The 220691-nt window shown below is 48.0% G+C and carries 206 protein-coding genes, 2 tRNA genes and 1 pseudogene; 126 read left to right on the top strand and 83 right to left on the bottom strand.

The features are described from left to right. Positions 1-387: 387 nt before the first annotated feature. Positions 388-900, bottom strand: a complete 513-nt coding sequence (locus tag N836_RS68160; protein ID WP_023076216.1) for a hypothetical protein — start codon at positions 898-900, stop codon at positions 388-390. Between the two features lie 231 nt (positions 901-1131). Between N836_RS68160 and N836_RS68155 the strand changes: the two genes are divergently transcribed. The 3 genes from N836_RS68155 (at position 1132) to N836_RS68145 (ending at position 3665) form a co-directional block, all read left to right on the top strand. Further along, positions 1132-2928, top strand: a complete 1797-nt coding sequence (locus tag N836_RS68155) for a sodium:solute symporter family protein (RefSeq protein ID WP_023076215.1) — start codon at positions 1132-1134, stop codon at positions 2926-2928. 79 nt (positions 2929-3007) lie between these two features. Next, complete coding sequence (locus N836_RS68150; protein WP_023076214.1) at positions 3008-3187, top strand: hypothetical protein; 180 nt, start codon at positions 3008-3010, stop codon at positions 3185-3187. Further along, the gene (locus N836_RS68145) at positions 3171-3665 is read left to right on the top strand and encodes a GNAT family N-acetyltransferase (RefSeq protein WP_023076213.1); all 495 of its coding nucleotides are present in this window, start codon (positions 3171-3173) and stop codon (positions 3663-3665) included. The genes N836_RS68150 and N836_RS68145 overlap by 17 nt, the downstream gene beginning before the upstream one ends. 152 nt (positions 3666-3817) lie before the next feature. On the opposite strand, the gene N836_RS68140 is transcribed toward N836_RS68145, so the two are convergent. From N836_RS68140 to ebsA (N836_RS78080), 6 genes are all read right to left on the bottom strand, one after another. Beyond that, positions 3818-4309: a YajQ family cyclic di-GMP-binding protein gene (locus N836_RS68140; protein ID WP_023076212.1), complete on the bottom strand. Its 492-nt coding sequence runs from the start codon at positions 4307-4309 to the stop codon at positions 3818-3820. Positions 4310-4389: 80 nt separating this feature from the next. After that, entirely contained in the window at positions 4390-4827 is a 438-nt protein-coding gene (locus N836_RS68135) for an MAPEG family protein (protein ID WP_031294282.1), read from the bottom strand. A 60-nt stretch (positions 4828-4887) separates the two neighbouring features. Then, complete coding sequence (locus N836_RS68130) at positions 4888-5403, bottom strand: hypothetical protein (protein WP_023076210.1); 516 nt, start codon at positions 5401-5403, stop codon at positions 4888-4890. Between the two features lie 105 nt (positions 5404-5508). After that, positions 5509-6594 carry a phosphotransacetylase family protein gene (locus N836_RS68125; RefSeq protein WP_031294278.1) on the bottom strand — a complete coding sequence of 362 codons (1086 nt, stop codon included), beginning with the start codon at positions 6592-6594 and terminating at the stop codon, positions 5509-5511. Between the two features lie 229 nt (positions 6595-6823). Then, the gene (gene ebsA, locus N836_RS78085; RefSeq protein ID WP_327058733.1) at positions 6824-6940 is read right to left on the bottom strand and encodes a type IV pilus biogenesis protein EbsA; all 117 of its coding nucleotides are present in this window, start codon (positions 6938-6940) and stop codon (positions 6824-6826) included. A gap of 31 nt (positions 6941-6971) precedes the next feature. Further along, entirely contained in the window at positions 6972-7199 is a 228-nt protein-coding gene (gene ebsA / locus N836_RS78080) for a type IV pilus biogenesis protein EbsA (RefSeq protein ID WP_023076207.1), read from the bottom strand. Between the two features lie 288 nt (positions 7200-7487). Here ebsA (N836_RS78080) and N836_RS68115 point away from each other — a divergent pair, with 288 nt between their 5' ends. Both N836_RS68115 and N836_RS68110 read left to right on the top strand, forming a co-directional pair. Further along, positions 7488-8822 carry a glycosyltransferase gene (locus N836_RS68115; protein WP_023076206.1) on the top strand — a complete coding sequence of 445 codons (1335 nt, stop codon included), beginning with the start codon at positions 7488-7490 and terminating at the stop codon, positions 8820-8822. A gap of 146 nt (positions 8823-8968) precedes the next feature. Beyond that, positions 8969-9517, top strand: coding sequence for a DUF4149 domain-containing protein (locus N836_RS68110; protein ID WP_023076205.1), 549 nt, complete (start codon positions 8969-8971; stop codon positions 9515-9517). Here the strand turns inward: N836_RS68110 and N836_RS68105 are convergent. The 3 genes from N836_RS68105 to N836_RS68095 form a co-directional block, all read right to left on the bottom strand. After that, positions 9514-9804, bottom strand: coding sequence for a TMEM165/GDT1 family protein (locus tag N836_RS68105; RefSeq protein WP_023076204.1), 291 nt, complete (start codon positions 9802-9804; stop codon positions 9514-9516). The two genes, N836_RS68110 and N836_RS68105, sit on opposite strands and share 4 nt — an antisense overlap. A gap of 36 nt (positions 9805-9840) precedes the next feature. Further along, positions 9841-10182 carry a TMEM165/GDT1 family protein gene (locus tag N836_RS68100; RefSeq protein WP_023076203.1) on the bottom strand — a complete coding sequence of 114 codons (342 nt, stop codon included), beginning with the start codon at positions 10180-10182 and terminating at the stop codon, positions 9841-9843. Between the two features lie 202 nt (positions 10183-10384). Then, positions 10385-10741: a YkgJ family cysteine cluster protein gene (locus tag N836_RS68095; protein ID WP_023076202.1), complete on the bottom strand. Its 357-nt coding sequence runs from the start codon at positions 10739-10741 to the stop codon at positions 10385-10387. Positions 10742-10971: 230 nt separating this feature from the next. Here N836_RS68095 and psb30 point away from each other — a divergent pair, with 230 nt between their 5' ends. Further along, positions 10972-11115 (top strand): photosystem II reaction center protein Ycf12/Psb30, encoded by a 144-nt coding sequence (gene psb30, locus N836_RS68090; RefSeq protein WP_023076201.1) that lies wholly within the window; start codon positions 10972-10974, stop codon positions 11113-11115. A gap of 87 nt (positions 11116-11202) precedes the next feature. On the opposite strand, the gene ispD is transcribed toward psb30, so the two are convergent. After that, the gene (gene ispD, locus N836_RS68085; RefSeq protein WP_023076200.1) at positions 11203-11883 is read right to left on the bottom strand and encodes a 2-C-methyl-D-erythritol 4-phosphate cytidylyltransferase; all 681 of its coding nucleotides are present in this window, start codon (positions 11881-11883) and stop codon (positions 11203-11205) included. 202 nt (positions 11884-12085) lie between these two features. Here ispD and N836_RS68080 point away from each other — a divergent pair, with 202 nt between their 5' ends. Continuing rightward, the gene (locus N836_RS68080; protein WP_023076199.1) at positions 12086-13030 is read left to right on the top strand and encodes a glycosyltransferase family 9 protein; all 945 of its coding nucleotides are present in this window, start codon (positions 12086-12088) and stop codon (positions 13028-13030) included. A 193-nt stretch (positions 13031-13223) separates the two neighbouring features. Beyond that, the gene (locus N836_RS0139515; protein ID WP_023076198.1) at positions 13224-13757 is read left to right on the top strand and encodes a hypothetical protein; all 534 of its coding nucleotides are present in this window, start codon (positions 13224-13226) and stop codon (positions 13755-13757) included. Positions 13758-13982: 225 nt separating this feature from the next. On the opposite strand, the gene N836_RS73910 is transcribed toward N836_RS0139515, so the two are convergent. The 3 genes from N836_RS73910 to N836_RS68070 form a co-directional block, all read right to left on the bottom strand. After that, entirely contained in the window at positions 13983-14735 is a 753-nt protein-coding gene (locus tag N836_RS73910) for a hypothetical protein (protein WP_023076197.1), read from the bottom strand. 77 nt (positions 14736-14812) lie between these two features. Beyond that, on the bottom strand, positions 14813-15271 hold the full coding sequence (locus N836_RS68075; RefSeq protein ID WP_023076196.1) for a cupin domain-containing protein: 459 nt from the start codon (positions 15269-15271) through the stop codon (positions 14813-14815). Positions 15272-15367: 96 nt separating this feature from the next. Next, positions 15368-15946, bottom strand: coding sequence for a VOC family protein (locus N836_RS68070; RefSeq protein WP_023076195.1), 579 nt, complete (start codon positions 15944-15946; stop codon positions 15368-15370). Positions 15947-16212: 266 nt separating this feature from the next. Here N836_RS68070 and N836_RS68065 point away from each other — a divergent pair, with 266 nt between their 5' ends. The 5 genes from N836_RS68065 to N836_RS0139505 all read left to right on the top strand — a co-directional run bounded on the left by N836_RS68065 (position 16213) and on the right by N836_RS0139505 (position 19846). Next, entirely contained in the window at positions 16213-16959 is a 747-nt protein-coding gene (locus tag N836_RS68065) for an RNA polymerase sigma factor (protein WP_023076194.1), read from the top strand. Between the two features lie 56 nt (positions 16960-17015). After that, positions 17016-18053, top strand: coding sequence for a tetratricopeptide repeat protein (locus N836_RS68060; protein WP_152532282.1), 1038 nt, complete (start codon positions 17016-17018; stop codon positions 18051-18053). Next, complete coding sequence (gene trmD, locus N836_RS68055; protein WP_023076192.1) at positions 18053-18760, top strand: tRNA (guanosine(37)-N1)-methyltransferase TrmD; 708 nt, start codon at positions 18053-18055, stop codon at positions 18758-18760. Before N836_RS68060 ends, trmD begins: the two co-directional genes overlap by 1 nt. A gap of 46 nt (positions 18761-18806) precedes the next feature. Further along, positions 18807-19286 (top strand): 2-C-methyl-D-erythritol 2,4-cyclodiphosphate synthase, encoded by a 480-nt coding sequence (gene ispF, locus N836_RS68050; RefSeq protein ID WP_023076191.1) that lies wholly within the window; start codon positions 18807-18809, stop codon positions 19284-19286. 209 nt (positions 19287-19495) lie between these two features. Beyond that, entirely contained in the window at positions 19496-19846 is a 351-nt protein-coding gene (locus tag N836_RS0139505) for a phospholipid-binding protein (protein ID WP_023076190.1), read from the top strand. A gap of 17 nt (positions 19847-19863) precedes the next feature. On the opposite strand, the gene N836_RS68045 is transcribed toward N836_RS0139505, so the two are convergent. Together N836_RS68045 and N836_RS77260 are read right to left on the bottom strand one after the other, a co-directional pair. Continuing rightward, entirely contained in the window at positions 19864-20754 is an 891-nt protein-coding gene (locus tag N836_RS68045) for a carbohydrate ABC transporter permease (RefSeq protein WP_023076189.1), read from the bottom strand. Between the two features lie 34 nt (positions 20755-20788). Beyond that, entirely contained in the window at positions 20789-21487 is a 699-nt protein-coding gene (locus N836_RS77260; protein WP_023076188.1) for a lysozyme, read from the bottom strand. A gap of 91 nt (positions 21488-21578) precedes the next feature. On the opposite strand from N836_RS77260, the gene N836_RS68040 reads away from it, so the two are divergent. The 3 genes from N836_RS68040 to N836_RS68030 all read left to right on the top strand — a co-directional run bounded on the left by N836_RS68040 (position 21579) and on the right by N836_RS68030 (position 23979). After that, on the top strand, positions 21579-22880 hold the full coding sequence (locus N836_RS68040; protein ID WP_023076187.1) for a M16 family metallopeptidase: 1302 nt from the start codon (positions 21579-21581) through the stop codon (positions 22878-22880). Between the two features lie 47 nt (positions 22881-22927). Further along, positions 22928-23806, top strand: coding sequence for a fructosamine kinase family protein (locus N836_RS68035; RefSeq protein WP_023076186.1), 879 nt, complete (start codon positions 22928-22930; stop codon positions 23804-23806). Positions 23807-23908: 102 nt separating this feature from the next. Beyond that, positions 23909-23979: transfer RNA gene (locus tag N836_RS68030), tRNA-Cys, on the top strand. A gap of 107 nt (positions 23980-24086) precedes the next feature. Here the strand turns inward: N836_RS68030 and N836_RS68025 are convergent. Further along, entirely contained in the window at positions 24087-24758 is a 672-nt protein-coding gene (locus N836_RS68025) for a cell envelope integrity protein TolA (RefSeq protein WP_023076185.1), read from the bottom strand. Positions 24759-25432: 674 nt separating this feature from the next. Here N836_RS68025 and N836_RS68020 point away from each other — a divergent pair. Continuing rightward, positions 25433-25795 (top strand): hypothetical protein, encoded by a 363-nt coding sequence (locus N836_RS68020; protein ID WP_023076184.1) that lies wholly within the window; start codon positions 25433-25435, stop codon positions 25793-25795. A 58-nt stretch (positions 25796-25853) separates the two neighbouring features. Here the strand turns inward: N836_RS68020 and cobT are convergent, their stop codons facing one another. The 3 genes from cobT to N836_RS68005 are packed head-to-tail and all read right to left on the bottom strand — an operon-like array spanning position 25854 to position 28564. Further along, a complete protein-coding gene (gene cobT, locus N836_RS68015; protein WP_023076183.1) occupies positions 25854-26996 on the bottom strand; it encodes a nicotinate mononucleotide-dependent phosphoribosyltransferase CobT in 1143 nt (380 codons plus the stop codon). Between the two features lie 11 nt (positions 26997-27007). Continuing rightward, positions 27008-27805, bottom strand: a complete 798-nt coding sequence (locus N836_RS68010) for a DUF2232 domain-containing protein (protein ID WP_023076182.1) — start codon at positions 27803-27805, stop codon at positions 27008-27010. Positions 27806-27859: 54 nt separating this feature from the next. Next, entirely contained in the window at positions 27860-28564 is a 705-nt protein-coding gene (locus N836_RS68005) for a Crp/Fnr family transcriptional regulator (protein WP_031294257.1), read from the bottom strand. A gap of 638 nt (positions 28565-29202) precedes the next feature. On the opposite strand from N836_RS68005, the gene N836_RS68000 reads away from it, so the two are divergent. Continuing rightward, positions 29203-34581 carry a hypothetical protein gene (locus N836_RS68000; protein WP_023076180.1) on the top strand — a complete coding sequence of 1793 codons (5379 nt, stop codon included), beginning with the start codon at positions 29203-29205 and terminating at the stop codon, positions 34579-34581. 413 nt (positions 34582-34994) lie between these two features. On the opposite strand, the gene N836_RS67995 is transcribed toward N836_RS68000, so the two are convergent. Continuing rightward, entirely contained in the window at positions 34995-35387 is a 393-nt protein-coding gene (locus tag N836_RS67995) for an AbrB family transcriptional regulator (protein WP_023076179.1), read from the bottom strand. Between the two features lie 763 nt (positions 35388-36150). Between N836_RS67995 and N836_RS0139495 the strand changes: the two genes are divergently transcribed. Further along, positions 36151-36345: a chlorophyll a/b-binding protein gene (locus tag N836_RS0139495; protein ID WP_031294255.1), complete on the top strand. Its 195-nt coding sequence runs from the start codon at positions 36151-36153 to the stop codon at positions 36343-36345. 10 nt (positions 36346-36355) lie between these two features. On the opposite strand, the gene N836_RS67990 is transcribed toward N836_RS0139495, so the two are convergent. From N836_RS67990 to N836_RS67970, 5 genes are all read right to left on the bottom strand, one after another. After that, the gene (locus N836_RS67990) at positions 36356-37750 is read right to left on the bottom strand and encodes a trypsin-like peptidase domain-containing protein (protein WP_023076177.1); all 1395 of its coding nucleotides are present in this window, start codon (positions 37748-37750) and stop codon (positions 36356-36358) included. Between the two features lie 241 nt (positions 37751-37991). Beyond that, on the bottom strand, positions 37992-38195 hold the full coding sequence (locus tag N836_RS67985) for a phycobilisome linker polypeptide (RefSeq protein ID WP_006516222.1): 204 nt from the start codon (positions 38193-38195) through the stop codon (positions 37992-37994). 385 nt (positions 38196-38580) lie between these two features. Then, positions 38581-39066, bottom strand: coding sequence for an allophycocyanin subunit beta (gene apcB / locus N836_RS67980; protein ID WP_031294253.1), 486 nt, complete (start codon positions 39064-39066; stop codon positions 38581-38583). Positions 39067-39131: 65 nt separating this feature from the next. Next, entirely contained in the window at positions 39132-39620 is a 489-nt protein-coding gene (gene apcA / locus N836_RS67975) for an allophycocyanin subunit alpha (RefSeq protein ID WP_023076175.1), read from the bottom strand. Between the two features lie 419 nt (positions 39621-40039). Beyond that, positions 40040-42733 carry a phycobilisome rod-core linker polypeptide gene (locus N836_RS67970; protein WP_023076174.1) on the bottom strand — a complete coding sequence of 898 codons (2694 nt, stop codon included), beginning with the start codon at positions 42731-42733 and terminating at the stop codon, positions 40040-40042. 466 nt (positions 42734-43199) lie between these two features. Here N836_RS67970 and N836_RS67965 point away from each other — a divergent pair, with 466 nt between their 5' ends. The 12 genes from N836_RS67965 to N836_RS77750 all read left to right on the top strand — a co-directional run bounded on the left by N836_RS67965 (position 43200) and on the right by N836_RS77750 (position 52845). Beyond that, complete coding sequence (locus tag N836_RS67965) at positions 43200-44417, top strand: class I SAM-dependent methyltransferase (protein ID WP_031294249.1); 1218 nt, start codon at positions 43200-43202, stop codon at positions 44415-44417. Positions 44418-44548: 131 nt separating this feature from the next. Next, on the top strand, positions 44549-45001 hold the full coding sequence (locus N836_RS67960; RefSeq protein WP_023076172.1) for an ATP synthase subunit I: 453 nt from the start codon (positions 44549-44551) through the stop codon (positions 44999-45001). 56 nt (positions 45002-45057) lie between these two features. Then, positions 45058-45804, top strand: coding sequence for a F0F1 ATP synthase subunit A (gene atpB / locus N836_RS67955; RefSeq protein ID WP_023076171.1), 747 nt, complete (start codon positions 45058-45060; stop codon positions 45802-45804). 163 nt (positions 45805-45967) lie between these two features. Next, the gene (atpE, locus tag N836_RS67950; protein ID WP_023076170.1) at positions 45968-46213 is read left to right on the top strand and encodes an ATP synthase F0 subunit C; all 246 of its coding nucleotides are present in this window, start codon (positions 45968-45970) and stop codon (positions 46211-46213) included. Positions 46214-46413: 200 nt separating this feature from the next. Continuing rightward, on the top strand, positions 46414-46896 hold the full coding sequence (locus tag N836_RS67945; RefSeq protein WP_031294247.1) for a F0F1 ATP synthase subunit B': 483 nt from the start codon (positions 46414-46416) through the stop codon (positions 46894-46896). A 99-nt stretch (positions 46897-46995) separates the two neighbouring features. Further along, positions 46996-47520: a F0F1 ATP synthase subunit B gene (locus N836_RS67940; protein ID WP_031294245.1), complete on the top strand. Its 525-nt coding sequence runs from the start codon at positions 46996-46998 to the stop codon at positions 47518-47520. Then, on the top strand, positions 47517-48071 hold the full coding sequence (atpH, locus tag N836_RS67935) for an ATP synthase F1 subunit delta (protein ID WP_023076167.1): 555 nt from the start codon (positions 47517-47519) through the stop codon (positions 48069-48071). Before N836_RS67940 ends, atpH begins: the two co-directional genes overlap by 4 nt. Positions 48072-48206: 135 nt before the next feature. Continuing rightward, the gene (atpA, locus tag N836_RS67930) at positions 48207-49721 is read left to right on the top strand and encodes a F0F1 ATP synthase subunit alpha (protein ID WP_023076166.1); all 1515 of its coding nucleotides are present in this window, start codon (positions 48207-48209) and stop codon (positions 49719-49721) included. Positions 49722-49789: 68 nt separating this feature from the next. Further along, the gene (locus tag N836_RS67925; protein ID WP_023076165.1) at positions 49790-50734 is read left to right on the top strand and encodes a F0F1 ATP synthase subunit gamma; all 945 of its coding nucleotides are present in this window, start codon (positions 49790-49792) and stop codon (positions 50732-50734) included. 187 nt (positions 50735-50921) lie between these two features. Beyond that, positions 50922-51383, top strand: coding sequence for a hypothetical protein (locus N836_RS67920; protein WP_031294244.1), 462 nt, complete (start codon positions 50922-50924; stop codon positions 51381-51383). A gap of 571 nt (positions 51384-51954) precedes the next feature. Beyond that, complete coding sequence (locus N836_RS67915; RefSeq protein WP_152532281.1) at positions 51955-52170, top strand: hypothetical protein; 216 nt, start codon at positions 51955-51957, stop codon at positions 52168-52170. Between the two features lie 387 nt (positions 52171-52557). Next, entirely contained in the window at positions 52558-52845 is a 288-nt protein-coding gene (locus N836_RS77750) for a hypothetical protein (RefSeq protein WP_235071177.1), read from the top strand. A gap of 12 nt (positions 52846-52857) precedes the next feature. On the opposite strand, the gene N836_RS67905 is transcribed toward N836_RS77750, so the two are convergent. Continuing rightward, on the bottom strand, positions 52858-54312 hold the full coding sequence (locus N836_RS67905; protein WP_023076161.1) for a cyclic nucleotide-binding domain-containing protein: 1455 nt from the start codon (positions 54310-54312) through the stop codon (positions 52858-52860). 132 nt (positions 54313-54444) lie between these two features. Beyond that, the gene (radA, locus tag N836_RS67900; protein ID WP_031294242.1) at positions 54445-55935 is read right to left on the bottom strand and encodes a DNA repair protein RadA; all 1491 of its coding nucleotides are present in this window, start codon (positions 55933-55935) and stop codon (positions 54445-54447) included. Positions 55936-56442: 507 nt separating this feature from the next. Here radA and rpaB point away from each other — a divergent pair. From rpaB to N836_RS67830, 14 genes and pseudogenes are all read left to right on the top strand, one after another. Next, the gene (gene rpaB / locus N836_RS67895; RefSeq protein ID WP_031294240.1) at positions 56443-57171 is read left to right on the top strand and encodes a response regulator transcription factor RpaB; all 729 of its coding nucleotides are present in this window, start codon (positions 56443-56445) and stop codon (positions 57169-57171) included. A gap of 180 nt (positions 57172-57351) precedes the next feature. Then, positions 57352-58386, top strand: a complete 1035-nt coding sequence (gene plsX / locus N836_RS67890) for a phosphate acyltransferase PlsX (RefSeq protein WP_023076158.1) — start codon at positions 57352-57354, stop codon at positions 58384-58386. A 6-nt stretch (positions 58387-58392) separates the two neighbouring features. Then, positions 58393-59391: a beta-ketoacyl-ACP synthase III gene (locus N836_RS67885; RefSeq protein ID WP_023076157.1), complete on the top strand. Its 999-nt coding sequence runs from the start codon at positions 58393-58395 to the stop codon at positions 59389-59391. Positions 59392-59507: 116 nt separating this feature from the next. Further along, positions 59508-60386 (top strand): ACP S-malonyltransferase, encoded by an 879-nt coding sequence (gene fabD, locus N836_RS67880; protein WP_023076156.1) that lies wholly within the window; start codon positions 59508-59510, stop codon positions 60384-60386. Positions 60387-60505: 119 nt separating this feature from the next. Further along, positions 60506-61156: a lysophospholipid acyltransferase family protein gene (locus N836_RS67875; protein ID WP_023076155.1), complete on the top strand. Its 651-nt coding sequence runs from the start codon at positions 60506-60508 to the stop codon at positions 61154-61156. Positions 61157-61243: 87 nt separating this feature from the next. Next, positions 61244-61573: a DUF2288 domain-containing protein gene (locus tag N836_RS67870; protein ID WP_023076154.1), complete on the top strand. Its 330-nt coding sequence runs from the start codon at positions 61244-61246 to the stop codon at positions 61571-61573. Further along, a complete protein-coding gene (locus N836_RS67865) occupies positions 61557-62621 on the top strand; it encodes an AI-2E family transporter (protein ID WP_023076153.1) in 1065 nt (354 codons plus the stop codon). The genes N836_RS67870 and N836_RS67865 overlap by 17 nt, the downstream gene beginning before the upstream one ends. 176 nt (positions 62622-62797) lie before the next feature. Continuing rightward, positions 62798-63772, top strand: a complete 975-nt coding sequence (locus N836_RS67860) for a homogentisate phytyltransferase (RefSeq protein WP_023076152.1) — start codon at positions 62798-62800, stop codon at positions 63770-63772. A gap of 103 nt (positions 63773-63875) precedes the next feature. Next, a complete protein-coding gene (locus N836_RS67855) occupies positions 63876-66245 on the top strand; it encodes a CPBP family glutamic-type intramembrane protease (protein ID WP_023076151.1) in 2370 nt (789 codons plus the stop codon). 24 nt (positions 66246-66269) lie between these two features. Then, positions 66270-67196 carry a 2-hydroxyacid dehydrogenase gene (locus N836_RS67850; RefSeq protein WP_023076150.1) on the top strand — a complete coding sequence of 309 codons (927 nt, stop codon included), beginning with the start codon at positions 66270-66272 and terminating at the stop codon, positions 67194-67196. A 335-nt stretch (positions 67197-67531) separates the two neighbouring features. Continuing rightward, entirely contained in the window at positions 67532-68299 is a 768-nt protein-coding gene (locus tag N836_RS67845; RefSeq protein ID WP_023076148.1) for an HAD family hydrolase, read from the top strand. Between the two features lie 6 nt (positions 68300-68305). After that, positions 68306-69073 (top strand): RIO1 family regulatory kinase/ATPase domain-containing protein, encoded by a 768-nt coding sequence (locus tag N836_RS67840; RefSeq protein ID WP_023076147.1) that lies wholly within the window; start codon positions 68306-68308, stop codon positions 69071-69073. 28 nt (positions 69074-69101) lie between these two features. Then, positions 69102-69356 (top strand): hypothetical protein, encoded by a 255-nt coding sequence (locus tag N836_RS67835; RefSeq protein ID WP_031294233.1) that lies wholly within the window; start codon positions 69102-69104, stop codon positions 69354-69356. A gap of 53 nt (positions 69357-69409) precedes the next feature. Next, positions 69410-69712 (top strand): annotated as a pseudogene (locus N836_RS67830) (type II toxin-antitoxin system PemK/MazF family toxin); the annotation flags it as partial. A 156-nt stretch (positions 69713-69868) separates the two neighbouring features. Here N836_RS67830 and N836_RS67825 read toward each other — a convergent pair. From N836_RS67825 to N836_RS67795, 7 genes are all read right to left on the bottom strand, one after another. After that, a complete protein-coding gene (locus N836_RS67825; RefSeq protein ID WP_023076144.1) occupies positions 69869-70714 on the bottom strand; it encodes a M48 family metallopeptidase in 846 nt (281 codons plus the stop codon). A 29-nt stretch (positions 70715-70743) separates the two neighbouring features. Continuing rightward, positions 70744-71181: a YbjQ family protein gene (locus tag N836_RS67820; RefSeq protein WP_023076143.1), complete on the bottom strand. Its 438-nt coding sequence runs from the start codon at positions 71179-71181 to the stop codon at positions 70744-70746. Positions 71182-71224: 43 nt separating this feature from the next. After that, positions 71225-71569: a YbjQ family protein gene (locus N836_RS67815; protein ID WP_023076142.1), complete on the bottom strand. Its 345-nt coding sequence runs from the start codon at positions 71567-71569 to the stop codon at positions 71225-71227. Positions 71570-71931: 362 nt separating this feature from the next. Then, on the bottom strand, positions 71932-72318 hold the full coding sequence (locus N836_RS67810; protein WP_023076141.1) for a hypothetical protein: 387 nt from the start codon (positions 72316-72318) through the stop codon (positions 71932-71934). Between the two features lie 95 nt (positions 72319-72413). After that, positions 72414-73487 carry a glycosyltransferase family 4 protein gene (locus N836_RS67805; RefSeq protein WP_023076140.1) on the bottom strand — a complete coding sequence of 358 codons (1074 nt, stop codon included), beginning with the start codon at positions 73485-73487 and terminating at the stop codon, positions 72414-72416. 92 nt (positions 73488-73579) lie between these two features. Continuing rightward, entirely contained in the window at positions 73580-75004 is a 1425-nt protein-coding gene (locus tag N836_RS73905) for a HEAT repeat domain-containing protein (RefSeq protein WP_023076139.1), read from the bottom strand. A 567-nt stretch (positions 75005-75571) separates the two neighbouring features. Further along, complete coding sequence (locus N836_RS67795) at positions 75572-76687, bottom strand: DMT family transporter (protein WP_023076138.1); 1116 nt, start codon at positions 76685-76687, stop codon at positions 75572-75574. Positions 76688-76871: 184 nt separating this feature from the next. Here N836_RS67795 and sppA point away from each other — a divergent pair, with 184 nt between their 5' ends. Both sppA and aroH read left to right on the top strand, forming a co-directional pair. Continuing rightward, positions 76872-77732: a signal peptide peptidase SppA gene (gene sppA, locus N836_RS67790; RefSeq protein ID WP_023076137.1), complete on the top strand. Its 861-nt coding sequence runs from the start codon at positions 76872-76874 to the stop codon at positions 77730-77732. A 95-nt stretch (positions 77733-77827) separates the two neighbouring features. After that, a complete protein-coding gene (aroH, locus tag N836_RS67785; RefSeq protein ID WP_023076136.1) occupies positions 77828-78241 on the top strand; it encodes a chorismate mutase in 414 nt (137 codons plus the stop codon). 240 nt (positions 78242-78481) lie between these two features. Here the strand turns inward: aroH and crtR are convergent, their stop codons facing one another. Then, on the bottom strand, positions 78482-79381 hold the full coding sequence (crtR, locus tag N836_RS67780) for a beta-carotene hydroxylase (RefSeq protein ID WP_081717001.1): 900 nt from the start codon (positions 79379-79381) through the stop codon (positions 78482-78484). Positions 79382-79774: 393 nt separating this feature from the next. Here crtR and pyk point away from each other — a divergent pair, with 393 nt between their 5' ends. Beyond that, entirely contained in the window at positions 79775-81556 is a 1782-nt protein-coding gene (gene pyk, locus N836_RS67775) for a pyruvate kinase (protein WP_023076134.1), read from the top strand. Between the two features lie 234 nt (positions 81557-81790). Here the strand turns inward: pyk and leuD are convergent, their stop codons facing one another. Beyond that, entirely contained in the window at positions 81791-82399 is a 609-nt protein-coding gene (gene leuD / locus N836_RS67770; RefSeq protein WP_235071176.1) for a 3-isopropylmalate dehydratase small subunit, read from the bottom strand. A gap of 160 nt (positions 82400-82559) precedes the next feature. Here leuD and N836_RS67765 point away from each other — a divergent pair, with 160 nt between their 5' ends. Next, the gene (locus N836_RS67765; RefSeq protein WP_031294225.1) at positions 82560-83123 is read left to right on the top strand and encodes a pyridoxamine 5'-phosphate oxidase family protein; all 564 of its coding nucleotides are present in this window, start codon (positions 82560-82562) and stop codon (positions 83121-83123) included. A 54-nt stretch (positions 83124-83177) separates the two neighbouring features. Here the strand turns inward: N836_RS67765 and N836_RS67760 are convergent, their stop codons facing one another. The 3 genes from N836_RS67760 to leuC form a co-directional block, all read right to left on the bottom strand. Continuing rightward, entirely contained in the window at positions 83178-84989 is a 1812-nt protein-coding gene (locus tag N836_RS67760; protein WP_023076131.1) for an alpha-amylase family glycosyl hydrolase, read from the bottom strand. Between the two features lie 583 nt (positions 84990-85572). Next, on the bottom strand, positions 85573-86205 hold the full coding sequence (locus N836_RS67755) for a Crp/Fnr family transcriptional regulator (RefSeq protein ID WP_023076130.1): 633 nt from the start codon (positions 86203-86205) through the stop codon (positions 85573-85575). Positions 86206-86576: 371 nt separating this feature from the next. Continuing rightward, complete coding sequence (gene leuC, locus N836_RS67750; protein ID WP_023076129.1) at positions 86577-87980, bottom strand: 3-isopropylmalate dehydratase large subunit; 1404 nt, start codon at positions 87978-87980, stop codon at positions 86577-86579. Between the two features lie 173 nt (positions 87981-88153). On the opposite strand from leuC, the gene petL reads away from it, so the two are divergent. Then, positions 88154-88249, top strand: coding sequence for a cytochrome b6-f complex subunit PetL (petL, locus tag N836_RS76140; RefSeq protein WP_023076128.1), 96 nt, complete (start codon positions 88154-88156; stop codon positions 88247-88249). An 87-nt stretch (positions 88250-88336) separates the two neighbouring features. On the opposite strand, the gene N836_RS67745 is transcribed toward petL, so the two are convergent. From N836_RS67745 to N836_RS67735, 3 genes are read right to left on the bottom strand one after another with little or no spacing between them, the layout of a single operon-like run. Next, positions 88337-89572, bottom strand: a complete 1236-nt coding sequence (locus N836_RS67745; RefSeq protein ID WP_161635047.1) for an O-antigen ligase family protein — start codon at positions 89570-89572, stop codon at positions 88337-88339. Positions 89573-89591: 19 nt separating this feature from the next. Continuing rightward, positions 89592-91034: an undecaprenyl-phosphate galactose phosphotransferase WbaP gene (wbaP, locus tag N836_RS67740; protein WP_031294223.1), complete on the bottom strand. Its 1443-nt coding sequence runs from the start codon at positions 91032-91034 to the stop codon at positions 89592-89594. 30 nt (positions 91035-91064) lie between these two features. Next, the gene (locus N836_RS67735; protein ID WP_023076125.1) at positions 91065-92189 is read right to left on the bottom strand and encodes a glycosyltransferase family 4 protein; all 1125 of its coding nucleotides are present in this window, start codon (positions 92187-92189) and stop codon (positions 91065-91067) included. A 77-nt stretch (positions 92190-92266) separates the two neighbouring features. On the opposite strand from N836_RS67735, the gene N836_RS67730 reads away from it, so the two are divergent. From N836_RS67730 to N836_RS67720, 3 genes are all read left to right on the top strand, one after another. Beyond that, complete coding sequence (locus N836_RS67730; protein ID WP_023076124.1) at positions 92267-93430, top strand: DegT/DnrJ/EryC1/StrS family aminotransferase; 1164 nt, start codon at positions 92267-92269, stop codon at positions 93428-93430. Positions 93431-93512: 82 nt separating this feature from the next. Further along, on the top strand, positions 93513-94409 hold the full coding sequence (locus N836_RS67725) for an ABC transporter permease (protein WP_235071175.1): 897 nt from the start codon (positions 93513-93515) through the stop codon (positions 94407-94409). Positions 94410-94428: 19 nt separating this feature from the next. After that, complete coding sequence (locus N836_RS67720; protein ID WP_081717004.1) at positions 94429-95760, top strand: ABC transporter ATP-binding protein; 1332 nt, start codon at positions 94429-94431, stop codon at positions 95758-95760. Here the strand turns inward: N836_RS67720 and N836_RS67715 are convergent. Beyond that, entirely contained in the window at positions 95746-96390 is a 645-nt protein-coding gene (locus N836_RS67715) for a CmcI family methyltransferase (protein WP_031294218.1), read from the bottom strand. The two genes, N836_RS67720 and N836_RS67715, sit on opposite strands and share 15 nt — an antisense overlap. A gap of 104 nt (positions 96391-96494) precedes the next feature. Between N836_RS67715 and N836_RS67710 the strand changes: the two genes are divergently transcribed. From N836_RS67710 to N836_RS67685, 7 genes are all read left to right on the top strand, one after another. Continuing rightward, the gene (locus N836_RS67710) at positions 96495-97085 is read left to right on the top strand and encodes a methyltransferase domain-containing protein (protein WP_023076120.1); all 591 of its coding nucleotides are present in this window, start codon (positions 96495-96497) and stop codon (positions 97083-97085) included. 125 nt (positions 97086-97210) lie between these two features. Further along, positions 97211-98434, top strand: a complete 1224-nt coding sequence (locus N836_RS73900) for a methyltransferase domain-containing protein (protein WP_023076119.1) — start codon at positions 97211-97213, stop codon at positions 98432-98434. Positions 98435-98615: 181 nt separating this feature from the next. Beyond that, positions 98616-102950, top strand: a complete 4335-nt coding sequence (locus N836_RS67705) for a glycosyltransferase (protein WP_023076118.1) — start codon at positions 98616-98618, stop codon at positions 102948-102950. Between the two features lie 73 nt (positions 102951-103023). Next, positions 103024-103977, top strand: a complete 954-nt coding sequence (locus N836_RS67700) for an NAD-dependent epimerase/dehydratase family protein (protein ID WP_023076117.1) — start codon at positions 103024-103026, stop codon at positions 103975-103977. Positions 103978-104070: 93 nt separating this feature from the next. Beyond that, the gene (locus tag N836_RS67695) at positions 104071-104841 is read left to right on the top strand and encodes a class I SAM-dependent methyltransferase (RefSeq protein ID WP_023076116.1); all 771 of its coding nucleotides are present in this window, start codon (positions 104071-104073) and stop codon (positions 104839-104841) included. A gap of 192 nt (positions 104842-105033) precedes the next feature. Next, complete coding sequence (locus N836_RS67690) at positions 105034-106836, top strand: glycosyltransferase family 2 protein (protein WP_023076115.1); 1803 nt, start codon at positions 105034-105036, stop codon at positions 106834-106836. A gap of 18 nt (positions 106837-106854) precedes the next feature. After that, complete coding sequence (locus N836_RS67685) at positions 106855-107757, top strand: glycosyltransferase family 2 protein (RefSeq protein ID WP_023076114.1); 903 nt, start codon at positions 106855-106857, stop codon at positions 107755-107757. Here the strand turns inward: N836_RS67685 and N836_RS67680 are convergent. Next, positions 107701-108642 (bottom strand): glycosyltransferase family 2 protein, encoded by a 942-nt coding sequence (locus tag N836_RS67680; RefSeq protein ID WP_023076113.1) that lies wholly within the window; start codon positions 108640-108642, stop codon positions 107701-107703. The two genes, N836_RS67685 and N836_RS67680, sit on opposite strands and share 57 nt — an antisense overlap. A 62-nt stretch (positions 108643-108704) precedes the next feature. Here N836_RS67680 and N836_RS76780 point away from each other — a divergent pair, with 62 nt between their 5' ends. The 6 genes from N836_RS76780 (at position 108705) to N836_RS67655 (ending at position 113532) form a co-directional block, all read left to right on the top strand. Beyond that, complete coding sequence (locus N836_RS76780; protein WP_161635046.1) at positions 108705-108848, top strand: hypothetical protein; 144 nt, start codon at positions 108705-108707, stop codon at positions 108846-108848. Between the two features lie 10 nt (positions 108849-108858). Continuing rightward, positions 108859-109407, top strand: coding sequence for a dTDP-4-dehydrorhamnose 3,5-epimerase (gene rfbC, locus N836_RS67675; protein ID WP_023076112.1), 549 nt, complete (start codon positions 108859-108861; stop codon positions 109405-109407). Beyond that, a complete protein-coding gene (rfbD, locus tag N836_RS67670; protein WP_023076111.1) occupies positions 109407-110273 on the top strand; it encodes a dTDP-4-dehydrorhamnose reductase in 867 nt (288 codons plus the stop codon). The genes rfbC and rfbD overlap by 1 nt, the downstream gene beginning before the upstream one ends. A 12-nt stretch (positions 110274-110285) precedes the next feature. Continuing rightward, the gene (locus N836_RS67665; RefSeq protein WP_023076110.1) at positions 110286-111359 is read left to right on the top strand and encodes a glucose-1-phosphate thymidylyltransferase; all 1074 of its coding nucleotides are present in this window, start codon (positions 110286-110288) and stop codon (positions 111357-111359) included. Positions 111360-111369: 10 nt separating this feature from the next. Continuing rightward, positions 111370-112446: a dTDP-glucose 4,6-dehydratase gene (gene rfbB / locus N836_RS67660; protein WP_023076109.1), complete on the top strand. Its 1077-nt coding sequence runs from the start codon at positions 111370-111372 to the stop codon at positions 112444-112446. Between the two features lie 114 nt (positions 112447-112560). Continuing rightward, the gene (locus N836_RS67655; protein ID WP_023076108.1) at positions 112561-113532 is read left to right on the top strand and encodes a GDP-mannose 4,6-dehydratase; all 972 of its coding nucleotides are present in this window, start codon (positions 112561-112563) and stop codon (positions 113530-113532) included. Between the two features lie 40 nt (positions 113533-113572). Here N836_RS67655 and N836_RS67650 read toward each other — a convergent pair whose 3' ends face one another. Together N836_RS67650 and N836_RS67645 are read right to left on the bottom strand one after the other, a co-directional pair. After that, positions 113573-114898 (bottom strand): TAXI family TRAP transporter solute-binding subunit, encoded by a 1326-nt coding sequence (locus N836_RS67650; protein WP_023076107.1) that lies wholly within the window; start codon positions 114896-114898, stop codon positions 113573-113575. Further along, positions 114885-116183 carry an ATP-binding protein gene (locus N836_RS67645; protein ID WP_023076106.1) on the bottom strand — a complete coding sequence of 433 codons (1299 nt, stop codon included), beginning with the start codon at positions 116181-116183 and terminating at the stop codon, positions 114885-114887. Before N836_RS67645 ends, N836_RS67650 begins: the two co-directional genes overlap by 14 nt. A gap of 18 nt (positions 116184-116201) precedes the next feature. Here N836_RS67645 and N836_RS67640 point away from each other — a divergent pair, with 18 nt between their 5' ends. Then, a complete protein-coding gene (locus N836_RS67640) occupies positions 116202-116510 on the top strand; it encodes a TMEM14 family protein (RefSeq protein ID WP_023076105.1) in 309 nt (102 codons plus the stop codon). Between the two features lie 13 nt (positions 116511-116523). On the opposite strand, the gene N836_RS67635 is transcribed toward N836_RS67640, so the two are convergent. Beyond that, the gene (locus N836_RS67635; protein WP_023076104.1) at positions 116524-117576 is read right to left on the bottom strand and encodes a mandelate racemase/muconate lactonizing enzyme family protein; all 1053 of its coding nucleotides are present in this window, start codon (positions 117574-117576) and stop codon (positions 116524-116526) included. A 339-nt stretch (positions 117577-117915) separates the two neighbouring features. Next, positions 117916-119142 (bottom strand): vWA domain-containing protein, encoded by a 1227-nt coding sequence (locus N836_RS67630; protein ID WP_023076103.1) that lies wholly within the window; start codon positions 119140-119142, stop codon positions 117916-117918. A 391-nt stretch (positions 119143-119533) separates the two neighbouring features. Between N836_RS67630 and N836_RS67625 the strand changes: the two genes are divergently transcribed. The 6 genes from N836_RS67625 to N836_RS67600 all read left to right on the top strand — a co-directional run bounded on the left by N836_RS67625 (position 119534) and on the right by N836_RS67600 (position 123825). Further along, positions 119534-120226, top strand: a complete 693-nt coding sequence (locus N836_RS67625; RefSeq protein WP_023076101.1) for an ATP-dependent Clp protease proteolytic subunit — start codon at positions 119534-119536, stop codon at positions 120224-120226. Between the two features lie 2 nt (positions 120227-120228). Further along, the gene (locus tag N836_RS67620; RefSeq protein WP_023076100.1) at positions 120229-120867 is read left to right on the top strand and encodes an ATP-dependent Clp protease proteolytic subunit; all 639 of its coding nucleotides are present in this window, start codon (positions 120229-120231) and stop codon (positions 120865-120867) included. A gap of 128 nt (positions 120868-120995) precedes the next feature. Beyond that, positions 120996-121592, top strand: a complete 597-nt coding sequence (locus tag N836_RS67615) for an ATP-dependent Clp protease proteolytic subunit (protein ID WP_023076099.1) — start codon at positions 120996-120998, stop codon at positions 121590-121592. A 124-nt stretch (positions 121593-121716) separates the two neighbouring features. After that, positions 121717-122295 carry a J domain-containing protein gene (locus N836_RS67610; protein WP_023076098.1) on the top strand — a complete coding sequence of 193 codons (579 nt, stop codon included), beginning with the start codon at positions 121717-121719 and terminating at the stop codon, positions 122293-122295. Positions 122296-122452: 157 nt separating this feature from the next. After that, complete coding sequence (locus N836_RS67605) at positions 122453-122968, top strand: hypothetical protein (protein WP_023076097.1); 516 nt, start codon at positions 122453-122455, stop codon at positions 122966-122968. A gap of 2 nt (positions 122969-122970) precedes the next feature. Beyond that, positions 122971-123825, top strand: a complete 855-nt coding sequence (locus tag N836_RS67600; protein ID WP_023076096.1) for a carbonic anhydrase — start codon at positions 122971-122973, stop codon at positions 123823-123825. Between the two features lie 12 nt (positions 123826-123837). On the opposite strand, the gene rsmI is transcribed toward N836_RS67600, so the two are convergent. Continuing rightward, positions 123838-124689 carry a 16S rRNA (cytidine(1402)-2'-O)-methyltransferase gene (rsmI, locus tag N836_RS67595; protein WP_023076095.1) on the bottom strand — a complete coding sequence of 284 codons (852 nt, stop codon included), beginning with the start codon at positions 124687-124689 and terminating at the stop codon, positions 123838-123840. Positions 124690-124793: 104 nt separating this feature from the next. On the opposite strand from rsmI, the gene N836_RS67590 reads away from it, so the two are divergent. From N836_RS67590 to N836_RS67575, 4 genes are all read left to right on the top strand, one after another. Then, positions 124794-125165 (top strand): nucleotidyltransferase family protein, encoded by a 372-nt coding sequence (locus N836_RS67590; RefSeq protein ID WP_023076094.1) that lies wholly within the window; start codon positions 124794-124796, stop codon positions 125163-125165. Then, on the top strand, positions 125152-125508 hold the full coding sequence (locus tag N836_RS67585) for a HepT-like ribonuclease domain-containing protein (protein WP_023076093.1): 357 nt from the start codon (positions 125152-125154) through the stop codon (positions 125506-125508). The genes N836_RS67590 and N836_RS67585 overlap by 14 nt, the downstream gene beginning before the upstream one ends. Positions 125509-125710: 202 nt before the next feature. Continuing rightward, on the top strand, positions 125711-126550 hold the full coding sequence (locus N836_RS67580) for a PfkB family carbohydrate kinase (RefSeq protein WP_023076092.1): 840 nt from the start codon (positions 125711-125713) through the stop codon (positions 126548-126550). 112 nt (positions 126551-126662) lie between these two features. Further along, positions 126663-127616 carry a 3'(2'),5'-bisphosphate nucleotidase gene (locus tag N836_RS67575; RefSeq protein WP_023076091.1) on the top strand — a complete coding sequence of 318 codons (954 nt, stop codon included), beginning with the start codon at positions 126663-126665 and terminating at the stop codon, positions 127614-127616. A 183-nt stretch (positions 127617-127799) separates the two neighbouring features. On the opposite strand, the gene murI is transcribed toward N836_RS67575, so the two are convergent. The 4 genes from murI to N836_RS67555 all read right to left on the bottom strand — a co-directional run bounded on the left by murI (position 127800) and on the right by N836_RS67555 (position 132633). Continuing rightward, on the bottom strand, positions 127800-128645 hold the full coding sequence (gene murI / locus N836_RS67570; protein WP_023076090.1) for a glutamate racemase: 846 nt from the start codon (positions 128643-128645) through the stop codon (positions 127800-127802). A gap of 488 nt (positions 128646-129133) precedes the next feature. Then, positions 129134-130552, bottom strand: coding sequence for a cation:proton antiporter (locus N836_RS67565; protein ID WP_023076089.1), 1419 nt, complete (start codon positions 130550-130552; stop codon positions 129134-129136). A gap of 151 nt (positions 130553-130703) precedes the next feature. After that, positions 130704-131516: a carbon-nitrogen hydrolase family protein gene (locus N836_RS67560; RefSeq protein ID WP_023076088.1), complete on the bottom strand. Its 813-nt coding sequence runs from the start codon at positions 131514-131516 to the stop codon at positions 130704-130706. Positions 131517-131619: 103 nt separating this feature from the next. Next, positions 131620-132633 carry a GDSL-type esterase/lipase family protein gene (locus N836_RS67555; protein WP_023076087.1) on the bottom strand — a complete coding sequence of 338 codons (1014 nt, stop codon included), beginning with the start codon at positions 132631-132633 and terminating at the stop codon, positions 131620-131622. A 220-nt stretch (positions 132634-132853) separates the two neighbouring features. On the opposite strand from N836_RS67555, the gene rplU reads away from it, so the two are divergent. From rplU to N836_RS67535, 4 genes are all read left to right on the top strand, one after another. Further along, positions 132854-133222, top strand: a complete 369-nt coding sequence (gene rplU, locus N836_RS67550; RefSeq protein WP_023076086.1) for a 50S ribosomal protein L21 — start codon at positions 132854-132856, stop codon at positions 133220-133222. 60 nt (positions 133223-133282) lie between these two features. Next, on the top strand, positions 133283-133543 hold the full coding sequence (gene rpmA / locus N836_RS67545; RefSeq protein WP_023076085.1) for a 50S ribosomal protein L27: 261 nt from the start codon (positions 133283-133285) through the stop codon (positions 133541-133543). Positions 133544-134326: 783 nt separating this feature from the next. Then, positions 134327-134833, top strand: coding sequence for a hypothetical protein (locus N836_RS67540; RefSeq protein ID WP_023076083.1), 507 nt, complete (start codon positions 134327-134329; stop codon positions 134831-134833). Between the two features lie 348 nt (positions 134834-135181). After that, the gene (locus N836_RS67535) at positions 135182-135484 is read left to right on the top strand and encodes a hypothetical protein (RefSeq protein ID WP_023076082.1); all 303 of its coding nucleotides are present in this window, start codon (positions 135182-135184) and stop codon (positions 135482-135484) included. 25 nt (positions 135485-135509) lie between these two features. Here N836_RS67535 and N836_RS67530 read toward each other — a convergent pair whose 3' ends face one another. Beyond that, positions 135510-136469, bottom strand: a complete 960-nt coding sequence (locus tag N836_RS67530) for an RNA polymerase sigma factor, RpoD/SigA family (RefSeq protein ID WP_023076081.1) — start codon at positions 136467-136469, stop codon at positions 135510-135512. Between the two features lie 584 nt (positions 136470-137053). Here N836_RS67530 and N836_RS67525 point away from each other — a divergent pair. From N836_RS67525 to N836_RS67515, 3 genes are all read left to right on the top strand, one after another. After that, entirely contained in the window at positions 137054-139513 is a 2460-nt protein-coding gene (locus N836_RS67525; RefSeq protein ID WP_031294189.1) for an ATP-dependent Clp protease ATP-binding subunit, read from the top strand. Between the two features lie 344 nt (positions 139514-139857). Next, positions 139858-140358, top strand: a complete 501-nt coding sequence (locus N836_RS67520; RefSeq protein WP_023076079.1) for an orange carotenoid protein N-terminal domain-containing protein — start codon at positions 139858-139860, stop codon at positions 140356-140358. Positions 140359-140364: 6 nt separating this feature from the next. Next, positions 140365-140787, top strand: a complete 423-nt coding sequence (locus tag N836_RS67515) for a nuclear transport factor 2 family protein (protein WP_023076078.1) — start codon at positions 140365-140367, stop codon at positions 140785-140787. Position 140788: 1 nt separating this feature from the next. Here N836_RS67515 and N836_RS67510 read toward each other — a convergent pair whose 3' ends face one another. Continuing rightward, the gene (locus N836_RS67510) at positions 140789-141229 is read right to left on the bottom strand and encodes a hypothetical protein (RefSeq protein WP_023076077.1); all 441 of its coding nucleotides are present in this window, start codon (positions 141227-141229) and stop codon (positions 140789-140791) included. A 110-nt stretch (positions 141230-141339) separates the two neighbouring features. Here N836_RS67510 and N836_RS67505 point away from each other — a divergent pair, with 110 nt between their 5' ends. The 3 genes from N836_RS67505 (at position 141340) to N836_RS67490 (ending at position 144507) form a co-directional block, all read left to right on the top strand. Beyond that, the gene (locus tag N836_RS67505) at positions 141340-142128 is read left to right on the top strand and encodes a fatty acid desaturase (RefSeq protein ID WP_051394702.1); all 789 of its coding nucleotides are present in this window, start codon (positions 141340-141342) and stop codon (positions 142126-142128) included. Between the two features lie 158 nt (positions 142129-142286). Further along, the gene (locus tag N836_RS67500; RefSeq protein WP_023076075.1) at positions 142287-143414 is read left to right on the top strand and encodes a site-2 protease family protein; all 1128 of its coding nucleotides are present in this window, start codon (positions 142287-142289) and stop codon (positions 143412-143414) included. A gap of 736 nt (positions 143415-144150) precedes the next feature. Beyond that, the gene (locus N836_RS67490; RefSeq protein WP_023076073.1) at positions 144151-144507 is read left to right on the top strand and encodes a rhodanese-like domain-containing protein; all 357 of its coding nucleotides are present in this window, start codon (positions 144151-144153) and stop codon (positions 144505-144507) included. A 108-nt stretch (positions 144508-144615) separates the two neighbouring features. Here N836_RS67490 and N836_RS67485 read toward each other — a convergent pair whose 3' ends face one another. Then, complete coding sequence (locus N836_RS67485) at positions 144616-147777, bottom strand: efflux RND transporter permease subunit (protein ID WP_031294188.1); 3162 nt, start codon at positions 147775-147777, stop codon at positions 144616-144618. Between the two features lie 66 nt (positions 147778-147843). Further along, complete coding sequence (locus tag N836_RS67480) at positions 147844-149073, bottom strand: efflux RND transporter periplasmic adaptor subunit (protein WP_023076071.1); 1230 nt, start codon at positions 149071-149073, stop codon at positions 147844-147846. Between N836_RS67480 and N836_RS77985 the strand changes: the two genes are divergently transcribed. Together N836_RS77985 and N836_RS67475 are read left to right on the top strand one after the other, a co-directional pair. Further along, positions 149072-149194 (top strand): hypothetical protein, encoded by a 123-nt coding sequence (locus tag N836_RS77985; RefSeq protein WP_268744343.1) that lies wholly within the window; start codon positions 149072-149074, stop codon positions 149192-149194. The genes N836_RS67480 and N836_RS77985 overlap by 2 nt on opposite strands. A 492-nt stretch (positions 149195-149686) precedes the next feature. Beyond that, positions 149687-150310, top strand: coding sequence for a TetR/AcrR family transcriptional regulator (locus N836_RS67475; protein ID WP_023076069.1), 624 nt, complete (start codon positions 149687-149689; stop codon positions 150308-150310). A 274-nt stretch (positions 150311-150584) separates the two neighbouring features. Here N836_RS67475 and N836_RS67470 read toward each other — a convergent pair whose 3' ends face one another. Next, on the bottom strand, positions 150585-150857 hold the full coding sequence (locus tag N836_RS67470) for a hypothetical protein (RefSeq protein WP_023076068.1): 273 nt from the start codon (positions 150855-150857) through the stop codon (positions 150585-150587). 111 nt (positions 150858-150968) lie between these two features. Between N836_RS67470 and N836_RS67465 the strand changes: the two genes are divergently transcribed. Then, positions 150969-151208: a helix-turn-helix domain-containing protein gene (locus N836_RS67465; protein WP_023076067.1), complete on the top strand. Its 240-nt coding sequence runs from the start codon at positions 150969-150971 to the stop codon at positions 151206-151208. A gap of 1 nt (position 151209) precedes the next feature. Here N836_RS67465 and N836_RS67460 read toward each other — a convergent pair whose 3' ends face one another. Continuing rightward, entirely contained in the window at positions 151210-154599 is a 3390-nt protein-coding gene (locus tag N836_RS67460) for a COR domain-containing protein (protein ID WP_023076066.1), read from the bottom strand. Between the two features lie 142 nt (positions 154600-154741). On the opposite strand from N836_RS67460, the gene N836_RS67455 reads away from it, so the two are divergent. Both N836_RS67455 and N836_RS67450 read left to right on the top strand, forming a co-directional pair. Next, the gene (locus N836_RS67455) at positions 154742-154996 is read left to right on the top strand and encodes a type II toxin-antitoxin system Phd/YefM family antitoxin (protein ID WP_023076065.1); all 255 of its coding nucleotides are present in this window, start codon (positions 154742-154744) and stop codon (positions 154994-154996) included. Beyond that, on the top strand, positions 154989-155252 hold the full coding sequence (locus N836_RS67450; protein ID WP_023076064.1) for a Txe/YoeB family addiction module toxin: 264 nt from the start codon (positions 154989-154991) through the stop codon (positions 155250-155252). Before N836_RS67455 ends, N836_RS67450 begins: the two co-directional genes overlap by 8 nt. Positions 155253-155338: 86 nt before the next feature. Here N836_RS67450 and N836_RS67445 read toward each other — a convergent pair whose 3' ends face one another. The 3 genes from N836_RS67445 to N836_RS67435 all read right to left on the bottom strand — a co-directional run bounded on the left by N836_RS67445 (position 155339) and on the right by N836_RS67435 (position 156767). Then, on the bottom strand, positions 155339-155677 hold the full coding sequence (locus tag N836_RS67445; protein WP_023076063.1) for a DUF433 domain-containing protein: 339 nt from the start codon (positions 155675-155677) through the stop codon (positions 155339-155341). A 128-nt stretch (positions 155678-155805) separates the two neighbouring features. Then, positions 155806-155879 (bottom strand) — tRNA-Arg (locus tag N836_RS67440). 84 nt (positions 155880-155963) lie between these two features. Continuing rightward, positions 155964-156767 (bottom strand): M48 family metallopeptidase, encoded by an 804-nt coding sequence (locus N836_RS67435; protein WP_023076062.1) that lies wholly within the window; start codon positions 156765-156767, stop codon positions 155964-155966. A gap of 202 nt (positions 156768-156969) precedes the next feature. Between N836_RS67435 and N836_RS67430 the strand changes: the two genes are divergently transcribed. The 6 genes from N836_RS67430 (at position 156970) to N836_RS67405 (ending at position 162387) form a co-directional block, all read left to right on the top strand. Then, positions 156970-158244 (top strand): ABC transporter substrate-binding protein, encoded by a 1275-nt coding sequence (locus N836_RS67430; RefSeq protein ID WP_023076061.1) that lies wholly within the window; start codon positions 156970-156972, stop codon positions 158242-158244. A gap of 138 nt (positions 158245-158382) precedes the next feature. Continuing rightward, positions 158383-159522, top strand: coding sequence for a carbohydrate ABC transporter permease (locus N836_RS67425; RefSeq protein ID WP_023076060.1), 1140 nt, complete (start codon positions 158383-158385; stop codon positions 159520-159522). Further along, on the top strand, positions 159519-160388 hold the full coding sequence (locus tag N836_RS67420; RefSeq protein ID WP_023076059.1) for a carbohydrate ABC transporter permease: 870 nt from the start codon (positions 159519-159521) through the stop codon (positions 160386-160388). Before N836_RS67425 ends, N836_RS67420 begins: the two co-directional genes overlap by 4 nt. 127 nt (positions 160389-160515) lie before the next feature. Further along, positions 160516-160956 (top strand): transposase, encoded by a 441-nt coding sequence (locus tag N836_RS67415; RefSeq protein WP_023076058.1) that lies wholly within the window; start codon positions 160516-160518, stop codon positions 160954-160956. Then, on the top strand, positions 160928-161767 hold the full coding sequence (locus N836_RS67410) for a hypothetical protein (RefSeq protein WP_023076057.1): 840 nt from the start codon (positions 160928-160930) through the stop codon (positions 161765-161767). The genes N836_RS67415 and N836_RS67410 overlap by 29 nt, the downstream gene beginning before the upstream one ends. A 188-nt stretch (positions 161768-161955) precedes the next feature. Continuing rightward, positions 161956-162387: a hypothetical protein gene (locus tag N836_RS67405; protein WP_152532280.1), complete on the top strand. Its 432-nt coding sequence runs from the start codon at positions 161956-161958 to the stop codon at positions 162385-162387. An 83-nt stretch (positions 162388-162470) separates the two neighbouring features. Here N836_RS67405 and N836_RS67400 read toward each other — a convergent pair whose 3' ends face one another. After that, positions 162471-163187, bottom strand: a complete 717-nt coding sequence (locus N836_RS67400; RefSeq protein WP_152532279.1) for a hypothetical protein — start codon at positions 163185-163187, stop codon at positions 162471-162473. A 416-nt stretch (positions 163188-163603) separates the two neighbouring features. Here N836_RS67400 and N836_RS76775 point away from each other — a divergent pair, with 416 nt between their 5' ends. Both N836_RS76775 and N836_RS67390 read left to right on the top strand, forming a co-directional pair. After that, entirely contained in the window at positions 163604-163897 is a 294-nt protein-coding gene (locus tag N836_RS76775) for a hypothetical protein (RefSeq protein ID WP_161635045.1), read from the top strand. Positions 163898-164097: 200 nt separating this feature from the next. Further along, positions 164098-164475: a hypothetical protein gene (locus tag N836_RS67390; protein ID WP_023076052.1), complete on the top strand. Its 378-nt coding sequence runs from the start codon at positions 164098-164100 to the stop codon at positions 164473-164475. A gap of 7 nt (positions 164476-164482) precedes the next feature. Here the strand turns inward: N836_RS67390 and N836_RS67385 are convergent, their stop codons facing one another. Next, positions 164483-165247 carry a TerC family protein gene (locus N836_RS67385; RefSeq protein WP_023076051.1) on the bottom strand — a complete coding sequence of 255 codons (765 nt, stop codon included), beginning with the start codon at positions 165245-165247 and terminating at the stop codon, positions 164483-164485. Between the two features lie 125 nt (positions 165248-165372). On the opposite strand from N836_RS67385, the gene N836_RS67380 reads away from it, so the two are divergent. Continuing rightward, positions 165373-166050: a hypothetical protein gene (locus N836_RS67380; RefSeq protein ID WP_023076050.1), complete on the top strand. Its 678-nt coding sequence runs from the start codon at positions 165373-165375 to the stop codon at positions 166048-166050. A gap of 13 nt (positions 166051-166063) precedes the next feature. Here N836_RS67380 and clpP read toward each other — a convergent pair whose 3' ends face one another. Both clpP and N836_RS67370 read right to left on the bottom strand, forming a co-directional pair. Continuing rightward, on the bottom strand, positions 166064-166669 hold the full coding sequence (gene clpP / locus N836_RS67375; protein WP_023076049.1) for an ATP-dependent Clp endopeptidase proteolytic subunit ClpP: 606 nt from the start codon (positions 166667-166669) through the stop codon (positions 166064-166066). 125 nt (positions 166670-166794) lie between these two features. After that, complete coding sequence (locus N836_RS67370; protein WP_031294175.1) at positions 166795-167259, bottom strand: hypothetical protein; 465 nt, start codon at positions 167257-167259, stop codon at positions 166795-166797. A 116-nt stretch (positions 167260-167375) separates the two neighbouring features. Here N836_RS67370 and petN point away from each other — a divergent pair, with 116 nt between their 5' ends. The 4 genes from petN (at position 167376) to N836_RS67355 (ending at position 169684) form a co-directional block, all read left to right on the top strand. Further along, complete coding sequence (petN, locus tag N836_RS77980) at positions 167376-167465, top strand: cytochrome b6-f complex subunit PetN (protein ID WP_006516091.1); 90 nt, start codon at positions 167376-167378, stop codon at positions 167463-167465. Between the two features lie 18 nt (positions 167466-167483). Beyond that, the gene (locus N836_RS67365; RefSeq protein WP_023076047.1) at positions 167484-167666 is read left to right on the top strand and encodes a hypothetical protein; all 183 of its coding nucleotides are present in this window, start codon (positions 167484-167486) and stop codon (positions 167664-167666) included. 2 nt (positions 167667-167668) lie between these two features. Then, positions 167669-169012 (top strand): 16S rRNA (cytosine(967)-C(5))-methyltransferase, encoded by a 1344-nt coding sequence (locus tag N836_RS67360; protein ID WP_023076046.1) that lies wholly within the window; start codon positions 167669-167671, stop codon positions 169010-169012. An 84-nt stretch (positions 169013-169096) separates the two neighbouring features. Continuing rightward, the gene (locus N836_RS67355) at positions 169097-169684 is read left to right on the top strand and encodes a Uma2 family endonuclease (RefSeq protein ID WP_031294171.1); all 588 of its coding nucleotides are present in this window, start codon (positions 169097-169099) and stop codon (positions 169682-169684) included. Positions 169685-169690: 6 nt separating this feature from the next. Here N836_RS67355 and N836_RS67350 read toward each other — a convergent pair whose 3' ends face one another. Further along, positions 169691-169984 (bottom strand): YiaA/YiaB family inner membrane protein, encoded by a 294-nt coding sequence (locus N836_RS67350; RefSeq protein ID WP_031294170.1) that lies wholly within the window; start codon positions 169982-169984, stop codon positions 169691-169693. Positions 169985-170220: 236 nt separating this feature from the next. Further along, positions 170221-171618 carry an NAD-dependent malic enzyme gene (locus N836_RS67345; protein ID WP_023076043.1) on the bottom strand — a complete coding sequence of 466 codons (1398 nt, stop codon included), beginning with the start codon at positions 171616-171618 and terminating at the stop codon, positions 170221-170223. A gap of 188 nt (positions 171619-171806) precedes the next feature. Here N836_RS67345 and N836_RS77255 point away from each other — a divergent pair, with 188 nt between their 5' ends. After that, positions 171807-172658 (top strand): SRPBCC domain-containing protein, encoded by an 852-nt coding sequence (locus N836_RS77255; RefSeq protein WP_023076042.1) that lies wholly within the window; start codon positions 171807-171809, stop codon positions 172656-172658. 21 nt (positions 172659-172679) lie between these two features. Here N836_RS77255 and N836_RS67340 read toward each other — a convergent pair whose 3' ends face one another. After that, positions 172680-176231: an NB-ARC domain-containing protein gene (locus N836_RS67340; RefSeq protein ID WP_031294164.1), complete on the bottom strand. Its 3552-nt coding sequence runs from the start codon at positions 176229-176231 to the stop codon at positions 172680-172682. Between the two features lie 53 nt (positions 176232-176284). Continuing rightward, entirely contained in the window at positions 176285-176500 is a 216-nt protein-coding gene (locus tag N836_RS67335; RefSeq protein ID WP_023076040.1) for a hypothetical protein, read from the bottom strand. Between the two features lie 487 nt (positions 176501-176987). On the opposite strand from N836_RS67335, the gene N836_RS67330 reads away from it, so the two are divergent. The 3 genes from N836_RS67330 to N836_RS67320 all read left to right on the top strand — a co-directional run bounded on the left by N836_RS67330 (position 176988) and on the right by N836_RS67320 (position 181097). Next, complete coding sequence (locus N836_RS67330) at positions 176988-179117, top strand: serine hydrolase domain-containing protein (protein WP_023076038.1); 2130 nt, start codon at positions 176988-176990, stop codon at positions 179115-179117. Positions 179118-179377: 260 nt separating this feature from the next. Next, positions 179378-180274 carry a hypothetical protein gene (locus N836_RS67325; protein ID WP_161635044.1) on the top strand — a complete coding sequence of 299 codons (897 nt, stop codon included), beginning with the start codon at positions 179378-179380 and terminating at the stop codon, positions 180272-180274. 88 nt (positions 180275-180362) lie between these two features. Continuing rightward, a complete protein-coding gene (locus tag N836_RS67320; protein ID WP_023076036.1) occupies positions 180363-181097 on the top strand; it encodes a class I SAM-dependent DNA methyltransferase in 735 nt (244 codons plus the stop codon). 117 nt (positions 181098-181214) lie between these two features. On the opposite strand, the gene N836_RS77250 is transcribed toward N836_RS67320, so the two are convergent. After that, positions 181215-181370 carry a hypothetical protein gene (locus tag N836_RS77250; protein ID WP_200867477.1) on the bottom strand — a complete coding sequence of 52 codons (156 nt, stop codon included), beginning with the start codon at positions 181368-181370 and terminating at the stop codon, positions 181215-181217. A gap of 265 nt (positions 181371-181635) precedes the next feature. Between N836_RS77250 and N836_RS67310 the strand changes: the two genes are divergently transcribed. From N836_RS67310 to N836_RS67290, 5 genes are all read left to right on the top strand, one after another. Continuing rightward, complete coding sequence (locus tag N836_RS67310) at positions 181636-182952, top strand: AAA family ATPase (RefSeq protein WP_023076034.1); 1317 nt, start codon at positions 181636-181638, stop codon at positions 182950-182952. A 76-nt stretch (positions 182953-183028) separates the two neighbouring features. Beyond that, a complete protein-coding gene (locus N836_RS67305; protein ID WP_023076033.1) occupies positions 183029-187864 on the top strand; it encodes a WD40 repeat domain-containing protein in 4836 nt (1611 codons plus the stop codon). A gap of 123 nt (positions 187865-187987) precedes the next feature. Beyond that, a complete protein-coding gene (locus N836_RS67300; protein WP_023076032.1) occupies positions 187988-190945 on the top strand; it encodes a glycerol-3-phosphate acyltransferase in 2958 nt (985 codons plus the stop codon). Between the two features lie 65 nt (positions 190946-191010). Next, complete coding sequence (locus N836_RS67295) at positions 191011-191862, top strand: alpha/beta hydrolase (protein ID WP_023076031.1); 852 nt, start codon at positions 191011-191013, stop codon at positions 191860-191862. 58 nt (positions 191863-191920) lie between these two features. Continuing rightward, complete coding sequence (locus N836_RS67290; protein WP_023076030.1) at positions 191921-192559, top strand: transcription activator; 639 nt, start codon at positions 191921-191923, stop codon at positions 192557-192559. Here N836_RS67290 and N836_RS67285 read toward each other — a convergent pair. Then, entirely contained in the window at positions 192529-194148 is a 1620-nt protein-coding gene (locus tag N836_RS67285) for a cyclic peptide export ABC transporter (protein ID WP_023076029.1), read from the bottom strand. The genes N836_RS67290 and N836_RS67285 overlap by 31 nt on opposite strands. A 102-nt stretch (positions 194149-194250) precedes the next feature. Between N836_RS67285 and amt the strand changes: the two genes are divergently transcribed. Continuing rightward, positions 194251-196476 (top strand): ammonium transporter, encoded by a 2226-nt coding sequence (gene amt / locus N836_RS67280; protein ID WP_023076027.1) that lies wholly within the window; start codon positions 194251-194253, stop codon positions 196474-196476. A 20-nt stretch (positions 196477-196496) separates the two neighbouring features. Here amt and N836_RS67275 read toward each other — a convergent pair whose 3' ends face one another. The 5 genes from N836_RS67275 to N836_RS67260 all read right to left on the bottom strand — a co-directional run bounded on the left by N836_RS67275 (position 196497) and on the right by N836_RS67260 (position 202821). Continuing rightward, positions 196497-196970, bottom strand: coding sequence for a hypothetical protein (locus N836_RS67275; RefSeq protein ID WP_031294158.1), 474 nt, complete (start codon positions 196968-196970; stop codon positions 196497-196499). 428 nt (positions 196971-197398) lie between these two features. Beyond that, positions 197399-197854, bottom strand: a complete 456-nt coding sequence (locus N836_RS77745; RefSeq protein ID WP_023076025.1) for a hypothetical protein — start codon at positions 197852-197854, stop codon at positions 197399-197401. A 97-nt stretch (positions 197855-197951) separates the two neighbouring features. Further along, positions 197952-199685 carry an ABC transporter ATP-binding protein gene (locus tag N836_RS67270; protein ID WP_023076024.1) on the bottom strand — a complete coding sequence of 578 codons (1734 nt, stop codon included), beginning with the start codon at positions 199683-199685 and terminating at the stop codon, positions 197952-197954. A gap of 54 nt (positions 199686-199739) precedes the next feature. Continuing rightward, positions 199740-200960 (bottom strand): lipid-A-disaccharide synthase-related protein, encoded by a 1221-nt coding sequence (locus tag N836_RS67265; protein ID WP_023076023.1) that lies wholly within the window; start codon positions 200958-200960, stop codon positions 199740-199742. Positions 200961-201243: 283 nt separating this feature from the next. Next, the gene (locus tag N836_RS67260; RefSeq protein WP_031294153.1) at positions 201244-202821 is read right to left on the bottom strand and encodes a choice-of-anchor I family protein; all 1578 of its coding nucleotides are present in this window, start codon (positions 202819-202821) and stop codon (positions 201244-201246) included. Between the two features lie 311 nt (positions 202822-203132). Between N836_RS67260 and N836_RS67255 the strand changes: the two genes are divergently transcribed. The 4 genes from N836_RS67255 (at position 203133) to N836_RS67240 (ending at position 208967) form a co-directional block, all read left to right on the top strand. After that, positions 203133-205856: a DEAD/DEAH box helicase gene (locus N836_RS67255; RefSeq protein WP_023076020.1), complete on the top strand. Its 2724-nt coding sequence runs from the start codon at positions 203133-203135 to the stop codon at positions 205854-205856. Positions 205857-205912: 56 nt separating this feature from the next. Beyond that, a complete protein-coding gene (locus tag N836_RS67250; RefSeq protein ID WP_031294150.1) occupies positions 205913-206314 on the top strand; it encodes an Npun_F0494 family protein in 402 nt (133 codons plus the stop codon). 268 nt (positions 206315-206582) lie between these two features. Beyond that, positions 206583-208076 carry a cobyric acid synthase CobQ gene (gene cobQ, locus N836_RS67245; protein ID WP_023076018.1) on the top strand — a complete coding sequence of 498 codons (1494 nt, stop codon included), beginning with the start codon at positions 206583-206585 and terminating at the stop codon, positions 208074-208076. Positions 208077-208190: 114 nt separating this feature from the next. Continuing rightward, positions 208191-208967 (top strand): sulfite exporter TauE/SafE family protein, encoded by a 777-nt coding sequence (locus tag N836_RS67240; protein WP_023076017.1) that lies wholly within the window; start codon positions 208191-208193, stop codon positions 208965-208967. Between the two features lie 273 nt (positions 208968-209240). Here the strand turns inward: N836_RS67240 and psbM are convergent, their stop codons facing one another. Together psbM and N836_RS67235 are read right to left on the bottom strand one after the other, a co-directional pair. Continuing rightward, positions 209241-209336 (bottom strand): photosystem II reaction center protein PsbM, encoded by a 96-nt coding sequence (gene psbM / locus N836_RS74965; protein ID WP_006516450.1) that lies wholly within the window; start codon positions 209334-209336, stop codon positions 209241-209243. Between the two features lie 138 nt (positions 209337-209474). Continuing rightward, entirely contained in the window at positions 209475-209783 is a 309-nt protein-coding gene (locus N836_RS67235) for a 2Fe-2S iron-sulfur cluster-binding protein (RefSeq protein WP_023076016.1), read from the bottom strand. Between the two features lie 325 nt (positions 209784-210108). On the opposite strand from N836_RS67235, the gene psbB reads away from it, so the two are divergent. From psbB to N836_RS67205, 7 genes are all read left to right on the top strand, one after another. Then, positions 210109-211635, top strand: coding sequence for a photosystem II chlorophyll-binding protein CP47 (psbB, locus tag N836_RS67230; RefSeq protein WP_031294148.1), 1527 nt, complete (start codon positions 210109-210111; stop codon positions 211633-211635). A 141-nt stretch (positions 211636-211776) separates the two neighbouring features. Then, positions 211777-211875, top strand: coding sequence for a photosystem II reaction center protein T (locus N836_RS67225; protein ID WP_006516453.1), 99 nt, complete (start codon positions 211777-211779; stop codon positions 211873-211875). 193 nt (positions 211876-212068) lie between these two features. Then, positions 212069-212587 carry a transcriptional regulator NrdR gene (gene nrdR, locus N836_RS67220; protein ID WP_023076014.1) on the top strand — a complete coding sequence of 173 codons (519 nt, stop codon included), beginning with the start codon at positions 212069-212071 and terminating at the stop codon, positions 212585-212587. A gap of 411 nt (positions 212588-212998) precedes the next feature. Continuing rightward, positions 212999-213991 carry a 30S ribosomal protein S1 gene (locus N836_RS67215; protein ID WP_023076013.1) on the top strand — a complete coding sequence of 331 codons (993 nt, stop codon included), beginning with the start codon at positions 212999-213001 and terminating at the stop codon, positions 213989-213991. Positions 213992-214246: 255 nt separating this feature from the next. Then, positions 214247-215023, top strand: a complete 777-nt coding sequence (locus N836_RS0139460; RefSeq protein ID WP_161635043.1) for an HAD family hydrolase — start codon at positions 214247-214249, stop codon at positions 215021-215023. A 242-nt stretch (positions 215024-215265) separates the two neighbouring features. Next, positions 215266-215700 carry a BlaI/MecI/CopY family transcriptional regulator gene (locus N836_RS67210; RefSeq protein ID WP_023076011.1) on the top strand — a complete coding sequence of 145 codons (435 nt, stop codon included), beginning with the start codon at positions 215266-215268 and terminating at the stop codon, positions 215698-215700. Further along, complete coding sequence (locus tag N836_RS67205; protein ID WP_023076010.1) at positions 215697-216554, top strand: M56 family metallopeptidase; 858 nt, start codon at positions 215697-215699, stop codon at positions 216552-216554. Before N836_RS67210 ends, N836_RS67205 begins: the two co-directional genes overlap by 4 nt. An 11-nt stretch (positions 216555-216565) precedes the next feature. Here N836_RS67205 and N836_RS67200 read toward each other — a convergent pair whose 3' ends face one another. The 3 genes from N836_RS67200 to N836_RS67190 form a co-directional block, all read right to left on the bottom strand. Beyond that, positions 216566-218578 carry a DNA polymerase III subunit gamma/tau gene (locus tag N836_RS67200; RefSeq protein WP_031294141.1) on the bottom strand — a complete coding sequence of 671 codons (2013 nt, stop codon included), beginning with the start codon at positions 218576-218578 and terminating at the stop codon, positions 216566-216568. Between the two features lie 92 nt (positions 218579-218670). Then, positions 218671-219147, bottom strand: coding sequence for an ATP-binding protein (locus tag N836_RS67195; RefSeq protein WP_235071174.1), 477 nt, complete (start codon positions 219145-219147; stop codon positions 218671-218673). Positions 219148-220302: 1155 nt separating this feature from the next. Next, positions 220303-220691, bottom strand: a 389-nt coding sequence (locus tag N836_RS67190; RefSeq protein WP_023071803.1) for a transposase, incomplete at its 5' end; no start/stop codon positions are given.

Genomic DNA, 220691 nt, shown 5'->3' with positions numbered 1-220691 from the left:
CACGCACGGTTCTTAGGGGAGGGGGAGTCAGCGATGGCTCCTCCTTACCCGACCGGACTGCTGGCTCAGTCGGGGGTTAGCCAGCGGTACGGTGTTGTCAGCACCTGCCGCTGGTGCCAAATATTGAGCTTTGTAGTGTGGCCCCGCAGGGCGTGAGAACTAAAGTACCGCTAAGTATTTCCAACGTCAAGCTTAAAGTATTGCAGTTGATTGTGCTGATTTTTGGAATAGGTTTTGTGATCATAGGGGCGTTCCTAGAGATACTTGCTTATTCCCCTTCATCGATAAATTTTGGGAAACGCACCATGTTTATGAGTTCTTAACTTAGGAACACACCATGCTCATGAATTTCTCAAAGCAAGCGATCGCAACCTAACACTTCCTAGTCTAATCACCAACAGCCCAACGAACATAGGGATATTGGCCGACAATTTCTTGATGAGTGATGGTGGCAAAATACCAGTTTTCGTCGGGTTCTGGTGCGATCGCACCAATATCGAAGCGGAAATAAACATAGCCTTGCTCAAACCACAGGTGATACAGAGACCGATAGTGTTCATCGCTTTCGCCAAGGTTGCCAACACAGGTATAAAACTCCGGTGCCAGGGGCGTTTTGAAAGTCACAAAATGCTCCTGGCTATCGATAAACTCAGTTTTTCCGCGACTGATGGATGCAACATCAAGCATGATGCCACTGTTCTCACCTGCTTCAAAGTTGCGACGGGTTTCCCGCCAAAAGCGGACTTGAGCAGGACAACTACCAGATGTGACATCGATCGGAATAATTAAATCCTCTAGTCGGTCAAAGGTATCGTGACTGGAGGGAGATAACCCCTCCGCTATGGCAGCAGGAGCATTTAGTAGCAAGCTACCCACAAGCAGCACAGTAGTGCGAAACATAGACACTAGCGATTAAGGAATACCGGAACAGCTCCAATGAAACATTAGGCATTTTCGTATGCTGAAGTTTCTAAAAGCGCAAGCTTCACAAAAATCGTCACCTTACCCAAAATTCCCTGGTGGAATCATCAGGTAGTCAAGACATACATTGCTTAACGCCATTTTGCGACAGTTGATCACCGTGTGGGATGATTTGGGCTGTCGCTTCAGAATCTTCCATCATTAACGCCCATGCTGCTGATTGATTGGCTAATTGTGGTGGCCTATCTCATTTTTACGATGGTGTTAGGCATCTACCTATCGCGTAAAGCCTCTGGAAGCTTAGTTGACTTTTTTGTATCGGGTCGATCATTGCCCTGGTGGTTAGCAGGCACCAGCATGGCAGCCACCACCTTCTCGATTGATACGCCGCTGTATGTGGCCGGGGTAGTTGGGTCCCGTGGCATCGCTGGCAATTGGGAATGGTGGAGCTTTGGCATTGCCCATGTGATGATGATTTATGTCTTTGCACGACTATGGCGACGTTCCGAAGTCGTAACTGATGCTGAGCTAACGGAAATTCGCTACGGCGGGAGAACGGCTGCATTACTGCGGGGGGTCAAAGCCTTTTTGTTTGCAGTGCCGATCAATTGCATTGGCATTGGCTATGCCATGCTGGCTATGGTCAAAGTGGTGGATGCACTGGAACTATGGCAAAGCGTTGGCATTGAACCCAATGAAAGTATCAAGCTCTGGAGCGTAATTGTTGTCAGTATTTTGGTGCTGTTCTACGCAGGCTTTTCTGGGCTGTGGGGGGTAGTCGCCACGGACTTCTTTCAGTTTTTCCTGGCTTTGTTTGGGGCAGTGGTGGTTGCGATCGCATCGCTCATCTCCGTTGGCGGCATGCAAAACCTGATTAATCAGGCTCAAGCTAATAGCAACTTTGACATTCTCAGCATCGTACCCATTACCTTTAACGGCGGCATCGGCTGGAGTACAGTAGCCGGCATCCCAGCCAGCGCCTTTATTGCCTACGTCTTCTTACAATGGTGGGCATTCCGTCGTAGCGATGGTGGTGGCGAGTTTATCCAGCGCTTGGTGGCCGCCAAAAATGAAAGTGAAGCCGAAAAAGCAGCCTGGTTTTTCAACATTTTGCACTATGTGATCCGTACCTGGCCCTGGATCATCGTAGCCCTGGCCGCCGTTGCAATTTATCCAGACCTGACTGATCGTGAACTGGGCTATCCCATGCTGATGCTCAGATTTTTACCGCCGGTTCTATTAGGCCTAGTGGTAGCATCGCTGATCGCCGCTTTTATGAGTACTGTCTCAACCCTAATCAACTGGGGAGCCTCATATCTAACCAATGACCTCTATGGTCGGTTTATCAATCCAGATGCCAGTCAAACCGAGTTGGTAACTGTAGGTCGTATCACATCAGTACTTGTGACTGTTTTAGGAGCAACGGCAGCTTTCTTTGCGTCAGATGTCGCCACGGTCTTTCGGTTAGTGATCGCCATTGGCACAGGGCCTGGCCTAGTCCTAATTTTGCGCTGGTTTTGGTGGCGAATTAATGCAGCTGCAGAGCTAAGTTCGATGGTGGCCGGGTTCTTGATTGGTTTGCTCACCAGTATTGTGCCTGTCATTCAAATTGCCGACTTTGGTTTGCGCCTATCAGTCACCGCAGGCATCACCACCGTGATTTGGGTCCTGGTTATGATACTCACCCCACCTGAGTCTGACGAAACATTAGATGACTTTTATCGGCGTGTACGCCCCGGTGGACCTGGCTGGCAGCGGCAGCGACAACGTACCGGCATCAGACCGCTGCAAAATCTAGAATTAGAGCTTAAAAGAGTGGTCGCAGCATTATTGTTACTGTTTGGGGCTATGTTTGCCGTTGGTGGTTTCTTATTGCTCAACTCGCTAGGCGGCTGGCTATCGCTGATTGTGGCTGTAGCAGGCTGGTTTTGGCTACGTCAGTTAAACCGCCAACCAATTGCGCCAGTGCCTCGACCTGGTCTTGATGACGACGATATTTTGCCATAACTCATCAGCTGCATCATCGACAAAACGTTACGATACTTAACAGACAAACATTCATCCACCTCACATTCAGACCTAAACCATGTCCATCATTCGCTCCTACGTGATTCCATTTCTGATTTTGATCGTCTTTTTAATAGCGATGCTGGCGGTCAGTGCACGCATCTGGCTACCGAGCGATATGCTAGCTCCTGCCCCGATTGATGGAGACGAACTGGCCATGATCACCAAAGTGTTCTTGATGAATGGATTTGGAGTCTAACTGGCCCCAAGGGTATCACTTGGTTCAAGGCTCTAGTTTGGATCGGGCCAGATTAGTTGCCACCATAGGCAGTGCCTATGCAGAACTCGGGGCCACCCAGCTTGGTCATTTAACCAAAACCGTTGAACTATATTTGACCAGCCCTTCAACCCTATGGTGGTTGGAGAAATCAGGTAGCACCGCCCGCGTTGGGTTCACAGCTACACAATCAGATACCCTGGGCTGTCTTTGGCTAGGACCCTCCATTAATCAGTTAACCGGAGAGCTACAAGCCTACATTTACTTGGTTTACGTTGCTCCTACATATCGTCGTCAGGGTTTAGGGCGTAAGCTGATGGAACACGCCAAACAGTGGGCCAGCCATGAAGGCTATAGTCAACTCAGCCTGCAGGTTTTTACGAAGAATGCACCTGCCCTCAAGCTGTACAAAAGCCTAGGTTATCAAACACAAGCAACCTTATTAACGCTGGAAGTCTAGAGCCTATCGAAATCATTCACCCGCCTTTAATACCTGAGCACAACATAGTTCAGATACTCCGCTAGGGTCATTGGGGATTTTTTACTGTAGCCATTGGGCTTGCTTAGCTAAACGCTCTAGCCCTACCATAGCACCCTACTGAGCGACAAGCGTTAGCGATAATTTTGAAACTGCAAAGCAACAGGCCAGTCTTCCTGCTTAATCAACTGAATTGCGCTTTGTAAATCATCTTTAGATTTGGCAGAAATCCGGACAGCATCCCCTTGAATCGATGCCTGAACCTTTTTTAGATTGTCGCGGATCATTTTCGAGATTTTTTTAGCCACTTCCTGGCTTAAGCCCTTTTTAAGTTCAACATCCTGACGCACACGGTTACCACTGGACGCCTCAATTTTGCCAAACTCAAAAATTTTCATCGACAGGTCACGTTTAGCTGCTTTGGTTTGAATCAACGTATGCACTGCCTGTAGTGTCATCTCGCTGGCTGTTTCTATGGCTATATTTGTTTCACCCAGGTCCAGGGTTGTTTTGGTGTCTTTAAGGTCATAGCGGCTTTTTAATTCGCGACGTACCTGATCAAGCGCATTGACCAGCTCCTGCCGGTCAAAGTCGCTGACTACATCAAAAGAATAGGTAGAAGCCATAGGGAGATGATTAGTGAAGGTGGAATGGTGAGTGAGGGTGGAATTGCAAACGCCTCACTCAAACCTGGGGTAAAAGCCGACTATTGTAGCCAGATAGTCTTGCAGCTCATGAAATAGAGGCTAAAAATGCTAAAACTACCGATGCCGAACATGAGCGATCGCAACGGTGCCACATTCAGAATGTAAAACACCGAAAACAGAAGTCGAGCGACCAGATACGCCACAACTGCGACTAGTGCCGTCTTGGTCTCCTGACCCGTAATGTAAGCTAAAACCGCCGCTGGAGCGTAGAGAATAAATGACTCGAACGAGTTTTGATGAGCACAGTTAGCCCGTCTGGCATAATCCGGCAGCTTGTCAGTATAAAAGCGCGGCTGAGCAAACATCGCCATGGGATTATCCATAGACTGCGATAGCTTAACGCGCTCTGTGGCCACCACCATGTAGGGAACGTAAATCAAAAAAGCCGCTATCGGCAAACTGTACAAAAAAAGATTAGGCAGCGATAGTAAGTTCACAGATAAAACGCCTTAGTAACTGATCAATAACAAAACGAACGTTTTCTACTGCCTTTATTATCAATCAAAATAAAACAGCGTTACAATCTTGCGCTGCTCTTCAGCGTCTTTGCACGTCTTCAGCAATGTATGGCTATCGTGAAATGCAAAGCAAATCAACTGCTGACAGCGGGAAATGATTTCCTGATTACAAAGGGCGCTGGCCTCAGCCAATTCAAGTCGATCATTAGCTGAGTTTTCCACCAAATGGATAACCGAATCTAACTGATCACGGGATTCTCGCGGCTGACGCTCCAGACTCTGTGGCAAAATCACCGTTAGCAAATTGGGGTCCGCCTTCATAGCTCCCCGAATGGCTGCAGCATTTGTCCCTGTTGCCCCAGATGTTAGCAGCCGATTGCCACCAAGTACTAATGCATAGCTCATCAGCTCAATCAACCGCAGATGGGTAATGGGCACATGACGGGACCCCAAGATAGCAATACGCTTAGAGCCCGATTGCTGAATCGCAGCAAGCTCTTGCAAAAAATCATCTACCTTAAGTGATTCGATGGGAGTATCAAGGGACTGGCTCAAGGGCTTTATGTAGTTTTAATGAAGGGACTGGCTAATTCTACCAAACCCTTGCCCCTCAGCCTTGATATCCTAAATTCTCAGCCACTCTGCTAACGTAAAAAAAGATTATGCCGTCACAGCAGGAGACGATAGGTTGAGTTCACTCATTAGCCTTTCTACATCAAAGTGCTTTTCCATCAGCAGTTGAATGCACTTCACTTTGATCGGTTCCTGCAAGCGAACTTCCTGGAATGATTTCTCAATGATTTCAACTGTTGTCAGGGTATCTAGATCCACAGACAAGATCGGAATTTCTAAATCTTGAGCACGGCTGACAATATCAGGGCGCGGTGCAATATGCCCGGTCAAAATCAAACATTGGGTAGAGGTTTCTAGGGCAGCTAATTGAATATCGGCGCGATCTCCACCTGTCACCACAGCCATATTGTCAGCCCGGCGGAAATACTTCAAAGCAGAATTGACGTTCATAGCACCAATACTCAAGCTCTGAACCATCAGATCCATCCGCTCATCGCAGCAAAGAACCTCGGCTTTGAGTTGATGCACAATTTCTCCAACACTAACACTGCGCATTAGGGGAGTGCTGGGCAAAATTCCTAAAACCGGTATGCCATGGCGTTCAAGACAATCCTTAACGTTAGTGTTCACAGCCTGAAGCTGATCGGCAGGAACATCATTAATTAAGACCCCCATCAGGCGGTCACCTAGCTTTTGCTTAGCCGCTAACAGACCATCCACAATCAACACTGAATGAAATCTGGCCACCAGCATGACTTGTGCTTCAGTCACTTTAGCCAGCTGAGTTAGCGACAAGCCAAACAAGGTACCTTCTTCCAGAGTACCCGGACCTTCAATCAGCAATAAATCTTCCCCCTGACCGCCCAGGTACGTAGCCATTTGTTGAGGATCAACAGCGGACTTTTCTTCCGTCAGCTGCTGCTCAATGGTCTGCGCATCCAGAGATAAAAGCGTCGGGCGCAGCCGGGATGTCGGCAAATCCAATATTTTGGAAATGAACCGCACATCTTCATCAATACCAGCTTCATCACTAGGACAGGTACCAACGGGTTTGGCATAGGCGATATCAATACCGCGATCCTGAAGCTGCAAGGCCAGACCAGTTATTGTGGCTGACTTGCCGCTGTAGGGCTCTGTTGAGCCGATCAGCAGATGCTTTGATGGATTGGGCACACTATCACTCCTAACTACCAATAGGGCTACCCCCCATTGTGCCATGGAGAGCTGTTAGCAATTTGGAAAAACGTTAACTTTTGACGAAGTGTTTTATGGGTATCTTCACGATGTTTACTGTTCAAGGGCGACATCAAACATCGGCATTCATGTTTGTGAATTCTTCTACCTTTGAGGTCACTCTGTTATGCGGCCATTTTCTGGGGTGACCACTAAGCCAGACATCGGGTTAATCATCCATTCTGAGTAACCTACGATAGAACGACTTGGAGAAATCAGGGGACCGCTTCAGCCGCATGGCAGTTACCACATCGATCAAAAAATCGACGAATTCAAATGTGGCCATGGTGATTTCGTAAGTCAACTCCGCATCACCATCAAACTGCATGCGACATTGAGTTCAGATCAGCAGGCAACATGGAAACATTCCATGTTGCTAAAAAGGCAATGCTCTCGCCACCTTCAATGCGGCGTTCGCCTTCAAGGTTGCCACGTTTGTAAAGACCAATTGCATAGGGGAGTGCTTTCCGTTTATTGCCCTGATAGTAAGGCATATAAACACCGACATCTTGTTTGGGAGCGGGCTGAATGTCTGCAATAGGCATGGCGTTAGCAGTGGAGTCTATTTTCAGAAATGAGTGATCTTAGGCAAACAGAGACATCGCTGACGAGTTAGACCCTGGTTTTTAATCTGTTTTGGGGCATAGACCAATAAATCAGCGACCAAATTGTAATTTGGTTTACCGAGGATTAGTGTACCCATAGAAGTTTAAGCCCTGCGCACTTGCAGACCATAGGATTTCAGAGAAGCCACATCCAAAACTGATGTTATGTAACAGTTTTTAATAAGATATTAATAACTTGTAACCCCAATACCCTAATACACGGAACCTATGGCGATTGAAATGGTATCGGATGTTTCATTAGATGATCTTTCGGAAGGCCGTCGCCTCAAAGCTCTGGCTGCTTTAGTGTTTTTGTGGAGTTTAACGGTAGTGCTGCACTGGGCCAAGTGGGGCTCATTGGTCGTTTGGGCGGCTACCGTACTGGTGGCTATTTATATGCTGCGAATTGTCACTGCCAATCAAGCCGATGCCATCAGTCCTAATCAGGTGACCATTCCTGAAACAGTAGCAGAGACAAATTACCCCTGTGTGTCCCTGCTGGTGGCCGCCAAGAATGAAGCGCCAGTCATTACTAACTTAGTCGCATCGCTTTGTAGCTTAGATTATCCCGCCGATCGCTATGAGCTGTGGGTGATTGATGATAATAGCGACGATGATACTGGCCGGATTTTAGACCAGCTGGCTCTGACGTATCCGAAGTTGAAGGTTCTGCATCGTGGGGCAGAGGCTACCGGTGGCAAATCGGGTGCGCTGAATCTAGCTTGGCCAAGGGTAACGGGAGATATTCTGGCTGTGTTTGATGCTGATGCTCAGGTGCCCGCAAACTTACTGCAAAAGGTGGTGCCGCTGTTTGCCAATGAGCGCACTGGGGCAATTCAAGTGCGTAAGGCTATTTTTAACAGCGAGACTAATTTTTGGACCCAGGGTCAAGCGGCTGAAATGGCGCTAGATCGTTATTATCAGGAGCAACGAGCCGCTCGCTGTGGCATTGGTGAACTACGTGGTAATGGTCAGTTTGTGCGACGTACGGCTATTGCTCAATGTGGTGGCTGGAATGAAATGACGATTACCGATGACCTCGACCTGACAGTGCAGCTGCATTTGCATCAGTGGAATATTGGCTTTTTGGATACGCCCCCAGTAGGGGAAGAGGGTGTAACCAGTGGAGTTGCGCTGTGGCATCAACGTAATCGTTGGGCTGAGGGAGGCTACCAGCGCTATCTGGATTACTGGCGGCTATTGGTGCGTAATCGCCTGGGGTGGAATAAGTCCATCGATATGCTGATGTATTGGATTTTGCAATACATGCTGCCGATTGTGGCACTGCCGGATTTTATGATTGCGATCGCACTAGGCAAACCGCCGGTCTTCACCCCTCTGACGGCCCTGGCCGTCAGCATTTCCTATTTCGGCATGGCCATGGGTATTCGCCGCACCCACAAAATGCCTTTGATACTCACTATGGTGCAGGCAGTCAAGGGGACCATTTACATGACCCACTGGATTGTGGTGATGGCTTTTGCCACTACCCGTATGGCCTTACGACCCAAGCGATTGAAATGGGTTAAGACCATCCATGATGGGGAAACGGCAAGCGCGTAGTCTATATAAACTGTCAGCCACTATCTAAAGACTGTTCTTAGGAGTCTAAAGAAATCGTTGCGATGTAAGGGATCGCAACGATTTTTCACGTTTGCTGCCAGCTAGATCAGTTAGCGTTGAGACATACCCATACCCGGTCTGAATTTATGATAAATCTTTCGCTCTCGTTTCCTAAGCTGACGTCGCGTCAGTTTGCGTGGGATAGTGCAGTTCTCTTTCTGGCAGTATTTTGGCTTGGCGGTAGTTTGATACTCGATTTAGTGGTGATGCCCATGCTCTACACGGCTGGCATGATGACTTCACCCGGATTTGCCAGCGCTGGCTATGGTCTATTCGAGGTATTTAACCATGTGGAAATGCTGTTATCCGGGCTAATTTTGACGGGTGTTTTAGCCATGCGTCAGGCCCATGCCGATTGCTCAGTTGAAGTTAGCGGTAGTCGTAGTCGCTGGGCGCTCCTTTTGGCCATCAGCCTGGTTGCGATCGCGCTAACTTACACCTATGTACTAACCCCTTACATGGGTGCCCTGGGGATTGCCCTAGACATGCCAGGCATGATCCACATCATTCCCAACACCATGGGCTGGATGCATGGTGCCTACTGGCTATTGGAAGTAACTAAGATGCTAGTACTGGGGGCGCTATTACGCCTGTGCTACATCGATATTGCTGCCCAATTTACAGCCAAAAACTAGTCCTGGATAGCATCATCAGGCCACAGCAAACGAATTGCCATTAGTGCAAATCCGATAGCAGCAATTCCTTTCACGATTTGCGCAGGCAATATCTGAGCTGTGCCTTCGCCTAAAAGCACTCCCAGGAAACTAGCCAGCACTAATGCACCAGCCGTGCCCAAAAATACAGCCTTGGGCGACGATGAACTCCCGCCCAAGGCAATTGCTGCAATCTGACTTTTATCACCCAATTCCGATAGAAACACAGTAATAAAACTGACACTGAGTAGATTCCAATCAAATGACATAGCAGTGGAGCAGAACTTGAACAGATTAACTATCTTCTAAAAACCAATCACTTCAGCGGTTAGGCCCACAGAAATTATTAGCAGTAAAATGCCAGCCAAGGTATCCAGCGTTTCAGGAGACAGGCGACGCGCTAACCACTGTCCCACTAACACCCCTACCAAACTGGTAGAAATAAGCGCTAAAGCGGCCCCCAAAAATACCGTCAGTGGTTTATGAGACTCAGCACTAATGAGCAGCGTAGCCACCTGGGTTTTATCCCCCAGCTCAGCTAGAAAAATAGTGGCAAAGGTTGAAAGAAATACGCCCCAAAAACTTGCCTTTGCAGACACCGGCTCAGACACTTGGTTTTCAGATCGTTTGGCTCTGGCAGTCTGCATAGGTGTAAAGGATACTCTTTTCATATTTCTTTCATTATCTGTCAGAAATATCCGCAGGACAAGAGTTAAAAACGTCTCAGCCTTATTTTTTGAATAGATAAGCTGTGCTCAGTTATGTCTGAATTTCAACAATTACCCTCTTAGTCAACTGAGGCCAAGTAACAGTACCTTAAACATCAAAATTCAGTACTAATCACATCTATCAGCTCTCCATATTGAGAGTTGCCATAAATCGCTTTATTTCTTCACTGTTAGAACCATAAACACCACTGATTTGCTCCTGGCAGCAGTCAATTGCAAAATCATTAAGTTCATAGCTCTCAATGCCAAACATTTGATTAAATGTATCGGCCTGGACGCGACAAAACCCAGGTCGCTGTTCATAGATTTTGCATAACCGTTGGTCACGGTCATAGTTGATACACCAGCCGTCTGCACCCACCATACCCATGTAGATTTCTAGTTGCTCAGGGGTAAGATAGTCTGCCAGATCTGGGCGATCGGCTGGGGTGAGGTTACAGCAAGCACCACAGTTTTGTACACATTGCCAGGTGGCCATAACAGTTGTCCTTTGCAAGGGGTAGGGTTAGCCCTACTAGAATAAGGGACTGGGGAAAATCATGGTTTGAAAATAGCGTTTGTCAGTGGAAAAATGATCAGAACGTACCACTCCCTGCAACCCTCAATATTCTTGGAATTTTGTAAACTTCCTTAAACTTTATGGGATCGAACCAGGTAAAATGACGATGCGCTTGCGCAGAGGTCACGGTTATTGATATCGGAGGTTCAATGGGTCTTCTGGGTTTCTTGGGTTTGGGTTTTCTCAGCAGTATTGATTTTCTGGTAGTGGCTCAGCTCACTGTCTTGGCAATGGTAGTTATTTCGGGTCCAGCAATCATCTTTTTGCTAGTGGCCCGCAGCGGCGATCTTTAAATAATCATCTTCAGACACCCGGTATCTGAGAGCAGACCAAATGCTTAAAGTTTTGGATCTGCGAGATGCCGGGTATCTTGATGATAATTAAAGCCGCTGACGTAAGATAAATTCCGCGATCGCAAGGTCCACTGGAGTAGTTACCTTCAAATTGGTTTCTTCACCTTCAACGATATGGACAGCGAGACCACATTTTTCAAACAAGGCTGCATCATCGGTCACCGACCAGCCCTGGGAGTACCCTTTTTGGTGAGCCTCTTTGAGCAATGCTACGTCAAATCCTTGAGGGGTTTGTGCTGCCCATAGCCGAGAGCGATCTGGGGTTGCTTCAATGACGCCAGCGTCATTTACCTCCTTAATGGTGTCTTTAACCGGCACGGCTGCAATAAATCCCTGGCAAGTATCAAAGGCCGCAGCACATCGATCAAACAGAGTCGGGGTGGCCAAACAACGAGCCCCATCATGAATTAAGACGTGTTGAGCATTGGCGGGTAGAGCTTGCAAACCATTATTCACCGATGCCTGACGGGTATCACCACCACGGATAAACGCAACTGGTTTGTCAACGCTCAGGTTAGCTACGGTTGCTTTGAATACCGGCTCGTCAATGGCTTGGCAGATAATTCCGATCCATTCAATGGTGCTAGCTGCCACAGCTGCCTTCAGGGTCCACCCCATGATGGAATAGTCAAGCAGTGGCAAAAGGAGCTTATTGCCGTCGGCTCCCATGCGTTTGCCAACGCCAGCTGCCGGTATAAGTAGGTGCATACTGTCTCCAGAAAACTTAAGGAAAACAAACGTGAATCTTTGCAGGACTGGCTGATCTTGTCAGCCACCCGGCACCTTATATCCTCTCAAAAGCCTTAACCAAAGAATAATTTTTACAATTTCGTGGTGTTAGTCTCCGTTTCTGAAGCCTCAGCGCTACCAGCTTCCTCTAGAATAATTAGCGAAGTATTCTCCAAAGCCCATGCGCGTCCTGGCTTTAGTCCCTGGTGGAATCAACGATCAGCTTCAGTTTTTTCCAACGTTAACGACCATTCAAGCAATCTATCCCAACGCTGAAATTTCGGTAGTGGTAGAACCCGACTCTAAATCGGCTTACCGGGTCTCTAAGGCTGTTAGTGAGGTTATTCCGTTCAATTATCGAGCGCAAAATAGTCCGGCTGACTGGGCTAATTTACTCGGTATTATTCGCGATCGCGAATTTGAGTTAGTCCTTTCTGCCAGCGATCGTTGGGAGGAAGCAGTGTTGCTCTGGCTTAGCGGCATTCCTACACGCATCGGCTACAGCACTGCGCAGGTTTCCTGGCTTTACAGTAATACGGTAATTGCCGATAAAGAACCGTACTCCAGCGGTCAGTATCAAGCACTGTTGCACGGATTAGCCAACCCTTCCCAACCTGGGGCCACGGTTCTGAATGTCCCGGAAGCCGATATTGCTTGGGCGGAAGAGCAACGCAAAACTTTAGGGCTCACAGGCAGTGGCTATGTTGTTATGTATCCCGGCATCAACGCCCAGGCCGATGGCTATCCTCTAGATAGCTGGCTCAGCATCATAGACGATTTTCAATCCAAACAACCCCAGTTGCCAGTTGTTCTGCTAGAAACCGTTGACAGTGAGGAGCTAGTTGCCTCCATCAGCCGTCAGCGCAAGCTGAAGATAGTCAACGCTAAAAACCTGGGACAGGTCGCCGCGATTCTGGCTGGGGCCGATTTAGTCATTAGCCCTGATAGCTACATTAGCCAGGTAGCCATGGCACTGCAGGTATTTACCCTGGTGCTTCAAACCAGCCTGAGTCCTGAGTTACCTCCCGTTAAGGGCGAAACACGAGTTCTTGGAATCCGCTCTACCACAGCTCAATTAGCCGACTTAAAACCAGGCGATGTGTTGCAAAAAGTTTGGGGTGGCTAAAGCATTAGGTATACTCAAAAACGTTTAATAAAACACTGGTTCTTCAGGAACTAGCTACTCGTCGCGAGAAAAAGCTTAAAACTATCCACACTGTCTCCCGACAGGTCAGTCATCCTTAGCTAGGATGGCCATGCGATAGCGACAGCAATAGTTTCATCAAGTTTTTTTATTAATTATTGGATGAGGTAAAACCATGGATCGCGTTAAGTCTCAAGCTGCTGTGGTGTCTCAGTTACTTTTTGACCCCAAAACGGCAGGTGCTTATAAAGATGCCCTTACCTTGACGGGAAAAATTATTAAGGAAGTAGCACTTTTAGTGTGGTTGGTTATTTGTTCTGTACTGGTGTTTGCAGCCTGGTTTAGCGATACTGCGATTGGTGCTGGACGCAGCACTCGGGAATGGTGGCAGGCTCAGCAGCAGGGAGAAGCCGTTGATGGCAACCAGGCTGCAGCAGCTACTGGCCAGGCACTGCTAGATGTCAGTCAAAACGGCGCTAATTTTCTATTGGACAAGGCTCGTGAACAGTTGGGTTTAGACAAAATTGAACGGCCTGCTAAGACAGCGCCTGCTGCTGCCTCTTCAGCCAAAGCAGCTACTCCAAAAGCGGCAGCTAGCACTGCCACAGATAAGGTTGCCGCTGTCACCAAAGAGACTAAGAAAACTGTTGCCAAGGAGACCTCTATAACCAAGGATGCCCCTGAAACACCTGTGACTGAAAAGCATTAACCAGCAACGTAATACTGATTACCCCACTTATTCGTAACCACAGCTGACAGCTCCAATTGCCGTTTTGTCAGATAATGCGGTCCGCTCAATGGGTGGACCTTTTTATTGGGCTGCTGATCTCTGGCAAAGGACGAAAGCTTAAGGACAGAGGCATAAATGAAGATGCCTTAGGGAGTAACGTTTCCAGACACTAAGTTGTCTTAAGTAAGCCGACCCTAGCTCTATCTATGGCGTGAAGCTTTCCTCTGAAAGTGCTTCTGGTTTGAGAGGCGCGACATCTAGGGTCCTAATATCGCTAGGCAAATAACTTAAGGACTCAGCAATGGTGATAGCTTCTGGGACTGTAATATTGCTACAGTCACCCTGGCCATAGTCTTGGGAGTTGACCAAACCAGCTCCTATCAAGCGATAGAAGCCATCTTCTCCTGGCAACCAATCGGTAAATAAATCGCTTTCTGGTAAGGCACCTTCGTCGCCATTGGGAAACCTGCCATGGTAGAGACCATAGCCCTCACCAAATAAGGCAATATTCAAGGGCTCTCGATTTTCTAGTGAGATATCGCCAATACCACCGCTAGTGTACTCAATTGCAAAGCAGCGATTTTGGGTATCTCGATATACCAGCCAGTAGTAAGGATTACTTGCTTCTGTGCCCACCCCATAGTTAGCCAGGGTCATATTTGGGGTGAGGTAGGTGGGAATAACAATGTCAATGCTTAGACTGGCGAGTTGGTTGGCCGCGTCAGGGGATAGATGGGCTAAGTAGGAGTTAGGTGGGGGTGGCGGCGGTACCACAGTGTTCGTAGGAGCTGTGGCGGTTGGTTCAGGGGTGACTGGAATATCCTCAGCCGGAGGGGGAGCAGGGCGGCAACCGCTAATGATCAAAGCGCACAGTAGGCCTTTGATGAGCTGACTAAGATATGGTTTAGGAGTAAGTTTCCTCAAATTAATGGGAGCCAATCCCTGGGTCAATTTCATGCGGTATTGCTGATCTGAATAAAGGCACTAACCAGTTCTAGATCATTGAGGACCTTACCATAGCCTATGTTTAAGCTTTAGTAGGGTTGGCCATTACGATGGGCGAAATAATACCCACCTTCGGGCTTGGGCAAGGCTAGTAGATCATCGTCGGGATACTCGGCTTGATCTGCGGGGGTCCGATCGCCAATTTCAAGATACGTTGCGATCGCATCAGACCGATTAATCAAATGGTGACCATCGGCAATGCCAGCGGGGAAACCCGCCATCATTCCAGAGGTAAGCACTGTTTCTCCAGCATCAGTGACCAACGAGAGTTCTCCTGACACCACATAGATAAACTCATCTTGGCGACTATGCCAATGGCGTAGAGCCGACTGAGCACCCGGAGCTAACGTCGTTAAATTCACACCAAAATTAGTTAATCCAGCCGCATTACCCACACGTTGCCGAGCCCGACCAGCAACAGCCGCCTTAAACGGCTGCGGATAACTGGTTCCTTGGCTGGTAGGTACCTGAGTAAGATCAATAATCATCAGGCCGACACATCCAACTATTTTCTTTAGGATGACTTACCTTAACTGACTGAAGCAGGTGCATCAACACGTTATCTCACACCATCTCTGCTTACCCTAATCAGCGACCTCAGCCATCTCAATCACTGCGCCATCATAATCCTTGACCAAAAAATTGAGTGGCCGCTCGCGACGAATCTTATGACGCAACCCGTTTGTCTGCACCTGCATCAGTAACAACTCCAGGCAGTCACGGTCAAAACAAACATGACGCTGACGGTCTTTGTAGCCTCGACTCGCCCCTGAAATCACATGCAGCTGGGTATTCTTTTTTAGCTGATACCACAAACCATCAGGGGTACCATAATTGGGCTCTGTTGGACGAGAAGCCATACTCCCCATCCCCATCATCGGGTCCATACTGGCCCCCATGGTCTGCTCATAGTTGTAGTAATAATGCAGCGGTACATCAGCAGCAGACAACCCTAAAAGCCCTTCATAGAACTGCTGGGCAATGTTCAAATCTGACACCATCACCGTATGTACCTTGGGGGCGCTAGTCAAAAACATCCACATAGCACCGGCATAGGCCACCAGCAGCATCACCATGATGCCTTGGGTAGAAACCAGGCTATCCAACGGTAGGCCTTGCCATACAGCCAGTGGTGATGAAAAAACGATGGGATACAAATCCATGGAGACTCCAGGAAAGAAGGTGTTTCTGACTATAGAGCCGTCAGAACATAGTCGCCCCTATAGTGTATCAAGGCTAAAACTGACTAGCTGCCGGGGACGTACCGGGTTAACCGATCCTTTACCGTATGGCAAATGCAGCTAACCGACATCAGTAATTACTTACTTTCCCATGGAGATCGGCCAGCAAATCTTTAAGATTCGCCAGATCATAGGTATAGTAATGGCTATTTATACGGTAGTCTCAGTCTGATTAAGCCGGTCTGTCCATGGTGCCGGTAATTGACAGGAGTTTCGTTTACAGTACTGTGGATATTCCTAATTTTCCTGAATGTGATCATGCCATTGTCAAGTCGCTTTTTGAATACAGCGACTATGACTTAGTGCAGCAACTCAAGCTGCATCCTGAAGAAGGTAAATACTTTACGGCTGTGTTCTGCCGATACAGTCCAGTCGTGTATACGCTGATTCGCCATTCGGCCAAGTCTACGGTGCAATCCGAGTATTTATTTGCCCTAACTTGGCGACATATTTTGTATGAGCTCAGCGGTCTTGAGCTACCTTCTGAGCCTCCAGAAAACTTTTCCTTGCAGGCATGGTTAGTCAATTTGACAGCCGCCTGTATTAACCAGGCAGCCCTCCCTGATGTTGAAGAAATTCACTACAACCTTCAGGAAGCTTCTCCACCGCTCTGGTGCTATGTCACCCAGGCCCTGGAGCAGTTACAACCACTGCATCGTCTGGTCATTGTTATGGCCCAGACTTTTCGTTGGAGTAATACCCGCATAGCAGCTTATCTACAGGCAGAGGGGCAGCGGATTTCACCAAAATCGGTAGAAACGTTGTTGGCAAATGCGCAGCAAGCCCTAGACAAGGCTTTGCCCCATGATATTCAAGCTATTTATTTTGGGGATACTGAAACTGTAGCTGAGGAAAACTTGGCAGGGGATCTGGCAGATTTATTAGATGTGTCAGATCTGGATTTAGAAGAATCAAACTTGGCTCCAGAGACTTAGGGTTTTGTTTTTGAGTTCTGGTGTTTGGGCTTCAGTTGTTAGGGAGAGATGTGATTGTGCATCGTACAGTTCGGTTCGGTTATGGGTTAGCACTAATGGCATTGCTAGGTATGCCTGCAGCCTTAGCCCAGGAGTCACTTGATGAGCAGCTGCGCCAGCCAGTCAACCGTGAAGCGTTTAATCAGCAGCGGGATGTTGCCGATCAGCTACTGCGTTTGGGGGAACGTCAGGCAAACCAGGAAGACTACCAGTCAGCTCTACGAGCTTGGAACCGAGCGGTAGAGCTTTACTACGAGATTGGTGATGCAGCTGCCATGGCACAGGTCTATGGCCACCTTGGTAATGTCTATGCGACCCTGGGTGACTATACCAACGCAGAAACGGCAGTACGTCGTCAGCTTGCGATCGCTCGGGATAACCAAAACTTCAGCACCCAAATCTTTGCCTGGAACACATTGGGAACGCTCCGGCTACAGCGAGGCGCAACCGAATTCGCTAACCAGGCCTACGAGGAAGCTCTCAAAATTGCCTACAGTATCCAAAACTTTGAAGGCATCGGTTTATCCCTAAGCAATCTGGGGCTATTAGCCGCAGGCCAGGGAGACTACGACACTGCCATCGAGTATTACGAAGCAGCTGGAAACTATCGCGTTCGGGCAGGTAACTTACCCGGTCGTGCCAACACTAATAATAATCTGGGTAATGCCTATCTAGCTCAAGGTCAACTCTTAAAAGCGATCGCAGCTTATCGGGTCGCCCTCAGCTATGGTCAAGAAAGCAACGATGTCACAACGCAACTAAACGCGATCGATGGTCTCATTGATGTATATAGCAAACGGGGTGACTGGCCCCTAGTCCGGAATTATCTCGATGAACGGATTGCCCTGACCCTAAATACAGACAACGATTTAGGTCGGCTGCTGACCTTTAAGCGATTAGGTGAATTTTATGAAGCTACCGGGGATCTCCCCTTAGCTCAAGCAGAATACCAACGAGCCTACGAGTTAGCCCGACTGCTAGACCACACCACTCTTGAAGTAGAACTGTTTAATCGATTGTTGAGTTTTCAAAGCCGTCAGAGCAACAATAATTAATGCGGTTTGACCTAATTAGCTTATTTCCTGACTTTTTTACATCACCGCTCCAGTCAGGCCTGATTGGCAAAGCCTTACAGCGGCATATCGCTGAGGTCCACGTTACCAATCCCCGAGATTTCACCACCGATAAACATCACAAGGTAGACGATGAGCCCTACGGTGGCGGCGTCGGTATGGTGATGAAAATTGCACCCATTGTGGCCGCCCTTGAAAGTCTGCCCCACAAACCCCAGCGGGAAGTTATCCTCATGACCCCCCAGGGAGAGCCGATGACACAATCCTTGTTCTGGCAGTGGTCAACTGATGTAGACCAGCTAGTCATTATTTGTGGCCATTACGAAGGTGTCGATGAACGAATTCTCAATGTGGTTGATCGAGAAGTGTCCCTGGGAGATTTTGTCCTGACCTGTGGCGAAATTCCAGCCCTTGCCTTGCTCAATGGGGTGATCCGATTATTGCCAGGCACAGTCGCGAAACGGGATTCTTTACACTACGACAGCTTTGAATCCGGCCTATTAGACTACCCTCATTACACTAGACCGGCTGAATTTCGAGGTTGGACAGTCCCAGAAGTACTACGCTCAGGCAACCACGCTGCTATTGCCAAATGGCGACGACAGCAACAGATCGACCGCACCCGTGAGCGGCGACGCGATCTTTATGAACGCTGGCAGCAGCAAGAATGGGAAAATAAGGACGAATAAGGGGTTGTCCCCTGTTTATCTATTGACCAACCCTTGAGGAGCTGCGATGAATATTCGCATTGGTAACGGTTACGATATTCACCGGTTAGGTCCAGAGCGACCATTAATTTTGGGAGGAGTTACTATTCCCCACTCCCTAGGGCTGTTAGGTCATAGCGATGCTGATGTACTGACCCACGCAATTATGGATGCGATGTTGGGGGCATTGAGCTTGGGAGATATTGGGCGCTACTTCCCTCCCACCGATCCTCAATGGAAAGGAGCCGATAGCTTAGAGCTGTTAGACCAAATCTATCAGATGGTGCAAGCCAAAGGATGGACCATCGGTAACCTGGATACAGTGATAGTCGCGGAAAAACCTAAGCTAAAACCTCACATTGTCACAATGCAGACATGTTTGGCTAAAAGGCTCAGCATTGCTACTGATCAAGTTGGCATTAAGGCAACTACCAATGAAAAGCTAGGACCAACGGGGCGCGAAGAAGGCATCGCCGCCTATGCAGTGGTGTTATTGATTCAGGAATAAAGGGGTAGTTGTGTTAAAAAGTTTCTAGCAACACATAATTCAACCTAAATATTTTTTAGAATTTATAAAGTACTATCCGGATTCAACAAAACTGTTGCGTGTTGATGTACTCTATATCGCCTTTTTAAGCCACACCTTGTCTGTTTTAGGTGGATATGGGAACCATGGGCAACGTACCTGGTGGTAATACATAGGTGTCGAGGTAACTTATGAATGGCTTAGCTGTTGCAACTGCTCTAGATGGAGTATCTGGAACTTGTCAGATACCTGATGACAGTGGGTCTGATCAGTGTCATTGGTTTGTTTCTATTCCTCCGGAGCGTATTGGTTTACACGGAGAATTTGATTATCATGGCCTGTCTAAGCGAGTATCCCACTGTTTAAACGCCCAGGCTGATGATGCGTTGGGGCGCTTAAAGGTTCGCCAGCGTGGTCGTGTCGTGGTCTTAAGTGGTCAACTGGGGTGTGCCCACCAGCTAAGTAAGGTTGTGAATTTGGCCCTGTCTATTGATGGGGTGGATGAGGTAGAAACACGTGGGATTGCTTTAATTGAAGCGTGATGCGGAGCTATCACGCTTCAAAATAGCGTGTTTGTTTCTTGCGCAGGGGCAACGCTGAGTCTGATCAGGGATAACGTCAGGATCAAGATAAAAAGAACTAACCCAATCGTGCAGGCGTAGCTCATCTCTAGATTTACAAATGCTTGTTCGTAAACGTAATAAACGACGGTTTTTGAACTGCTGCGGGGTCCTCCCTGGGTCATGATGTAAACTTCTTCAAATACCTTGGTGGCTGAAATGGCTGAAATTACGGCCACAAGGAAGATATAGGGTCGCATTAACGGTAGGGTAATATCCCAATGTTTACGCCAGTGGTCGGAACCATCAATGGCGGCAGCTTCGTAGAGATCTGCGGGAATTCCCTGCAATCCAGCCAGGTAAATCACCATGTAATAGCCCAGACCTTTCCAAATAGTGACGGCCATGACGCTAAATAGCGCCAGATTAGGGCTGGTGAGCCATGGAATGCGAATAGTGTGTCCGGTCAAACTGGAAAGCAGCTGGTTAAACAGGCCAGTTTCGGCATACAGCCAGCGCCAGGCAATCCCTGCAACCACCATGGAGATAACCACTGGGGTGTAATAGGCTACACGAAACCAGGTCATCCCTTTGAGTTTTTGGTTGACCAGGATAGCCAGGAACAGGGGTGCGATCGCAAGAATAGGCACAACCCCTACCAAGTACACCAACGTATTCCTCAGCGTCTGCCAGAAGGTCTCATCCTGCCACAGACGCACAAAATTCGCCCACCCTACCCACAGGGGCGGCTGAGTAATATCGTAGCCATATTCAGTAAAACTCAAATAAAACGCCTGCAGTGCTGGCCAAAAGACTGTTAACCCCAACACTAATAATGCTGGAGCCAGAAATGCATAGGGAATTAACCAGCGGGGAAACGGACGATTCACCTAAACTCTCTAGGGGCGGTAAGATTTGCCCACCCTACAGAAAACGTCGATAGTCCTGCCCTAAAAATAGAGCTCTCTCAGCATTACGCCGACGAGTTAAACCAGCCAATACTCTACCACCCGCACGGTTCCAACGTGGGAATTCATTAGCAGCCCCATAGATATCACGACGATTTAGCTTCTTAATGAGCGTGGAGCTACGCAGAGCCCCAGAGCCAACGTTATAAGCAAATGACACCAGGGCGGCAAACTGATTGTCATTGATAGACACTCGCACAGTCTGATTGACAGCCTTCTCAAATCTATTGAGATCCGCTTTTAGCAATGCCTCCGCTTGAGCTTCACTGATAGCTTGACCCGGTTTCACACCACGGGTCGTGCCATAACCAATGGTCCAAACACCGACAGCATCCTGATAAGCCTTGAGGCGTAACCCTTCAAATGTCTTAATCAAATGCACACCACTGGCATTAGTTTGGCGCGCCCCTGTAGTCGGGGGTGAGGCCGTGGGTGGCGTAGATTGTCTTGGAAATGGTTTAGGTTCAGGTCCGGTTTGGGAAACAGTCATACCGCGCGGAGAGTCAGCCCGTGTAAACCACGATTTCATGCCACTAATATTGAGCACTTTTTCGTTGGGATTTGACTTAGAGGGATACTTAGAGATTTTGGAGATATAGTATCCCCCTTGCATCAGGTAGATGGCCTTATCCGTTTCCTTGATCCAAGTGCCCATAGAAGTTTCTCTTGGTTATTTTTACCCAGACTTTACTGTATCTAGATGACTAGAATACTAAGTAGAATAATTACGAAATTTTAGTTTGCCCATGGTTGCTACACCAGCATCCGCTGAAATTACTAACCAACCCGTGGTTAAAAGGCTAGCTAATGGTCTAACGATCATTGCCGAGCATATGCCAACGGCTGCCGTTAATCTTAATATCTGGTTACGAGTCGGCTCTCGGGTTGAATCTGATGCCATTAACGGCATGGCTCACTTTTTAGAGCACATGATTTTTAAGGGTACTCCTCAACTCCAGTGCGGAGAATTTGAACGATTAATTGAGGAGCGCGGCGCGATCACCAATGCCGCCACCAGCCAAGACTACACACACTACTACATCACGACAGCGCCTAAGGATTTTGCTCAGCTCGCACCACTGCAAGTAGAACTCTTACTCAATGCCAATCTTAGTGAGAGCGACTTTGAACGTGAACGTCCGGTGATTCTAGAAGAAATTCGACGTTCAGAGGATAATCCACGTCGCCGGATTTTTCAGCACTCCATGGCGTTAAATTTTGAGCAGCTGCCTTATCGGAGAACAGTGCTTGGCCCTGCATCTGTGATTGAACGATTATCTGCAGAGCAGATGCGAGCTTTTCACTGGCGTTGGTATCAGCCCCAGAATATGACGGCTGTTGTTGTAGGCGACTTGCCCGTTGATCAGCTGGTTGCGATCGTAGAAGACAGCTTTGATCAAGCCCTGACCCATCGTCAGCAAAAAAGTGTTGCAGGGTCTCTAGAAGGTTTGCCAGTCAGTACACCTGAAGATCCCTTTGAGTCCATTGCCCGAGTTGACTACACTGATCCCACGTTGCAACAGGCTCGCTTAGTCATCAGCTGGCGCGTGCCAGGGCTACGGCAGCTATCTGAGACCTATGCATTGGATGTGGTGGCTTCGATCTTAGGCCAAGGACGGACAGCACGCCTGGTACAAGACATACGAGAAACCCGAGCCCTGGTAAATAGCATTTCTGCTAGCAATATTACCTATGGTGAGCAAGGTGTCTTTTATATTTCAGCTAATTTGGCAGTTGAACAGCTAGAGGCTGTTGAAGCGGCTGTTCTAGAACATATCCAGTGTCTGCATGAGCAGCCTGTTAGCGAGGCGGAACTAAATCGAGTGCAAACTCAGGTTGCTAATCGCCATGTCTTTGGGAATGAAACTTCTAGCGATCGCGCCAGCATATATGGCTACTATCACGCCATGACCGGCGATATCAAGAACGCTCTGAATTATCCCATCGCCATTAAAGACATTGATGCAGAGGCTATTCAATCAGCGGTGAGGTGCTACCTACCAGTCACAGCCTATGGGGTTCTGAGGCTAAGTCCTGAGAGGAATTAGGCATCATTCTAATTCTGCCGTCCTTCACTATATTTGGGAGTAAACCTATGGCTGACATTTGGGCTGATATCGGTGCTCAGATCAGTCGAGCAATTAGTCAACCGTTCCAGGTAGTGCAGACACGCTCAGTAGGCGGTGGCTGCATCAATCAGGCCTATGGGGTGAGTGACGGCCAAACAACCTTTTTTGTAAAGCTCAATCAGGCTAGTAAGCTGGCCATGTTTGAGGCCGAATTGGCTGGTCTCAAGGAAATGTACAACAGCCAAACGATTCGGATACCCCAGCCAGTGTGCTGTGGTTTGGCTGGGACAAATGCTTACATAGGCATGGAATGGCTAGATTTGGGGAGTGATCCTTCGGCCTGGGCAACCATGGGACAAAACCTGGCAGCTATGCATCGCACCTCTAGCGATTTAGGCTTCGGCTGGCACCGTACCAATACTATTGGTGAAACCCATCAGCCCAATGACTGGCAGGAAAGCTGGTTAAGGTTCTGGCAGAATCAGCGCCTGGGATATCAGTTCCGTTTAGCTAAACGACGCGGTGGTTCGTTTCCACAGCAGGCCCAATTACTAGCAGCTGTGCCAGAATTATTAGTCGGCCATGATCCCATGCCTTCGTTAGTTCATGGTGACTTGTGGTCCGGGAATGCAGCGATTACAACCGCAGGTGAACCCGTCATTTTTGATCCGGCAACCTACTATGGCGATCGCGAAGTCGATTTAGCCATGACTGAACTTTTCGGGAGGTTTCCAAGCGCTTTCTACGATGCCTATGAGTCGGCGTATCCGCTTGCAGCTGGCTATCCGACACGTAAAATTCTTTACAACCTCTATCACATCCTCAATCACTTCAATCTATTCGGTGGCGGTTATGCAGCCCAAGCCAATCGCATGATTCAACAGCTACTAGCCAAAGTTAACTAGCGTTCCCCCCATACTTTTCTGGTCATTGAGGAGAAAATGCATTTAGCCAGGAATCTGGGTTAGAACGCGACGAGAATTTGATATATTAAAGTTCGGCAATTCGGCGGCATGGCCAAGTGGTAAGGCAGAGGATTGCAAATCCTTTATCCCCAGTTCGAATCTGGGTGCCGCCTTAAATTGATTTTCGTTGCTGATCCTCGGTACAATTGTGCCTTAAAATTATCGCCATACGGCGTCTCTCATCGCTCGGTTCATACTCTAAATCAGCAAAGGCAATTAATTAGTCCACATCGTAATATGTGGCATTAGCTCGTTTATGCCTGGTGGGTGGCGGCGGCAAAAACTCCTGCTCGTAATAGCGATAGCCAGCCGGTGGTACAGGCATCTGGAACGGATAAACAACGGGCATCGAACGCTCTTCACGCCGACGACCAGATACCAGAAACATACAGATAATGATCACTCCACCACCCAAGACCATCACTAGCAGCAAGCCACCGCCAATCCATAGCAGCGTGGTTTGAATTGTTTGCACACTTGATGAATTTTCTCGTTCGACCTGGGCTTCAACCAGCTGACCATTTTGCAGCGAAAGGGTATCAACCGAGCGCTGGTATTCTCTCAGCTGAGAAAGAACAGCACGGGTTTCTTCCTGTTGCTGTTTGATCTGATTTTCCAAATTGCGAGCCAACATTTCTTGCTGGACTAACTGATTTTCCAGCTTAGCGGTTAGATCTCGCTGCCGCTCTAGTTCGTCCCTAATATCTTCATTGAGGCCCTCATTGATCGTCTGTACCGGCGATTGAGGGACAGGCACAACGGCTTCCAAACTAGTGGAGTTTGTCTCTGCCTCGGGGGTTGATGTCTGAAATCCAACTCGTGCTAGCAGCAACACTAAAACAGCTACCCCAGTCGTTGCACACCCAGCAACGAATGCGGTGGTATCAGTCATAGACGATTTGGGTGACATTAACTAATTACTGCCCCCGACAGTGCATTACTACTATAGATATAGATGTCTGTCACAACCTGTAGCACCAATTGAGAATACCTAACCTGGGTTGTCTGACTCTAATTCTCAAACGCTTTTCTAAATGAACCTACACCCATGACGGTTATCCAGGCTGCTTAGTGCCAAGCTTACTTATACTACCGTACACACCCCATTAGAACCTGCCATTAAAGAAGGGCCAAATTCAATTTGTTTGGTAGCTTAACACCCTCTATGGCTCAAACCAGTTTACGTACGTTTTGATGTACGTGACGGCACTGAGAAGTATACCCTATGTCTCTAATGAAAATGTGCTCAAAATCTAAAAATTAGCGACTAATGAGCGCCTAATTAGGCTTCAGTTGACGCCAACCTTAACATTCGGCACAGAATCACATCAGAAAGTGTAGTTCCGCTACAGTATGTCACGGTTTATTAGAATTCCCCTATGTCTGTGGGAATAAGCTGACATTGTAAGAAGATGATAAACAACAATAGATTAAACTCAACTATTTTTATTTCATCTATTTATGGTTTCATTCTTGACAACAAAAGGTTAAATCAATAAGTAATAAGGCCTCTGCATCGGTTAGGCGTTCTTAGGATGAAGAGGTTATTTGAGGATTTGCTAGCCCATGGATATTGGTCCAGAAAAAGTAACGCACCTATCAAACCGGGTCGATAACCTACAGCAACTGTTGGAGCAGATTGATTGTAAGGTTTCCGATCTGCTAGTGCGTCAGGATACGAATGGTGATGCCGGTCAGCCTAAGTTTGGGGTCAGTCCCCCTGAAAGGATGGTTGCTAACGGCTTAGAAGAGGCCTTTGACCACAAGGATATTTTGAATGATGAGCCCCACTTTGGGCTTGATCAGTTAACCGGTAATCAGTCGCTGTCACCAGAAATTCAGGTTCAGCGTTTGACTGCTCAGTTGACAGCTGCCTATAACCGCATTGCTGCCTTAGAAGAGCAGCTACTGACCTATCGAGCTCACTAGACTCTTAAGTGCATGCTTACAGGTTAAGGTTGGATGTGGCTAGCTCAAGTATGGTGCGTCACTGGGGTTTATATGGAGCGGGCATTTCGAGGCAGCTTTCTAGCAATGCTTCCATCGCACTGAGTGTCTGCCTTTGATGCCATGACTGATATAGATGGCCTGAAATCAAGCAGCCTCCTGCTCCTACCCCTTCTTTGACATATCCTTCTTCAAACAAGGTGAACTGTGGGTAGCGTGATTGTTTGAATGAGAATTGGCTACTGATTATCGGAGGTGTTGGAACAGTGTGGGCTAGTGTCAGAAACTGACTAGTCGCATCGTTTATGATCCATCGGGTTGTGCCAATAACGATATTGTTTAAATTCCATGGGTATTGGTGGCTTAACTGGTGCAGCATCGTATAAATAGCGATCATTTGGCTACCGCCTGCCAGCAATACACCGCTGTGGTGACTGGCAGCTATGGCCATACCTAAAACAAAGGGTTGCATAGGGTCGCCGACGGCTGCGATCGCATCCCACACAGTCCATTGATGGCTCTCTCTAGGCTGAGACAGCAAACCCGTTTGGATAAGCGCAGTTTTTTGCGCATGATTACAAGTCAGGTGGCTGCTGCCCATCAAGCCTGCAACGTCAAAACCTAAGGCAGTTAGCACTGCCTGGGCCGTTGTCGTGCCAGCAACGACACACTCACCAATCACTAAATAACTATGGGCAAACCGACGCCCTAGAGTAGCTCCCCATTGCAAACCTGCATTAAATAATTGGCTAACTTTTTCAGAAGATAGCGCAGAGCCAGAGCTGACACAGTGAGCCACAGTGCCATCTAAGTGTATACAGGGCACGCTCGGTCTGTAGGGTAAGCCTGCATCAAATAGATAAACAGGCAGGTTTTGCCCTGATATCACAGCCCGCGTCAGCAAGGCGGGAGACACACCGGCTGTGAGTGGAGGCAATGGATATTGAGGATTCGGGCTAGGCCCTTCATAAATAAATTCAGCATCAGCGACAGCCGTTACCATACGGGCCTTAGGGCTATTGCCCGCTGCGGAAATTTTCGGAACTAACGCTGTTTCAGTAGCCCCTAAAACACAGCAATAGCATGGTCTTTTGCCCTGATATTGCTGTTGCCACCGTTGAGTAATCGGTGTGTTGGCATGGTGGGCAATCAAGGGGTAGGACTCAGAACGCTTAAGTACCATGATGGGAGTAGCTACTCCTCAAGAATCTGCTGCACCCATTGCGGTGGAGATGGCACAGCGATACCCATGCGTTCTAGCAAGATCCAGGCAGTCAGATGGACAGTAAACAAATAAACCAAGCTACTAAAAAAAACCATTGAAACTGCAGCAACCTGGATAATACCGGGACTCAACTGTCCCATAACGCCTACTCCAAGTAGTCCAAAATCTAACAATCGATTGGTAATCCAATCCGTCAGCTGTATCACCTGAGCAATTAGATACCCCCAAAGATCTTCTCCCGCCATCCATGACAATAGCCAGATGCGAAAAAACATTCCCAGAGTCACAATGAATGCTCCGATGGGTAGTGAAATCAACCAGGAGGTCTGCTGTCGCCAATGATAACCAAGCTGCACTCCCAGCACACCATAAGGAATGACATACAACAGACTACGAGGCGGCCCAATCAAAATTGCCAGAAGTAGACCAGAGACAAGGGTAGTCATCCAGGCAGAGCGGGAATTCCAACGTAGATAGACCAACGCTACAGGTACCGGGAATAAAATACGTAGTAGCGGACCGGGGGGAAAATAAAGATTGATCAGCCACATCAAACTAGCAGCACTGGCTAGAAAAGCGGTTTCAACCATAGCGACTGGCCCCTTATCACTGGGAGCAGTTATGGGATTGCTCGCGGGTGTTCTGAGCGGTAGATCATCCTCTATCCAAGGACTGTCTAAATCAATATTGTCAAAGTCGGTGGAGTTGCTGCTATCAGCCAAATCCGGCGCTTGTGACTCTGCCTGATAATCGTCTGGCTGACCCATGGTGCTGAGAACAAATCCTAACCAAAATTGTAACCGTGAAAAACCAGCAATGCTTTAAACCAGAAGTCGGTCCAGGGCATCAATAGACGGGATGCGAATAACATCACGTTCACGATTAATCAAGCCTTTCTTTTCAAGCTTGCTTAAAACGCGCGTTACCGTTTCTCGAGCAAGTCCACTGAGACTACTGAGTTCACGGTGGGGTAAGTTTGGGATTTCTACACCTTGGCTGCCCAGGGTACCTTGTCCATCTGCCAAAAAAAGCAGCACATCCGCTACGCGCGATTGGCTATCTGATTCCCTCAGCCTTAACCTTCGATTGACTTGGCGTAGTCGTCGCGCCATCAGTTTAGCCAGCCGAATTCCAGCCTGGGGTTCACTGTTCAGTAGATTGACAAAGTCTTGGGCTGGCATGCTGCCGATCATCGTGGTGGCCAGCGTAATCACATCGGTAGAACGGGGAACTTCCTCTAAGGGAGCCATTTCGCCAAATAACTCACCTTTGCCCAGAATGTTGAGGGTGACTTCCTTGCCATCAAGGTTGTAAGTGCGAATTTTCACCCATCCATCCAAAATGAAATAGACCGAGTTACCCCAGTCATTTTCTAAAAGCAAAACCTGCCCAGCAGGATGACGACGCGTGACGATCTGGGCGGTCGCCTGTTGAACCGTAGCTTCAGGTAATTCCTTAAAAAATGGGGCGGCTGCGATTAGGTTTTCACCCGCTGAATTATCTCGGGTACCGTATTTGCTGTCCATAGGGGGGGAAGCCACGGTTGGGTGGACTCGGATATAAGAATAGACTTGAACAATAAAGGCGATGCTGCGAACGATGCAATCATCTCAGCTCAGACCCTAAAAGACTGGTGGATAGTTGGCAAAAAATTTTAGAAACCTAAAGAATGCCAGAACCCTGCAAACGTTCAATAGTATCTAAGGGCATTCAGTATATGCTAAGCCCTACAGGGCCAGACAATGAATTTGCTTGAAGTCATCATGAACTCATAGCTTAATTGTTAAAACAGTCGTTTATTGGAACATCAAGGATTTAGTTTAGTTTTGATCAGTTTTTGCTTTGCCTAGAACAGGTTACAGCACGACTGCATCATCCCCCTAACTCAAAATTGCGTTAATTTAACTTCACATCTCAGGTATTAGGATTGGGGGCATCGATTAGGATGACATCCAGCTATCCACAATGATGCATCTTGATCGATCTACATAAGCCCTGATGGCTTCGTCAGGATTTTTTTGTGGATGCCTGTAGATAGGAGGAAATTGTGATTTTTTAGCCAGCCTGCTTTACACTTTGGGCATTCCATTGGTAAGGGCTGCTCTGCCCACATGCGGGTAAAGTATCCTCCACTTTGCAGAGTTTGTTGTTCAAAGGCCGCACTGTGACTTCTCAAAAGGATCAAATCCAACGCCTTATCGCTGAAATTGAAGCTACCCTAGCTAAACCAGCTTCCCGTTTACCGTTGGGTTTGTCGGGGGAAACTGAGCGGCAACGGCAGCTTTTAGGTAAATTATTTAGCTACTTACAGTCCCTTGAGGAGCTGTTTGACTCTCCAGGGGGATGGGGGCCAATCAACCCAGAAACAGGCGAGTTTGCGTCTTCTCAGCCTGTGGGCTCCGATATGGAGGCATCGGCCTCTCAGGTATTACAGGGGTTGCTCTCGGAGATGAAATATCTCAGGGAAAACTCTCTGAGGCCAATGCGTCAGGAGTTAGAGACGCTGCAGCAGAAACGGGATAGTTTGCAGGCTGAGATTAATGTTCTAGAAGCACAACACGGTTTTGAGCCACTACAGTCTGAGCAGCAAATCAATGCCTTTTTAGAAACCTTGATGCAGCGCCTGCAGGAGCAGCTATCGGCGCAAATGGTGCAAAATTTTGCGGCAATGGAGACCGCTACGATAGAGCAGTTGTCAGCAGCTGACAATCCAGCACCGCTTTTGTCAGGACAGCGGTTGGAGCAAGTTCGATTACTGCAGGCACAGTCAGATCAACTGCTGTTGAAATTAGATAGCACCCTGACAGCGGTATTTGATTCGTTACAGAGGAGTGTTGATAGCTACCGTGAATCCCTGGAAGAGGGATTAGATCAAATGCATGGCTTAGGCCGTCAAGGCGAAGTAATTTTTCATGCATTTATCAATCATCTTGCTCAACAGCTGGGGCAGGATGCTTCGCTATATCTCACAGGGGAGTTAGGAGAGGCTGTTCAACAGGCAGCATTACAAGGGCCGAACTCCGTAACTACAGATGTTGACTTGAATGCGACTCAGCTGGATGAGTTAGATCAGGCATTGGAAGATTTAGCCTTAGAAGAAGCAACCGGCATTGAGGCACCGGATGCCGATCTACAAATTGATCCTGATCTGGCACTGTTGGAGGATGCGATCGCACCTGATGAAGACATCACAGCGATTCAAAGTAACGATTTCCCTGAGCTGGAGCTCCTAGAAAATAGCTTCTTATCTAACGAAGCGGTCAGTGGTGAGGATGCAGACATTGATGAGAATGAAGACATCACTGTCATCCAAACCGATCAAAATTTCAATCCAGATATTGAGATTGATCTAGATGAAGATATCACCCTGATTCAAACCGATACGGCCTTCGATTTAGACCTGATAGAAGCCGCCACCTCATCATCATCGGAAGTTACGCTTGATGACGTCATCACCGACAGCGATATAGAATCCCCTGATCTGCCCCTATTTGAAACAGAGGCAACAGTTGAAACAGAAACACAAACACAAACAGCAACCACCGAACCCGAGGAAACACCCACATCATTAACCCCAGAAGCGCCTGAATTAACCCCAGAAGCGTCTGAACCTTTAAACCTAGATTTAGCCTTAGAGGACATTGACGAAAGTCTTGGATTACTGGCCACAGGTATGGACAGCGACCCAACATTGAGCGCTAATAAGCCACAAGAGACCCTAGATCAAGACGAATTACCCTCAATAGATTCTGAGAACGAGCTATTTAAATTTGATGCAGATTTTGACCTGGGATTAGAGTTAGAGGCAGAGGAAGAACCGGATGAGCTACTGGCAGCCGAGCTATTTCCAGAAGAGCCAATAGATTCCGAAGAGCGGTCAATTGACTTATCTAACTTGAACTGGACAGAAATTTCTGAGACTGAGAATATTGAACAGCCAACTGAGACAGACTTGCATAATGCTAATCAGGTGGCCGATGACTGGCTATTTGAGCGATTAGAGGCTGATGACACAACCGCAGAAGACTCGACATCTGCACAAGCACCGGTCATCATTGACCCGATCGCAGAAGCTGAGGAAGTTCTGTCTGAGACAAAAGTCACAGTTGAGACACTTTTTGGCGATAGTATCGAGACCCAGGATGACTCGAATAATGAGCCACCGAACGGAGATACCATAACGTCCTTATCAGATTTACTCCCCGACGAGTCTACGTTAGAGGCAGTTGAAGATTTTCCAGAGAATGTCCCAGACGATGTTTACATTGCAGCATCAGCTGATGAGGATTTAATTAATCTGGTAGATTCCGGCGCTGAGCAACGTCTACTGATTGACTTTGATGATGAACAGCTGGTGGAGCAACTAGATGAGGATTTGCAAAAGCTGGCAGGGGACACATTCTCGGCTGACTACGGAGTCGAAGAAGATGAGGCCCTCGATCCTTTAGACCAAGCCACGCTGGAAACAATTGTGAGGGATCTCAACCTAGAAGATTTGGATCTTGATAATGAATCAGCCGTCGAGGCTATTGGCCCTGAAGCAACGGGGGAAAGTGGACTTGCAACAGCGACATCTACTGAATCGTTAGAAAGTGACGACGATAGTGAGACCGTTGCATTATCCCAACCGCCAGTGGAGGAAGATGCGGATCGCGATCTGTTTGAAGGCTTTGCTGGTGATGTCGTTGATATTGATGATCCATCAGAAGACGAAATCGATTTAACGACAATCACGTCATCCCCAGACGAGAGCGATCAAGGGCCTCAAGATATAGATCTTTTGGGTCTAGTTACTGACCCGTTGATTAACGAATACGAGGATTTTGACGATGGGTTAACGGATTCCTTGGCAGATGAGCTAGGGGATCTGAGTGAACGCTCTAACACCTTATCCCAGGAATCGACCGAAGACTTTGTTGGTCAACTGCTATCCGATTTGGAAGAGCCTGTAATTGAGGCAGATGAGGATATTGTCATTCCTGCTGTAGAAGAGACAGACCCACAACTAGACTCAGCATCATTACCGGATGTGCCGCTAGATTCTGCAACTGATGACCTGGACACAGCCGCACCGCCAGAGCCAGATGACTTCTTACAAGCAGAGCAGGAAGCCTTCTGGCAAACGATGACTACAGATGATACCCCGGAAGGCTTGGTTTCTGAGACTACCGATAGTTCAGATGACTCAGATCTGGCTGAGGTCATGTTTGATATCGATATCGATTTTGAGTCATCGTCCACATCTGTGCCATCAGATGAACTGGAAGACCTGCTGGTTTTAGACGATTTATCTCAGCCCAGCGATGATCAAGCATCAGCGGTAGTTGATCAAGCATCAGCGGTAGTTGATGTTGAGGAAAGTGACGTTGATGTTGATTTAGGGGATCTTAACGAACTGTTTGAGCAATCGGTTACCCCAGATCTAGAAGGTATTAATCATACAGAGGCTAACGATGATGTGGAGCAGGCATCTAATCCTCTAGCAGAGCTAGGCTTGGATGAGGCGACAGATCTTGAGAACCTGCTCCTTGATCCTGAGGATTTAGTGCCTGAGGTAGATACGTTATCAGTGCTGACAGAGGATGTACTGCCCACCGTGGATTCCTCTATAACAGCTGACAGTGTTGAGCAGGATGTAGCTGCTGCATCGGAACTTACGGCTATAGATCCCCCTGTGAGCCCCCCGCCTTTACCTGAACCTTCAGTAGATATCGAAGGGGATTGGTTTCTTGGACTGGATGTGGGTTCAACGGGTCTATCTGCCGTCCTGATGAATCGTCGTACAGGCCAAGTGTATCCCCTGTATTGGCAAACAGAGGCCGATGATACTAAGCATTTTCGGTTGCCTGCACTAGCAGTCGTTACAGCAGCCCAAGATACTGTGGCAGTAGGCTATGACGCTTTAGGTGATCTTTCAGAATTATTGGGTACAGCCGGTGCGAAGATGCCTGACCTGGTGGGGGTTAATCGTCTGAAGCCATTGTTAAAGGTAGCAGTGGGTCATGGGCAAACCTTGGCTGATTCTGAACCATGGCTACGTTGGTCAGACACAGTGGAGCTGCCCATGCTTCAAGTTTTGCAGGCCATGGTATCACTCTTGAAATACATGGTGGATCGCGGGCAGGCAGTTGGTCTCGAAGGCGATGCGCTGGCGCAGATTTGGCAGCAACTACAAGGGGTGATTGTGGGTTATCCCACTAACTGGCCAGATACCTACAGCTTTAATCTACGGGAGGCAGTCCTGGCAGCTGGTTTAAGTGACCAGCCAGAGCAAATTTTATTTGTGGAAGACGCGATCGCAACTATCCTGTCAGGTTTACCTGATCCTAACAATGCCTCACTTGCAGAGACAGTTTCCCTATCACGTCAGCCGAGTCTATATAACTGTCAGTGGCAGGAAGATACCGTCATTATTAGCGGTGGAGCAGTAATGACTGAGTTGGGCCTGGTGCACTTACCCAAGGATCTTAGCAAGCTCAACTATGCTGATTTTGCCCTACGAGGCTTTGCCTATGGGGGTGATGCCCTTGACCAAGATATTGTTTGCCAGCTCTTACTCCCAACAGAACGGCGTCAACCCCTATCTGAAGCAGACGCAGGGATTGATTGGGACTGGCAGGGACACATTGAACCAGAAACGGCTGACTGGTCACAACTGCAGCTAGACGGTCTCACTCTGCCTGCAGTTGGTCATGTTGATTGGGCCCAGCGCTACCAGCTACAGCAGCGATTGTTGTCATCGAGCTTAGGCCAAAGTTTGCTAGCTGCAGCTCGCCACCTTAAGTTAACCCTGCAGCAGCAAAATCAGATGCAGCTTACCTTAGCAGGGCAGCGCTGGCTGATTAAACGCCGTCACCTCGAAAATCTGATCTTTTTGCCTTACATTCAACGGATTAATCGCTATCTGAATGTGTTACTCAGTCATCACTCCGTTGATACCCAGGCAATTAAGCAGGTAATTTGTACCGGTGGCTCAGCCTCGCTGCCCGCCATTGCTCGTTGGCTACGTCAGAAGTTCCCCAACGCCACTATCATTCAAGATACCTATGCCAGTGAGCTACCCCATAGCTGTAGCCGTGTGGCCTATGGTTTGGTCAATTTGGCTCGCTACCCCCAGGTCTTAAATGTCACTCGGCAGCAATACAGCGACTATTTCTTATTGGTTGAGCTGCTACGGGTATTCCCTCAACAGCCGTTGCCCGTGGGCGCAATTATGCATCTGTTAGAACAGCGGGGTATCAATACCCAGGCCTGTCATTTGCATATTTTGGCGCTCTTGGAAGGTCACCTCCCTCCTGGGTTAGTACCAACAGCCGCCGATCGGGGATTGATTTGCGATCGCACAACCGACTTACCCACCTATCGAGCATTACTACAAACACCATTGTTTAGTAAAACAGTCACTGAGTCAGGTGGACAGATCTACATTCCTAACGAGGCCCAGGCCAAGAAGCTGCTGGCCTATGTGAACCAACTGCTGACTGGCAAGGTGCAAACCTTGGAAGAACCTTTGATTGCACAGCTGGAAGTATTTGCTCAATAACAGGTAAACGGTTGGTAAGGGCACTTTAGAGGCCTAAAACTTTGCTTTTGCTTAGACATCTGCTTTATTCCTCCGTCCTCATTCCTCTGTCCTTCATACACAGCAGATAGACGGGGCGTAGATGCTGCTGCCAATCGTCTGCTTATCTGATAATTGTGGGGTGATAAATTCAGCCAATATTCTGAGGATTAACCCTGATATTTCAGATTGAATAACGATGTTGTGATCGCAATTAAGGTTAATCAAAAAGAGCAGAACCAATCCAGCCTCTTGACAACACCTACCAAATACTTAAAAAGGGGTTAAGCAATGCTTAACCCCTTTGGTTACTACAGCCATGTCAACCTATTACCGACCACTCAGCTGCGTTTAAATACACATATGGATGTCATAGTAAATCCACAGGTAGAAAACTAATCTTCATCCTCTGAATCTTTATTTTCACCTAGCTGAATCAAGTGAATATGCTTATAACCCAGCTTAATTTCAAATTCATCCCCCGGCTTCAGACCCATTTCTTGAGTATAGGTAGAACCAATAACAATTTGGCCGTTTTTATGCACACTAACTCGATAGGTTGGCTCGCGTCCACGCCCATCCTTAGTGCTTTCTGGACCTAAGGGAATACCCCTAGCGGCCAGCAAAGCATCATAAAAATCGGTTAGATTAACCCTGACTTGCTTGTCCTTAGTAATCGTGTAATATCCACACTCCTTAGCTTTCTCCCGCTTTGGTAGATGGGTGATTTCCTTCATTTTCTGAAGCAAAGCTTTCCCAGTCAGTGGCGTGGTTTTGGTATCAGCCATCGGATTTAAAGATTTAATGGTTAGGTCTAGAAAGAGGCAATGAAATTAAATTTCTGGCACATAAGACTAGATAGATCTCGATACGTGACCTGTGTTAAAACACGTTGTTTACGAGAGGCCCTGATTATAACAGACGAAAAACCTGTTTATCTAGGAGTATCTAAAGTTCAAATACCAATCAGATTGAACATCTTAAGTTTTTCCTGCAAATCAATCCAGATTTAGAGTTTGGATATATCTAATATACAAACTTTAGCGACGGTAACAAATTCTTGTTGTCACAGATGATTTTTCGATTTTAAGCCTGATATGTCATAGGAATTTACTCTTAAACCATCTAGTTTCAAAAGATGATTATTCCGTACAGAAAAAATACAATTCAAACAGTAATCAATTTTCTCTAATTGCAATTTTGATAGAGAATTGATTGGGTCTCGTTAAAGATACAAACAAAACCTATCCACTTTAATAGCGTGTTGCTCCAGTCATAGTCTAAGGAGTATTTTTACTCATTAGTAGATAGGATTTGAGCAAAATCATGCCAAGAATGTGAGGTCGATAAGTTAGAATTAGCGACAGTTTCGGTATATTAAGGAACTATTGCCAAGCATTGCAATGGGTTAGTCTGTCTAATCAATCTGTTAAATATTGATAGATGGTCAACCTGTTAAGTAGATTGATTCTCCCAAATCAACAACGGCTACCATGGGAGAGTGCGTTAAACATTAACCTTCTGGTCGTTTTTTATCTTTATGATGGTGATATGTCTAAGTCTGATTCATTAGAGCCCAATACATCACAATCGCCATCCGCGACACCGGACGACCAAGCTAGCTTTGGTTGGAATATTTATGCAGAACGTATCAATGGTCGGTTTGCCATGGTAGGGTTTTTGGCCTTATTACTGCTTGAATTTTTTACCCGCCAGGATTTTTTCACATGGTTAGGGCTACCCTAACTGTGTAGGCTTACTGAACACGCATTTGATATTGGCCTTGCCCTCTTTGGTCATAGGCATTGACGATAATTCGGTATTCCCCTGTATAAGGTAAATCTATGCGAATAGTCGAATCGGTATTGTTTTGAGACTGATCGTCATTTTCAGCAATTTTATTACCCTGGTTATCGATTAACAGCAGGTAGGTATCAAAATCCTGACTGGTCAGGGTAATGGTGACATTTTGACCCTGCTGACCGTTAAAGAAATATTCGTCGTAAAGGCTGTTGTCTCTGAGGCGATTATCTTGAGCGCTCAGAATACCGCTTTCACTCAACAAGTAGTTATTGTCGTTAGCTATGCTGCTAATGCTTAGTTCATATTGCCCTTGTTCGCTGGCACCATAGGAATTGGCAAACACAAAGTAGGTGCCAGCGGTCGGTAAAGTTATTTCTAAACGGGCATTGCGGCTGTCACCAATGTCGTCGTTCTCGCCCAAATATTCTTGATTGGGTCCGTAAAGTAACAGATAGGCGTCAACCTGGTTACTGTTCATGGCAATGCTAATCCGCTGGCCAGCTTGGCCTTCAAAGGTATAGACATTGAAGTAGCTGTTGTCAGGTAATAGGTTGCTATTGCTATCAAGACGGTCACGCACAGCAGTACCGTCGATGGTGATGGGGGACGGAGCACGAGATATTTGGTTTTGTCGAGAAGCAGTTGTACTGGCCGTACCATTTTGTACGGCAGTAATAAAGGGTTGGATTTGAGGGGTTGCGATCGCGAAACCAATGCCGATGCTACCTGCGTTTTCCCCCGTTGTAAAAATAGACGTATTAACCCCAATCAGCTCACCATTTCGATTTAGCAATGGCCCACCTGAATTACCCGGATTAATAGCAGCGTCCGTCTGGATTAATCCCCGTTCTGAATCAATGCGGCTAACAATACCCACCGTAAATGTGCCTTGCAGACCAAATGGACTACCAATAGCAAATGCTTGCTGACCTACCTGTGCCGTAGTGTTAGCTAAAGAAATTACCGGAAAAACAGTATCCCCTCCATCAATTTGCACAGCAGCCAGATCTAAATTTTCGTCAGCATACCCAACAACCTGACCTGAAAACTGACGACCATCCGCTAACCGCACGGTCACCTCGCTGGCCCCACCAATCACATGGGCATTGGTCAGCACCAGACCTTCTGGGGTGATAATACTGCCGCTACCTGTGTTATTGCCCGCATCAATGGCCACAACCGCAGGGCTCGCCTGCTGATATACACGCACATTGATATCTTCATCAAACCCTTGGGCTTGGGCTGCAGTCGGCAAAAATCTCTGACTCGGACTAAATGCCCCAATCAAATTGAGGCCCAGAGTGCAAGCCAGCAAGCCTGTGAAAGATTTCAGAAGAATAGATGTCATTGCTTTTTCAGCACAGTGAACTTTTCTATAAGATACTCCTAGCCATCAAGCTATTCCGGTATCCAAACAAGATTTTCATAGTGCCGATATAACGCTGGCACAGAAGATGCCACCAATCAAAAGTTTGTATCATAGATAAAGGAACATTTTTGGCACTAAGTATGACCTAAAAATGCGCATAACTACGAGAAAGGGCTGCAACGACGTTGCAGCCCTTTCTCGTAACAACCCATTGACCGCTTTAGGCCAAACCAGTATTGGCTCCGGGCTTACCAGTTGCTAATTCTACTTTGACAATCTTGCCACCCATCTTCTGAATTCGTTGCTGCTCGCGAAACCAGCTATCGTAGGGAACGAGCTTGGTAAAAAAGGTATTTTGTAGCTCACGCTGGGTGCGAATGCGAGATTGACTCGGCACACAGGCAGTAATCCGAAACATGCGCATAGCAGAGATGTCTCCTAATCTTAAACAAAAACTATTTTGCAAATCGATTGCGAAAAGCCTGTTAACTGAAGCGGTGAATATTTGGGCTTTAGTTTAATAGGGCTAGCTATTTAGCTGAATTGAGATCAGACTAGCATTCTCTAATGTACTGTCAGTTATCCAACCTCAAACTGCCTATATATAAATCTGACTATGCCTTAGATTTTAGAATGTTTACCACACTATCCGCGCACTAAGCATAGATTCAAAAATTCGGAAGTCCGATAACCAATGATTAGCTGTCATAATCCCTCGTTATAGACAGATTGTGATTAGCTAACACTCGATCCAGACTTCCGAAATAACGCTAGATTAGCTTGGCCAATCTAGACTACATAAACTTGACCTAGCTGAGACCAGAGCAAATGTAGTCGAAGTAAACGCCCATTTCCTTGCCAGCATCAGCGCCAACAAGACCAGCAGTTACTTCTTTCATAGCCTGAATGGCTTGAACAGTAGCACCTACAGGTACACCTAGAGAGTTGTAGGTTTCCTTTAGACCGTTGAGAACACGCTCATCCAGAATGGAAGGATCGCCAGCTAACATAGCGTAGGTGGAATAGCGTAGGTAGTAGTCTAGGTCGCGGATGCAAGCAGCATAGCGACGAGTGGTGTACATGTTGCCACCAGGACGAGTGATATCAGAGTAAAGCAGCGCTTTGGCTACAGCATCACGAACGATTTCGGAAGCGTTAGCACCGATGGCAGTAGCAGCGCGAACACGCAGCTCGCCAGTCTGGAAGTAAGCAGCTAGCTTATCCATGGAGGACTGATCAAGGTACTTACCCTGAACGTCCGAAGAATTAATTACAGAGGTAATTGCGTCTTGCATAATCTGTATTCCTTGATGAAATTTGACGATGTGGCTTAAGGGCGTAGTGGGAAAATTGAGTCAATTTAACCCAACATTGCACCAACAACGTAATCGAAGTAAGAAGCGGCCTCAGCGGCATCGTCGCCAGACAATAGAGAAGATGCAACACTCTTCATAAAGCGAACTGAATCAGCTACGGCAGGGATGGATGTGCCCAGGGAGTTGTACATCTCTTTAGCACCAACCAAACCAATCTCCTCGATGGGAGTGACGTCACCAGCAACAATACCGTAGGTGACAAGACGTAGGTAGTAGTCCATGTCACGCAAGCAAGTTGCAGTCATCTCTTCACCGTAGGCGTTACCACCGGGAGAAACAACGTCAGGACGCTTTTGGAAAAGCTGGTCACCAGCCTGCTTGATGATGCGCTCACGGGACTCAGTTAGAACCTGAGCAATGCGTAGACGACGCTCACCAGAAGTAACGAATCCCTTGATTCGATCCAATTCACCAGGGCTAAGGTAACGGGCCTCAGCATCGGCATTCACGATTGATTTCGTGACAATACTCATCTATGGATTCCTCCGAAAGAATATATTCAGGTGAAACTATCAATGTTCACCTTGAAAAAACTGATATCACCTTTAAAAAGGTAAGGTAACAGCAGTCTCATTTCCACTCTAAATCAAATCAAGCAGGCAACCTATGCGCCGATTCAATGCCTAATTCGACTTTTGAAGCATGCCAAATATCAGCTCAGATTTCGAGAAATCTTGTATCAGCTTAGCTACCTTCCGAAAGTATTTTCCGGTATTCAGCTGACCTTCTTAGAGAGTGCGTAATATTTTGTAATGGTATTCCTCAGAATTACTCTATGCTGCCTGACATCAAGTTATTCAGCACCAACTAGACCCAGTGATAGCTAAGCGTTAATTGGCTTAGCTATCACTGGGTTGATCTTAGAATCCGCTAACGGAGCCCATACAACCAACTAGGTGTCAATGGATGCTGTCGGTGAGACTGAAGGCGCAAAGCTGGGAACTACAACATCATCATTTTGCCGAGTGAGCTGCTGATATAGGCGCTCGGTGTTGGGGAAATTAGCTGCTGGCAAGGTGGGGAAGCGACGATAGGGGACCGTATCTTCGCCAAAGAATTCAGCATATTCAGGAGTTTCAACCATGGTTTGAATGAATCCCCGGATACCCTGGGTCGCTAAAATCTGGTTGTATTTCCGAATCTCCAGCTGATTTAGAGGAGCACGACCTAGGAAGTGCTTGGTACCTAGTTCAATCACCTTAGTATTGGGATAGGGGGCATAGAACTCTTTCTGATAGAGATCAGAGCAACCTAGGCCTTCAATAAACTCCTTCATATTGATCTCGCCATTACTCAGCTGACTCTCAAGGGAGGTGAACTCGGCCTTGATGACATAAGGAGCAATGTCGCGCTCAAAGACCTGACGATAGGCAGCCTGGGTGACCAGCTTGATATTAGCTTTGTCATACAGGTTAGTGAGCTTGAAGACTTTGAACTGAACACGACGTAAATTAACGCCTTGGCCAATACGCTTGTTAACTTCAATATCGCCTCGAGACGAGCTAACGGTACCCAATTCAACGAAACGGGGCACCTGAGGCTTGGGTACAGGCTTAACGCCAGTGGCACCCACGGTACCGGCACGGAAGGAACGTAGGGACTGACCCGCTGGAGTCACGTAGCGCTCATAGGGGATAGTGTCATCTCCAAAGGCTTCAGTATACTCAGGGCTATCAATCAGCGTATCCACCAGGGCATAGAATCCCTTCTTGGCACAAATATCGAAGTATTTGTTGGTTTCCTGACGACCGTAGGTGGGTCGCCCCAACAACCGGCGATGAATGTACTCAACAGCCTTCATCACATAGAGAGAAGACCAGTAAGTCTTGCGAAAGGCTTCCGATTTTGCGATCGCACGCACGAAATCGCGCATACAGATGTCACCGTTTTCCAGGCGATTCTCAGCGGACTTAAGTGCTTGACCTGCGTAAACATCACGACCAAATACCTGACGGTAAGCAGCTCGAATAATAGTCTGTGTGGAGCTTTCAGCGAACTTGACGCTGTCCCCATTACCAGTCGGAACTTGATCCAACTTGAAAACCTTAGGTCCTAGGGTACCTGGAGCTTTGGGGCGAGCACCAGGATTGCTTACCTGGCTTTCAATGCCAGCACCCCGACGAATCAGGATGCGACGAGTGTCCTTATTAAAGGGCGCAGGGCTACTACTAGGATTGCGGGTCTCCTTGGGAAAGATTGCTCCAAACTGAATTTCCAGCGGATCGTTACCAGAACCGTAGGGATGCTGGTCGGGCAGTGGCTGGTCGTAGGAAGCAAACGTAGTCAAAAACTCAGGATTCTTGCGGAAAGGCGCGCTGTAGTTCAGCAAGTTTTGCTGAGGCCCCCAGTTGCGGCATTCCTGCGCTTCCTGGCCCAAACCCCGTAGATAGGGGACAGTCTCTTCCCCAAAGTAGTCGCCATATTCGTTGGAGTCGATCAGAGCATCCACTAGCTTAGGCAAGCCACCTTCAGAAACGATGGAGAAGTATTTTTGAACTTCCTCACGAGAGCTGGGGCCACGGCCTAAAATGTGACGAAACGCTAACTCCAGAGCCCGACTATTGATATAAGGCTCAAAGAAGTTCTTACGGTATAGAGGTGACTTAGCCAGGCGACGAATAAACTCCTTCATCGCGATTTCGCCATTTTTAACCTGGGATTCCAGATTAGAAATATCTAGCGAGTAGGCACGCTTAATATCACGCTCAAATACTTGACGATAGGCGGCCTTCACCACTGCATTTTTCTCAGCGACTGAGAGACCAGGCTTCATGACAAACTTAGGCCGACGCTCAGCAGCATTGAAATAGATCTGAGGTAGCTGCAGCCCCTGAAGATCCTTAGATGGCCGCTGACGCAGCTTGTTGGAAGGGGCAGGAGCCTTAAATTCATCAATCAAGAGATTGAAGTAAGAGCGAATCAACTCCTGAGCTTCAGTATCCCCTCTGAAGTAGCCGATGCTAGCAGCACGCATGGTTTGAAGAGCAACCAGGGTAGCCGCTGAAGAGCAGGCATCTTCAATAATTTCTCGCAGACCGCGAACGTTAACGGCAATGATGTTAGGGTCGCCAGCAACGATAGCATAGGTCAGATAGCGCAGAAACCAGCTCATGTCTCGCAGAGACTTTTGCATGTTGCTAGGGCCATAGCGACCTACGTTGATCGGGCGAAATCCGGGAGGCACAGAGCCAAGATCGCCGGAACTACTGACCAAGCCCCTGAGGCCAGAAAACAGACCGCCGCCATCGCTTCGTTCAATGTAAGTTTCTGCGCCGTCTGTATCGCCCTGAGCTGCCATGGCTAACTCTGCAGGGTCGGGTTCAACTCTCTCTAAATAAGACAGAGGGGAGCCCCCAGTAAAAATACGGTTGGCGGCTTGAGAAACGATTAACTCAGAGTACTGGGTAATGATCTGTGCGATCGCAATACGCTTCCGACCTGATTTAAAAAAGTCAGATAGTTCAGATAGCTCACCCCGCTCCATGTAGCGGTCCTGCTGCTCGGCCTGAATAATCGTAGTAACCGGCAAGGTTTGATAAAGTTGTGGCCGAACTAAAGAGCTTCCACCACTAGCAGTTACAGTCATTCCTTTTCAAAGGCTCCCTTCTAATAGTTGATTGCAATGGTTGATTGCATCAGACCCCTACCTCAGCGCCAAGCAGCTCAGAATATGCACGTCTGCACATAAGTCCAGAGCAGTGGTTAACACCAGCAGGCAGCGCCATGGGCCTATCGGCTCTCGTGACAGTTCCAGATTAAAACGATTACGGAACACCAGGATGTTTGTCTAACGACTGTGTAACATCTTGTTATTAGCCCACTGGGTCATCATAAAAGACGGTGGGTCAGTGAATGAGAGAAAAGATAAGTTTTGTTACCTGAGTTTACGAAGCATTTTCCGAAAGGTGGCACTCTTAGAGGGTTGGAGTTTTGAGTTTTGAGTGTTCAGTTTGGAATTCTGAACTTTTGAAGTTAGGGAACATAGCTTCGGTAGAGCTGTGAGATTTGACACACTTGAAACTCAAAACGGAGAACTCAAAACTACGTTTCCCATGACTTCCGAAAACGAAGCGGCTGTTAGTGCAGCAGTTGCCAAGCTTTACGATACCTATCCCTTTCCCCCTGAGCCTCTAATTGATGAACCTCCTCCCGGCTATAACTGGCGCTGGCATTGGCCCTCTGCTTACAACTTTTGTACCGGTCGTGCCCCCAGTAGCAACGCCGTTAGCATCTTAGATGCAGGCTGTGGCTCGGGTGTGGGCACTGAGTATCTGGTGCATCTAAATCCTGAAGCCCAGGTCACCGGGATTGACCTCAGTGCAGGCACGTTAGACGTAGCGCGAGAACGCTGTCAGCGCTCAGGTGCGGACCGAGCTACCTTTCACCAACTCAGCATCTATGACGTTGAGCAGCTAGAGGGTCAGTTTGATTTGATCAACTGTGTGGGCGTACTGCACCACATGCCCGATCCGATCAAGGGAATTCAAGCACTGGCAACTAAGTTAGCGCCTGGAGGTTTACTGCATATATTTGTATATGCAGCCTTGGGACGCTGGGAAATATCGTTGATGCAGCAGGCTATTGCTATGCTCCAGGGTGAGCGTCAAGGCGACTATCGTGATGGCGTGCACATTGGGCGACAGCTATTTAATGCTTTACCTGAAACCAACCGCATTGTGAAACGCGACAAAGAACGCTGGGCGCTTGAGAACCATCAGGATGAATGTTTTGCAGATATGTATGTCCACCCTCAGGAAGTGGACTACACCATTGACACCCTATTTGAGCTAATTGATGCCTCTGGGTTAGATTTTGTCGGGTTTTCTAATCCCCGTTACTGGGACCTGAACCGCCTGGTTGGTGAATCAGATGATGTGATGGAGCGGGCTCAGAATTTGAGTGATCGCCAACGATACCGTCTGATAGAACTCCTCGATCCAGAACTAACCCATTATGAGTTTTTCCTCAGCCGACCGCCGTTACCCCAATTTGACTGGTCTAATGACGAAAGCGTCTTGACCGCTGTACCCAGCCGACATGCTTGTATGTCAGGGTGGCCTGCCAAAAGTTTTTTTGACTATGATTATCAGTTAGCAACTGTTACGGAGGCTGAATACGATTTCTTGAGCCGCTGTGCAGAACCGGGTGAAACAGAGGCCCAGACTGTCGCTGCGCTGATTGCAGACACAGAATTTACCCTGGATCAGGTGCGATCGCTGCAGCGACGACAGCTGACCGTTCTGTCGCCTATGCTACCTAGCCATTCGTAAGCTCCTAAAGAGCTGACTAAATCCCATCAATAGGTATTAATGCCGTGATATGATCAGCCATGGCTTTAGCACTGGTGTAAGCAATTGCTGCCAGCGTCTTTAGCCATGGCTTCTACGTATTTAGATCACCTGTGACTTCTCCTGAAGAAGCCGTCGAGGCCCAAACAAATGAAGAATCGGCAAACGTTGACACAGAGCTACCTCCCGCTTCTGAACAAGCCATGGGAGAGTATTTTCGTCTGCAGCAAAACTTGTTGTTGGTGACTCTGGGGTTTACAGCTTTAATTTTCGTCTCTGTTTGGCTTGCTTACTCCCGCCACATCGCCCTGAATTATTTGCTAGGGGCGTGCGTCGGTGTGGTTTACTTAAGAATGCTGGCGAAGAGTGTTGCCGAACTAGGTCGCAAGCGTGGAAAGTTGGGCAGTGGTCGTCTGGCGATTTTTATTGGGCTGATTGTTTTTGCAACTCAGTACCAGCAGCTAGAGATAATGCCTGTTTTTCTAGGCTTCCTTACCTATAAAGCAGCATTAATTGCCTACACATTATGGACATCGGTTTTGCCTGATTCCATGGCTCAAGGATAAGGGCATTTTCGTGTTTCCGTGAGCATCTGCGAAAAAAATTAAGATTCCGGACGGAGATGTTAAGCACATTTAATTTCCCATTTTCTCTATTGGCTGAGCTGGAAGTCGGCCAGCATTGGTACTGGCACGTTGGTGGCCTTAAGGTTCACGGCCAGGTATTTCTAACTACCTGGTTTGTTGCGGCTGTACTTGTTCTGGTTTCAGTTTTAGCCTCTAGCAAGGTTGAGCGCGTCCCTTCTGGTTTGCAGAACCTGATGGAGTTTGCTCTCGAATTTATTCGAGACCTCGCCAAGGATCAAATCGGAGAGAAGGAGTATCGGCCTTGGGTTCCTTTTGTGGGAACGCTGTTCTTGTTCATCTTCGTTTCCAATTGGTCAGGTGCTCTCGTGCCCTGGAAGCTAATTCACATTCCGGCAAGTGAGTTAGCGGCACCGACAAACGACATTAATACGACTGTTGCATTGGCACTGTTAACCTCTTTGGCCTACTTCTATGCAGGCTTTAAAGAGCGAGGGTTGGGCTATTTCGCTAAGTATATTGAGCCCACTCCAATTCTGCTGCCGATCAACATTCTTGAAGATTTCACTAAACCTCTCTCGCTGAGTTTCCGTTTGTTTGGAAATATTCTTGCAGACGAGTTAGTGGTAGCGGTGCTTGTTCTACTTGTACCTCTGTTTGTCCCCCTACCTGTAATGCTGTTGGGACTGTTTACAAGTGCAATTCAAGCACTGATTTTTGCTACCCTGGCTGCTGCCTACATCGGTGAAGCGATTGAAGGTCATGGTGGAGAAGAGCATGGATAACCTCTTCGGAGGTATCCAGTTGGGATTTGACGTTGGGTCATCTCCTGCTTGGTTAGAGCTAGCTGCTTGAACTAGCTTCTGACGGTTTCGAGAGGAGTTAATCCTCAATTTTGGGCGACTTGCTTAGTTTGTTGATATCTATCTAAGGATAAGGAAGAACATCATGGATCCAATTATTGCTGCTGCTTCTGTACTAGCTGCTGCGTTTGCTGTTGGTTTGGCAGCTATTGGCCCTGGTATTGGTCAAGGTAATGCCGCTGGCCAGGCCGTTGAAGGTATCGCTCGTCAGCCCGAAGCAGAAGGTAAGATCCGCGGCACACTGCTGCTGAGCTTGGCATTTATGGAAGCATTGACCATCTATGGTCTTGTAGTTGCACTTGTGCTTCTGTTTGCTAACCCCTTCGCTTAAGCGACTTTGGTGCGGGGAGATAATTTAGTCTTTTAATTGTCTCCCTTCTGTCTGTTTGGCATTACTGACTTCAGGCTAATTGGCGTCAGTTCTGTTCTGATATTTTGAGATTCAGAAAGGGCTGTCTTTGATTGGTTTTGTTTTGGGTGATGGCCTATTTTCTGTTATGGCAGCCCCAGAATAGTTGGGCATAGAACGTGATGATAACCGGTGTAATGCTATTTGCGGTCGAAGCTGCAGCTGAAGAGGCTGGTGGCTTATTTGACCTGGATGCAACGTTGCCCCTGATGGCTGTGCAGTTTGCTTTGCTAGCCATCATATTGAACGCAGTTTTCTACAAGCCTCTAGGCAATGCTATTGACGAGCGTGATGGCTACGTGCGCTCGACTACGGCAGATGCTGAAGAGCGTCTTGCTAAGGCTGAAAAGCTGGCTCAGGAATACGAGCAGGCTCTTGCTGCTGCACGGCGGGAAGCTAAGCAAATCGTTGAAGATGCTCAAGCCGAGGCCCAAGCAATCGGCGATCAAACAATGGCATCTGCTCAGCAAGAGGCTCAGGTCCAGCGTGAAGCAACTCAAAAAGATCTGGATGCTCAGAAGCAGTCAGCTATGGCTGCCTTAGAGCAGCAGGTTGATGCCTTGAGCCAGCAGATATTGAGCAAGCTGCTGGGGGCCGCTGCATAAGTTTTTTTAATCGGGCGTGCTACCGAGCACGCTCTTGTGCGGGAGTTATACCGCCACTGGTAATTAGCTAGTTGGTGGGCGCAGTTTGGGATGGAACATATGGAGACAGTCTGGTTGCTTGCTTCGGAAGAAGGTGGCTTTGGTCTCAACTTCGATATTCTGGAGACAAATTTAATTAACCTCGTCATAATTATTGGCGTACTCATTTACTTTGGCAGTGGCTTTCTCGGCAACATTTTGTCGGAGCGCCGTAGCACCATTGAAGCGGCCATTAAGGGTGCCGAAGATCGCCAGAAAAAGGCGGCAGCAGCTCTAATTGAGCAGCAAAAGAATTTGAAAGAGGCCCAAGCGCGGGCGGAGCAGATCAAATCTGAAGCTCAAGGAAATGCACAGAAGGCCCGCGCAGCTGTATTGGCTCAGGCAGAGAAAGATGTCGAACGGATGAAAGCATCTGCTCAGCAGGATCTGACTAGCCAGCAGGAGAGAGTGCTGCGGGAACTAAGACAGCGGGTAGCAACGTTAGCTTTGACCAAAGTTGAGGCCGATCTACCCAATGTTTTGACTGATGAGGTGCAGACTAAGTTGGTCGACCAAAGTATTGCTTTGCTTGGAGGTGAGTCATGAAGACTAGCGTTGTTACTGGTGAAGTGGCCGAGCCTTATGCTCGTGCGCTGCTGTCTCTAACTCAAGACAGTGGTACAACCAGTGAGGTAAACGCCTCGGCAGCTAGTGTTCTAGAACTCTTGGAACAGTCTCAAGAGCTGACTGATTTCTTTGCAAATCCGCTGACATCTGCCGATGCTAAGAAGGGTGTGATCAAGAAGGTTTTAGGAGATTCTGCCAACGGGAATTTCTTAAACTTTCTGCAGCTGCTGGTTGATCGGGGCCGGGCGGCTTTGATGGTGCCAATTTTGAGTCAGTACCAGGCTCTCGTTAGGGAAGTGAACCAGACAGTGCTGGCCGAAGTCTCTTCTGCCGTCGAGCTTTCTGATGCCCAGAAGGAATCGATTCGTCAGAAGGTGATGACAATGACCAAAGCACAAGCAGTTGAGTTGAGCACCAGTTTAGATGCCAGCTTACTGGGTGGTGTCATCATCAAGGTTGGCTCTCAAGTGGTAGATGCCAGCCTACGTGGACAGTTACGGCGGATTGGTATTCAGCTGGGCACTGCTTAGCAGGGTGCTGTTTGACGCATGTCGTCAGCGGACACAATGTCAAGTTGAGGATAGGTTTTAGAGCTGAGATTCTCAAGTTGACGTGGTTAGTTTAATTGATTTTTTGTTGATATCTGAGTTAGTAGAGCAACTCCAATGGTAAGCATCAGACCTGACGAAATCAGTAGCATTATTAAGCAGCAGATTGAGCAGTATGACCAGGATGTCAAGGTATCCAACATGGGTACTGTGCTGCAGGTAGGTGACGGGATTGCCCGCATTTACGGCCTAGAGCAGGCCATGGCCAGTGAGCTGCTTGAGTTTGAAGATGGCACCGTCGGTATCGCCCTGAATCTGGAAGAGGACAATGTGGGTGCGGTATTGATGGGTGATGGCCGTAAGTTGAAGGAAGGTAGCTCGGTTAAGTCAACTGGCAAAATTGCTGAGGTCCCTGTGGGCGAAGCGATGCTAGGCCGTGTGGTAGATGCGCTGGCTCGTCCTATCGACGGTAAGGGTGATGTTGCTACCACTGACAGTCGTTTGTTGGAGGCTCCTGCACCTGGCATTATTGCGCGGAAGTCGGTTTATGAGCCGATGCAGACCGGTATTACTGCTATTGACGCGATGATTCCAGTTGGTCGTGGTCAGCGTGAGCTGATTATTGGTGACCGTCAGACTGGTAAAACTGCGATCGCAATCGACACCATCCTCAACCAAGCCGACCAGGACGTTATCTGCGTTTATGTAGCCGTTGGTCAGAAAGCAGCATCCGTAGCCCAGGTAGTTGGCGTTCTAGAAGAGCGCGGTGCTATGGACTACACCATCGTTGTAGCCGCTAACGCTAACGAACCTGCGCCTTTACAGTTTTTAGCTCCCTATACTGGTGCTGCTCTAGCTGAGTACTTCATGTACCAGGGCAAAGCAACTTTGGTGATCTACGATGACCTCTCCAAGCAAGCCCAGGCATACCGTCAAATGTCCTTGTTGCTACGTCGTCCGCCCGGTCGTGAAGCTTATCCCGGAGACGTATTCTTTATCCACTCTCGTCTGCTAGAGCGGGCTGCTAAGCTCAGTCCTGAGCTAGGCGAAGGTAGCATGACCGCACTGCCCATTATCGAAACCCAGGCAGGTGACGTTTCCGCTTACATTCCCACCAACGTAATTTCCATTACTGACGGTCAGATCTTCTTGTCTTCTGACCTGTTCAACTCTGGTCTACGCCCAGCAATCAACGCCGGTATCTCCGTATCCCGTGTGGGGGGAGCAGCCCAGACTAAAGTAATGAAGAAGGTAGCCGGTAAGCTGAAGCTGGAACTGGCTCAGTTTGACGAGCTGCAAGCGTTTGCCCAGTTCGCCTCTGACTTGGATGCTGCGACTCAGGCTCAGCTCGCTCGCGGTGTTCGTCTGCGTGAGCTTCTCAAGCAGGCTCAATACTCTCCCCGGGCTCTGCACGAGCAGGTAACCATCGTTTATGGTGGTATTAACGGTCTGTTTGACGATGTACCTGTTGATAAGGTCGCACCTCTAGTAGTAGAGCTTTGCAACTACATCAACACCAGCAAGCCTGAGTTGGTCAAGGAAATCAACGAAGGCAAGAAATTGACTGACAAAGTTCAGGAATTAGCAAAAGAAGCGATTGCTGAGTGTAAGCAGTCCTTCATGGCAGCATAGGAGGAGGTTGGTCCTGTCCCTAATCAGACCGTGTCTAGTTAGGGACAATCGGACTAAAAACAACGCGTATGCCTAATCTCAAATTGATTCGTGACCGCATTAAGTCGGTTAAAAACACCCGTAAAATCACCGAGGCCATGCGCCTAGTGGCAGCCGCTAAGGTGCGCCGTGCCCAGGAGCAAGTTGAGGCCACTCGTCCTTTTGCCGACCGTTTAGCCCAAGTGTTTTATGGTCTGCAAACCCGTCTGAAGTTTGAAGATGCAAACTTGCCATTGTTACAGAACCGGGACGTTAAGAATGTCGGGCTGATTGTGATCTCAGCTGACCGTGGTTTGTGCGGTGGTTACAACAGCAACATCATTCGTCGTGCGGAAATTCGGGCTAAGGAACTCAAAGCATCTGGCATTGGCTATCAAATGATTTTGATTGGCCGTAAAGCGATTCAGTACTTTCAGAATCGTGATTATCCTATTGATGCCACATTCAACAATTTGGAACAAATTCCAACAGCGGAAGAAGCCTCCCAAATTGCAGACCAGGCATTGTCTTTATTCTTGTCAGAAGAGGTTGACCGTGTTGAGCTGATCTATACCAAGTTTGTGTCTTTGGTCAGTTCTCGACCTGTGACTCAGACCCTTCTGCCTTTAGATCCTGAAGGTCTAGATAAAGAAGACGAGGTATTTCGTCTAACAACCCGTGGTGGTCGGTTTCAGGTGGAACGTGAGCCTGTTGAAACCCAGCAAGTACAGCTGCCTCAGGATATGATTTTTGAGCAAGATCCGGTGCAGATCTTAGATGCCTTGCTGCCTCTGTATCTGAATAACCAGGTACTACGGGCGCTCCAGGAGTCAGCAGCTAGTGAATTGGCGGCTCGAATGACCGCCATGAATAATGCTAGTGACAACGCTAGCGAGCTAGTTAAAACATTGACCCTTGACTATAACAAGGCTCGTCAGGCAGCTATTACTCAAGAGATTCTTGAGGTGGTCGGTGGTGCAGCCGCTCTAGGATAAGCTACCAGTCGAGTTGCTCTAAGTTTTAACCCCATGTGTGTTGGCAGTGCTAGGCACTGCCTTTTTTTTGCTCAGTAGGAGCGTTCCATAGAACGTTCCTACTACGTTTATGTTCATGGAACGCCTGTACATTTTTTGGGGAAAGGCTATATCCTTGTACCTTAATCGACCGTCATGGACAATGCCCATGGTTAATGAAGTATCCCAGTGGCTAGCGGAGATTCAAGCGTTACAGCAACAGCTCAAGGTTTTAGGTCAGGAGCGCGATCAGGCCTATGCCAGTGCGGCTAATTGGCGCAGGCTGTATGAGTCGGAATCTGAACAGCGTCGCCATGATTCGGAAAGAAGCCAAACACGGATTCGGGCATTGGCCAATGAATTAGAAGTTTTTAAGCAGACACCCGCTGCAGGCGAAGTATCTCGTGATTTGGAGCAGGTGTTAGATCAGGTTAATCAGGTGGAATCCATTGATGAGTTGCGATCGCAACTCATCAACGCCTTAACTCTGTGCGAGCAGATCTCCAACGCACTTAAAGCTGAACAAACCGCTCACCAAGAAACCCGCCAAAGCTTGACCACAGCTCTGGGAGACACTATCGACCTATTAGCCAAAGACGCTAGTCCCTCATCCAATGCACCCGAGGAATAAAGACGTTTTCTGAGATTCATTAACCCCGCGTTAATATCCTCACAACTAAATATTTACTCTGTTTCTCTAAGTTGCACACAGACACCGAATATACATGCTGATGTCAACCTCAAAGACATCTCAGCCGCTGCTGAAGATGCCTGGCATGAGTTAAAAGACTTCGATCGACAACCTGATGAAAAATATCGCCGACAGGCTCAAGCAGTCACTTGGTGAAGCTAACGATTCATCAGATTAATAAAACTACTCTGTTAGTCAGCGCTCAAGGGCTCTGGGTCAGCCAAACACAACATTGGCCTCATCCCAAAGCTTCACCACAAAAACCTACATAGAGCTGCTGTTGTCTCAATCTTAAATTTTTTGGATGAGTCTTTTCCAGACCACCCAACGATTATTGGGGAACAAGCTTACACTCATTGATATAACTTATGGGACATAGCGAATCTTTTATATATGGAAAATGCCAAGGGACAGATTAAATATCGGTATCTTTTGATTAAGTTATGATGGGAACTTTTGCGTTAGAATTCGCATGCTACTTCGCTGAGTAGTTATTACTAGCGACATGATTATGAAAACTATTTCTAAGACCGGGGCGATTTCTGAGTCTGTACAAAGTGTGAGCGATTCTAGCTGCCAGACTCAGCCAGCACCAGAGGATAAGAAGATTTTTTGGGCTGAGTTAAAGTCCTATCCATATCAGCCTGATATCCAGGTTGAGATTTTGCACTTACAGGCTGAAGCTGATGCTTTGCTGCTGCAGTTGCAAGCAATGGGCTGCAAGTAGGGTTCTTTAACAGTTAGTGTCAGTAAGAAATAGTGTTCGTTTTAGGGTGCCATGTTAAGCGATATTGCGTAGGCACTCAGTGCTGTGTTAAGAAAAGCAGCGCATTCGATTCGTATTGGTATGAAAACGCATACGTTAGGGAAAGTTAACCCACCCCGTGTACGTTTCATGAGTTACCAGTGCCACTCTTTGTCGACTTCTACATTGTCGTCTGACAGTTCACTGCGGACCCTAAATTACCATGACATTTACAGATGTCCGGTGTGTGGTCATGGTGAATTATCAGTATTAACTTTGACAGAGGCATTTGCTTGCAACTTCTGCCGACATATTTTTGATGCCAACTTGGAAGCTCAATCAATCCAGATGGTAGATGGTGTGCAACCCATGACTTGGTTTTGGACGGGCAGCAGGTGGCGATACAACCGTCGCGCCGATGGCCAGGTGACCGCCGTAGTTTGGAGTTTTGCGCTAGCAATTGCTTGTCTGCCAGCTTTGCTGATTATAGTTTCTAACTATATGTTTCCTCCCATTGATAGTAATGGGTTGAATCAGTTTTCAATTGTTTGGACGCTGATTACGCTATTGGCCCATGCCAGCATTGTGATGTGGCTAATTGCTGAGCATTACCAGTGGCCCTGGTATGTGACAGCAAAAATTAAGTTGAGTCGCTAATTAAACAGTTTGCTAGAGATCAAACATTCTTTTTATGCGTTTTCGTGCCCAGATTACAGGATTTGCATCATCCTCACTGGAATCCACCAAATTCAGGGCACGCATTTCTCGCTGACGCTGGGCTAGTTCTTCACGATGTTGGGCCATAGTTTGTACAACATGGTTGGACAGTTCGGGATAGCGGCGTAATAGATCTGAAAAACTAGGCTGATTAATCACAAATAGCAGCGCGTCTTCTGCGACACGGGCCATGGCAGTACGTGGCACTCCTAGTAGTAGGGCAACCTCACCAAAAAATTGACCAGGTTCAATGGTAGCCAGATGGCGATTTAGTTTTTCAGCAAGAATTTCGATTTTGCCCTCTAGCAAAATGTAAAACGAGTTACCCGCATCGCCTTCATGGAAAAGGGTCGTTCCAGCGTGGCTGCGTTGACGATAGCCAATTTCGATGAGCTGGCGCAGTTCCAAATCGCTAAAGTTGGCAAAATAGCTGACCTGGCGCAGCATATCCCTAAGAGTGGTCTGACTTGGAGCTTGGGGACGATGCTGCAGGGCGATTTGGCGGTTAAAGAAGGGGGGCTTACTGTCTCCATTACTCTGGGATGGTAAGTTTCGAATCCATACATCCCGTTGAGGAAAGGCTATTTCGATATTGTGCTGTCGCAGGTTGTACTCAATGGTGAAATGCAGTGAACTTTGGATATGAAAGCGCTTATTGACATCTACCCAAACCCAGAGTTCAAACTGAAGGGCGTCTTCACCAAAGGCAAGAAACATAGCTTTAGGCATAGGTTTGCTGCATACGGCTGGTTCCATATAAGCCGATTTGAGCAGCAGCTCGGTGACCAGAATTGGATCGCTATCGTAGGAAACTCCCACGGGAATTTTGAGGCGGGCAATGGAAGTGTTGTGGCTCCAGTTTAGTACCCGATTTTTAACTAGCTGATTGTTAGGAATAACTACATCACCATCATCCAGGGTGCGAATAATGGTGGATCTGAGGTTGACCTCGATAATACGTCCCACCAGCCCTTCAAATCTGTAGTCGTCCAGTTCGATTAAATCGTTTACCTTGAGCGTGCGCTCAAACAGCATGATCAAACCGCTGATAAAGTCATCGGCAATGTGCTGTAAACCAAAGCCGATGCCGACCCCCAATCCTCCCAAGATAATCCCCAGGGAGCGCAGGTTAATGCCGGAATTTTGAACAACTACCAAAATGGCGATCGCACCCAGCACATAGCTCACCAATGCCGCGATCGCCTCCCGATTATTGGCATCAATGCCAGCCAGTAGCTGCCGCTTGAGAAACTTTTTCACCAAACCAATGGCGAACAGGATCAGCGTTAGCCAGATCGACAGGCTTAAAAGTAGTTTCAGGGTGATTTCAGTATTACCCAGCTCCACGAGCTTAGTGGTAAACAGTCGGCTCAGCTGCTGAAATATGGATAAAAACAAATCCGGCATGGAGGAGACGTGGGTTACAGGTAGTCATGGGTGAGTGGTCTATGAATTACACAGGCTGACCGTAAAAATCCTCACACGTTTCCCTGACTTATAGGGACTGGTTGATAGGGGCTAACATGGCTGCAGCTTAGGTCAGTCATTGGCATCAGCCTGAAAACCCAGGGCAGTTGCGATCGCATCCACCACTCTGCCCACTTCAGTAATCTCCATGGGCAATCCTGACATTTTCTGACCATTTGGCACCAAGGCCCTCTTAAAGCCGAGCTTAGCGGCTTCCTTAAGTCGCAATTCTATCTGGGATACAGGTCGGACCTGCCCTCCTAGCCCCACCTCTCCAATCAGCACTAGCTCCGGATCGACAATGCGATCTCGAAAGCTAGCCGCCACAGCAATAGCAATGCCCAAATCCGCCGCTGGTTCAGCCACACTCAATCCACCAGACGAAGCCACATAGGCATCCAACTTAGATAGAGGAATACCCACCCGTTTTTCCAACACAGCCAAAATCTGCAGCAAACGGTTGTATTCAATCCCGGTGGCTGAGCGGCGAGGTGAACTATAGCTGGTGGGGCTGACTAAGGACTGCAATTCAACCACTAACGGACGAGAGCCCTCACAGGCCACAATCGTAGAGATTCCCGGCACCTGTTCATCTCGATTCCCCATAAATAGAGCCGATGGATTAGGCACTTCTGCCAATCCCTGGGAGACCATTTCAAATACTCCCAGTTCATGGGTGGCTCCAAATCGATTTTTGACCGACCGCAGTAGCCGGTGGCTGGCAAACCGATCTCCTTCAAAATACAGAACCGTATCAACAAGATGCTCCAGGACCTTGGGGCCAGCGATCGCACCTTCTTTGGTGACATGCCCCACAATAAACAGCGTGATATTCTCCCGCTTGGCCAGCTGCATCAGAGCTGACGTACATTCTCGGACCTGGGACACCGAGCCCGGTGCAGACGTCAGTTGATTGTAGAAAAGAGCCTGAATACTATCGATCACGGCCACCCGAGGTCGTAAGGCTTCTAGCTCCGAGAGAATTGTTTCCAAATCAGTTTCAGGCAGTAGATATAAAGACTCAGAGGAGCTGAAAGCGGTAAGTTTGGTCGACGCCGTATCGGCTGCTTGCAGAGAGTTTTGAACCGATGATTTCCCTTTTTTTCCCTGGCCTATATCAATTCCGAGGCGTTGCGATCTCAACTTAACCTGCTGCCCCGATTCCTCCGCACACACATAGAGCACCGCTGCCCGAGCTGCCAACTGACTCGCCGTTTGCAACAGCAGTGTCGATTTACCAATCCCCGGATCTCCCCCGACCAGCACTAGCGACCCAGGTACAATCCCACCCCCCAAAACCCGATCCAGCTCGCCATAGCCAGAACCAATGCGAGCTTGGGGATGATCGGCAATCTGGCTAAAGGTTTTTGCCAGCCGAGGTTTATTATCTGTTGGCTTACGGGAGGTACTCCGACGCCCCGGACGAGAATTGTTGGCAGTAGTGGGCTCCACTACCTGCTCGACCAGCGAATTCCAACTACCGCACACCGCGCATTTACCAAAATACTGCCGCGATTCTGCTCCGCATTCATTGCACACATAAATCGAGCGAGCCTTAGCCATGCCTAGGAATAAAACATATGAACTATCTATCCATATTAAAGAGTGGTCAGCACTCAAACCTCAAATTGGGTAATTGCTGTACGGCCTACCCAGGCAATTTTGCTGTCGCAGCCCCCTATTTCTTAGGGATAGCAACGCCTGCAGCACCTGACAAACAGCAAACAACTTTAAGTAAATCTGTGCAAAACCTGCTGATCTCCAAAAAGCAGATAACATACCCTACAAATTTTACTTATATAGAGAACAACCTTAAGAAACGTTGAAAACCTTGGCAATCAAAGGTGATGAGCTGCAAAACGCAATACAATGTTAGCTATCTTAAAACAAGCTCTAACAAAGCTTTGCGTGGGATTCTTCCCTAGATTCCTTAATCACTGAGTTTCGACCTGTGTTTGAGACACCTGATAAGTGGTAAAGTTGCCGGTTTTTGAGGGATAAAAGCACCAGCCATTCCCTCCAGCGGTCGAAGTCTTCTGCCGTCGCCATTATGTAGGAGTTCAAGAAACTTTGGAAAGCGTAAAAGAGAAAATATTGGTCGTCGATGACGAAGCAAGTATTCGTCGTATTTTAGAAACCCGTCTTTCGATGATCGGTTATGACGTCGTAACTGCGGCGGATGGCGAAGAAGCGTTGGACACCTTCCGGCACGAAATCCCCGACCTGGTCGTACTTGATGTCATGATGCCCAAGCTGGATGGCTATGGTGTTTGTCAAGAGCTACGTAAAGAGTCAGATATTCCCATCATCATGCTGACAGCACTTGGAGATGTAGCCGACCGCATTACCGGTTTAGAGCTAGGCGCTGATGACTATGTGGTTAAGCCTTTTTCTCCTAAGGAATTAGAAGCCAGAATTCGCTCAGTCCTACGTCGCGTTGAAAAGACCGGCACCTCTGGTATTCCCAGTTCCGGTGTCATTACGATCAACAATATCCGAATTGACACAAACAAGCGTCAGGTTTATAAGGGCGATGAGCGCATTCGTCTGACAGGGATGGAGTTTAGTCTGCTAGAGCTTCTAGTCAGCCGCTCTGGTGAACCATTTTCACGTTCTGAGATTTTGCAGGAAGTTTGGGGATATACCCCCGAACGCCATGTGGATACGCGGGTGGTAGACGTCCATATCTCTAGACTGCGAGCCAAGCTAGAGGATGATCCCAGTAACCCTGAACTAATTTTGACAGCACGGGGAACAGGCTATCTTTTCCAGCGAATTGTTGAGCCTGGCGAAGAATAAGCTAGATCAGAGCAGCTCAGATACTCAAATTATTTGTATCTGAGCATACATCTGAACCTGCCACCAATGCTGGAATATTTGGAAGCTTTGGAACAGGCTTTTGTCAGAAAACCGCAGTTGTCAATTTTCACTCGGTTTCAGTCTGATAGAATTTCTTAAAGTTTCTACAGATTCAATTCGATGGGCTTAACTCAAGCGCGGATCGCAGTTGATGCAATGGGGGGCGATTATGCACCTGCCGAAATCGTTGCTGGGGCTATTAGGGCAAGAGAGGAGTTAGATGTTGAAATCTTGCTCGTTGGCGATCCTGACAAAATTAGGGCTTCTGTTGCCGATTCTGACAGTTTGAGTCGGATCGAAATTGTGCCCGCTGAAGGCACCATTGAAATGCATGAAGAGCCGCTGAGTGCTCTGCGTAAAAAGCGTAATGCATCCATCAATGTTGCCATGGACATGGTGAGAAAAGGTCGTGCTGATGCTGTAGTATCAGCCGGACATTCAGGGGCGGCTATGGCAGCAGCCCTTTTGCGTCTAGGGAGAATCAAAGGGATTGATCGACCTGCTATTGGAGCCGTGTTTCCAACACAGGTAGCCGGTAAACCGGTTTTGATTTTAGACGTAGGGGCTAATGTTGACTGTCGGCCCAAGTTTTTAGAGCAATTTGCCCTCATGGGTAGTGTCTACTCTGAATATGCCTTTGGTGCAAAAAATCCTCGAGTAGGGTTGCTAAACATTGGTGAGGAACCGAGTAAGGGTAATGATGTTGCTGTTCAGGTACATCAGACACTGAGTGAATCAACGCTGATCAATTTTGTTGGCAATGCTGAGGGACGGGATGTCCTCTCAGGTGATTTTGACGTGGTTGTCTGCGATGGGTTTGTCGGCAATGTACTGCTGAAGTTTGCTGAGGCCGTGGGTGAAGTGGCCATGAATATTCTCCGAGAGGAACTGCCACGCGGTATTTTAGGAAAGCTGGGTGTGCTGATTCTCAAGGGTAATCTTAGGCGCATCAAACAACGTCTTGATCATGCTGAGCACGGAGGTGCTTTGTTGTTGGGGGTGAATGGTGTGGCTGTTATTAGCCACGGTAGCTCCAACGCACCGTCCATCTTTAATGCCATTCGCCTATCTAAAGAGGCCGTTGACAATGGTGTGATTGGGCATATCCAGGGGCAGTACCAAAAGGTTGCTGCATCAGTGGCCAATGGAGACTAGAAAATAATGATAAATGGTGGGGCCGGTGTGGCCTTTGTTGGCAGCGGTAGTGCCCGGGTAGAGACAGAGCTGAGTAATGAAATGCTCAGCCGTGTTGTCGACACCTCCGATGAGTGGATTTCTACACGCACAGGCATTTGCCACCGTCATGTGGCAAATGCAGATGAATCTCTCACGGTGCTGGCGGCCCAGGCCGCCAATAATGCGATCGCAGCTGCAAAACTAACTCCTGAGGACATTGATTTAATCATCCTGGCCACCTCCACACCCGATGATTTGTTTGGCACTGCCTGCCAGGTGCAGGCAACCATTGGTGCGACCCGAGCCGTTGCCTTTGACCTGACCGCCGCTTGCTCTGGCTTTGTCTTTGGTGTAGTCACAGCAGCCCAGTTTATTCGCACAGGCACTTATCAGAATGTTGTAGTGATCGGGGCTGATTTGCTCAGCCGCTGGGTAGATTGGCAGGACCGCACCACCTGTGTGCTGTTTGGTGATGGGGCCGGTGCTGTCGTCATGCAGGCGTGCGATCGCGACCGCTTACTGGGCTTTGAGATGCACAGCGACGGAACCATGAACGGCTGCTTAAATTTGGCCTACACCGCTGACTCAGCTCCCCTCACTGACGGTGTCAGCACCCAAAAAGGTACCTTTACTGCCATCACCATGAACGGACGTGAAGTCTACCGCTTTGCCGTCAGTCGGGTGCCAGAAGTCCTAGAAAAGACTCTCTTCCATGCCGGATTAGCCGCCGATGACATCGACTGGCTGATTTTACACCAGGCCAATCAGCGGATTTTAGACGCCGTAGCCAAGCGCCTCAAGCTTCCGAAGGAGCGTGTAGTCAGCAATATGGCCCAACACGGTAATACTTCTGCAGCCTCGATTCCCATCGCCCTAGACGAATGGGTCCGCAGCGATAAAATTCAACCCGGTGACAAAATCGCTATGTCTGGTTTTGGCGCGGGGCTAACCTGGGGTGCAGCCCTGCTGGAATGGGGTTTATGAGCTTGGTCTTGAACTAATAAGCACGGCTCATCCTACAGTGTCTGTCATCTATCTCACCCTTTTCTAATTGGTCATTTGCTGAGACAGTGAGAAACGGACCAATTACGCTAGTAACGATGACAAAGACCGTATGGGTATTTCCTGGGCAAGGGTCCCAGGTTGTAGGGATGGGCAGTGATTTAGCAGACGTGGCTAAGGACAAGTTTGCTGAAGCAGACGATATTTTAGGTTGGTCAGTATTGAGTCGCTCTCAAAGTGACGAATTCAGCCTTGCCAATACCCTCTATACCCAGCCTTGTCTTTACGTCATCGAATGCATCTTGGTCGATTTGCTCAAGACCAAAGGCTATCAGCCAGATATGGTAGCTGGCCATAGCTTGGGCGAATACTCTGCTCTTTATGCTGCAGGTGTGTTTGATTTTGTAACTGGCTTATGTTTGGTCAAGCGTCGCTCTGAGTTGATGGCTCAAGCCGATGATGGTGCTATGGCAGCACTGATGGGCTTTCAGCGAGATGAGTTAGACGAGAAAATTGCAACAACGGAAGGAGTGGTCCTAGCCAACGATAATAACCCTGGTCAGGTGGTGATTTCAGGCACTCCAGAAGCAGTCGAGACCGTCATGAATGGCATTAAGGTAAAGCGAGCCATGAAGCTCAACGTCGGAGGGGCTTTTCATTCTCCCCTGATGGCCCCAGCTGCCCACGAATTTGATCAGATTTTAGCCGATGTCCCCTTTAAGGCAGCTACTGTACCGGTCCTCTCCAATATAGACCCAACACCAAGCACCGATGCAGATGTGCTTAAACAGCGGCTGATGAAACAGATGACCGGCTCCGTACGTTGGCGTGAAATGTCCTTAAGCCTACCGGAACATAGCGTAGATACGGTGGTTGAAGTAGGCCCTGGCAAGGTTTTAGCCGGATTGATCAAACGTACCTGCCGTGAGCTGACGCTCAAAAATGTCGGTACCTTAGACCAGGTAGAAGCATTTTAAGACCATGGCCAAACAGTCTCCAGATACCCTCGTGGGTTGGGTTTCGGGGCTCAACCCAACCCACTCCGAGAGCCAAAATCATATTGCTCGACAGGTAATCGGCCATAGGGAATTGAACAGTGAACCATAATCAACGGCAGCGCGAGCCCAAGATTAGCCTGGTCCTCTACCACCTATTTAAGTGGTCAGTAGTCAATCCAATGCTGCGGGGATATTTTCAAGGACACATATACGGCGCAGAAAATATGCCCAAATCCGGTCCTGTGCTAGTTGTTGCTAACCACGCCAGCGATTTTGATCCACCCATTGTGTCCTCCTGTGTGCGTCGTCCTGTGTCCTACATGGCCAAACAGGAGCTATTTAAAGTACCGATTTTAGCCCCCGCAATTCGAGCCTACGGAGCTTATCCAGTCAAGCGTGGTGGTTCTGCCCGAGGGGCAATTCAAGCTGCATTAGAGCAGTTAGAACAGGGCTGGGCGGTCGGTGTATTTCTTCAGGGCACCCGCACCGGCGACGGTCGGATACCAGACCCAAAATTGGGCGCAGCTCTGATTGCTGCTAAGGCACAGGTGCCGCTGGTGCCAGTCAGTCTTTGGGGCACTCATCGAATTTTGCCCCGTGGGACTAAGTTTCCCAAACCACTGCCAGTGACTGTACGCATTGGGCAGCCAATCGCGCCGCCAGAGTCTAGTAAAGACAAGGTGGCATTACAGGCTGTGACAGAATATTGTTGCGATCGCATCCATACCATGCACGATCTTGGCCGGTGATGTCTCCGGTGATGACGCAACGGTTACAATAATTCTCCAAGCAGAGTGATAGTTTTTGGACCACCCCCTGTCCAGCGGAGCATTAAGATGACCCAAGAATTAAGACAAGATCTAGCAAACATGGTGGGGCCTACCCAGTGGGATTGGCTCAAACCCCACATTGCCCGGGATGCAGTCGTCTTTGTAGATCCTCAGCTGGACCTTGTGGAAGTCGGCATGGCCCTGACCAACGATAATGTCCAATCTGTACAACGCTGGATTGGTGAGCAGTTGATCACCAAACCCACCCGCGAACAGCTAGAGGCCTGGGGAGTCACCGGACCTACAAATCAGCTACAGTCCCTGATTGTGCAACCTTATGTACTGGTTCAAGAGATTTTAGCAGCGGCGGACACCAACAGTGGCTCCTCGACTTAACCCAAAGGCTTCACTGGAAAAAGTTCAGACCGTTTTAGCCCAGCTAGACAACTCGGTACTTGTACGCTTTCTCTTATTACTAGCAAGTGGTTGGGGGGTACTACAGCTGCTCTCGTATTTTGAAATCGTGGTGGTCATTTTTGTGATCTCCACGATTTTGGCATTTTTGCTCAGTTATCCCGTGCGCTGGTGTCGGCGAGTTTTACCCCATGGCATAGCCGTCTTTGTAGTCTTTATGGTGGCCCTGGTACTCGTCGGAGGGATAACCACCACCCTGGCACTAGCGGTCATTGCCCAAGGCCAAAGCCTGTTAGAAAACAGCACAGATTTTGTCAATTCGCTACTGCCGCTCATAGAACAGATTGAAACCACATTACAACAGTGGAATGTACAAGTAGATTTACAAACCTTAGGAGAACAGCTACAGCAGGAGGCGACGACCTTACTAGGCTCTGGATTAGGGCTAATACAAACGCTGTTGGAAAATTTTATTACCAGCATTTTGATTGCCGTTGTTACCTTTTTTATGATGCTAGATGGCCCAAGGCTCTGGCGATGGAGTCTCAATGCTGTCCCTGAGCATCAGCGCCAGCACTTGACGCTGATCATTCAGCAGAATCTTCTCGGTTTCTTTTGGGGTCGGTTACTGTTATCTATTTTTTTTGCTATTTCCACATTTATTGTCTTTTTGCTATTAAAAATTCCCTATGCACTCGTTCTCGCCGTCATCGCCGGACTATTTGATTTGATTCCTGGCATTGGGGCTACTCTTGGCGTTGGTCTCATTGGGCTGTTGTTACTGTCCCAGGGGCTGGGTGTGGCAATCCAATCGGTAGTGACGTGTATTTTGCTACAGCAGGTCGAAGAGAATGTGCTGTTACCCCACATCATGCGAGATTCTCTCAATATCAACCCTATCGTGATGTTTTTGGCCCTGCTTATTGGTGTACGAGTTGCTGGGCTCTTGGGAGTATTTCTTGCAATTCCGATTGCTGGAGCAGTCGTAAGCTGGTTGGATGTAGACGAGTTAAAAGGGCGGTCGGTGTGATGATTTTGGGTAGGGGCGTCCCATGGGACGCCCCTACCCAAAATCATTATGAGAACTGCCATCGGTGAAGATACAAATGTTTAGCAGATCTATTAAGCATTTCAACAATGCTCGGAATCTGTTGACGGCCTCGGGAAAACTCGGCATGGTGATTTTAGAGGTCCCACTCACTGCCGATGACAAAGTCTGCACTTAGTCCCCCCTCTCTAAATCTATTGCAAAGCCCGATCCCCTGGTTGCGGGCGTTCTGGAAGTTTTCTCGGCCCCACACCATTGTGGGTACTAGCCTGAGCATATTGGGCTTATTTGGCATTGCCTGGGCAGCGCGGCACCCGTCGTCGGGGCTGTCACCAGGCACATTTCATATTTGGCAAGGAGTCAGCGCCCTCTGGCTGACATGGTTGGCCTGTGTGTGTACCAATATCTACATTGTGGGTCTCAACCAGATTGAAGATGTGGTGGTTGACCGCATTGATAAACCCTATTTACCTATTGCTTCAGGAGAGTTTTCGTCTGCCCAAGCCAAAATGCTGGTGGGTATTGCCTGTAGTGGAGCAATTTTACTGGCGGTGGTGTCCCACAGCCTTTATTTGGTAGTCACTGTTGGTCTGAGTTTAGCCATCGGCACGGCCTATTCACTGCCGCCCTTACAGCTAAAGCGATTTCCACTGCTGGGTTCATTGTGTGCGTTGCTGGTGCGTGGAGCTTTGGTCAATTTGGGCCTATTTCTTCATGCCTGCAGTCAGTTGGACCTATTCCCTCAGGTACCGGGACGCATGTGGGTGTTAACGCTGGTGGTATTGGTATTTGGCGTTGCGATCGCACTCCTCAAACACCTACGCGATGGCAACTACAAGCATCAGACAAACAACGGTTTCACACCGGCAAACATCTTGCAACTTGTGTGGTGGCTGCTCACTATTTGTTACGCAGGTCTCATAGTAGCAGCGCTGTATATCCCTGCCATCAATACCCAATTTTTCATCATGACCCACGGCTTAGCCCTGGGTTATTTTTGGCATTTAAGTCGCCAGGTACAGCCTCCTGATGCAGCTGACAGTCTATGTTTGACCTACCAGGAGTATTATCAGTTCATCTGGAAACTCTTATTCATCGAATACCTGATTTTCCCAACAGCCTGTTTGCTTTAGAAGGTATCGCTACACCAGATTAAGCAGCATCAACCCTAGAAATCGTGAGGAAAGGCATTCTATAGTTATGTACTCCTAGGCAGAAGCGTATTGGAGTCCCAATGTGCTGGTGAATTCACGGTTCTGGCAAAATTCTTGGCATGGACAACAGTGGGGACGATGGTTGAGCATCGTTCTGATTATCGTATTGGGCGTCACCAGCTGTGGGACATCTGAGACAGTTCGAGTATCCAACTATGAGCGGCTCAACAGCAGTGCTACCGTCACCCATATTATTGCTCAACCGCCGGATCAGTACCAGCCAGTTGCCGCCTGGACAGGGCGATTGATCTTACCTCGGACCAAGGAAGTATCAACCCGAGCAGGAGACTGGGTATGGCTAGAAGTACTCCACACACCATCATTTGCTCAAGAACTGATAGGCCAAACTGTCGTCTTGACCTGGCAATCCGACCCAGAGCTGGATGCCTACGTCGAATTGGTCAGCCGAGACGTGAGCTTTAGCGCCGATGCTTACGCCAGTCAACAACAAGGCAATGTACATCCAGACCGGTTTGATGGCTGGTCACAGGTTGGCCCCCTCCAGTCATTAGCCGGAGCACGCCCCCATGATGATGTGCTAGTGTCTCTGGCTGGTGTTACGCGCCAGGGCAATACCCTGACCATTAATCAAGAGCCCATACAAATCCCTGAACGGTTCTACGGCTTGGTCAACATAGAGTCCCCGGCAGCAACGAACAATACATGTGACTGTCAGGCCTTTAACGTCCATCACTACAATCCAGATTCACAGCAGTTTGATGGGGTTGCAGATGTAGTTTACTTACCGAAGATGCCTGCCATTAATGGCATTCGGCAATTTAGCCTCGACCAGTTAGAGCAATCACCAGCGGGTGAGCATGGCTGGTATGTCTATGGCAGTCCCAATCACCAGGAGCAGTTTATTGTCCGGGCTGTGGCCCCGCGATCACTATTCGAGTTGCAGGCCGATACCACCATCACAGATTCAGACGATGAGCTGAACTATATCAATTTTGGCAATTGGCGACGAACTCGCGATCGCAAAGGCACCATCAAAACCATTCAGCTCGGACAAACTACCTGGAACGAAGGTGATCAGGGCTTAGTGCTGCACATTTTTGGTGGCATTGGTGGCGAACAAGCCGAACAGGCTGGGGTAGTGGGCACAGTCACCGGCCATTTCTCCTATGGCATTGCCACTGTGATCCGCGATGCCATCAGTCAGGAACTGCAGTTTGATATCAACTACCATCAGGTCTACGCCCATAATCCCAATGGGATTGTGTCTGGGAAATTGAGCTGGGCTGAGTATATGGGCAATCTGCAGCGGGGCTGGCTCGGCACCCGCCCGGTTTCCGATGCCATCATCAAGCTAGATGCCTTAACACAGGATTATGACCAGGTCGGCATTAAGCCACTGGCCATGCTGGAAGAGCAGCTACAGATTATGACGGCCCGCTACCGGGTCGGTGACGGCACTGGCGCAGCCGTGGTGACACCAGCCCAATCCTGTATTCAAGATTCTAGTCAGGCCCTCTATAAAACCATCAAGCGGATTGAAGCCCAGGTGCGTAAGCAGCCCCCCATTGATCCGCAACAGCTACAGCCCCTAGCTACATTAGGCGAACACTTGGAAAATGCCCTAGTTCCAGTCGGAATTGTACGACCAGATTGGCAACAGAACTCTGAAGTCTTGGCCGGTATTCACGAGCAGTCCCTCGATAATGAAACCAATCTGACCACCCAGCTACTGAGCTGGCGCACAATTATTCCTCGCGTGGCCTACGATCAGCTGGCTACCATCTTTTGGGAACAAGGGGCAACACTGCGATTTCTCAGAACTAATCAAGTGGGAGGCAGCGACTCAACGATTTTGCCCCTAGCGCCGACCGAATTATTTGGCCAATACTTTTTTATTCCCACCGCATTTTCTCGTCTGATTGAAGCGGGGCGGATACCCAGTATGGACGATTGGTTGATGACTTTAGGTGTGGCTGTGGCCTATGGTGCGATCGCTATTCCCCTAGGCCTGTGGGGCAAACTCCTGTCGCTGCACAGCATTTTAGGTAGCGTCCGCCCTGGTCAGCTGCTCATTCGAGTGCTGCAGGCTTTGCTCGTTCCCGCCATGCTAGAGGAACTCATTTTTCGCGTCCTGCTTTTACCCCATCCCACAGAAGGCGTCTTAACCACCACATTTATGCTGTGGACAACATTAAGTTTGGCACTGTTTGTCATCAGCCACCCGCTCCAGGCGATGATTTTTAGGCCACACCTAATGTCATTATTTAGTCGGCCTCTCTTTATTGGACTGACAGCATTATTAGGACTCGGCTGCATAATCATTTATACCAACACGGGCTCCCTCTTGACCCTGGTTGGGTTTCACTGGCTTGTCGTAGTTAGCTGGCTTGTCTTTTTAGGGGGCTGGCAGCGTCTGCGCTTTCGTCCGTAGCTGTACGAGAACACAATCACTTCAATGGCCTTCAGTCTAATTTGTCCAACCAAAGACCCCACACCTTGGGTAACCGCTATCAAAGCGACAAATCCAGACATAGACCTGCGGGTCTGGCCGGAAGATGGCGACAAAACCGACATTACGTTTGCGCTTGTTTGGGCACAACCCCAAGGAATTTTTGCCCAGTATCCTAACCTGCAGGTGATTGCTTCCATGGGAGCGGGTGTCGATAATCTACTCCAGGATGCATCTATCCCAACGCAGGCAACCCTCGTAAGGATGGTAGATCCACGGTTGGTCAGCCAGATGGGAGATTACGTGTTAGCAGCCACCCTCAACCATATGCGCCAGTTCCCAACCTATGCCCAACAGCAACAACAGCACCAGTGGCAACCTCTACAACCGCGCAATATCGACGAAGTCACTGTTGGGGTGATGGGGCTGGGTCAAATAGGTAGTGCTGTCGCTGCTCGTCTGGTTCAAACAGGGTTTCAGGTCGTCGGTTGGTCTCGCCGCGCTAAATCCACCACCAATGTGCAAGTGTTTTCTGGCCAGCAGTTAACAGACTTTTTAGCCGCTAGTGAAATTCTCATCTGTTTATTACCGCTGACCTCCGAGACCCAAAATATTCTCAATAGCGATACACTGGGCCAGCTACCTCCAGGAGCCTACCTAATCAATGTGGCCCGAGGCAATCATCTAGTCGAAGAAGATTTGCTCTCGCTGCTGAATAACAATCATTTATCTGGGGCCTGCTTAGATGTATTTCGCCAAGAGCCACTACCCCAGGAACATCCCTTTTGGGCCCATCCTAAAGTCACGATCACCCCACACATTGCCAGTCTGACTGATCCGGTTTCAGTAGCCCCACAAATTGTCGAAAACTATCGACGGATGCAAGCTGGCCAGCCGCTGCTGAACCAGGTCAATAGACAGCGAGGATATTGAAAAGCAACCAAAGAAAAAAGCTCAACCACAGGGCTGGGCTTTTGTTGAAACGCTTCGAGAAATGCCTGATTAGGCACATGAGTATGTGAACGATAATTAAATCGAAATGCAGCTCTAACCTACACAGTCGGCTGAACCTGATTACATCATTCTCAATTAACATATCAAGCTAATTCACCCAACGTTTGTAGCGAAACCTACGGCTTCAGAAATTGTTGAACATTTTGCCAATCATGACTCAACCGCTCCAGATTGTGATGTCGTTTATGAGCTATGGATGGCTGCTTAATGACGGTAAAATCAAGCCTGAAGATTTCAGTTAACAGGAGAGGTCTGTGGCAGAGCTAAAGGCGTTGATTTTTGATGTGGATGGCACCCTAGCAGAAACAGAGCGGGATGGCCATCGGCCTGCCTTTAATCAAGCATTTGTGGATACAGGTCTCGATTGGCATTGGACTCCAGAACTCTATGGTCAGCTGCTGGAAGTATCGGGCGGCAAAGAGCGAATCCGGGCCTATGTGCAGGACTATCTGACTGATTTTCAATTGCCTGCAGGTTTTGCTGATCTAGATGCGCTGATCAAGCATCTCCATGCCAATAAGACTCAGTATTATAAGCAATATGCGGCGGCAGGCAAAATCCCTTTGCGACCGGGTGTAGAGCGGTTACTCAACGAGGCTCGGAGTAAGGGGGTAAGACTTGCGATCGCAACCACTACTACCCCCGCCAATGTTCAAGCCCTGTTAGAAAACACCCTCGGGGCTGACAGTCTTAACTGGTTTGACGTCATCGCTGCAGGCGACATGGTACCCAAGAAAAAGCCAGCTCCCGATATTTACGAATATGCCCTGGAGCACATGGACTTACTTGCAGATAATTGTCTAGCGTTTGAAGACACTAACAATGGGTTGCTTTCAGCAACCCCAACGGGTCTAAAGACAGTAGTAACTGTAAATGAATACACCAAAGCCCAAAACTTCACTGGAGCCAAACTGGTGCTAAGCGACCTCGGCACTCCAGAGACACCGTTTAACGTTTTGGCTGGTGACGCCAGTGATGCAACTCACTTTACGGTAGACCTGGCCCGGCAGCTCTGTGCTTAACTGCCTGTGACATCGGTCCTCAGCCTGGAACAGTTTTGGCAAAGCCCGTCGCGACAGCTTTTAGCCTATCCCAACGGTGATGAAAACACCTTGACTCGCCGCTGGGCTGAACTACAAGCTTTAGATCTTGAATTCATTGAGTCCTATGGCCCAAAAATATTGGCAGGACTGAATATTCTAGGGCTAGGCTATTGCGGCGTGGTACTGCGAGTGCGCTATCAGGGTATAGATCGGGTTCTCAAAATTCGTCGAGAACCTTCCCCTCAGGTAAGTTTAAGTGTGGAAGCGAAGATGCTACAACGGGCTAACGCGGTGAGTGTTGGGCCTGGTTATGTTGTCCACAGCGATAACTTTTTGTTGATGGACTATATCGATGGCCCCATGCTGGTGGACCGGCTGCAAGAATTGCAGTCTTTGGAGACAATCAATCGCATATTGGCGCAGCTTATCCATCAGGCATACCGGTTAGACCAAATTGGGCTAGACCATGGCGATTTGCGTTGTATTACGGCCCATGCTCTGGTGCATTCCCAAGAGCCAGTACTCATAGACTTTAGTAAGGCTAGTTTGGACCGGCGACCAGCCAATGTAACGACATTAGTACAAGGATTATTTATTAGTACATATGTAACAAACTTGCTGCGGCCTTGGTTTCCACATGTGAATAAACTAGACGTAATCGAACACCTCAGACGCTATAAATTACAACCTTCTTCGAATCATGTAAGCCGTCTTCTCGAATATTTAGGCTTGAATGGGGTTAGCTATACTTAAAGCAAAGCAGGTCAATAACTTAATCACCATGGCAAATCCTTTGACCAATGTATCGCTTCAGACTTCTTTGGTGAATGAGGGCCAAGCTCTTGCCCAAGAACTAAATCTATCTTGGGGACAACTAGTTTCTATGGCTCTTCAAGAATTTATTCGTCGCCATCGTCGACCTGCAAACTTGGTAGAACAGCTCAACGCTTTTTATGGTGACACTTTGGAAGAAGATGCCAGATTGCTAACTCAGATGCGATCTACCCATCGTAGATTAGTCGATGGCGAATGGTAATTCAGCAAGGTGATATTTACTGGGTGGATTGAGGTGAGCCCGTAGGCTCGGCTCCTGGTTATCGTCATCCCCATGTGGTGATTCAGAATGACGCTTTTAATCAAAGTAAGACTAGTACTGTAGATGTTTGTGCCCTCACCTCAAATCTGAAGCGGGCTAATGCACCTGGCAATGTTCTGCTAGAACAAGGTGAAGCTAATTTGCCAAAAGCGAGTGTTGTCAATATTTCTCAGGTGTTTACGGTTGATCGCGGCCAGTTAGTTGAGAAAATCGGCAGTCTTTCAGCAGATAGAATACGCCAGACTTTAGATGGCCTTTACTTATTGTTAGAACCATATGATTTGAATACACTCTAAGCCACTTTCTAATATACGAAGAGTTCACAAAAAACATTGCTCCACTGGACATTCTTCGCATCAACTTTTGGCATATTTTCTATTGTCCATGCTATGAATTCTTCCTCACTAACCTCAGAAGGACTGTAATACCAAGAGCAGACACCTGACATTGCCTCATCGTATTTGTCTGGATTTTTGCAGCGCCGTTGCCTCTCCCTCTAAGGACCAGCCCCGTTTGTTGGCCAATGCTTCTAGATATTCAATACGAGACTCAGTCAGAGGATGGGTTGACTGCCATTCCAATAACTGATCAGCTGCCCCCAGATCTAATTCTTGTTCATTTAATCGTTTAAAGAAGTCGAGGGTATGGTCCACATGGCCATAGCGCTCGTACATCATCTCAAAGGCATAAACATCTGCCTTTTGCTCTTGGTCGCGACTGTAGTGCAAATCGGCGAGGCTCATGGAACCGGTCAAGAGGGGCGGCAGTTGCACACCGGTAGTCGCCAATGCACTGTTCAAGCTCAAAAATACGAGTGAGCGGCCCAGACTGCGAAGATTATCCCGGTTTTCATAATGGCCAAGTTCATGGGCCAGTACAAACGCTAGCTCATTTTCGGACTCAACCTCGTCTAGCAGCCCCTGGGTAATAAATACATATCCCCCTGCTGCCACCATGGCATTGGGTAGGGGTTCCTCCAGAATATGTAGCTTGAGGTCAGGACGCTGCTTTAACGCATCACTCCGTAACGACTCGGCGAGAGTTTGCACATACTTCAACTCCGGCCCATCCTGTACCAGAGGCATCCCAGCAAATACATTCTCAAAAATCACCTCGCCGATCCTATTCTCTGCATTGGGTCCTAGCCGGGCTGCAATCTGCGCACCGGCTACTCCCAACCCGACATAGACCGTTACAGCTGCAGCCACAACGGTGCCGATTAAATAGCCAAAATTAACCAGTGGATGCACTGGGGTGACATTGACTTCATCGACAATTTCACGCGGGACGTATTTCATGCAGCACTGCGGGTTAAATTACTCTGGTCTTAGCGAATACCAGTGCCATAGACCATCACTTCGACAGCCCCCATGCCGCCCTTAGTTTGACCAGCAATGTTAGAGGTTTCAAAACGGATGTTTAATATCTGAGAAGCGCCCCATTCAATGGCAGATTCTTTCATCCGCAGCATCGCTTCTCGTCGCCCTCGATCAATCAGGGTTTCATAAACGGTAACTCGACCACCCACCAGATTACGTAAACTAGCGGCAATGGTTTTGAAATAGTCGTTGGCGACGACAACGCTCCCGACAAACATCTGGGCTTCATGGGCATAGGGTAGATCCTGCTTGGCTCCCCAACTCATGATGGGCACGTGGAGGGTGCCTTTTTCGCGGCGTTTAATATCTTCGTAGTGCTTGCGTTCTCGGTGATTACCGATAAAGTATCCCACTCCAAGCAAAGTGAGAAAAACAAGAATATCCATGGTATTTTCTGTGGGTTAACCTATAAAACTGACTGCAAAAGTGTTATCGCACTTTGACAGCCGTACCATAGGCAAATAGCTCGGCAGCGCCTGGAGCAACCGATGAGGTGGCAAAACGGACATTGATAACGGCATTGGCTCCTAGTTGTTCAGCCTGCATTACCATGCGATTGACGGCTTCTTGACGGGATTCTTGGAGCAGCTCAGTATAGGCTTTTAGCTCACCACCAACGATATTTTTGAACCCAGCAAGGATATCTTTACCTACGTGCTTAGCGCGAATAGTACTGCCTTGTACTAGGCCGTAGTGCTCGACAATTTCTTTACCCGGTACACCTTCTAAATTAGTTAGTGTGACGCTAGTAGCACGGGCGATTGAGCGAGTCATTGCAAAGCTCCCAATAGTGGTTAGTAGAGTAGTGTGTCTATGAGTAGAGGATAACTTCCGCCATCAGTTTTGAACGCTGATGTTGCGATACTTGATACTTACAGGGTGTAAATATCTAATTCCGCGATCGCAACGTATGGATTGCTAAACCATACGTTGTTTTACGTTGACAGACTGGCTATTTTGCCATGATATGCCTGAGATAACGGCTTGATTTTATCGTCTGCTCTATAATTCCCCTACTTTTATAAAAGTTGCTTTATGCAAAATTTGTGCAGCAACGGGTTGATGCCGCCTCATTTGTAGAGCAAGGCGGATATGTTTACGGCCCATAGAGGTCGCTAGCATAATCTTACCTGTACCTACTCAGCAGGTACCCGGCTGTTATCAAAACTCTGACAAAAGCTATCTACGCCTATTTTGCTGATATACAACGCCACAGGCACTACCAATAGGTTAGGACACTGACTATTTTGAGTCAGGTGCTGAACCAAAGCAATTACCTGCTGAGCTTTCAGGTCTGCTCGAAACTCTGGTAGGCAGGCAATGTGTCGATAGCGCTTGGCAAATCCTTCTAGCCAACCCTCATTCTCGGTGGGTTCTAAACCGGCTCTGAGGGCTAAGGATAAAGCGGCATCGTTCAGTTCGCCATCGCAGTCTTCAATTTCTTGGAGCGATCGCAATGCTTCAGGGTAATCGACCAGGCGTTCAACTAATTGAGTGATTTCGATGAGGGGAATAGAGAGCATGGAGAGATAGAAGGAAAAAAGGAAAGAGGAAGAAGGAGGCAAGAAAAAGCATAGTGGTCCAGAGGGAAAACCGTATCCAAATAGACACGAGTGCCCTAGTTCGCCTTAATGATGGCTTCAAACCATTGTTCAAAACGCTCACCCAGGGCAGGCAAAGAATACTTGAGTTCCGCCTGCTGACGACAGTGAGCACGGTCAATGCGATCTAGTTTTCGAATGCTGTCGACTAAACCCGCAACATAATCTGGTTCCACCAGCCATCCCGTTTTGCCATGGTCGATGATTTCAGTGGGACCACCCCGACGATAGGCCACCACGGGTACGCCACAGGCTAAAGCTTCAATGGCAACATTGCCAAAAGCTTCTACCCAACGAGGAGTCATCAGTAATCCCTGACAGCACCGCACGATTGTCTGAAGCTGCTGAGTATTGACAAAGCCCAGATAGTCAATTGGGGCATTTGGATAGGTGCGTTGAATGGCATCCCAGTACTCTTGATTTTCCAGTTTACCTAGGATTTTTAAGGGGGTTTGGGTTTGCTGAGCAGCAGCAACGGCGTCTTCTAGACCTTTTTCTGGTGAAATGCGTCCTAACCATGCCAACCGGGGTTCAGGAGTATCGCAATAATCATACTGACTGAGGTCGACAGCACTGCTAAGCAGTTGCCAGGTGAGACCGGGAGGAAAGGTATCAACCTGGGTTTGGGTATAAGCCCCCAGGGTACCTGGAAACTTCGCATCGATTTGGACAACGGCATGGTCCATGATCCGACTGAGAGACCCCATACTGACAAAGTGGGCAATGGGCGTATCAAAAAATTGAGTGAGGTAAAAGGGTAGCCAGTCGTAGGCAAAGTTAACAATTAGATCGTAATCGTGCTGGACCTGACGGGCATAGGCCCATTGATTTGATAAAACGGCATTTTCTAATACGGTCGCGGGGGTGTCACGTCCCTGGGTATGGGCCGTAGGTTGGTGTATTCCGGGAATCTGAATGAGTTGGATACCCTCTAGCTGAGAATTTTCGGGAGCTGCGATCGTAATCTGATGCCCCCGCTGGGTTAAAGCCGCCACCAGATTGACCACGGTGAGCTCCACACCACCCCCAAGTCCTGAGCCTAAAGGGCCAACAGGAGTAGAAACAAAGAGTAATCGTAAGCACCGCGCCATGGCTACTGTATCAACTCAGCCTTATGACCCTACTATGAGTGCGGCCCAATCAGTCAATCCCGTAAAGACAATATGGGGGATGAAGCATTACCCTAGTTTTTCAAATTTTCCACTTCATCAGGTAGCAGCTCCGGCGTTGAGCGAGCAGCTTCCAGAGTATTCAGAGATGACTTCAACTTAGGCGCTTCGCGAATGCGGTTCAGTTGCTCTAAAGCCCATTCCGCCGTCCGACGCACTTCTGGATCGGTATCCTCAGTGGCGTGCCCTAACATTTGGCTAATTTGAGTAACCAGGTCGTAAACACGAGTTAAATCTCGAATCGCATTCTTACGCACATCAGGATTATCATCCTGCAAGGCAATAGCAAGGGCTCGATTCATCGGTTTTAATGAGCGAATTCCAATTTCTGAAAGCGCCGCCAAGATTAGGCTTTTTTCCTTAGAGTCCGCATCTACCATGCTGTTAACTAGAGGCTGCACAGCCGATGAATTCCCTCGCTGACCCAGCTCCCAAATGGCTTTACGACGTTTACTCGGGTCAGCAACCTGTAAATTAGAAACCAACTCATCAATGACATCAACCTTGGCTAATCGAGTCGTAGGGCTGACCGTATCAGCAGCGGCAGCCACCAACGGCAAACCCTCGCTGACTGCCCCAGACTGATGTGTCATAGACTCAGTTCTAGGCACAGAGCCAGTGCCGTTGCTAGTCACCGTGTGACCATTGAGAGATGACGACGACTGCAGCTGTCGCGGTAATGGATCGGGCACGGTTCCCCAGGGTGATTCGGCCTCACCCCCTTCAGATTTCACACGATTAGCTAAAAGAAACCCAATACCAAAGCTACCAAAAGCTACGATTAGCGCCAGACCCGGCCATAGCAATCGACCCAATCCTGGTGACGCAGGTTGAGCTTGAGTAGCCGCTTCAGCTTCCAACGCTTCAGATGGCACTTCAGGTGCAGCTTCATCGATCCCTGTTTCCGGCGAAACAGCATCGCCAATATTAATTTCTTCCTCAGCACCCTCAGCCACATTCTCTGCATTGATGCGCACAGAGCTATCGTCGGCCTCAGATTCATTGGCCACCTGCGCCTCATTTTCTGGTGGCACAGACTCAGCTGATGTATCTACAGTCGCTGTACTAACGGGAAACAGGGTTGAAGGTAATTCGTCAGTCTGCCCGGCTTCTTGCCCCCGCAAATCACGGATCGCAGCCTCGGTTTTGGGGCCATAGATACCATCAATAGGCCCATCATAATACCCACGATTTTTCAGCTCTTGCTGCAAGGTTTTAACTTCTTGGATTTGCTCCTCAGAAGTGGCACCATCAAGGGGCGTACTGGAGGTAGTACTGCTAAAGTCTGGTGTTGATTGACCTGTGTCAATAGCAGCATCTGGATCGACTGCCGAGGACTGCGCCAACAGCAGAGGCATGCTTTGGGCTTGCAGATTTACCACAGATAGAGTGGCAGCTGTGAGACTCGCTAGAAATACTGTAGTAGAGCGCCAAATCATATCAATTTATTATCCAGTACCTGCATTGCCTGTTCACCGCACAGACCGATTTAATTCAATGCTTCGAAGGCAGATTTCTACTAAATCAATAGAACAGTCAGATTACTTTTTCGACGTCTAAGTGGCCTCCTATTTCATGGGAGCAAACAGCCCAGCACTGTATGGAAGCCTAATCATCAACTTGCCGCTCTTGCCAACGGACAATAGCACTACGCTTTTCCATAACTTTACCCAAATTTAGAGCTGCCATGTTCAAGCTGACTGTTTAATTTTACCCGTCGCCTTAGAGTGGCTTACTTAGGTTTGCAGTGGTAAGCGCACTAGTAATACCGTTCAAAGCCATAAGGCCTTACGGAATCGGGTGATCAGCCACACAAATTTTGTCAGCCATTAAAGCGTTTGCTGCCGTGAGGGGTCTCACCATCTTGCAGCCAATACTAACTTAAATAGAAAGATAATCTGAGAAATGCTTTATCAAGAGTTCTTAGTATATCGGCGGCCTATATAAAGACTAGGTATGGATTGTGCCCATAGGAGGCAAGATAGTAACAAAGGTTACGGCAAGTACTAATCTGATGATGAATCCAAGGGAGTATGGGAGCGCAACCATTCCGTTAATGCTTTTGATACATTCGGATTAATTGCTGCAATCAATCCCATTATCGGTGGACCTGCTAGTACCCCCATCAAGGTCTCGGTAATGACATCACGCTGATTAACTAGATAAATACTGATTAGGGTAAAACCAACCCCCGTCCACTGCACTATTGTCAGGTTCTCGGACAGCAGGGACGTGCTGAAGGTAAGAGCAAATACTGGGGTTAGGAACGTCAGGGCGCTTAAGCTCGTGAGATTGCCCTTAGAGGCCAGATAGAAAAATATGCCGTAAGCGATCGCACTGCCAAAGATTGTGGAATAGAGAATCGCTAACCAACCTGTCACAGTGATCCCTTGCCACTGATGCACCTCAGTGTAGGCGGATAGACCCAGCAGAGGCATGCCTCCAAAAATCATATGCCATCCGGTGGCAACGACCGGGTCTACGTGACGGGCGACATAGGCAATCATGATGGTCCCAACTGCCATCGATAAAGCCGCCAGCAACATTAACCACTCTCCGTGCCCTAGCAGGATAACCAGAAGCTCTTCAACTGTGGGCCATGGGCTGACGACTGCATTTTGGGCTGGCCACTGCCCTGTTGACAGAGCAGTCGTGATATTTGAGCCGGTTTGAATAATCCACTCATCAGGGAGCCCTAACAAGCTAATACCAACTATCCCGAGGATCAGCCCCAGCCATCCCAGGGGACCAACAATTTCTTTGAATAAAAACCGCGCCATTAACGCCACGGCGATCGGTTGAGAGTCAATCATGACTGAGCCTAGCCCTGCGCCCGTGCGCTGCAATCCCTCAGCCAAAAAGCCTTGAAAAAGGGTGCCATCAACCAGAGCAAAACCAGCTATCCAGGCCCATGCTTGCCAGGTTTGGGGGTGTTTACGCCCTAAAATTGCGGCGGCTATCAGCACCAAAACTCCAGCTGGCATTAAACGTAGGGTAGCCAGAAATAGAGGAGTGGTGGTGTCTATCACTCCCTTCATGGCCACCATAGCTGTCCCCCATAAAAAGAAAGGGGCAATTAAAAGCAGCGCTGGAGTCTTTGATTGATTGAAAGGGGATGCCATGCAGCGGGGATCGGATAAACCTGACAGGCTGTGTGCCTTACTATAAAGTTATGTTAAGTTCTGATGGCTATCTCTGCAAAGCCTCTGCTCTATTCTGATTGATGATGTCATCGAGCCGCAATAGATAACAGTGGACGTTTATAGTATTCATCTGGACGTTTAGTCGTTTATCAAGTCTCTATCTATGATTTGGCCATTCAAGCCACGTTTCCGTAAACAGATCGCCCGTATCGAAATTTCTGGTGCGATCGCAGGTGGAACTCGGAAGCGAGTGCTAGAGGCCCTCGAAGAGGTCAAAGAAAAAAAGTTTCCAGCGCTCCTCCTAAGAATTGATAGTCCTGGCGGTACAGTTGGCGACTCCCAGGAGATTTATAGTGCATTGAAGAAGCTCCAGGAAACAGTCAAAATTGTCGCTAGCTTTGGCAATATTTCCGCCTCAGGGGGGGTATATATTGGCATGGGTGCTCAGTATGTTGTGACAAATCCGGGCACCATCACCGGCAGTATTGGGGTGATTTTACGGGGCAATAACCTTGAACGACTGCTGGATAAGGTTGGGGTGTCATTCAAGGTGATTAAGTCTGGCCCCTACAAAGATATTTTGTCCTTTGACCGAGAGCTGACCCAACCAGAGCAGACGATTCTGCAAGAGCTCATCGATGTTAGCTATGGGCAGTTTGTGTCCACGGTTGCGACTGCCCGAAATTTACCAGAAGAGACCGTACGCGGGTTTGCGGATGGGCGAATTTTTACCGGTGCCCAGGCCCTTGAGTTGGGAGTCGTGGATCGCCTAGGTACTGAAGAAGATGCTAAACATTGGGCCGCAGAACTGGTCGGGCTAGACCCTGACAAGACAGAGATTTACACCATTGAAGAGCGTAAACCGTTTTGGAATAAGCTGCTGCCGGGTAATAGTCAGGTGGCTAATCCTTGGGTAAGTCCTCGGATGCAGGGGTGGTTGGAGTTTGAGCTAGCTTACCAGGGCGTCCCGCTGTGGCTCTATCAGTCTCCTGGTACAACGTTGCCGGGTCCGTTTGTTGGATAGATAATCTGAGGATGGGGCTCGGATAGACCTAGAAAAAGCTACTCTATCTAAGGAGTTGGTTGGTACCATCCAGGAATGAATGAGGGATAGATAACATGCAGCAAGGGGAGATAGGTAACTGGCGAGTGCGTGCAATTCGAGGCGCAACGACCGTACCTGAAAATTCAGTAGCTGCTATGACGGATGCGGTGACGGAGCTGCTTGATGCTTTAGAAACCAATAATCCGATTACACCCGATGCCATGATTAGTGTCACATTTTCGGTGACATCTGATCTGGATGCTATCTTTCCAGCTGCGATCGCACGACAGCGTCCAAATTGGGACACAGTTCCTCTATTAGACGTTCAGCACATGCAGGTAGTCGGCAGCTTACCCATGTGCATTCGCTTTTTAATCCATACTTACATGACCATTCCCCAGGCTGATATCTACCACCCCTACCTCCGCGGGGCAAGTGGGTTAAGGCCTGATTGGTCTAGTGTCGACACGTCTGCCCACGCCCCATAGAGTTTATTAACAAATTGCGATATCTCACTCTGGTTTCAGGGGGCGGTCTCAGGAACCAGATATAAAGCAAAACAGGGAAGCTTCTACGGCAGCCTCCCTGTTTTGCTTTATATTCAGATACCAAATCCGAATTCATCAAACCCGATTAAAAATGGATGGCTCTGTAGGGGGCACCCCTTTGTGGGTGCCCTTCGATATCGGACGCTATCAGTCAGGATTGCGTGTGAGTAAGCAGCGTACTCAATCCTTCGTTTTATGGTGAAAGCGGATACCTAGAAAAATGTCATAGACAAATCCCCAGAAATCTTTGCGACGGTGCAAGCCAAGGGACTGTGGAGAGCCCTTTTCATCTAGCAAAGGCTTCATCACCTCATAGGCAGGCTTGTACTTGTACCAGGGGATTGATGGCCACAAATGATGCACCAGATGGTAGTTCTGCCCCATGATCAACAGATTTAAAAGACCACTGGGGTAAACACGGGCATTTTTCCAGCGATTTTTTTCCTCAAAGGGACGATGGGGTAAATAATCGAAAAATAGACCCAGAGCAACTCCCACCACTAACGCGGGGGCAAACCAATAGTTGGCAAAATAGGTTAGGAAGTCAAAGCGACAGGCTGAGTAGATCAAGGCTGCTACCGTTAATCGGCTTAAAAACCATTCCAACAGCTCATATTTTTTCCACAGCCGCCGCTGAAAAAAGTAAATCTCATGATAGAAAAACCGCGGTGCAATCAACCACAAGGGACCACAGGTAGACACAAAGTGATCCGGATCGTTTTCTGGATCATTGACATTCGCATGGTGCTGCAAATGTACACGAGTAAACACTGGAAAAGTAAATCCCAGCATCAGCGCACTGCCATGTCCCAAAAATGCATTAACAATTCGGTTGCTGTGGGCCGAATTGTGTGAGGCATCATGGATAACCGTACCCACTAGGTGTAAAGCCACCGTGTTTAAAACAAAACAAACCCAGTGAGGAAAGCCCCATGAAAAATACCCAAACGTGGCCACAGTCACCAACACAACTGCCGCTACGAATATAAGTAAATCTGGGCTGACACCACCGTCTGCGTCTAAAAGATCCTTGGGTACTCGTCTAAGTACCGCTGAAGGACGTGTTGCCACCGAAACCACAGTAATACTCCTTCACACCTATGTTTCGAAGTATACGCTACCTAGAGGGGTTAATAAAGTTTTGTGACGTTATCTCATCTGTGGCTTAACAATTGTTTGATGCGTCACAAAAGTATCACTGCGCACTTTTCCTCAAGACAGGTTTCACGTCGTTGCCCATACTATCGACACAAAGCAGATCCAGGGATGGTTTATTTTCCAAGCGTTGAGGTACGCTTTTGATTACTCAAATCTATGGTGTTAAAGCGTAAGCGAGCCCCGGCATGATAGTATCCGGTGGTTTGTTTAACACATGTTCACATCCAAAACTATCGGGTTCTATTAAGGGAAACCATAGCTTTTAAGTTTGGATGTGTTTTAACCCACTGACGGCTCTTCCACGGACAAAGCATTATGCCACTGCGCCACGCCCTGCGTCGGACCAAAATCGTATCTACTATTGGTCCGGCTACTCAGGACCCTGCAACGTTGCGATCGCTCATCGAGGCCGGTGCCACCACCCTGCGTCTCAACTTTTCCCATGGCACCCATGACGATCACCAACGCAGCATTCGGTTGATTCGCCAGATCTCATTTGAACTCAATCAGCCCGTCGGCATCCTACAAGACCTGCAGGGCCCGAAAATTCGCCTAGGTAAATTTGAGGACGGTTCGATCCAGCTAAAGACAGGCGACAGCTTTATTCTGACCAGTCGTCAGCTACCAGGGACCCAAACCATTAGCTCGGTCACCTACGAACCGTTAGTAGAGGAAGTTCCCACCGGAGCCACCATTTTGCTCGACGACGGCAAGGTGGAAATGCAGGTAGTTAGTAAAGACATGGTTAACCGAGAACTCCACTGCGAAGTGGTAGTCGGCGGCAAACTGTCTAACAGCAAGGGCGTTAACTTTCCTGGAGTTTATTTGTCCATTAAGGCCCTCACTGAAAAAGATAAAGTAGACCTCGCCTTCGGGCTGGATCAGGGCGTGGATTGGGTGGCTCTAAGTTTTGTACGAAACCCTCAGGACGTTCTAGAAATTAAAGAGATCATTACCAACGCAGGTAAGCGGGTTCCCGTTATTGTCAAAATTGAAAAACACGAAGCCATCGAACAAATGGAGGCAATTTTGTCCCTGTCCGATGGTGTGATGGTAGCTCGGGGCGATCTAGGCGTGGAGCTACCAGCAGAGGATGTACCAATCCTCCAAAAGCGTCTCATCGCGACGGCTAATCGTCTGGGAATTCCAGTCATTACTGCAACTCAGATGCTCGATAGTATGGTCAGCAATCCTCGTCCTACACGGGCAGAGGTATCCGACGTTGCCAATGCCATCCTTGATGGCACTGATGCAGTCATGCTGTCAAACGAGACAGCCGTGGGTGAATATCCAGTAGAAGCCGTAGCAACTATGGCCAAAATTGCTCTACGGACTGAAAAAGAGCAAATTGCTAGCAACTCTGATGCGGCCACCAGTCGTACCATTCCCAATGCCATTAGCCGGGCAGTTGGACAAATTGCTTCCCAATTAGATGCGGCTGCGATTATGTCCTTAACTAAAACAGGAGCGACTGCTCGCAACGTTTCTAAATTTCGACCACCAACGCCCATTTTGGCCGTCACTCCCCATATCGAAGTGGCTCGGCGATTACAGGTAGTCTGGGGTGTTAAACCCTTGCTGGTGGTTGATTTACCCTCCAGTAATCAAACCTTCCAGTCAGCTGTTAATGTCGCCCAAGAGAAGCAACTGCTCCATGACGGTGACTTAGTCGTGATGACCGCAGGGACTCTACAGGGCGTCTCTGGTTCTACAGACTTGATTAAAGTCGAACTCGTGACAGCCGTCTTGGGGCACGGCAAAGGTATTGGAGAAGGCGTGGTGAGTGGCCGTGCTCGGGTAGTAAACAAAGCCCTAGCAATCAGCAACTTTAATCCTGGTGAAATTTTGGTAGTACCCAGCACCAGTGCAGATTATGTCGATATCATCCGTCACGCTGGCGGTATTGTTACTGAGGACCCGAGCCATACAGGTCATGCCGCTGTACTGGGTTTGCGTCTTGGCATTCCGGTCTTAGTTGGAGTCACAAACGCCACCAGCACCATTCGCGACGGCACCATCATTACGGTAGATGCCAAGCGCGGTGTGGTTAACTCAGGAGCCATCAGCATTTCCCGAGAAATGACCATGGCTTACTAGCAGCAGTTTCTATCCGAGTATTTCAGTAGACATAATAAGTAGGCAAAATCCACAGCCCGGCTTTAGGCAGCATACATTGCCCTAAAATCTGGCTGCGTCCGTCTAGCTAGAGAATCCGTCCATAATAGATGAAGGATTGACTAGGACAGATAAGAGTTCTGGAGCTTTCCTACTTCAAGCATTTCCCTCATTTCTCCGTCCTCATTTTTCCGTCTTTCACCATCCAACTACTGTCTAAGCTTTACCCCAACTAACGTAGGGAAGATTAGCTGCTGTCGCTTTGATTTGGTCTGCTTGATTGAGGAGCTGACCACACGCATCCCAGGTACCGTTGATAAACATTTGGCGATTACCCTCCTTGATAGTGACCAATTCGCTCAGGGTGCCACCAGTAATGCTCTGACTGGCCAAGTCTAAGGTCAGTTCAGTGTTGGGAGAAGCTGAAATCAGTGCCTGCAACCGAGCGACCACATTGGGCTCAGCTGTGGCACAGGGCATACCAATGGCAACACAGTTCCCTAGAAAAATCTCAGCAAAACTTTCGCCAATAATGGCTCTAATCCCCCAGCGCATAATGGATTGAGGAGCATGCTCACGGGATGAACCACAACCAAAGTTACTATTGACGACTAAGATTTTGGCGTTTTGATATTGGGTTTGATCAAACGCATGAGTGCCATTGCTTTGAGCTCGATCATCTGCAAAAACGTTTTCTCCAAGGCCATCGAATGTAACACAGCGCAGAAATCGAGCCGGAATAATGCGGTCGGTATCAATGTCATTGCCAAGTAGAGGAATACCACGACCGGTGATCGACACGATTTGAGACATTGTCTGAACCATAGAGAAAGTATCCTGGGGTGCTGAGCGGTCAAATCCACATCAAGCATCGCCGGGTAATTTCCCAGACTCTAAACTTGGATGTGGTTAGACACTTCTGTGTAAAACGTTACCAGTTCATTATGGTAACGTGATGCCACCCTTTATCATCACTACATCTTCTATGGCCAAAGTGTTTACTGAACTAATGTCAGCACACCAGGAGTTTATTCAAAAACAACAGCTGTTTTTTGTAGCCACAGCTCCCCTGATGACCAATGGCCATGTCAATGTTTCGCCAAAAGGGTTAGATGCATTTCGCATCCTATCTCCTAGTCGGGTGGCATATCTAGATCTCACAGGTAGCGGCAATGAAACCTCTGCCCATGTAGTTGAAAATGGGCGAATTACGGTGATGTTTTGTAGTTTTGACCACCAGCCGTTGATTTTACGGCTCTATGGTCAAGGGACGGTAATATTGCCCACTGACGAGCAATGGGCGGACCTAGAGACCCATTTCCCCAAGATGCTAGGCACCCGACAAATCATCGTAATCGATATCTACCGGGTGCAAACATCCTGCGGCTACGGTGTTCCCATGTATGACTATCAAGGCCAGCGTCCTACCCTGGCCGCTTGGGCTTACAACAAAGGGCCAACAGAGCTGACAAAGACAAAATATCAGCTAGAAAAAGGGAGTGTCAGCATTGATGGCTTAATCACTCCCATTGGTCAGCTAGATACTTGAGCTTTGCAGAACAGCGCTAACAAACGTGTTTGCCTGAACCTAATAGAATTTTCTTTAAGCCTGATATAGAAACTCTAGATCTACGCGCTCAGGAATATTGGACGAGTCATAATAGGGACGATTTGTCAGCCAGACTGACTGATACGGCTTGAGTTCGTAGACTGCATGCAGATTATCAAAACTTTCACCACTGATCAGATCCATCCAGCTATCAGTATTCACTAAGTTCAGTTCGCTTAGACGAAGAGTGTGGCACTGGTCGCTAAGATTATGAATTGAAAATATGCTCTGATCCCGAGCAATACTCTGCCGCCAGAAGGCAAAAATAGCTGGGTTCTCTGGATGCAGCGTGTATTGAGTTGCATTGGGATGAAATGCTTTCTGCTGACGCCGAATCTTAATCAGACGTGAAAGTTCTGCCAACACAATTGATTGGGAAGACTCAGGATCTTCAAGCAGCGCATCTAATCGCTGCTTATCCCAGGCATGACGGTTAATCGAGCGATTATGGCCAGTAGCCTTCATACCCTCAACATCATTCGGCGTAGCTAATAGGCTATGAATATAGAATGCAGGAATTCCCTCCAAGGACATCATCACCGTTTGTGAACAGATAAAACGCTCAATCTGCCACTGATCTGGCCCCTGAGCCGTACCCTGAAGTGCATCAAATAGAGAGATATTGATCTCATAGGGTGACTCACTACCATCAGCTTTGCTGCGCATGCTGATCTGGGCACCAAAGCTACGCATGGTGTCTATCAATGTTTTAAATTCATGGTCTCCCAACAGTCCTTCCGTAGGTCGTAGCCCGATACCATCATGGGATGCTGTGAAATTGAAGTAAGCACAGCCAATGGGAGCTGGTGGCATGCTCATCATCCAGGTTTTGAGATGATCTGCCCGCCCTTGCATCAAAGCATTCAGCAACAGCGGTGGCAAGCTGAAGTTATAGATCATGTGAGCTTCGTTACGGTCCCCAAAGTAACTGAGATTCTCACGATTGGGCACGTTAGTTTCGGTGATCAAGGCAATGCCTGGATCAACCATTTGTAGAATCTCCCGGAAGGTTTGAATCAGCTTGTGGGTTTCAGGCAGATGGATACAGGAGGTATTAAGGGATTTCCAGAGAAAGCCTACAGCATCCAAACGGATATAGCGGGCTCCATGGCGGACATAAGCCAGAATAATTTTGACAAATTCCAAGAATACGTCTGGATTGCTGTAATCTACATCAACCTGATCGGCGCTGAATGTAGTCCACACATGCTTAAGCCCTTTAGCCGTATCTACAGGGGTTAGCAAAGAGCTACTACGGGGACGAACAACGTCAGCAGTTGGCGTATCTTCGGGCAGCGTAATAAAGTAATCACGGCCCGGCAGCTGATTTTGTCTGAACTCCTCAAACCAAGCACTTTGGCTAGATACATGGTTGGCAACCAAATCAAACATGAGATTAAAGTTGCGGCCAATGGCCTCTACATCAGCCCAATTACCCAGTTTGGGATTGACCTTTAAGAAGTCGATAACAGCAAACCCATCATCAGAGCTATACGGGAAAAAGGGCAGGATATGGACGCCTGTGACAACGTCCGCCAAACGAGTATTGAGAAACTGGTGCAGTGTTTGCAGCGGCGAGGCATCATCACTACAAATGCTGTCGCCGTAGGTAATAAGTAGAATTTTGTCTTGATCCCACTTACCCAAATCTTCTTGAGAGTGCGGCTTTAGATGTTCTTTGGTCAGGTCGTACAGCTGAGGTAGCAGGTTATCAAGTTGCTCTTCAGAATAAACACTTTTGAGCAAAGGATAAACTTTAGCTGTGAAGCGTTCGAAGGATATGGTGGCTTTAGACGTTGTCAACATGAAAGATAAATCTGATGTGATATTCCATTGAGCAGCACCCCTAGAGGTGCAGTAGAGCAAATGCAGGCAAATAAACATAAGGTCCAAGGCTCATGCCTTGATCCCCACTTTTCCAAATATTCCTGATGGTTTAAATGTCTAGCGAGTTTTTGAATAACTGGCTCAATTAATGTCTATTTGGGACAGCTTAACTCAGGTAGTTAGATAATTCACTCCCTGATAAAGATGTCTAATTTGAATACCAGTAAGACGCGTAACTGAACAGAGTAATTTGCTGTTATGGGTAACTAGATTATCACTGGTTTTTTCAAAAAGTCTGGATATCAGGACGAATATCGGGGATGCTTCACATCTCTCAATAAACTCTAAAGCCTATATAAACTCCAGAGTTTTTTAGATACTAGACGAAATTATAAAAAAAGATACCTGACAATTTGTCAGATACCTATACATGCTTTAAGTAGCAACGATATACGAGCTTAGTTCACAGCTAAAGCCCAGAGACGTCGTCTCCGAAAAACTACCTTTATCAATGTGGTCAAAGTTAAATTTCCCTGACAGAAAAGTTTGACTTTAATAATGCTTATGAAAGCATGCTCAAGGGCAAAATCAAATGGCGCTGGTGGATAGTGAGCCATCCTTCTTTGCGAAAGTCTCGGAGCAGCCGTGTGACAGTCACGCGTGTAGTGCCAATGGTAGTTGCCAGCTGATGATGGGTTAATCGAATTGTTAGTTTTACCCCTTGGGGTTCCACTTGTCCAAATTCTTGAGCCAGCATAATTAGGAGTTGACGGAGCCGATCGGCAACCAGACGTTTACCGGACAATGCCAGCCATGCTTCTGATTGTTGTAGCCGTCTAGATAGGTGAGTAAATAAGCCCGCCATTAGAGTAGGCGAATTTTCCAACTCTGCCATGGATAAAGGCAAAACATCTACTGGTGTTAGGGCCGTTGCCCAGTAGGGACTGACCCCAGTTAGACTGAGGCCAAAGGGCATAGAAGGTCCAGCTAAACCAAGCAGAGTTTCACTACCATCGGGGTGAATCGTGTGCAGTTGTACAATGCCTCGACAGATGACATAGATCTCGCCGCGTCTGAGAGGAATACTCTGACCAGCTGTAAATTGCGTTAGATTGCGTTCGTGATAGAGCTGCTCAAGCAGAGCAATGTAGTGATCCGATGTACGGGTTCTTGGGGTGAGCTGTGATACTGACATAGAGAAGACTTAGGCCTCTGTGAATGCTATTTGAGCAATCGACAGCAGAGATGTATCTTAGCCAACGGCAATGCTTGAATAACTCTGCTAAATATAAAACTAGTGCTACTGCTCTCTGAGATGGCCCGTGATTGAGGCATAGAGAACGTTAAGCTAATGGACCGTTCAGGGCAGCCCTTAACGCAGCAGCTTGGGTAAGCTCGTTTAGTCGATAATACCGACATGATTAAAGCAAATACTTAACAGTAGGTAATCAGAAGGTTAAGAAAAGCCAAACCTTTTAATTTCCAACGTTTATGCTTCAGCAGAGAAAATTTATTCGAGTAAAGTCTGGACCAGAGTAGCACCTGCAGCAAGAGGTCTTGGTCTCGCTACAGCAGGCTACGTACATCACTTACATGGCCATTGATAGCTGCCAGGGCAACCATAGCTGGGCTCATCAGCAGAGTTCGACCTGATGCAGACCCCTGGCGTCCTTTGAAATTTCTATTTGAAGAGGATGCACTAACTTGACGCCCTTGCAGCTTATCAGGGTTCATCGCTAAACACATGGAACAGCCGGGCTCTCGCCACTCAAATCCAGCTGCGACAAACACTTCATCGAGTCCTTCAGCTTCGGCTTGCCGCTTAACTTGCTCCGAGCCTGACACAACAAAGGCTTTGATACCGGTGGCAACATGCCGACCTTGGGCTACCTTGGCAGCTTCACGCAGATCGCTGAGACGACCGTTGGTACAGCTACCGATAAAGCAAACATCAACAGGGGTTCCCAGCATGGGCTGACCAGGGGCCAGATCCATGTAGTTGTAGGCTTCTTGGATTAGAGGTTGTTCGTCTGTCTTGAAGGAGTCTAGACCAGGGACAGCTTCATCAACGCCAATCGCCTGGTCGGGGCTAATCCCCCAAGTCACAGTGGGAGGAATATCCTGCGCTGCAAAAACAACAACGTCATCGTAAACAGCATCGGCATCACTGCGTAGGCTTTCCCACCAGGTGATAGCTTGCTCGAATTCATCTCCTTGCGGTGCACATTCTCGACCCTTGAGATAGTCGTAGGTGATTTGATCGGGATTGACATAACCACAACGAGCCCCACCCTCAATGGACATATTGCAAAGAGTCATGCGCTCTTCCATGGACATAGCCTCGATAGTGCTGCCAGCATATTCATAGGCATAACCAGCTCCACCCTTGGCTCCCAGAGTGCGAATGATGTGCAAAATCACGTCTTTGGCATAAACACCGGGGGCGAGGGCACCATTGACTTCGATCCGTCGGACTTTGAGCTTGTCGAGGGAGAGGGTTTGGGAGGCGAGGACATCTCGCACCTGGCTGGTGCCAATACCAAAGGCAATTGCGCCAAAAGCACCGTGGGTGGAGGTATGGCTATCGCCACAGGCAATGGTCATACCGGGTTGGGTTAACCCTTGCTCTGGGGCGATCACATGGACAATGCCCTGGCGACCAGAACCAACATTGAAAAAACGAATACTGTTAGTTTGAGTGTTGCTTTCTAAGGCGGTGATCATATCTTCAGCCAGGGTGTCAGCAAAGGGACGGGCCTGGTTGTCGGTAGGCACAATGTGATCAACTGTGGCGACGGTGCGTTCTGGAAACATCACCGTGAGGTTGCGATCGCGCAGCATAGCAAAAGCCTGAGGACTGGTCACTTCATGGATCAGATGTAGACCAATAAAAAGCTGGGTTTGGCCAGAAGGCAGTGTCGTTACCGTATGCAAGTCCCAAACTTTATCGAATAATGTGCCCTTACTCATGCGCCGCCTCTCTCTAACAAAAAATCGCTAGGCTTTCCATTCTAGCTTTAGAGGCCCACATTGGATGTCGTATTGACCAGGTATGAACGCCTATTGCTAACGACAAACGGTCAGTGAACATGTTTCAATAAAAACATATCGGGCTTTTTGTTTTTGTAGAAAGGAGTTTGGTGATGGCCGCAGCACTGGTTTATTTAGTAATTTTGCTTGGCGCAGCAGGCGCTGGCATTGGTATGTACTACGGTCTCAAAGCTGTAAAGCTGATCTAAGACAGACTCTTGGCATTCAAACTTGAGGGGCAGGGAAGCATGTAGTTTTCCTGCCCCTCAAGTTTATTGAGGATCTGTTATTACGCCCTATCTGACCGCGTGCGTCGGCTTGCTATGGGCTAAAACCCCAATACCGGCCAGTAAAAACCAGCTGAGTACATTAATCCGTGCATCAAAAAGGGTGACATCAAACAAGCTAAAAAGAATACAACCGGTAAATCCTAAGCTATAGGCCAGCAGTGGAGTATTGCAACAATCCGCCATCAGTCGACGGATACCAGCCACATAGGTCCGACCAATAACCCAACAGAAGAGCAACATTGTGGGGATGCCAGTATCACAGGCTAAGTAGAGCCAGAGATTATGGGGGTGAAACAAACGCTCATGATTCGTGACACTAAATGGCACATATTGATGGCTAAAGCCACCTAGCCCCCAACCCACCAAAGGCCTCTGTTGGATTAGATCCAAGGCAATTTGCCAGGCCGCCACACGAGGATCTTGCGTAAACAAGGCCAAGCTCAGGGAACGCCCCCCAAAGCCTAAGAATAAAAGCCCCGTCACCATGGCGCTAACAATGACTAGCCCTAATATCCACACCCAGCGACGACGTCTCGCTAAATAGCCAGCGATCAAAAGCAAAATAACTGCCGATATCAACCCATTACGAGAACTAGAGCAAAAGATACCGATACCAGCTAGACCCGTGGCAGCAGCTATAATAGCGCTCAGTTTTAGCGATGAGTCTTGCTCTCTAGTACGTAGCTCCCCCACCAACAGCCCCAGCCCTATGCCCAACACTACAATCAAGTAGTTACTCAAAATATTCGGGTGACTCAGACCACCATGGGCACGATGCCCCACAAAACTGACATCAAATACCCATTGAAAGATTCGCCAATCGCTAACTTGAGCCGCGATGCCAGGGAATCTGACAATGTATTCAATTAGGGCAGCGGTGCTAAAGGGTAACGACCCGAGGACTATTGCCTGACTAATAGTGGTTAAAGTGGTGCTAGGCGGCCGAAACTGAGCTGCCGTAGACAGAACACCAACCAGCAAAAAGTAAGGCAGAAAATTAGCCAACTGTAGCCAGGCATCACCAGGATTGGCCGCAAAACAGGCACTGATCAACAGCCCCAGAGTTAAAAGACCATATCCCTGCTGCCACAGCACCTGGCGAATAGGATGAAAACGCCGACCAAGGGCCGTGAGCATCAGGACAACGAGGATAGCTAAACCCAAGTAACTGGCAAAGGGTAAGACGACTAATGCAGCCAACCACAGCCAGTCGTAGCTCAAGCCTGCTCCGAACAAACTCATTTTTGTAGATTTGGCTGAATTAATACGCACCATCCCCCATTAAGACCACCCAGACTGTACGAATGAGGATATAGAGATCAAGCCACACTGACCAGTTACGAACGTAATATGCGTCGAGATTAACCCGTTCTTCGTAGGTAATATTGTTACGGCCCGAAACTTGCCACAACCCAGTTAGGCCAGGCAATACCTGGGTGTAAAGCTCAAACTTATCAGCATAGCGATACACCTCATCGTGAACGATAGGGCGCGGCCCCACTAAGCTCATTTCTCCCCGTAGAACATTCCAAAGCTGGGGAAGTTCATCTAGGCTTGTGCGTCGCAACCAGCGCCCTAATCGGGTAATGCGGGGGTCATATTTGAGCTTGCGGTCTTGATTCCAGCGGCTGCGAAGTTCTGGCTGGCGGTGCAGATACTCCTGGAGTACTTTGTCGGCGTTGGGTACCATGGTGCGAAACTTCCAGGCCTTGAACGGACGACCTTTGCGGCCTATACGCACCTGTGAATAAAAAATTGGTCCCGATGAGTCGAGGCGAATGGCAAGGGCAATCAGAGCGATCAGGGGTAGACAAATTAGGCCGACTAGTATGGTTAAACCTTGATCTAGCATGCTTTTTGTCAGTTTAGGCCCTGGCAGTAAGAGCTGTTGTCGAGATTCAAGCCCTAGAACGCCGCCTAGATCGCGGGCAGCTACCCAAAGACTAGCCATACCAAATAGATCAGGAATGATCAACAGATGGGGAAAGGCACTGCCATAGCGCTGTGCTACGTACAGCAGCCGATCGCGATGGACTCCTGGCATGGCCACAATGGCATAGGGGATTTGGTCACGGTTAGCAAGCACCGGAGCTTGGGCCAAATTGCCAATCACCGGGACTCCTTCGAGCATGCCGTGCTTATTCACATCATCATCAAGTACAGCAACGGGTTTTAAGCCTAAGGATGGCTGACGATGTAACGTACGAATGACAAGGGCTCCCGTTTCACCCGCCCCTAGCACAAGTACCGGATAACCCCACCAGGAACGTTTTGCAACCAGGGCTCTCAGCGCATAGCGTCCCAGCAGCACCAAGATAATTGATAGGCCCCAGGCCATGAGAAATGCGGCTCGGGAATAGAGCTGTAAATCTCGAAATAAAAAGACAGCTGAGCCTAGGGTGAGGTAGATCAAGGTGGTCGTTAGCGCCAGACGACGTAACTCTTCAACCGGACCGATACCATGGCCTGGGTAGAGCCCGGCCAAGCCGTAACCTAGTAGAAATAGCCCGAGCAACGGCCAAAGCTCCCAGTACAGGGAGGGATGATATTGACCGTTGAACCACAGGCGGATGTAGACACTAGCAATAGCAGCCAAACTCAGACCAAGGGCATCACAGGTGACCAATGCGGTCACCATGTAGCTAGGGTGAGCGTTTACCCTGAGGGATGCGATCGCAGGTTTACTCGGCTGAGAAAGAGTCATGAGCACCAGATGCCGATGGCGATAACCTAACTACTCTAAGGGATCACCTTGCAAGAAAGCTGTATGAGTCTGCTCAACACAGTCACGAAATCGAGTTTGAAAACACTCAATCGAGAATCGCTCCGCCTGTTGACGCAGATTTTCCCCGTTTAATTGATACATACCCATTTCAAAGGATTTTACGGCCTGTACCAGACTGTCAACTGTCTGCTCTAGAAACAGAACACCTGTTTTACCATGAATCACCGTTTCAGTGACTCCCCCACGACCAAAAGCAATTACTGGAGCACCAGCTGCTTGAGCTTCGACAGGGGTAATCCCAAAGTCTTCCTCTGCAGGAAAAATAAAGCCCTTACATCGTTGCATATAATCCGTAACTACAGGGTCAGGTTGTTTTCCCAATAAGCGAATAGTCGAACCGGCCAGGGCAGAAATGCGCTCCCAGTCAGGCCCATCGCCAATGACCACTAGTGGCAGCCCCAGTTGATTAAACGCCTCAACTGTTAGATCCACCCGCTTGTACGGCACAAACCGAGACACTGTTAGATAGAACTCTTCGCGCGGGTGCTGCCAGACAAAGCGAGACACATCAACCGGCGGATAAATAACCGTCGCCGGTCGCCGATAGGCCCGCCAAATTCGCCTGGCAATAAATTCAGAATTAGCCACAAACCGATCCACCCGATTGGCACTGGTGGTATCCCAAAGTCGTAGATAGTGCAAAATCAGCCGGGTCAAGGCTCCTTTAGCCCCCCGGTCTAACCCTGACTGCTGTAAGTATTGATGCTGCAAATCCCAGGCATAGCGAATGGGAGTATGTACGTAGCTGATATGCAACTGGTGGGGCGCTGTGAGTACCCCTTTAGCAACGGCATGATTACTGGAAATGACGACATCATAGACCGACAAATCAAACTGTTCCACGGCTAGGGGCATCAAGGGCAAATACTGCCGAAATGCCCGTTTTGCCAGGGGCAGCTGTTGAATAAACGATGTTTTTACCGAACGCTGGCCAATAAAGTGGCGTTGTTCAGGTAATAAAAAATCCACCAGACTAAACAAGTCTGCGCTTGGATAAAGCTGTAGCATTTGCTCCACAACTTTCTCAGACCCTGCATGGCTGGTTAGCCACTCATGGACAATGGCAACACGCATAGCAAAATTGACGACACAAATCGTCCTAAGATTCTAGAGCAGAGCCTTTTGACATCAGCCCCTTAGACATACCTACCGTGAGTCAAATCAAAATCCCCATCCTTGACTTAAAACCTCAGTACTTGGCAATTAAGGATGAAATCCAGCTGGCTATCAATCAGGTCTTGGAATCTGGCCAGTTTATTCTGGGGCCAACGGTGCAGGCGTTTGAGACAAGTGCTGCAGCCTACCTAGGGGTTAAGCATGCCATTGGTGTGAATTCGGGAACGGATGCATTGCTAATCGGCTTACGAGCCTTGGGAGTAGGCCCAGGGGACGAAGTGATCACCACCCCTTTTAGTTTTTTTGCTACGGCAGAATCTATCAGTATGGTGGGGGCTAAGCCCGTATTCGTGGATATTCGACCCGATACGTTTAATATTGACCCTGATTTAATTGAAGCGGCGATTACATCAAAGACGCGGGCCATCATGCCTGTGCATTTATATGGCAATCCAGCCGCCATGGCCCAGATTATGCAGATTGCTGCTAAGCATGATCTTAAGGTAATTGAAGACTGTGCTCAGGCATTTGGGGGTATTTATAAAGGCGACTGTAGTGGCTGCGAGCAGTCATGTGATGATGGTATTCGCGATCGCATCCTGGGGAAATACACTGGCACCATCGGCGATATTGGCGCATTTTCCTTTTTCCCCACCAAAAATCTAGGGGCCTATGGCGATGGTGGATTAATCACCACCAATGACGACCACATAGCCGAAACAGCCCGTATGCTCAGGGTGCACGGAGCCAAGGAACGCTATAAAAATCTGATGCTAGGGTACAATTCCCGGCTCGATGCCATGCAGGCCGCCATTTTGCAGGTCAAGCTCCGTCATATTGACACCTGGAATAGTAAGCGTCGCTGGGTAGCCCAAACCTACAGCCAGCTGTTAGCAGCCGTAGACGGGCTCATCACGCCGACTCTTTCCGAAGGGCACGTTTTCCACCAATACACAGTGCGCATTCTCGGCGGCAAGCGCGATCTAACCAAGCAAACATTAGCAGACGCAGGGATTGGGGCAATGATTTACTATCCCATTCCTCAAGATAAGCTTCCTGTTTATCTTGGCCAGTATCCAGACCTCTCTGTCAACAATCAGCTATCCCAAGAAGTTCTCAGTCTACCCATGTGGCCAGAACTCAGCTTAGAGCAACTGAAATATGTCACGACACATTTGAAACAGGCACTGCCCCAATAGAATCCAAACAACATAGGGGGTAACTTTTTGATAGATTAATGCGGTAATCGGCTAGGAGAGGAGGGTCTGCGACCATAGTTCTGTGACCATACTATTAAGGCCCATCAAGACATCTCTGAAAGTGTTAAAGCGTCTGTTGTGGCGACTGGCAGTACAGTGGAAATCATTAATACCACTGACTCCGGCCCAGTGGACTAAGCTAGATTTGCTCAAAACTCTAGTCCAACGTGACCTCGATAATCGATATAAGGGTTCGATTTTAGGCAACCTGTGGGCTTTAGTCAGACAAATATCGCAGCTGCTGATCTACACCTATGTATTCTCCGTGGTTCTGAACGTTAGGCTGAGCGCTCAGGGTTTACCCGGTGGCAATGCTAATTTCACCTTTGGGCTATGGCTATTTGCCGGTCTAATTCCCTGGGTTACCTTTACAACCGGCTTAACCCAGGCGATGACCACCGTGTTGCGGCAAAAAAATCTGGTAACTAAGGTTATTTTCCCATTGGAGCTATTGCCGTTAGTACCTGTACTGACAGCTTTTGTAGAAAGTATGTTTGGACTAATGGCATTGATTACATTTGTAGCCATTACCAGCCAAACTATCCATGGCACCCTGTTGCTGCTACCCATTGTTTGGCTGCCTCAGCTATTGATAACGGTAGGGCTAGCCTATTTGACATCAGCTCTTACCGTATTTTTGCGAGACATACCTCAGCTTTTAGGCATTGTGCTCAATCTGTGGTTCTATGCAACGCCAGTTCTATATCCGGCAAATTTAATTCCCAATCCGATTCGCACACTGATATTTTGGTTCAATCCTCTAGCTGCGATCGCTGAAATGCACCGTGACATCGTGTTGGTTGGTGAGATTAGTCATTGGCAAGTATGGTCAGTAGCAACGGTTCTTTCTGGATGCCTGTGTTTATTGGGCTATGTAACTTACCAAAAACTCAGACCATCATTTGCTGATGTGCTATGAAGCATGTTTTTTCACTTTTATGGCTGACAATATCGCAATTTCTCTAGAAAATGTTTCGAAGGTATTTAAGCGCTACCAACGACCAGCCGACCGCTTGAAAGAAATTTTCTTGCCAGGGAAAACCTACGCAAAAGAGTTTTGGGCATTGCGAGATATTTCCCTAGAAATTCCACGGGGAGAAACTTGGGGAATCATAGGACGCAATGGTGCAGGTAAAAGTACGCTGCTAAAAATCATTACCGGAACGTTGCAGCCAACCTCCGGAAAAGTTCAAGTGAATGGTCGAGTATCAGCCCTGTTAGAACTTGGCAGTGGATTCAATCCAGAATTTACAGGGCGACAGAACGTTTTTTTCAATGGGCGCTTGCTAGGTCTAAATCAGCAGGAAATCGAGAAACGGTTTGAAGAGATTGTTGCCTTTGCAGACATTGGTGACTTTTTAGAGCAGCCAGTCAAGACCTATTCCAGCGGAATGCGGGCAAGGTTAGCATTCTCGGTAGCCAGTAGCGTTAACCCAGATGTCCTGATTGTTGATGAAGTCCTCGGTGTTGGAGATGCTGCTTTTCAACATAAGTGCGCCAAACGTATGCGTAATCTGATGGAGACGGGGGTGACAACACTTTTTGTTTCTCATAATGCAGGAAGTGTGAAAACCTTGTGTAACTGGTCAATCATGATGGAAAAAGGAACCCTTAAGACCTGTGGTGTTCCAGAGGCCGTATTGTCCGATTACATGAAGCGCATTACGGATAAAGAAATAGAATCGGCTCAAGTCTCTGCACTTGCTTCTGGCGAAACTAACAGCGTTCCTACTGCTGAAAATGGCATTTCTTCTACCAACGGACAAGAAAAAGTAAAAGTCTTGAGTTCTCTTCCAAAATCTTTTAGGAGAGGCAGCAAAAAGGCAACTATTGAAGAGGTCCGCATATTAGATATAGATGGCAAAGAGATAGGTGAAAGCCCTTCAATTGGGTTTAATGAAAAGGTTAAAATATCAGTGAAAATCAGAGCCAATGAAGCATTTAAAAGCTACATTGTTGGTTTTCATATATGTGACAGAAATGGCAACGAGTTAATTGCAACGAATACCAAACAGGAAGAAATCGAATTAGGTGGGCTAAATCCCTTAGATGAAACAATTGTAGATTTTGAGATCAACTTGCCTCTGAAACCAACCTCCTATAGCTTAAGCGTGGCAATAACTGCAGACTATGAAGAGATAACTTCAGATTGGATTGACAATGCAATTGTGTTCCAAGTCTCACCTCCAAACAATGGAAAAAAGATACATGGAATGGTTCATCTTCCAGTCACAATCTCATCTAAAAAAATGAACTCACTTCCTTCGTAAATATCCCATTGGATTCCAAGTAATACCAAAAGATTCCTTTTCTCGATCTACTTCAAAATCTGTGTTTTCTTCAAGAAATTTTTGTACAGCTTCATATGGACCAGGCTTAGGTCCAAGTTCTAATCCATGGTGGCAAATGCCATCCTCAATTATGAAATATCCACCAGACCTTATAAGTGATGAATAGGCCCTCAAAATGGCCAAAGTATTTTTATAAGTATGCAGGCTATCTTCTATAATCAGAACCTCGCTATTCAGAGGAATCTGAGTTTTAACCTGTTCAAACAAAGCACAAGCATCTCCTTCAAAAAGTGATACTTTTGGGTGTTTCCTAACAATATCCGGAATTTTTTCCTGAGAAATATCAATACCGATAACTCTGCTATTTACCATCCCCATCAAATCCAAGAGATGCGCAAGGAATAAAGTACTACCGCCACTGAAATTCCCAATTTCGATAATAAAATCGGGTTGCTTTTTAAAAATGATTTCTTGATAAACCCATGCATCTAGGGGATTCTTCCAGGTTTGAATACCAAAGTAGGTTGTAGTATTCATTATTCTATTTTGAATAATTGGCAAAATTTCCTTAATTGGAATTTCTAAATTATCTTCCATATATTTTTCCATGTATATTCCTCGGTAACAGGCTAAGTTCTTCTTCCTTACATGCATCACTGATTTTATACTAAACTCTGTCTTAATTAGACCTAGTCCTTAAGGAGAAACTCCCGATGCATCTTAGCTCTCTGCATAAAATGAAAGCCTTTAAGGAGAAGTACCTTAATGACTTAATAGGTAAAGAAATAAAAGTCTTGGATTTAGGTAGTCAAGATGTTAACGGTAGCTATAAGCCTATATTTGACATTCCCGGTTGGCAATATATAGGTGTGGATGCCTCTCCAGGTAAAAATGTTGACGTTATTTTGACCAGCCCTTATCACTGGAGCCAGTTTGCTAGGAGTTCTATAGACGTTATTATTTCAGGCCAAGCTTTTGAGCATATTGACTTTTTTTGGTTAACGGCCCTTGAGATGCGCCGCGTCCTAAAAGATGACGGTATCTGCTGTATCATTGCTCCTTCTTCTGGCCCTGAGCATAGGTATCCTGTTGACTGTTGGCGTTTTTATCCTGATGGATTAAAAGCATTAGCCAACTTCGCTGGATTAAACCCGCTTGAAGTTTACACACAGTGGGATGACGTAGAAGACTATACTGATGGAAGTAACGCCTGGCATGATTCAGTCTTAATTGCGAAAAAGAGTCAGTTAAGTTTCCGACGTGAGTTAAAGCTTCATTTAACAAGTTTACTTTTTAATCGTTGAAAACCGACCTTATTTTTTCCCTACCTACTTAAGACGTCTTAAGGATAAATGAAACAATCGATAAATCGCTTTAAAGGATAGAACCTTTACCCTATTTCCAATAGATTCTATTTTCAAAATCTTGTATGGTTAAGCCTCAATCCAAAGATTATTCTCGAGCCAGAAGTGATATGGCAGAGAAACCCTATCTTAACCCAGCAGGGAGCCTTGCCAAAATCATAAACTTGGCTAAACACAAGAAGAGAATTCTGGACATTGGTTGTGCAGATGGGTCATTAGGGCAGTACTTAAAAGATTTTGATTGTCATATTACTGGCGTCGATATCAGTATTGATATGCTGAGCATTGCTAAAAACTATTGTGACGAGTCACACGTTATCGACTTGGACAATGAGGATATCAGCAATACGTTAGAAGACAAAGTATTTGATGTTATCGTCTGTGCAGATGTATTAGAACACTTAAAGAATCCAAGTAAAATCCTATTACAGATAAAAAAGCTTTTAAAGAGTGATGGTTTTATCATTGCTTCAATTCCCAATATTGCCCATGGGGCTATTCGATTGTCCTTATTACAAGGGAAGTTTGAATATCAAGACCTCGGTATATTAGACAATACACATCTACGTTTTTTCACACGTAGCAGTGTTATTCCTTTGTTTGAAAGTGCTGGGTACACAGCCCAAATAGTAGATGTCACAAAATATCCTATTTTTGGAGGCAACCTAGTTCCTCTGGTCAAAAGCCAACACTTTTCAAATCAATTAATAGAACAGATTAAGGCATCCAGCGATTCTGAGGTTCTTCAATTTATCGTCAAAGCTATACCAGGTAATACGGTTTTGCCCACTCTCAATGAAGACCGTGAAGAGAGCAAGCCGCAAGAAGAATATGCAGCAGCTTATCCAAGCTCTTCAATACTGGAACCTCAAATAGGAAAATCAGGAGGAACCCTAGAAAGTCAATTGCAGGAAGCAAAGGCACGGCTGCAGGATCTAAAACTCCAACTACACGAGTTGAAGATTAAACATGATGCAACACAGACTGATCTAGAAAAAACCATAGAGCAGCTCCAAGAAACGCAAAATAAGCTAAGTCAGATAGAAAATAAGCTAAGTCAGGCAGAAACTAAGCTAAGTCAGACAGAAACTAAGCTAAGTCAGACAGAAACTAAGCTAAGTCAGACAGAAACTAAGCTTGAGAACACAGAGGTCAAGGCTCAGAAAATCAGCAAAGACCTAAGTTCCGCAAGGCTTACGATTAACAATATGAAAGCAACGGTTGCTTGGAAGGTTCATATTAAAATTGCTCGGTTGAAAACCTGGGTGTATGGTATCGTCAGGCGTTGACTATGGTTTAATAAGGTTGATCGATCAAGCCTATAAATTAAGTTGGACACTAAGTGATAGAAAACTACTGATAATTCAGTTTTTTCAGAACCCTAACAGATTTTGTGCTCTGTACTTTGCGCAATGCAAGCAGTATTTACGGTGAGAATATTCTCGAAAGAATAGTAAGAATTGGGAAACCATGAAAAACATTAAACAGTTCCTAATATTTACGGCTAAACATCCTCAAATGACAAGGCAGATACTTGCCCTCAAACGATGTGGTCTATTCTCTAACGAGTATTATTTAATCAACTACCCAGATGTTGCAGAGTCTGGATATGATCCATTGATTCATTATATAGAACGTGGATATTTAGAGGGGCGAAATCCTAACCTTCTTTTTGATAGTGAATATTATTTAACTGAGAATCCCGATGTCCGAAAAGCAGGCATTAATCCACTCTTACACTATGCTAAATACGGATTTAAGGAAGGTCGAGATCCATCCTGGAAGTTTAACACTAAATATTATTTAGAGACATATCCTGATGTTTTTATATCAGGTTTAAATCCTCTCTATCATTATTTACATTATGGTATTTCTGAGGGAAGAAGAACAGCACCCAGCTCTCAAAGCAATAATCACTTAACTCGTTCCAAGCAGGTTAACCGCTTCACATTTCAAGCTCCTCAGGTGGATAATCCGAGTAAAGCTTTTGAGAAATTAGATTTAGAGTCAGCTAAAGCTTTTGCTGCATCTAGCAGCAAGTCATTTTCAATTATTATTCCAACTTGGAATAGAAAAGCTACTATAGGCAAATCAATTGATTCAGTTCTAGCCCAATCATTTCAGAACTTTCAAGTTATTGTTATTGATGATGGTAGTACTGACAACACCAAGGAATATCTTCAAGAGCATTATTCCAAATACCTCAGCGATAAGAAAATAATTTATTTTTGGCAAGATCATTCAGGAGTTAGCGCCGCTAGAAATTTAGGGTTGTCTGTAGCTTCAGGCGATTGGATTGCTTATCTTGATAGTGATAACACTTGGCACAAAGATTATCTACTAGTTACAGCTGCTACGTTCATTCAAAATTCTGACTGTTATACTCACTACACTTCACTTAATGTCACCGATGACATTTCTAAACGCACCTTCGTTCGGAATCGATCGTTTACGTGGTCTGAACTAGTTAAGAGTAATTTTATTGATTTAAATGTTTTTTCTCATCATCGTCGCCTTTACCTGGAGTTAGGTGGTTTTGATAAATCGCTCACTCGCCTCGTAGACTGGGACATAATTCTTCGCTACACCAAGTTATATCCACCGAGATTTACAAATTCAGTCCTAGCAGATTATCAGATCAGCAAGAAACTAAACAACATAACTATAACTGAAGCTTTAGAGACAAACCGACAAGCAGTTTGGACTAAGAACCAGTGGGATATTATCCGCTCAGATGGCAAAAACAATCTTCGTTTGGCATACGTCTTAAACGATTTTCCTGCACTCTCACAAACGTTTGTGAATGACGAAATCGCTTATCTCATTGATATGGGGTATGACGTCAATGTTTATTACACCATTCAGCCTGATAGAGTAGCTAACCTGCTATTTAATGTCGAGGCCTATTTTGTGAGTAGCAGCGAAGAATTGGAAGTTCTGCTGATCGAGCATGGTAGGAATTGGTGCCATAGCCACTTCATTTATCCAGTTGTTACCAATCTCGTCTGGCCAATCGCTGAGAGGTTAAAAATTCCTTTCTCCTTCATGCCACATGCTGTTGATCTATTTCATGTGCTGAATAAACAACGAAATAAGTTGGCGGAAGTTGCTAATAGTCAGTTTTGCAAACGTGTCTTTGTTTACGGTTTTTATCATCGGCAATATCTGATTAATAATGGCGTGTCCGAAAACAAGATTGTTATGATGCCACAGGCAGTCGATTGTAATCTTGATGAATTTAGGCAATCTCCATTGTCTCTGCCAGCTCCTAATAATCATAAAAAGCAAACTTACAAGATAGTTAGTATTGCTCGTTTTATTGAAAAGAAGGGCATTAAGTATCTCTTGGAAGCAGCTCATAAACTCAAGTCAGAGGATATAGAGGTTCATGTACATGGGTATGGTCCTCTTGAGAGAGAATTTAAGGAGTATATCGTAGACAACAATCTAAGTAATGTTTTTATTCACGGTTCTATTGAAGGTAAACAAGCAATCGCTTCAATTCTGCTAGAAGCAGATTTATTTGTATTGCCTTGTGTAGAAGCTAGTGATGGCAATGTAGATGGTATGCCAACAGTATTTTTCCAGGCGATGAGTCTTGGTATACCTGTTCTCGGTACAACAGTATCTGCTATCCCTGATTTTATTGAACATGAAATATCAGGTTTTTTGGTTCCACCAGAAAATTCTGAGGCATTAGCACACGAACTTTCAAAAATCATGAAGACGTCTCAAGGGCAGCTTCAGAGGATAACGGATAATGCAAAGAGAGTGATTGATTCTCGGGTAGGGCTGTCCATTACTGCCAATACTCTGCTAGACATCATTGCACGTTCTCCAATTGATATATTTATGGTGACCTATTGTCGTAATGGCATAGGTAGCCTAAAAGCCACTCAACGAGTTGTTAAAAGTCTTTTTGAGCACACAACAACTCCCTTTACCCTCACAATTCTAGACAATGCCAGCGAACCAAAGTTTATAGCTGGCTTACGTTCAATGTCAGCCCAACATAAGAACATTAGGCTGCTTGAATTAGACAAGAACCACTATTGTGGGCCCGCTTCTAACATAGCTTGTAAATTAGCTGAAAGCGAGTATGTCATCTATGTCTGTAGTAATGAAGGATTGGTTATTAAGTCAGGTTGGGAAAGAACCTTCATTAATTTCATGAGAAATCATGAACGCGTAGCAATGGCAGGACATTTAATTTCGTCTCCAAAGTGGCTATCTGCATCCCAATATATGGAACAGCCATGGTTCCAGCATTTTCGTAATCCAGAATTTGCCACTCAAAATTTGACCAAGCAATTGCAGCATGTACAAGGCGGAATGTGGGTTTTGAGGCGCTCTGTTTTTGAGGAATTGGGAGGGTTTAATCCCAAATTGCCCCAAGGCCATATGGATGTTGAATATAGCTACTATCTAGAAAGTGAAGGATGGAAACTCGGTAATATTCCTGAACTCGTTGCAGTTTCTAATAAAACTAGACCGGGGATAGAGGCATTTGTAGATGAATCTACGGTCGCAGCTCATCCAGTTTTTGATCAAGATCTACCACTTTTAGAGTGGTGTGCAAAACGCAAAGGTCAACGCTGTAATATCAGCGGTTGGATGGGGCAAGTTCAACCAAAATCTCGGCGTGATAGTTTTATCTGTCCAGTTTCCGGCTCAACAGCTTTCACTCGCTCAATTTATCGATATCTTGCTGAAAGTTCTTACATCTATAGGAGATTGGCTCTTGTTGCTTTGGCGCCGGATAGCTCACTCAAAGCTGCACTTGCCCCTATGTTTGATGTCAAACAATATACGCTGCGTCAAGAATGTTCTGTTGATGCACTATTGCAGTCTATACAAGCACCAGTTGATGTGTTGATTTTGTCTGATGTGCCATCTAATCTAATCTCGGAAAATTACGTTGATGAGCGCATTAGAAAGAGTGTCAAACCTCAGGGATGCGTCATCTTCTCACTAGAACCAAGTGTTGAGTTTGATGTTTTACCCCAAGCATTAGAAACAACAGCTATGTCTGTTGGCTTTAGCCATACATGCTTGACTTACAGCAGTAATGTTTTAGGCCATGGTCTACTTCCGATATACGTCTGGCAAAAGGCAGTTGACTCACCTAATGCATTCACACCTGTTGATGAACCAACATGCAACATCTGCGGTTCTCATAAATTCGGTTTAGGGCCAGGTGGGAGAAAGAGTGGAACTGGTTTTCCACCTCGTTGTGAGAGTTGCCAGTCACTGGAGCGTCATCGTGTCTTTCGCTCGCTCCTAGAACAGTTAAACGATTCAGGTATCTTAGATGCGCGGAAAACGCTTCAATTTAGTAGTGACAAATCTGCAAAGGCTGAATGGTTTGGGAGTTATGAGGTATCGATCTACGGTGGAGATAACTCTTTAGACCTTACTCAGATTGCTCGAAAGGATCACATGTACGATCTGGTTATTTGCAATCATGTACTTGAGCATGTCAGCGATGATATAGCAGCTCTTAGGGAACTGGCTAGGATTATCAACGAAGATGGATTTATCTTTTTGTCCTTTCCTGATCCGTTGAATTTAGAGGAAACGAGAGATTGGGGATATCCAGATTATTCTCAACACGGTCATTATCGAATCTACGGGAAGGATGTGCTCCAAAAGTTTAAGAGTGCAATTCCATCTCTCCATGTCCTTGCGTGTATAGAACCGGATCCCGTTACTGGAGTTAAAGATATGGCATTCTTTATCTACAAAGAAGCCCATATTGGAAAGAAACTTTCCCAAGCGGTATCTTCTTGTCGAAAATTCATGTAGCGTTTAATTGTTGAAAGCAAAAGTTGGACTTTGGCGACAGTTCCGGTCCCATAACGCTTATACTGTAGAGCTTATGCCTTCCTCCTCTATTGATGTTCATGCTATCCAGAATGTTAGATGCTTGGTAGTTGGGGCTGGGGGGTTTATTGGAACAGCACTGTGTGAAACACTTCAGACTTATGGTGCGCAAGTATACGGATTTGGCAGAGAGCCACGGTTTCCATCTGTCTTTGAAGATATTAATTTCATCAAAGGTGATTTCTTAGCGCCTTCTTGCTTGAAAGAAGCGACGAAAAATATAGATGTTGTATTTCACTTGATCAGCACTACATTACCTGCTTCTTCTAATAAGCGGAAATTGTTCGATGTGGAAAGCAACCTATTAGGCACAATTAAGTTGCTTGAATGTTGTCTAGATAATGATGTAAAGAAAGTAGTATTTATATCCTCTGGTGGCACTGTTTATGGTTCTTGTAATGCATCATCTATTGATGAAAGCCAGCCAACTAATCCAATCTGTAGTTATGGAATTGTAAAGCTTGCCATTGAAAAATATTTGTCACTATTCCATCACTTACATGGTTTAGATTACGCAGTCTTGAGAGTCAGTAATCCGTTTGGTCCTTTTCAAATAGCTCAGAATAATCAAGGCATTATCGCCACTATTTTTTCTCGAGCTATAACCAATCAACCATTTACTGTTTGGGGGGATGGCACTATTATTCGAGATTATATTTATATCTATGATGTTGTTGATGCCATGGTCCGAGCGGCTTTATACTCAGGCTCTTATCAGTTATTTAATGTAGGTAGTAATTTAGGGCGCTCGATCTTAAACCTTATTCAAGAAATTCAACTAATTACAGATAAAAACATAGATATACATTTTGAGGCAGGGCGATCGGTCGATATTCCTAGAAATGTTTTGGCTAACGACCTAATTTGTCAAGAACTTGGTTGGTTGCCGGCAGTTGACTTTAGTGATGGTTTGCAAAAAACCTATGATTGGTTAACTCAAAGGATATAAGAAAAAGAACTCCTTGGAAAATTCCACTATCAGAAAGCTTGTGGTAACTTGAGTGTGGATTTTATTAAGTACTCATAAGTGCTCATATCTAATATGAAAAAATACTCTTTCGCTGAAATTATAGAGAATCCCTTTATCTTAGATGAAATAGTTAGTCAGGATATTCATACATCTGACAATATGAATATGAGTACCAGAGAACGATACTTCGAGGTCGGTCGCTCTGGCATTTCAGTGATCTCTAAGGCCTTACTTTGTAGCGAAGTCCAATACATAGATAATGTATTGGACTTCGCCTGCGGTTTTGGTCGAGTATGTCGATACTTAAGAGCGGCATTTCCGGATGCAGATTTCACAGTATCTGATATTTGGAAAGAGGCTGTGGACTATACGTCAAAAAGTTTTAAGGCTAATCATCATCATGCGACCAGCAGCTTTGCCAATACAAAGTTTGAGCATAAATTTGACTTAATTTGGTGTGGGTCTTTAGTAACCCATATTCCTGAAAAATCAGCTATTGAGTTACTAGATACTTTTGCTAACCATCTGGAAAAGGATGGGTTAATGGTGTTTACGACCCATGGTAGAAATATGTACCAACGACGAAAATCTAAGTCAATGACCTATAACATTAGTGATGATGATTTTAGTCAAATGGAAAACGCTTATACAGATGGCAAGTATGCTTTTGCTACCTATGAAATGAAAACGGTATATGGTGATGACTATGGTATTTCAATGACTCCCTTGGGCTGGATTCATAATTACTTACTAGACAGAGATCAACTGTCGTTAAAGGCATATATTGAGAAAGGATGGGACAACCATCAAGATGTAGTAGCTATTGCCTATTCTCAGATTTAGGTAATTGTACCTAAATCTGAGAATAAATCTGAGAATAGGCATACTTTAAAGCTGCTGTTGATTATTGACGAGCTATGTACGATGCTAGGTGAGACTCACTATGGGGTTGCGATCGCAACCAAGTAAACCAAGTAAACTGACAATCAGTAGGGCCTTGAAGTCCGCTGGTGAAAACGAGTCTCCAAGTAAAGCATGCTAACCAAGCTCAAACGACTGCTGAACATTCTCAAAACAGAAGGTTTTTTAAGTGCTGTTCGACAGATCTGGATAAAAGTTAGCTCTCCTCGATATCATCAGTGGTTAAAGCAAGTGGAGCGGCACACGGCTGAGGTGGTTATCGATTCAGCCCCAATGAGCACGCCTCTGATTTCCATTCTGCTACCTGTCTATAATGTTGAGTCCATTTGGCTAACCAAAGCAATTGAGTCGGTTCTAGCCCAGCAGTATCCCCACTGGCAGCTCTGTATTGCTGATGATGCCTCGACAGCGCAAGCGATTCGACCACTCCTAGAACACTACTCCCAGATCGACACTCGCATAGAGGTCATCTTTTGCCCACAAAATCGAGGCATTTCGGCGGCCACCAATGCCGCACTCAATATCGCTAACGGTGAGTTTATTGCACTGCTCGATCATGATGATGAACTTGCGAGCAACGCCCTTTATGAAGTTTCTCAGCATCTGAAAAGCCACCCAGATGCCGATTTTATCTATACAGACGAAGACCAGATAACTCAAAAAGGCACGCGTAAAAATCCATTTTTCAAACCAGATTGGTCCTTAGACTACCTCCATGCCTGTATGTACACCTGCCATCTGGGTGTTTACCGGACCAGCCTTATCAGAGAAATAGGTGGCTTTCGCAGTCAGTACGATGGAGCTCAAGATTGGGATTTAGTGCTACGTCTAAGCGAAAAAACCCAACAGATTCACCATATTCCCAAAGTTCTATATCACTGGCGCACTTTACCCACTTCAGCCGCATCTGGTGCCCAGGCCAAACCCTGGGCCTACAAAGCAGCCCAAAGCGCTCTACAAGACTCCATTGACCGCAGTCCCTATCCTGGCACTGTCGAGTCCCTGCCAAACAAACCGGGTTTTTTCAGAGTCCGTCGCCATATTCAGCATAGCCCGCTGGTGAGCATTATCATCCCCAGCGCAGGCACCTGTATGCCCCTTAAAAATAGACAGGTTTGCTTGTTAGAACAATGTCTCACGAGTATTCGTAAACTCAGCACCTACCAAAATTTAGAAATCATTCTGGTAGATGGCTACGATATCCCAAATCAGTACCTCCAGGCAGTACAAGGGCCTGATTTGAAACTGATCCGCTGTGATCAGCCCTTTAATTTTGCCCAGCGGATGAACCTTGGTGCAGAGGCTGCCAGTGGTGAAGTTTTGCTGATGCTCAATGATGATACAGAAGTCATTACGCCTGACTGGATTGAGGCGATGTTGGAGTTAGCTCAGCAAACAGAGATCGCAACTGTAGGAGCAAAACTGCTTTATCCCAATGGCCGTCTGCAACATGCTGGTGTTGTAATTTTAGCCGGTAATCCAAGCCACGCATTTCACAATGCCTCAGGCCAATACGACGGCTACTACTGCTCTAACATCGTCAATCGCAATTATCTTGGAGTAACCGGAGCCTGCATGATGATCCGTCGGAGTGTCTTTGATGAGCTCCAAGGGTTTGACGAAAGCTTTCCACTCAACTACAACGATGTCGATCTGTGTCTGCGAGCCCATCAAGCCGGTTATCGTAATGTATTCACCCCCTATGCAGAACTTATTCATTACGAATCCATCAGTAGGGGCAGTGGACTCAAACCAGGAGAGTTGGAACGTCTCCATACAAAATTTGCAGATAGCGGGTACATGGTGGACGATCCCTACTACAACCCCAACCTATCCGTCAGGAAACCATTCTTTCAACTAGCATGGCCTAGCGAACGACGGAGACGGCACAAAACATTAGCCAGCAACCATGAGTAGAAACCGTCTTTCTTGGCCATGAAAACCAACGCTGGTGCCAATGTTCGCGTCGCTGCCGTCATTCCCACCTATAACCGCTGGCCTAAAACTCAGCGCTTTTTAGCACAGTTTAGCCACCAAACCTACGCCCACCTCACCATTGTCTTGGTGGATGCCAATTCTCCAGACGACACCGCCACTAAGGTACAGAAATCTTATCCCGATGTTGTGTTGTTGCGAGTTGATGAGCATCAGTATTGGGCAGGGGCAACCAACACAGGTGTTCACTATGCTCTAGACCACGATTATGACTATATTTTGACCATCAACGATGACGCCGTTGTCCCTTCTGAACATGTCCACAGACTGGTTGTATTCGCTCAACGCTACGACATCAAGATCTTAGGCAATCGCATTGATTATCTAGACTCACCGGGTAAAGTTTGGGCATTGGGGACTCAGCTCACCTGGGGAACACCCAACTTTTTGCATCTGCAGTATCACGCTACAGCTGTTGAGCATCTGCCCGCCAACATTATGACCCAGGACATTCTGCCAGTAGACACGCTACCAGGAGATGGCGTCCTCATTCACCGCAGCGTGTTTGAACAAGTTGGCCTATACCAGGCTAAATTTTTACCCCATTACCATGCCGACTCAGAACTTGTTCTCAGAGCTCAACATCACGGTTTCCAAGCCTACGTTGCGCCTCAAATTGTTTTACAGGACGATTTTTCTGCAGACCAAAAGAAACAAAATTTCAAGAGTTTGGCGGGGTTAAAATACGCCTTCTTTCATCCCAAGTCTCATCTATTTGCACCAGCCATTATCTATATCTTTTTGTGCTATTGCCCCTGGTACGCTTATCCACAAACAATGTTTTACTTAACTATGCGTCTGTTGAGATTGGGTAAACGCCGTTCGGGGGCGAAAAGGCTCTGAAGATAGCTGTTTAGTCAAACGTTTAGCCCGCCACCTCAGAAAATCAGTCCACCCTAGAAAACGACCAATCCCCACTTCGATGTCGCTCAGCAGCAGCTTAATGCTCCACACAAGCATATAAACCAGGTTTAATATCAGAGCCAGCAGAGAACCATGTTTGTGCAAAAAATACAGTTTACTAAAGGTGGCATGGCGAAATTTTGCTCGGCGATTACGATGCGTAATCGCTGACACCGCATGGTTGACAAGCACTGCCTGAGTTACACCGATGGTGTGGCCTTGCCGATAATATCGCTCGCAGATTTCAATATCTTCGTAATCTAAGAAAAAATTGAGATCAAACAGAGGACAGCTATCAAATCGTTGCAAATTAAAAATCATGCTGCACCCCGACACCCAACGACTAGGTAATATTTTGACCGGTTGTTCTGCGGTGTCAGCATCTGGTAAACGATGCTTGAGAGAGCCTGTCCACCAATTAAAGCGACCTTGGGCAAACCATAAATCGTCTTTGCTCGCTCGAATACGGGTGCCGAGAATACTTAAACTGGGGCACAATCTAAAGCAGTCTTGGATGTAGTTCAGTGCCTGGGGCATCAACAAAGCATCTGGATTAATTAGCCACACCCAAGCATCTGGATTGTGGTTGTAAATATGCTCCAAGCCTAAATTGCAGCCACCGCCAAATCCTAAGTTATCAGTTGCTTTGAGGATAGTTATATTTTCAAATTCTTGCTGTAAGTCATAAACAGAATCGTCATCGGGAGAGTTATTGACAATGATGACTTGATAAGGAATCGAACAAAACGATAGCTCTGTTATAGACTGCAACAGATGCCGTAACAGGGCAGTGGAATAGTAATTGATGGATAAAAAATAAACCATAGTTATCTGCCTTGTAATTACCCATCCAAATTAGTCTTACCCAAGTCAGTAGGGTGCAAGTAGTGGCTCAAGTATTTGCGGTTTGTCATCTCAGTCTATTAGAGTACGACCTGCCAGGTTTGCGATCGCACATATCCGCTTTACCACCAGCATTATCTTTAACCCTAGTGGATGATACAGTGCTTCAAGAGATAGGTTATTTTTAAGCGGTTTACTGTGAACGTTATTCCCACTGATATCCCAGACGTTCTCATAATTGAGCCTCAGGTGTTTGGCGATGAGCGCGGTTTTTTTCTGGAAAGCTTTAACCAAAAAAAATTTTCTGATGAAACCGGTTTGAATCATCAATTTGTCCAAGACAACCACTCTCGCTCTAGGCAAAACATATTACGGGGCCTGCACTACCAGATGCAGCAAGTGCAGGGCAAGTTAGTCCGTGTGGTGCTGGGTGAAATTTATGACGTGGTAGTCGATATCCGGCGCAGTTCAGATACCTTTGGACAGTGGGTGGGAGTGACTCTTAGTGCTGAGAATAAACGGCAGCTATGGGTACCTCCTGGGTTTGCCCATGGGTTCTATGTACTCTCAGATTCAGCCGATGTGCTTTACAAAACCACCGACTACTATGCGCCACAGCATGAACGCAGCATTCTATGGAACGATGCCGATTTAGCCATTAAGTGGCCATTAGTCAGCCAGACTCCGGTGCTATCAGATAAAGATCAGCAAGCCGTGCAATTTGCGATCGCCGAGGTATTTGACTGATGAAAATTTTACTGTTGGGCTGCCAGGGACAAGTAGGACAGGAACTACAGCTAACACTCCCTAGCTTAGGGGCAGTCGTAGCCTGGGACAGAACTCATCTTGACCTAACTAACTTAGAAAGCATTGTCCCCGCCGTCGTTAACCAACAGCCTGACGTCATCGTTAACGCCGCCGCCTATACAGCAGTCGATAAAGCCGAAAGTGAACCCGACTTAGCCCATCAAATCAATACAGCCGCTCCAGAAAAGTTAGCTCAAGCAGCAACAGTCTGTGGAGCAAGCCTGGTTCATATATCCACAGACTACGTATTTGATGGTCAGCAGAATCGTCCCTATCAGCCGGAAGCAGAAACTAACCCTCTAGGGGTGTACGGCCACTCCAAGCGGGATGGAGAACTAGCTATTCAAGCCAATACAGAACAAGCCGTAATCTTTCGTACAGCCTGGGTTTACGGAGCAAAGGGCAAAAGTAACTTTGTCAAGACCATGCTGCGCTTGGGAGCAGAACGAGACGAACTGGGTGTTGTTTATGATCAAGTTGGCACCCCGACTTGGGCCTATGATATTGCCCAGGCAATCACAATGCTGATACCGCATCTTCAAAATAACTTTGGTGTTTATCACTACACCAATAACGGTGCTGCCAGCTGGTATGATTTCGCCGTTGCTATCTTTGAAGAAGCCAGAAAATTAGGCCATCCTTTACAACTGAGCCATGTGCAACCAATTCCGAGCGAGCAGTATCCAACCCCTACACCAAGACCTGCCTATTCAGTGTTAGCAGGTGACAAAATAGCCAAGGTCATTAATCAAACTGCTCCCCATTGGCGTGCAAGTTTACGAAAAATGCTCAAAGAATATCTCTAATAGGTTTGGGTTATGAAGGCACTTATTCTATCGGGCGGTAAAGGAACCCGCCTACGTCCATTGACCCACACCGGGGCTAAACAGCTAGTGCCCGTGGTGAATAAACCTATCCTCTGGTACGGTATTGAGCAAATTGTTGCAGCGGGCATTACCGATATTGGTATTGTTATTAGCCCAGAGACTGGGGATGAAATTCGCGCTGTAACCGGTACTGGTGAGCGATTTAATTGCAAGATAACCTACATTCCACAGAACAGCCCAGATGGACTTGCCCACGCTGTCAAAATTGCTCATCCGTTTCTTGGCAACTCACCCTTCTTAATGTACCTGGGTGATAATTTGATTCAAGACAGTCTCACTCAGTTTGTTAAAGATTTCCATCAACAACAGCTTGCTGCCATGATTTTGCTCAAGCAAGTTCCTAATCCAACAGCTTTTGGGGTTGCAGAATTAGATGAACAGGGAGGTGTGATCAGGCTGGTAGAGAAACCCAAAAATCCACCATCAAATTTTGCTCTCGTAGGGGTATATTTATTTTCACCAATCGTACACCAGATTATCGCCACGCTACAGCCCTCTGCCCGAGGTGAATTGGAGATTACTGATGCTATTCAAGCCCTGGCAGATAACGGTAAAACTGTAACCGCTCAACAATTGCAAGGGTGGTGGTTAGACACAGGGAAAAAAGATGACTTGTTGGAAGCTAACCAAATGATTTTGGATGCCACTCTGTCGAGTGAGGTTTTAGGTGATGTTGACGACACGACTAAAATCAGCGGACGAGTTCGCATCGGTCAAGGTACCAAAATCATCAACTGCACTATTCGTGGCCCTGTTGTTATCGGAGAGAATTGCCATCTTGAGAACTGTTTTATTGGCTCCTATAGCAGTATTGCTAATGGCGTCAAGCTGATTGATGTAGAAATGGACCATAGTGTAGTGCTAGAAGATGCTGTTATTCAACAGTTACAACAACGAATTGTTGATAGCTTAATTGGGCGAAGAGCTAAGTTAATTCATAGCCCTAAACGTCCCAAAGCTTCTCGCTTTATGATTGGGGACGATTGCCAGATTGAGCTAGTGTAAGGAGAAAGAATTGAACAACAAAATTATACTCATCACAGGCGGAGCTGGGTTTATCGGTTCCAACTTTGTTCACCAATGGTCTAAACACTCAGCCAAAACCATTGTTCTCGATGCTCTCACCTATGCTGGCAACCGTGCCACTCTGGCTGACCTGGAATCTCAAGCTAATTTTTCTCTGATTGAAGGTGATATTTGTGATGCCCAGTTGGTTTCACAGATTCTAGCTGAGCACCATGTCGATACGCTCATTCATTTTGCAGCGGAATCCCACGTTGATCGATCTATTGCTGGCCCAGCTGCATTCGTGCAAACCAATGTGGTTGGCACCTTCACCTTACTAGAAGCGTTCCGCCACCATTGGGAAGCGCAAGGTAAACCTGACCACTATCGCTTTCTCCATGTTTCCACCGACGAAGTGTTTGGCAGTCTCGGCCCGAATGATCCTGCATTTAGCGAAGTTACCTCCTATGCGCCCAACAGTCCCTACTCTGCATCAAAAGCAGGCAGTGACCATTTAGTGAGGGCTTACTTCCACACCTATGGATTACCCACACTGATTACTAATTGCTCCAATAACTACGGCCCGTATCAGTTTCCAGAAAAGCTGATTCCACTGATGTGTCTGAATATTTTGCTCGGGAAATCTCTACCTGTGTATGGCGATGGTCAAAATATTCGTGACTGGCTGCATGTTGAAGATCACTGCAGCGCCATAGCCACTGTCCTAGGGCAAGCTCAACCAGGAGAAACTTACAACATCGGCGGCAACAATCAGGTCAAAAATATTGATATCGTCGAGCAGCTTTGTGATCTGATGGATGAGTTAGCCGAAAATCTGCCCGTATCACCGGCTAGAAAACTGATTACTTTTGTACCCGATCGCCCTGGCCATGATCGTCGCTATGCGATGGATATTACTAAGATTCGGAACGATTTAGGCTGGCAGCCGAGCTACGATTTTGCGACTGGCTTAAGGCAAACGGTAGGCTGGTACTTGGATAATCGTGATTGGTGGCAACCTCTATTGTCAGAGGACTACCAGCGATATTATTCAGAGTTATACGCTGAACGTATGGCTCTGGACTAGTAGAGCAGCCTAACCGCTTGATTAAAACTTCAAGGTAACTCCCTGTCAGGGTTGTGGTAGTTTCGGGAAATCTTGATATGGTTAGGATTGCAATCGTTGTGATCTAGAAATGTAGTGACTAAAAAAGCGCTAATTACGGGGCTGACTGGGCAAGATGGGTCTTACTTAGCTGAGCTTTTGCTCAGCAAGGGCTATGAAGTCTATGGTCTAGTGCGTCGTTCTAGTTCTAGTAGCTTTGGGCGTATAAGTCACTTTGCTGATAAGGTGCGGATTATCTCTGGCGATCTGCTAGATCAGTTTTCGTTGATGGATGCCATTGATGAAGCTCAGCCTGATGAGATTTACAACCTTGCCTCTCAAAGTTATGTGCCGTTGTCTTGGACACAGCCTGCGCTGACGGCGGAGTATACAGCGATTGGGGTTTCTCGGCTGTTAGAGGCAATTCGTCGATGTAAACCGGATGCTAGATTTTATCAGGCATCTAGCAGTGAGGTGTTTGGTCAACCGGATGAGTCTCCCCAGACAGAGCGAACGGCGTTTCGCCCCCGGAATCCCTATGGTGTAGCCAAAGCTTATGCCCATTGGATGACGATTAACTATCGGCAGAAGTACGATCTGTATGCGTGCTGTGGCATTACGTATACCCATGAGTCACCCCGTCGTGGTGCAGAATTTGTGTTCCGCAAAATTACGCGGGGTGCCGTCAAAATTAAATTGGGCCTAGCCCATGAGTTAAAGCTAGGTAATTTGGATGCTCGTCGTGATTGGTGCCACGCAGAAGATGTGGTTAATGCTATGTGGATGATGCTACAGCAAGAGCAGCCAGACGATTTTATTATTGCCAGTGGCGAAACTCACTCAGTTAAGGAGCTGGTGGACTGTGCATTTTCCTATGTTGGTTTGAATTGGCAAGATTATGTTTCAGTTGATCCAGCCTTTTATCGACCGGATGAGCCAGTAATATTGGCGGGGTCCATTGATAAGATCAAACGTGAAATTCAATGGCAGCCACATTATTCCTTTTCTAAGTTAGTGGCAGCAATGGTTGAAAACGAGCTTAAAGAGCTAACAGAACACGGCGAGTAGGCATGGCCAGGTTAGAAAATTCTGGTCGAACTTGGGATGGCTACCCTTTGGGTGTGGGTATTGTGCGACTTCTGAGAATAATTTCTTGATGACGGATAGCCGTATTGGCAACTTCCCAAGGAAAGGTGAATGATTGGAATGATTCGGGGGAGATTCGATCGATATCGAGGTCAACAACAACCTTTCTGAGAATTTCGAGGAGCTGCTGTCGTAGGTTTTGCAGTTCCTCAAAATCTTTGGCTTGTTCGATTTTTTCAATCAGGTTCAGGATTTCTAGGTTGTAGCGATCGGCGCGATCTTTTTGGTTACTGATCAGCCATTGACGACCTTGCCAAAGGCTAGAACAAAGCAGAATACTAATAGATAGTAGTAGACCAATGGACTCAGCATAGGTCACCAAAAAGCCAGGATTGTCTTGGGTATAGTAAGCGCGGGCTCCCTCATGGAGGGGAAAGCCTAGATTCTGACTGATGTCTGGTGATGGAATATTGGCCGTGCGAGGATTAAGGCGGATTAGCTCACTGCGACGCTCATAGAGAATACGGGTAATAGCTTTAACCACATCGGGATGAACATCGGTATTGGCGATGAGCAGTGCGCTGACGGAAACAACGGGTAAATCTTCTGGAGGGATGGGTGAGCCGCCATCGTAGCTCCCCTTGGGGATGATGGTGGGTGCGAGGTAGGGCTGGGTCAGCTGTAGGGCACCGATTTGGTCGATAGGCACAAGCTGAAATTGTTCGTTGGCGAGTAATTCGGCCACACTGTTGTTACCCAGACCAATAATGCGAAATAAGGCATCGACGTTACTGTTTTTCAGGGCTATATGAGCCTCATCCACGTCCATGGGCCGCGCTTGAAAATCAGTCTGCGTCAGACCGTAATGCTGGCTCAGAGGCCAAAAAAGATTATAGGAACCACTACCTTTGGGCATCAGGGCAATGCGTTTGCCTTTTAGATCGCTCAGAGTAGTGATGTTGGCATCTTTATTGGCAATCAGATGAAACATTTCGGGATAGAGCTGCGCCACGGCGCGTACATTGGGCTGAACGGGGGTATCGTTTTGGACTAAGGCGAGATCGACAGCATGGGCATGGACATCCTCCATGTTTTTAGTTGATCCTGGTGATTCGACAACCTCAACACGGATTTTGGGTTCGTTGGTCTGGGTGACTTGGGCAATGGCTTGCCCAAAGGCGTAGTATTCTCCAGTCGGGCTTCCGGTTGCTAGACGTACGGTATAGGTGCGGTTTTGGTCGTGGATAAGTTTGGTGATAGATGAGATCGCACCCCCCACACTCACCACTACAATCAGACCCAGTATCCAGCGTCCCCACTTGCCCACCATGCCACTATCTCCTGCCATCCAAGGCCAATTCCGCCGATAGAAAGTCTATAAACTGTCGCGCACTGCGTCCTGAACGTCCATTGTGTCGGGTTGCCCACTGCCTGGCCCGATAGTCTAAATCCTCAGTTGGTAGATCCAACCCAGCCTGATTTGCCAGATGATGCACAATCTCTAGATACATCGGTTGATCAGCCGCTTCAAAAGTGAGGGTAAGACCAAAGCGATCGCTAAAGGAAAGCTTTTCTTGGACCGTATCCCAGGACTTAAGTTCATCCGCATCACTGGGGCGAGGCCGGTCAGCAAAGAATTCCCGCACTAAATGACGACGATTTGACGTCGCATAAACCACCACATTTTGAGGACGCCGAGTTAGCCCACCTTCCAATACAACTTTGAGGGCTTTGAAGGCATCATCATCTTCCTCAAAAGACAGATCATCGACAAAAATAATAAACTTTTGCGGCTGGGACCGCAGACACTCCACAATCGCTGGCAGATCATACAAGTCGGCCTTAGCTACCTCAATCAGACGCAAACCACGGTCAGCATATTCATTGAGCAATGCTTTAACCAGCGAAGACTTACCCGCCCCCCGACTGCCATACAGCAGCACATTAAGTGCATTAAACCCAGCTAGCAAAAACTCAGTATTTTTTACCAAAGTGTCTTTAGGTCCGTCATAGGCAGCTAAATCAGCCAGACGAATTGGATCGGGCTCAGCAATACCTATTAGTTGCCCTTGCTGCCAGCGGAATCCACGGAACTGACCAAACTGACCAGTGCCCTGACTTTGATAGTAGGTCACCAAATTATCAAGACCCGCTGACCAATCTTCTGACAGGTCCACTGGCATAGGGTCTGGCATTAAAGACCAAACAACGGGTGCTTGGGGCAGCTGACAGGCCGTTTGCACACACTGGCTAATGTAGCTGGGAGACAGATTGTATAAAGTTTGAAGAATTTTCAGGTCGTGACGGGCTGCAGACAGCAAAGGAACAGACAACTCGGCCATCGATAAACGCTGGGCCGCTTGAGTAAACGCATTATCAGCAATGAATATCCGCTGCAGCAGATGGTCACCCCAACCGTTGCCCGTGTTGGCCAATGCCTGAAACCACTCACCGTAAGCCGTGAGGCACTGAGCACGCTCATTAGTGAGGCCTTTACTAGCACTGAGGGCTTCTAACAACGATAAGAATGTTTGACCTACAGCATCGTTGAGAACAGCCTGATACAGTAAGAGCGAGGCTGCCTGTTGTCGGTACTGAGCGATAGTAGCCGATGCTGCCCCAAATTCTTTCATCCCCAATCCCTTTGCGCTATGTCATTAGGACTTATCATCGCATTGATTTATGGCATCCTGGCTGTGGCTGGCGGTCTTGTTGGCTACCTCAAAGCTCGCAGTAAACCGTCGCTGATTTCTGGCCTTATCAGTGGGTTGCTGTTGATTATTGGTGCATTGCGAGCAGCTCAAAATATCGCAAGCGGTCTGTGGCTAGTGAAAATTGTGACACTGGTGCTGATACTTGTATTTATCATCCGGCTAGTGAAAACGAAAAAGTTCATGCCCGCTGGATTGATGGTAATTGGTGGGGTTGCTACGCTAATTGGCGTATTTGCGCCGGGATGAACCGAACCATAGTCTAAGGACTCAGATATTCCACCCCTAAACCTATTTTTTCACTAGGTATCAGGCGACCCAGTTCTAATTGCGCCCCGATAAAGGGATCGTCTTTGAGATTGAGATGACTGTCGAGATCGAGATGATTGGCTAGGGGAGATAGCTGGGCCAGGGCTGTATTGGAGAGCGCGCTATCAGAATAGCAACCAAACATAACGCCCAGCCCGCAGGCGCGAGCAGTGTGGATCATGCGGCGGGCTTCAGTAAGGCCGCCGGATTTCATGAGTTTGATGTTGATGCCGTCGATGTGCTGGGCTAAGGGCATGATGTCGCGGCTGGTGAAGCAGCTTTCGTCGATAAAAATCGGTAATGGCGAGTGGTGTTTTAGTGCGGCCAGATGGTGGTTGGCGCTAACGGGGAGGGGTTGCTCTAGGTAGGTGACGTTGCGGTCAGCGAGCCAGGTGGCCATGGTTTTGGCATCGTCGAGGGTCCAGCCGCCGTTGGCGTCGATGCTGATTTTGTCGTGGGGGCGAAATTCGGTTTCTAGGGCGCTGAACATGGCCTGGTCGGCATCAATGCCAGCCGGGCTGCCCAGCTTGATTTTGATGGAGCGGAGATCGGGATAGTCTGTGTGCCAGCGACGAATGCGATCGCACGCCCCGTCAGGCGAATTAATCCCTATAGTTACAGCTGTCGGTCCAATTCTTTGGCAGTCTAACCCCCACAGCTGCCACAGAGGCAAACCAACCTTTTTACCAAGCCAGTCCCAGAGAGCAACATCAATGGCAGCACGGGCAGCAGAGCAAGGAGCAATTTGGTCGAGACTTTCTTCGATGATTTGGCGGTCGAGGGGATGGTAAAAGGAGATACCTTCGATGATTTGGTCGAGGGAGTGAGTGATGGTTTCGGTGGTTTGAGTTTGGTCGCCGATGGAGAAGGGAGTGGCTTCGCCGTAGCCAGTAATATTGTCGGCGGTGATTTGGATGAAGAGATTGGTGGATTGGGTGTTAGTGCCGCGACTAATGGTGAGGGGGACTTTTTTGTGGACGGTAATAGGGTGATAGGTGATTTCCATCGAGTAAGGCGTAGGGGTTGGGATTTAGGGTATCGCTAATAGTGTAGGTGCTGCTTGGGGTCCCTCCGAGGTCCCCAAACCTCCTGGCTAGGGCGGCGTCCCGCCCTAGAACCCTGCGTAAAAACAATTCAGTTTTCCCAGTGTGCATGGAAGGGGGACGTCGAGTTCCCCAGAACGGGGGTTTCAGGAGGGAAAGCCCTGAGCAGCCCACTTCGCCATTAGCCAGCAGCTAGAAACTTACAACCACACCTCACCTAACGGCATTGTTCAAAAATCCATCAAAGGTTGCCCAATCACACCAAAAGCTCAGTTGCCCAGCCAGCAAAATCACAGTTCCAACTATTGCAAAATCGTTTTCGAAGCAATGCGTGTTTTCTTTTTAGCCTGTTCTGACAAGTCTTGCCCCGTCTGCAACTGAGTCACATTTTCTTGTAAAACCGTAGCCGCCGTTTGATCCCCCATCTGTAGGGCCGTTTGAGTAGCCGACTGCAGCATCGTAATCGCTCCAGTACGATCACCTGCCTGTAATTTAGTTTCAGCAATCTGAGTTTGACGATACTTAGCTAGCGCCAGAATGTATTGCTGCACCTGAGGATCGCTCTGGGATTGATAAACCGTCTGGGCTGTGACATCAATGATGGCTTTATCAGTGGACAAAGAGCTACCCAGGGTCGGATCATCGTACTGAACCTCAGCATGGACAATCGGATGATTACCGGCTGGTAGCTGCGCAATATAAAGGTTAACCAAAATAACGCGGGCAGTATTATTCATCAAATCCCCTAAGCGAACAATAGCCTGCTCCCCTTCACGCCGAACGTCAAGTTCGATGGTTTCGGGTAAGACCTGGGCAATGGGTTTGAGTTCGGCCAAACGCACTTGCGGCTGCAGTGTCAGCACCAGATAAGCATTGGTAAGACTGACAGACTGCACCCGGCTAAACAAACGGCTAAATTCTTGAATGGCCGTGTCAGGGTTTTGAATGTAGGTCAGACTGCCGTTGCCAGCATCAGCCAGTTTTTCGAGCACATCCTGGTTCCAATGGTCGCCGAAGCCGAGCGTACTCACAGTAAAGCTATAGCTGACGGCAAGCTGGGCCAGCTTAAGACAGCGGTCGTTGTCACCGTGCTCATTTTCACCATCGGTGAGCAGAAAGATCTGGGAGACAGTCCCTGTTTTACCCTTGGCCACTTCTTCGATGCCACGCTTCAGTCCTTCATCAATAGCTGTGCCGCCACCAGCTCGGATGCCTTCGATGGCCTGTTTAATGGCATCAGGGTAAGCAGCTAGCTGATTGGGGACAACCACTTGAGCCTTGTGGTCAAACGAAACGATGGAGATCCGGTCTTGCGGAGATAGATTATCAATAATTTTTTGAGCAGCAGCACGAACGTTTTTGATGGGAGCACCGCCCATGGAGCCGCTTTGATCCAAGATAAGACAGAGGTTTAGAGGCGGACGTTTACTGCTGGCAGCCTGGACGGCAATGGCTAAGTGACGCTGAGTGTTGGTTTGAGCGGTGTCTAGGTTGCGATCGCTAATGGACCACTGCACGTTAGCTTTCATACGTTCGTTTGCCTACCAATGATGCTATCGATATAGTTCTAAAAATCAGCCCCAAAGGCACACCCTAATTTGCGTAAAAACATTGCCGTAATTTGCCTAAAGTAGCCATCTAGGGCAATGCTCTCCTTTAGTTCATATCCTAATATTCCCGTAGGAATACCCATATTTGAAAGCAAGATGCTGGCAATGTGCAGATAAGAGCTACATCACTTGACGCAAAATTCCTTAAAAAGACCCAGGTCATGGGCGGATATCCCCCAAACTCCTAGCCTGCGAGCTTGTTCAGAGCGAGTTACACTATGTAGACGTTAATAGGTCGTGACATCACCGACTTATTGACACCAAACGTTGAACGGTGAACAGCTGACACCGCAGAGGGCTAACTGGGTCTATGAGTTCTAATATCAAAGCCGTACAGGCTCCTTACTATGGCGGGGATGCCGCGTTTCGTACTCCCCCTCCCGATTTACAATCATTGCTGCTAAAAGAGCGGATTGTCTATTTGGGGACGCCTCTAGTGTCGTCAGACGATTACAAGCGTCAGATGGGAATGGATGTCACTCGACTGATTATCGCCCAGCTGCTCTATTTAGAATTTGACGATCCCGACAAGCCAATCTATTTTTACATCAACTCAACTGGAACATCCTGGTATACCGGCGATGCCCTAGGCTTTGAAACAGAAGCCTTTGCCATTTGCGACACCATGCGCTACATCCGTCCACCTGTGCATACAATCTGCATTGGTCAAGCCATGGGAACAGCATCCATGATTTTGGCAGCAGGCACAAAAGGATTCCGAGCCAGTCTGCCCCATGCCACCATCGTGCTCAACCAACCCCGTACAGGTGCACGAGGTCAGGCAACCGATATTCAGATTCGCGCCAAGGAGGTACTGGCCAATCGCGAAGCTACCCTGGACATTCTGTCGCGCTGTACCGGGCAACCCCCCGAAAAACTACAGAAAGACACCGACCGCATGTTCTATCTGACTCCCGAGGAAGCTAAGGAGTACGGATTAATTGATCGGGTACTAGAAAGCACCAAAGATTTGCCTGCACAAATTCCAGCGGGTATTGGTTAGCCATGTCTGTAGAACGTCCTATTCGAGTGCCCTATAACTTGCCTGGTAGCCGTCGATGGGCCTGGGTCAATATCTACACTCGTATGAGTCAGGAACGTATTCTGTTCTTGAACCAGCCTTTGACCGACGGCGTAGCAAACTCGCTGATTTCTGCTTTTCTCTATTTAGATTCTGAAGAGCCAGGTAAGCCGATCTATCTTTATATCAATTCCCTGGGCGATCCTGTAATGGCAGGGATGGCAGATGGTTCGGCAGGCATGATGTCCATAACAGCCGGTCTGGCTGTATATGACACGATGCGTCATATCAAGTCTGATGTGATTACCATTTGTATGGGCCAGGCCATTGGCATGTCCGCTGTTTTATTATCTTGCGGAGCCAAAGGCAAACGCTCTAGCCTCCCTAATTCCTCCATAGCGCTGGTTCATCCCTACAGCGGTACCCGTGGTCAAGCCAGTGACATTGAACTCAATGCCGATGAGGTGCTAGGTAAGACCAGTTTGATTACCAAGCTACTGAGTGAGAACACAGGCCAGTCCGAAGAAAAAATTCACAAGGATATGGAGCGGATATTCTACCTTACGCCTCAAGAAGCCATTGAGTACGGCTTAATTGATCGGGTAATCGAGAAACCATCTTAAATTTTGCGATATCCCCGTAGGTTGGGTTGAACACGTGAAACCCAACATTTCGGATTCGTTGGGTTTCGCCAGGCTCAACCAAACCTACGTTTTCACTCCTCTGCCAACCCCTTATACCCGATAAACCCATGCCTATTGGTATTCCCAGCGTTCCATATCGCCTTCCCGGTAGCACTTACGAACAATGGATCAGCATTTATGAACGGCTGTTCCGTGAGCGCATCATTTTCTTAACCGAGGAAGTCACAGACGGCATCGCCAACGCCATCGTGGCTTATATGCTGTATCTGGATTCTGATGATCCTACTAAGCCAATTTATCTGTATATCAACTCCCCAGGTGGTTCGGTAACAGCGGGTATGGCCATCTACGACACCATGCGCTACATCAAATCAGAGGTAGTCACCATCTGTGTCGGTCTAGCGGCTTCAATGGGATCATTTTTGCTCTGTGCCGGGTCCCCTGGTAAGCGTTTAGCACTGCCTCATTCTCGGATTATGATCCACCAACCTCTGGGCGGAGTTGGTCAGCGCCAGGCAACCGATATTGAAATTGAGGCCAATCATATTGTTCAGATTAAGCACCGACTGAATGGCTTGATGGCTGAACATACTGGCCAGACAATCGAGCAGATTGAGAAAGACACAGACCGAGATAACTTTATGTCAGCGGCAGAAGCCAAAACCTATGGTCTAATCGATCGGGTGATTGAAGAACGGATCTAGGCGTTACTTCATTTACGTTTTGCACACTGCACCTCATCGGTCTCGCCTAAATTTTTAGGCATGACGCAATATTAGGCGTATTCTGCGTTTTAATGACAGAATCTGGAGCAGTTCGTCGGGTGCAATGGGGTTAGCTGATCATTATCGGACATTGGGATTACGAACGGGGGCGTCTTTTGATGATGTCAAAGCCGCCTATCGGAAGCTGGCGCGTAAGTATCACCCAGATGTTAATCCTGATGATCAGCGATCGCAAGATCGGTTTATCAAGGTAACTAAAGCTTACGAAGCTCTGCTGGAGGTATTTCAGCCTGAAGAGGAGGCTGAGAATAGCGCTTCTGCAGCAGAGAAATCGGCTGCAGAACCACCCAGTCCGGTACAGAAGAATCCGGGTCTATCGGACCATGAGCAAAAGCTCAAGCAGGATTCCTACCGACAATTGGAGCTGTTGCTTAAACAGCAAAAATATCCACGTGCGATCGCCCTGGTCGAAGGCCTGGCCCAGCGGATTACCCAAGACCTAGAAGTGCGTCAGTGGCAGGCCATTACCTACCAGCGCTGGGGCCGTCAGCTAATTAATCAGGGCCAGCTAAGCAAAGCTCGCATTTATCTGGACAAAGCTCTCAAAACTGACCCCTTAAACAAATCTCTGTGGGTCGAAATCAACCGCGACTTTCAAGCCATTGAGGAGCGCTTGAAATAATACCATCGCTAGAACCAGAAACCTGACATAGCCGACCGTGCCATAACACCCACACCAACCTACGCCTTATCTGATGACTTTTCTTTATTTCGTCAGTCCCAAAATCAGCTCTACGCCGTGCTACAAATTCTAAAAGTACTAAAGCAGCAGTTTTAACGTGGGTACGACGACTTCTTCCTTTGTTTCATCAAATTTTGATGCCCCAGCGGTGTTTGAAACCGATGAGTATCGTCTGCGGATGTTGACGGTTAATGATGTGGTCAAAGACTTTGACGCAGTAATGACCAGCGCAGACCATCTGAAGGGAATTTTTCCACCACCGAGCAGCTGGCCTGAGGGACTGACGCTGGAACAAGACTTAATTGATCTGGGCTGGCACCAAAAAGAATTTCAGCGACGCACATCATTTGCTTACACCATGGTGAGTCTAGATGAAAGTCGCTGTCTGGGCTGTGTGTATTTTTATCCGTCCGATCGCCAGGGGTATGATGCCTACGCGTTGCTGTGGGCGCGACAAAGTGAGCTAGCCAGTGGCCTAGAAGAACGATTGTTGGCGGATGTCAGACAATGGCTAACCGATGCTTGGCCGTTTAAATCAGTTGGCTTTCCAGGTCGGGATATAAGCTGGTCTGAGTGGTTTGCCTTACCTGATATCGCTGACAGCTCAAACTAATTGTGAATGCTGAACTTAACGATAACAATCCCGATGTGTCATCAACCTCATTTCAAACATCAGGGGTAATTAATAGACGTATCTTGTTACGGTACTCACTGCTAGGTATTGCTGCTGGTTCGTTAGGAATTGGTCGTTTAGACGCTATTGTCAGGTCAGCTGGGGACTCTGGTGATAAGCCCTATTGGGGCTATACCGGTGATGCAGGCCCTGATCGCTGGGGAGAGCTATCGGATGCCTACGCTACGTGTACTACTGGCTCTGAGCAGTCACCAATAGATTTAACCAAGGCCATCCACGGGGAGCAACCATCCCTTAGCTTGGATTATCAGCCCACACCCCTCAAGATTAAAAATAATGGCCGCACTATCCAGATAGATTATGCCCCTGGCAGCACCATCCGGCTGGATGGAGAACGCTTTGAATTAAAGCAATTTCACTTCCACGCGCCGAGTGAGCATCTAGAAAACGGCATCCCGGCTGCAATGGAGGTGCATTTTGTTCACCAAAATGCAGAGACACAGGCATTCGTTGTGATTGGGGTTTTACTTAGGGAAGGCACAATGAATACAGCCTTGCAACAGATCTGGAACTATATGCCTGATTCAGCGGGCGTCCAAACAACAGTACAGAATTGTTCATTTAATGCGATGTCGTTGTTTCCTACTAATACAGAGCAGTTTTATCGCTACCACGGGTCTTTAACCACGCCCCCCTGTTCAGAAACGGTGAACTGGATTGTGATGAAAGAAACTATTACTGTTTCTCTACTTCAAGTTGATCGCTTTATTCAAGCGATTGGTAAACGCAACGCTCGTCCGGTACAACCCCTGAATCGACGGTTTTTACTGGATTAGATAACAAGTGTGTTAGTTTTCTGTAGGTGGTTTCAGACTCAGACTCAGTTGATAAATCTCTCGTTTTGGAACTCCTGTTTGATCAGCTAGCTGTCGACTGGCTTGGGAAGGGGATAATCCTTGAGCAATTAAGCCCTTGAGTTGAGCTAATAGCTCATCATTGGACAGGGTTTTGGGGCTAGGGGTGTGGCCTGCGATCGCAACCGTAAATTCTCCCCTCGGCTCAGTGGTCGTAAAATGCTCAATCGCCTCATCCACCGTGCCACGCCAAAATTCCTCGTAGCGTTTGGTCAATTCCCGCGCTACGGTTACTCTCCGGTCACCCCCCAGATGAGCTTGCAAATCAGCCAGGGTTTTGAGCAACCGATGGGGACTTTCGTAAAGCACCATGGTGCGGGATTCAGCGGCCAGCTGGGTCAATCGTTCAGTGCGAGCTTTACCCTTAACTGGCAAAAACCCTTCAAAGGTGAAGCGATCGGATGGTAGAGCTGAGGCTGAGATCGCACTAACTACCGCTGCCGGACCTGGAATTGGACTGACAATAATCCCTGCTTCAGCACAAGCACACACTAGTTCATAGCCCGGATCAGAAATTCCTGGCATCCCCGCATCGCTAACCAGGGCAATGATTTGCCCCATCTGGAGTTTTTCAATTAACTGCGGAATCCGGGATTGAGCATTATGCTCGTGGTAGCTAATCTGTGGCGTCTCAATTTGAAAGTGGTGTAGTAATTTCCCCGTATGACGCGTATCTTCGGCTGCAATCAGGTCCGCCTCTTTTAGGATACGGATAGCCCGAAAAGTAATGTCTTCAAGGTTACCGATGGGGGTGGCAACCAGGTAAAGCGTGCCAGCAGTAGACAAAGTAAGTATTGGTTACAATCCTGCACTAACCATACAATTGAAGTACACGCTCAACCTATTTGCGTTCAAATGCACATCGCTACTACAAGTCCCTCGCATTTGCTATGGAAACTGCCGGTTCCGCAAAATCAACCCTAGACAGCTTAGCCTTAGATATTTTGGAAAAACGCCTGCAGGTAAACTATGACCAATTGGCTGAGTTTTGCGAGCAGTTTAGTATCGTCAAACTAGGAGTATTTGGCTCAGTTTTACGAGATGATTTTCGGTCAGACGGTGAAAATCCAAGCGATATCGATCTTCTGATAGAATTTTCCCCAGATCAAAAGCTATCATGGCCAATGTGGCTAGATTTACAAGAAACATCCGAAAAGCTTTTTAAGCGAAAAGTTGATCTAGTCCGAAAACACCTGCTCAAAAATCCCTATCGTCGTGCAGAAATCTTAAAAACGAACCGCGTCATATATGAACGAAAGTAGTCGAGATTATGCTGCTATTTGGGATATGACTCAAGCGATTCGGGAAATACGGCAATTTACAGCCGATTTTTCTGAGAAAAGTTACCTCGAAACGCTTTGGATACAAAGAGTAGTAGAGCGAAACTTTGAAATTTTGGGAGAAGCTTGCCGAAGAATATCAAGAGAGTTTCAGCAGGAACATCCTGCAATAGACTGGCGTAATACGGTTGCTCTTAGGAATATCATTGCCCATCGATATGAATATGTTGACCATGAAATTCTTTGGAGCATAGTGCAGAATACGTTACCTGCACTTTTAGAAAGTTTGGATAGATTCTTGCAGGAAAAGTCTGAAAACACCTAAAAGTTAGTCACTAGATTCAATAGAGTTAAGAATCTATGGTGAATCAGAGCTAGTTCCCATGAATACGGGACAAGCTAAAGCTCTGATTCGATCTTGGGATGTAAATCCCATTTTTTCGTTCAGAAGTCTCAAATAAGCTCTTAACCTGTACTGACATTAGTTAGCTCTAATAATTCAGATTGAAAAAACACTAACATTTTTAATGCGTGGACTCTTTGTGGGTCTTATGACCCTTGATTGTATCTATCAAGCACAGCGACCGCCTCAGGCAAATGAAAAACTAGTAGCCGCAGCAGCCATGATGGCAGCGGGAGGGCCAGCCACTAATGCAGCCGTTGCCTTTGCAGCCCTGGGAGGCCGGGCAACAGTAACAGCAGCAGTAGGACAACATCCCATCACGACGCTGCTGCGGGAAGATATGGCCAAAGTCGGGGTGAGCATTGTCGATTTGACACCCCAGCGGCAGGAGCCACCGCCGATTTCCTCAATTGTTGTGTCTCAAGACTCGGGGGAACGTGCGGTGATATCGCTAAACGCGGTGGGACTCCAGGTAGAGCATCAGTCGGTAGATCTGACGAATGATATCCATGTGGTGCTGGTGGATGGGCATCAAATGGCTCTGGGGCAACAGATCGCGAAGGCCGCTAGTTCGTTAGGGATTCCTGTGGTTGTAGATGCGGGTAGCTGGAAGGCGGGGTTTGATCAGGTGCTGTCTCTGGCCACAGTAGTAATTGCATCGGCTAACTTTCATCCGCCGAATGGCCAGCAGGCATTGACCTACTTGCAAAGCCTGGGAATTCCTTATATTGCCATTACCCACGGTGAGCAGCCGATTGTTTTTAGTGACCGGGGGCAGCTAGGAGAACTACCAGTCCCGGCAACAACGGTTGTTGACACCCTGGGTGCCGGAGATATTTTTCATGGAGCGTTTTGCCACATCTGGGCCGGTGACTTTCCAGCGGCTTTAGCTCAAGCCAGTGCAATCGCTAGCTTTAGCTGTCAATATTTTGGCACTCGTAGCTGGATCGCTGACTATAACTAGAGCCACAGCATCCAGACAAATTTATCGATTCTCTGCTGAGGATATTGGTGCGGTTCAGTAGACTGTACAGGGAATCTTCTAAGCTTTTTGTTGAATTTTTATCGTTATTACTATGGCCTACGAAAAGGAAAAGGAAATTGCGATCGCAGCCGTACAAGCTGCCGCCATCGTATGTGAGAAAGTACGAGCTGAAATGGTCCCTGAAGCGATTGAAAAATCTGACAAGAGTCCGGTGACGGTAGCTGACTTTGGGGCCCAGGCAATTGTTTGCAAAATGCTCAAAGATGCATTTCCTAACGACCCGATCGTAGGTGAAGAAGATGCTGACGATTTAAGAACACCAGAAATGGCTCCGCGTCTGGCCCAGGTCACCAACTATGTAAAAGCGGTTATTCCTGATGCAACCAACGACCAGATTCCAGGCTGGATTGACCAGGGCAACGGCGATGTCAGCCCTCGCTATTGGACCCTGGACCCAATTGATGGCACCAAGGGATTTTTGCGCGGTGACCAGTATGCAGTTGCCCTGGCCATGGTGGAAGACGGTGATCTCAAGGTCGGTGTGTTGGGATGTCCGGCCCTGAAGTTAAATGGTCGTGCTGGCATCTTGTTTGTGGCAGTTCGGGGGGAAGGAGCCATGATGATGGACATGGATGGCAGCAATCCTGAGAAAATCTCGGTTACCTCTTCTACAGATGCTGAAAACTTCCGCTTTGTAGAAAGCGTGGCCCACAGTGATCAAGAACTCCACGCCCGCATCGCCCAGGCAGCAGGCATCACCACTGCAGCCATTCGCATGGATAGCCAGGCGAAATACGGCACAGTCGCCTCGGGTAACGCTGTTCTTTATCTGCGGCTACCCTCTCCCAAGTATCCTGGATATCGCGAAAAGATCTGGGATCATGCGGCGGGGGTATTGGTGACCGAAGAAGCTGGTGGCAAGGTTACCGATATGCACGGTAAGACTTTGGATTTTTCCAAGGAGCCTCGCTTCGTGGATACCCAGGGCGTCGTTGTCAGCAATGGCGAAATTCACGACAAGGTCTTGGCGGTCCTGGCTAGCTAATATCAAAATCAATTTGAAGCGAGACTTAAGCCTCTAAGTTGAGGGGGCTTGAGTCTTATATTTGTGAATAGGGCAATTGACGAAATCCTGGTTACCTGACCCCGATATCCCAGGGCAACCACAAGGGATTGCCCCTACAGAGTTATCCATTTTCCATCAGGGTTACTGAATTCGGATTTGGTGTTAGAAGGACTGTGCGATCGCAAGTCCTTCTAACACAGCCAAACTTACTGGTTTAACATCGGGGGTAAAGCCCAACCACTGGCTGGAGACCTGAGCAAATTGAGCCGGATCGCCGCTGACATAAAAATCAATTTGTGACTTTGATTGATTACTACGTAGCCCCAATAGATCCAACTCCTTAGTCATAGCAGTCACCAAAAAACTCGCCGGATTAATCACCGTAATTGACGACGGCAAAATCTGATTCATGAGCGGTGCCAGGTGTGGATAGTGAGTGCAGCCATAGACCAGAGTGTCAATATTGGCAGCCATCAAAGGCTTGAGGTAATCCGTTGCCACCGCTCGTGTGTAGGGATCATCAATGCGGCTTTTCTCAATCAGTGGCACAAAATCAGGACAGCCCACCTGCCAGACCTGGGAATTGGATGACGCTTCTAGAATCGCTTGCTTGTAAGCGTTGCTCTGAGCAGTCGCTACCGTCGAAATCACCCCAATCCGCCGTCCAGCTTTAGCAGCCGCTCGCGCCCCTGGCAAAATAATCCCCAAAATCGGCAAGTCAAACTCCGCCTGGACGATTTCCAACGCTAAGGCTGAACTCGTATTGCAGGCCATCACCACCATCTTGACGCCCTGGCCTTGCATCCAGGTAATAATTTCCCGCACAAACCTGAGTAACTCCGCCTGAGTGCGATCGCCATAGGGCACACGGGCAGTATCGCCAAAGTACAGCAAAGATTCAGCTGGGAGATGGGCCATAATCTCCCGTAATACCGTCAATCCCCCAACACCGCTGTCAAAAACACCAATTTTACCGGTTTGAGTGGGCATCTGAAGGATTTTTGCCATGGGGAAGACGCTTACTAAATTAGCTATTTTACGTTGCTTAGAGTTTAGTCGGATTTTTGCCAGATTTTAGTTTCACACAAAACTTTTAAGCAAGAAGACGTAACTTCGGATTTAGAATGACTTATCTAACGGGTGAAACACCTCAGGTCAAGGGCTGACCTTGGATAAATATCGACCAATATCGGGCGCTACAAACGTCGCCCCTTCCAGTTGGCTCGCATCATAGCTGAACCCAACTAATTTTTTACAGATCGCATCTATTTTTATCAGAGAAATTTAGACGGGTCTTCCGATCCGCAATCATTAGTCCAGTCAGATCGCATTAATCTTCATTCCCCACTAGCTAGCCCGCGTCAACGGTCGCCTCTCCAATCGTTTGGAGATATTAGCAGGAATAGATAAATTACCTAAAGCACCTGGGCATTGCCAAATTAGCGCCTCGCTCATAGTGAGCTGATGGCGCTATCAACTGCTATCGGGCCGATGAACTAGTCTGTTGCTGCTGCCTCAGCCATTTCCTGAGGGGCTTTTGCGTCAGTAGGACAGTTGGGATCATCATCATCATCAGTATTAAAGACAATACGCAGCAGTGGCGGCGCTACAAATGTCGTAAAAATGACCATGACAATAATGGCGGCGTCTAAGGATTCTGAAAGCACACCGCTAGCTGCACCAACCCCAGCAAATACTAGTCCCACTTCGCCCCGAGGAATCATACCAACGCCAATGGCCAGTCGATTAATACCGTCTTGGCCAAAAACCGTAAACCCGGTAATGACTTTACCAATGATGGCAACGACAACCAAAAAGGAGGCAATGATCAATCCTTCCCGGTTATCTGGGTTCAGCGGATTAAGCACGCTAATGTCTGTATGGGCACCAACAGTGACAAAAAATACGGGCACTAACATATCAGCAATCGGACTGATTTGCTCTTCTAACTCTTTGCGCTTAGTAGTTTCAGCCAAAATCAGGCCAGCGGCAAACGCACCCAGGATAGCCTCTAGCTGAATGGCAGCCGCAATGTAGGACAGCACAAATGCAAACACCAAGGAACTAATCAGTACCTGACCACGGGTTTGCATATTGTCCACAAGACTGACAAATAGCGGACTGAGCAATCGCCCGATGAGGATGGAACCGACTAAAAATACGGCTGCGCCAACAATCAGCAAAAGAACGTTGCTGATCTCGATTTCACCGGTCTTAGCAAGGCTGGCTACAACAGCCAGGACAATAATGCCTAAAACATCGTCAAGGACAGCCGCACCAATAATGATTTGCCCTTCACGAGAACTTAGGGTTTGCAGCTCGGCCAAAACCTTGGCAGTAATGCCGATACTGGTTGCAGTCAGTGCAGCACCTGCAAATACGGCTGGAATCGTAGCCACATTAAACAGGGCAATTAGCCCAACCGTACCCGCAACAAAGGGGACAACCACACCCACTACTGCCACTACTGCGGCCTGGGGGCCAACACGAATCAATTCTTTGAGGTCAGACTCTAACCCAATTTCAAATAGCAGAATAATGACACCGATTTCGGCTAACACCGAAATCACTTCACTTTCGCCGTTAAAAACGGCCAGTAACGCGTCTGCATCTAAATGGGCAGTTAGTTGGACAAAGTCCATGAGCACTGAGTGGACCGGCTCAGCCCCCTCAGGAAAAACGATCAGATTTAGGACCGAAACACCAACAATGACGCCACCTACGAGTTCACCTAAAACAGATGGCAAATTAACTCGGGCACAAAGTTCGCCACCCAGTTTGGCTGCTAAATAAATAACAATTAAACTGAGCAGCACACTGGCCAAGATCAACGGCCCTAGCTCAGCTTCGTTCACCTCAGCTAATAAAAACGTACTGCTTTCTAGGACTGACAGCACTCCGGTTATGTCGCTCATATGAACCGTAGAAATTTACTTATCCTGTTTACTCTACATGAGATAGCTCGATGCCATTAGCTCATTAAGCTCAGGTTTATCCCTTTTTTTAAGGAAAAATTCACACTTTTGGTGTTGCTTTGACCTATTCCTGCGAAGTGTCATCTGGGCTCTATGCAAATACCCGATGGTTTAAAGACGGCATCTGCTGGCGGACTTGTCCGAGCCGCGACGGGGTGATTTCAGCGATGGCCATGCCGACGTCCTGGCCAGCATCGGCCAACACAATCCCCCAGGGATCAACAATCATGGCATGGCCGTGGGATTGGCGAATATTGTTGTGGAATCCGGTTTGGGCAGGCGCAATGATATAGCAGGTATTTTCAATCGCTCTGGCCTGTAAGAGCACCTGCCAATGGTCTTTACCTGTATATGCGGTAAAAGCAGCAGGCACAGTAATCACTTCTGCCCCTAGCTGAGATAGATGCCGATACAGCTCTGGGAAACGTACGTCATAGCAAACAGAGATGCCCAGGGTGCCCAGGTTAGATGTCTGAAACACGGATGGTAGCTGGTGTCCCGAGGTTACGGTGGCGGACTCTTGATAGGTGTTGCCATCGGGGAGATTGACATCAAAGAGATGCACCTTTTCGTAGCGCAGCAATACGTTGCCATTGGGGTCAACTAATAGGGCTGTGTTGTAGACCCGATTGTCTTTTGTCGGCACAGGGTAGCCACCGCCTAAGAGGGTCACCTGATAGCGCTGGGCCATGGTCTTGAGAAATTTTTCACTGGCAGCGCAAATTTCAGCTGCTTGGGCTAACTTACCGGCTTCATCTCCCAAAAAGGAAAAGTTTTCAGGCAGAGTAATATACTCGGCTCCACGACGAACGGCGAGGTCAATCAGCTCCTCTGCCTGGGTAAGGTTTTTTCCCAGGTCAGGTACGCTGGTCATCTGCAGCGCTGCAGCCAGATAAGATTTCATGTGGGCACTACTAGTAAGTTTGACCTTGGCCCTATATTTTACGGGGCGAATTGGTCAGTTGGGAAGCGCCTTTTTAGGGTCTCGGTCTGTTTTGATACCTGGCCTACACCTCCAGCAACGCTAGCTGCCAAACTTGATAGCCCAAACGGTTGAGATGTAGACCGTCGGTGGTGAGTTCCTGGCGCAGGTTCCCGGTATCATTGCTAAAACTGGGATGTAAATCTAGATAATCGAGCTGGTGGTAGTCTGTGAGCTGTGCGATCTGGGTGTTGAGGGCACGAACGCGATCGCTAGGAATATTTTCCCAACGGGTTGGCAAAATAGAATGGACGACGACGCGGGCATAGGGATGCTGCTGTCGTAGTCGGGCCATGATCTGGTTGAGGTTAGTCAAGATTTCATGGTCGCTAGCCCCATTTTTAAGATCGTTAACACCAGCCATTAGGTGAATGGTATCGGGGTTGGTGTTGGCGAAGGCGGACAGGCGTTTGAGAATGCCGTCGGTTGTGTCGCCGGAGATCCCCTGGTTGAGCCAGAAGCGATCGCGAGGTAACAGCTCAGGAGGCAGCCACATGCTGAGGGAATCGCCAATGACAACGGTGAGGCGATTACTGCCCTGACCGGATGCGATCGCATCAGCTTCCCGTTTCAGTAAACCCTGCCATTCGTCATAAGTCGGCTGATATGTAGCTTTAGACCATTGGGTGTAAAAGCTATCGGGTGCTACCCGAGTGTAGAGCGAGCCAGATTGCAACGCGGCCCAGCGTTGTTCAAACAGCTGTGGCCCACTCACCGGCTTCGGCCCCACTGCCGCCGTCACCCGGCGACGCGCTACCTCCAGGGCCCGAGGAGTAGTCGCATAGGCCGTTGGTTCAGGGCGACGAGCAGTTTGCTGCAGGCGTAACAGTTTTTGCCGCTGTCGAGCCGCCACTTCTCTGGAAAATTCGGGTGCCAGCGCCATATCTCCTTGTACTGATGGTTGAGGCACCAACTGCTCAATCCGACTAGCCGCATCCACAGCCGCTTGAGCCATCGGCGCAATATCAGCGTCTGGGTTCGGACCGCTGAGCGGTTCTGAAGCGGTTAGCTGCGCCATCAACATCAGTAGGTCTGACATATATCTGAATTTCCTCGCCTATGGGAAACAGTATTTACCTACTTAAAACACGTGCTCCACCAGCAATCAGGACGAAACCAACGATAGGGCAGTATATCAAAAACTATATTTTTACCTTGACAGCCTCTACCCAAATTAACGATGATTAGATTCTGTGCAAAAAATCTGCTCGGACCAGGTTTGAAGCAATAACTGCTACCTGTACGGCAAAGGAGAGCAAATGGTATACGCAATTATTGAAGCGAGTGGCACTCAGCTGCGTGTGGAACCCGGTCGCTTTTACGATATTAATCGTCTGGCAGTTGAAGAAGACTCCAGCATCACTATCGATAAGGTTTTGCTGGTACAAGATGGTGACGACACTAGCATTGGCCAGCCCCTATTAGAGGGCGCTAGCGTGAGTGGGACTGTAGTGCGTCATTTACGAGGTAAAAAGGTGATCGTTTATAAAATGAAGCCTAAGAAAAAGACTCGTAAAAAGCGAGGGCATCGTCAGGAACTCACTCGTCTGATGATTGATTCCATCAACATCGGCGGTAAAACAATTACTGCAGAAGATGTCCCTGCTGCTGTCAGCGAAGAAGAATAGAGCGCTAAGGTAAGCGTCAGTGAGACAGTTTATACTTAGGTAACCATGGAGGTTTAATTAATGGCTCATAAGAAAGGTACTGGTAGTACGCGCAACGGTCGCGACTCTAATGCAAAACGCCTCGGTGTCAAAAAGTATGGTGGCCAGGCTGTAATTGCAGGCAATATTATTATTCGTCAGCGTGGAACTAAGTATCACCCTGGTGAGAATGTCGGTCGCGGTAGTGATGATACTCTGTTTGCTTTGGTGGATGGTGTAGTTACTTTTGAGCGTAAGGGTAAAAGTCGTAAGAAGGTTAGCGTCTATCCGGCAACAGCCTAACTTCAAGCTATCTATCCCCACTAATCAATAACCTATTAACGGTTGTCAAAAAGAGCCTCGGTCGAAGCCGGGGCTCTTTTTGTATAACATCACAACTTTTGCAACAGCTGCCATAGCGAAGGCCAGAAGAATGAGAACGGAGGAATGAGAAAATACCTGAAGTAGAAAACTTTCAGGGCTCTTAATTGTTTCACCCAAACTTTCATCTGCCATATCACTAATTAGAGAATTCCTACGATAATTTCAGCGACCGCAGATATGTCAAATGTGTCTTACCATCCAAACATTTCAAAGATATATAATGTGCCCCAAGATGACGAATAGTCAGCGCGCAGTGATTAAGTAAATTGATTGGATTGGAAGATTGAGAACACGTGTCAACTCCTAGGATAGTTGACTTATAAGTGGAATAACTGATCGTTTTTACAACAGTACACGACAGGGTGATGGCAATCATAAATTAATTATTCAACCCTTCAAAATCGATTGATCAGACATTATTAATCAGACATTTAAAGCTCCAGTTATTTAGTCAATTCCTAATAGTACCTGGCAGGGTGATGACATTTATAAATCAACCTTCAATGCTTAAAAACCAGAGAAGTTCGATAATTTATATTTGAATTATTTTGCCAATTTTTAACAGTACCCAGCGGGGTGATGGCATCAGAATAACAAAACTGCATGATGTGAATGTGCTGAGCAAAAAGCAATACAAACTCCAATAAAACCACGAGATTGTATTAGCAAATCAGCTCAAAAAACACATATGAGGTTACAACAATGCCTAGTCAACCATTGACTGAATATTCCGCAACCGAGACCTATTCCAAGAACATTCTGGGCCCCGCTTTTTTTGAAATGAGCGGTTTGGTCATCGCCGGTACTGCTGGTATTCCTGCACCTCCGTTCTCTGTGGCTCCTTCCCAGTCTCCTTACATTGTTGCTAACAATGAAAAGTTCGCCGTTAGCTTGACTGTCAAGTTTAACAAGAGCCCACTGACTTCTCTGCTCATGTGTTTGGGCACCGAAGTACACGTTCGTTTCGCCTTTGAAGGTATTGGTGGCAAAGCAACTGAAAAGGATGTGGAAGTCATCATCTGCACCAAGAAGGACACCTACGAGTATGAAGTGAAGTGGGAAGGAACTCCCGAAGAGGCTGAGTTAACTGCCGGTCTATACGGTGTAGCCGCGGTTGCTCAGGTTGGTCCTGTTAAGCATGAGTGCAGCCAGCCCATTATCGGCTACGGCTACCTCGCTGGTAAGCTTCTGCAGGTTTACCCTGCCTAAGCATTGATCCGCGACTGATTTAACAGTCGGACCACTCAAGCCATGGCGTTGAAGCCGGTGAATTTAAGTTCACCGGCTTTTCTTATGTTTAAGGGCAATATGGCCAAGGGCGGAGGCATGAGAACGGAGGAATCAGAAAATTGCTTAGATTGGCAAAATTCTAGGACTCGTCATTGTCCCAAATTACCCTCCTTTCACTGGCTATATTTTTGTGTCTGAAGCCCGTGTACTTACGTAGATCTCCGATGTTGTTATGTGGGCATCTTAAAAAAGAAGTTTGCAGAGGAAAAAATAGAGACGTATACTGCACAACAATTCAGCAGTGTCTTTATTGTTCCAAGGTTAGCCATGGCATCCCAGAATCTTTTCTACCCACTACGTAGTGTGATTCGTTGCGTAGCTAAAGCCCATTTAACGGTGACCCCCGAAGCCTATGAGGCGGATTTGGTTTGGGATGAAGCTCTCTTTACTGAATTGACTAGCACCTTTTTGCAACCCGCTGTTCAGCCCCTACTAGCCGCGCCCTGCGAGTCTCGTGACGAGGCGGCTTTGATTGAAGGACAGCTGGCACAATCCTTGGTAAATGCCTATCGGCGTATTTTACGGCAGAGACAAAATACACAAGTGCAACAACTGAATGCACTGCTGTAGATGGCAAAGCCATTCGACACAGGACTTAAGCCGTGGCTAGATGATTGCGGATGTTACCGTATTCACGACGTAGATACTTAAAGGCTTCTCGTTCAATTTGACGGGCTCGCTCACGACTGACGTTCAGTCGTTCACCAATTTGGGCAAAGGTCATTTTTTGGCCATCCTTGAGACCAAAGTGTAGGGAGATGACTTCCTGTTGCTGCGGTGTTAGTGCATTCATCATATGGGTCACGTCTGAGTGCATTAAACCTTGAGCAGCATAGTCCTCTGGGGATGGGCCATCGTCTTCTAATAGGCTACCTAGCTCCATATCCTGGTTGTCTCCCAACCGTAAATCTAGAGAAAGGGGCCTACGGATATGACTGAGACAATCGCGAACTTGCTCTGGTGTTAACTTGAGCTGACTAGCGACTTCCTGTACTGTGGCGGAACGCCCCAGCTGTTGGGCTAGTTGACGTTGGGTCTTTTTGATCTTGTTGATCTTTTCATGGATATGGATTGGCAAACGCATGGTGCGACTTTTTTCTGCGATCGCACGTGTCACCGCCTGTCGAATCCACCAGTAAGCATAGGTAGAAAACCGATATCCCTTGGATGGATCAAACTTTTCCACCCCCCGCTGGAGACCAATGGTGCCTTCTTGAATTAGGTCTAACATCTCAACATCACGTTTAAGATACTTTTTAGCAACAGAGACCACCAGTCTCAAATTAGCCTCCACCATCTGCCGTTTTGCCTGCTGACCGGCTACTACCACCGCCTGGAGGGTTTCGACCGTCATATTGGCAGCCTTGGACCACTCATCTAGAGTCAGTTCATGACCCACAGCCTCTGTCAGTTCAGCCTTCACCGACTCCAACATCATCAGAGTCTGCACAGCTTTTCCATAGGTGACCTCTTGTTCCGGTGTCAGCAGCGGCACCCGACCAATCTCTTTTAGATAGACACGAACTAAATCAGTATCGTTTTGAATAGTGCTCATCGTCTAAAAATCGTTGATAAACAAACTTCAATTGGGTGAATTAACTCGCAGGGTAATAAGGGCATCAAAACGCAGGCTCTTAAGTTTGAGTTCTAGACGCCGGGGTATGCCCCAACTCAAAGCCAGTCCGTTGACCAGAGCCGTCAAAACATCACCCCTGGGAAATGACCAGGTGCAATCTAATTAACCCTCAATATTAATGAATGTAAACAATTCTCAGAATTGACTACATGGTGGAAAGCCGTAACTCAATCAGACGGGTTGCCGAACTCCATAATTGCAAGCTAAATGAACGTTTGTACGGCTTTCCCCCCTGCCTAAGCCAGGCTCATTTAGATTAACGTTTTTAATGTAATTATTTACATAAGTTTATCGATGGAGTGCTTGCAATGGACTTAGACAGCTGAGGAAACTTTTATCGAAGCTTTTATCTACGTTGCAGCTTATTTCCGAGTCGGCTTGGCAACTTGGCACCGTAACCTGGCACCCAAGGTATCATCACACTTCAGTTTCAAATCCAGGTGATCATCCGTTACGCAGCGATCCACTCCATCTCGCCGACCACCTACCGAGTATTTCCTACGATGTTTGAGCTTTTCAATGACACGGCGGTTTCAGCCATTATGATTGCCCAGCAGCAGGCCAGCCTGTTAAGCCAATCCTACGTTGGCACTGAACTCATACTGATTGGCATCGTTGCCCAGGGTGATAGTCTAATTTCCCCACTTTTGATGGATGATGGCATCACATTACAGGCTGTTCAAAAAGCGGTTGAAACAACGCTGACCAAGGGGGACAGCCGGATATCCGGTGAAATTCCGTTCACTCCCGGTGCCAAGCAGCTTTTGCAGCAATCTACTAAGGAAGCGCAGCGGCTGGGCCAGGGATATGTAGGGCCAGAGCATCTGTTACTAGCAATCACCAGCCGTGGAACCAGCGCTGCAGCCACGCTCCTCAAAGCCTTAGGTGTCGATTTAGCCAAGCTGCGTATTGCAATTATTCGAGCAGTGGGGGAGCGCTTACCTGTGCCAACGTCCAGGGGCCAAAATGCTAGCAGCTTTGCTGGCAAAGCCCTGGAAGAGTTTGCTAGGGATCTGACACAGCTAGCGGCTGATGGTCAAATTGATCCGGTTGTTGGTCGTAAGCCGGAAATTGAGCGGGTTGTGCAGATTCTGGGTCGTCGTCGTAAAAACAATCCCGTCCTGATTGGTGAACCGGGTGTGGGTAAAACTGCGATCGCAGAAGGCTTAGCCCAACGCATTATCAACCAGGATGTCCCAGAGCTTCTAGGCAACCAACGGGTGTTGAGTTTAGACATCAATTCATTGGTAGCTGGCAGTCGCTTTCGTGGAGAATTTGAAGAACGGCTCCAGCAAATCCTGGCCGAAGTGAATCAGGCTGGCAACATCATTTTGTTCATTGATGAACTACATACCCTAGTGGGTGCAGGGGGGATGGAAGGCGGCACGGATGCCGCCAACATGCTCAAGCCTTCCCTGGCTCGTGGCGAACTACAGTGCATTGGTGCCACAACCCTTGACGAATATCGTCAGTACATCGAAAAAGATGCGGCCTTAGAGCGACGCTTTCAGCCCGTTATGGTTGACGAACCCAGTATCGAAGCAACCATTGAGATTTTGCAAGGTGTGCGAGCCAGCTATGAGCAGCATCATAATTTGACGATTGCTGACGACGCCCTGGTGGCCGCAGCCAAATTGTCAGATCGTTATATCACCGATCGATATTTGCCAGACAAGGCCATTGATTTGATTGACGAAGCGGGTTCTTGCGTCCATCTGCGCCATTCCCAAACATCACTTACCAGGGAACTCAAACAATCTCTACGTCAGATTACTTGGGATAAAGACGCAGCCGTCAAAGCCCAAGATTTTGCTCAGGCCAGCCAGCTACGCGATCAAGAACTCGCCATGACAGCTAAACTGCAAGCGTTTAACGAACAGAGAGCTACCCCCCCACGCCCCGTGGTTACCGTAGAAGACATCGCCCAGATAGTAGCATCGTGGACAGGTATCCCAGTCAATCAGATGACCCAGACTGAGTCAGCCATGCTGATGAAGTTAGAAGACACCCTCCACCAGCACATTATTGGCCAAGAAAATGCAGTTAATGCAGTCTCCAAAGCTATTCGACGGGCCAGGGCTGGCATTCGCAGTGCGCAGCGCCCCATTGCCAGCTTTATTTTCTGTGGTCCGACAGGTGTTGGCAAAACCGAGCTGACAAAAGCCCTGGCAGATACAGTATTTGGCGCTGAAGACGCCATTATTCGCCTGGATATGTCTGAATACATGGAGTCTCAATCCGTATCCAAGATGATTGGCTCCCCCCCTGGGTATGTCGGCTATGGCGATGGCGGACAACTAACGGAAGCTGTACGACGCAAGCCTTATACAGTGGTCCTATTTGACGAAATTGAAAAGGCCCATCCAGATGTATTTAATCTACTGCTGCAGCTGTTAGACGATGGTCGTCTGACTGACTCCCAGGGACGGGTGGTAGATTTCAAAAATACTCTGATCATCATGACTTCGAATATTGGCTCTCGTGTCATTGAGAAACAGGGCAGCAGCCTTGGCTTTGAAATGATTGACGAGGATGTGACTACCGCCCGATATAACCGCACCCGCGACCAGGTCAACGATGCTTTAAAGTCTCATTTTCGACCTGAGTTTCTCAACCGCCTGGATGAGATCATTGTCTTCCATCCCCTCAGCCGTACCGAGGTTAAACAGATTGCCGATATTCTGCTGCAGGATGTTGCCAAACGGCTGACTGAACAAAAGATTCAGCTTGAATTCACAGCAGCCTTTAAAGAAAAGCTGGTGATTGAAGGTCACGATCCCAGCTATGGCGCTCGTCCTTTAAGAAGGGCAATTACACGTCTGGTGGAAGATAGTCTGGCTGAAGCCCTCCTTCATGGACAAGTCCGCGCTGGAGAAACGGCTGTTTTGGATGTCGATGATGACAGCCAGGTAACGATTCAGGCAAAACGTTCGCTAGCATATGTAGGCACTAGCCCTACCTGAGCCACAGTCGTGTCATGGACTACAACTGCCCATGGGTAGAGACCCTTCATACTCCTTACCCATGGTGGCACCCTGGCTTGTAAGCGAACATAATGGCGCATATAGCTTTAAATGACCATAGGCTTTTCCTATAAGGAAAATTGTCAAGTCAATAGCAACGTTTCTTTACGTTGAGTTACAATTAGAAAAGAACGTTAAGAAACGGTTCTATGAGATCCACGGGTTACATCACAGTTTGAATGTTGTCTGAGTAGCCGTTTAATGTGGCAGCTCAACCTGAGAAAAACCTTGGAAGCGCTACTAGTTCTTGCAGTTGAACTCAACCAATAAGGAATCGTTTAATCATGACATTTACTACATCTAACATTTCACAGCAATCATTTGGCCTAGCAGGTTCTGTTCCAGCTACGCTTACTCTATTTAACCGCTTATCTACAGATGACAAGTTAGGCGTACTCTGGTTTATTTACAAAGAAATGGGGAATGGTGCAGTCACCCCTGCAGCTACGGGTGCTGCTCGTCTACAGTTTGCCACAGGGCTATTAGGGCAAGTAAAAGACTTAAGTCCCAACGAGCAGCTAGCATTTATGCGGGACTTGGTTAATCGGGCTAGAACCCCGATGACTCGGGCCTATGGGGTACTGACCAACAATACTAAGCTGGCCTTCTGGTACCAGTTAGCGGAGATGATGAAGGCGGGTGACGTGATTGGTGTACCGTCTGTCTACAAACTCTCGCCCAGGGCTAGTGAGGTGTATAGCGGTATCGTGGCACTGGAGTTTGGCCAACAAATCACTCTCTTACGTCAGTCTGTTATCAGCATGGGTTACGACCCCTTTGCTTAAGCTCGAATGACAGTATCACAAACCATCGAGCGACCGCTTGCAGCCATTGCCCAACTGGGGAAATCTGCTGAAGTTGTTCTCCGCTACTTTACTCTGTTTAACTCGGGTGAGTATCAACAAGTAGCTGATCTCTTTGCCATTGACGGGAGTCTTTATCCTCCTTTTGAGGCCCCAGTTGTCGGCAGAGACAATATTGCCGACTATCTGATTAAAGAAGCAGATGGCATGACCGTATCCCTCCTGGATGCCGAGGTGCTTTCTGGAGAATGCAATTGTTTGCAAGTCAATGTCCGGGGCAGCGTGACTGCCCTTGTCTTCAAGGTTAAGGTAGTCTGGTGCTTTGTTCTGACAGATGACAACAAAATTGAATCGGTCCGTGTCGATCTTGTTGCCACGTTAGAAGAACTGCTAAGGATACGCCCTCAATAGCCTAAGCAACCGCACTAGGCTGACCCCATGATTGGAAAATGGTATCTCGCCCCAGGGCAATATCCTGGGGCGCACATTGCCAATCAGGGTGGGCTGTGAGTAGAAATGCTTCAATTGTCTCCCGATCAAACAAATGCCAGGCTAGAGCACCGTTGATTGGGTAAGGGACAGCGTAAAGATTATTGGCCAGGCAGTGAATGGTCAGCCGTTCAGTGGTGAACGTTGGCAGTGTTAACGTTGCACCAACTGGCAACGTCCGAAAACTCTTAATCGCTTCCTTTAAGGTTTCAAAGGAAACTGTCGAAAGCCCTGGAATAGCAATTCTTATATCCTCTGCACCGTTGGCCCGGATCCAGTAGCGACGAACTGGATCGATGCCGACTAGCCAGGGAGACTCATCATCTAGTGTGTAGCGAGGAGCTAGGGGGAGTTCAGACGACATAGGGCAAGTTGACGCAGGGCAAACTGCTGACTGAAAAGTACTCTTGCCTACACCATCTCCTGACAGAACTAGATTACGCAATTTTCCGCAACAAAAGTTAAGCCTATTAGATGCATATCATTAACTTATGTAAATATGCGTATCTGCTTTTGATGGGCATTGGGGCATCTGCCTACATGGGATTGATGATTGCGATCGCGATCGCAACCGCCTGGCTACTGAGCCTCATTTTTCTTCTAGGGCATCCACCAACTGACTCTCCCATTGCCCTTGTAGCAGAAATTCTGTTGAGAACATTTTTGCATACAGGGCTCTTTGTCACCGCCCATGATGCCATCCACGGTACTATCGTCCCCAATGAGCCTGTTAAAAATCGTTGGATCGGTCAGATAGCTTTGAGTCTGTATGGTTTTTTACCCTATAAAACCTGCCATAGACTGCACTGGCAGCATCACGCCCATCCAGCTCAACCCCAGGACCCCGACTTTTACCCAAAGCCTGACGGTCATCTGATTCAGTACTTTATCCAGTGGTACTGCCACTTTATCAGTAGCTACCTGATCTGGCGTAACCTAGGCGGCATCATCACTGGCATCGGATTAACAACACTCTCCCTAATAGTTGTCGCCGATGTTCCCCTACAAAACATAGCTTTATTTTGGATTCTGCCCTGGATTCTAAGCTCATTTCAGCTATTTACCTTTGGCATCTTTTTACCGCACCACACGGATAGCTGCCGAGAACCCCTCAGAGATAGCCCCCATCAGCCCCGCAGTTACTACTATCCAATAGTGTTGTCTTTGTTGACCTGTTATCACTTTGGCTATCATCGGGAGCACCACAGCCATCCCAACATCCCCTGGTATCAGCTACCCAACCTCGCCCTTGGCGGTCAATAGACCGAACTGCTGAGCGGACGGCTATTACCACCTACAAATGATGAACACATATTTACAGTTCGTTACAATACAAATGAGCTGGACATCGCCTCAAAACGCCTTCAAACAGCACCGAAGAGCCGCATCATCCAGCTCAACTTCCATGAAAGGAGACCGATATGAACGGTAATCTTCGAATTGGGAATTTGTTTGGTATTCCCTTCTTTATCAATATTTCCTGGTTTTTCGTACTCGCCCTCACCGCCCTAAATTTTGGCGGTGGACTAGCAGCCCAGTTTCCATGGCTTGGGGGGAGTGCACTTATCCTGGGATTAGTCGCAGGTATTCTCCTATTTGTTTCTGTACTTCTCCATGAACTAGGTCATAGTTTCGCCGCTCAGCAACAGGGGATTCGGGTTAATTCAATCACGCTCTTCTTATTTGGCGGATTGGCAAGCTTAGAGGATGAAGCCAAGACTCCAGCTGGCGCTTTCTGGATTGCTGTGGCGGGTCCGCTGGTTAGTTTGGCTCTGTTTGGTCTACTGACTCTGGTAACCAGCAGTGGTTTAGTGGCAGGTCCTGTAGCAGCAATTACTGGCTTGTTGGCCTACATTAATTTGGTTCTAGCAACATTCAACATGATCCCAGGACTACCCCTAGATGGCGGTAATGTTCTGAAAGCAATTGTTTGGCAGCTATCCGGCAACCGCTATCGAGGGATTCGCTGGGCCAGTCGTTCAGGCCAGGTGATTGGTTGGTCAGCAATCATTTTAGGCGTACTTTCCGTTTTAGGCCTATCGACCGCAGGTAGCTTCTGGACTCTGATTATTGGTTGGTTTATTCTTCAGAATGCTGGCCAGTCTGCACAATCAGCCACTGTTCAAGAAGCACTCTCAGGACTCACTGCAGCCGATGTCGTCCTCGAAAACAGCCCCGTTGTTAACGTAGACGACACCTTACGTGCCTTTGCAGACACGGCCATAGTGCTCAATAACAACAGCCCTTGGCGTCGCTTTTTGGTCAAAACCAGTGACGACCAGCTAGTCGGAGCGATCGAACTAGATGCACTGAAGGCAGTGCCATCAGATCAGTGGGCGACTTATCAGGTACGTGATTTTCTAAAACCCATTGGCCAGGAAATCAGGGTTGAAGCGAGTCAGCCTTTACTAGATGTTATTCAACAACTAGAAGCCCAAAACACTCAGGCTTTAGCAGTCACTCAAGAAAATGGCACTCTGGTTGGCCTCTTAGAAAAAGCTGAGATTATCAATCTTTTACAAAAGAATGCTCAAGCCCAGCCGGGATAGAGGATAGTACTAATAGAAGGGCTCCCTTTGTACCTCTGAACAAGAGAGCCCTTCATTGAGCTATCAGTTTCCTAGATTTTTGACAGACAGCTCTTCCCAAAGCAAAACAACTATTAGCCCTGCATCATCTCAAGAATGAGAGGTCGTTTAGTTTGCAAATAGGATTTCATTGCCATCTGTTCCGCCGAGCTTAAATAGACCCGAGTCTGAATTTGTTCAAGAAAGTGCCTAACAAAAAGAGAGTCAGGGAGACTAGCGATACTCTCTGATGAATTTTCTAAGACCACAGACCAAAGTAATCGTAGCGTTGAAGCATCCATGCCTATTGCTCTGCTATTGCCAGTATATTTTCTTCTCTAACAGAATATTAAATAGGCTTTAATAATTTCTTTATTATTCATTGTACACGAATGCATCAAGTCCTATATTTACACAAGATTAATCCCTCGATCAGACACGCTGAGATCCTCTGAGGGCAAGGGCTTGAGCTTTTGTATTGTTTTATTTTCCTGTATCTGTGTGCAGCCTGTCTGTGCCTAGGTCATATCGGACAGTCCCTGGTACTCGGTGGCGTGGTTGCCCACTATCAAATGTGGATGAGTGAATGGGTGGATGGCTGAATGAAATAACGGCCAAGTTTCCTGTCAATGTTATGAAATATAAATTACTTTTTATTTAAATTTCGTTACAATTGAGAAGTCGCTCTAAACTGCAGCATTTGTAGCTGCCGCAATAAATGTCTTCTACACTTTTTCCCACTCCTCAGCCTCTTAAAGCTGTTTCGACTGTATTTGATCTCAAGGAGCGTCTAGATTGGGGCGAGCCTGCGCTAACTATTATTGACGTAAGAAATCGAGCTCTTTTTAACGCCAAACGGATTTCAGGGGCGATCTCGATGCCTGTGGATGAGTTAGTAGCTCGTGCATCTGCCAGTCTTGAGATTGAGCGTGATATCTATGTTTATGGTGGTACTGATACAGCAACCACTAATGCTGCCACCAAGCTACGTGATGCTGGCTTTGAAAATGTAGCTGAGCTGATAGGTGGTCTAGGGGCCTGGCAGGCAGCCGCTGGCGCAACTGAAGGCGTATAGCTGGCGCTAAGCGCATTTAGAGCTATTGGGATAACTCTTTATTAAGTGAATACTCGATAGTTAAGAGAGTCTCTCAGTGAGGGACTCTCTTTGCTTTATACAACAGTTTTATACAGCGGTTTCGAGCACATGAGAAGATGCATGACTTGGTATCTTTTTCCGTCTAGAACGGTAGATCAGGCTGTAAACAGCTGGGACAAAATATAGCGCCATGATTGATGAGCCGGTGATACCGCCTGCGATCGCAACCGCCAGGGGCCGCCAAAACAAGCCCCCACTGATAATCAACGGGATAAACCCAGCAATAGTCGTAATGGTTGTGGTGATTACATGACGAGTTGCTTTCAGCACCACCTCAACAATAGCCCGCCGGTCCCCCAGCTTTGACAAGCTATCTTCATTCAGAGCTGACAGCACAATCACCGTGTCATTGATAGCAATTCCCACCAGACCCATACTGCCAACAATGGCCATAAATCCCAGCACAGAGCCAAATATCTTGAGCGAAAACAACGCCATTCCCACCGAGCCCATCCCCACCACTGCGACAATACCAGCCTGACGGAATGAGCCCAGGGACAGCACTAAGGCAATCACCATCACCAACGTCAGCAGCGGCACATAGAGCAGCAAATTCCCCTGGGCCTGACTTTGTTCAGCCTGTTCTCCCCCAAACTCAAACCAGTAACCGGGAGGAACCTCAAAGTTAGCCTCAGCCAACTGTTGCTCAAAGGCATTTTGGACCACAGAGGGTAAGACGCCAGCGCTGATAAATCCCTGTACCGTGTTCACTCGCTGCTCATTACGGCGGGCAATCTTGGCCAGTTCAGGCACCAGGGTAAACTCTCCCAAGGCAGCGGTAGAGGCCCGGTTACCCGCTCCTAATAAATCCAAAGAAGCAATCTGGCTCAGATCGGCGCGATCGCTATTGGCCACCCGGACCCGCACTGGCAGATTCTCAGTTGCCTCCAGCACCGAACCACCAACACTGCCCTCCAAGTAAGCCTCAAGCTGCTGCGCAATGGCAGTATTGTTGAGCCCAGCTTGTTGAGCTTGTTCTTCATCGATGGTTAGACCCAATTTGGGTAGGGCTTCGGTTAAATCATCACGTACATACACCACATCAGGAACGCTGGTCAGAATTTGTCGGGCCTGAACTCCCAGTCGTCGTAGTTCAGCAATATTGGGACCATAAAGCCGTAGCTCAATGGGAGCATCGAAGGGTGGTCCCTGTTCCAGCTGTTTGACTAACACACGAGCAGCTGGCAGCACATTATCTAACTGTGTTTGCAAAGTCCGCACGAGCTCGGCCAGGTTTTGATTCGTGTTGAGCTGCACCATCGCCTGGGCATACTGCGTCTGATTACGACGGTTGCCGGTAAAGTTGTAGTAAAACTTAGGAGCACTTTCCCCAACAAACCAGTGCACCTCGTCAACATTAGGATTTTCTAGCACCACCTGACGGGCCTGCAGCATTTGCTCACGGGTTTGGACAATAGCAGTTTGAGGGGCAAATTCCACTTCTACCTGCAGCTGGTCGCGATCGCCTGAGGGGAAAAACTGCTGATCAAGGGTGGAGGCAGCAATAAACCCGATCATCGGGATGGTGAGGGAGAGTGCGATCGCAAATAAAGGCCACCGCATCGTCCACTGCAGTGTTTGCCGATAGGGACGCGACAGCAACGGCGAAGAAAACCCATCTGCCCACCAGCTACCAGGACGCAGCAAAAATCTCTGGAGTGATTTAATTGGCCCAGTTTGAGTAGAATCTAAGAGCTGATGAGCCTTAGTTTGGCTACGTCCCAACACTCGTCCAGCCAGCGCAGAAATTACTGTTAGCGATAGCGCCAACGACGAGATTAAGGCCACAATCACCCCTAGCGCAATCGTCCCCACAAACTCTCCTGCCGCCCCTGGCAGCAGATAGATTGGCAAAAATGTCATCACCGTCGTTACCGTAGACGCAAACAACGGCACCTTCAAGTAATCCACCGTTTTAGCCACCGCATCAACCGGTCGATGACCGTGTTGCATTTCCATCTGAATTTCATCGACGGCAATAATGGCATTGTCAATCAGCAAACCCAGGGCAATAATCAGGCCAGTGACCGACATCTGATGAATAGGCACCCCAAACACCGTCATCCAGCCAAACACCGCCATGGAGGTAATTGGCAGGGCTGTACCCACCACCAAAGCCGACCGCCACCCCATGGTGAATAGGGTGACACCCACTACCAGCAACGCCCCCAGCACCAGATTCCCCAATAGCTTACTAATTCTCTCCTCTACATAGTTGCTTTGGTCAAACACGACATCCAGGCTTACCCCCTGGGGTAGCTGAGCGGCAAAATCTGCTAAGACCTCACGCACAGTCTCAGCCCAGACATCAATACGCATACCCGAATCCATCATGATGCCAGCCACAATCGCCGGTTTACCACTCACAAGAGACAAATCCGTTAGGGGTTGCTGCACACCCCGATACACCTGAGCAATATCGCTCAAACGAGTAAACTGTCCATCGCCCGTTTGAATCGCCACTTGACGAATTTGGTCTAAGGTCTCTAATTCTCCTGCTACCTCAATGGTCAAATTCTGGTCAGCACTGCGCAGCTGACCAGCCGTCACCTTAGCATCACTGGTTTGAATCCGACTGGCTAAATCTTGGGGAGACAGCCCCACTGCCGTCAGGCTGGGCGCATCCACCTCTACCACAATCTCTTCCGCCGGGTCACCAAACAGTTCCACTTCTTCGGTGCCGCTGGTGCCTCGCAAACGCAGAGCCAGCTCCTCCCCATAGCGACGTAAAACCGCATAGTTTGGCTCTATAGGCAGCTGCCAAGTCAGCGAAGCAATCATCGTATAGGCTTTAACAAACGCCTCATCTAGCTCTGGTTCACTCGCACCAGTTGGTAAGCTGATCGCGGCATCAGCCAGCTCATCACGCACTTTAGACCAGACCGGCTGAGCATCTAAAATCGATTCACTCAGCTCAACAGTCACAGTGGAAAATCCGACCCGTGAATCAGAAGAGAGTACGGCGATCTCTTCAAGTTCTGAGAGTTCTGCTTCAATCACTTCTGTGACTAACGCCTCCACCCGTTCGGCATTGGCACCGGGGTAGGCTGTCTGGACTACGGCGATGCGAGAGACTAGCTCGGGATCTTCTTGGCGGGGCAAGGCCTGAAAGGAGACAAAGCCCCATACCATAATCATCACAATGGTGAGGATCAGCAGCCGCATGTTGCGATAAAACGGTCTAACCATGGTGGTGGATTCCTAGGGATACTTGGGGCGCACGACGGTGCGCCCTTACACTTCGGCGGTGTGCCTTTACTGAGCTGGAGTGACTAGTTGACCTGGGACGAGGCGATGGGGACCACTAGCAACAACTACATCGTTGGGTTGGAGGGTGCCGCGAACGAGAACGCGATCGCTATCCTGGTATAAAATTTCTACGGATTGGGGCTGTACTGTATAGCGTTCTCCGTCAGCGTTCTCTTCTGGCACCAGCACATAGGAAGTCCACAGGCCACGAATCCCTTGGGTTAGGGCCTCAGTGGGTAGCCACATCCCCTCTGTAGGAATCGACTCTTGCAAATTCAACCGCACGGTTTGCCCGGAATTCGCCTGGCTAGCAGCAGCAGATTCCAACGCCAGCACAACTGTTTGGGTGCGGGTTTGCGCATCAACCTCCGGCAAAATCGACGAGACTGTCGCTGAGTAGGAGCGCTCACCCAGATATACTGTTTTCTCATCACCAATATTTAGCTGATCAATAGCACTAATGGGCATGCCAACCCTGGCCTCAGGAGTGGCACTTTCTAAAAGACGGATGACCGACTGACCCGCACCGACTACGGTACCTTCATCCACTTGTTTAGTTGAAATCACACCCGTAAAGGGAGCTCGCAGGGTGCTTTTGGCAATCGTCACATCTAAATCAGCAATGGTGGCATCCAGCTGCTGCACCAGCGCCTGCTGCGCCATCACCTGCTCAGGTCGAGTACCATTTTGCAGCTCCTGCAGCTGACTGCGAGACTGATCTAGCCGGGCCTGGAGTGCCCCTTCGCCAAAAGAAAATTCATCCAGCTCTTCGCGGGAAATTGCGCCCTGAGTATAGAGAGATTCACGTCGCGATCGCTGCACCTGCTGCAATCGTAGCTGTTCTTCCAAATCTCTGACCGCCGCAGCCGCTGCAGCAATATCCTCAGACCGGGCTCCAGCCTGGAGTTCTGCCAGCTGAGCATTGGCCCGCGCCTTTTCCGCCAACAGCTGTTGCCGCTGTGTTTGCAAGTTACGAATATCTAAACGAGCCAGAGGCGCGCCCGTTTCTACCACATTTCCCTCATCCACCAACACTTCCACCAGCTGGCCACTGCGCTCGAAGCCCAGCTCGCTGGCCCGCAGCGATGCAATTTCCCCTGTGTAGGTGCGTGATACAGAGTAGCGGTTAACGGGAGTAACAGTTAGGGTCTCTACGGGCAAGATTCTATCTGTCTGGGCAATAGGTTCCTCAGCTGAGCTAGCGATGCGCTCTTTAACTCTAGGAATGCCAATCATGAACAAGCCCATGATTCCTAAACAGATTAAGGCTAAGCGTTGGCGAGAAGTGCCAAAGACTGTGGATAAGGCCGAGGTTAAGGCTGGTGATTTAAAGGTCATGGCGCTAACAGTCCATTAAAAACAAACGTATGTTTGAACAGTAATCGAAAAAGATTAGTGGCTATTGCACTGCTGGATAGATCTAAAGGCTATTTATGGGGTCGGTTTTGAGGATTCAGTCCACGCTGGGTTCGAGACCTAGCGCTAATTGGGAGCTGTCCACTGAAAAGAAAAGGCTGGCTGTAATCCTATGGATGCAAAGCTTTCATAGTTCAAGCCCCCCTGGAGGGGGTCTTGATTTAATTAGCCCTGGGTTTTGAGCCCAGGGCAGGCTATCGCATCCTAATCAAAAACACGAATGCAGATGACTGGATTTAAAGCCACAGGCTTCATTCAAACGTATGTTTGATACAATTAAAACGTACGTTTGAATAATTGGCAAATAAAAATTTGATTTTTTCAGTGTCGTTTTCTGATCAACGGGTCTAAAGCGTTATATCTTAGCGGTCGCTTATGATGGCTGAAGTGCCGATCTGATTAATCATTCATTTTTGGAGCATAGATTACTTTAATGGCGAGTGCAGCATCCGCTGATACCAAAGAACAACTCCTGAATGTCGCTGAGCAGTTAATTGCTGAGCGGGGCTATGCGGGGACTACTGTACGTGCGATCGCAAATCAAGCCAATGCAAACCTGGCGGCGGTTAACTATCATTTTGGTTCCAAGGAAGAGCTATTTCGGGCGATTTTCTCTCGGATTGCTAAACCGATTGTGGTAGAACAGTTGACTATTCTAGATAAACTGCAAAAGAGAGAGACATTGCCATCGGTTGAGGAGATCTTGACAGCGTTTATTAGGCCATGCTTTCAGAAGATTGTTCAAAATGAGTCATTTCGGACGGTGCGGGCTCAGTTTATGGGGCGCTGTTGGAGTGAGCCAGAACCACTACAGAGCATTGCTAGCGGGGAGTTTATGGACAGTCGGCTGGCATTTCTCAATATTTTGCAGCAGGTGATTCCCGACTGCTCCCGACGAGAGTTGAACTGGAAATTGGATCTTGTGATTGCCACATTGATTCGAGTGCAAAATGAAGCGGGTAAGCCAGATTCACTGCTAAAGAGTAGTCAGCCGGAGGATGTTGATTACGCAATTCAGTATTTAGTGCGGTTTTTGACTCCTGGCATGTCAACATAAGGTGAATCACGTTTCACCTGAAGGTGCGAACATTGTCTTTTGTAAATGGACTAGGGCAAACTGTCCTGATTACTTGGCAACTTCGGTTGCTTTTGGGAGGAGCAAGAGCTACCCATGATTTATGCCGGGGATGATACGCTACCCACTCTCGGCGATATCCCAAGCTTTACGGTGGCAGGAGTTATTGCTATGACTAAACAGCGTTAGAAAGGCTTGGTGCAGACGGGCTTCGACTTCGCTCAGCTCTCGGTATTTGACTTAATTAGGGGTGAACTCATGGTTGAGGTAGGTATTTAATCAGAGCCCGCATGGATTCACCGGGTTGGGGTTGGATGGGACGATCTTTGGGTAAAAACTGGGTCCATTCGAAGGGTTCGGCAAAATTGTGATAGTGGAGGCTGTGGATGATGGTGTTGACAGCAGCCTGGGAACCGATGATGAGGATTTTGACAGGTTCGCGATCAGGTTTAGAGACTGAGTAGAGCTGAAGCGAGGCTTCTGGAGCAATAGCGGACTCAGATAAAGCGACAAAGCTTTGGATTTGCATAGTCAAGATGTACACCAAATGGTTCACGCTTTAAATTTAGTTGTCCATTGGGTATACGTCAACTAGTAGGTATACTTTCATGGCGCATGATCTTCTGACAGGATGAGGGTCATGGGAAAAGCCGGACGCGTTCTAAAACAGGTTCTAGAGACCTATGCCATTAGCCAATACAGCCTCGCTGCAACATTGGGCATCGAGCGTACGAATGTGTATCGCTGGGTACATGAGATGCGCGATCCTACCTCTGAAACGTTGGTAGATATTGTTAAAGCGCTAAGAACACTAAATTCAGAAGCCGCTGAGACGTTTGTTCAGAAGTATTTGGGAGATGTGGCTCAAGGGTTGGATTAAGTTAGCGATCGCGTTTGGCTTTGATAGCTTTAATTGCTTCTTTAATAGCCGTTTCTACATTGAGCCAGGCTTCATCGCGGTTAGACCAGGAGGTAACGGGGTTTCCATTAGTAGGAAATGCTTGCAGCTCATGGAAGGGTGTGCCGCTCCAGTCAGCGGGACGCAGAATTATGGGGATGACTCGGGCTGTGCCAGCGTTGTGCTGGGCCATGGCTTGCCCAAGTTCGTTTTTATAGCAATAGTCTGAGGCAATAAAGTCAGCACTAATCAACAACAAGATAATGTCTGCACGATTCAGATTGTCATCGATTTCGTCGGCCCAGTCTTCCCCTGCAATAATGCGACGGTTGTGCCAGGGCTGGATCAGCCCCTGGCGTTGCAACAACTTGAGGTGAGTTTCTAGCTCATCGCGCAGAGTTTCATCTTTATGGGCATAGCTGTAGAACAGACATAGCGCTTGGTCTTGTCGTTTGAAATCGATCCTCTCTTTACCCTGGTCCTCCAAATCGACGCCGTTGAGTAAATCTCTAACGTTGAGCCCAAGTAAACCATCACCTATAAAAATGTCAAAGGTAGTTTGTCTAGCCTCTTCGCGGGTGAGGAGTTCTTGATAATCTACTGAAACTGATGGATGACCAGGAACAGGGACTTTTTCTTTGGGTTTGGTCTTGAAGTGACTGTGAATGCGCTCAAAGTCATAGCGAATGATCGCCAACAGACGACGACGGCTTGCCAGGGGGCCATTAACACTAATAGTGACGCAGCGATCCTGAGGATCAGCTTTGACCAGGGCACGGTTGCCTTCAAAGTTGAGAATTACGCCAGTACGCCAGCGGAGTTGATGCTTGCTGAGCACATGAGTACGCACAATGAACCGTGGTAACAGTCCTTCGGGCAGGATGGGATACTGATAGCGAAAGTTTAGACATTCAGCCAGGACAAAAGCCGATGCTTCCGAGGGTTGCTGTTTGTCCAGCAGTTCAGGAATCAGGTAGCGGTTATCATCTTCCTCAAACCGAAAACACAGCTCGAACTTACGCATCAGTTCTAACAAAAATCCATGACGTTCAGGAGGGTAGTTCTGAGAGTCAAGGTTTCTAGCCAAGCAGGCCAACTCTAGTTCACCTCGGGTATCGGCTAGTTCATGAGCATTGAGTAGTGTGTAGATACCATTAGTGACCCAATGAGGATTGAGTACGTGGGTGTCACGCAGACGGCTATCGTCTTTGTAATTCAGAGCAATACCCAGACTGTGAAGATGAACCGCTAATGAATCTTGGGCACTCTGATCTACTTCTCCGTCGCTTTGGCAAATTTCTCGATATTTCTCAAAGGAGATGTAGTTTTCAGACATATCTGCCAGTCGATTTTTAATGTCAACCCAGCTAGCTGGGAAAGGAGATCGCAGATGCTCCAGGCGATCCGTTTCTCGTTTAATTGCTCTTCTTAGATCATCAATGCCAATTTCTGTTTCACAGTCGGTTTGAATAAATTCACGAATATTAGGGAACTTTTGTTGCAGCGCACGACGGTTGACATCAAAAGGATGCTCTTTGACTTTATTGAGCACAACAATAACAGGAGAATCACCTCCAAAGCTTTGGATTAGCTCTAGCCAGTATTCTGCATCCGCATCTTCATGCCCCTGACGACCGTTGAGTACTAGCAAGTAAAGACTACGCTCAGTGAGAAAAAACTGGTGAGTAGAGTGCATAATCTCTTGACCACCAAAGTCCCATACGTGAAGTTTGATATCTTCAGTTTGGTTTAACTGAATAGACCACTGGGTGATTTGAATACCTTCTGTTTTCTTAGACTTTGAGTCAAATTCGTTATAAATAAGCCGATTGACAAGGGAGGTTTTTCCCACGGCACCAAAACCCACCAAAATTAGTTTTGCTTCGTTTAAGGGTTGACGATCAACCTGTATGCGGAAGTAGTAGTTGAGAATATCCTCGGGTTTTGCTGGCGTTGCGCCAGAGTCAACCTCCTGCCAAGTGGGACCAAGAATTTCTCTGGAAATGCCTAATTGCTCATTTTCATGGAGGTAGAGCCGAGTCAGATTCTTAAGCTGTCCTAACTCTTCTGGCACTGAGATAAGTCGATTATTGTCAAGGTCAAGTCCCATTAGGTTAGTGAGCTGTCCCAACTCTTTTGGAACTGAGGTGAGTCGATTTTGGTCAAGGTAAAGCTCCATTAGGTCATTGAGCTGTGCTAACTCCTTTGGCATTGAGTTGAGTTGGTTTTTGGCAAGGTAAAGCCCCGTCAGGTTGGTAAGTTGTCCCAGTTCTTTTGGCACTGAGGTCAGTTGATTGTTGGAGACAAACAGCTCTGCCAGATTGGTGAGCTGACCTAACTCTTTCGGCACTGAGGTCAGTTGATTGTTGGAGAGACACAGCCCCGTCAGGTTGGTAAGCTGACCTAACTCTTTTGGTATAGCAGTAAGTTGATTCTGATCAAGGAAAAGCTCTGTCAGGTTGGTGAGCTGACCCAACTCTTTCGGCACTGAGGTGAGTTGATTGTGGGATAGGTAAAGCTCTGCCAAATTGTTAAGCTGCCCTAACTCTTTTGGCACTGAAGTGAGCTGATTGTAGGAACATTCAAACCGAGTCAGATTGTTAAGCTGCCCCAACTCTTTCGGCACTGAAATGAGCTGATTACGGGAACATTCAAACCGAGTCAGATTGTTAAGCTGCCCCAACTCTTTCGGCACTGAAATGAGCTGATTGCGCGAGAGGTCCAGCCAAGCCAGGTTGGTGAGCTGCCTCAACTCTTTTGGTACTGAGGTGAGCTGATTGTGGGATAGGTCCAGCCAAGTCAGGTTGGTGAGCTGCCTCAACTCTTTCGGCACTGAGGTGAGCTGATTGTGGGATAGGTAAAGCACCATAAGGTTGTTAAGCTGCCCCAACTCTTTCGGCACTGAGGTAAGTTGATTGTGGGATAGGTAAAGCACCATAAGGTTGTTAAGCTGCCCTAACTCTTTCGGCACTGAGATAAGTTGATTTTGGGATAGGTAAAGTCGAGTCAGGTTATTGAGCTGTCCCAACTCTTTCGGCACTGAGATGAGTTCTAAACCTGATAGATCAAGTGTGGTCTCATGATTGTCGATAACTGCTTGAATGCGCCTTTGGGCTTCAGTAAGTCCATACTTGTTATTGCCAACAGCACTAAGCTCTTCAGGAGTCACTTCTAACACTTGAAGAATGGCTATTAAGCTCGCCTCACTCACTCGCCTGCCCCGCTCCGGATGAAATAATCGACTAACCGTATCCGCACTCATGCCAGCCTGCTTAGCAATCGCTGCAAAGCTCAGGTTCAATTCAGCTTTAGCAGCCTCTAGCTTTTGCAATCCTTCAGGGCTGGCCCGAAAGCTATGCGGTTTTGACGACATAGACGATTTTGCTCAGCATCGTTATCAAGATAACCGTGATATCCCTGGACCGCCATAAATCACCGAGCCTTTCAATGATGATGATTCCAAACGTTGTCAGTTTGCATGCACTATACTTGTACAACTAGCCGTACAAGTCACAATGAAAATAGTCACCTTTAGTGAAGCCCGAAACAAGTTAAAAACCATCCTGGACCAGGTCACTAATGACATGGACTACACCATCATTACCCGCCGCGATGCCGAAGATGCTGTCGTCATGTCCCTGGAATACTTCAACAGCCTGCTCGAAACCGTCCATCTGCTAAAGTCCCCAGCCAACGCAGCCCACCTGGAACGCTCTATTGCCCAATACAAACAAGGTCAGGTAACAGAGAAAGACCTCATCGATGAGTAATCGAAAATTAGCCTGGACTGATGAAGCCTGGAAAGACTACATCTACCGGCAAACTCAAGACAAAAAGACTCTGAAAAGAATCAATAAACTGATCAAAGAGCCTAAAAATCTACCCTTTGAGGGCATTGGCAAACCAGAACCCTTAAAGGAAAACCTATCCGGTTTCTGGTCACGGCGCATTGATGATACCAATCGCCTCGTCTATGCCGTGGATGATGACTACCTAACGATCATTTCTTGCCGTTACCATTATTGACTGTATTCCTAGCGTTCTGGCTCAGAACGGAGAAATTCAACAACACGACGTGGAAACTGCTCATTCGCATAAAACGCAACCATGTGTTAGCTGTCTATGTCGTCATCATCGTTTGCCTGAATAGCCGCCTCAATCTCTTCTGGATTTGCAGCTGCATAGGTCCAGGCGTTGGCTAAATCTAAAGCAGTCAGGGTTGGGTAGTTGTAAAGTTGGTCAGAATCTTTCACCCCGAGCTGACGATAGCTCACCAAAACCCAGACGGGAATACGCGTCTCTTCAATACAAGCCTCACCACCACAAACACCCGGCGTTTTGCTAATACCGCGCCAGTTGTTACTCAGACTACGAGAAAGAAGTTGAATCACCTCTAACTTGTCAATGGGCGACAGGGATAAAAGCTGAGCCTCAAGATCTCGAATGCCCATGATTTCCCGAAGATGTAGACCTCTCTATAGATCTTAACTTGGGATTAACGGGACTGGCGCAATTCGTAGGCTATGCCTTCTCGCAGAGAACGTGTGATCTACCACGTCATGTAGAGATTGAAAACTAACGGGACTGGCGCGATTCGAACGCGCGACCTACCGCTTAGGAGGCGGTTGCTCTATCCAGCTGAGCTACAGCCCCAAAGCTGGCCTTTATAAACATACACCTTCCAGTCTTGTCCGTAAGGATACCGTCGGTAAAATCCGCAACATGGCGGAACAGGTCTCAATTTTCTACCCAGCGAGGTACGTATTTCCACCCATTTTTAAGTACCTTGCGATAGGGTTCAAACCCTGGCATCTTCTCACCTACCAGTTGCCAAAACGCCTTGGAATGGTTCATATGAATTGTATGGCATAGCTCATGCACTAACACGTAGTGCACCAGCTCTTTGGGTAGAAACAGTAGCTTATAGTTAAGGCTAATGTTTTTATTACTAGAACAGCTGGCCCAGAGCGTTTTCTGGCCTCGCACCGAAGGACTCTTAAAGGGCAAATCTAAGTCAAAGCTTAGCTGCCGCAACCACGGCACCAGCTCCCGATAGGCTTTGTGACCTAACCACTCACACAGAACCTGATGACACGTCGGTACATGCTCAACATTCCCGCGCACTTTTAACCCGTGCCCCGGCAATGGAATACACAGGGTAGGGCCATGATCGACTTCATAGCTCACATGCCAGATTTCGCTGGGCTCAGCCTGCTCTAGAGGGGTTTGCCAGCGTAGCTCTACTTTCTTCGGCTGACTTGTCTGCCAGTCAGTTGCTGTATCTTGATGTTCCTGCAGCAGCCGCGCTCGATTTTTTAGAATCCAGTCGCGGCGTTTGGCAATCAGGGCAGGTAGCTTTTTGCAGTTATACCGAGGGGGCACCACCACTTCCACCCGGCCATCCACCTCTATTTTGATGGAGACATGTTTTGCCCGCTTGCTTTTACGGACAGTGTAGTCAAAGTCGGTTTTGGTTGATGACGGGGTGGAGGAGGATGGAAACAGCTCTAACTGCACCATGGCAACGGTAATCAAATCCATTTGTGCCCTATCAGTTTAACCGAAGGGTTCCGGGGAACCATAGCTTCTTTACGCTTTTCCAAGGTAAGTATTGAATAAAATCTATATAGGCTCATGGGACCAAGGGCAGCGACAAGAGGTACCTCTGCGTGCCTACTGTCTATTGCTTATCCACCTTGATACTATGTGAACAAAGAAAATTGCTGAATCGGATTCGTTAAAAATGGCCCAATTAAAAACGCGACTGGGATTATCGATAGCGGCACTATTAGCATTAAGTGCCTGCGATGGTGGCGATGGGGCATCGGACAGTGCTGAGCAAACAGTCACTGTGCTGGGGGTGATTGTTGGCGAGCAACAGGAGAAGTTTGAAGAAGCACTCAAACCCTTTGAAGAAGAAACGGGGATTGATGTCATCTATGAAGGTACGGATTCCTTTGCGACGCTGTTGCCTGTGCGGGTAGAGTCGGGGGATGCGCCGGACATTGCCATGTTTCCTCAGCCAGGGCTGATGGCCAGCTTTGCTGAGTCGGGTCAAATGGTGCCGGTGACAGAGTTTATGGATGAAGCAACCCTGGCAGAAGCTTATCCAGATACTTGGCTGTCTTTGGCTACCGTTGATGATAGTATCTACGGCATTTGGTACCGTGCTTCGGTAAAAAGCTTGGTGTGGTATAACCCTACAGCGTTTGCAGCCCAGGGCTTTGCCGTGCCGACTAGCTGGGATGAACTGTTAACCCTTAGCGATCAGATTGTTGCGGCTGGGGCTACACCCTGGTGTGTGGGTTTAGAAAGTGGTGAAGCGACTGGCTGGCCGGGGACTGACTGGGTTGAAGACATTATGCTGCGGACGGCTGGACCGGATGTATACGATCAGTGGATTAACCACGAAATCCCGTTTAATGACGGTGCGGTACAGGAAGCCTTTGAGGAGTTTGGCAACATTGTCTTGAATGAAAGCTATGTAGTCGGCGGGTCAGTAGGGGCCATTAGTACCCCGTTTGGGGATGCACCCCAGGGGTTATTTGGGGATACGCCAACCTGCTATCTACATCGTCAGGCTAACTTTATCGCTACCTTTTTTCCTGAGGATGTGAACCTGGAAGAGGATGTGGATATCTTTTTGCTGCCGGGGATTGATCCTGCCTATGGGACTCCCGTCTTAGTGGCTGGAGATGTGTTTGGCATGTTTAATAACACGCCTGAAGCCCAGGCACTGATGGAGTATTTGGCAACGCCAACTCCCCATGAGATTTGGGCCGGTCTGGGTGGCTTTTTATCCCCCCATAAACAGGTGAGTTTGGATGCCTATCCTGATGCGCTGAGTAAAAAGCAGGCTGAGTTTTTGAGCAATGCCGAGACTATTCGGTTTGATGGTTCGGATATGATGCCAGGAGCCGTGGGTACAGGAACGTTTTGGTCTGGTGTGGTGGAGTATGTGGCGGGTGAACCGGTAGAAGAAGTGCTGGATACGATTGAGGCGAGCTGGCCAGAATAATCTGTCTCTAACCGACATCACGTAGGTTGGGTTGAGGTATGAAACCCAACATTTCCTGAATGTAATACCTTAAACGATATCTTCTTGGTGTCAACAACATAAACATATGCATTATTGTGTTTTGCAAAAGGTGAGCCAATGGATTTGATGACCTTGGGAGTGTTGGGTTTCGCAGGAGCTCACTCTAATTTGGGGGAGATAACCTTGGGAGTGTTGGGGTTCGCAGGGGCTCAACCCAACCTACTTAGGGTTTTGACGGCGGTGGTGGCGATCGCACTCGGTTCCGTTGGCACCTTTGCCATTTTTTATGGTCTCAACCTGCTGGTAGAGCGATTTCCGCGACCGTGGAAAACCCGTCTGTTGCCCTGGGTTTATATGGGACCAGCGGTACTGATGCTGACGGCGTATCTGGTGTTGCCCACCCTGCGGACGTTATATATCAGCTTTTTTGACAACCGCTCGGTCAAGTTTGTGGGGCTTAAAAACTATGCCTTTGCCCTCACCAACCCAGACATGGTGATTGCCTTTCGCAACAACTTGCTATGGTTGGTGCTGGTGTCATGCATCAGCGTAGGTCTGGGTCTGATCATTGCCGTGCTAGTAGACCGGGTGAAATACGAATCGGCGGCTAAGTCGCTGATCTTCTTGCCCATGGCCATCTCTTTTGTGGGAGCTAGCGTAATTTGGCGGTTTGTTTACGCCTTTAAACCCGTCGGTACTGACCAAATTGGGTTACTGAATGCGATCCGCCAGACAGCAGGCTTAGACCCTTTAGGCTGGCTGATTGAGCGCGATGGTCTGCTCGAACCGCTTTGGTCTGGCCTGGGGATTGAGAATCTCACACCACTACCCACGTTGTTACCTCTAAATACCCTGGCGCTGATCGTCATTATGATTTGGCTGCAGACTGGGTTTTGTATGGTACTGCTGTCGGCAGCAGTTAAGGGCATCCCTAAGGATGTGATTGAAGCCGCCCGCATTGATGGGGCCAACGAGTTGCAGATTTTTCGGCGGATTATTATTCCGATGATTATGCCGACAATTACCGTGGTGACGACAACAGTAGTGGTGGCGGTGCTTAAGGTTTTTGATATTGTCTATGTGATGACCGGCGGCAATTTGGATACCGATGTGATTGCTAGCCGCATGATCAAGGAAATGTTTAACTTTAGGAATTTTGGTCGTGGTAGTGCGATCGCTACAGTGTTGCTATTGGCCGTGATTCCAGTGATGGTCACCAATATTCGTCGCTTTACGCAGCAGGAGGCCAACCGATGAAAATTGCTCGCGCTTCAGTTCCGATCTGGTTTGAACGGCTGCCGTTACATACAGCGGTGGTTGCGATCTCACTTATCTGGACCCTACCCACCGCTGGCTTACTGATCAGCTCCTTTCGTCGTCGCGATGACCTCCTCCAAAACGGCTGGTGGACTGTTTTCCAACATCCGTTTGACCTGGCCCAATTTCACATTGGTAACTACATCGACGTACTGGCCAGTCAGGGCATGGGCCAGGCATTTCTCAACAGCCTGGTAATCTCGATCCCGGCTACAGTAATTCCCATTTCCATTGCCACCTTTGCCGCCTATGCCCTGGCCTGGATGCAGTTTCCGGGACGGCAGGTGCTGTTTGTGGCCATTGTTGGGCTGCTGGTGGTGCCGCTACAGATGACGCTGATTCCAGTGCTGCGAGCCTATAACGACCTGGGGTTAGCAGGCAGTTTTCTGGCGGTGTGGTTGGCCCATACGGGCTATGGATTACCCCTGGGAATTTATCTGTTGCGCAATTATATTGGCTCACTACCACGGGACTTAATCGAGGCCGCCGCTGTGGATGGAGCGTCTCATTTGAAGATTTTTATGCGGTTGATTGTGCCGCTGTCGATGCCTGCGATCGCCTCTTTTGCCGTCTTTCAATTCCTTTGGGTTTGGAACGACCTGTTAGTAGCGCTGGTATATCTGGGCGGCAATCAAGACGTGGCTCCGGTCACCCTGGTACTACGCAATCTGGTAGGCGATCGAGGACAGGATTGGCATTTACTTACCGCTGGAGCGTTTGTTTCCATGGTCGTACCCCTAGGTGTATTTTTTGCCCTACAGCGATATTTTGTCCGTGGGCTATTGGCCGGATCGGTTAAAGGATAAGAGTAGAAGGTAACAAGTAAGCCTTCACACAAAACATCGGGAACTCATCGCGGGTAGAGACTAGCGATGATATGTTGCATTCGTGCCAAAGTTATTTGCGGAATACCGATGTCAACCCCAGAGCTAGATGGCTCGCTCCCATGAGGACTGTCTAAAATACCTGGAAAAAATCCGCTGGCAAGGAAAGCCAAAATGTCCTTATTGCAAATCGTTTCGTACTACTAAGCTAAAAAAAGAAAATAGATATCACTGTAACCATTGCTTCACGTCATACAGTGTTACAGTTGATACTCTATTTCATAATTCACGTGTAAAACTAAACAAGTGGTTTACAGCTATCTTTTTTGTTACTGACCAAAAAAATAGAGCAACCGTACGTGGTCTTGCAAAATTAATAGAAGTTAATAAAAATACGGCCGCAACCATGATATCTCGTATACGAGATGCCCAAAACGACACATCTGAGCTGCTAACGCAGATTATTAGAGATAAAAATACGTTTTGGGTAGAATCGCCAGAGGAAAGTCTCACCCCTGAAGATGATGAGAACAATCAGCCTGAAGAATAAGAAACAATATTTGTCCCCAATATTAATAGCGATACTCGGAGTTTTTTGTGTATTGATTAGCCCAGCTGCAGCGGATGATCCTCCCTCCTCCAAGCCAGACGTTAATGAAGCTAAAATAGAGACTAATTTCCGCAATATAAACGAAAACAGTGCTGCAATTAATGACATTACAACAAAAAATGACAGCCAGCTTCAACTATTTATTGGGGTGCTCTTTGGTGCAGCAATTGTTTCGAGGGTTGCGGATTATGTTGTTTCAAGATTCAGTCAAGGAGAAACACTTAACGAAATACAACAAAATGTCGAGAAACAACTGCCTGCTTTGGTTAATCAAGCTGTCAATTCCAGAATAGATGAGGCTACACAGAAAAATGAATTAATTGAACAGGAAATATTATTTATGCAGTACGAGCTAGCAGATCTATCTATCTCTCAATTCGAGTTCGAAAGGGAATTTTACTTGAGGTATTTAGGCCAGGGATATAATTCAGATGCTCTTGTCAAAAGAAGCCTTAAACAAGCTAGGTATAATGCTAGAGCCATTCAAACTTTAGAGAGGATTCAACACTACACCAAACAGATGAGGCCGCCAAATGCTGATCAAATCTGCGATACGATTGGAGAGAGAATCACCTCTAGCTTGAAGAGTACCAGAGCCCTAGTGGCAGAAATGGAACAATATAAAAATCAAGTACCATTTAAGGATTTTCATGATTTTAAGGAGTTCAAAAATGATATTGCTTCAATTAAAGGAGCTCCTGCATATAAAGAGAAATTACGAGATTTACAACAAACAATTAGAGGGATATAGAAGCATAGAGCAATTAAGACTTGATCTTCAGCTTTTCAGACAAGCTATAGCGGTTCTCTATCTGGTGAGGTACATACTTGGAGCTAAAAAGCTTTCAGTTAGTGATTTTGGTGCACCTCATTCGAGTAGGAATCGCTATATTGCATAAATCATTTAGGTCTACCTCCATCTACCAACAAGAATAAAATATGTCTTTATCCTTAGTTTTTTTACTACCATTAGTAGTAGTATCAGCATCGGTAAGCGCACTAATTACTGTATTGATTTCAAGAGGGAAATTTTCGCCGATTAATAAGACTCGTTCGGATAATTCCCTCACTGGACGAGACAATATGCAAAATATTGATGACTTAAATATAAAAATAGAAGAAGAAAAAGAAAGCTCTTTTCATAGATTTGAGATAGAGTTGAAGGCTGATATCGATAGAACGGAAATAAGATATCAGCGCTTCAAAAAAGACTTGCCAAAAGAGTTTCACAGCTATCTGGAGCCGTATGAGAAGCTGCTACGTAAGCTTCAATCAGAGCGAGAATCCTGGGCAGAGGCTCGTGAGAATTTGGATGACGATGCAAAAAATGAAATCATACGGGACTTCTTAGCGAAGAATCCTGAAATATAGAAATCATTTCAGCTGAACGCTCGTCGCAATTTTACAGGCCCTTTATAATCGATTAGGATAGTTACACAAACCCAATAATACGGCTATAAACTAGCAATATACTCCAGAGCGCTAAATAAATACTTATAATAAGGCTTGTAGAGACTTTCGCTTTTTAGCATTCTACTTTTATTATCCTGCTGCGCTCTTGCTTCCTCTGAAGAATTCTCTGGCTGGTTCTCATATTGCTCAACTTTTGCATATCGTTCTTTAAAGAACTTGATATATGTTCCAAGGCTAGGATCTGCGAGAACTTTGCTATTGGGTTTACAACCATTTTCTAATACGCCATAAATACCTAAGCTATCTATCAACGCGGTGCTATGCATAATGGCGGAGTACTCTATCAATTTCCAGTAGTCATAAATATTTTCTTGACGACGCTGATTTATATCACTTGAAGGTTTTTGATTTGAAAAAACTTTTCTATGTCTACTATCATTTCCTTTAAGAATATCTAAAATGATACTTCTAGAATTTTCTTCGCCTTCCTTAAGTTCTTTAATGCTTTTCCCTAAAAACTCGAATATATTGTCAGGAATATCCCTTTTGTCAAGCTTAGAATTCTCCTCAATAAAATCATCTAAAGGTGATTGAATATCACAGCTTTTTCTAATTTCATTCAGTTTTTCTCTCAGGGAGCAGTCCTGAACCGTAGTTGCCAAGTTATTCATAATTAGATCAATCAGCGAAGATAAAAAATTATCACCAAAGCCCATCTCTGAGCTATTCCTAGGCAAGTTTACAGACTGACCAAACATGAGAACTACCTTAAAATAGGACAAAACTTGTTGTGCAAAATCTGTGACGCGGAGCGAGTTGAGAGAGAGAATCTTTCCCTCAACCAGTATTAGTACAAACAATCCAATTAAGTTCATTTGTACTATATCAAACAGCAGTACAAATGAACCAATTAAGTTCAAGAAAAGTCTAAATTTAATTTCAGTAGGCGAGCACCCAAAGGATAGTGATCTGTATTGGGTGTTTGCCTGCAATGGTTTCTAGACTGTGAGAAAGCCATCAAGTAATTGTCTACATTTGATGACGATTTATTGAGCAGACAATATGAACGAACTATTCCATGACGGAGATACTCAAAGGCAGCTTGGTTTGCCAATGCGTGGCATAGCTACCAGCACTGCTTAATAATGAAGTGTTCAGTTCATACAAATCTGCCTTGGCAGCAATAAAAGTGAGAGCCAAGGCAGGATATATGTTCATTGTGCTGGTCGTATGCCCTACAGCCTTACTTTGTGCGTGGGCTGCTGGCGGGTTCTGTGAAGGGATAGCCGCTGAGCTGTACACCAACGTTAGCTTCTGGCATCGCCTGACGACAGCTGGGGCAATACCAGTACAGACTATTCTGCCGGATATGACGCAGCAGCGAATGATTGCAACAGAGGCAATACCTCATAGAGTGTTCTCCGATGGCGATGGGTCAGTAGGTAACTTTAGATACCTCAAGCGCTAGACTCACATTTCCGTATAAGACTGGGATTAGCTCAACCAGAAATACCGCCCAAAATTATCCTAAACACTCATAAAATCTTTAGATTCTCTCCCTATTGTTAGTCATGAAGGCATAGGAATCAGCGCTGATTAGGTTCTAGTCAAACATCATCGTGACCCATGCCAACAACTCAACCACCACGATTAGAGAGTGTACTAATTATGCAAAGCACGAACAGCTCAGTATCTCAGATTTTATCTGACAAGGTTGATATCGCTTTATCAGCTTATCCGGCCTATCCGTACCAAGCTGTTTTGGGTGATGGAGCATTAAAACAGTTACTGCTTGAGTACATTGAATGCAAGCTCAAGGAAACCATGCCTAGCCTCAATGAAGCGGCTAACTGGGCGCGTTTACCTCAGTATCTGAAGCAGCTTGTCAACTTAGAACTAAAGCTGGAAAGCTATATCTACTGGGGCATTGAGTACATTGTTCAAAATCAGCTCGACCTGTTGCTCAGTTCGGAAGACCCGAAGCAGCCATCATGGAGTGTGCAAGATATGACTCAGGCTTGTATTCCTGTTTATGGGTTTGGTTAAGCAGAGATTATTCCCCGCCACTTAAAACCTTATCTTCCTCGTCATCGGTCTCCAAAGTGGCAATCACGGGTAGCGTTAATTCAATTGCGTCGGTCTCCTCGGCATCCACCCGTTTTGAAAAGCCCCAGGTAAAGATAGCGGCAATCAGTGCCACCATCGCCCAATCGGGTGGAACCCAACTTTCATTAATCACCCGTACCAGCAACCGCAGACCGACAAAGGCAACGGTCACAAATCCTGCATCTTCTAGATAGACATACTCACTTAGCCAGCGGATAAATAACCCGGCCATAAACCGCAGGGCAATAATTCCAATGGTGCCGCCTAACAGAATAATCGCCACTTCATCGGACAGGGCAATGGCAGTGGTGACACTGTCCAGGGAAAAGGCTAGATCCGTAAAGGCAATGATGGGAATCGCCTGCCACAGGGATGCAAACCTAGGGCCGTGGTGGTGTTCCTCGTCTGTGCTGCCGCTAAAGTGCTGATAGACTAGCCATAGCAAATAGACCGCTCCGGCTACTTCAAACTGCCAGAACTTTAGTACCCAACTCGCCGTCAAAATTAGGGTCATCCTCAGCACAAAGGCAACAATCAGCCCCAGGTTTAAGGCTTTCTGTTGTTGCTCTTCTGATTCGAGGCCCTGGGCAATGGCGGCAAGTGCGATCGCATTATCCGCCGACAGCACTGCCTCCAGCGCAATCAGCACTGGCAATAAAAGCAATGTGTCGAGCCCAAGGTTAGGCGACCATTCGAGTAACTGATCTAACATTTAGCGTTCTTGCAGTTTGCGGTCATTACAATAAACATCTTGTTGGTAGTCAGGCTAAGAGACACCCTTGTTTAGAATAGATCGGATACAATCTGCCGACATCCTGCGCAAAGAAATTCCCGCCCGTGATTTCCTCACTGTTCGTCCAATTCCGTCACCAGTATACTGACGGCAGCCTCACAACTGAACTACTTACCACCCATGCCGAGCACTATCTGGTTAAAGCGACGGTCACTATTGGCGAAAAAGCGATCGCAACAGCCCTAGCTGCAGATCCCAACCTAGCCGCAGCAGATGATCAAGCAAAAGCCCGAGCCCTGGCGATGTTGGGATTTTCCCAAGAGACCGTCCAAGCAACCAAAAATGGTCTAGCCATCCCCCAGGTAACTCCTCAGACCAGTGCCCCTGTAAAGAAACCTGTAACACCGCCTGCTGCTGCCAGTCATCCTCCTGTATCTGAGGAATCAGCCCTAGACCCTGAACCGGAGGTTGCTGACTCTGAGGATATCGGTCGGCCCATTGACAGCATCACCCCTGACGAAGCACCTGCACCTGCCGAAGTGCCCGCCTCATCTCTGGCTGCCGCCGCGATCGAGAATTTCGACGATACCCACCCTGTAGACCTATCGGACATCATCGCTCAAACCGATGTCGAGATGGCCCGTCTGGGCTGGAGTAGCGTTCAAGGACGTAACTATCTAGAGCAAACCTTTAATAAGCGCTCTCGCCAGCAGCTAACAGATGAAGAACTGCTGACGTTTTTGCTTTATTTGGAATCTCAGGCAACGCCTAGTATACGGTAGTTATAAAGGGCCCTTATTCCACCACGGTTGGCCGACCACCAATGGCATGACGGTCAATCACCTGATCGATCAGGCCATACTCCACCGCTTCACTAGGGGACATAAAGAAATCCCGCTCAGTATCTTCTGAAATTCGCTCAATGGGCTGATCCGTATGCTTTGCCAGAGCGTCATTCAAAGTTTTCTTGATGTACAGGATTTCCTTGGCCTGAATTTCAATATCCGTTGCCTGACCTTGGGCACCGCCCAGAGGCTGGTGAATCATAATCCGAGAGTTGGGCAGACTCATCCGCTTACCCTTAGTGCCTGCACTTAGCAAAAAGGCACCCATACTTGCTGCCAAACCAACACAGATGGTTGAAACATCGGGCTTGATGTGGTTCATCGTGTCAAAAATGCCCAAGCCGTCATACACTGAGCCACCGGGAGAATTGATATATAGATAAATATCCCTCTCTGGATCCTCGGCCTCTAGAAATAGCATCTGCGCCACAATCAAATTGGATGACTCAGCGGTCACCTGCTGGCCCAAAAACACAATGCGTTCCCGTAAAAGGCGGGAGTAAATATCAAAGGCGCGTTCACCGCGACCCGACTGCTCAATAACGGTAGGTATCATAAGGGCCTAAGCGTATGGGTTCTTTTGCTTGCTTCTATCGATTGTACAGACTTGCTTGGGTGAATGGGGGAGTACGGATAACCCAACTGCAGGAGTTTTAAGTGCAGAAAGGACGTTTGCAGGCTCTAGCGCGAGTCTTGAGTAGGCATAGTCATAAACGGCTTCAACCATTGCTGTTTTAGGCCAAAATCCAATACTAGACGGATGGCTAAAAATAAACCAAAGCTCTCGACTAAGGGAATAGCCAGGGACACAACCCCGGATAAAACTAGTGCCGATAAATCGACATTTTCTAGCTGACTTAAGCCCCGCGTTAGCGCAAAGGCACCAACCGCACCGCTACGCAGATGAGGGTTTTGGTCTTGCCGCACAATATATCGATAGGTGACTCCAAACAAAAACCCGCATACAGCAGCCACAGCTACCCGCTGAATCGCCTCAAACATAACGCTTTGAGACAGCGGCTGAGCTAACACTGATAGACTATCGAGACCCACAAAAACAAGGCTGACAGCAATGCCTGCCACCGCAGCGATAATGCCAGCTTTGATCGATTCAATCCGTTCGGGATCTATGGCTTTAGCCAACATGAGCTGTCCTGTGTCAATTTTGCCATCGCCCAAAAATCGGGCATTGATCTACCGTATGATAGAAGCAACCGGTTAACCGGCATTTTTAATTTAGTAAACAACGCAAGTTAGGCGATATGGACATTTTGACACTCGGTTGGGTTGGATTACTCGCTTTCTTTAGCTTCTCCATCTCGATGGTAATTTGGGGTCGCAACGGTTTCTAAAGAGCTGGTGGTACATCAATGACAGGTGAACTAGAAGCCCAAGCGTATGGTGTCCTGGCCACATTAGCGGCATTGCTGTTGGTAGTGGTGACAGGTGGTGTTATTTATCTAACGGCGGTTGAGTGGCGAGATAGACGCCAACGTTCCCAGGAAAAGCTGGACAATCGCACCCCTGTACGTAAACGGAAGGGTAAGAAGTAGCTGTGACAGCGGCACGACAGCTAGCTTTCACAGTACTTAGAGAGATTGATAAAGGTGCATTTGCCGATGTTGCCCTAGAGCGTAACATCGGCAAATTTGATTTGGCTCCTGCCGATCGGCGGTTAGCAACAGAATTGATTTACGGCAGTGTGCGTCGCCAGCGCACACTGGATGCTCTAATTGACCAACTGGGTAAACGTAGGGCAGCGCAGCAACCTGCAGATCTACGGCGGGTGTTGCATCTTGGGTTCTATCAGCTGCGATACCTTGACCATGTGCCTGACCATGCTGTTGTTGATACAACGGTTACATTGGCAAAACAGCAGCGTTTGGGGAAGCTCAGTGGCGTAGTCAATGGCATGTTGCGGCAGTATATCCGGTTGCAAGCCGCAGGCGATCCACTGCAACTACCCGTGGATAGTACTCAAGCGTTGGGCGTTTTACATAGTTACCCTGATTGGATTGTGCAGATCTGGCAGCTGCTACTGCCCACTGATGAAATTGCCAGTCTCTGCGATTGGTTTAATCAAACGCCCAAAATTGATCTGCGTGTAAATCGGTTACGGGCGACGGTGGAACAGGTGAGTGCAGCCCTGACAGACCATGGGTTAACGGTGAAACCCCATGCCACCCTGCCAGATGCGATTCGGGTTGTTGGCTCGGTGGGAAATGTGCGGCAGCTGCCAGGCTATGACGAGGGCTGGTGGATAGTGCAGGATGGCAGCGCCCAGCTGGTGAGCTATTTGGTAGATCCACAGCCGGGAGAAACGATTATTGATGCCTGTGGGGCACCGGGGGGTAAAACGACACATTTGGCAGAAATGATGGGAGATGATTGTCGGGTGCTGGGTTGCGATCGCACCTCATCTCGTCTCAACAAAATCCGTCAAAACGCTAAGCGTCTGCAGCTGAACAGCATTGAAACCGTCATGGGCGACAGCCGGGAGCATCCTGAATTTAAAGGCATTGCCGACCGAGTATTGTTAGATGTGCCCTGTTCCGGCCTGGGGACTTTGCATCGCCACGCCGATGCTCGCTGGCGACAGACACCGGACTCCATTGCCGGTCTCACCACGCTACAGCGAGAGCTACTCGAAGCAGCTGTGGATTGGGTGAAGCCAGACGGTGTTTTAGTGTATTCCACCTGTACGCTCCATCCCGACGAAAATCAAAACCTGATCCAGGGGTTTCTCCACGATCATCCTGATTGGCAAATTCAGCCACCTAACAAGGAATCTCCTGTCGCCCCTTTTGTTAGCGAACAAGGCTGGGCCACTGTGTGGCCCCATAAACAAGACATGGATGGTTTTTTTATGGTGAAGTTGCAACGCTCTACTGCTCAATAGGGAAGCTAAGCTAAGCTAGGCATGGATAGGTCTTGTTTGATCACCCCCTTCTTTAACCATGCTTTTTTGAGCAAAGGCAAACCCATGACTATTTCAACCAAACAACGGATGACATTGGAGGAGTATCTCAGCTACGACGATGGCACCGATGTCCGTTATCAGCTTAGGGATGGAGTTTTAGTCGCCATGGGGGCTGAGAGTGATACTAACGTAAGTATTGCTATGTTTTTAATCTCGATATTTTTGCAAATAGTTCCTTACTCATTACTGAGACGAGGAACCGAGATTGCTGTTTCTGGCAATTACGCCGAAACCCGCTACCCCGATCTGATGGTATTGACACCCGATGCTCAAGTTGCCCTGTCAGGTCAAAAACGTTCTCTCATCACGTTTGAGATGCCTGCTCCAGCTTTGGTCATAGAAGTAGTTTCCAATAGTGAGCAGGACAAGAAATCCCGTGCACGGGATTATCAGGATAAGCGAGCAGAGTATGCAGGAAGAGAAATTCCTGAGTATTGGATTATTGATCCTACTGCTGCTGTTGTGTTAGTCCTTTCCCTAGTCGATGGACAATATCAAGAACAAGCCTTTACCGGGAATGACCTGCTATCCTCGCCTACATTTCCAACACTGACGCTAACGGCCCAAACTGTTTTTGCAGCAGGTGAATAGCTGTTCCTACTGCTTAAACGGATCGTATTCTGCCAACAATCGCTCTAATTTCGCTTCGTCAATGCGACTCAGCATCCGTTTGGCTTCTTCTTGATCGCGAACGGTTTTTGACAAACTCACTGTGGAGCCTACCGAAAAAAGCAATCCCATCCCCAGGTAGCCTTTGAGCCAAACATCAGTCGGCAAATAAACAATGCCAATGGCAGTAGCTGAAATAGCAATAATAAAGGATAACCAGGTTTGGGCAACCCAGGCAGTTGTGTGACTGGTGGGTGCATTGAACTTTTTAGTGGTCGTCATGGGATTCTCTTTGAAAAAATCTTCTGTCACATTGTTAGTTTCTCCAAAGCAACAATGAAGATGCCATGAGACATCCTCATCGCCCCTAAGAGCGGCCAATTCATACCAACGACACCGAAGTTCTCCGAAGTCAATCGTATTCCTGATGAACTGACAGGGCTGGATGTCATCCCTGGTTTGGACGACATCCAGCTAAAACTGACGGTGCAACAGCTGTTTGACTGGCTAAAAGTGCATTAATTTTTGGCGACTCCAGAATCCCGCGCAGCTTGCTTCACTGCTCCTGCCACTGCTGTGGCCACTCGCGGATCAAAGACTGAGGGGACAATGTGGTCGGGGCGTAGTTCGTTATCCGGGATGAGCGTTGCGATCGCATGAGCCGCGTGCAAAAACATGCCGGTGGTAATTGCCTCAGCGCGACAGTCGATGGCTCCTCGCAATAGACCAGGAAAGGCCAGCACATTGTTGATCTGGTTAGGGTAATCGCTGCGTCCGGTGGCCATCACTGCGACGATGCCATTTAGCAATTCTGGCTGGATTTCCGGTACCGGATTGGCCATGGCAAAAACAATCGGATCTTTGGCCATGGCCTTCACCATGTCAACGGTAACCACACCGGGGGCGCTCACCCCCATAAATACATCTGCTCCTACCATGGCATCGGCCAGGGTGCCGCTTTGGTCAACAACAAATTCTTGCTTGCGATCGTTCAGGTCGGTGCGATCGCGACTAATAATCCCCCGCGAATCACACACCATAATATTGTTGACCCCTGCTTTTTTGAACAATCGCGCCATGGCCAGTCCAGCTGCACCTGCGCCGTTAATCACCAGCTTGATCTCACCCATTTGCGGCTCCTTACCCACCACCTTGAGCGCATTCACCAGCGCCGCCAGACTGACAATGGCGGTGCCATGCTGATCGTCATGAAAAATCGGGATATCCAATTCCTTTTGCAGCCGCGCCTCAATCTCAAAACAGCGAGGAGCACTAATGTCCTCCAGATTTACCCCACCAAATACTGGCGCAATCCGTTTGACCGTTTCCACAATTTCATCGGTGTCCTGAGTATCCAGACAAATCGGGAAGCCATCTAACCCGGCAAATTCCTTAAACAGCATGGCCTTACCTTCCATCACCGGCAAAGCCCCTGCTGGCCCCAAATTGCCCAGCCCTAGGACCGCACTGCCATCGGTAATAATCGCCACCGTATTGGATTTAATCGTCAGGTCGTATACTCGCTCTGGATGCCGCGCAATTTCAGAACATACTCGGCCTACACCGGGGGTATAGGCCATCGCCAGATCTTCCTGACTGCGCACAGGGGCCTTGCATTCCATATGGATTTTGCCCCCCTCATGCAGCTTAAAGGTGCGATCGTGGACCTCGACCACCTCAATATGCTCCAGAGCATAGACCGCGTTTACAATTTCCTCAGCATGTTCAGCACTAGCGGCATCAACGCTAACATCGCGGGTCACATTTTCACGACACCGTTCCACCACATCAATATCACCCAAACTGCCGCCAGCCTCCGCAATTGCTTGAGCCACCTGAGCCAACATACCGGCCTGGTTGGGCACATGCATGCGGATGGTTAAACTATAGCTAGGGTTCGGTGTCAAACTGACCATGCTTTAAAACCTCGACTAGTGGGGAACGGGTATGTAGTAAAAAAATGTTAAGCCCTGATGGTCCCATCCTGCGACCTTTGGAACTATCGATCTAAAAACTTTTCGACGAAAAATACGTATCCGTCGGTTCCATAAAATCTGCCTACCCAGTGTCAGCTCGATTGCCCACTCCCCATTGCCCCTACCCTATGCCAAGTCTCTACGCTGAAATTGAAATCAACGCCACCGCTGCCGAGGTCTGGGATGCCTTAGTTCGCAAGGAAGACTGGCGTTATTGGAATACGTTTCTCTATGATTGCGACCCGCGCTCAAACTTTATGTTGGGTCGTGAGGTATTTCTGGCTATGCAGCGGATTGAAGGAGATGCTGATACAGAATTCCAGCCAGTCGTAACCACATTACGGCCTGGCAACTGTCTGCGCTGGGTCTCCAAAATTCCAGGGTTAAAAACCGAGCATTCGTTTGAAATGCAGGAAATTACCCCCGGTCGCACTCGCTATTTGCATCGAGATATTTTTATGGGTCCCCTGGCGAATGTATTTCTGCCATTTATTCGCGAGGATGAGCGTGATGGATTGCGGCGAATGGCATATCAACTGAAGCGCTACGTGGAAAGCGGTGGCAAACCTCAGCGCGATCCCTATGGCAATCCCTATAGCAATCCCTATGATAGAAGCTATCAAAATCCTTACGGTGGTCAGGGTTACGACAATCGGGGCTATGGTGGCCAGGGCGGTAGAGGCTATCCAGAGCGGAGCTATGATGACCGGGGCTATGGTCGCGATTATCAAGGTCAGGGCTATGAGCGCGGTTATGACGACCGAGGCTATGGTGGTCAGGGCGGTAGAGGCTATCCAGACCAGGGTCAGGGATATCCGGAACAAGGCTCGGGGCGTAATTATCCAGAACGGGGCTACGATGACAGACGATATCGCGACCAGGGCTATGATGACCGGGGCTATGATGAACGGGGACGCGATCGCAACTATCCAGAGCGTGACTATCGCGACGAGCAAGACTACCGCGACGACGGCTGGTAATAGGTTTGGTACTTTAAGGGCTTATGCAGATACCGCACCCAAAGCCTGTAGTGAATTTCGTTGGGCTACCGATAATCCGGTCGCATCGGTTAGATTTATCCCTTCATAGAGCCCAGGTAAACGTAGGGTATCAAGGCACTGCCATGATTGGGTATCCCAAAGCTTAACCATATCCCCTTCGCCACCGCTAGCCAGAATCTGACCATTGGGGCTAAAGGCCAGAGCCCACAGAACATGATTATGTGCTTGTAGTGTCAGACAACATTGACCGCTGTCAACATCCCAGATCTTGATACTGCCGTTCAACTCACTACTGGCAAATATAGAACCATCTGGCGAAAAAACGCCGATTAAAATATTGTTAGAATGCCCTGTCAAGGTTTTGAGACATTGTCCGGTTTTAACACTCCACAGCTTGACCGTAGCATCAGAACTAGTGCTGGCTAGTAAACTATTGTCGGCGCTAAAGGCAACTGCAAAAACACTGTCAGAATGGCCCTCGAATGTCCGCAGACAGTCGCCGGTTTCAACACTCCAGAGTTTGACTGAACAGTCCAAACTACCGGTTACCAAGCAGGCTGCATCATGGGAAAACACAGACGACCAAACAATACTGCTGTGTCCTGTTAACGTACGCCTACAGCTGTTACTAGCAATATCCCAAAGCTTGATCGTTTGATCAGCGCCAGCACTAGCCACCAGATGACTGTGAGGATGAAACGCTACCGAACGAACAACACTGGTGTGCCCCACAAAGTTACGATACAAAACCGTATTGTCTAATTGCCAAACTTTTACCGTAATGTCATCTCCACCGCTCACGAGATATTTTCCATCTGAGCTAAAGTCAACGTCAAAAACCGGGCTGTTGTGAGGTATTTCTGAAACACATTTGCCAGAGGTTATATTCCAAAGTCGAATGTTGCCATCATGGGTGCCACTAGCCAATGTCTGGCCATCCGGCGAGAAGGCAAGAGACCAGACCGTATTGGTATAGCCGGAAAGCGATTTTACACAGTACCCATTTTGTAGATCCCACATACGGATAGTACGATCTTGGCCACAGCTATAGAGCCTGTTACCATCTTTTGAAAATATTAGCGACCAGAGCCAGCCAGTATGACCACAAAGAGACTGTTCACACAGGTCAGATTCAAGATTCCAAAGCTGAATTAAGCCATTGTTGTCACCAGTGGCCAGCCTTTTGCCATCAGGGCTAACCGTTACAAACCAAACAGCCTGGTTGCTGGACAATGTTTTGAGACACTGACCTGTTGTTGGCTCCCACACCCGAATATTGCGATCGTCACCACCGCTCACCAAAAAACGATCGTTAGGACCAAATGCAAGACTCCAGACACCCTGGGTATGTCCTTTCAGACTGGTTATGCACTTTCCTTGCTGCCAGTCCCAAAGCTTAATGGTTTTATCAAAACTGGCACTAGCTAGAATATTTCCTGTTGTGGTAAAGGTGAGTGATCTAACTGAGCTGGTATGCCCTTTTAAGGTATGCAAACACTGATCGCTGGTTATACCCCATAGTTTAATAATGTTATCAAAGCTGGCACTAGCGATATGTTTGCCATCTGGTGAAAATGCAACAGACATCACCATTTGACTATGTCCTTGAAAGGTTTTGACACACTCATAGTCACGTACCTGCCACAGTTTAATCGTAGTATCACTACTGCCACTGACAAGATATTGACTATCAGGTGAGAACGCGATCGCAAAAATCCCATCCGCATGTCCATTGATGGTGCATATATTTTGATAGGTATCTGTTTCCCAGATATGAATATTTCCCTGGAGATCCCCTGCTGCCAGCAGTGTGTTGCCTGAATTTAATGTCAGAGCGGTAACAGCACCAAAATGATAGCTAAATTGACAATGATGGAAATTGGCACGCGTAAAGTTAACTCCCTTGAGGCTGGCTTCTAATAAATCTGCCTGCCAGATAGCAAGATCAGAAAAATCATATTCGGTTAAGTCAATTTTGAGCTGTCGACATAGATTGATAAAATTACCAGCACCGTAGCCAGCTACAACCTGTCTGAGCGATGCCAGAACTGACAACATACACTGTTTCACTATCTGTGGTTGCATTAGCGTTGTTTGTAGCCGTTGCGCCAAGGGTGAAAGCAACATCCGTCGCTGGCTGTCGCGAACATAATCTTTAGTTGTTGTTTTGAGTAAAGCGTGGGTGTGAAATAGTAAAGGTGAAGCAGAATTCAGTTGCCCTAACCTGTAAAGAGTTTCTAATTCTTCATAAACTGTCTGCACCAAACGATCAGTGACATACTCCATGATTACTGGCTGCTGAGTATATTGACCTGCCTTAGTTTCAATTAGCGATCGCCAGCTCAAGGACTCTAAGGCATCAAATACATCCGTCCGCAACACTACAGGCCAGATATCGTGGACCAACTCAGCTGCTGTCGTCCATTCCCGATTAACAGCCAGCCAATATAGAATACTTTTCTCCAGGGTAGAGAGACGTTCAAATTGTTGATCAAGCAGCCTGCGAAAATCATTAAAAATCGGCGCATTTTCCTGCAAGAAGAGACTAATATCCCCATCAAAAATTGACTGGATCGACGTGCCGACAATTTTGATAGCAAGGGGATTGTTTCCATATCGCTGACAGAACTGTTGAATAATCTCAGATGTACCCAATAATCCTTTAGTTCGGACAATGGCTTGAGCTGCTGCTGCCGATCCATCTAGCTGAAATGAGCGGGTTAATAACTGTTCGCTTTCTAAAAAACCAATTTCACTAGGCTTTTCCCGACTAGTAATGACTAAACAGCTGCAGTGAGCTGTTTCACTAAATTGACGTAATAAAGCGCCATAGTCTTCGTATCCAACACGATATTGACCCGATTGACCACTTTCTAACAATGTTTCCACATTATCTAAAATGATCAGACAGCGATGCCTACGTAGCCAGTAAAAAAGACGCTCTAAGGTAGGTTCTATATCCTGCTGCTTCGATACAAATGGCACGAGCTGTTGCAGTAGCGATTTGAGGAGTGGAGCGTTGCGCACAGAACGCCAAATAACCGCATCAAAACCAGATTGAATGGTGTGCGACAGTTTTGCCGCCAGGCTAGTTTTGCCGATACCACCAATGCCCAAGATTGCAACTAGACGACACTTGTCGGTCAGAATAGCGGTCTGCAGTCTAGCTAATTCTTCACTGCGCCCATGAAAAAAACTGGTGTCAATGGCTTCTCCCCAATCTTGCTGTCGTGCATTTGCACTACATTCAGTTTTTAGAGTCAGGGTACCATTAGCAGGAGCCTGAATAGCGAGAGACGTGAGTGGCGATGGCGGTTCTAAAACTGTTTCAGTCGCATCACCGCTAAGGGTTTGCCAGTTTAGATTTAAGCGATCGCAAATTTCCACAAACGTAGCAAAGTCCACCGGCTTACCATTGAGGAACCGACTGATGGTCGATAGCGCCATATTCAGATCTTCAGCCAGGGAGCGTTGGCTGCGGAAACCGCATCGTTTGAGAGCACCTTTAACAGTTTGAATCGCCGTATTATTTACTTTTAGAGATCGAGACATAACCAATAGAGCTCCCATGACTATGACTATATCAACCCAAAGTTTCAAGCATTTTACTGAGCGATATCTATCGATGTGTTAGATAAAGTTGATGCATATTGCCAATAACGTGGAACAGCGTTGAGTTCAGCAGTGCTGTGGTCAGGCTCAAACATTAATACAAAATAGGCTACAGGATCTTGGTTTTCCACATTCGGAAAGGCACTTTCCAAATATGGAAAAAACTCAGTCACAAGTCGTAAAAACTCAGTCATGATCTCGGTTGCCATCTTGTTTAGATAGATGCAGTAAATACACTAATCAGAGTTCATGTCATGGTATTAAGTGATCGAAAGGTTCAAAACAACATTGCCACCACACAACAAAATCAACCCAAGGCACCACTAAAAGCAACATGGGTTGTCGAGGATGATCGACTGATCTGCAAATGGCTGACAGAATAAAATCCTTGTTATATCCTCCTATCTGTTGTTTAGGTAGGGTTGATTTTCTAAGTAGAGAAAATCCTGCAAGCAGCATTTGACAACAGAAATTAAAGGCTATTCAAGCGCTCTTAGCCTCTCAACCCTGGGGAGAACAAGACTCAAAGTCACCAGGGTGAGAAGTTAGGAGACTTAAACAACTGCTAGCTGCTTCACCGATTGACTCGTTATCGAAAGATTCTTTAGCAGATAAATCAGCCTAACTGCTATTTGGGGTGCTATGACATACAGTCCGCATTGAGAATTTATTCAGAATTTTTGAGAAAGGAGAATCATGATGGCAATTCCATCTTCAGGATACGCTTGGTCCAGCCTTGAACCCAAGGTAGATGCCGTAGTAAAAGAATTGATGCAAACAGAGAACCTGCCAGGGATGACCGTGGCCGTGACCAAAAATAGGCGGCTTATTCTCACTAAAGGCTATGGCTGGGCCAATGCTCAAACCAAACAAGTCATGGAACCGTTTATGAGCAGCCGGATTGGTAGTATAACCAAAGCTGTTGTCACGGGTCCAGCTGGTTGGCAGCTGATGAGGGCAAAAGGGATCAATCCACAACAGCAAAAGCTGTATGGCCCCAATGGCCTCTTCAAAAATCGCTTTGCAGAAGATATTCAGGCTAATCCCGGACCAAACAAACACTGGTACGAACAAATTACCCTGCAACATCTTTTAGGTCATACTGCTGGCTTTAAAGGCAGTGGCGACCCGAAGGCAGCAGCAGCCATGTTCAATATTGATGAAGCCGATGTTACCTATGAGCACATCCACAAACATTTTCTCAGAACCCAAAAACTCGTCTCTCAGCCAGGAACAAAATATGAGTATTCTAACCACGGGTTCGGATTGTGGACGTTGGTGATTGAAGCGCTGTCTGGCAAGTCGTATCGCGACTATGCGGTGAACACCTATTTGCGATCGCTCGGTCTACACACCGCTGTTTTGGCCGAACGTCCTAATCCAGGCCCCCGTGAAGCCTGGAGCCATGTTTACAAGTCAGGGAAGCCAGTCCCCATTAATTTTGGCAAGTCAGGCACCGGGTTAGCAGCTGGTGGATTCCGTGCATCTGCCCAGGATCTGACCTACATCATGACTTACCTGCAAAACACTTACACCCGCTCAGAGCTGGATGAAATGGCGTGGGGAAGTAATGATGAGGGTAAACTCGCCCACAGTGGCCGCATCCCCGATAGCGGCACGGCCTATGCCGCCATGTTCCCCGAGGGGTATAAACTACCGGATGGCACGGAGGTCAGCCAAATCGATATCGCGTTAGCTACCAATATCAATATGGGTAGCAGCGGACCACTGAGAACGCTGGCCGATCAGATTGCGCGGGCAGCGACTTCGGCTCAAGTGTCGGCAAACTTCGATATTACCCAGTTCCTACGCCATGATACTGATATGGGCGGTGACTTTAAAACAGTGAGCCTGGACGGCGCAGTGGCAGCGTTGTCCAACTCGGAAGGTAATCTGCAAATTATCCCCTATCGCGCTGGTTCTAATGGCTCGCTAACGCGGGGTGAAGTTGTCACCGCTGGAGCCGCCAGTCAGGTTCATGTAGTACGACCTGACAGCAGCAGCAACGATTCGATTACAGCTTTTCGAGATGCCGATGGCAATCTTAAGCTGATTTCATGGGTGATTTCCAACAGTGGTCAGGTTACCCGTCGCGATGATGCTGTTGCTGGCCCCGTTAAGAAGATCGCTATCACGCCTTTTCCTGATAGCAATGGAGTGATTACCCTGACCCAAGGACAGCAAAATGACTTCAAACTGGTGGTCTGGGAGGTCACCCGCTCTCTGGGCATCATCCGTCGTGGTGACATTGATGCGGGCGCAGTGCAGGATATTGCCGTGGCCACCACCCATGCTGATTTTGCAGGGGTGGTGAGTGCAACCACTGACGGAGATCGCAAACTCAAGCTAATTGCCTGGGCCTTTGACCCAGCCGCCAAAAAGTTCTCTCGACGAGGCGATGTTGAGGCGGGTGTGATCAAGGGTGAGTTAAACATGGTGCGATCGCAGCTGGCTGGCAAAGACATGGTGGTGACTGCCTTTAGTAATGAAGATGCCAATCTTCAGCTAATTACCTGGCAGGTGCAGGCCAATGGCCAGATTGTGCGCAAGGATTCGATCGCGGCTGGTTTTGCCAGCATCGTAGATCTGACTGCAGCACCAGGCGGCCAGGTGATTGCCTCAGTCAAAGATGGCGAGGGCATGCTGCGCATGATCGCCTATCAAGTGCAAAACAATGGGCGAATCGAGCGTGTAGGCACCGACATTGGAGGTCAGGTCAGTCGGATTGCCTCCTCTGCTGTCCGTCGCGGCGGTAAAGAGTTCTTGCTGACAGCTGTGCGTGATTCTGAAAACAGACTGCGCACCATATCGTGGGAACTCGATTAGTAGTCTGTCAAGATTCAATTTTGGCAAGGACATGAAGGGGAAACAGAGAGACACGGAGAGTTTTACCAATCAATACTCCCCGTGTTCCTCTAAGTTTCTCCTGGTCGATTTTACCCAAATGCTCAACGTTGAAAGATTAAATAGATGGTCTCAATTAGCTATCAGATATCCAAGCCCCGTTCCGTTTTGTTACGAAAGGCAAAACTACTGGTGAATTGATAATCACCTTGTTGATACCACTAAGGTAGCCTGTACCTTCGGTGAATCACTTGAACTCAGTGACAAATACGATTCAAGATAGTCTAGAAACCCATTGCCTCTGGATTGATCAACAGACACCGACAAAGCTGGTGGTCAAACAACGGTTAAAACGATGGCCTTATGTGTTTTTAGTAATGTGGTCCATCTTATTTGCGGGGATTCCGACTGGGTTAGTGGTGCTGGTGTCCTCGCAAATTGGCATTAGTACCCTGTCTTGTCAGAGAAATGAGTCAGCCAGTTTTGATTGTGCTTGGTCCACACGCAAGTTTCTGGGATTTGGGCCTGCAGGTAAACATCAAAGTATTTCACAAGTGACTGCTGCCCAATTAGACTCGGCTCAATGGTCCAATGGTCAAGGTGGCGGCACTGAGAAAATGTGGGTAACCCTGAGCAATCAGTCTGAGCGTATTCGGCTGTTTGAAACTGCCTATGCAATTGAGTCTGGATACAGACCGACATTTCAACCAGACGCTGCTGCAGAGATGCAACGACTGTTGGCTTCAGATGTCAATAACTTCGCAATTCAAGAGGATCAACGATTCAGTGTTCAGTTTTTAGGGGTGCTATGTCTAGCCATCCCTTTTGTTTTGCTGGCAATGGCTGTGGCCTATGGTGGGTTGCGATCGCGCACCCTGATCTTAGACAAGATAACTCATCTCTATACTCACCAGGTTAATACTCTCTTGGGGCTCCAGGTTCAGCAACATCAGCTCAGTGAAATTCAGGCAATCACAACAAAAGAGTTTCGTCATCACAGAAATGGGAAACTCCGCAAGGTATATGGCTTAGAGATTTATCTAAAGTCTAACAAAAAACATCGGTTACCTACCCTACGTAGGCGAGCATCCGTAAGTAAGATTGTTGTACAGATGCAGGCATTTATTAAAGTATTGTAGTGGTTTGACATTTGCTCTATCACACACTTAAGCTCCATCACACACTTAAAAGATTGTGGTGATACCTGAACCCCATGCTGGAAAGACTATGACAGATTACTACAAGGAAGACCTTACCTATATCCACGATGTTGGCTACAGCGAGTATGCACTCAACTCAGCAGCGGGCATCCTCACCATTCTGGCCCAAAACAAGATTCACGATGGCTTTATTGTCGATTTAGGCTGTGGTACTGGCCTATCCGCTGCAGAATTTATCAGAGCAGGCTATCAAGTTCTAGGTATCGATATTTCTGAATCGATGATTACCCTGGCCAAAATCAAAGTTCCCAGTGCAGATTTTCGAGTGGCATCACTATTCAAAACTGAAATTCCACCATGTACTGTGGTGACTGCAATTGGCGAATGCTTTAACTATTTGTTTGATTCAGATAATGATGAACACCAGTTACTCCCGGTTTTTGAACAGATTTACCATGCCCTCACACCAGGCGGCATCTTAATTTTTGATATTGCAGAACCTGGCCAGGTAGACAGAAATGACAGCCAACATTTTAATGAAGGCAACGATTGGCTAATTTTAGTAGAGAAAAAAGAAAACCTAGAACAATCATTGCTAACACGGCGGATTATCACAATTCGCAAAGTGAGTGAGCACTATCGACGCGATGACGAGATCCACACTATGCGCCTATATCGCTCAACTGATATAGCTCAGAAACTACGACAGGTAGGCTTTAAGGTGCAAACTACACGTAGCTATGACCAGTTTCGTCTTCCTAAAGCTCATGCAGCTTTTATTGCGAGAAAAGTCATCAACTAACGTTCTTATCGATTTCAAAAGCCTTTAAGCAGTCTTTAAACCAAACCATCCATAAGCCTTTCAGCAATACCTGAAAACTCACGGATGGTCAACTCTTATAAAATAGGTAAATGTGGCCTAAAAGTTACCAATCAACACCACAGCCGTAAATAGACAAAACATAACAATGCCAATCGCCCAGATGATCTCATAGGGGGCATGGTTTTCAGCATCTAAATAGGCGTTTACCTGACGGTCATGCTCTTCATCAGGTTTCCAAATCATTGATTTCATCACATCCTCCTGGGCCATTTGCCCTGGCATTATCTAGGTGGACTACTTTAAAGTGTAGTTAGGCATTACTTAAACGCTGCATTGATCGGAAAAAAACTTCAACCTAATTGCCAAAAGTTGATATTTTCTGAGGCAAATTGCTTCAGAAAATATCAGCTGTTTTTCTAAAATTTATGCGATGGGTGGTAGCTGAAAACACCTCAATTACGCAACTCATTGATCGCAAATTCGTCTAGGATTACGAATACTGTGCTCTGCTGCGTCAATGGCTCTAGATTTACCCCGGTTCTATCGTGCTGCTAATCCCAGTCGGCCCTTGCGGTTGATACAACCTGACGATCGGCAATACTATATTGATTTCTCATCAGTACGGGGTGGGGATATTGTACGTGAATTAGAACGGACAATTACGTTGCTATCGCCGGATGAAGCCACGACTCAGCTATTTACAGGCAATATTGGCTGTGGTAAATCCACAGAACTGCTACGACTCAAAGCGCAGTTAGAGCAGCAAGGACTGCATGTGGTGTATTTTGAGTCGGATCGAGATTTGGAAATGGCGGATGTGGATATCAGCGATATTCTGCTGATGATTGCCCATCAGGTGGTGGAGAGTTTAGAAAATGATGGGATTAAGTTGAAGCCATCGGCACTGGTGAACCTGTTTCGGAATCTGGCGGAGACTCTGCAAACCCCAATGGAAATTGCCGATGTTAGTTTCTCGGTGGGGATTGCAGCGATTACGGCACGGGCGAAAGAGAGCCCGGAAATGCGTAGTCGCATGCGTCAATATTTGGAGCCACGGACGAAGACGATTATTGATGCCATTAATGAGGAGCTTTTGGAGGTCGCGATCGCAACCCTGCGTTCAAAAGGAAAAAAAGGACTCGTCGTCATCGTCGACAACCTCGATCGGATCGACCCTGTCGAGCGTGCCAACGGTCGTACCCAGTCAGAATATCTGTTTATTGACCGAGGTGAACAACTCAAACGCCTCAACTGTCACCTGGTTTATACCATTCCCCTGGCCCTAGTCTTTTCTGATGATTTACCACGGCTATCTAATCGGTTTGGAGTTTCTCCCAAAGTGTTGCCCATGGTACCCGTCACCCAGCGGGATGGCACCACCTCTGAATCAGGGTTAGCCCTGCTACAACAGATGGTATTAGCCCGTGCCTTTCCTAATCAAAACTACAACGAGCGTATCGATCACATTAATGACATTTTTGAAAATATCAATGTGCTTAACCGCCTTTGCCGACTCAGCGGTGGTCACATGCGCAACCTGATGCGGCTGCTCTACGGCTGTCTGCAAAAGGGAGACCCACCGATTCAATCTAGCATTCTAGAAGCCGTGATTCGAGATGAACGCGATTCTCTCATGGCGCTGATTGATGAAAATGAATGGCAGCTGATGTTTCAAGCCATCAGCACTCCCGACAACCAGGGTAATGAAGCCTATAGTCTGTTATTACGCAGCCTATTTCTCTACGAATATCGCGACCATTGCGGTCGCTGGTTTGACCTGAACCCAGTGCTTAAAGAAACAAACCGTTTTAAGAACTGGCAGGCTAATGATTAATTAGGCTATCCCTAAGAAGGCACCCGTCAGGGGATGCCCCTTACCCACTGTCCCGTGGGCTTGCCCACTTGCAACGATGTACCAGGCTGATTTACCCGAAATTGTTCTCCATAACCAAACAGCGCTAAGCAACCTGAAACGAGCGCTGACGCTGGGGCAGGGGCAATTTTCATTAATTTTAGTCCGAGCCAACTATCAGCGGCTAACGCAGTTACTGCTGAAGGATCTGGCTCAAACCCAAACTTTTCATACTGTGGAGCTATCAGCGGCTACCCGGTCTCTGCCAGAGGCCATCGTCAACAGCCAGGCGGCGCTAGAGTCCTCCCCAGCAGCGGTGATGGTGACTGGGTTTGACCAAGTGAAGGCACTGGATGTCGTGTTTAAGGCGGCCAATGTGGGGCGGAATGCGCTGCTGGCTAAGTTTCCCTATCCACTGGTACTGTGGATGACCAACCCAGTTCTGCAAAGCCTGACGCTCTATGCGGCGGATCTTAAAAGTTTTGCAGCAGTTCCGATTCAGGTGGACTATCCGATCCAGTCTTTGATTGAAGCCCTCCATCGGGCGGCTAATGAGATATTTACCTATATTCTAGATAGCCATGATGCTCACTGGCTACATGAAGCCGCTCCGCCGCTCCCCAGTCTGAGTCACCATCTAAAGATTTTGACTGAGCAGGAATTGCCGTTTGCGATCGCAGATCTCAAGCAACATAACGTCCAGCTGGATGGAGCCTTACAAGCCAGCTTAAATTTTCTGCAAGGGCGAGAAGCCCATACCCCTGAGCGCTTGAAAGTAGCCAGAGAGTATTACGAACAAAGCTTAGACTATTGGATACAAACCGATAAAACCGTTGAAGACACCAGCGATCAGCAGGCCGTTTTACTCTTGCATCTGGGTCTTTGGTGGCAGACCCACGGCAAACTCCAACCCTCCACTCAACTTGGATCTTATCGACAGGCCCGGCGCTTTTATGAGCGATTTATCAATACTCTACGACAACAAGAACAATGCGATCGCACAGCCAACTTTATCCACATTCTAGCTGAAATTCTACAAAAATTAGAAGACTGGGATGCCCTCACAGCCGTAGCCAACGAAGGACTGGACCTACATCAAAATGACCCAGTGCGATTAGCCCGTGACTACGGCTATTTAGCAGAAGCAGACCTAGCCAGGGAAAACTGGGTAAATGCCCAGCAATTGGCAACAACGGCCCTCACCCTATTAGCTCAAGCCGTTAAAAGTACTCACCCCTTAGAAACAACCGCTAACGATAGGAGTGCAGGCACAACTCCCGCTGCTCAAATCTCTCCTCAGGCCCTTGTATTCGCCCTCCGATATCGCCAAGGCCGCTATTACTTTCTGCGGGGGCAAGCCAAACTACGCCAGGGCGATGAGACTCTTTTTGACGAGGCTCTTCACGACTTAGAAAACGCCCGTCAAAGAACCGATCCTCGCCACGACTTTCCGTTATATCGCCATATTCTGCAAAACCTGCAGGACCTATATTTTGCCAAAAAACGATATCTAGATGCGTTTGCCACTAAGCAAGAACAACGGCAGGTAGAAAATCTCATGGGACTACGAGCCTTTATTGGCGCTAGTCCCATTCAACCCTATCGAGCTCCATCTGCTAGAGCCGTCAATGAAATTTCAACCGTTGAAATGCGGGCATCAGGTCGACAGCAGGAGATCGAGCATCTGGTCGGTCGCTTAATGCAGCCCCAACACACCCTGGTGATTCTCCATGGTCAATCGGGTGTGGGCAAAAGTTCTCTACTCAGCAGTGGTCTGGTGCCAGCACTCAAGCAAGCTACCTCTGAAGGCCGCACCACCTTACCCCTGCTTGTCCGCACCTACACTAGCTGGGAAATCTCAATTCTCCAAGCACTGCAGCGGGTAACCTCGTCTTTGCCCTCAGCTCCGCCTAACTTCCAAGTCTCTTTTCCCATTACTGGTGAGAGTTTACTTAACCATCTCCGTCAACATGCTCAAAATAACTATCAACAGATTATTATTATCTTTGATCAGTTTGAAGAGTTTTTCTTTGAACAACCTGGTGTAGAACAGCGTCGCTCGCTTTATGCTTTTTTACGAGACTGTCTCAATAGTCCTTATCTCAAAGTCGTGCTGGCCCTCCGTAATGACTACCTGCACTATCTGCTGGAATGGGAACGTCTAGCCAATCTGGATCTGGATATCCTTAGTCGCGATGTGCGCTACTATCTGAGCAATTTCACTCCTAAGGAATGTGAGGCGGTAATTCGACAGCTGACAGATAACGCCCAGTTTTATCTAGAAGAGTCTTTGATTACTGCCCTGGTGAATGATCTCACCGCCGATAATGGAGAAGTGCGCCCAATTGAACTGCAGTTGGTAGGGGCAGAACTACAGCGAGAGAACATTACTACCCTGCGACGCTATGAACAACTGGGGGATGGCCCAATTCGCGCATTGGTACTCAATTTCTTAAACCGGGTAGTTCGGGACTGTGGACCTGAAAACAGTATTCTAGCTCGCACCATTCTTTACTTATTGAGCGATGAAAGCACAATCCGTCCGCTTAAAACCCGTGCCGAATTAGAAGAATCCTTAGAATCCCTGGGTGTGCTGGTGGATCCAGCTCAACTCAGCCTGGTTTTAGAAATCTTGGCCGAATCAGGATTACTGTTTGAGAGTCCAGAGGTGGGTGGGAGAATGCGCTATCAGCTTGCCCATGATTATCTAGCAGATCTGGTAAAACAGCAGGATATGCCAGGATTGATGGCGATGTTACAGGCAGAGCGACGCCGCCGCAAACAAACCGAAACCCAGCTGCGGACAGCCCTACAAGAACAGGCATTGGCCTTAGCCCAAGCAACCGAAGAACGCTATCGGGCTGAAACAGCAGAGATGCAGGCCCTGGCCTCCGTTTCCCAGGCGTTGTTACTCTCCCATGATGGCTTAGGAGCCCTGCTAGAGTCCCTTAAGGGGGCGCAGCAAAGCCAGCTAACACCAGTCTCAGGTTATTTACACAATCAGATTTTATTTCGTCTGTGGCAGGCTCTCCACACTGTGCGTGAGAAGAATCGTATTCACGCCCATCAAGATTGGGTGCTATCGGCCTGCTTTAGTCCCGATGGCCAATATTTAGCGTCCAGCAGCGATGATGGTACCGTGCGGCTCTGGAACTCTCGCGGTAAGTTGTTGCAGGTCTTGACCGGACACCAGGGCAGTGTGCTAGAGGTCGCCTTTAATCAGGATAGTACGCTCATTGGTTCGGCTGGTGATGATTTTAGCGTACGCATCTGGGACATGTCTGGCCAGTGTTTGCAGATTCTCACTGGGCATACGGGGGCCGTCAACAGTGTGGCGTTTAGCCCGACCCAAAAGCTGATTGCATCGGCTAGCAATGACCATACGGTCAAACTATGGAGCCAGGATGGTCAGTGGCTAAAAACCCTCGAAGGTCACCTTGACTGGGTTCGATCGGTGACTTTTAGTAGCGATGGTCAGCACCTGGTTTCTGCTGCAGAAGACGGTACGCTTTGTCTTTGGAATTCTGAAGGCGAGCTGCTAAGAGCAATTAGCAGCCATGCGGGCTGGGTACTTAAAGCTGTGTTTAGCCCCGATGGTCAGCATATTGTTTCGGGGGGAGATGACCATTTGATTAAACTTTGGAGCTTAAATGGTGAACTGCTGCAGTATTTTGAAGGGCATCAAAACTGGATACGAGACCTGTGTTTTAGCCCGGATGGTGCGCGCTTGATATCTGCCAGTGACGACCAGAACATTCATGTGTGGGATTTGGATGGCCAGCTTTTGGATACCCTTAAGGGCCATCGCAGCAGCGTTCTCAGTCTGGGAATTAATCCTCAGGGGACTCAGCTGATCTCCGCCAGTGATGACAACACGATTCGGATCTGGCAATTACAGTCTCGTGATATTCCCAGTCTTTGGGGACACCATGGCATTATTTGGGATTTGTGCTGGCAACCCAACGGGTCTCAACTAGTTTCTGCCGGAGCAGACCAAACCCTCAAAGTTTGGCAGTCTAGTGATGGGCAAAATCATTTGCTCCATAGCATTCACGGTCACGATAGCAGCATTTATAGCGTTGACTGGAGCCCCGACGGGAAGCTGATCGCCTCAGCCAGTGCTGATCACACCGTCAAGCTGTGGACAGCAACCGGTCAGCCTGTGCATACATTTGAGGGACATCACAATGCGGTCTGGGCAGTGAAGTTTAGTCCAGATGGGACTTATCTGGCTTCGGCGGGGAGCGATCGCAACATTCGCCTGTGGTATGCCAACGGTACGCCCATTGGCCAGCTCAGCGGCCATGGCGGCACCGTTTGGACTGTCACCTTTAGCCCCGACGGTCGCTATCTAATCTCAGGTAGCGAAGACGGCACCCTACGACGGTGGGACTTAACCGATCTAGCAGCCAGCGGCATCCCCATCACCAGTACCGTACTGTCAGGCCATACCGGCAGTGTTTGGGCCGTAGCCGTGTCCCCTGACGGTGAGACCATTGCGTCTGCAGGCAGCGATAACACCGTTCGACTGTGGCAAAACGGCGAACTCCTGGATATTCTGCGGGGACACCACGACTGGGTGCGCAGCGTCTCCTTTGGCCTCGGTGGCGATGTGATTGCCTCCGCCAGCGATGATGGCACCATCCGCTTTTGGCAACTGCCAGACGGTCAACTGCTACACACCTTGACCGGGCATCGCGGCATCATCTGGCAGGGAGCTTTCAACAGCTCAGGGGATCACTTGGCCTCAGCCGGAGCCGACGGCCAAATACGCCTCTGGAATCTACAGATGCAGAACCTGATGCGCCAGGGCTGTCGGTGGATCGAGGATTATTTAGCCTACGGGGATCTAAGCGATGGGGAACGGTGGATTTGTGAGGATATTTGGGAATGACGGAGACGATCGCTTTGAATATTGATTTTAGTCAATAACCAATTGCTGACAATGAGATTAAGGATCTGACACAGTTTTGCCGAGGAGTGGTCAGATAGAAGTGATCTTTGACTTCAGCAACCGATGGCACAGGTGTGGGGCGCACTCTTGATTTTTCTGGTTTGCCCGCTGTTGGGGGGCCTACCCTTGACCGGCTGGTGGGTGCAGCTAACCACGGGCAAGCGACTCGCGCAGCTCGGCACGGGCAATATCGGCGTGTCGGCAGCATTTTACCACGGTGGTACGGTGGCTGGAGTGGGAGCCGTTGCCCTCGAAGCATTTAAGGGTATTGGTGCAGTCCTTTTAGCCGACTATTTTTTCCCAGCAGATCCAATTTGGCCAGTGGTAGCGCTGATGGCGTTGGTGATGGGGCGTTACTGGCTGAGCCAAGGGGCAGGGGTAACCAATGTCAGCTGGGGCTTTTTGGCCTATGACCCGGTGGTGGCAATTTTGGGCTGGCTGCTGAGTTTGATTGCCTTTACGGTGCTGCGCGAACGCAAACAAGGGCGTATGTTTGCATTGGTGTTATTGCCCATCCTCACGGGACTCGTCCATAACAATGGTATGCGCGTGGTAGCGGTGGCCTGTTTGATGGGGTTGATTGGCTGGATTTATCAGAAACTGCCAGATGATTTGGAGCTGCCTAGCCAAGGAACACGTATGGAATCACGACGATTATTTCGCTTTTTTCGGGGAGAGTCAGCCCTACAGGCCTTAGATCAGGTGTTAGATGCTGCTGTGGTCGGCAACAAGGCGGCCACCCTGTCTCAGCTCAAGACCTGGGGCTATCCGGTGCCCATGGGCTATGTTCTGCAGGCTGGCGATGATCCCTCAGCATTGTTTACGGTGTGTCAGCCGTCATCTCAGCAGCCAGTGGTGGCACGCTCCTCCGCCGTGGGAGAAGACGGGCTGGGGGCCTCGGCAGCCGGGCAATATGTGTCGGTGACGGATGTGGTTAGTCGAACAGGGTTGGAAAGTGCGATCGCAACCTGCTTCCAAGCCTACAATCACCCCAGCGCCGTACGCTACCGCCAGGACCGGCAACTCCCCGAAGCCGCCATGAATGTGCTGGTACAGCAGCAGGTGAATGGCCTCATCTCTGGCGTTGCCTTTAGCCGCGACCCCATCGCCCGCTGTGGCAATGAGGTGGTAATTGAAGCCCTACCAGGACCAGCCAGCCAGGTAGTTTCCGGGCAAATTACCCCCCGACGCTACCATGTCACCATTACCCCCGAGGATATGCAATCGGGAGAAGATTGGCAGCTATCCGACGCGGTTGAATTACCGATGGAACCTGCGGCAACGGACGTAGAGACATTCCATGGAACGCCCCTACAAATTCGCCACCCCATTCCCGATCGTCTAATTCAACAAATCGCCTACCTCACCCGTCACCTCGAACAACGGTTTGGCGACATTCCCCAAGATGTAGAATGGAGCTATGACGGCCAACAAATATGGGTCTTACAAAGCCGTCCCATCACAACATTAATACCGCTCTGGACCCGAAAAATTGCTGCCGAGGTGATTCCTGGGGTGATTCATCCCCTCACCTGGTCTATTAACCAGCCGCTCACCTGCGGTGTCTGGGGCGATCTATTCACCCTGGTTCTGGGTAAACGGGCCGCCGGTCTGGACTTCTCCCAAACAGCGATGCTGCATCGATCCCATGCCTATTTCAACGCCACCCTGCTGGGGGAGATTTTTATCCGCATGGGGCTGCCCGCTGAAAGTTTAGAGTTTCTGACCCGTGGAGCTAAGTTTAGTCGTCCTCCCCTGGTCTCAACCCTGCGGAATATTCCCGGACTAATTAAACTGGCCACACGGGAATGGAATCTAGCTAAAGACTTTCAGCAAGATTACCAACGATATTTTCAGCCTGGCTTAGATGCCCTCCAATCCCCCTATGACCTGCCGACCGAAGCCATCCAGCAACAGGTAGAAACGATTTTCTCACTGCTCAAGCGGGCGACCTTTTATAACATTCTGGGTCCCCTGGGGTTTGCCCTGTGTCAAGCCATTTTCAAGGTGGATAGCACCCAGCTCAACTATCGCTCTAATCCTGAGATTGCTGCTATTGAGGCCCTCAAAACATTGGCACAACAACAGGCGGATTTACTTGAACAGCTAGAGACTGTTCCTGACGATAGCGAAGCCCTGTTCCAAGCATTGGCACAGCTGCCTCAGAGCAACCAACTGTTTGCACAGTTCGATGAGTTTCTCTCCACCTATGGCCATTTGAGTGAAGTGGCCACCGATATTTCGGTCCCCACCTGGCAGGAACAACCGGCTCCCGTCAAAGCCCTGCTGGCCACCTTCTTAAAACAGCCACCTGCCTCTACCGCGAAGACAAGTGCTACCCAGAACAATTGGAAACAGCGCCAGGTACAAGCGCGACTAGACCTGAAAGGCAAGATTGCAGAAGTGTATAACCGACTGTTAGCCGAGCTGAGAACCTGTTTTCTCGCCTTAGAACGCCATTATCTTGACAATCAAGTGCTGCAACAACCAGGGGATATCTTTTTTCTTACCTGGCCTACAATTAAGACATGGGGTACCTCTTCGGCCCTCACCCTAAATGACACAGGTGATAGCACCATGGAGCAGATTGCCAAACGTCGTCAACAGCGTCAGGCCGATCACCTATGGAAGCCCCCCTATTTGGTCTACGGCAAAGACCCGATTACTTTGTCTACCGCCCCTAGGACACCTCAACAAACTGGACGATTGCTAACAGGTATTGGCGCAAGTCCGGGCACCCTAGAGGGCGAGGTCCAAGTGCTTACCACCCTGGACACCACAGTGCCCATCAACCAAAACACTATTTTGGTGGTGCCATACACCGATGCGGGCTGGGCTCCACTGCTGGCAAACTTAGGGGGTCTGATCGCTGAAGTCGGGGGACAGCTTTCCCACGGTGCCATTGTGGCCAGGGAGTATGGAATTCCAGCGGTGATGGACGTGGCCGATGTCACTCAGCGGTTACACACAGGTCAGCGCGTACGCATTGATGGCCAACAGGGCACGGTTGAAATCTTGTAAAGTGAAAGTCTGTAATATTTCGCAATATTGCAGTTGAGTAGAAAACTGTCGCCAACGTTCCCAGGATGACTATAACTCAAGTGTCTCAGCTAAAGAATAGATTTTGCGGTGCCAATGGGCTATCGCTGTTTTATCAGGCATGGTACCCGGCAGGGACCGCTAAAGCAGTGTTGGCATTGGTACATGGGTTTGGGGAACATTGCGATCGCTACGCCACCGTTACCAACGCCCTGACCGAGGCCGGCTATATCATCTTTGGATTTGACAATCAGGGACACGGGCGCTCTGAAGGCCAGCGAGGCCACATCAACCACTGGCAAGAGTACCGTGATAATGTCAGTGCATTTCTAACCCAGGTGCGACAGCATGAGCCCGATCTTCCCCTATTTGTATTAGGACATAGTTTAGGGGGTCTGATTGTGCTGGATTTCGCCTTAAACGCTCCCCAAGGACTCTCAGGCATTATTATCAGCGGCCCGCCCATCCGACCTGTAGGCATCGCCAAGCCTTACTTAGTGGCTATTGCCCGTGTGTTGTCTGGCATCTGGCCCCGGTTTTCCATGGATGTGGGCGCGGGCGCAGAAACTCTATCCCGCGACCCGGCCATTGTCAATCAGACTGAGGATGATCCCCTCACCCATTCCGTGGCAACCGTACGATGGGGAACAGAGTGTTTGGTTGCGATCGCAGCTGTCCGCCGCAATATTGCTCAGCTGCAGGTGCCCATTTTGCTAGTCCACGGCAGTGCCGACAAAGTCAATGACGTTAAAGGCAGCAAGGAAATTTTTGAGCGCATTCCCGCAGATAAGACCTTAAAAATCTATCCTGGCAGCTACCATGAACCCCACAATGATTTAGACCGCAACCAGGTGATGAACGATATTGTTGAGTGGTTAGACAATCACCTTAGTCACTAACAGCAGTTGTAAACATCCGTTCTCTCTCGATTCACATCTCTGCAATAACGTCCAGCCCATGCCCCTTACCTGCCAAAAACTTCTCTCCAAACACCCCAGCCAGTGGCAAGCCGCTACAGTCCATCCCTTTCTCGCCCAGTGCCAGCAGGGCACCATCCAGCCGGTTCAGTTCAATACCTGGCTAGTACAGGACTATCATTTTGTCATCGAATTTACTCGATTAGCCGCTAGCCTGATCCAAACGGCTCCCGCTTCCCACCTGGATACGTTATTAAGCGGCATCATTGCCCTCAAAGACGAACTCAACTGGTTTCAAGCGAAGGTCACTGAACGTCAGCTCGATCTAAACCAGCCGCTGCAGGCCACCTGTATCACCTACCGTCAGTTTATGCAGAACCTGGCTCAGCAGCCCTATCCCGTTAAAGCTGTTGGTTTTTGGGCGATTGAGCTTGCCTACAACCAGGGTTGGCAGAGCCATAGCCCGATGCCTGAACCCTACACCGAATTTGCTGACCGCTGGGGCAATGCGGCCTTTACCACGTATGTAGAACTGCTGGCTGGTCAAGCAGACAGTGCCCTGCAAGACACAGACGACCCCCTAAAAGCCGAAGCCGAAGCCGTCTTTTTAAGGATTGCCAGCCTGGAAAAAGACTTCTGGCAAATGGCCTATGCCGGGGGAGCATCAGATTCAATGTGACCGTAGTCAAGCTTAATGATGCGGTCGGCCAGGTGGAAATAACGATCATCATGGCTGATCACTAACAAGGTTTTGCCTCGCTGTTTTAGCTCAGCCAATAGTTGAGTATAAAAAATCTCGCGGAAGACAGGATCTTGGTCTGCGGCCCATTCATCAAATAAATAAATGGGCCGGTCTTCTAGATAGGCGCTGAGCAGTGCCAGCCGTTTACGCTGCCCTTGGGAAAGGGCAGTGGTGGAAAGCTGACCATCTTTGACGGCCACTTTTTTGTCCAGTTCTAGGGTTTTTAGATATGTCTGAGTTTGTTGCTCAAAAGCACCATCCATCGGCCTCACCAGCCGCTCAAATAGATAAAAATCTGAAAAGATGGTGGAAAAGTGTTGTCGATACCACTCGCGGTTGGTATCGGTAATTGGGGTACCATCCAGGCATAGTTCACCAGACTCAGGCATATAAAGCCCGGTAATCAGCTTAGCCAGGGTAGATTTACCACTGCCGTTGCCGCCAACAATAAATACCAATTCTCCAGCCTGGAGGGTCAGGTTGATGGGGCCAACAGTAAATCGGTGTGCGGCATCTTCGCTTTGATATGTGTGAACAACTTGTTGCAGTTGTAGGGTTTGCCAGGTTGCGATCGCATTTTGCCGCGTCACTGTTTCCAGTTCAGCATCTCTAGATAATGTTAGCCCCATCTCATCGACTTTTTTAATCGAAACATCCGCATTCGCTAAATTAGGCAGTTGTTCCACCAGGCTTTGAATAGGACCCAGCAAATAAGTCAGAGTCAAAATATAGGCAGGTAAAATTGCCCAAGCCTCAGTAACAACTCGAGGTACAACAAAAATCAATAGTCCTACTAAAACAAAAAACAACAGTTGACCACCACCGCTAGCAACCGCCGCAATTTTTAAAGCTGTCTTTTGATAATGACAAGCAGTTGCCGCACTAGTGGTCAGATCATTTTCCAAGAAGTGATGACGACGACTAGAATGCAGCTTTAACTCTTTGATGCCATCGGTAATCGCGCGAAAGTGTTTTAATAGAAGATCCATTTCCTGACGCACCCGCTTTAAATAGCGATGGGCATAGGATATTAGAGTTTGCACTAAAACAATCGCCATCACCAGAAAAGTAACTACGGCCAGAAATACCCAACCCGACAACCAGCCAAGATAGATTAAGCAGCCGCCAATAATAGCAATGTCAATACAAAGGAATGGAAGAATGAAAACAGTATTCGAAATAGCTTGCACATCTTCCGTCAAAACAGCTAAAAGCTGATTCGGCCCCAGCCGTTCTAGCTGACGTAAAGGTGCCGCCAGAATACGCCGACTCAGACTCAAACGTAGCTGATAAACAGAGTCCTGCGCTAGATCAATTAGCAAGAACTGAGAAAAGCTACTGGAAATGAGAACGAGAATGGTCAACCCAGCAAACGGAGCAATCAATGACTGAGGCGCATTTTGCTGGATAGCCGCATTGATCAAAGCGATCAGTTTTGCACTGCAGCCGCCGCTGATAATACCTGCCAGAATAGCCATGGCAACGCTGACCCAGGAGGCTTTAATCAAAAGCCAGATGATACCCATATGGTTTGGTATAAAACAGTACTCATAGCCATTTTTAGAGGCGATCAGAGTATTGTGGAAATGGCTGTGACAGTTGTGCTTCAAGTTTTTTAAATCATTTCTATGGAATCCAGCTTTGATGTCCTTTGGGTAATCCTCTGTGCCATTCTTGTTAGCACAATGCAGGCTGGATTTTGCTGTTTAGAAAGCGGTTTAGTCCGAGCTAAAAACAGCATCAATGTAGCCATCAAGAACCTGGTTGATTTTTGTATCGCCTCGTTAATTTTCTCATTGATTGCCTTCCGGCTGATGTTTGGGGAAACAGCCTGGGGACTGATAGGCACCCAACTACCGACACCTAATAGTTGGTCTGCAGAAGACTATACATTCTTTTTATTTGAACTGGCCTTTTGCGGCACTGCCACCACGATTGTCTCTGGGGCTGTCGCGGAACGCATGCGCTTTTCAGGCTATTTTTTCACTTCTGTCATTGTGTCTGCTTTGATCTATCCAGTGGTCGGCCACTGGGTATGGGGTGGACTTTGGTTTGAGACAGGCTCCGGCTGGCTAAGAGAGCTACAATTTCATGATTTTGCCGGAGCCACAGTGGTTCATTCTGTTGGCGGTTGGATGGCCTTCTCGTCAATTTTAATCCTGGGTCCCCGTTTGGGACGATTTAACCCAAACCCTCGACCAATCAATGGCCATAACCTCCCCACCGCAGTGCTTGGGGTTTTTCTACTCTGGTTTGGCTGGTTTGGATTTAATGGCGGCAGCGGTCTGGCCTTTGATGATCAGGTACCCAGAATTTTAGTAAATACAGCCGAGGGAGGTGCAGCAGGGGGGTTCACGGCTCTAGTCACAACCTGGATATTGCATAAGCGCCCCAAGGTTCCTGTCATTATGAATGGCGTAATCGGTGGCCTGGTATCCGTTACAGCTGGATGCGATGTCCTATGGTCCTTCGGGGCAATTTCTGCGGGCAGCATCGGCGGCTTGTTGTGTACCTTCTCCACACAGTGGCTAAATCATTTTCAAATCGATGATGCTGTTGGCGTTGTGCCAGCCCATTTAGTCTGCGGTATTTGGGGCACGTTGACAGTAGCTTTATTTGGTGATCCCCAGCTGTGGGCAGCTAACTATACTTTTTTAGAAAAGCTTGGCATCCAAGCTCTAGGCATCAGTGTTACTGGACTCTATGCATTTGTCAGCAGCTACGCATTACTCAAGTTAATAGACTACTTTTATCCACTACGAGTCACCCCCGAACAAGAATATGTCGGTCTCAATATTTCCGAACATAATGCCAGCACGGCTACTCAAGCATTAATTACTAGCATGAATAACCATTCGCTGCGGGGTGACTTTACGCAGCTAGTGGTGATAGAACCTGGCACTGATGTCGCGCCAATTGCCAATCACTACAATCAGGTGTTGACCAAAATGAATCAGATTCAGGCAGATCTAAATGCTAGTCAGGACCGTCTGTTGACCATTATTAATTCACCAGCCTTTCCTGTGGTGATCAGCACCCCTCACTCTGGGATTATTCAATTTATCAACCAACGTGCTGCAGAACTATTTGGATTTACCCTACAGGAAACTGGACGCTATCGAGAAACCGATTTTTGGCATGACTTAACTGAGAGAGATGCTTTCTTGATAGAAGTCAATACGCGCAAGCGTGTGCATAGCTTTGAAACTTGTCTGCGCAATATCAATGGCACCAGCTTTTGGTCTCTCATTTCTGGCTTAGAAATGCACTATGACAATCAAGCCTGTGTATTGTTTTCATTTAGCGATATTTCTACCCAAATTGAACGAGAAACAACCCTACGCAAACTAGCGAGCATTGATCCGCTCACTGGGATCTACAATCGACGGGCGTTTTTAGAACAGGCGAACAAATCACTCTCTCTTGCTAAACGACAAAACTGGCCAGTGGTCATTTTGATGATCGACATCGACCATTTTAAGAGTATTAACGATCAATTTGGTCATGCCAAAGGTGACCTGGTGATTCGGTCAGTTGCCAAAACATGTTCGTCTCTATTGCGGGAACATGATGTTGTCGGTCGTTTTGGAGGAGAAGAGTTTGTAGTTCTTTTAAGTAACACCTCTCTCCACAAAACTAAAACCATTGCTGAAAGGCTCAGACAACAGGTAGAGCAGTTGTGGATTGTGAATGAACCTAGTCAGATGCAGGTAACGGTCAGCATTGGCATTGCTGACATGCAGCCAGATGAGAGTTTAGAGGCGACATTAAAACGGTCAGATCGGGCCCTGTATCAGGCAAAGGCACAGGGCCGCAATCGTGTGGAATACTGGCATCAAACCACTCAGGATTAAATAAGTGGTTTGATTGTTAACTATCGACTACCACCACCCGGAGTTCTAATTACCGCTGTACCCAAGGGCACTTCAGCACCTAGATTAGGATAGGTACCGTAGACTCGATAGGGCACATCAATGCCGGCATTAATGGTGCCGCGTACTCGAGAGTTTTTCATAACGATACGAATGGTCTCGTCAGCGGGTATTGGCTCTGCAAAGGTCAATGTAAACTCCTCGAAACCATAGTTGATAGCAGGTTCAACAGCTTTACCCCCTACAAAAATTTCTAGGCCATCTAGCTCATGAAAGGTAATGCATTGGACACGTACACGCTGTAAGGGATCGCCTTCGACCGACACTTCAAAGTAGTGATCTTGACCACTTCTGAGTACTCCAGCATTGGATACACTAGCAGCAGTAAATATGGCATTGGCGGCAGGAGCCATCACCATCACTGCAGTAGATGTCATCGCCAGGGCTACTAATCCATTCAGTAGTAATTTTTTCACGGGTTACTCCTTTCGGATTGATGTTAGGAACAGCACGTTTGTGCCTTAGGCAGAACAATAGCGGGCTCGTCCAGCGGAAGTTTGAGGAGGCGCTGAGAAGTCGGTGAGTGAGCTACAAGAATTGGCTGATAGAGTCTCCGGAGCTTTTGAGAGATGTATTATGCAGAATTAAAGCTAATTTCAGAGAATTTAATCAGCGGTTCTGCAAGGTGTAGCTCATACAAATCTCTCCTCTGCTAGAAATATGGGTAACCAATCATGCAATAAAAATTTTCGCAAATGTGATGCACAACAAATGGCGCAACGACTATCGCCTCTATGGCTGTATAGCCCTCCAGGCATTGCTACGCTTTAGCGTGTAATGCACCAGCTCCTGATTCTAGACCCAGGCTCTGACTGAGCACCACCACCGAGCCTCTGGCTCATTTCTACAACCGCCACACCAACATGCTGATGACGTCGTCCGGCTCTGGTCCCAGGATCAGCCGATTGTCAGGTACTTCAATCAGGGGACTCCACTGGCTGGTTTCTACGTACCGGAGATTGTGCAGCAGATGGATAGTTTGGCGGATGTGGCTGGGGTGACCGAGCAGGATATGGCGAATGGAGCTGCCTGGGGGCAGACTGCTGGAAAAGTCGGCAGGTAGACTGAGCGGCATACCCGTTGGGGGTGCCTGGTTTGAGAAGGTCATAGGGGCGTTTTCCTTTGTGGGTGTTTCACCACGAGACGACAGGGAGGAAAGCCCCCAAAAAGTTAGCCACTGTATACATGCCAGAATCTGTAGGTTGGCGTTGAGCTTGCGAAACCCAACACCCCCGCCAATTGATATCGCGATCGCAATTTCTGAACGGTAAATGTAGGAATGCACACCATGCATTTTCATTAATTTTCATTGGGAGATTTTGGCAAGTCGGGTTTCATAAATTCAACTCGACCTACATCACTCCGTCCCCTGAGCGGAGCCGAAGGGGACGTTTGACTCACTGCTTAAACTGCTGCGCATAAAACTGTTCGTATCGTCCACGTTTTTCTAACAGCTCAAAATGGGTGCCAGCTTCAGCAATTTGACCATTCTCAATAAACAAAATTCGATCTGCTTTACGCACAGTGCTAAGACGATGGGCAATCACAAACACGGTACGATTCTCCATGGCTCGCTCTAGCGCTTCTTGCACCAGGGCTTCTGACTCAGAATCAAGGGCGGAGGTGGCTTCATCTAAAATCAAAATGCGGGGATTTAGTAAGATGGCGCGTGCGATCGCAATTCGTTGACGCTGCCCTCCCGATAGATTCACACCCCGCTCTCCCACCCAAGTATGGTAACCCTGGGCAAACTGCAGAATGAAATCATGGGCATTGGCAATCCGGGCAGCGGATTGAATCGCATCATAATCTAAGTCAGTTTGCCCATAAGCAATATTCTGAGCAATCGTACCCGAAAACAACGTTGTCTCCTGGGGAACAACACCAATTTGACGCCGTAAGCTCCGCAACGTCACATTTCGCACATCTATACCATCGACTAAGATCTCTCCTGCTTGCGGATCATAAAATCTTGCCAACAGGTTAACCAACGTTGTTTTACCAGCTCCCGATGGCCCCACTAAAGCCACCACATCTCCAGGATGAACAAAGAGCGAAAGATGCTGAAATACCGGCTTCCCTAAAGCATAGGCAAAATCAATATCGCGATATTCAACCTTGCCGGTAATCGGTGGCAACACTTGGGCATCTGGCCGCTCGCCCAAACTGGGCTCTTCCGCAAACAGCTCAAATACGCGCTCGGCAGAAGCTTCGGTTTGCTTAAAAGCATTGTAATGTTGAGTCACCAGATTAATCGGGTCAATCAATAGCGCCACAGCAACTAAAAAGCTGACAAACTCTCGTGGTTGTAAGTTACCTAGGGCAATTTGCCAACCGCCCAGCAAAAATAAAAACATAATGCTGACTGCTTCCAAAAAGCCCACTACGGGATATTGAATCGCCGTCAGATGCTCAGTACGATACTTGGCAGTGCGGTTTTCATCAGCCACTTTGCTAAAGCGACCCACTTCATACTCATCAGCAGCAAATGCCTTAACCACACGAATGTTGCCCAATACCTCTGTTAACAAAGAAGAGAGATTAGAGATTTCATTTTGGCTGCGACGAGAGAGGGCCAACATACGATTACCAAAACTACCAATCAACCAGGCCATCAGTGGCGCAATCAAAAAGCCTGCCAGGGTCAGAGGCCAGTTCAGGTAAAACATATAGATCGGAATCGCAATTAGCTGAAAGACGCAGGAGATAAATTGCTGCGACATTTTGTAGATCACTTCGCCAATGCGATCAATATCTTCTGTAAGACGATAGGAGAGATCGCCCGTCTTCGCTGAGGCAAAATAATCAATGCTCAACCTGTGCAAGTGGGCATAGACTTTTTTCCTGAGTTCTAGCACCGCTGCCAAAGAGGCCCGAATTGAAAAAACTTTTTCAGCATATTGGAATAGGTTTTGCACCAGAAATGTCAGGGTGGTTAGCCCTAACCATCTGGCAATGTTCGGGACGTTACCCTGGCTAATATAAAAAGTCACCTGACCTGCCAAATAGGGCAGCATCACAGTCGTCAAGACATAGCCAACAATAAATACAAACGACCAGCCAAATAGAGGCCACTGGGGCTTGAGAAAAGGCAACAGTTGCCAATAAACTGAGCGTTGTTGTTGGGCCATAATATGGTTCACTCAAAAATCAAAATACTACAGTACGAAGCTGTTTTACGCGTTCTAAACTGGGTGGCTGAGAACAGCTTCGGTGTCAAGTTTTTCCAGGGCACTGAGGACAACCTTGGCAATACGATAGGATGCACCAAAGGGGCCAAATCGCTGTTGTCCATTAGCAACACAAGCTTGCAAATAGGCTTTATCCTGGATTGTTTTTACAGCACACTGGGCGGCTTCTTTAAGAATGGCGGGGGTGGCTGGCTCAGTTCCAATTGTTTTGACGGAGAGACCCAGCAGTCGCTCTTGGGCTTCAGCAAATGCATAGGTAAACTGAGGGCCTTCACCAGGAATTTGCAGGATCGGTTTACCAATAGCCATGGCCTGGTCAACAGCTAAACCGGCCATACCTAAAACAAGATCTGTTTGGCAAACAATATCGCTAAAGGCGTCGCTATAGCATAGGACTTTGGCGATGGCTTCACCCTGGGCTGGATAGGTGAGCCCCCCTTGGTCATAATGCCAGCCCAGCTCAGTTGCAACTGTTTCAAGAGCGGCCATCACATCGGGGACCAGGGCGGCTCGAAACTGAACTTGAGCATTCAGACGGGCAATTTCTACTGCCAAACCCAACAGTAGTTTGAGATTACGCATGGCTTCGGGCACACGGGAACCGGGCAAAAGTGCCATCATCGGTCGATCTGGATCTAGCTGCAGGTCTTTACCTTTTGGTTTGAGCCGATCTAGAGAGGGAATACCACCAAACTGGGCTTTGGCAAATCCTTGTTTTTGATAGTCCTGGGCTGTGTAGGCATCCCGAGAGAACAGCACTAAACAACGGGGAGACTTGAGCACGGCTTTAAGGATCATGTCAAGTTTAAGCGTGCCCTCATACATAGCCGAGAGCGATGAGGTGAATGAGATAAAGGGTTTACCGCTGATATAAGCAAAACACTGCCCCACGACATCACCTGTGGCAAACACTAAATCACAGCTGGGGGCATAGTGCCGTACTGCTTGAATTTGACGCCATGTGGAGGTGAGTAAGCCTGCCCGAATATCACTGAGCAGTCGCAGACGATTGGTATAGGTGAACCCTCCCGACGGCAGGGTTAATGTCGGTGAGACAATGGGGACATTGATATTGCGATAGGCGTGGCCCTGCCCGACGATAGGAATAGCGGCAATATCTAACTCTGGTGCTAACTCCCACAGGCTGCGAATTATGTGGGAAGAGTGGTTATCTTCTCCGTGACCGTTACTAATAAATAGGAGTTTATGCGGCATGGGTAGACGGCTGTTTACCAGAGCTGAAGGACAGTGAGTAGTGAGTGGTGCGCAGCGTACTGACTACTCACAGCCCTAACCTTATTTTTTGGCTTTGACGCTGCACCAGATAAAGATTTAGCTGAGTCCATAGTACAGCCTGGAGACCATTTGGCAGTCTGTTGAGGCCGATCAAGAGATTGTCAAACATCACTGCTGCTAGACGGTCGGAATTAGAAAAGCTGCTTGATGACATCATCAAGCAGCTCAGGTTGTAGTCGTTATAGTCAGGGTCTATGGCAGCTTAGACAGCTCGCTTGCGCTTCATGCCGAACAAAGCAGCGGCTCCACCCAACAAACCGAGAATTGCGCTGGGCTCGGGGACGGGCTGATACACCGAGAAGGTATTGCTTTCTTCGTTAGTGAGCACTAGCAAAGGTGCATCAATTGGGCTATCTTCGGCACTAATGTACAGCAAACCTTCAGGGCTAATGTCACCGCTAAAGCTGGGTTCATAGGTGACAAAGGTAGGAGCATTTGGATCGGTCACGTCGTACACCATGACACCACCGGAACGCTCTAGACCAATAAAGGCAATGGTCCGCCCGTCAACAACGCCGATGGTGACGCCTTCAGGTTCGGGGCCTTTGTCGTCACTGCGGTCGTCAAACTCGTCGGGATCGCCATCGTTGATGTTAAACACTTCGGCAAAATCAGCGGCAATGATTTGCTCAAAGTCATCACCGCTATCAAACACCAGGTTACCTTCAGCATCCCAGATGGAGAAGGAGCGGGCACCATAGCTGTAGATTTGGTCGGTGTCGCCATCGCCATCAGTATCACCCAGGGTTGTGGTGGTTTTGAGACGGCCTAGGTTTTCAGCGGCCTGTAGCTCAGCTGCATTGGGATAGGCGGTTGGGTCCAGGGTCAGGTCCTCGACGCGAACTTCTTCTGAAAAACCGTCGTAGTCGCGGGCGTCCCCTTCGTTAGCGGTGACGACATAGGTTTCGCCATCGACGGTGTAGGTTGCGATCGCATCCGGCTGATACATCCCCAAAACCGGATGGGTCTGAATATTGATACCACCGTCCTCGTTGCTAGCATCAAAGCCATTGCCGTCAAGGCTATGGTCCTTAAAGCCCAGACTCTTTACCCCAGTGAACAACTCCGTTTCCAGATCTAAAATACCCAGGGCATTATTCTCCTGAATCGCCACATAGGCCGTAGAACCATCAGCAGAAACAGCAATATATTCAGGCTCAAGATCCTGCTCAGGGGTAGCGCCAGGGCCAAAGACACGCACGTCAGGATCGATCGGCACACCAGCAAATCCAACGGTATTCACCGTGCCATCGGCCACATCTATAATGCTGACCGACCCCTCAGGGTCTACGGTGTAGTCATCGCTGGGTTCCCCCTCATTGGCCACTAAGACCTTGCTGCCATCCGGGGTGAACGTGAGCATGTCAGGCAGAGCACCTACCTCAAAACTAATCTGGAAGTCACCCTGGGCATCAAAGAAGGCAACAATGCCATTATCCTGAGCCGTCTCAGCTTCGATAGCTGCTGCCAAAATACCGTTACTAAACGCCACACTATTGACGCCACCCCCCATAAACCCGCCAATATTCGACGGATTGGTTAGATCAATAGAACTAACAAAGCTAGGTGAGATCGGATCAACTAGATTAAAAATCTCAATCGTGTCACCCGTGGTGATGAACAAGTTATCGCTATCAGGATCAAATGCCGAGATTTCCGCTCCACCTTCTACCTCAGCCCCCCCTAACCGACTGAGGGTAAACGCAGATGCAGGTGTCGTCAGCGCACCAGTCAAAACAATCGCTGGAACCATAGCTCCCAGCGTGTATCTAAGTGTCATAGTGTCGTTTTCTAAGTGAACTGCACAACCGAATACAAGCCGTAGCACCCTGGCAGAGACGCCTCGGGACAGCCAGGGCACGGATCGATTTCCGACAGTGATTTAGCCTGACGGTAAAATAATTCATGAAATCAGAGATTAAGGGATGGTAAAGCCTCCGAAGCCGTTTAAGGAGTCTTTACACAGCCTTATCAAGGCTTCATCTTCCATCTCATCGCCGCTCCTTTGCAGGGTTAATTCCCCAACAGCCTCACTCCTCTGGCACAATGAGGTGGTCAAACCCCTAAGTTCACGAAAGGTCCCTCCAGGTTTTGGTTTTAACGCCTGAAAAATTATTTCCGTTTCAGCTCGATCCATTTCAAATCGAGGCCATTAATGCGCTCAACCAAGGAAACTCCGTAGTTGTCTGCGCTCCCACCGGGTCCGGTAAGACCTTAGTGGGCGAATATGCTATCTATCGGGCACTCCACACCCACAGCCGCGTGTTTTATACGACGCCGCTCAAAGCCCTTTCCAATCAAAAGCTGCGGGACTTTCGTAATTTGTTTGGCCAGGATCAAGTCGGCCTCCTCACCGGTGATATCTCCATCAACCGCGATGCTCCCATCCTGGTGATGACCACTGAGATTTTTCGAAATATGCTCTACGGCACCACCATGGGAGAAGTGGGAGATGCTGTGCAGGACGTGCAAACGGTGGTTTTAGACGAATGCCACTATATGAATGATCGCCAGCGCGGCACCGTCTGGGAGGAATCTATTATTTACTGTCCCCCAGAGATTCAACTGGTGGGACTCTCAGCGACGGTGGCGAATGGGGACCAGCTTAACGACTGGATTACTAAAATCCATGGCCCCAGCCAGCTGATTTATTCGGACTTTCGGCCTGTCCCCCTGAACATCCACTTTGCAACGGGTAAGGGCATTTTTCCACTACTGAATAGGAAAAAGACAGCGCTCCACGACCGGCTCAAAAAGCAACGGAAACCCCCACGCCAACAAAAAGGGCAAAAGAAAAAAGGTCTTGCCGCCACCAATGCATTTGTTGTCACGCAGCTGCAGCAGAAGGATATGCTGCCAGCTATTTTCTTTATTTTTAGCCGCAAGGGATGTGACAAGGCCGTACAGAGCATTAGTAATCTGTCCCTGGTCAATCCGGCCGAGGCACTGGAACTTAAATACCGCATTGATGGATTTTTGAGGGTTAATCCTGAAGCGGCCCGAGCTGGCCAGGTTGATCCTCTGTACCATGGGATTGCCGCTCACCATGCTGGTTTATTACCTGCTTGGAAAGGGCTGGTGGAAGAATTATTCCAGGCCGGGTTAATCAAAGTTGTTTTTGCCACGGAAACCCTGGCAGCAGGCATCAACATGCCTGCCCGCACCACGGTCATTTCCAGTTTGTCAAAGCGCACCGACAGTGGTCATCGGTTGCTCCATGCCTCAGAGTTTTTGCAGATGGCCGGGCGAGCCGGGCGACGCGGTATGGATGTGGAAGGGCACGTTGTAACTGTAGAAACTCCGTTTGAGGGGGCTAAGGAAGCTGGCTATTTGGCCCTGGCTAAACCCGATCCGCTGGTCAGTCAGTTCACGCCGAGCTATGGCATGGTGCTTAATCTGCTCCAGACCCATACCCTTGAGGAAACTCGCGATCTGGTTGAGCGCAGTTTTGGTCAATATTTGTCCACGCTACATCTCACCCCCCAACAGCAGGCCATCAACGATGTAGAGCACACGATTACGCTAATCCGTGAACAGCTATCGGCGGCTGGAGAGCATCACGTTGCAGAATATGCCAAACTGCGAGAACGCCTGCGGGAAGAACGGCGTTTGCTGAAAATTTTGGACAAGCAAGCTACGGAAACGTTGACCGGCGATTTGCAAACAGTGGTCAACTTTGCCGTTGCGGGTACAGTGCTATCGCTCAAAGGCAAACATATTCCTGTCGCCAACCCCATACCCGCTGTGCTGGTTAGTAAACGACAAGGTCCAGGAAAAGTGACCTACCTGGTATGCCTAACCCATGACAATCAATGGATCATGGCAGCGCCCCGCGACGTCTTTGCTCTTTATGAAAAGTACGATCGCATCGCCGCTGTAGATCCTCTGGTGCCGCCGGAGACTCTGACCATGAAAGCGGGCAACAAATGTGCGGGCGATGAAACCAGCACCGCAATTGCTGAGAGCATCCCCACAGAACTGCCCACCCTAGATGAGCTGGCCCCCGAGGTTAAAGAACAGCGCGATCGCATGCTCTCGGTGGAAACCAAGTTAGACAATCATCCGCTCAATCAATTTGGTAAACCCAAGTCTTTTCTAAAAAAGCAACAGCGGCTTAAAACCCTAGAAACTGAGCTCAGCGATCGCCAAACAAAGTACAACCAATACGCTAGCCGCTATTGGCAAGAGTTTCTCAATTTGATGGCCATTCTGGAAAGCTTTGGTGGCCTCGAAAATGATCAGCCAACCAACTTTGGCAAAATGGCCGCAGCTATTCGCGGTGAGAATGAACTATGGCTGGCATTAGCCCTGGGCTCCGGTGAGTTTGACCATCTGCCGCCGCACCAGTTTGCTGCCGCCTGTGCCGCCATCGTCACCGAAATCACTCGCCCCGACACTTGGACCCACTATCGCACCTCTAACCCGGTCATAGAAGCACTTGAGAGTCTGCGGTCTACGCGGCGTCAGCTATTTCAACAGCAGCGACGGTATCAGGTCACCCTGCCAGTGTCATTAGAATGGAACTTAGTCGCCCTGGTAGAAGCCTGGGCCTTAGAAACTGACTGGCATGAACTTTGCCAAAATACCAGCCTGGATGAAGGGGATGTAGTGCGTATTCTGCGGCGCACCCTGGATATCTTGTCTCAAATCCCTCACACTCCGTTCTTGTCCAATACCATCAAGTCCACTGCTCGTCAGGCCGCTCACCTGATTAATCGCTTCCCGGTTAATGAAGCAGGTGATATCTCAACTGCTGCCAACGAAGACGCTACAGACAATATTGATATTGAACAAATTGATGCTGAAGCAGAATAGCTAACCACCAGGGTAGGCACACCCTACCCGTCAGCCTTGCCCATTGCCCACCACCCATGACCTCGTCTTCTTTACCTACTCAATCCAAAACCTTAGCCCGAGCAAAACGGGCAGTACGCTGCGCACCGTTTTATATGAAACTGCTGGCAGCGATGCGATCGCAAAGTGTGCCGCTACGGGCCATCAGTGACGATCGTGGCATGCTCAGCGGTTACACCCGCCAACCCTTATCCGATGTCGCCGCCGATGACCATCTCAGCTGGCTGATGTCCGTCGGCATCCTTCGCCGTGAAGTGGATGGACAAGGTTTGACTGATAGCTTTCGCCTCACCCCCATTGGTCGAGAGCTGGTTGAACAATGGGAAGCGGCAGGTCGTCCGGATTCTACGGGAAGCCCCCTGGATTATTTACTCAATGCCAGAAATCGTTGGTTAAGACTACCTACCTGGCTATCGTAGCCAGGTTAATTTTGAGACCATCCTGCGATCGCATTGAGGCAATAGCAGCGACGATCTCTAGAGGATGAAGTTTGGGTAAAGTTAGGCAATGGCGTCGGTATTTCAATACCCACCCACCAACTGCACACTCCCCCAAAGATAGCCCTGCCCCTAATTGCCTCAGAGGCAGACTAGCCAACACCTGTCTTGCAAGCCGTTATTCCAATTCACTATTCCAATTCACTATTTCAACCAATAAGAATGAAATTAGACCGGGAGACGCTCTAGCATGAAGGCCATTATGGTAGTGGGTACCACCTCCCACGCAGGGAAATCTCTACTCGTTACAGCACTTTGTCGTATGCTGAGCCGTCGTGGGTGGCGTGTAGCTCCCTTTAAGGGTCAAAATATGGCCCCTAATACTTATGTCACCGCCAACGGTGCCGAAATTGGCTACGCCCAAGCCGTACAAGCCTGGGCAGCGGGTGTTCCTCCCCAAGCCGAAATGAATCCGGTACTGCTCAAACCCCATAGCCACAGCACCTCGCAAGTAATCATTAAAGGACGTCCCGTCGGTCAAACCACCACAGCCCACTATTACGAAAACTATTTCGAGGCTGGCTGGCAGGCAGTACAAGAAAGCCTGGCCCGTCTGGGGCAAGAATTTGACCTACTCATTTGTGAAGGGGATGGCAACCCGGCTGAAATCAACATCAAACATCGCGATCTAGCCAACATGCGGATTGCCAAAGCAATCAAAGCCCCCACCATTTTGGTCGCCGATATTGACCGAGGCGGCGCATTTGCCCACATTGTTGGCACCCTGGAGCTACTCGATCCCGATGAACGAGCACTGGTCAAAGGTGTGATCATCAACAAATTTCGTGGTCAGAAAAGCCTGCTACAGCCGGGCATCAAATGGCTCGAAAAACGCACCGGCGTGCCTGTACTCGGCGTCATCCCCTGGATTGACAGCGCCTTCTCCAAAGCGGACTCCCTGTCCCTGATGGAACGCCCTGTAGAAAAACAATCCGCCGAACTTAACATTGCTGTTATTCGGCTGCCCCGAATTTCCAACTTTACAGACTTTGATCCCCTAGAAGCCGAACCCTCAGTCAACGTCAGGTATCTCAGCCCCAAAGATGATCTCGGCCACCCTGATGCCGTGATTTTACCAGGCACGAAAACAGCCATTGCCGACCTGCTAATTCTGCAACGTACGGGTATGGCTGAATCCATTCAAAACTATGCTGCTGCCGGCGGTACAGTACTGGGCATCTGCGGCGGTTTCCAGCTCATGGGTCAGATGCTCGCCGATCCAGAAGGGCTAGAAGGGCAAGAAGGGCGCTTTCGCGGATTGAGCATATTACCGTTGCGTACGGTCATTACTCAAAATAAAGTGGCACGTCAGCGCTCAGTCAGTTCCAAGTATCCCCAAGAAGGACTGCCTGTAAACGGCTATGAAATTCATCATGGACGGACACAGCTGGTCATGACCCCCGAAGGCGGAGAACCAGGCCCTAAGTTTCAACCCATCTTTGACGATCGCAGTCTCGGCATCGTCGATGAAACCGAATCACTCTGGGGAACTTATCTGCACGGCATCTTTGACAACGGTCCCTGGCGACGCGCCTGGCTCAATCGCCTGCGGCAGCAGCGAGGGCTCGGGTCGTTACCCACAGGCATTGCCAACTACCGCGACCAGCGCGATGCCATGCTGAACGAGTTAGCTCATACCGTAGAGCAATACATCAACCTAGATCCCATCCTCACCCAGTCCTAACAGCCAAAATTTTGAGCTCAGCTGCCTGATGCCACCCCAAACCGTTATTCTCTAACCCTATCCTGATACAGGCTATGGGAGGATGTGGGCAGTTCTCTCAATAAAAGGTTAGCTATGCCCCCTATAGATGTTGCACTGTTAGCCCTGGGTGGCCTAGGGGCAGGGTTATTAGCAGGACTCCTGGGCATTGGCGGCGGCGTCTTAATGGTACCGCTGCTATTGCTATTTGGCATCAATGTGGATCAAGCTGCCGCAACTAGCCTATTGGCTATTTTGGTCACTGCCACCACAGGCAGTTTTCAAAACTGGCGCATGGGCTATCTTCAGCCCCGACAAGTTTTACTGTTGGCGGCCCCCGCCATTGTCCTGGTAGTCGCAGGTACAGAATTTGGAGAGCTACTAGCAGAACACTGGCGACGGGCCGCATTTGGCACCCTGCTCGTAGCCAACCTTTATCTAGTCAGCCTCAAAAAACGGGCTGCGACGACTCCACACAATCCCAGGCAACTATCGCCCATTACAGCTCGCCTCATCACCGGCAGTGCTGCAGGCTTTATGGCCGGGCTGTTTGGAGTAGGCGGAGGCGTGATTATGGTACCCCTACAGGTATTACTCATGAATACCGGTATGAAAAACGCCGTGCGGAACAGTCTGGCCGTTATTGCCCTGACTTCACTAGTAGCCTGTATCCACAACGGACTCAAGGGAGATATTGTCTATGGCGCTGGCCTCAGTCTAGGTTTAGGTGGCCTAGTGGGCGTACAAATTAGTGCTCGATTTTTACCAAAGCTTCCCGACCAATTTGTGAGCCTGCTATTTCGCACACTGCTGTGCCTATTAGCAGCTTACGTATTCTGGCAAGCATGGCAGGCTCACATCAGTAGAATCTAAAAAGGGTACCAATCGGAGATCGGCACCCAAGTCGCTTGGATCTAATCACTAGCGACAAATATTCAGTAGTTTCACAACCCTACCAATTAACTGCAGTTCACCGCGTGATACAGGTTATCTGTTCGAGAATAAACCTTTTCAACAACACCAATGGGGTTGAAAAACATCGATTTCCCTCAATATCTAGACAGCTAAACCTCATAACAAAGTGTGACTTTGGCTTAGCTCACTAAAAAAAATCTAAAGTTATCCCACTGGCTATTTCTCCGCTGATTACTCTTTAGTTTGAATGTAAAGAATTAGCAGGAATACAGTTGGAACAAATACAAAAAGAATACTGGCTACAAACCCTAAATTATTGACTTCCATAGGACTCAGCTATTACTTCTCTCAACAACAAACCACATCGCTAAGCATATCACCCTGCTTCAACTCAATGAACCCATCGGCAAGTGAATCGTCGTTAGCAACGCAGATAGTTTTAGTCCTTGTCGAAATCCTCCCACTCTATTTTTTCTTTTTGGGTTTAGTCACCACGCTAATCGGACCATTAACGAGTGTCTGACACGCCAGGCGACAGTTGCTTGGACGCTTTTTCAATTTTTTTTCTTCGACCGCTGTCCGAGGAGAAAGATTCTCTAAACCTTCGGCAATTTCAACAACGCATAGCGCACATTGACCGTAGCCGCCGCAGTTCATCATTTTGCCGGTGAATGTATATATGTCAACACCATTGTCTATCGCCTTTTGACGAAGATTAGCTCCATCCGCCGCTGTAACCTCAGCATCTTCTTTAACAAACTTAATAGTTGGCATCGAACAGCTCCAAAGGCAATCGCTATAAAGTTGAGAATGCCGCAGGTGGCACCATCCCAAGCAATCCAACTTGCATTGGATTATGAACTCTAGTTACACTTCTTTATACACTTTAATCTTCGAATTTGAGTGTATTAGTCCGTCGGGAATCGTCTGGATTCACTACCGCAGAAGGCTATCTGCCCATCATTTCCAATTTACTTTGCCCTTTTGCGAAATTCCTTAGGTCTTAGCTTTGGAGTCAATGGGGGGATCTGGTAGCCTGTTTGTATCGGTATTTTAATGTACGGCTAACATTTCCAAACTAGGAGGAGGCGCGTAGTCAATGGGACTACCCTGGTACCGGGTACATACAGTCGTTATTAACGATCCCGGACGACTGATTTCTGTACACCTAATGCATACTGCACTTGTAGCAGGCTGGGCTGGCTCTATGGCCCTGTTTGAGCTTGCTACATTTGATCCAAGTGATCCTGCCCTGAACCCCATGTGGCGTCAGGGTATGTTTGTCCTTCCCTTCATGGCTCGTCTCGGTGTAACCGGGTCTTGGGGCGGCTGGAGTGTGACTGGCGAGACAGGTGTTGATCCTGGCTTCTGGTCTTTTGAAGGCGTTGCACTGGCACACATCGTGCTATCTGGCCTGCTGTTCTTAGCAGCAGTTTGGCACTGGGTTTTCTGGGATTTAGATCTATTCCGTGACCCCCGAACTGGTGAGCCCGCTTTGGACTTGCCCAAGATGTTCGGTATTCACCTGTTCTTATCTGGTTTACTATGCTTCGGTTTCGGAGCGTTTCATTTAACCGGTGTCTGGGGACCGGGTATGTGGGTATCTGACCCCTATGCCATTACTGGACACGTTCAGCCTGTCGCTCCTGAATGGGGGCCTGCTGGATTTAACCCGTTTAATGCTGGCGGCGTTGTGGCTCACCACATTGCGGCTGGTATCGTCGGTATTGTGGCAGGTTTATTCCACCTGACTGTTCGCCCACCTCAGCGTCTATACAAGGCGTTGCGTATGGGTAATATCGAAACTGTACTATCCAGCAGTATTGCAGCTGTTTTCTTTGCAGCATTTGTAGTTGCCGGTACTATGTGGTACGGCAACGCAACTACTCCTGTTGAACTGTTTGGTCCTACCCGCTATCAGTGGGACTCTGGTTATTACCAGCAAGAAATTGAGCGTCGTGCACAGGCCGACATGGCAGCCGGTCTAAGCCGTCAGGAAGCTTACGAGAACATTCCTGAGAAGCTTGCTTTCTATGACTACGTTGGTAACAGCCCTGCGAAGGGTGGTTTGTTCCGTGTTGGTCCAATGGATAGCGGTGATGGTATTGCCACTGCTTGGCTGGGTCACCCTGTCTTCAAAGATGCTGAAGGTCGTGAGCTTTCTGTTCGTCGTTTGCCTAACTTCTTTGAGACGTTCCCAGTGATTTTGACTGATGCCAACGGTACGGTCGTCGCCGACATCCCGTTCCGACGTGCTGAATCTCAGTTCAGTATTGAGCAAACTGGTGTAACAGTTTCTTTCTTCGGTGGTGAACTTGATGGTCAGACCATTAAGGACCCTGCTCGTGTTAAGCGTTACGCTCGTAAAGCTCTTCTTGGTGAGCCTTTCGAATTTGACCTTGAGACTCTAGATTCTGACGGTGTATTCCGTTCTAGTCCTCGGGGTTGGTTCACCTTTGGCCATGCAGTCTTTGCACTGTTGTTCTTCTTTGGCCATATCTGGCACGGCTCCCGTACTCTATACCGCGACGTATTCGCTGGTATTGATCCCGACCTATCTCCCGAGCAGGTCGAGTGGGGCTTCTTCCAGAAAGTGGGTGATACTTCTACCCGCACCAGTAACTAACGCCTTTCAAGAGGTTTTAGTTTGATAAAAATGGCTCAGCAAGTTCCGCTGGGCCATTTTTTTGGGATAATGGTATTAACTGGCAGCCCTTGCTGGTGTCTACGGCAATGGCAATGAACGTTGATTAAGTAGGACTAAACCATGGAAAGTGTTGCTTACATTCTGATTTTTACCTGCATCATTGGTACGCTCTTTTTTGCGATCGCATTTCGTGAACCCCCTCGGATTAAGAAAGACTAGGCAAACCTATCTTCTGGACCTTAGCTAACGTTTTAGCCGAGGTTTCATGAAGTCTATCGTTTACCTCAAAAAGGTAAGAATGACATAATAGAGGCATTAACTTCTTTGCATTTAACGAAGTTAGCCTCTATTTTTGTTTTAAGCGTGGTCTAATAAGCGGGCCTCACTTCGCTGATATTGGGTTTAGTGGTCTATGCAGTGTCCCTTTTGCCAGCATGCCAACAATCGCGTCCTAGAATCGAGATCAGCCGAATCTGGTCGCAGCATTCGACGACGTCGGGAATGCCTCAAGTGCCATAGTCGGTTTACCACCTACGAGCGCATTGAGTATGTCCCCATCACCGTCATCAAACGCAATGGCGACCGGGAACTATTTAATCGCTCAAAGCTCCTCAGGGGCATCGCGCGAGCCTGTGAGAAAACAGGACTCGAAGCCAATCGCCTGGAAACTATCGTTGACAACATCGAAGCAGACCTGCAGCAGCGCACTATCCGCGAAATTGCCAGTGCCGATATCGGCGAACTCGTCTTGCAACAGCTGCAGCCCCTGAGCGAAGTTGCCTATGTCCGTTTTGCCTCGGTTTATCGTCAATTCACCGGCATTCGCGATTTTGCCGATGCCCTCAACCATTTGCAAGCCACAGACACCCCATCTAGTCCCGAAACATACACTGCCAAAGGTCATCGCAACGGCTCCGCCCTGACAGTGTAAAAGTTTAGCCAGTTTTCAATAAACACTCACCAGCCATCCCCCTAAATCAATCACATATATTAAGTGACAGCAGGGCTAAATTCACTTATCATAAATAGTCTTGCGAAGGTTTGTGTATTTTGCTAATTTTCGGTACGGGTTCCCGTGTCGAGCCCTTCTGTGTGTTAGCATTGCTTGCTTTGCAAGGCTCTAAGTACTGATCCTCATTTGGGTTCATGTCCGTCTTTGAACAAGTCATCACACTACTCCAAGACAATGACTACTCAGAGTTATTTAGCAAAAGGTTAACGGTAGCGCATTTTGAGTGATGCCTAAGCCTTGTCTGAGATAAAATCTGGATCAATGTAGGGGCGGCACACAGACGCACAACATGTCCACTCAATTATGGAGAAACCGTAGGAAACATCTAGCATGGTCAATCTTGAAACGACACAAGCCGATATTGGTTTTACTCATGAAGATTTTGAAGCTTTATTAGATCAATACGATTATCATTTCAGTCCTGGGGATATCGTTCCAGGGACAGTTTTTAGCATTGAACCCCGAGGCGCTCTGATTGACATTGGTGCAAAAACCGCTGCCTATTTGCCCATCCAAGAGATGTCGATCAACCGTGTCGAGGCTGCTGATGAAGTGCTTCAGTCTAATGAGACTCGTGAGTTTTTCATTCTGACGGATGAAAATGAAGATGGCCAGCTAACCCTCTCCATTCGACGTATCGAGTACATGCGGGCATGGGAACGTGTGCGTCAGCTACAAAACGAAGACGCCACCGTCCGGTCTGATGTCTTTGCAACCAACCGTGGTGGAGCCTTGGTGCGAATCGAAGGACTACGCGGCTTTATTCCTGGCTCCCACATTAGTACTCGCAAACCTAAGGAAGACTTGGTAGGTGAGGCTCTACCCCTCAAATTCCTAGAAGTTGACGAAGAGCGTAATCGTCTTGTCTTGAGTCATCGTCGAGCCCTGGTTGAGCGTAAGATGAACGGTCTGCAGGTGGGCGAAGTGGTTATTGGCGCAGTGCGTGGTCTCAAGCCCTACGGTGCCTTTATCGATATCGGTGGTGTCAGTGGACTGCTGCACATCTCTGAAATTTCCCATGATCACATTGACACGCCCAACACTGTGCTCAACGTCAATGATGAGATTAAGGTCATGATTATTGACCTTGATGCCGAGCGTGGTCGAATTTCACTCTCCACCAAGCAGCTTGAGCCCGAACCCGGCGACATGGTTAAGAACCCTGAGATTGTGTTTGAGAAGGCCGAGGAAATGGCTGAGCGCTATCGTCAGCAGCTGTTGAAAGCAGCTGAGGCAGAAGCCGCCGCTGCAGCTGGTGAGAGCAATGCTGGCGAAGATGCCTATGAAGAGGAAGATGAAACGGCTATGGCAGTTGCTGAGTAACGGTCCAAGTCGTTCATACTGGCTCAACTATAAGGTTGCAGTGTGTATTGTCTGAAAACAGCACAATAGTTATTTGATTAAATGTGGGGCTTAGGTCCCACATTTTTATTTTTAATTGCCGCTGCTGATTCAGAGGATGCATCCGTCTGGAAGAGAGGCAATCGGTCCAGGCTTTATAGATGGCATCATCGTTCGGCTCAGCAACACCTTTTTAATTTTTACCGGGTAGTAGGCAAATCTATAGTGAGCAAATCTGTGGTCACTGTTCTCTGTAATGGCAAACGCTTTAGCAATATCGAGGCCATATTTTTAGACAAAGACGGCACGCTGGCCGATGTTGCTACTTACCTCAAACAGTTGGGGACTACCCAGGCAACCCTGATGGAACAGCTGTTACCGGGCAGCCATGAACTTATCCTCAAAGCTTTAGGTATCCATGCTGGTGACTTAAGCCCATCTGGTCTCTTGGCAGTCGGCAGTCGGCAAGAAACCATTTTAGGCACCGCCGCCGCCGCCGCGATCGCAGGTTGTCCATGGATAAGCGCTGTAGATGTAGCCACAACAACCTTAGCTACAGCGGATCAACACTGCTCTCCTAAAGCCGCTTACACCCCGTTATTGCCAGGCGTGAAACAATTCTTGCAACGACTGAAACAAGCCAACCTCAAAGTCATCATGGTTTCAGCGGATGCCCAGGAGAATCTGGAGCAGTTTGTGCAGCAGCATCAGCTACAGCCTTACTTTGACCACCTCCAAGGAGTCAGCCAGCGGCATCCCACCAAGACCGCGCCCGAATTTTTGACAGCAGCTTGCCACGCTGTTGGGGTTACCCCCAGACAAGGAGTAGTCATTGGCGATGCCGCCAGTGATCTACGTATGGCCGCATCAGCCAGGGGTTTTATTGGTTATTTAGGCGGCTGGCAGCCCAGATTATCCGCCACAGACATCATCGACAGTAACAGCAGCAATCATCAACCGTCGGTTGACTGTGAATTTGTTACAGAATTTAGTCAGATTGCTTTAACGGTGTAATACGAGGCAATAGCGATATACAGCCAACAGCTCAACAGACCAATGCCTTAACACAAAAATGGAGACGACTGACTGCCGCCTCCAAATTCAACCTTGATTTGCACATTTGCGCATTTAATTGCCACTATTCTGTTGGTTTCCTCCGCAGATCTCAAGTGACACCTTGTCACAGTTTGTAGTTGTGTAAGCCATCAGCAGGCTAAGAACGATACACTGATGTGAATGCTTTCCGGAGTTAGCTGATGTCGCCCTTTCCGGCCTATCGCCCTAAACGACTATCCTTGGGGCCGCTTGAAACTGAGATTTTAGATATTTTGTGGCAGCTAGGAACGACCTCAGCCACCGCCATCCACAATCAAATCTTGGCGGATATTGATCGAGATTTGACCTACTCATCAGTGGCTACTGTTTTACGTCGACTTGAAACCAAGGGATGGATTGCTAAACGACGCGTGGGGAGAGCTTATCATTGGGAGCCTCTACTTTCGGCAGATAATGCCAAAGTCCTTGAATCCCACGAACGTTTACATCAGTTTTTAGCAGCCAGTAATCCAGATATTGTGGCAGCCTTTGCCGATACCCTCGACCAATCCAGCCTGGATCAGCTAGAAGCTATCACTCAGCGTATCCAGGCGGCCCGGCATGCTCAGCAAGATCAGCAGGAGCAACAGCCATGATGCATGCAAGTTTAATGGCAAGTGCGATCGCAATTGCCGTCCTTTTGCGCTTAACCCTAACTCACCGCTGTCTGCAAAACGCTCACTGGCTAGCAGTACTGTGTCTTTTAGTCATCTCCCCCCTGCTCTTACTAACCACCGCTACAGCCATCGTCATCATGGGTCCCTATGGTCATGTGGTTGGCCCCCTAGAAGGCTGGTTTAGCTATGGCATTGCTTGGCTATTTCTCCTGTATAGCCTGGGCCTATTAGGGTATCTGAGCTGGCAAGCCCACCGCAGCATTGCTTACATTCAACACTATCCTCAGCAGATTGTGCAGGGAACGCTCAGCCGCATCATGGATGAGAGCACAGTCTTTAGCGCTCAAATGGGTCTATGGTCATCGGAGCTTGTCATCAGCCAGGGGTTGCTCGACACCCTAGACCAAGAACATCTCACAGCTGTCATCGCCCATGAGCAAGCTCATCAGTATTATCACGATACCTTTTGGTTCTTCTGGCTAGGGTGGTTGCGGCGTCTAACCAGTTGGCTACCCTACACCGATAAGCTATGGCAAGAGCTGTTACTACTGCGGGAAATTCGGGCAGATAACTGGGCCACTCGCTCGGTAGATCGGTTGACCTTGGCAGAATCCTTAGTCCAGGTGATTGCGGCCCCCCTCTCGCCGCTCACAGTGGCCAACTTTAGCTGTACAGCCCCCAGCAGCCGTCTGAGCCGTCGCATTGATGCCCTGCTGCTAGACGATGACCATGACTATGGCTTTCAACCCCGGTGGTCATTAATTACCTATGGATGCATCATCGGGCTAGTTCTGGGGCTAATCCCTTTGGGTTCAATTCCCTTCCATCATTAGTCATTTACCCGTTAAAAAGGGACATCAGGCCCAGGTTCGGTTGACGGCTTAGCCGAGTCAGACACCTCATCGTCCAGGTTAACGATCTGACCACTAAAGAACTGGGCAAAACTCTTAACACTGCGTTCTAGTTCACTTTCGCCTTCCCAGGCAGGTGCACCCGCTACATCTGGCCCGCCGTTGGTCGGCACAGTGGGGGGCGAGGCTGGGCGAGTTGCTGCTGTCGCCGCTGGCTTAAGGGGCTCATCCCTTGCTTCTTCCTGCGGTAAGGGTTGGGCTGGTGGCGGCGACGGCGATGGGATTGCAGGTGCAGGTAAGGGAGCTGTAGACGGCGCTTCTTGAACAACAGTCTCTGGTTCTGCTGCCGCGACCACCATAGTCACCCGAATCTTATGGCCAAAAACTTTTTCAAACGCTATTTCGACATTATTTAAGCGGTCTTGCGCCATCTTCATCAGCGGCTGAGACCGAATACCTACGGTTGCTTCTACTCCATCACAGGTCAACAACTTTGCTTGCTGACGCATTAGCACCTTAGTACCAAAGGGCTGTAGCTGAGCCACAATTTTTGCCCAAATATCACTCAAACTCCCCATGGCCGGTGCTGTATTTGCAGGCGGCAGTTCAGCACTTTCTAGTTGCGGACTTGTTTGAGAGCCGACAGGGGCATCATGCCCATCCTCTGATTGGCTGTCATCGACCGGCGGTTCGATTTTCTTCTCCAGAGATGCGACCTCAGCTGGCATTGTCTGAGGAGCAGGGGGAGCCTGAGCAGGGGGAGGCACTACTGGAGGAGCCGATTGGGGCTGAGCAACGCTTGATGATGCCGGGCTGGGGGCCTGGGCTACTGGGGCTGATACTGTACTGTGCACCACTGGTTTCACCACGGGCTTAGTTACCGACTCAGCCACACCAGATACAACACCCTGACCTAACGCTGACGGCAGTAGTCCCATCAGGGTAATTTCCAGCCACAGCCTTGGTTGAGTAGTGTTTTTAACCTGCACCTCAGCAGCCCGCAAATGCTGCTGACTGGTTAACAGCAAAGGTAATGATAGTCCTTGGGCAAAAGCCACCATTTCTGACCAGATTGCTGGTGTAATCGCTACCAAATCGCGACGCTCACCGGCTGTTTTAGCAATCAATAAATCTCGGTAAAAGGCCACCAGACTTTGGAGCACCATTAGTGGTTCTCGTCCTCGGTCCATCAGCTGCCGGGCCAAAATTAGTACCTGTGTTCCGTCATCGGCACTCACTGCCTTGACTAGGGCTAGCAAATCCCGCTCCGAGACTGCGCCCACCAAATCCCACACAGCCTCAATGGTGATTGCTCCATCCAGCAGCCCGAGCTGATCGAGCAGACTCTCAGCATCGCGCAATCCGCCCTGGGAAAGCTGCGCGACTAGTTGCAATGCATCCGGCGCGATCGCAATGGCTTCTTGCTGAGCAATGTAATCCAAATGTTGCACCATCGCATCCAGGGGGATACGACGAAAGTCAAACCGCTGACAGCGAGAAATGATTGTCGGCAGTACCCGTTGGGGATCGGTAGTAGCCAGCACAAAGACAACGTGAGGTGGCGGCTCTTCTAGAGTCTTCAGCAGCGCATTAAACGCCGCCGTACTTAACATGTGCACCTCATCTAGCACATACAGCTTGTGACGACACTGCACCGGGGCAAACTGGGCTCGTTCAATCAGCTCACGAATACTATCAACACCCGTGTTGCTGGCTGCATCAATCTCAACGATATCCAGCGAAGCACCAACCGTAATCTCACGACAAACCTGACATTGACCACAGGGTTCAGGCGTTGGCAGCTCACTGCTAAGACAGTTAATAGACTTCGCTAAAATGCGAGCGCTGGAAGTTTTACCAGTCCCCCTGGGACCACAGAAAAGATAGGCTGGAGCAATGCGATTTTGCCGCAAGGCATTAGAGAGCGTAGTTGCGATCGCACCCTGGCCAACAAGCTGAGCAAAGGTTTGGGGGCGATATTTATGATGCAGCGGTTCGTAGGCCATAGATAGCATGTCCTACATCAATAACATCTAAACAAACAGGTCATGCCTCAAAAAGCAATAGGCACGTTAATTATAAAAGCTTCAGGCCCCATTCAGCCTACAGCAACAGGCCCTTTAACAGACCGCAAACTTTGCCACCACATGAGCCAACCAGGCCAACGATTTAAACGCTTACAAAGATGCACTTCATTTCCCTTAGGCGACCAATGTACCTGATCAAAAATCTGATGCAAAATAAATAGCCCACGGCCACAGTCACCCATACTCTCACTGTCTGTATCCTCAGGGCACACACGACAGCCATGGGGTATTTCAAAGCCACTGCCTTGATCCGTAATAATCCACCAGTAGCAGCCTTGTATTTCAGCATACTGAACAGAAACATGCTTGCTTGGGTCCAAGCTATTGCCATGCTTAGCGGCATTCACCAACGCCTCTTGTAAACCAAGGCGTAGCTCGTCACGCATCTGCAGCGGCGCTTGCTCCAGCAACGTATCAATAATTGGATACAAATACAAAGTTGAGGCAAAACTAAGTTTGTCCCACTTCACTCCATCGGATAATGTCATCACACCGACCATGCAATCAATCCCCAACACCGATTCGGTCGCCTATCAAAGGCAGACCAATACGTCAACACAAACCGACATATTAAAAACTGAATTGAAATAAGCTGTAGAAAACTAAAAACTTAATTATTAAACAGGCGTATGCAATACGTACTACAGGGAATTAACAAGCCTCTTTCGCTTCATCTAATATATCAGATTTGAAATAACTCCAACCAAAAAACAGGAAAAACTATTGAATCAATCATCAAGTTTGTATTTTTTCAAAATCAAAATTAAAACACTTTTTATATTGACTTCATTTTAAATTCGGACTCTAGAACCTAGTCCCTGTGACACCATGAATTCTTTGTAGCGAACAGCTTGAGGATTCGCAGCAGTTTCATCGAACCCACTAACAAAAGATTGAAAACGTGACTGCAGGTACGGCAAAAAAAGACCGCTATCGAGAATCTCGCCAAAAGTTAGAGAATTGCTTACCATAAAACATTCCAAAACCGCTTGGTTAATCTTTGATCAAGCACTAATCGTGAAGATTGCAAGAACAAGTCTATTGTTACTACACTTGAGGGATTCAATACTCAGCAATTTCAACTAGTACCTGTTCAGAGTTTCGAACATCAATGTTTAATACTCCGAACAAATACGGTTGTTGTTTTTATCAAAACGTTCCTGCTTGGCAATTTTATTCTCTAAAAAATTACACTTTTAGACTTAGGGGCTACTTCAAAAGTGGCATTCAGTATGGCATAGAGAAGGACGGCAGCATCAGAACGGCAAAGCGAGGACGGCGGTATGAAGAAGATGCGTCAAGTTTCAAGGCTTAAAGGTTCTAAAGGGATTGCACAAAAATCAAGCCTCAGGTTAAGGCTGTAGATGGGTGGATGAGTGATGGGGTAACAGGGAGAATTCTTTAAGTGTGGGCGCCTAACCAACTTTTTATCGGCTACGGCGATGCCTGCTGATAGTCTGGCAGGCTGCATTACCTGTCAGCCCCGTCCTCCAGCAGTCTGTGCGGACAGAGCATAAGGCTCCTGAGAGGACACGGCTGTCAATAAATCAAATCATAGATATCCTGTTTAGCGCCACTGCTAACGCCACATTGGCTTACACTAAATAGTATTTAGTACACTGGAAAGTAAGTTTTCTACCGTTTTAGAGAGTCTTATCTTCTCGAATTTTGACATAATGCTTCTGAAATTTATCGCGTGCGGCCTCAACTGAAAATTGCCAATGGATGCGGATACGCTGGTCATGCCGTTCTTGCACCAAGGCGAGCACCGCTTGCTCTAATTGGTCTTGTGTGGGAATGCGCTGATGCAAACAGCCTCTAGCCAGTGCCGAAAACTCGATCTCAATCATATTGAGCCAACTGGCTGACTTTGGGGTGTAGTGAAACTCAAACCGTTGGGCAAGGGCAAAGGCCTCCTCAGCCGTCAGGTATTCATAGAAAGAACTGACATTATGGGTGTTGAGATTATCCTGCACAACCTGGATTTTGTCCGCATTAGGATAGCGCGCAGCTAAGGCTTGAAAAAACAGAG

The organism is Leptolyngbya sp. Heron Island J, from assembly GCF_000482245.1.
Lineage (GTDB): Bacteria > Cyanobacteriota > Cyanobacteriia > Phormidesmidales > Phormidesmidaceae > Leptothoe.
The sequence above is the reverse complement of the archived record's forward strand: the minus strand, read 5'-3'. Positions and strand labels throughout refer to the sequence as shown.

Excerpts from the sequence above, each read along its gene's own strand:
- N836_RS68160 (WP_023076216.1), bottom strand. The coding sequence starts at position 900 with ATGTTTCGCACTACTGTGCTGCTTGTGGGTAGCTTGCTACTAAATGCT.
- N836_RS68155 (WP_023076215.1), top strand. The coding sequence starts at position 1,132 with ATGCTGCTGATTGATTGGCTAATTGTGGTGGCCTATCTCATTTTTACG.
- N836_RS68150 (WP_023076214.1), top strand. The coding sequence starts at position 3,008 with ATGTCCATCATTCGCTCCTACGTGATTCCATTTCTGATTTTGATCGTC.
- N836_RS68145 (WP_023076213.1), top strand. The coding sequence starts at position 3,171 with ATGGATTTGGAGTCTAACTGGCCCCAAGGGTATCACTTGGTTCAAGGC.
- N836_RS68140 (WP_023076212.1), bottom strand. The coding sequence starts at position 4,309 with ATGGCTTCTACCTATTCTTTTGATGTAGTCAGCGACTTTGACCGGCAG.
- ebsA (WP_327058733.1), bottom strand. The coding sequence starts at position 6,940 with ATGGCCACATTTGAATTCGTCGATTTTTTGATCGATGTGGTAACTGCC.
- ebsA (WP_023076207.1), bottom strand. The coding sequence starts at position 7,199 with ATGCCTATTGCAGACATTCAGCCCGCTCCCAAACAAGATGTCGGTGTT.
- N836_RS68115 (WP_023076206.1), top strand. The coding sequence starts at position 7,488 with ATGGCGATTGAAATGGTATCGGATGTTTCATTAGATGATCTTTCGGAA.
- N836_RS68110 (WP_023076205.1), top strand. The coding sequence starts at position 8,969 with ATGATAAATCTTTCGCTCTCGTTTCCTAAGCTGACGTCGCGTCAGTTT.
- N836_RS68105 (WP_023076204.1), bottom strand. The coding sequence starts at position 9,804 with ATGTCATTTGATTGGAATCTACTCAGTGTCAGTTTTATTACTGTGTTT.
- N836_RS68100 (WP_023076203.1), bottom strand. The coding sequence starts at position 10,182 with ATGCAGACTGCCAGAGCCAAACGATCTGAAAACCAAGTGTCTGAGCCG.
- N836_RS68095 (WP_023076202.1), bottom strand. The coding sequence starts at position 10,741 with ATGGCCACCTGGCAATGTGTACAAAACTGTGGTGCTTGCTGTAACCTC.
- psb30 (WP_023076201.1), top strand. The coding sequence starts at position 10,972 with ATGGGTCTTCTGGGTTTCTTGGGTTTGGGTTTTCTCAGCAGTATTGAT.
- ispD (WP_023076200.1), bottom strand. The coding sequence starts at position 11,883 with ATGCACCTACTTATACCGGCAGCTGGCGTTGGCAAACGCATGGGAGCC.
- N836_RS68080 (WP_023076199.1), top strand. The coding sequence starts at position 12,086 with ATGCGCGTCCTGGCTTTAGTCCCTGGTGGAATCAACGATCAGCTTCAG.
- N836_RS0139515 (WP_023076198.1), top strand. The coding sequence starts at position 13,224 with ATGGATCGCGTTAAGTCTCAAGCTGCTGTGGTGTCTCAGTTACTTTTT.
- N836_RS73910 (WP_023076197.1), bottom strand. The coding sequence starts at position 14,735 with ATGAAATTGACCCAGGGATTGGCTCCCATTAATTTGAGGAAACTTACT.
- N836_RS68075 (WP_023076196.1), bottom strand. The coding sequence starts at position 15,271 with ATGATTATTGATCTTACTCAGGTACCTACCAGCCAAGGAACCAGTTAT.
- N836_RS68070 (WP_023076195.1), bottom strand. The coding sequence starts at position 15,946 with ATGGATTTGTATCCCATCGTTTTTTCATCACCACTGGCTGTATGGCAA.
- N836_RS68065 (WP_023076194.1), top strand. The coding sequence starts at position 16,213 with ATGGTGCCGGTAATTGACAGGAGTTTCGTTTACAGTACTGTGGATATT.
- trmD (WP_023076192.1), top strand. The coding sequence starts at position 18,053 with ATGCGGTTTGACCTAATTAGCTTATTTCCTGACTTTTTTACATCACCG.
- ispF (WP_023076191.1), top strand. The coding sequence starts at position 18,807 with ATGAATATTCGCATTGGTAACGGTTACGATATTCACCGGTTAGGTCCA.
- N836_RS0139505 (WP_023076190.1), top strand. The coding sequence starts at position 19,496 with ATGAATGGCTTAGCTGTTGCAACTGCTCTAGATGGAGTATCTGGAACT.
- N836_RS77260 (WP_023076188.1), bottom strand. The coding sequence starts at position 21,487 with ATGGGCACTTGGATCAAGGAAACGGATAAGGCCATCTACCTGATGCAA.
- N836_RS68040 (WP_023076187.1), top strand. The coding sequence starts at position 21,579 with ATGGTTGCTACACCAGCATCCGCTGAAATTACTAACCAACCCGTGGTT.
- N836_RS68035 (WP_023076186.1), top strand. The coding sequence starts at position 22,928 with ATGGCTGACATTTGGGCTGATATCGGTGCTCAGATCAGTCGAGCAATT.
- N836_RS68025 (WP_023076185.1), bottom strand. The coding sequence starts at position 24,758 with ATGACTGATACCACCGCATTCGTTGCTGGGTGTGCAACGACTGGGGTA.
- N836_RS68020 (WP_023076184.1), top strand. The coding sequence starts at position 25,433 with ATGGATATTGGTCCAGAAAAAGTAACGCACCTATCAAACCGGGTCGAT.
- cobT (WP_023076183.1), bottom strand. The coding sequence starts at position 26,996 with ATGGTACTTAAGCGTTCTGAGTCCTACCCCTTGATTGCCCACCATGCC.
- N836_RS68010 (WP_023076182.1), bottom strand. The coding sequence starts at position 27,805 with ATGGGTCAGCCAGACGATTATCAGGCAGAGTCACAAGCGCCGGATTTG.
- N836_RS68005 (WP_031294257.1), bottom strand. The coding sequence starts at position 28,564 with ATGGACAGCAAATACGGTACCCGAGATAATTCAGCGGGTGAAAACCTA.
- N836_RS67995 (WP_023076179.1), bottom strand. The coding sequence starts at position 35,387 with ATGGCTGATACCAAAACCACGCCACTGACTGGGAAAGCTTTGCTTCAG.
- N836_RS0139495 (WP_031294255.1), top strand. The coding sequence starts at position 36,151 with ATGTCTAAGTCTGATTCATTAGAGCCCAATACATCACAATCGCCATCC.
- N836_RS67990 (WP_023076177.1), bottom strand. The coding sequence starts at position 37,750 with ATGACATCTATTCTTCTGAAATCTTTCACAGGCTTGCTGGCTTGCACT.
- N836_RS67985 (WP_006516222.1), bottom strand. The coding sequence starts at position 38,195 with ATGCGCATGTTTCGGATTACTGCCTGTGTGCCGAGTCAATCTCGCATT.
- apcB (WP_031294253.1), bottom strand. The coding sequence starts at position 39,066 with ATGCAAGACGCAATTACCTCTGTAATTAATTCTTCGGACGTTCAGGGT.
- apcA (WP_023076175.1), bottom strand. The coding sequence starts at position 39,620 with ATGAGTATTGTCACGAAATCAATCGTGAATGCCGATGCTGAGGCCCGT.
- N836_RS67970 (WP_023076174.1), bottom strand. The coding sequence starts at position 42,733 with ATGACTGTAACTGCTAGTGGTGGAAGCTCTTTAGTTCGGCCACAACTT.
- N836_RS67965 (WP_031294249.1), top strand. The coding sequence starts at position 43,200 with ATGACTTCCGAAAACGAAGCGGCTGTTAGTGCAGCAGTTGCCAAGCTT.
- atpB (WP_023076171.1), top strand. The coding sequence starts at position 45,058 with ATGTTAAGCACATTTAATTTCCCATTTTCTCTATTGGCTGAGCTGGAA.
- atpE (WP_023076170.1), top strand. The coding sequence starts at position 45,968 with ATGGATCCAATTATTGCTGCTGCTTCTGTACTAGCTGCTGCGTTTGCT.
- N836_RS67945 (WP_031294247.1), top strand. The coding sequence starts at position 46,414 with ATGATAACCGGTGTAATGCTATTTGCGGTCGAAGCTGCAGCTGAAGAG.
- N836_RS67940 (WP_031294245.1), top strand. The coding sequence starts at position 46,996 with ATGGAGACAGTCTGGTTGCTTGCTTCGGAAGAAGGTGGCTTTGGTCTC.
- atpH (WP_023076167.1), top strand. The coding sequence starts at position 47,517 with ATGAAGACTAGCGTTGTTACTGGTGAAGTGGCCGAGCCTTATGCTCGT.
- atpA (WP_023076166.1), top strand. The coding sequence starts at position 48,207 with ATGGTAAGCATCAGACCTGACGAAATCAGTAGCATTATTAAGCAGCAG.
- N836_RS67925 (WP_023076165.1), top strand. The coding sequence starts at position 49,790 with ATGCCTAATCTCAAATTGATTCGTGACCGCATTAAGTCGGTTAAAAAC.
- N836_RS67920 (WP_031294244.1), top strand. The coding sequence starts at position 50,922 with ATGGTTAATGAAGTATCCCAGTGGCTAGCGGAGATTCAAGCGTTACAG.
- N836_RS67915 (WP_152532281.1), top strand. The coding sequence starts at position 51,955 with ATGAAAACTATTTCTAAGACCGGGGCGATTTCTGAGTCTGTACAAAGT.
- N836_RS77750 (WP_235071177.1), top strand. The coding sequence starts at position 52,558 with ATGACTTGGTTTTGGACGGGCAGCAGGTGGCGATACAACCGTCGCGCC.
- N836_RS67905 (WP_023076161.1), bottom strand. The coding sequence starts at position 54,312 with ATGCCGGATTTGTTTTTATCCATATTTCAGCAGCTGAGCCGACTGTTT.
- radA (WP_031294242.1), bottom strand. The coding sequence starts at position 55,935 with ATGGCTAAGGCTCGCTCGATTTATGTGTGCAATGAATGCGGAGCAGAA.
- plsX (WP_023076158.1), top strand. The coding sequence starts at position 57,352 with ATGGGCTTAACTCAAGCGCGGATCGCAGTTGATGCAATGGGGGGCGAT.
- N836_RS67885 (WP_023076157.1), top strand. The coding sequence starts at position 58,393 with ATGATAAATGGTGGGGCCGGTGTGGCCTTTGTTGGCAGCGGTAGTGCC.
- fabD (WP_023076156.1), top strand. The coding sequence starts at position 59,508 with ATGACAAAGACCGTATGGGTATTTCCTGGGCAAGGGTCCCAGGTTGTA.
- N836_RS67870 (WP_023076154.1), top strand. The coding sequence starts at position 61,244 with ATGACCCAAGAATTAAGACAAGATCTAGCAAACATGGTGGGGCCTACC.
- N836_RS67860 (WP_023076152.1), top strand. The coding sequence starts at position 62,798 with ATGACAAAGTCTGCACTTAGTCCCCCCTCTCTAAATCTATTGCAAAGC.
- N836_RS67850 (WP_023076150.1), top strand. The coding sequence starts at position 66,270 with ATGGCCTTCAGTCTAATTTGTCCAACCAAAGACCCCACACCTTGGGTA.
- N836_RS67835 (WP_031294233.1), top strand. The coding sequence starts at position 69,102 with ATGGCAAATCCTTTGACCAATGTATCGCTTCAGACTTCTTTGGTGAAT.
- N836_RS67825 (WP_023076144.1), bottom strand. The coding sequence starts at position 70,714 with ATGAAATACGTCCCGCGTGAAATTGTCGATGAAGTCAATGTCACCCCA.
- N836_RS67820 (WP_023076143.1), bottom strand. The coding sequence starts at position 71,181 with ATGGATATTCTTGTTTTTCTCACTTTGCTTGGAGTGGGATACTTTATC.
- N836_RS67815 (WP_023076142.1), bottom strand. The coding sequence starts at position 71,569 with ATGACTCGCTCAATCGCCCGTGCTACTAGCGTCACACTAACTAATTTA.
- N836_RS67810 (WP_023076141.1), bottom strand. The coding sequence starts at position 72,318 with ATGCTCTCTATTCCCCTCATCGAAATCACTCAATTAGTTGAACGCCTG.
- N836_RS67805 (WP_023076140.1), bottom strand. The coding sequence starts at position 73,487 with ATGGCGCGGTGCTTACGATTACTCTTTGTTTCTACTCCTGTTGGCCCT.
- N836_RS73905 (WP_023076139.1), bottom strand. The coding sequence starts at position 75,004 with ATGATTTGGCGCTCTACTACAGTATTTCTAGCGAGTCTCACAGCTGCC.
- N836_RS67795 (WP_023076138.1), bottom strand. The coding sequence starts at position 76,687 with ATGGCATCCCCTTTCAATCAATCAAAGACTCCAGCGCTGCTTTTAATT.
- sppA (WP_023076137.1), top strand. The coding sequence starts at position 76,872 with ATGATTTGGCCATTCAAGCCACGTTTCCGTAAACAGATCGCCCGTATC.
- aroH (WP_023076136.1), top strand. The coding sequence starts at position 77,828 with ATGCAGCAAGGGGAGATAGGTAACTGGCGAGTGCGTGCAATTCGAGGC.
- pyk (WP_023076134.1), top strand. The coding sequence starts at position 79,775 with ATGCCACTGCGCCACGCCCTGCGTCGGACCAAAATCGTATCTACTATT.
- leuD (WP_235071176.1), bottom strand. The coding sequence starts at position 82,399 with ATGGTTCAGACAATGTCTCAAATCGTGTCGATCACCGGTCGTGGTATT.
- N836_RS67765 (WP_031294225.1), top strand. The coding sequence starts at position 82,560 with ATGGCCAAAGTGTTTACTGAACTAATGTCAGCACACCAGGAGTTTATT.
- N836_RS67760 (WP_023076131.1), bottom strand. The coding sequence starts at position 84,989 with ATGTTGACAACGTCTAAAGCCACCATATCCTTCGAACGCTTCACAGCT.
- N836_RS67755 (WP_023076130.1), bottom strand. The coding sequence starts at position 86,205 with ATGTCAGTATCACAGCTCACCCCAAGAACCCGTACATCGGATCACTAC.
- leuC (WP_023076129.1), bottom strand. The coding sequence starts at position 87,980 with ATGAGTAAGGGCACATTATTCGATAAAGTTTGGGACTTGCATACGGTA.
- petL (WP_023076128.1), top strand. The coding sequence starts at position 88,154 with ATGGCCGCAGCACTGGTTTATTTAGTAATTTTGCTTGGCGCAGCAGGC.
- N836_RS67745 (WP_161635047.1), bottom strand. The coding sequence starts at position 89,572 with ATGAGTTTGTTCGGAGCAGGCTTGAGCTACGACTGGCTGTGGTTGGCT.
- wbaP (WP_031294223.1), bottom strand. The coding sequence starts at position 91,034 with ATGACTCTTTCTCAGCCGAGTAAACCTGCGATCGCATCCCTCAGGGTA.
- N836_RS67735 (WP_023076125.1), bottom strand. The coding sequence starts at position 92,189 with ATGCGTGTTGCCATTGTCCATGAGTGGCTAACCAGCCATGCAGGGTCT.
- N836_RS67720 (WP_081717004.1), top strand. The coding sequence starts at position 94,429 with ATGGCTGACAATATCGCAATTTCTCTAGAAAATGTTTCGAAGGTATTT.
- N836_RS67715 (WP_031294218.1), bottom strand. The coding sequence starts at position 96,390 with ATGGAAAAATATATGGAAGATAATTTAGAAATTCCAATTAAGGAAATT.
- N836_RS67710 (WP_023076120.1), top strand. The coding sequence starts at position 96,495 with ATGCATCTTAGCTCTCTGCATAAAATGAAAGCCTTTAAGGAGAAGTAC.
- N836_RS73900 (WP_023076119.1), top strand. The coding sequence starts at position 97,211 with ATGGTTAAGCCTCAATCCAAAGATTATTCTCGAGCCAGAAGTGATATG.
- N836_RS67705 (WP_023076118.1), top strand. The coding sequence starts at position 98,616 with ATGAAAAACATTAAACAGTTCCTAATATTTACGGCTAAACATCCTCAA.
- N836_RS67700 (WP_023076117.1), top strand. The coding sequence starts at position 103,024 with ATGCCTTCCTCCTCTATTGATGTTCATGCTATCCAGAATGTTAGATGC.
- N836_RS67695 (WP_023076116.1), top strand. The coding sequence starts at position 104,071 with ATGAAAAAATACTCTTTCGCTGAAATTATAGAGAATCCCTTTATCTTA.
- N836_RS67690 (WP_023076115.1), top strand. The coding sequence starts at position 105,034 with ATGCTAACCAAGCTCAAACGACTGCTGAACATTCTCAAAACAGAAGGT.
- N836_RS67685 (WP_023076114.1), top strand. The coding sequence starts at position 106,855 with ATGAAAACCAACGCTGGTGCCAATGTTCGCGTCGCTGCCGTCATTCCC.
- N836_RS67680 (WP_023076113.1), bottom strand. The coding sequence starts at position 108,642 with ATGGTTTATTTTTTATCCATCAATTACTATTCCACTGCCCTGTTACGG.
- rfbD (WP_023076111.1), top strand. The coding sequence starts at position 109,407 with ATGAAAATTTTACTGTTGGGCTGCCAGGGACAAGTAGGACAGGAACTA.
- N836_RS67665 (WP_023076110.1), top strand. The coding sequence starts at position 110,286 with ATGAAGGCACTTATTCTATCGGGCGGTAAAGGAACCCGCCTACGTCCA.
- N836_RS67650 (WP_023076107.1), bottom strand. The coding sequence starts at position 114,898 with ATGGCAGGAGATAGTGGCATGGTGGGCAAGTGGGGACGCTGGATACTG.
- N836_RS67645 (WP_023076106.1), bottom strand. The coding sequence starts at position 116,183 with ATGAAAGAATTTGGGGCAGCATCGGCTACTATCGCTCAGTACCGACAA.
- N836_RS67640 (WP_023076105.1), top strand. The coding sequence starts at position 116,202 with ATGTCATTAGGACTTATCATCGCATTGATTTATGGCATCCTGGCTGTG.
- N836_RS67635 (WP_023076104.1), bottom strand. The coding sequence starts at position 117,576 with ATGGAAATCACCTATCACCCTATTACCGTCCACAAAAAAGTCCCCCTC.
- N836_RS67630 (WP_023076103.1), bottom strand. The coding sequence starts at position 119,142 with ATGAAAGCTAACGTGCAGTGGTCCATTAGCGATCGCAACCTAGACACC.
- N836_RS67625 (WP_023076101.1), top strand. The coding sequence starts at position 119,534 with ATGAGTTCTAATATCAAAGCCGTACAGGCTCCTTACTATGGCGGGGAT.
- N836_RS67620 (WP_023076100.1), top strand. The coding sequence starts at position 120,229 with ATGTCTGTAGAACGTCCTATTCGAGTGCCCTATAACTTGCCTGGTAGC.
- N836_RS67615 (WP_023076099.1), top strand. The coding sequence starts at position 120,996 with ATGCCTATTGGTATTCCCAGCGTTCCATATCGCCTTCCCGGTAGCACT.
- N836_RS67610 (WP_023076098.1), top strand. The coding sequence starts at position 121,717 with ATGGGGTTAGCTGATCATTATCGGACATTGGGATTACGAACGGGGGCG.
- N836_RS67590 (WP_023076094.1), top strand. The coding sequence starts at position 124,794 with ATGGAAACTGCCGGTTCCGCAAAATCAACCCTAGACAGCTTAGCCTTA.
- N836_RS67585 (WP_023076093.1), top strand. The coding sequence starts at position 125,152 with ATGAACGAAAGTAGTCGAGATTATGCTGCTATTTGGGATATGACTCAA.
- N836_RS67580 (WP_023076092.1), top strand. The coding sequence starts at position 125,711 with ATGCGTGGACTCTTTGTGGGTCTTATGACCCTTGATTGTATCTATCAA.
- N836_RS67575 (WP_023076091.1), top strand. The coding sequence starts at position 126,663 with ATGGCCTACGAAAAGGAAAAGGAAATTGCGATCGCAGCCGTACAAGCT.
- murI (WP_023076090.1), bottom strand. The coding sequence starts at position 128,645 with ATGGCAAAAATCCTTCAGATGCCCACTCAAACCGGTAAAATTGGTGTT.
- N836_RS67565 (WP_023076089.1), bottom strand. The coding sequence starts at position 130,552 with ATGAGCGACATAACCGGAGTGCTGTCAGTCCTAGAAAGCAGTACGTTT.
- N836_RS67560 (WP_023076088.1), bottom strand. The coding sequence starts at position 131,516 with ATGAAATCTTATCTGGCTGCAGCGCTGCAGATGACCAGCGTACCTGAC.
- N836_RS67555 (WP_023076087.1), bottom strand. The coding sequence starts at position 132,633 with ATGTCAGACCTACTGATGTTGATGGCGCAGCTAACCGCTTCAGAACCG.
- rplU (WP_023076086.1), top strand. The coding sequence starts at position 132,854 with ATGGTATACGCAATTATTGAAGCGAGTGGCACTCAGCTGCGTGTGGAA.
- rpmA (WP_023076085.1), top strand. The coding sequence starts at position 133,283 with ATGGCTCATAAGAAAGGTACTGGTAGTACGCGCAACGGTCGCGACTCT.
- N836_RS67540 (WP_023076083.1), top strand. The coding sequence starts at position 134,327 with ATGCCTAGTCAACCATTGACTGAATATTCCGCAACCGAGACCTATTCC.
- N836_RS67535 (WP_023076082.1), top strand. The coding sequence starts at position 135,182 with ATGGCATCCCAGAATCTTTTCTACCCACTACGTAGTGTGATTCGTTGC.
- N836_RS67530 (WP_023076081.1), bottom strand. The coding sequence starts at position 136,469 with ATGAGCACTATTCAAAACGATACTGATTTAGTTCGTGTCTATCTAAAA.
- N836_RS67525 (WP_031294189.1), top strand. The coding sequence starts at position 137,054 with ATGTTTGAGCTTTTCAATGACACGGCGGTTTCAGCCATTATGATTGCC.
- N836_RS67520 (WP_023076079.1), top strand. The coding sequence starts at position 139,858 with ATGACATTTACTACATCTAACATTTCACAGCAATCATTTGGCCTAGCA.
- N836_RS67515 (WP_023076078.1), top strand. The coding sequence starts at position 140,365 with ATGACAGTATCACAAACCATCGAGCGACCGCTTGCAGCCATTGCCCAA.
- N836_RS67510 (WP_023076077.1), bottom strand. The coding sequence starts at position 141,229 with ATGTCGTCTGAACTCCCCCTAGCTCCTCGCTACACACTAGATGATGAG.
- N836_RS67505 (WP_051394702.1), top strand. The coding sequence starts at position 141,340 with ATGCATATCATTAACTTATGTAAATATGCGTATCTGCTTTTGATGGGC.
- N836_RS67500 (WP_023076075.1), top strand. The coding sequence starts at position 142,287 with ATGAACGGTAATCTTCGAATTGGGAATTTGTTTGGTATTCCCTTCTTT.
- N836_RS67490 (WP_023076073.1), top strand. The coding sequence starts at position 144,151 with ATGTCTTCTACACTTTTTCCCACTCCTCAGCCTCTTAAAGCTGTTTCG.
- N836_RS67485 (WP_031294188.1), bottom strand. The coding sequence starts at position 147,777 with ATGGTTAGACCGTTTTATCGCAACATGCGGCTGCTGATCCTCACCATT.
- N836_RS77985 (WP_268744343.1), top strand. The coding sequence starts at position 149,072 with ATGAACAAGCCCATGATTCCTAAACAGATTAAGGCTAAGCGTTGGCGA.
- N836_RS67480 (WP_023076071.1), bottom strand. The coding sequence starts at position 149,073 with ATGATTGGCATTCCTAGAGTTAAAGAGCGCATCGCTAGCTCAGCTGAG.
- N836_RS67475 (WP_023076069.1), top strand. The coding sequence starts at position 149,687 with ATGGCGAGTGCAGCATCCGCTGATACCAAAGAACAACTCCTGAATGTC.
- N836_RS67470 (WP_023076068.1), bottom strand. The coding sequence starts at position 150,857 with ATGCAAATCCAAAGCTTTGTCGCTTTATCTGAGTCCGCTATTGCTCCA.
- N836_RS67465 (WP_023076067.1), top strand. The coding sequence starts at position 150,969 with ATGGGAAAAGCCGGACGCGTTCTAAAACAGGTTCTAGAGACCTATGCC.
- N836_RS67460 (WP_023076066.1), bottom strand. The coding sequence starts at position 154,599 with ATGTCGTCAAAACCGCATAGCTTTCGGGCCAGCCCTGAAGGATTGCAA.
- N836_RS67455 (WP_023076065.1), top strand. The coding sequence starts at position 154,742 with ATGAAAATAGTCACCTTTAGTGAAGCCCGAAACAAGTTAAAAACCATC.
- N836_RS67450 (WP_023076064.1), top strand. The coding sequence starts at position 154,989 with ATGAGTAATCGAAAATTAGCCTGGACTGATGAAGCCTGGAAAGACTAC.
- N836_RS67445 (WP_023076063.1), bottom strand. The coding sequence starts at position 155,677 with ATGGGCATTCGAGATCTTGAGGCTCAGCTTTTATCCCTGTCGCCCATT.
- N836_RS67435 (WP_023076062.1), bottom strand. The coding sequence starts at position 156,767 with ATGGATTTGATTACCGTTGCCATGGTGCAGTTAGAGCTGTTTCCATCC.
- N836_RS67430 (WP_023076061.1), top strand. The coding sequence starts at position 156,970 with ATGGCCCAATTAAAAACGCGACTGGGATTATCGATAGCGGCACTATTA.
- N836_RS67425 (WP_023076060.1), top strand. The coding sequence starts at position 158,383 with ATGGATTTGATGACCTTGGGAGTGTTGGGTTTCGCAGGAGCTCACTCT.
- N836_RS67420 (WP_023076059.1), top strand. The coding sequence starts at position 159,519 with ATGAAAATTGCTCGCGCTTCAGTTCCGATCTGGTTTGAACGGCTGCCG.
- N836_RS67415 (WP_023076058.1), top strand. The coding sequence starts at position 160,516 with ATGGCTCGCTCCCATGAGGACTGTCTAAAATACCTGGAAAAAATCCGC.
- N836_RS67410 (WP_023076057.1), top strand. The coding sequence starts at position 160,928 with ATGATGAGAACAATCAGCCTGAAGAATAAGAAACAATATTTGTCCCCA.
- N836_RS67405 (WP_152532280.1), top strand. The coding sequence starts at position 161,956 with ATGTCTTTATCCTTAGTTTTTTTACTACCATTAGTAGTAGTATCAGCA.
- N836_RS67400 (WP_152532279.1), bottom strand. The coding sequence starts at position 163,187 with ATGTTTGGTCAGTCTGTAAACTTGCCTAGGAATAGCTCAGAGATGGGC.
- N836_RS67390 (WP_023076052.1), top strand. The coding sequence starts at position 164,098 with ATGCAAAGCACGAACAGCTCAGTATCTCAGATTTTATCTGACAAGGTT.
- N836_RS67385 (WP_023076051.1), bottom strand. The coding sequence starts at position 165,247 with ATGTTAGATCAGTTACTCGAATGGTCGCCTAACCTTGGGCTCGACACA.
- clpP (WP_023076049.1), bottom strand. The coding sequence starts at position 166,669 with ATGATACCTACCGTTATTGAGCAGTCGGGTCGCGGTGAACGCGCCTTT.
- N836_RS67370 (WP_031294175.1), bottom strand. The coding sequence starts at position 167,259 with ATGTTGGCTAAAGCCATAGATCCCGAACGGATTGAATCGATCAAAGCT.
- petN (WP_006516091.1), top strand. The coding sequence starts at position 167,376 with ATGGACATTTTGACACTCGGTTGGGTTGGATTACTCGCTTTCTTTAGC.
- N836_RS67365 (WP_023076047.1), top strand. The coding sequence starts at position 167,484 with ATGACAGGTGAACTAGAAGCCCAAGCGTATGGTGTCCTGGCCACATTA.
- N836_RS67355 (WP_031294171.1), top strand. The coding sequence starts at position 169,097 with ATGACTATTTCAACCAAACAACGGATGACATTGGAGGAGTATCTCAGC.
- N836_RS67350 (WP_031294170.1), bottom strand. The coding sequence starts at position 169,984 with ATGACGACCACTAAAAAGTTCAATGCACCCACCAGTCACACAACTGCC.
- N836_RS67345 (WP_023076043.1), bottom strand. The coding sequence starts at position 171,618 with ATGGTCAGTTTGACACCGAACCCTAGCTATAGTTTAACCATCCGCATG.
- N836_RS77255 (WP_023076042.1), top strand. The coding sequence starts at position 171,807 with ATGCCAAGTCTCTACGCTGAAATTGAAATCAACGCCACCGCTGCCGAG.
- N836_RS67340 (WP_031294164.1), bottom strand. The coding sequence starts at position 176,231 with ATGTCTCGATCTCTAAAAGTAAATAATACGGCGATTCAAACTGTTAAA.
- N836_RS67335 (WP_023076040.1), bottom strand. The coding sequence starts at position 176,500 with ATGGCAACCGAGATCATGACTGAGTTTTTACGACTTGTGACTGAGTTT.
- N836_RS67330 (WP_023076038.1), top strand. The coding sequence starts at position 176,988 with ATGATGGCAATTCCATCTTCAGGATACGCTTGGTCCAGCCTTGAACCC.
- N836_RS67320 (WP_023076036.1), top strand. The coding sequence starts at position 180,363 with ATGACAGATTACTACAAGGAAGACCTTACCTATATCCACGATGTTGGC.
- N836_RS77250 (WP_200867477.1), bottom strand. The coding sequence starts at position 181,370 with ATGAAATCAATGATTTGGAAACCTGATGAAGAGCATGACCGTCAGGTA.
- N836_RS67310 (WP_023076034.1), top strand. The coding sequence starts at position 181,636 with ATGGCTCTAGATTTACCCCGGTTCTATCGTGCTGCTAATCCCAGTCGG.
- N836_RS67305 (WP_023076033.1), top strand. The coding sequence starts at position 183,029 with ATGTACCAGGCTGATTTACCCGAAATTGTTCTCCATAACCAAACAGCG.
- N836_RS67300 (WP_023076032.1), top strand. The coding sequence starts at position 187,988 with ATGGCACAGGTGTGGGGCGCACTCTTGATTTTTCTGGTTTGCCCGCTG.
- N836_RS67295 (WP_023076031.1), top strand. The coding sequence starts at position 191,011 with ATGACTATAACTCAAGTGTCTCAGCTAAAGAATAGATTTTGCGGTGCC.
- N836_RS67290 (WP_023076030.1), top strand. The coding sequence starts at position 191,921 with ATGCCCCTTACCTGCCAAAAACTTCTCTCCAAACACCCCAGCCAGTGG.
- N836_RS67285 (WP_023076029.1), bottom strand. The coding sequence starts at position 194,148 with ATGGGTATCATCTGGCTTTTGATTAAAGCCTCCTGGGTCAGCGTTGCC.
- amt (WP_023076027.1), top strand. The coding sequence starts at position 194,251 with ATGGAATCCAGCTTTGATGTCCTTTGGGTAATCCTCTGTGCCATTCTT.
- N836_RS77745 (WP_023076025.1), bottom strand. The coding sequence starts at position 197,854 with ATGAAAATGCATGGTGTGCATTCCTACATTTACCGTTCAGAAATTGCG.
- N836_RS67270 (WP_023076024.1), bottom strand. The coding sequence starts at position 199,685 with ATGGCCCAACAACAACGCTCAGTTTATTGGCAACTGTTGCCTTTTCTC.
- N836_RS67265 (WP_023076023.1), bottom strand. The coding sequence starts at position 200,960 with ATGCCGCATAAACTCCTATTTATTAGTAACGGTCACGGAGAAGATAAC.
- N836_RS67260 (WP_031294153.1), bottom strand. The coding sequence starts at position 202,821 with ATGACACTTAGATACACGCTGGGAGCTATGGTTCCAGCGATTGTTTTG.
- N836_RS67250 (WP_031294150.1), top strand. The coding sequence starts at position 205,913 with ATGACCTCGTCTTCTTTACCTACTCAATCCAAAACCTTAGCCCGAGCA.
- cobQ (WP_023076018.1), top strand. The coding sequence starts at position 206,583 with ATGAAGGCCATTATGGTAGTGGGTACCACCTCCCACGCAGGGAAATCT.
- N836_RS67240 (WP_023076017.1), top strand. The coding sequence starts at position 208,191 with ATGCCCCCTATAGATGTTGCACTGTTAGCCCTGGGTGGCCTAGGGGCA.
- psbM (WP_006516450.1), bottom strand. The coding sequence starts at position 209,336 with ATGGAAGTCAATAATTTAGGGTTTGTAGCCAGTATTCTTTTTGTATTT.
- N836_RS67235 (WP_023076016.1), bottom strand. The coding sequence starts at position 209,783 with ATGCCAACTATTAAGTTTGTTAAAGAAGATGCTGAGGTTACAGCGGCG.
- psbB (WP_031294148.1), top strand. The coding sequence starts at position 210,109 with ATGGGACTACCCTGGTACCGGGTACATACAGTCGTTATTAACGATCCC.
- N836_RS67225 (WP_006516453.1), top strand. The coding sequence starts at position 211,777 with ATGGAAAGTGTTGCTTACATTCTGATTTTTACCTGCATCATTGGTACG.
- nrdR (WP_023076014.1), top strand. The coding sequence starts at position 212,069 with ATGCAGTGTCCCTTTTGCCAGCATGCCAACAATCGCGTCCTAGAATCG.
- N836_RS67215 (WP_023076013.1), top strand. The coding sequence starts at position 212,999 with ATGGTCAATCTTGAAACGACACAAGCCGATATTGGTTTTACTCATGAA.
- N836_RS67210 (WP_023076011.1), top strand. The coding sequence starts at position 215,266 with ATGTCGCCCTTTCCGGCCTATCGCCCTAAACGACTATCCTTGGGGCCG.
- N836_RS67205 (WP_023076010.1), top strand. The coding sequence starts at position 215,697 with ATGATGCATGCAAGTTTAATGGCAAGTGCGATCGCAATTGCCGTCCTT.
- N836_RS67200 (WP_031294141.1), bottom strand. The coding sequence starts at position 218,578 with ATGGCCTACGAACCGCTGCATCATAAATATCGCCCCCAAACCTTTGCT.
- N836_RS67195 (WP_235071174.1), bottom strand. The coding sequence starts at position 219,147 with ATGACATTATCCGATGGAGTGAAGTGGGACAAACTTAGTTTTGCCTCA.